Origin of the sequence: Streptomyces sp. NPDC056479 (genome assembly GCF_042795335.1) — a bacterium.
In the GTDB taxonomy this organism is placed as follows: domain Bacteria; phylum Actinomycetota; class Actinomycetes; order Streptomycetales; family Streptomycetaceae; genus Streptomyces.
Window position 1 is genome coordinate 138,821 of the sequence record NZ_JBHTRZ010000004.1, and the last position, 226,998, is coordinate 365,818.

Below are 226,998 nucleotides of genomic sequence, written 5' to 3' on the forward strand. Positions count from 1 at the left end.
CGCCGGTGGGCCGGGCCTCGGGGTCGGCCAGCCAGGCGTTGAGGTCGTCGGCGTGGCGTTCGCGGACCTCGCCGAAGGTGAGGCCTTCCCAGGCGCCGAAGTCCGTCTCGCGCAGCCCGTCGTCGACGGTCACGTCCAGGCCGAGGTGGGCGGCGACGATGCCGGCGGTCTCCCGGGTACGGGCCAGCGGCGACGCCACGACGGCCTGGATGGTGCCGCGCCGGGCAAGGGCGGCACCGGCCCGCTCGGCCTGCTCCCGGCCGACGTCGGAGAGGGACGGATCGCTGCCGCCGCTGCCCGAGAACCGCTTCTGCGGGGTGAGCGGCGTCTCCCCGTGCCGCAGCAGCACGAAGGTGGCCGGTGCACCCATGTCGGCGGGACCCCAGCCGGTGGAGGGCGCGGCCACGGTACGCGCGGCCCTGACATCGGCCGCACGCGCGTCAGCCGCCTGAAGCTCCGCCGTGGACGCCGATGCCGACCAGGGCTCCCCCCGCTTCCCGGCGTCCATCGCCTCGTTGGCCAGCCGGTCGGCGTGCTTGTTCTGCTCTCGCGGGATCCACTCGTACGTCACCTGAGGAGCCGGGAAGACCTTCGACGCCGCGAAGGCGAGCGGCTTCATGTCGGGGTGCTTGATCTTCCAGCGGCCCGACATCTGCTCGATGACCAGCTTGGAGTCCATACGGACGTGGACCATGGCCGTGGGGTCGAGTGCGTGCGCGGTACGCAGGCCCGTGATCAGGCCCCGGTACTCGGCGACGTTGTTCGTGGCGACGCCGATGTACTCGGCCACCTCGGCCAGCGTCTCACCCGTGGCCGCGTCGATCACGACCGCACCGTAGCCCGCGGGCCCCGGGTTGCCCCGTGACCCGCCGTCGGCCTCGACGATGAACTCCCGCACGGCACAGGCTCCTAGAGTCCGGACTCGGCCGTACGCACCAGGATCCGGCGGCAGTTCTCGCAGCGCACCACCGTGTCGGGCGCCGCCGCGCGGACCTCGCTCAGCTCGGTGATGGCGAGCTCCTGGCGGCAGCCCTGGCAGGTGCGCTGGTACAGCTTGGCCGCGCCGATGCCGCCCTGCTGCTGGCGCAGCTTGTCGTAGAGCTTGAGCAGGTCCGCGGGGACCGACCCCGCGATGACCTCGCGCTCCTTGACGACCGTGCCCACCTCGCCGTCGATCTCCTCGAAGGAGGCGTCCCGGCGGGCGGTCGCGTCGTCGACCTTCCCCTGCACGGCACCGACCCGCTCGGTCAGCTCGGCGACCCGCTCCTGCGCGGACTCGCGGCGCTCCATGACCTCCAGGACGATGTCCTCCAGGTCGCCCTGCCGCTTGGCGAGGGAGGCGATCTCGTGCTGGAGGTTCTCCAGGTCCTTCGGGGAGGTGACGGCGCCGGAGTCGAGGCGCTGCTGGTCGCGGACGGCGCGCTGGCGCACCTGGTCCACGTCCTGCTCGGCCTTGGTCTGCTCGCGGGAGCAGTCGCTCTCCTCGGTCTGCGCGGCCACGAGCAGGTCGCGCAGCTGGGTGTGGTCCTTGGTCAGCGACTCGATCTCGGCGAGCTCGGGCAGCGACCTCCGCTTGTGCGTGAGCTGCTGGAGGCGGACGTCGAGGGCCTGGACGTCGAGGAGTCGGATCTGGTCGGCGGGCGCGGCGTTCAGTTGGGGGCTCCTGATGAATCAGTGATGGCGGACGCCGCGTGGGCGGTCCAGGGGTCGGTGACCGTCTTGGAGACGTGGACGCGCAGGTCCCATCCGTTGCGGTCGGAGATCTCGTCGAGCTGGGCGGCGGCCAGCTCGCACCAGGGCCACTCGGTGGCCCAGTGCGCCGCGTCGAGCAGCGCGAGAGGACTGTGGGCGCGGGCCTCGGACGCCGGGTGGTGGCGCAGGTCCGCGGTGAGGAACGCGTCGACGCCCGCCGCGCGTACGTCGTCGAAGAGGCTGTCGCCGGAACCGCCGCTGACGGCGATCGTGCGGACCGTCGCCTCGGGGTCGCCGGCCACGCGGATGCCCTGCGCGGTGGCGGGCAGCCGCTCGGCGGCCTTCAGAGCGAGCTCGCGCACGGTGAGCGGGTGGTCCAGCTCGCAGACCCGGCCCAGACCACGGCGACCCTCCGGGTCGGTCGGGTCCGGCACCAGCGGTCGTACGACGCGCAGGTCCAGCGCGCCGGCCAGCGCGTCGCTGACCCCGGGGTCTGCGATGTCCGCGTTGGTGTGCGCGACGTGCAGCGCGATGTCGTTCTTGATCAGCGTGTGGACGGCCCGGCCCTTGAAGGTGGAGGCCGCGACCGTCGTCGTACCGCGAAGGTAGAGCGGATGGTGGGTGACCAGCAGGTCGGCGTCCAGCTTCACCGCCTCGTCCACGATCTCCTGGACCGGGTCGACGGCGAACAGAACCCGGGAGACCTCCTGGTCGGGCTCGCCCACGACGGTGCCGACCGCGTCCCAGGACTCGGCCCGCTCGGCGGGCCACAGGTTCTCCAGCGCGGCGATGACTTCAGACAGACGGGGCACGAGGGACAGGCTACCTGGCTGGTCCCTACGGCCGTACCGGCGCCGGAGCGGCCGGATCGCCTCCGGGTGGCCGTCCGGCACCACCCCTTGCTCCGCTCAGCACACACGCCCCCGTTCCCTCAGGCGAATCGTTCCTCTGCCACCCCTTTGTGTGAAGCCGAACCTCCCCGGTCCCACGCCTGTGCGTGCGAAAACTAGCTTCGTCACTGGAGGTGACCGGACCATGACGGCCTGTGCGATCGAGCCTGCGGCGGAGCACGAGGACGGCGACGCGCCTCGGGCGGGATGCGCCATCACGGCGGACGGTTCCTACGCCGCCCGCCTCGCGCCGGCGGGCGACTGCTGGTTCCCGGAGCGCTGGACCCTGGACGGCCCCGAGCCCTACGCCGTGCCGCTGCCCTCCCACCAGCCGGAGGAACCCGGCACCGAGGTGCAGCCGATGGGCGACGGGCGGGTCCTGATCCGGCGCCCGACCGACGGACGGCACGTGTTCTCGCTGCTGTATCCGACCGGGCCCGGCACGGGTGAGCTGCCGCTGGGCTCGGTGCAGTGCCCGGAGGAGGGGACCCGGCTGCGGATGCTGCCCCCGGCGCCGGGCGGCGACCACGCGTTCGCCCTCGCGGTGGGCCGACGCTCCAGCGCGGTGTGGCTGGTGGCGGGAGGCGCCTTTGGGCCGGAGCACGTGGCGCAGATCCCGGGGCGCTGCTCGGGCGGGGTGTGGCTGGACCGGGAGGGGCGGATGCTGGCCCTCGACCGGGAGTCCGCGGGCCGTACGAAGGCGGTCGTGGTCGATCTGGGGCGGGGCGGCGAGGTGTCGCCGCTGCTGCAGATCGCGGACGGCAGCGACGACCGGGTGCTGCTCGCCGACCCGGACAGCGGGCTGCTGCTGATCCGCTCGGACGCCCCCTCGCCGGGGCGGGAACGGCTCGGCTGGGGTGTGCTGGGCAGCACCCTGCCGGTGCGCTTCCCGGAGTGTCTGCGCATGCCGGAGTGCGTGGTGACACCGTTCGCGATCCAGCCGGGGCAGGTGCTGACGCCGGAGAGCTGCGGGGTGGCGCTGCGTGTCGACGGGCCGGTCGGCAGCTGGGTCGGGGTGTGGCGGCCCGCCGAGCGTCAGGTGCGTCATCTTCCGGCGCCCGAGGGGTGGTTGGCGGGTGCCGGGTGGTGGACTCGGGACGGAGTGCTGCAACTGCCGTATGCCACGGCGGAGGTGAGGTGCGGGGTGGCTCAGGTGGAGGTGCCCGAGGAGCCCGGGGCGGCTGTGCGGGAGGCGGAATCGGCGCGGGCGAAACCGTCGGAAACGGAGCCTCCGGATCCCGTCGCGCCCCGCCCTGTGCCGTTGCAGCAAGCCCCGTTGGACGGTCTTGTAACGAAGTAGTGGCGGTTGGCGTGGCCGTCTGGATTCGGCCCATGGTCGGCCGGTTAAACTCGCCCGGCTGTAAGAAAGATCATGTTGACGGGGTGAGTTTTCCGATGAGCAACGCCAGCACGACCCAGCCGGGGCCGGCCGACGTTCACGACGTTCAGAAGGCCTCCGGCCACGGCAGGCACCGGGGTCAGGTCTCGGCCCACGAAAGCGAGACGGCCCCTCGCGGCCGTCACCGCAAGCAGGCCGAGGAGACCGAGACGGCGGCCTGACGCCGCGCGGGCAACGGCGTACGGCCCTGTTCCCTTCGGGGAGCGGGGCCGTACCCGTTTCCTACGCCCGCTTGAGGCCCAGCACCTCCGCCGCCGCGAACGTCTCCGCCGCCGGCTGTGCCGCGTAGTGCGGACCGAGAACGGCGTCCAGCTCGTCGTAGGTGAAGGCCTCCTGCTTGCTGTCGAACTTGGCGGCCACCCGCGGCCGTTCGACGACCGCGACCATTCCGCCGTGCACGACGAGCAGCTGCCCGTTGATCCGGGCGGCGGCCGGGGAGGCCAAGTAGCCGACGAGCGGGGCGACATGCTCGGGGGCGAGCGGGTCGAGCCCGTCCTCGGGCCGGTCCAGGCCCGCGAAGACGTCCTCGGTCATACGGGTGCGGGCGCGCGGGCAGATGGCGTTGGCCCGCACGCCGTACTTGGCCAGCGCGAGGGCGGTGGAGGTGGTGAGGCCGACGATGCCGCCCTTCGCCGCCGCGTAGTTGGGCTGCCCGGCGGATCCGGCGAGGAACGCCTCGGAGGAGGTGTTCACGATCCGCCCGTACACCGGCCCTCCGGCCGCCTTGGACCGCTCGCGCCAGTGCGCGGCGGCGAACCGGGTGGTGTTGAAGTGTCCCTTGAGGTGGACCCGGATCACCGAGTCCCACTCCTCCTCCGCCATGGAGAAGACCATGCGGTCGCGCAGGATGCCCGCGTTGTTGACCAGGATGTCCAGCTTGCCGAACTCGGTGATCGCCGACCCGACGAGTTCACGGGCCTGTGCGAAGTCGGCGACGTCCCCGGTGTGCGCGAGCGCCTTGCCGCCCGCCGAGCGGATCTCGGCGGCGACCTCCTCGGCGGGGGCGGCGGAGGCCTCGCCCGAGCCGTCCCGGCCGGGCTGTCCGTAGTCGTTGACGACGACGGCCGCGCCGAGCCGGGCCAGCTCCAGTGCCTCGGCCCGGCCCAGGCCGCGTCCGGCGCCGGTGACGATCGCGGACAGGCCCTCCAGTGGCAGTGACATCCTCGTCCCTTCGCAGCCGGTGGTTCAGATCTCGATGCAGGTGCGCAGTGCCGTACCCGTGCGCATCTGGTCCAGGGCCTCGTTGATCTCGGCCAGCGGCACCCGGTGGGTGATCAGGCCGTCCAGGTCGATACGGCCGGCGCGCCACAGGGCGATCGTCCGCTCGTAGGAGCGCAGTACGTCGCCGCCGCCGTACATCGACGGCAGGATGCGCTTCTCGTCGAAGAACAGCTCGAACATGTTGAGCTGGAGGAAGTCGTCCATGGCGCCGGCGCCCACCACGACGAGGGTGCCGCCGCGCCGGGTGTTCTCGTAGGCGGTGCGGGCGGTGGCGGACCTGCCGACGACCTCGAAGACGTAGTCGAAGCCCTCGCCCGCGGTGACCTGCTGCTTGGCGTCGGCCAGCTCGTCCGGGGAGATGGCCCTGGTGGCACCGAACTTGAGCGCGGCCTCGCGGCGGGAGGCCACCGGGTCGACGGCGACGATCTCGGCGGCCCCCCTGAGCCGGGCGCCCTGGATCGCCGAGATGCCGACGCCTCCGCAGCCGATGACGGCGACCGATGAACCGGCCTCCAGGTCGGCCGTGTTGAGCGCCGCGCCGAGTCCGGTGGTGACGCCGCAGCCGATCAGGGCCGCGATGTCGAAGGGCACGTCGTCGGGGATCGGCACCGCACAGCCCGCCTCGACGACGACCTCCTCGGTGAAGGTGCCGGTGCCCGCGAAGCCGAAGACATCGCCGCCGGGGCGCTTGAAGTTCGGGGTGCCGGCGTTCATGAACCCGGCCAGGCACAGTTCGGTCTGCCCCCGCTTGCACGCGGGACACGCACCGCAGGCGGGCAGCCAGCACAGGACGACCCGGTCGCCCGGCTTCAGGTTCCGTACGCCCTCCCCGACTTCGAGGATCTCGCCGGCCCCTTCGTGCCCGGGTACGAAGGGTGCGGGCTGGGGCAGTACGCCGTTCATCGCGGAGAGGTCCGAGTGGCACAGCCCGGTGGCCCGTACCCGGACCCTCACCTTGCCGGGGCCGAAGCCCACCGCCTCGACGTCGTCGAGGACCTCGAGCTTGTCCTGGCCGATCTCGTGCAGTACGGCTGCTCGCATGGTGCGGCTCCCCTCAGGTCATACGGAGTTCAGGAGTGTTCGACGACGGTGTCGGCGAGGACGGGTGTGTCGTCCCGTTCCACCGAGCTCACGGCGACCCGCACGGCCCCGTCCCCGGGCCACATGCGGATCCGCAGGGTCTCCCCCGGGTACACGACCCCGGCGAACCGGGTGACGTACGACCGCACCCGCGTCACGTCCCCGCCGAGCAGCGTGTCGACGACCGCCTTGAGGGTCATGCCGTAGGTGCACAGCCCGTGCAGGATGGGCCGTTCGAACCCGGCGACCTTGGCGAACTCCGGGTCGGCGTGCAGCGGGTTCCAGTCGCCGGAGAGGCGGTAGAGCAGGGCCTGGTCCTCGCGGATCGGCCGCTCGAGGGTCCGGGCGGGCTGGCCCTCGGGGGGTTCGGTGGGGGTCCCCCCGCTCGAGCGAAGCCGAGAGTGGGGGAGGGCGGACGGGCCCCGGTCGCCGCCGAAGCCGCCCTCTCCGCGGATGAAGATCTGGGCGTCGTTGGTCCAGAGCGGGCCCTCGGCGTCGGCGACTTCGGTGCGCAGCACGAGAACGGCCGCCTTGCCCTTGTCGTACACGGCGGGGACGCTGTGGGTCGCGGTGGCGGTGCCCGTCGCCGGGATGGCCCGGTGGAGGACGAGGGTCTGTCCGCCGTGCAGGACGCGGGCGAGGTCGACCTCGATACCGGGCATCGACAGTCCGCTGATCACGCCGGGCGAGCCGGAGCCGGCGACGGTGGCGAAGCTCGGCAGGACGTGCAGCCGGGACTCAAGGGTGTAGCGCAGTTCGTCGGGGTCGGTGGCGGGAAGGCCGGCGCCGATGCCGAGGTGGTACAGCTGGACGTCCTTGGAGTTCCAGGAGATCTCGCCGGTCCGGGGCTCGGCGGCGAGAGCCTTGGCTGCGTCGATGGGCATACGGCTCCTGACGGTGGCGGGGGTCAAGACCTCGGTACGGCCGTCCGCACCGTCGGCCGCACCGAGGTCGTCGCGGGCCGTTCTAGAACGCGTTCCAGTCCGGCGCCCTCTGTATAGCCGAGCGCTCCGCAGTTGTGAAGGCTTCTGACGCCGTGTCAGGTCGGTCGGGCTCCCCGCCACGGCCGGCTCGGCCGCCCGTGACATTTGTCCTGCCGGATCGCGTACAGCCGCCACTGCCGCGCGACGGCCCGGGTCCGTACCGTCGATGCCATCGGTTCGTACCCGACAGGGGGCAGGGGCATGGCCTGGTTGCACAAGACCCGCGGGAGCTCGTGCGAGACGTTCAGGGACGAGCGCAGCCCCAACGGCTACAGTCTGCTGCCCTGGCTGCTGATGGGCATGGGCGCCTTCTCCAATCTGTTCCAGGGGGAGACTCCGGACCCGTGGATCGGCGGGCTCGGGCTGCTGACCTTCAACTCGCTCTACATCTACGTCTCGTTCCGCTCCTTCGTGAAGGAGAAGCGGGAGGAGACCTCGACCCGGGTGGCACTGGTGCTGCTGGGCCTGGTCACCTGCGCGCTGGCGCTGGCGTACGGCGGCAACTGGCTGCTGTTCTTCCCGCTGCTCGGGCTGGCCACGGGCGCGGCCGTGCGGATGCCGCAGCTGCGCCCGGTCGGACTGGTCGTGGGTGTGCTGGCCGGGGCCGTCTCGGTGGCCCACGACGGCTGGGGCGGCCTCGACATCGCGTACGCCACCTGGATCTCGACGATGGTGACGGCGGCGATCCTGTCCCTGTCGGAGGCGGTACGGGAGCTGCGCACGGCCCGCGAGGAGCTGGCCCGGCGCGCCGTGGAGGAGGAACGCCTGCGTATCTCCCGCGATCTGCACGACCTGCTCGGCCACACGCTGTCGGTGATCGTCGTGAAGTCGGAGGCGGCACGGCGGCTGGCCGCCGGGGACGTGGCGGCGGCGCAGTCCCAGCTCAACGACATCGAGGCGGTCGGCCGCCAGGCGCTCACGGAGATCCGCGAGGCCGTGACGGGATACCGGCAGGGCAGTCTGAGTACCGAGCTCGACCGCGCGGTCTCGGCACTGCGGGCCGCCCGCATCGAACCCGTCGTACGCCGCTCCGGCCCGCCGCTCACCTCCCAGACCGAGGCGCTGCTGGGCTGGGTGGTGCGCGAGGCGGTCACGAACGCGGTACGGCACAGCGGCGCGAGTAGGTGCGAGATCGTTCTGTCGGGCAGCGGGGAACGGGTGCGGCTGATGGTGTCGGACGACGGGGACGCGTACGGGTGCGGTGACGAGCCGGCCGACCGGGCGGGGACCGTCGGCGGCACGGGCCTCAAGGGCCTGACGGAACGACTGACCACGGCCGGCGGCACCCTGACGGCGGGGCCGGGACCGCGCCAGGGCTTTATAGTGACGGCGGAACTGCCGGTGGAGGCCGGAGAGTTGACGGCGGAGTCGGTTCGGTTGGCCGTCGGATAGGCCGGCGGAGCGGGCAGGCGGCACGGTGGCCGGCGTCAGGGGCGCGGTGGCCGGCCCGATCGGCCCCCGCAACCCACACCCGCACCCCGTCGTACCTGCCGCCGAAAAGCCCAGAATCACCCTGCCGCACAGGTCCGCCGGATCACCACCGACATGCCCTCGCACGCCCGTACGCCCGTACGTCCCACACGCCCTACCCTTGGCCCGTGAACGAGATGCCGCGGGACCATCGGCCCGCCAAGTCCATCCGGGTGCTGCTGGCCGAGGACCAGGGCATGATGCGCGGAGCTCTCGCTTTACTGCTCGGGATGGAGCCCGACATCCAGGTCGTGGCGCAGGTGTCGGCCGGGGACGTGATCGTGGACGCCGCCCTCACCCACCGCCCCGACGTCGCCCTCCTCGACATCGAACTCCCGGGCCTCAGCGGCCTGGACGCTGCTGCCGAGCTGCGCGACCAGGTCCCCGACTGCCGGGTGCTGATCCTGACGACGTTCGGCCGCCCCGGCTATCTGCGCAGGGCCATGGAGGCGGGCGCCGCCGGCTTCCTGGTCAAGGACGGCCCCGTGGAGGAACTGGCCGTCGCCGTCCGCCGCGTGCTGACCGGCGAGACGGTCATCGACCCGGCGCTCGCCGCGGCGGCCCTGAGCGCCGGCCCCAATCCCCTCACCGCCCGTGAACGCGACGTCCTCAACGCCTCGACGGAGGGCGCGACGGTCGCCGACATCGCCGCCAAGCTCCACCTGTCCGAGTCCACGGTCCGCAACTACCTCTCCTCCGCCATCGGCAAGACCGGCACCCGCAACCGGATGGAGGCACTCCGGGAGGCACGGCAGCAGGGGTGGCTCTGAACAGGCGGCGAGGCCCCTCGCGCCCCGGGGACGAGCCGTCTCGGCCTCCTTACTTCGTCACCTCCGCCGACTTGTAGGCCGTCCCTTCGGGGGCAAGGCACACGAACCAGTTCACCGGGGACCCGTCCGCCGGGCGGATCACGAAGTCGTCACTGTTGACGCCATGGGCCGCGGACACCACGGGCACGTCGGTCGTCGAGCCGTCCTGCCAGGCGCAGGTGACCTGCCGGGCCGTCACGGCGACCTGGCCGACGACCAGCCGGTTCGGGCCGCCGGAACCCGGTCCCAGGGGCACCGCGGCGGTCTCGATGTCACGGCCCGACAGGGAGTCCGCGCTGGTGAACGCGTCCTCGATCATGACCTCGTCCTTCACCGCGTCGCCCTCTTCGCGCAGCACGAAGTACGAACTTCTGCCGATGAGTTCGGAGGAGTCGCCCACATTCGTCGGGATGCGCCCGAACTCGGCCATCGCGGCCCACTCGGCCCGCGCCTCACGCTCGTTGCGCGGCGCCTCCCAGACATCGATGACCACCCGCCACTCCTTGCCTCCGTCGGTTCCCGCCGCGAGCAGGGTCCGCGAGGGCGTGCGCACATCCGGCGCCGGCTCGGTCGGCGGGCTGGTCGCCACCGAGGAGCCCCGGCTCCCGTCGCCGCCCGGCATCCCCGCCACCGCCAGCGTGCCCGCCGAGCCCACCAGCACCAGGGCCGTCGCCGTCGCCACCGCCCAACGGCGTGCCTTGCGGCGGCGGCCGCCCCGGAGCACCGCGTCGTAAGGGGCTATACCGATCTCGACCTCGTCCGCGGCGTCCGCCAGCAGCAGGGCGATGTCCGTGTGGGTCATGTCGTGGCCGCTCATGCCGTGGTTCGTCTCCCGGTGCGCGCTCATCAGCTCCGCCCTCCCTGCGTCACCATCTCGGCCAGTCCCGGTATGGCGCGGAGTTTCGCGATCCCCTTGGCCGCGTTGCTCTTCACCGCGCCGACGGAGCAGCCCATCGCCTCCGCCGTCTGTGTCTCGGTCAGGTCCTCCCAGTACCGCAGGACCACCGCCTCCCGCTGCCGTGGCGGCAGTTGGGCGAGGGCCGGCAGCAGGGCATTGCGGTCCTCGGCCTGGGCGATGTGGTCGCCGGTGTCCGCGATCTCGCGCACCAGGCCCGAGTCGTCCTTCGGCGCGAGGAACTCCCTGAGCCTTCTGCGGTGCTTGCGTGCGTGCGCGTTGATCATCACGCGCCACACATAGGCCTCCGGGTCGTCGGCCGCGCCGACCCTGCGCCAGGCCACATAGACCTGTTCGAGCGTCGACTGGACCAGATCCTCCGCGGCGTGCTGCTCCCCCGTGAGGAGAAATGCCGTCCGCAGCAGGCGTGGCCAGCGGCCGATGACAAAGCTCTGGAACTCCGAGTCCCGAGCCGCCTTGCGATCCCCCATGGGCACCTCCCTAGATATTCAAAGGAGTCCATGGACCACCCGGATCGTTGCCTCAGGACGCGGACGTTTTTCTCGGCAGCCAGACCAGCATCAGCAACGTCCCCACCAGCAGCACCACCGTCGACGTACGGAACACCAGCGCGTAGCCGTCGGTCAGCGCCCCCGGCGCCCCGCTGCCCCGCGAACGGGCCGCCGCGAGCGTCGACATGACCGCGAGTCCCAGTGAACCGCCCATCGTGCGCGAGGTGTTGACCAGCCCGGAGACCAGTCCCGCCTCCCCCGGCCGCGCCCCGGACGTGGCCAGCGCCGCCAGTGGTGTCGCCGCCAGTCCCGCACCCAGCATCATCAGGATGCCCGGCACCATGATCGACGTCAGATACCCGCCCTCCACGCTCAGCGTCGACTGCCAGCCGAAGCCGACCGCCGCCACGAGCGTCCCCGCCGACGCCACGCCCCGCGCCCCGAACCCCCGCATCAGCCGCGGCGCGAGCTTGGAGCCGAGGATCACCGCAAGGGAGCTGGGCACCAGTGCCAGGCCGGCCTCCAGCGGGGTGTAGTGGAGCACGTTCTGCACGTACAGCGTCATGAAGAACCACATGCAGAACATCGCCGACCCGCACAGGAACATCGCGACGTTCGCCGACGCCACCGCCCGTAGCCGCAGCAGCCCGAGCGGCATCAGCGGGGCCGCCGTACGGGCCTGGACGGCGAGGAAGGCGCCGATCAGGGCGAGACCGGCGAGCAGCGGCACGACCGTGGCCCGTGCCGTCCAGCCCGCGGCCTCCGTCTGCGAGATGCCGTACGCCAGGGTTGCCAGGCCCGCCGTCACCAGGACCGCCCCCGGCAGATCCAGCCGCCGCCGGTCCCCCGCCCGGCTCTCGTTGAGCCAGAGCACGGCACCGGCCAGCACCACGGCCCCCACCGGCACATTGATCAGCAGGACCCAGCGCCACGACAGCAGATCCACCAGCACCCCGCCGACCAGTCCGCCCGCCGCACCGCCGCCCGCGCCGACGGCGGTCCAGGTCCCTATGGCCCGCGCCCGCGCCGCCCCCTCCGGCACGGCGGCCGTCAGGATCGTCAGCGTCGAGGGCGCCAGCACCGCCGCGCCCAGCCCCTGCACGGCCCGCGCCGCCAGCAGTTGCCAGTCCTGCTGGGCCAGCCCGCCGGCCAGCGAGGCCAGCGTGAACAGGCCCAGCCCGACGAGGAACATCCGCTTACGGCCGTACAGGTCACCGGCCCGCCCGCCCAGCAGCATGAAGCCCGCGAACGCGATGGCGTAGGCGTTCACCACCCACTGCAGGCCCTGCGCGTCCAACCCCAGATCGGCCCGCATCGACGGCAGCGCCACATTCACGACGGATACGTCGAGCACCACCAGGAACTGGCCGGCGCATGCGAGCGCCACCACCAGCCAGGTGGGAACGGTCGTACGGCGAGGGGCACGGGTGACGTCGGCGGCTTCGAGCATGGGTGTCATGCTCTCAACCACCGACGCTCCTGGCATCAGGAATTCGCCCTAGGCCCGGTCCTGGTGGACCTAGGACCATGTCCCGGGAGGCGGCTTCTCCCAAGAGAAGGTCAAGAATTCGTTAGTGACCCAAAGCATCGGAATAGTTGCCCAGGCAGACGGAGTTCGATGTACACATGACACAAACGACGAACGAACAGCCCACCGGCAGAGCGGCCAAGGGCACCTCCGGCGCCCTCGTCCCGGTCCTCGCCTTCGCGGGCATCGTTGTCGCGGTAATGCAGACCCTGCTCGTCCCGGTCATCAAGGACCTGCCGCAGCTGCTGAGCACCGCGCCCAGCAACGCCACCTGGGTCCTGACCTCCACCCTGCTCGCGGGCGCCGTGGCCACCCCGATCATGGGCCGCCTCGGCGACCTCTACGGCAAGCGGCGCATGCTGATAGCCAGCCTGTCCGTGATGGTGGTCGGCGCGCTGATCAGCGCGCTCACCAGCACCCTGCTCCCCATGATCGTCGGCCGTACCCTCCAGGGCTTCGCGATGGGCGCGATCCCGCTCGGCATCGGCCTGATGCGCGACATGCTGCCCCGCGAGCGACTCGGCTCGGCGATGGCTCTGATGAGCTCCTCGATCGGCGTCGGCGGCGGCCTCGCACTGCCCGCCGCGGCCCTGGTCGCCCAGCACGCCAACTGGCACGCCCTCTTCTACGGAGCCGCCGGCCTCGGCGTCCTCTCCATCGCCCTCACCCTCCTCGTCGTACCGGAGTCCAAGGTCCGCGCCGAAGGCACCTTCGACGCCCCGGGCGCGCTCGGCCTCTCCGTCGGCCTGGTCCTCTTCCTCCTGCCGATCACCAAGGGCAGCGACTGGGGCTGGACGTCGCCCTCGACGCTCGGCATGTTCGCCGGCTCGGCGATCGTCCTCCTCCTCTGGGGCGTCTACGAGCTGCGCGCGAAGGCCCCGCTGGTCGATCTGCGCACCACGGCCCGCCCCGCCGTCCTCTTCACCAACCTCGCCTCGATCATGGTCGGCGTCAGCTTCTACGTCGTCTCCCTGGTCCTCCCCCAGCTGCTCCAGCTCCCGAAGGAGACCGGCTACGGCCTCGGCCAGTCGATGGTCGTCGCGGGCCTGCTCGTCGCCCCGCTCGGCCTGACGATGATGGTCACCGCCCCCGTCTACGCCCGGCTCTCCGCCAAGTACGGCCCCAAGACCACCCTGATCCTCGGCATGCTGATCATCGCGATCGGCTACGGCGCCGGCCTCGGCCTGATGAGCGCCGCCTGGCAGAGCCTCGTCATCGCGGTGATCCTCGGCGCCGGCATCGGCCTCGCCTACTCCTCCCTCCCCGCCCTGATCGTCGGCGCGGTCCCCGCCTCGGAGACGGGCGCGGCGAACGGCCTCAACACCCTGATGCGGTCCATCGGTACGTCGGTCTCCAGCGCCGTCATCGGCATGGTGCTGGCCAACACCGCGAACAACGTCAGCGGCGTCGCGATCCCGACCATGCACGGCTTCCGCGTCTCCTTCCTGATCGCGACCGCCGCGGTCGCGGCGGGCCTCCTGCTGGCCCTCTTCCTTCCGAAGCAGCGCCCGGCCGCCGCCCACACGCAGCTGCGCGCCAGCAGCGAGGAGGACGCCAACCTGGCGCGCGCCGAGGAGGCACTGCGCGGCTTCCGGGGCCGGGTCCTCGACGCCGCCGGCACCCCGGTCGCCCGCGCCAAGGTCACCCTGATCGACCGCCGGGGCCGCCAGGCCGGCGCGACCCTCTCCGCCGACGACGGCAGCTACGCCCTCGCCGTCCCCACCCAGGGCGCCTACGTACTGGCCGCCCGAGCCGACGGCCACGCCCCGCTCGCCTCGTCCGCCACGCACGCCGGCGACGACAGCGCGGTGGACGTGGACCTGGCGCTGCCGGGGGAGACGGTCACCGCCTGACCCCCCGCCGCCCCCACACCCCCCGTCGTCCACATGACGGGGGGTGTGGTGCACGATGGGCACCCATACGGCCGTACGCAGCGCGAATCACGTACGACACGTATGGCACGTACGTCACGTACGACGGATAGACAGCCGCACAACCGGAAGGACCCCCATGGCCCCGGCCCCCAAGCCCGAGATCCTGGCCGCGTTCGAGGCGGCGAAGGGATTCATGCCCACGGGCGAGGGGCTCGCGCTCTACGCGGCGGCGGTCGAGGCCGGGCGCCTCGGCCTGCCTCTCCTGGAGGTCGGCACGTACTGCGGCCGCTCCACGATCCTGCTGGCCGACGCCGCCCGCGAGGCCGGTGTGACGGCTCTCACGGTCGACCACCACCGCGGCAGCGAGGAGCAGCAGCCGGGCTGGGAGTACCACGACCCGGAGACGGTCGACCCCGAGCTCGGCCTGATGGACACCCTGCCGACGTTCCGCCGCACGCTGCGCCGGGCGGGCCTGGAGGACCACGTGATCGCCCTGGTCGGCCGGTCACCACAGGTGGCCAAGGTCTGGGGCACCCCCCTCGCCCTGGTCTTCATCGACGGCGGCCACACCGACGAGCACGCGAGCGCCGACTACGAGGGCTGGGCTCCGCACGTCGCCGAGGGCGGTCTGCTGGTCATCCACGACGTGTTCCCGGACCCCAAGGACGAGTTCACGGGCCAGGCCCCGTACCGCGTCTACCTCCGGGCACTGGAGTCCGGCGCGTTCACGGAGGTGTCCGTGACGGACTCGATGCGGGTGCTGAAGCGAACGGGCACAGGAATCTGAACTCCGGCGCGGCTCGACCGTGGCCTTCCCGCGCCGGCCGCGGTCGGCCCGTATGGTGGCAGGCGTGTCGTACGTAGGTCCGGACCTCGATCCTCCCCAGCCCCGCCGCAGCCGCCGCCGAACCCTGACCGTCGCGGTCGCCGCGCTGGTGCCCGGGGCCCTGCTCGGCTGGGTGATGTACGAGGCGGTGGGCGGCGACGGCAGCGCCGGCAACGCCGCCGTACGGCCGTCAGGAGCACCGGCGAATTCAGCGCCGACGATCTCCGCCACGAACGACGACAAGCCGCCGGGCCCCACACCGACGACGGACTCCACCTCCGCGCCGGCCGCCTCCGGCCCCCTCAAGGGCAAGGTCGTCGTCATCGACCCGGGCCACAACCCGAACAACTTCCAGCACACGGCCGAAATCAACCGCAAGGTGAACATCGGCACGAACTGGAAGGAGTGCGACACGACGGGTACGTCGACGAACGACGGCTACTCCGAGGCCGAGTTCACGCTCGACGTCGCCCACCGCATGCGCACGCTCCTGGAGGAGCAGGGCGCCACGGTCAAGTTCACGCAGGACGGCGACCGTTCCTGGGGCCCCTGCGTCGACGAGCGGGCCGAGATCGGCAACAAGGCGCACGCCGACGCCGTCGTCTCCCTCCACGCCGACGGCGCGGACGCCGGCCAACGCGGCTTCCACGTCATCCTCCCCGCCGAGGTGAACGAGGGCGCCGCGCACACCGCCCCCATCGTCACCCCCTCCCGCGACCTCGGCGAGCGCATCGCGGGTTCCTTCGTCCGCGTCACGGGCAGCGCCCCCTCCAACTACATCGGCGACGGCACCGGCCTGGTCACGCGTAAGGACCTCGGCGGTCTCAATCTGTCAACGGTTCCCAAGGTGTTCATCGAGTGCGGCAACATGCGCGATAGCAAGGACGCGGCACAGCTCACCAGCGGGGCGTGGCGGGAGAAGGCGGCGCAAGGGATCTCTGAGGGAATCGTGAGTTTCCTGCGGGGGTAGTGGTCCACGGGCTGATCCCGGCGGACAGCCTCGTCGGTCGGACGATAAGGTCGTCCTTACGATGAGGGGCCACCCCCGCGCTTCACACCGGGCCTGACGGCGACATGGTGACAGCGACGCCTCCAGCGATGCCGATGTTGAGACGACTGACGAAGGACCTGAAGTGAATATCCGCTCCCTCACTCGAGGCGACGGCGTGGTGATCGGAGCAGCGGTATTGCTGTTCATCGCGTCGTTCCTGAACTCCTATTCCGTTGAAGGGTTCAGTATTGAATCCAACGCGTGGGACACCCTTGCCATGGGCCTCGGCATCTACATGGGTGGTGTCATCGGCGGCGCCCTCATCGTCGTCAACCGCTCCCTGCCGCAGCCGCGCAAGGTGCTCGGCCTGGACCTCGGTACGGTCGGCGCGGCGTTCACCGTCCTCACTGCGTGGAGCATGTTCTGGGCGCTGGTGGACGTCCCTGATCGCGCCAGTGCCGCCGCAGGTCTGATCCTCGGCTTCATCGCAGCCCTCCTGCTGGCGGGCGGCGCCATCGCCACCCCCCTCGTCCCCGCCCTCCAGGCCGCTCTCCTCCCGGCCCCCCGCCCCGCCGCTCCCCAGCCGTACGGCGGGCAGCCGCAGGGTGGTTACGGTTACCCGGGGGCTCAGCAGCCGCAGCCGGGGCAGCAGCCCTACGGTGGGCAGCCGCAGCCGGGGCAGCCGTTCGGGGGTGGGCAGCCGCAGGCTCCCGCGCCGGCGCCTGGTGGGGACTTCTCGCCGTTCTGGTTCGCCGTGCCCGTGCCGCGGCCGCTGTTCGGGGAGGACGGTTCGCCGACGCCGATCGCCGAACTGGCGCCGGGCACCTGGTACTTGGCCGTCGAGCAGCGTGGCGGCACCCTGGTCGCGCAGACGCAGGACGGCCGTCGTGGCGTGCTTCAGGACACCTCGGGTATTCAGCGCGGCTGAGCCACACGACAAGCCGTACGACGGCCCCTCACCCTTCCCGGTGAGGGGCCGTTGTCGTACAGTCGCCCTCCGAGCGAAGTATCTGACGCACCGTCAGCAGGAGGCAGGCGTATGCGGCTCGGGCTCGCACTCGGTTACTGGGGGCGCGGCCCCTCCCCGGACCATGTACCGCTCGCCCAGGAGGCCGAGCGGCTCGGCTACGACTCCGTGTGGACCGCCGAGTCCTGGGGTTCCGACGCCTTCACCGCGCTCACCTGGATCGCCGCGCACACGTCGAGGATCAAGCTCGGTACGGCCGTTGCGCAGATGGCCGCCCGCTCCCCCACGACCACCGCCATGCATGCCCTCACGCTCGATCATCTCTCCGGTGGGCGCATGATGCTCGGGCTGGGGTTGTCGGGGCCGCAGGTGGTGGAGGGGTGGTACGGGCGGCCGTTCCCGAAGTCGCCGCTCACCGCGACGAGGGAGTACGTCGATGTCGTACGCCAAGTGCTGCGGCGCGAGGCGCCGGTGGCGCTGGACGGGCGCTTCCACTCCCACCCGTACAGCGGGCCGGACGGCACGGGGGTCGGAAAGGCGCTGAAGCCGATCACCCATCCCCTGCGGCCGGACCTTCCCGTTCTGCTGGGCGCCGAGGGGCCCAAGAACGTCGCTCAGACCATCCGGATCGCCGACGGCTGGCTGCCGTTGTACTGGTCGCCGAGCCGGCCCGACGTGTACGGGGCGGCGGTGAGCGAGTTGCCCGCGGGGTTCCTCGTCGCGCCCCTGGCCCGCGTCCAGGTCTGTGACGACGTCGCCGAAGGGCTTCTCCCCGTCAAGGCCATGCTCGGTTTCTACATCGGCGGCATGGGCCACGCGGCCCGCAACTTCCACGCCGATCTCATGGCGCGCATGGGGTACGAGGAGGAGGCGCGGCGGATTCAGGAGCTCTTTCTCAGCGGCCGTAGGCAGGAGGCCGTGCTCGCCGTCCCGGACGCCTTCGCCGACGAGATCTCACTGGTCGGGCCGCGTGAACGCATCGCCGAGCGACTGGAGTCGTGGCGGAAGGGTCCGGTGACGGATCTGCTGGTGCTCGCGCCCGACCGGCGGACGCTGCGGGTGCTGGCCGAGCTCAACTCCTAGCCGTACGAGAGGAGTTCACTGGAATACCGAGATCGGGTCCAGTGTGAGTTCGCCGGTCGTGCCGTTCCAGGTGCGCACCCGGCCCAGGCAGGTGGCCGGGAACTCCTCGTCCGCCGAGAAGCTGTCGACCCGGAACTCCTCCTCGCGGACCCGGGACGCCTCGCAGGTGATCTTCACCTGGGCGCGTGGTTCGCCGGTGCCGTAGCGGGCGCGCAGGACGACGTCCTCGCCCTCTCTGCGGACCGTGAACAGGCCGGAGACCGAGACGTACGTCCCCCGCGCGGCGGTCAGCGGGGTGCCGCCGGCTTCCGTGCCGCGCAGCTCGTCCGCGAGGGCCGCGGTGAGGAAGAGGTGTCCGGTCGCGAGGTCGGCGTCCACCACCATGTCCCGGTTCCGCAGCCCGACCGTGATCAGCCGGATCGTCTTCATGGGCGTGTTGGGCTCCCAGTACTCCCTGCGGGTCTGGGTGTTGGTGTCCCGCTCGGCGCGGCCGCCGACGGTGACTCTGCCGAACAGTCCGAAGCCGGTGGAGACGCTGGTCTCGTGGGAGACGTTCACGTCGGCCTTCGGTATGCCGAGGATGTCCGCCACGCCTTCGACCCGGGTCTCGTGGAGGTAGATGCACATGCCGGAGAACATGCGCCCGTCCCGCACCCGCCGTCTGCGCCGGGCCGCCACCCAGCGCGCCACCGCGTACTGCGCCACGACCGCGACGCAGACCGCCGTCAGGAGCCAGACGGCCATCCACGGCCACCGCATGCTCCACCACTGACTGTCAATGACACCCACGGATCTCCTTGAATGCGTCGGAGAGCGATGACCGGTTCGCGTCCACCATGCGGCCGCCGGTCGCGTCGGCGGACTTCTTGAGGGCTGCCGCGTCGGCCTCCCCGAAGTGCACGGGGTAGGTGGGCACTTCGCGCACTGCGCGCACTTCGGTGCCGAGGCGGTCGTACCGGCGCAGGAACTCCTCGTACGAGATCCCCGCGTTGCTCTCGCCGTCTGTCATCAGCACGATGGCCACGGGCCGTTCGGGCGCTTTGCGCACGGCGTCCGCGGCGATGCGGTATCCGCGGTCGAGGGCCGACCAGACGGCGGTGGAGTCGTCGAAGGAGTCCGCGGCGACGACCTTGCCCAGGGTGCGCAGATCGCCGTCGCCGCGCACGGTCACCGTACGTTCCTGAAGCACGCGGCCGCCGAAGCGTACGACGGTGAGGTGCTCGCCCCGGTAGAAGCGGGCGAATTTGCCGGTGGAGGACGCGTCGGTGCCGCTGAGGCCGGCGAAGGCGGCGCGCAGGTCGGCGATGCGTTCGCCGCGCATGGAGCCGGAGAAGTCGAGCAGGAACACCACCTGGTCGGTGGTGGCGCTCGCGGGATCGCCGTAGTCGTCGACCAGTTGCTCCACGATGGACAGCCGGTCGGGGAAGGACAGGGCGTTGCCCACCGGCTCGCGCAGGGGCTCGGCCGGTGTGACGTCCTGGTTGACCGGGCGGCGCCAGGTGCGCTGCATCAGCTCTCGCTGTACGTCGTCCCGCAGCAGCCAGTCGACGACCTTGCGGTACGCGGTCCGCTCGCCGGGGTCGAGCAGGAGGAGCGGGAAGTCGGACAGCACCATGCCGTCCTCGGGGTGGACGATCTCCAGGGGCGCGCGCAGCTTGTTCGTGGCGTTCAGCGAGAGCAGCTCGGACTCGTGGGCGATCAGGGCGTTGGCCTCGCCCTGATGGCCCGTGTAGGAGGCGATGAGCTCGCGTGAGCTGGCGCCGGTGAGGGTCTGTCCGGAGCGGAAGCCGCGCAACCGGTCGCAGGAGACGTCCTGTTCGCGCAGTGCGCTGCCGGTGCCGGCGGCCGCGGTGGCGACGCCGACGAGGGCGGCGCGTCCGGTGTCGCTGCTGCGCGGATCGGCCATCCCGAACCGTACGGTGCCGGCGGCCGCGGCATCCGCGATGTCCGCCCACGACAGCCGTCCGTCCGGCGCCCCGGCCCGCAGGGTGCCGGCGGCCTCGGGGGTGAGGCCGACCACGACGGGCGAGCGCATGATCGGCGTCGATTCGGGCCGTGCCGTCCGCCGGTCCTGGTCCTGGAGCCGCAGCAGGAAGGAGCGGTCGGAGGCCGGCCAGGCCAGGTCGTACGACGGGCTCCGGGCGCCGGACAGGTCGGCCGTCGCCCGGTAGTCCATGTCCAGCCGGACGCCGGTGTCGTCCTTCAGCTCGCCCAGCAGGGGCTCCAGGTCGGCGAGTTCCGGGCTGGCGAGGACCCGCAGGGTGACGTCGTCGTCCCCTTGGGTGCAGGAGGTGAGGGCGGCGAGCAGGGTCAGCGTCAGACAGGCGGTGAGGGTGCGGGCATAGCGCTTCATGGGGCGTCCAGCACGGGCGGCGGGCAGGAGCCCACGGAGTTGATGATCTCCTGGAGGACGTCCAGGTCGGGCTCGTACACCTTGGTCTCGTCGCGGTTGGGCCTCGGTACCTGGATGCCGCGGGTGCCCAGGTACTCGTTGAGCTGGTCGCTGGTGCCGTCCTCGCCGGAGAAGCGGACGCGGAAGCCCAACTCGATGGCGCGTCGGCGCAGTTCGGGGTCGTCCTCGATGACCCGGACCAGCCGGTCGCCCTTGTCGCTGAGGGAGATGAGCTGTGGCTCGGTGAGGGCGTAGGGGGTGGGGTAGAGCAGGACGCGGTCGGTGTCCTGCTTGCCGTACTTCTGCTCGTACTCGATCTGGTGGGCCAGGTACTGGTGCTCGTAGATCAGGGAGATGGGGGCGATGCTCTCGCCAAGGTCGGAGAGGTAGCTGTCGGCCTGTTCGTCGGCCCACATGCCCTGGAGGTCGATCAGGGGTTTGATCTTCGCGGCGACCGTCTCGGCCTCCTGCATCGCCTTGCCCTCGTCGCCGGCGCCGGCGCCGGGTGTGCTGTCGCCGTTCGCCACGAAGGCGAGGATGCTCAGATAGGTGCCCGCGGAGTTGGACTCGCAGACGCTGGAGGTGCGGACCAGGACCCGGCCGCTGTTGCTGCGTCCGCCGGCCTGGTCGAAGCCGATGCCGTTCCAGGTGTCGGCGCGTTCGTCGGTGCCGTCCTTGTCCTGGTCGCCGACGGTCTTCCGCGCTCCGGTCGTGCCGTCGAGCAGGCCCATGAACTTGCGCATGTCCAGGTCGTAGTAGAGCGTCCGGCCGCCGTCGGCCGTGGGCTGCGCGGTGGCCACGCCCACCTTCTCCAGGGTCTCGGCGTAGGCCCGGAACGTGCCGAGCACCAGCGGGGTCACGAAGGGGCGGACCGAACGGACCGAGTGGTCCTGCCGGTTGAGGATCAGCTTGGCCGCGGGCTGGCCGGACGGGAAGACCGCGTCCATGCCTTTCAGGGACTGGGTGGCGATGCCGCGGGAGCCGAGCCGGTGGATGTCCACGCGCAGACCGTGCTTCAGCAGCAGCCGCTGTACCTCGGGGTCTTTGAAGTAGTCGGACTTGGAGGCCATCCTGGCCTCGATCGTGGTGATGCGGTCGAACGGGCGCAGCGCGTTGCCCGTGACCAGCAGGGCGATCAGGCCCGCCAGCGCGAGCGGAAGAGCGATCAGGACGTGGATCGGTAAGCGGGTTCGGGGGCGGTCCCTGGCGCGGGTGCGCAGTCGTGGTTCCTGCGCGGTGCGCGGTCTGTCGGCTTCGGATGTGGCGTGCGGTCTGTCTGCTTCGGACACCGGCTCTCCTGCCCTCTCCGGGAGAGGATCGTCGGTGATCATCATTACCGGCGAACGACCTTGCGGGGAACCCGAGTTGAACGTAGCGACCCGGTCCGACATCGCGTCGGCGGGTTTGAGTCACGCCGTCAGGGCTACCCGCAGGGCATGTCCCCTCGATATCGCAACGGTGCCAATCAGGCCGGCACGGTCATAGCGATCGTCGCCGATGTCATGGCCCTCATTCTGGGCCTGTGGATCCTGATGTACCTGCTGGACGCCAATCGCGCGAACGATTTCGTCCAGTTCGTCCATGACGCGGCCCGCTGGCTGGCGGGCTGGTCGCACGACCTGTTCACCTTCGACGAGGAGTGGGCGAGGGTCGTGGCGGGGTACGGCCTGGCCGCGGTGGTCTACCTGTTCGTGGGCCACGCGGTAGCCAACCGGGTCCACCGCCACTGACACGTCCCCTACACCGCTGAGGCGCAGCAGTCCGGGTCCAGCCCCAGCGGCAACCGGTCTCCACCGAACACCGCACAGGTCGCCTCGTGCCCACCCAGTGCCGCGACGGCCAGCAGCAAGGACCCGGCCGTCCAGGTCGTGAGTTCCCGCGGCCAGACGGCGTCGTCATCGAAGACGAACCCCGTCCAGTACAACCCGCTCTCGGCGTCCCGCAGATGCTGGATGGACTGGAGGATCCCGAGTGCTCGGTCCGACTCGCCCATCGCCCACAGCGCGAGGGCGAGTTCGGCCGATTCTCCACCCGTCACCCAGGGGTTCGGCACGACACACCGCACCCCGAGCCCGGGTACGACGAACCGGTCCCAGCCTTCCTCCATCCGGGCCTTGGCCTCGGCACCGGTCAACGCCCCGCCCAGCACCGGGTAGTACCAGTCCATCGAGTACCGGTCCTTGTCCAGGAACCGCTCGGGGTGCCGGCGGATCGCGTGCCGCAGTGCTCCGGCCGCCAACTCCCAGTCGGGCTGCGGCTCTTCCCGCTGCTCGGCGATGGCGAGCGCACAGCGCAGCGCGTGGTGGATCGAGGACGAGCCGGTCAGCAGCGCGTCCTTGGTCGCCGTGCCGTCGTCGTCCCGCCGCCAGCCGACCTGTCCGCCCGGCTGCTGGAGCTTCAGGACGAACTCGATCGCCGCGTAGACGGACGGCCACATCCGGTCCAGGAAGGTGTCGTCGCCGGTGGAGAGGTAGTGGTGCCAGACGCCCACGGCTATGTAGGCGACGAAGTTGGTCTCGCGGCCGGAGTCGGTGACGTCGTCGAACGCCCCGTCGGCGTAGGCCGCGTACCAGGAGCCGTCCTCGTTCTGATGTGTCGTCAGCCAGGTGTACGCCCGCTCCGCGGCCGCGTGCTCACCGGCCGCGTCCAGCGCCATGGCCGCCTCGACGTGGTCCCACGGGTCGAGGTGGTGGCCACGGAACCACGGGATCGCCCCGTCCTCCCGCTGTTCGGCGAGAATGCCGGCCACGGTCGCGGCGGCCTGCTCGGCGGTGAGGACCCCGGGCAGGACGAGGTGTTCTGTCCGGGGGGTGGTCACTTGGCGGCCGCCTCGGTTCCGGAGATGTGGGGCAGGTGGGGCTTGGTCGCGTACGCCACGAAGCTCTTGCCGATCAGCGGGTTCAGCGCCTGTTCGGCGACCCGGGTGGCCAGCGGTTTCTTCATGATGTCCCAGACCAGCAGCTTGTGGTACGCCCGCACCGGCAGCGCCTTGTCGTTGTCGACGCCGAACGCGCACTTCAGCCACCAGTACGGGGAGTGCAGGGCGTGCGCGTGGTGGGTGCCGTACGGCTTGAGGCCGGCGCCGCGCATCTTCGCGAGCAGTTCGTCCGCCCTGTAGATGCGGATGTGGCCGCCCTCGACCTCGTGGTAGGCGTCGGACAGCGCCCAGCAGACCTTCTCGGGGCCGTAGCGCGGGACGGTGACGGCGATACGGCCGCCGGGCTTGAGCACCCGCACCATCTCGGCGAGGACGCCCTTGTCGTCCGGGATGTGCTCCATGACCTCGGAGATGATCACGACGTCGAAGGACTCGTCGGGGAAGGGAAGGGCGAGCGCGTCGCCCTCCATGGCCGTCGCGGTCGCGCCCTCGGGGGCCTCTCCGGCCTCCTTCATCGCCGCGAACCACTTGGCGACCTCGCGGATCTCCTCACCGTTCTGGTCCAGCGCGACGACCTGGGCACCGCGCCGGTAACACTCGAACGCGTGCCGGCCGGCACCGCAGCCGAGGTCCAGGACACGGTCGCCCGGCGCCAGCGGGAACCGGGAGAAGTCGACGGTCAGCACGTAGGCCTGCTTTCGCGGTCGGAGCGGTCGGAGCGGTTGGCGGGGCGGGGGTCGACGGGGGTGTGCGCGGCGGTCACTGGGCGGCCTCGGCCACGCGGGCGGGCTCGCCCTTCACGCGGGCTTCGCCGTTCACGCGGGCGGACTCGCCGGGCCGGCCGGACTCCGGCTGCCTTGCCGGTGCGGTCTCCGAGGCATCCGAGGCCGCGGAGTGGGCGGGGACCGGGGCCGCGGCGCGGTGAACGCCCGTCGCGGAACGGCCTGGTGCCCCGCTCGCGTCGGAGAGGGCGATGGCCTCGCGGTACCGGGCCACCGTGCCCTCCGCGGCGCGCGCCCAGGTGAAACGCTCCAGCACCCGCTCACGTCCGGCGGAGCCGAGCCGTACCCGCAGCTCCGGATCGCCCAGCAGTCGGCTCAGCCCGGCGGCCAGCGCCCCCGCGTCGCCCGGCGGCACCGCCAGACATGTCTCGCCGTCCCGCCCGGCGACCTCCGGAATCGCCCCGCCGGTCGTGGCGAGAAGCGGCGTCCCGGTGGCCATGGCCTCGGCGGCCGGCAGGGAGAAGCCCTCGTACAGCGACGGCACGCACGCGACCTGCGCCGAGCGGACCAGGTCGACGAGCTCCGCGTCGGAGATGCCCTTGACGAACTCGACCGCGCCTTCGAGGCCGTAACGTTCCATCGCCTGCGCGACCGGCCCCTCCTCGGGCCGCTTGCCGACGACGACGAGATGGGCGTCGGGGTGCTCGGTGCGGACCTTGGCGAGCGCCTCGACGAGGAAGACCAGGCCCTTGAGGGGGACATCGGCGCTGGAGGTCGTGACGATCCGGCCCGGGACCTGCCGTACGGAGGGATCGGGCGAGAACAGGTCGGTGTCCGCGCCGATGTGCACGACGTGGATACGGTCCTGCCGTACGCCGAGATGGTCGACGATCTCCTGACGCGACGTACCGGAGACGGTGAGCAGGGACGGCAGACGGCGCGCCACGCGCTTCTGCATGCGTGTGAAGGCGTACCAGCGCCGCACCGACATCCGGCGCCGCCACCCGTCCGCCGCGTCCAGCTCCAACTGGCGGTCCACGGTGATGGGGTGGTGGATGGTGGTGACGAGGGGTGCGCCGACGTCGCCCAACAGCCCGTATCCCAGCGTCTGGTTGTCGTGCACGACGTCGAAATCGCCGCGCCGGGCGCGCAGCAGGCGGCGGGCACGCAGCGAGAAGGTCAGCGGCTCGGGGAACCCGCCGGTCCACATGGTCCCCACTTCGAGCGCGTCGACCCAGTCGCGGTACTCGCCGCGCCCCGGGGTACGGAAGGGGTCGGGCTGGCGGTAGAGGTCGAGGCTGGGGAGCTCGGTGAGGGTCAGGCGCTCCGCGTAATCGGCGCCCTCGTCGAGAACGGGGTAGGGCTGGGAGCCGATGACCTCGACCCGGTGGCCGAGGCGGGCCAGTTCGCGGGAGAGGTGCCGTACGTAGACACCCTGTCCGCCGCAGAACGGGTTCCCTTTATAGGTGAGAAGCGCGATGTCGAGCGGTCGCTCGCCGTCGGCGGCAAGGTCCTTGGGGGACCCGGCCTCCCTGGCCCCAGCGGTCACTCCGGACCCCCTTCTCCCTGCACTGTCCCGCGAGATTACGCCGGGACGCTAATCTAGAACAAGTTACAGACTTGATCGTTCAAGAGGCTCTGAATCTACCGGCAGGTAGCGCCGCTGTGAGCGATGGATCAGGTGATTCACGCCACGGCCGACACCCTGGCATGCTCTGTCCGGTCACTCACCCTCACCGACTGTCACGGACGGGATCCATGCCTGCGGAAGTCAGTAGCGCGAACCCCTCCTCACCGCCTCTCACCGAGCGGCAGGAGGCCCGCCGCCGACGCATCCTGCACGCCAGCGCGCAGCTCGCCAGCCGGGGCGGCTTCGACGCCGTACAGATGCGCGAGGTCGCGGAGTCCTCGCAGGTGGCGCTCGGCACGCTGTACCGCTACTTCCCGTCCAAGGTGCATCTGCTGGTCGCCACGATGCAGGACCAGCTGGAGCACATGCACGGCACGCTGCGGAAGAAGCCGCCGCAGGGGGAGACGGCGGCGCAGCGGGTCGCGGAGACCCTGATGCGGGCCTTCCGTGCCCTGCAGCGCGAGCCGCACCTGGCCGACGCGATGGTCCGCGCCCTGACCTTCGCCGACCGCAGCGTCTCTCCCGAGGTCGACCAGGTCTCCCGCCAGACCACGGTGATCATCCTGGACGCGATGGGCCTGGAGAACCCGACGCCCGAGCAGCTCTCCGCCGTCCGCGTCATCGAGCACACCTGGCACTCGGCCCTGATCACCTGGCTGTCGGGCCGTGCCTCGATCGCCCAGGTGAAGATCGACATCGAGACGGTCTGCCGCCTGATCGACCTGACGAACCCGGAAGGGCACGGGCCGGAAGGGCACAAGTAGGACCTACGAGACGGGTTCCCTTCGCCGGCATGGTCCGGATCAGGTGTTTGGGGGTCGCCTTCCGGTCGTACGCCGCGTACGGCCATCCGGCCTCTCAGCCCGACCGTCGACGTCGGCCCCAGCGGAAGCCGTCTCCTACTCATGCCTCTCGCCAAAGTCGGCTACTCCGGTCGGACTCCCTCACTCGCCTCGTAGGCCAACTTCCAGAATAGAACGAATGCCCGGAAATGAACCCTCCGAAGGGATAATTTCTGGCGCAATCTCTGGCGCAATCTCTGGCCCGGTTTCTGGCCCGAGTTCTGGCGCCACTCCCCGGCGTCGGCCGTCCGGCCGGGCTACTCCTCGGGCGGGAACACCGGCTCCCCACTCCCCAGCAGCGTGATCACGATCGCCTCCACGGGACAGCTCTCGGCCGCCGCGAGGATCTGCTCGTTCGCGTCGGTCTCCGGGTCGGCCGGATGGGACTGGCGGCCGGTGTCGAGGCGGAATCCGTCGGGGGCGTGGTGGACGCACTGGGCCGAGCCGATGCACACCGACCGGTCGACCTCGACGTGCCAGCGGTCACCCATCCCCTACGCCTCCCAGCCGGCCGGGAGGTGGATCATCTTGTGCTCCAGATACTCGCCGAACCCCTCGGGCCCGAACTCCCGCCCCAGACCGGAGTTCTTGTAGCCGCCGAACGGGCCCAGCATGTCCAGGCTGAAGGTGTTCACCGAGTAGGTGCCGGTACGGACCTGCCGCGCGACCTCGATGCCCCGCGCGGTGTCGGCCGTCCAGACGCTGCCGCTGAGGCCGTAGTCGGAGTCGTTCGCGATCTTCACGGCCTCGGACTCGTCGCCGTAGGGAAGGAGACAGATCACCGGCCCGAAGATCTCCTCGCGCGCGATCCGCATGGAGTTGTCGACGTCTCCGAAGAGGGTCGGCTCGACGTACCAGCCCTTCTCCTGCCCCGCCGGACGCCCGCCACCGGTCAGGATCTTCGCGCCCTCCTCCTGCCCGATCCGGATGTAGTCGAGGTTCCTGCGCTGCTGCCGCTGCGCCACCAGCGGGCCGACCTGGGTCGCCGGGTCCAGCGGGTCGCCGACCACCAGGGCGCCGGCCGCCGCGGCGAAGGCCTCGGCGAACTCGTCGTAGCGCGAGCGCGGGAGCAGGATGCGCGTCTGGGCCACGCAGGCCTGGCCGTTGTTCATCCAGGCCGCCGGCACGACCCCGTCGACGGTCGCCTCGACGTCCGCGTCCGGCAGGACGACGGCCGCCGACTTGCCGCCCAATTCCAGCGTCACACGGGTGAGATTGCGGGCGGCGACCTCCATGACGCGTTTGCCGGCCGCCACCGACCCGGTGAAGGAGACCTTGTCGATCGACGGGTGCCCGACGAGATACTCGCTCACCTCGCGGTCCGCGGGAAGGATGGACAGCACGCCCTCCGGCAGCCCGGCGTCCTTCGCGATCTCGGCGAGGAGATAGGCGTCCAGCGGCGACTCGGGCGAGGGCTTGAGGATCACCGTGCAGCCGGTGAGCAGCGCGGGCGCGAGCTTGGCGGCGGCGACGAACTGCGGGACGTTCCAGGGGACGACGGCCGCCACGACCCCGACCGGCTCGCGCCGCACCAGGATCTTGCCGAGGACGCCGTCGCGCGTCTCCTCGTACGTGAAGTTCCGCGCGACCGTGATCGCCGCGTCCCACACCATCATCGCGCCGAGGGCCTGCGCGAGGACGCTCCAGGAGTACGGGGAGCCGTTCTCGGAGGAGATCACGCGGGCGATCTCCTCGTGCCGTACGGCGATCGAGTCCTTGACGCGCGAGACGACCTCGATCCGCTCCTCGAGGCTCATCCGCGGCCAGGGCCCCTCGTCGAACGCCTTCCGCGCCACCGCGACCGCCCGGTCGACATCGGCCGGCGAGGCGTGCGGCACACGTCCGATCACCTCTTCGGTGTGCGGCGAGATCACCTCGATGACGTCCTTGCCCAGGGGATCGGTCAACTCCCCGCCGATGAACAGCTGTCCGTGTTCCACGAGCTCGGTCATGGCCGACTGCCTCCCCGGAGCGTGACTCTGACGATGTATCGACGATGCGACTCTGACGATCCATCAGATCTACCGCACTGATACCAGTTCCGTCCGGAGTAGTCCACGGACCGCACGTAGATGACTCGGGCTCCCATCGGAACCTGTTCTAGTTATAGTGGCCCGGTCGGCCGGAACGTGTCGCGGCGATTGGGGAGCCCATGGCGCAGATCTACGACCACGGCGGCGGAGTGAAGTCCATCCAGGTGCCCATCCCCGACAACCCCCTCGGCCACACGCTGGTGTACGTCGTCGACACCGACCGGGGCCCGGTGCTCGTCGACACCGGCTGGGACGACCCGACCTCCTGGAACACCCTCGCCGAGGGCCTCGCGGCCTGCGGCACCGCACCGGCCGAGATCCACGGCGTGGTGATCACCCACCACCACCCCGACCACCACGGCCTGTCGGGCAGGGTGCGCGAGGCCTCCGGCGCCTGGATCGCGATGCACGCGGCGGACGCGGCGATCGTACGGCGCACCCGCACGACCCGCCCCGACCGCTGGTTCTCCTACATGGCGGCCAAACTCACGGCGGCCGGCGCCCCCGAGCCCCATGTGGCCCCCCTGCGCACGGCCCGCCGCCCCGGCACCCTGCCCGGCTTCACCCCGGCCGCCCCCGACCGCGACATAGTCCCCGGCGAACTCCTCGACCTCCCCGGCCGCCGCCTGCGCGCGATCTGGACGCCGGGCCACACACCGGGCCACGTCTGCCTCCACCTGGAGGAGGACCACCCGTCCCAACTCCCGGGCCACGGACGCCTGTTCTCCGGCGACCACCTCCTCCCCGAGATCACCCCCCACATCGGCCTGTACGAGGACCCCGACGACACCACCGTCACCGACCCCCTCGGCGACTACCTGGCCTCCCTCGAACGCGTCGCCCGCCTCGCCCCCGCCGAGGTCCTCCCGGCCCACCAGCACACATTCACCGACGCCCCGGCCCGCGTCCGCCAGCTGCTCACCCACCACGAGTCCCGCCTCACCGACCTCCTCACCCTCCTCGCCACCCCCCTCACCCCCTGGCAACTCGCCGAACACATGGAGTGGAACCGCCCCTGGGACCAGATCCCGTACAGCTCCAGGAACATCGCGATAGCCGAGGCGGAGGCGCATCTGCGGCGACTGGTGAAGTCGGGGAGGGCGGAGGCGGTGGCGGGGGGTGAGCCGGTGGCTTATGTGGCGGTGTGAGACGGAGGGTTCGGCGGCAGCCTGCCCGCAAGGCCGCTGACCGGAGACCTCGGCGCTGCCACACCTCGTTCAGCTTGATCGCCCATCCTCTGCTGGGTGTGCGCTTCTCGTCGTGCGCCCCCCTTCCACCTCAGCGAATACCGGCTGCCCCAACTGCCGGTACTGGAATTGCCCGGCTTCTCCCTATAGCTCATTCGGTGGACTTGGCTGTGGAATGGGTCAAGGAACGCCGTACGGCTGGAGGGGGCAGCGCAGGTGACCGAATCCCGATTAGCCCGCCACCCGACTGACAGCCAGGATCTGTACTTCTTCCACAGCTACGCGCAGCTGCCCGGCCTCGCCCCCGGCCTGCGCGCGCCGGGCGAACGGCAGGAGGAGTTTCACAATCTGCTGTGCCAGTTCGTCCTGCAATTGACCACCCACGACGGGACGACTCCGATCGGCTTCCTCGACAAGCGCATGCCCCTGGGCGGCGCGTTGGAGAAGCATCTGAAGGAGGCACTGGCGACCTGTCGGGTCTTCCTGCCGGTGTATTCGCCGCGCTACTTCGCCAGCCACTGGTGCGGGATCGAGTTCGACGGCTTCATTCGACGGCAGGCCGAGCATCACCGCTCCGAGCGGTACACAGTCAGCGCGATCGTCCCGGTGCTGTGGACATCTCCCGGCCGGATTCTGCTGCCCGAGGTCGTCCAGCCCTTCCAGTACCACAGCCTCGACCTCGGAGATGACTACCGGAGCATGGGGCTGCTGGGCCTGATGGAGGCGGGGAAGTGGCGCGACTACCGGCGGACCGTGTGGCGGATCGCCGAGCGGATCGTCGACGTCGCCGCTGCGTCCCGGCTCAAATCCTGCGACGTCAAGCTGTTCGACGATCTGCGCAACGTGTTCGCGCCAGGTACTCAGGGGGGCTCATGACGGACTCGGCTCCGGTCTTCTTCCTCAGCTACGCCCGCACGCCAGGAGCTCAAGGGTCCGACGCCGACCGGCCCGTCTTCTCCTTCTTCAATGAGCTGAGCGAGCAGGTGGCCCGACTGACCGACGTGGCTGCGGTGAATGCGGGTTATGTGGACCACCCGGACACGCCGTCCTACAGCTGGCTCTCGGCGTTGGCGGCCTGCCGTGTCTTCGTCCCTCTGTACGCTCCCCGGTACTTCACCGACCCGCTCTGCGGCCGCCAATGGTCCGCTTTCAAGCGACGCATCGGCCCGGACTACGGCCGGGCCATGGTCCCCGTCCTGTGGATCCCGGCCAGCCAGGGCACCACACTCCCGATGGCCGCCCTGGATATCCCTGCCCATCTGCCGCGCGAGGACGGGGACGGGGATCAGTACGCACAGGACCGCTACGCCGAGTCCGGTCTCTACCAGCTCATGGAAATGGAGGAGGACGACCAGCGCGTCTACCGCGAGGCCCTGGGGCGACTGGCCCAGCGCATCGCGCGGTCGTGGGCGGACTCGCCGGCGCGGCCGGTCAGCATCGAGAAGCTGACCGATCGGCGAGGTCTGGAGGACGCGTTCGCACCCCAACCGTCAAAGCCGACCCTGCGGATCACGGTTCTCGCGCCGACCATCAGCCGGCTCCCGCCTGGGCGTGAGGCCGCTTCCTACGGAGCGGACACCGAGTCCTGGCGCCCCTACCGCACGGCACCTGGAACGCTCACCCAGCAGGCTTTCGCCCTCGCCCGCAATCTCGGTTTCGAGCCGGAGCTGGTTACCTTCGAAAAGGCCTGCGAGGGCAACGCCCACGACTGCTCCGCGCAAGAACCCGTCCGGCCCATCGCCCCGTCGGTGCTCGTGGTCGACGCGTGGGTACTGGGCGATCTCAGGATCGCGGAGGAGGTGCGGCACATCTTCCAGGCCAACCGGCCCTGGCTGGCGGTGCTGGCAGTGCTGGCCGAGGACGACCCACAGACCCTGCGCGACGAGGTACGGCTGCGGTCGCTGCTGGAGAAGACGTTGTCCCGGCACCGGCATCGGCGCGGGGTGTCCCACACTGCTCGCGGTACCGCCGCACGAGGCATCCGGACGGCCGATGCTTTCGCCTGGCTCTTCGCGGAGTTGGTGAAGAGTTGCTATTTGCGGTACCTCGATTCCATCCAGGATGTTGCCGCGCGCCCGTCTTCGGCGCGGAGTCACGGGGTTCGGAGGCCAACCAGTGACTGACCAGCCCAATGGGAAGATCGTCACCTTCTACTCGTACAAGGGCGGCATCGGCCGCACCATGTCCCTCGCCAACACGGCATGGATCCTGGCGTCGGCGGGAAAGCGGGTACTGGTCGTCGACTGGGACCTGGACGCGCCCGGCCTCGACCGCTTTCTGCATCCCTTCCTGGACCGCGACCGGTTACGGACCGCGCAAGGCATCATCGACCTCTTCCTGCACTTCAACCAGACCGTGCTGGAGCAGCGCCGGCAGCCGGAGAGCCATACACAGGACGAGTGGGAGACCGCCGAAGCGACTTGGGTGGCCACACAGGCCCGCTTCAACCACTGCGTGATCCCGATCGACTGGGAGTTTCCCGGCGGCGGCCGGCTCGACTATGTGTCGCCCGGGACGCAGAACAAGGAGTACCTGTCGGCGTACTCGCAGTTCGACTGGCTGCACTTCCTCGACCACACCTGGCACGGACCGGTCTTCGTCGAGGCCCTCAAGCACGAACTCACCCAGAACTACGACTACGTCCTGATCGACAGCCGCACCGGCCTGAGCGATGTCTCCGACGTGTGCACCGTGCTGCTGCCGGACGTCTTGGTCGTGGCCTTCACTCCCAGCAGCCAGGGAATGGACGGCGCACAGGCCGTGGCCCAGAAGATCGACAGTCTCTACGGCCATCGGGGAATCCGCATCATTCCGGTCCCCATGCGCGTGGAGGACGCGAACGGCGAGGCCGACCGGCTGGAGGCGGCGCGGGAGCAGATGCGGGCGAAGTTCGCCGACATCGTGCGCCGCCACTGCGCTCTGGACGCCCAGGAGTACTGGGGCAAGGTCGAGATCCCCTACCGGCCCTTCTACGCCTACGAAGAACTGCTGGCCCCCTTCCGGGATGCCCCCGGCAGCCCCACCTCACTGCTCGCCGCGTGCGAGCGGCTCACGGATGTCATCTCCGAGGGAGAGGTCACCACGCTGCCCCGTTTGGACGACACCGAGCGCAAGCGGGTCCTCGCCCTCTACAAGCGGCCCAGACCGCTGGAGAACACCAACGTCCACGTCAGCTTCGTGTCCGAAGATCGTACTTGGGCCGACTGGATCGAGTTCACCCTCAAGTCCGTGGGCTTTCAAGTACATCTGCTGCCCAACGGCACAACCGCGGCGCCAGCACGCACCGTCGACACGCATACGGTCGAGTCACCCACCCGGACCATCGCGGTCCTGTCCCACTCTTACCGGAAGTCCCAGGAGACGCGCCCGGTGTGGGAGGCGGCCGACACCGTCGATGATCTGGGCAACCGGCGCAGCCTGGTCACCGTCCGCGTGGACGACGTACGACTGAGCCCGCCGTTCTCCGAGCGGACCGCCGCGGATCTGGCTCGTTGTGGCGCCGATGAGGAGGCTGCCAGGCAAGCGCTGCTGAATGCCGTTGAGGCCCCGACGCAGCCGCTGTTCACCCCGGCTGCAGCAAGCGATGGCGGTCCTCGCTTCCCCGGAGCCGAGCCCGCGGTGCTGTCGGTACCGATCCGCAACCCGTCCTTCACCGGACGCGAGAAACTACTGGAGTTTCTGCGCGAGAGGCTGCGGGCCGGCAACGGCACGGTGCTGATGCGCGGCATGGGTGGGGTGGGCAAGACGATGCTGGCCCTGGAGTTCGCTCACCGCTTCAAGGGCGACTACGACGTCGTATGGCACATCCAGGCCGATCAGCGCAACCTCGCGGTGGAGCAATACGCGGGGCTGGCAAGCCACTTGAAGGTCGCCGAGCGCAAGAACCCGACGACGACGGCGGCCGGCGTCAAGGATGCTCTGCGTCTGGGCCGCCCCTACAGCCGCTGGTTGCTCATCCTCGACAACGTCGAGCACGTGAACGATCTGTCCGACCTGCTGGTCAGCAGCAAGGCCGGCCACGTCCTGATCACCGGCCAGCGCTCCGAGGGCTGGGAGCGGTACGCGGAGATCGTCGATGTCGGTGTGTTCGAGCGCGCGGAGAGCGTGGCCCACCTCAAGCGCAGGCTCACCGAGTGCAGCACCGAGGAGGCCGACGAGGTGGCTTCCGCTCTCGGTGATCTGCCTCTGGCCGTCGAACACGCGGCCGCCGTGCTCAAGGAAAGCGGCCTGCAGACCCATGAATACGTCAGGCTCCTCCAGCACCAGCCCGCCGCCGACACTGTCGGCCTGAGCCCCGATGACCGGCTGCTCGACGTCTCCAAGACCTGGAGCGTGGCCATCAGGCAGCTCAACAGGAACTTTCCGCCGGCGGTGCATCTGCTCAAACTGGCGGCCTGGTTCAGTCCTGAACCCATCTCCCTGGATCTTCTGCAGAGCACGCAGATCGCACAGTCGCTGGCCAGTCAGGGCAGCCCGGCCAACAGGGAGTTCCACCCGCGCGCCTTCGACAGTACGGAGATGATCGCGCGGGCGCTCCAAGAGCTGAGTCGGCTCTCGCTCGCCGCGTTGGACCGCAAGTCGCGCAGCCTCCGCGTGCACCGTCTGGTACAGATGTCGGTGCGCCTGAACATGACGGAGGAGGAGCAGGAAGCCACCCGGGACGTCGTGTTCCGCACCCTGGTGGCCGCCCGTCCCGAACAGGACGACCCCGAGGACCACCACACCTGGGTGCGCTACCGCATCATCTGGCCGCACCTGGGCACCCCGTGGGCCCTCACGGCACCCGACTACGGCATCCGCAAGCTGATCGTGGACCGGGTGCGCCAGTTGCGCCGTCGCGGCGAGCTGAAGCAGGCGTATGAACTGGGCACGCGAGTTCATCAGGGCTGGCTCGAACACAGCGGGCCCGACGAACGCTGGGTGCTGCACATGGGATTCCAGATCGCCAACATCCTTCGCGCCCAAGGCCGGTACCAGGAGGCCCTGGACCTGGACGAGGACGTGTTGCGCCGCCAGGAAGCGGCTCTGGACAGCCCGCACGACCTCCACATCCTCATGACGTCCGGCGGTGTGGCAGCCGACCTGCGTGGCCTGGGCCGCTACAGCGAAGCACTGGAACGCGACCGGCTCAACCACGAGCAGTTTCTCGAGCTGTTCGGCGAGGACCATCCTCGCAGCCTCACTGCGGCCAACAATCTCGCTGTATGCCTGCGGGGCTTGGGGCAGTACACGGACGCCCTGCGGCTGGACCGCAAGACGCTGGAAACCCTGAACAAGATCCTGGGCACGGAACACCCCTACACCCGGGAAACGACGATCAGCTACGCCCGCGACCTGCTCGACTGCGGCGACTACGCCGGATCCGAACTCCTGTTGCGGCGCACCTACGATCACTGCCTGGCGAACAAAGAGTTCGGCCCTTCCTCTCCGATCACCATCCACGCGGGCACGGCGCTGGCGGGCGCCCTGCGCCAGCTCGGCCGGGCGCAGGAAGCGGAGGCGTTGACGCGGGCGGTGCTGTCCAAACTGCCCGCCGAGGAGCTCTCGGCCTCCCCCAACCGACTGATGCTCGACCTGGGACTTGCCGGGGCTCTGGGCGCGCAGGGCCGTACCGAGGAAGCATGCGACCTGGCCCGCCAGGTCCTGGACGACTGCCGTCGGCTCTTCCACGACAAGCACCCCTACACGGTGGCCTGTTACGCAAACCTGGCCGTGCTTCTCCATGCGGCCGATGAGACGGCCTCCTCCCTGGCCCACGCCGAGCAGGCGGCAAGGGCCTTCGCGGAGATCTTCGACGACGACCACCCGTTCACCCTGATGTGCCGGGTGAACCTGGCCAATGCCAAGGCCGCACTGGGGCAGCGGCAGCAAGCCCGCGCCACGTACGAGGAGGTACTGGACCGGCTCCGCGATGTCCTCAACGACGACCAGCACCCCGCCCCATTGGTCTGCGCGGCCAACCTCGCCGTGGTCCTGAACGAACTGGGAGAGACCGAGGCCGCCGAACGGCTGCGCGAGCACGTGCTGGGCGCGCTCACCGCCCGGCTCGGGGCCGACCATCCCCGCCCTCTGGCCCTGCGCGAGTGGTGCCGCTCTGGCTGGGAGTTCGACCCCTACCCCATCCTTGGCCAGCAGTGATCCGCACTCCCGCGAGCACGGCCGAGTCTGTTGAGACCCCCTACACCACGGCCTCGTAACGTTCGCGGGCACGGTCACGAAGCCAGGCGAGTGTCACCGGTACGGCGGGCAACGCGGCGAAGTGCGCCGCCCCGGGCTTCAGTACGGGTGTGGCCGAAGGTATGCGGTCGGCCAGCCACCGGAAGTGGCCGACGGGCGAGAAAGTGTCGTGCTCGCCATGCCATAGCAGCAGAGGAACATTCACGATTCTGCCTGGCTCAAAGCCCCAGTCCCGCCTGAACGACAGCACGTCGTCGAGCCATCCGAAGGAGGAACGCACAACGCTGTTCTGGTAGTTGGCGAGGAGCAGACCTCGGATCCCGCCATGTGCCACCACTGCCCGGTCGGCCGCGGGCAGCGCCGGAGCCAGCCAGCTCAGAAGCGACTCAGGGTTGTCTCTAATGGCATCCGCGTTACCGGCCAGTCTGGTCTTGAGTCGCTGCAGGAACCCCGCGGAATCGTGGTGGATGGCCTCGGAAGCGGCCCGGTAGGCGTCGACGTTGGAGTGTGCCATGCCGTCGAACCAATCAAGCCCGTCGGCATCGGGCGGGGCGATGCTCACCAGGGCGGCTGCGCTCGCCACCCGGTCCGGGAGCAGCGCCGCGCAGGCCAATGCGTGCGGTGCGCCTCCGGAACGGCCGATCACGGAGAAACGCGCCATCTTCAGGTGATCGGCGATGGCCTCCACGTCTGCGGCGGCGTGCTCGACCTTGCGTCCCTCGAATCGCTCGGATTCCCCGTATCCCGGTCGGTCGTAGGAGATGAGACGAATCCCCAGCCGGTACAGATCGATGGCCCGTGGACGCGGCCCGACCCTGCTACCCGGAGTGCCATGCAGCAAGAACACCGGATGTCCTTTGGGGTCCCCCGACGTCTCGAAGGCGAGCAGTCTCCGGCCGTCACCACTCTTGACGATTGAGAACACCAGGCGCGCCTCCCGTCGGCCGGCGCCTACGCGCCCTTTGGAGCCACTCGCTGAGACAAACGGTAGAGGATGGCGCCTCGCGACGTGACCGTTCAAGCGGCGCCCGGCGCGCGTGGCCGTATAAAGATCACCATGAGCACCGCAGACCCCATGAACTCCCCGCACACCATCGCCCCCTTGGACCGACTCATGGCCGAACGGGCCTGCGAGCGAGTCATTGTCGACTTCGTCCATCGCCTCGATCTCGGCGAACCAGCCTCCGTCGCGGAGTTGTTCACCGAGGACGGCATCTGGACCTGGCCGGAGGGGAAGCGGGCGGTCGAGGGTTGGGTGGCGCTGCGGGAGTACTTCGGCTCCCGGCCCGCCGACCGGCTCTCCCGCCGCATGATGTCCAACGTCCTCGTCACGGTCACCACCCCGGACACGGCGACGGCGACCTCGTACTTCACGACGTACCGCGTCGACGGTTACGAGGACGGCATAGTCCCGGCCGGGCCGCCCGTCCAGGTCGGTCACTACGAGGACGCGTTCCGCCGGATCGCGGACGACGGCAGCTGGCGGCTCACCTCACGGACCCTCCACCTTCCCTTCGGCGGACCCACCCCGCGGGCCGGCGGCTAGCCACGCATGAAGGGGCGGATCAACTCCTCGGACTTGCCCAGGAGTTCGATCTCCCCCGGCGTCATCGTCGGGTTGGCGGCCCGTCGGCGCAGCGCCTCCGTGAGGCCGTTCTCCGTGAGGTGGGACGGGTCGGTGAGGAGGGCCTTGAGGATGGCGTGGGCGGGCGCGGCGAGGGGCCCCTCGTCGACGGCGACCTGGGCGAGGATCACCGCCGAGGTGCCCCAGTCGAGGCCGGGGTCGCCCTCCTGCGTGTCGCTCCAGTCGATGACACAGGGGCCGTCGGGCGTGAGGACGACGTTGTCGGGGTGGAGGTCAAGGTGCAGGACGCGGCGCTGCGACACACGTGCGGGGATGTCGTGAAGCTGGCGCAGCAGGCGGGCCAGGATGCGGCCCGCCTCGTCCGCGCCCATGGTCCCGGCGCCCAGCGCCCCCAGCATCGTCGGCCCCGACAGCCGCCGCATCACCAGGTCGGTCCGCGAGGAGTCGGCGAGCCGGACCCGGGGCGCCGGGTAGCCGTGCTCGCGTACGTACGCCATCACCGCACCCTCGGCGAGCGCGTCCCGGTACCCCTCCCGGTCGCGGCGCAGTACCCACGCCTCGTCGATCTCGTACACGTCGGCCGTGCGCCCCGCGCCCAGCAGCCGCCCCGCCGCCCCGGTCCCCTCCGTCATGAGGGGACGGTGTCTCCGCCGCCCACAGCCCCCTCTCAACCCCTCCCTACCCCCGGGTAGAGTGTCGCCGTCGTCATCACACCCGTACGTGGGAAAGCCGGTGCAATTCCGGCGCTGACCCGCAACCGTGAACCGGTCGTCGTCGAAGGCCGGTGAGCCGGATCGCCGCGTACGTCACTGTGACCGGCTCACGTGCCCCGGCAGCCGGCCGGAGCACGGCACCGTCGAGGTATACGGAGCCGAGCCGCCGGGGCTCTCCCCTGCGCTGCCCGGTTCCCCCTAGGGAAGGGCACCCGCCGATCATGTACGTCCGTCGTAGCGCCGCGGTCCTGGCCGCCGCCGTCGTGATCGGCGCGGCCACGCCGGCCGTAGCCGCCGACTCGTCCCCGTCCGCGTCGCCGTCGAAGGCGCTTCCCGCCGAGCTGTACGGCGACGGGGATCCCACCTATGACGGCGTCTGGCGCCAGTCCCTCGCGCTGCTCGCGCAGGACACGGTGGGGGTGAAGCCGGCCAAGGGTGCGGTGGACTGGCTGGTGGGGCAGCAGTGCGCGAACGGGGCCTTCGCGCCGTACCGCGCCGACGCGAGCGGCGCCTGCGACAGCAAGCTCCTCATCGACACCAACAGCACTGCGGCCGCCGTTCAGGCCCTCGGCGCGCTCGGCGGCCACGACGCCGCCACCGGCAAGGCCGTGACCTGGCTGAAGTCGGTGCAGAACAAGGACGGCGGCTGGGGCTACACCGCGGGCGGGCCGAGTGACACGAACTCGACGTCGGTCGTGATCGGTGCGCTGGCCGCCGTGGACGAGAAGCCGGCGGAGGTCGTGAAGGACGGGCAGTCGCCCTACGACGCGCTGATCAAGCTCGCCCTGCCGTGCAAGGCCGACGAAGCGGGCGCCTTCGCCTTCCAGCCGGACAAGAAGGGTGACCTGGTCGCCAACGCGGACGCGACGGCCGCGGGCGTCGTCGGCACGCTCGGCAAGGGCCTCGTGGTGAGCGCCGGCAAGCCGTCGTCGGACGCCGCCTGCACCGACGGCGGCTACCCGGCCCCGCAGCAGGCCGCGGCCAACGGCGCCGCCTACCTCACGAAGACCCTCGCCAAGGACGGCCACCTGAAGTCCGTCCTGCCTGGAGCCGAGGACCAGCCCGACTACGGCAACACGGCCGACGCGGTCGTCGCGCTCGCCGCGCAGTCCGGTGCCGATGCCGCCCAGAAGCCCCTGCGCTGGCTGGAGCAGAACTCGGCCCAGTGGGCGGCGCAGAGCGGCCCGGCCGCCTACGCCCAGCTGATCCTCGCCGCCCACGCCACCGGCACCGACCCGCGCGACTTCGGCGGCTCCGACCTGGTCAAGCAGCTCAACGCGACCGGCCCCGCACCGCAGGACTCGCCGACGGCCACGGACAAGCAGGAGGAGAAGGACAAGGAGAAGGACGACAAGGGCGACAGTCCCTTCGGTGTCTGGTGGTACGTCGGCATCTTCCTCGTCGTCGGCATCGGCATCGGCTTCCTGCTCAGCGGCCGCAACAAGGGCCGCCGATCGTGATCCGCCGCGCACTCGTTCGCGCACTCGCTCCACTCCTGGCCGCGCTGGTCCTCGTGACCGGCGCGGCCCAGGCCGCCCAGGCGACCGGCTACCGCTACTGGTCCTTCTGGGAGCGCGACGGCGGCACCTGGACCTACGCCACCCAGGGCCCCTCCCTCGCCCGCCCGTCCGACGGGGACGTCCAGGGCTTCCGCTTCGCGGTGAGCGCGGACTCGAAGGACGCGGCCCAGCCGAGGGGCGCGGCCGAGTTCGCGGTGATCTGTGCGCGAACTCCCGCGCAGGACGGCGAGAAGCGGGTGGCGCTGGTCATCGACTTCGGTTCGGCGGCGGACGCCGCGTCGGGCGAGACGCCGCCGGATCGTCGTACCGCCTGTGCCCGGGTGGCCCCCGACGCGACGACGGCGGAGGCTCTGGCGGCGGTCGCCAAGCCCCTGCGCTACGACACGAACGCCCTGCTGTGCGCCATCGCCGGGTACCCGCAGAAGGGCTGCGGGGAGCAGGTGTCGGACACCGACAGGCCGGCGCCGACCGACAAGGAAAGCCGGCAGACGGCCACCGACAACAAGAGCGACTCCGCCGACGGTCCCTCCCTCGGCCTGGTCACGGGGATCGCCGTGGTGGCGGTACTGGGGGCGGCAGCCGTCTGGCAGGCACGACGGCGGCGAGCCTGATGGCCCCCCGGCCCACACCCACACACCCGGCCTCCATCCCCCGGCCCCAACGCCTCCCGGCGCTGCACCCCGGCGCCTGGTGGCTCTGGTCGCTCGCCCTCGGCACCGCAGCCACCCGCACCACCAACCCCCTCCTCCTCACCCTTCTCATCGCCACCTCGGCCTACGTCGTGGCGACCTGCCGCCCGGACACCCCCTGGGCCCGCTCCTACACCGCCTTCGTCAAGCTCGCCCTGGTCGTCATCCTCATCCGGCTCGTCTTCGCCGTGGCCCTCGGCTCCCCCATTCCCGGCACGCACGTGATCGTCACGCTCCCCGAAATCCCCCTCCCGGACTGGGCGCAGGGCATCCGGCTGGGCGGCAGGGTCACCGTCGAGACTCTGCTCTTCGCGTTCTACGACGGTCTGCGGCTGGCCGCCCTCCTCATCTGCGTGGGCGCGGCGAACTCCCTCGCGAGCCCCACCCGTCTGCTCAAGTCCCTCCCCGGCGCGCTGTACGAGATGGGTGTGGCGGTGGTCGTGGCCCTCACCTACGCCCCCAACCTGATCGCCGACGTCCAGCGCCTGCGGTCCGCCCGCCGGCTGCGCGGCCGCCCCGACACCGGTGTCCGCGGCCTCCTGCACGTCGGACTCCCCGTCCTGGAGGGCGCGTTGGAGCGCTCGGTCGCCCTCGCCGCCGCGATGGACTCGCGCGGATACGGCCGTACGGCCGACGTCCCGCCCCGCGTCCGCCGTACGACCGCCACGCTCACCCTCGGCGGCCTGCTGGGCGTCTGTGCGGGAACGTACGGCCTGCTGACCGCCGAAGGCGGGACGTACGGTCTCCCGGTCCTCCTCATCGGGCTCGCCGCCGCGCTGGCGGGCCTGCGCCTCGGTGGTCGCCGCTCGCTGCGCACCCGTTACCGCCCGGCCCGCTGGGACGCTCGTGCCTGGCTGGTCGCCGGTTCCGGCGCGGCGGTCGCCGCCCTGCTGATCCTCGCCGCCGACCGTGACCCTGCGGCGCTGCACCCCGGCGTGGTCCCGCTGGTCGCGCCCACCCTTCCCCTGTGGCCCGCGGCGGCCGTACTCCTCGGCCTGCTCCCGGCCTTCGTCAGCCCCGCACCCCGGACCGCCGCGCCACGGAAGCCCGCGCTGCGCCCCGCCCCCAAGGAGACGTCGTGATCCGCTTCGAGAACGTCTCCGTGACGTACGACGGTGCCGTCGAACCCACCGTGCAGGGAGTGGACTTCGAGGTCCCGGAGGGCGAGCTGGTCCTGCTCGTCGGTCCTTCGGGGGTCGGCAAGTCCACCGTGCTCGGCGCGGTGAGCGGGCTCGTCCCGCACTTCACCGGCGGTACCCTGCGCGGCCGTGTCACGGTGGCCGGCCGTGACACCCGTACGCACAAGCCGCGCGAACTCGCGGACGTGGTGGGCATGGTCGGGCAGGACCCGCTCTCGCACTTCGTCACGGACACGGTCGAGGACGAACTCGCCTACGGCATGGAGTCGCTGGGCCTCGCCCCGGACGTGATGCGCCGCCGCGTCGAGGAGACCCTCGACCTGCTCGGCCTCGCCGACCTCCGCGACCGCCCCATCGCCACGCTCTCCGGCGGCCAGCAGCAGCGCGTCGCCATCGGCTCGGTGCTCACCCCGCACCCCAGGGTCCTGGTCCTGGACGAGCCGACCTCGGCCCTGGACCCGGCCGCCGCGGAGGAGGTCCTCGCGGTCCTGCAACGCCTGGTCCACGACCTCGGCACGACGGTCCTGATGGCCGAACACCGTCTGGAGCGTGTGGTCCAGTACGCCGACCGGATCGCCCTGCTCCCCGCCCCCGGGGCGGCCCCGATCGTCGGCACCCCGGCGGAGATCATGGCCGTGTCCCCGGTGTATCCCCCGGTCGTTGCGCTGGGTCGTCTGGCGGGCTGGTCGCCGCTGCCCCTGACGGTGCGAGACGCCCGACGACGGGCAGCGGACCTGCGGGCACGACTCGGCGAGCGGGACAGCGACGCCGTTGAGGGGCGCGGGGCCGCAATCGACTTGCGGCTGACGCCGCATGGGCACGACCGGCCATCCACCACCAGCGGCCGCAGGTCCTCCGAAGCCCCCGAGCCGGCGGGCACCACCCACCGCCGATGGTTCCGACGCACGCGCACCCCCGCCCAGCCCGCCCTTCGATCCCCCTACGCCGCCGAAGTACGGGCCCTCACCGTCACCCGCGACCGAATCCGCGCCCTCCACCACATCGGCCTCACCGTCACCCCCGGCGAGACCATCGCCCTCATGGGCCGCAACGGCGCCGGCAAGTCGACGCTGCTCAACACCCTGGTCGGTCTCGTGGCACCGTCCGCCGGCCATGTCGAGGCCGGCGGAGCCGAACCCCACCGCACACCACCCCGCGACCTCGTCCGGCGCGTCGGTCTGGTCCCGCAGGAACCCCGTGATCTGCTCTACGCCGACACGGTCGGCGCCGAGTGCACGGCCGCCGACACCGACGCGGGCGCCGAACCCGGTACCTGCCGCACCCTGCTGTCCGCGCTCCTGGCGGGCATCCCGGACGAGATCCATCCCCGTGACCTCTCCGAGGGCCAGCGTCTGACGCTCGCCCTGGCCGTCGTCCTGACGGCCCGCCCGCCTCTGCTGCTCCTCGACGAACCGACCCGCGGCCTCGACTACGCGGCGAAGGCCCACCTCGTCACCCTGCTGCGCGACCTCGCCGACCGGGGCCACGCCATCGTCCTGGCCACGCACGACGTGGAGCTGGCCGCCGAACTGGCCCACCGGGTGATCCTTCTCGCGGAGGGCGAGGTGATCGCCGACGGCCCGACGGCGGACGTCGTGGTCTCCTCGCCGTCCTTCGCCCCGCAGGTCACCAAGATCCTGGCGCCGCAGCAGTGGCTCACGGTCACCCAGGTCCGGCAGGCGCTGTCATGACCGGCGCCCAGGGGCAGGCGCGCCCCATCCGTCTCGGACCGCGCTCCATCACCGCGCTCCTCCTGGTCAGCGCGGTCGGTGTCGCCGCCCTCGGCTGGCCCTTCCTCGCCCTCCCCACCTCCCAGGTCAGTGCGCACGCCCAGGACGCGCCCTGGCTGTTCACCGGCCTCCTCGTCCTGCTGGTCGCCATCGTCGCGGCGACGATCTCCGAATCAGGGCTCGGCCCGAAGGCGGTGGCGATGCTGGGGGTGCTCGCGGCGACCGGTGCCGCGCTGCGGCCCCTCGGGGCGGGGACGGCCGGTCTCGAGCCGATGTTCTTCCTGATGTTGCTGAGCGGACGGGTGCTCGGCCCCGGCTTCGGCTTCGTCCTCGGCTCCGTGACGATGTTCGCGTCCGCGCTGCTCACCGGCGGTGTGGGGCCGTGGATGCCGTTCCAGATGCTGTCGATGGGCTGGTTCACGATGGGTGCGGGGCTGCTGCCGGGCCCGGACCGGCTGCGCGGCCGTGCGGAGCTGGTCCTGCTGGCCGGCTACGGATTCCTGGCCGCCTTCGCCTACGGCACGGTGATGAACATGCAGGGCTGGCCGTATCTGATCCAGGACGGCTCGAACATCGCGCCCGACCCCGACGTCGGACCGCTCGCCAACCTGGCCCGCTTCGTCGCGTACTGCCTGGCCACTTCCCTCGGCTGGGACCTCGGCCGGGCGCTGGTGACCGTCGTACTGACCCTCACCCTCGGTCCGGCGATCCTCAGGGCACTGCGCCGGGCCACCCGCCGGGCGGCATTCGAGAGCCCGGTCACATTCGACGCACCCACACGGTGAGGCCCCGCACGCAGACCGTCACGCGCTCGGTGAACCACCCCACATGACCCACATCACCTACGATTCTCCATAGTCGGACAAAACGGATGTCATGCACGCGTCCGCACCCGCACTGACCTGCACATAGAGATCCACGTCACACGATCAGCCCTCCCTCCGCATACGACCACAACTAGCAAAAGGGCTCATTGCGGACACCCTCCCGGGCTGCTTCTCTGGACGACGTCGCACGGCGCCGACGTGCCCACAGGGCCGCGGCGCCGACGCACGCCCCCCGCCTCGCATCGCGTGGTTCCGGCATGTCCGCGACGCCCATGACCCCGACGAAAGGCTCCACGTGTCCGCCGTTTCCCTCTTCACTCGCATCTCCGCCCCGAAGAAGGCCCTCGCCGGTGCCGCCCTGGCCGCCGCCACGGCCGGCACCCTGTTCGCCGCCGCGCCCTCGCAGGCCGCGGAGAGCGGGTCCTCCTCGGCGCAGGCGGTCGCGAAGAAGATGATCTCGGACTCGGGCCAGTACCAGTGCTTCTCGAAGATCGTCGACCACGAGAGCGACTGGAACGTCAACGCCACCAACGCCTCGTCCGGCGCCTACGGCCTGGTCCAGGCCCTGCCGGGCAACAAGATGGCCTCCGCCGGTTCCGACTGGAAGACCAACCCCGCCACCCAGATCGAGTGGGGCCTGGACTACATGAAGGACCGCTACGGCAGCCCGTGCGGCGCCTGGGGCTTCTGGCAGTCGAACGGCTGGTACTGAGCCGAGCGGCACGCCCACTGAACCGAAGGCGGCGACCCCCGATCCCCGGGGTCGTCGCCTTCGCCGTACTCGTAGGGGCGAGGTCCGGGACCTTCTGAGGGACATCCCGGATGGGCACCGCGGGCGGCGTCGGCAGGATGATCTCCATGACTCCGCAGAGGATCTCCCGACGCTCCCTGGTCCGCGGTTCCGTGGCCGCCGCGGCCCTTCTCGCGGCCTCCGGCACGACGGCCCGCGCGAGCGCGGCCGAGCGCGCCGGCCACGCCGGCCAGGCGCTGGACACCGAGGCGTTACAGGCCGCGATCTCCGACCTCGCGCATCCCCCGTCCGTCTCCGCGCAGTTGCGCGCCACGCAAGGGTCCGAGCACTGGTACGGCACCGCGGGCGTGTCCGACGTCACCACCGGGCGCCGCCCCCGTCCCGCCGACGGATTCCGGGCGGGAAGTGTCACCAAGGCCTTCGTGGCCACGGTCGTGCTGCAGCTGTGGGCGGAGCGGCGCGTGGAGCTCGACGCCCCCATCGGGCGCCGCCTCCCGGATCTGCTCGCGCCGCACTTCGAGCAGATCACCGTCGGGCAGCTGCTCAACCACACCAGCGGTCTGCCCGACCACGAGGGCCTGCCCGACGACTCCACCCCCGAGGGCGTCCTGCGCCATCGCTTCGACCGGTGGACCCCCGAGGAGTGGGTCCGCACGATCCCCGCCGACCGCCCGCTGAAGTTCCGGCCCGGCACGAAGCAGGAGTACCGGGGCATCACCTACGTCCTTCTGGCCCTCCTCATCGAGAGGCTGACGGGGCGGCCGTACGGCGAGGTGATCAGGTCCCGCATCGTGGAACCACTGGCACTGAGGGGCACCCTGCTCCCGGGCGACGACCCCCATCTGCACGGCCCGCACATTCACGGCTATCTGCGCATGACCGGCGGCACCCTTGAGGACGCCACCGTCTTCGACATGTCCAACACCTGGGGCGAGGGCGAGCTCGTGTCGACGGTCGACGACCTCTTCCGCTTTCAACGGGCCCTGTTCTCCGGCCGGTTGCTGCCACCGCACGCCATGGCCAAGCTCTTCACGCTGCCGCCCGACAGTGTGCGCATGCTGGACGGCAGCCCGGCGCGCTACAGCATGGGCCTGCAGAAGGTCACGGTGAACGGCGTCACCTTCTGGGGAAAGACCGGCGAGGTGTGGGGCTACCGCACCCGCGTCTTCGCCACCCGGGACGGCCGGCGCGGCTTCGTCCTCAACTACACGCCGACGCCGCTGGACACGGACGAGGAGATGGCCGCCCGGGTCGCTGCCGCGCTCACCTCTTGACTCCCGAGATCATAAAATCGCCGGAACGATCAGGAGATGGTTGGAGGATTTTATTCCGTTTCCCGCGTCGGCACCGGGATCTTCGGAATCGAGTCAATGATCAATTGACTTACACCCTTGAGCACTTGAGTGTCGAGAGTCCGGGAATTCGCGCTAACCTGAGATGAGTGACCGGACGGGGGCGCATCGGTGAGCTCCGCCGTCAGGCACGCCAGCCCGAAGTCCGGCCTCCCAGCGGAGATGTGATGAACAGTCGACTCACGGTAGTGGTCACCGGCGCGGCGGCCCCGGGAATCGGCGAGGCAGTCACCCGTCGCCTGCTCAGAGACGGCTACCGGGTGATCGGCACGTACGGGAAGGGCGACTGCGCTCGCGCCGAACAGCTTCGCGAGGATCTGCCAAAACTGGAGGCAGAGTACGAACTGGAGTTGGAGTGCGAACTGGTCCAGGTCGACCTGGGGGACCGGAGCGCTCTGGGCGAATTCGTGGCACAGCTCCGCGATGACGCATTCAACGAGGAGTGGGATATCCACGCACTCGTCAACACGGAGTATTACTTCACTCGCGAGGATCCCGACAAGTTCAACCACGAGGAATGGGACCGGAGCGTGGCCGTCAACCTGACGGCACCCAACTTCCTTGTCCGGGAGCTGGGTCTGCGGCTCGCGGATCACGGCGCGATCGTGACGGTGACGAGCACCGAGGCCTTCATCGGTTCGTACGGCGCCTCCGCCTACGCCGCGTCGAAGGCGGCCATTCACAATCTCACCAAATCCTGGGCCAATACGATGCCCCGGGACATCAGGGCCAACGCCGTGGCCGCTGGGTGGATCGATGGCGCCCTGGATGAACGGGTCAACGAAAAATCGCGTGAAGTCACCCCTCTGGGACGTCCCGGCAAACCGGACGAGGTGGCCGCTGCGGTCGCCTTCCTTCTTTCCGAAAAGGCAAGCTTTGTGAACGGCACGGTACTCACGGTGGACGGTGGATACACCGGCGCCGACACCGTGTCGAAATTCGAGTATGAGCTGACGCGAAAGCCGTAGGCACCAACGGGGGCACAGGGGGTGGCGTGGCGGAGAACGTCAGTGCTCAAGGTCTGTCCGACGAGGGCGCGGAGCTGATCCATGCCCTGCTCGACCAGGTTCCGGTCAGTTTCTGGATGTCCCGTGGGCGCGACGGCGACTACGAGATCGTCCTCTGGAACGCGGCAGCGAGCCGTATCTACGGCTACAGCAAAGAGGAAGCCATCGGCACCAGCTTTCTCGACCTGTTCGTGGACGAACCGCAGAAGGACCAGGCCCGGGAGGACGCGGATCGCATCATCGCCGGCGTCCCTCTCATCGTTCCGGCGGTGAATTGCATCGCGATCGACCGGGACCGGCAAGGCAATCCCGTGGCGTTGCTGACCAATGCCTTCCGAGTGGAGTTCCAGGGCGAGCTGTTTCAGGCCGAACTGGCGGTGGACCTCACTCCCAGCAGGTTCCTGCAGCACACCGATGCCTACTACCGGGCCAAGCGCGAGGGCCCCGACCACGCTCCACTGCGTACCCTTGACGCGTTCCTGGACCACATCACGGAACTCAACTCCCGCCAGTTGGCACTGTGGGGCCGGACGTTCGCCCACGAGATCCGCAGCGAACTGGTTCCTCTGCGCCAGGCGCTGTGGCAACTGGCATCGGACAATCCGGCTCTCTCCGAGACCGACGAATTCCGGGACATCGAGCGGTCGGTGGGCAGTCTGCGACTGCTGTCGGACAACTTCCTGTCGTTCCAGGCAGGCTTCCAGCCGGACCTTCGTACGGGCAGGACGCAGGACTTCGCCCGACGCGGCGGCTTCGACCTCCTCGACACCGTGCGCGGAGTCATCACCGAGTTCACCTACTCCGCCACGCAACTCGACACGGACATAGCACTGCTGCCCGGTGATGCCACCGGCCTGAGACGCACCCGGCTGCTCGGCACCCGTGAGGCTTTCACCAACACCCTGCGCAATGTCCTGAGCAACAGCGTCAAGCACTACGACAGTTCCGGCACGGCCGACGACATGCGCATCACCGTTTCCCTGACCCGCGGAAAGAGCTTCACGGAGATCGCGGTGCGCAACCCGGGCCAGATTCCTCAGACCCAGCTCGACCATGGCTTCGAGCCGTTCTACAAGGACGCGCAGAACCCCTCGGAAGGCATGCACCTCGGTCTGTCCATCGCACATCAGTGGACCAAGGAGGTCGGCGGAAGAATCTCGATCTCCAATGAGGTCGACCACGTTCTGGTCAGCATCATGTGGCCATGCGACTCGCATGGGGACGGGTAGATGTCGACACCGCACACGCCGCTGGCCGGCAAGACGGTCGCCTTCATTGACGACAGATACGACATCAACCGGTACTTCTTCGCCGCCATCAGACGGGCGGGGGCACACCTGCGGCACTGCAACACACTGCGCCAGGCATGTGTCCTGTTCGAGTCGCGTGATCAGATCGACGCGGCGGTGCTCGACCTGCACATGAGCCTTCCCGAGCCGGTGCCGGAGGCGCTGGACAGCTACGCCGCCATCTTCCGCGGGAATCACGCCGGTTACCGGCTGGGTGTGCAGGATCTGAACGCGGGCCAGGTGCTGGGCATGTACCTCAGTGCGCAGAACGGCTCACGCCGAATACCTTTCATCTATCTGTCGGCGGTGGCCGACTCGTTCGTCGCCATGGACGAGGCCCGCACCTGGCAGGGCCAGCCGGCGTTCGACAAGTACGAGACAAGTCCGCAGCAACTCGTCGCCGTACTGGAGGAGATGCTGCGTGCCGGTCCCTGACGCATCGGCCATCGCCCGTGCGGTCGAACCCGCCTACGATTTCGTCTGGCTCGGGGAGAGCCAAGCCTGGTACACATTCCTCTGGCTGGCGTCGCTGCTCATCACGGCCGTGCTGTGGAAGTCCACTCGTGGACGCCTCGCCCCACGCCTTCTGCTCACCGTCTGCGCGGTCTTCGGTCTCACGCTTGTCGCGCCCGCCCTCTACACCTTGATCATTCGGTTCACCGGATCGAAGGCGGGCGGGTCCGACCTCGCCATGGCGGTATTCAGCGTCGTGGCCACCTTCATCTCCGGCTACTCCCTCTATGTCGCCACCGTGGTGGATCGCAAGCGTGACGAGGTCGAGCAGAACATCCGCGATGTGAACAGACTGATCGATGGGCTGAGCGCGCAGAACAGCGAACAGCAGCAGGACCTGGAGAACACTCGCCGGCAACTGGCCCTGCAGGACCTGCGTATCGCCCTGTTCCTCGCCGTGACCGACGAGATCGAGACGCTCGACGAGGATGGCGCCGCTCTGTCACGCAACCGGGCCATGACCCTCCGGCTCGTGCAACGGCTCCTGGCCCGGCACACCTTCGCCGAGATCGTCTTCGACCTGCGCGAACTGACCTCTGTCCTGCACCGTCGCCCCACCATGGTCTCGCCGGAGGTGAAAGCCCGGATCCGGTCCTACCTCGATCTCCTCATCCAGTGCTCGGCGGCACCGGACGCCGAGCATGTCCCCTCCATCCGAGAGCTGTCCGGGCGGCTGAATCACCCGGACGAAACCGGTCAGCCGACCCCGGGGCTGCCGTAGAGATATTCGTCGAGATCCACCGGACGTGCGGATTCCGGGCATTCCTCGGTGTAGTAGTTCATGGCCACGACGATCCGCGTGGCGCCGCCCGTCACGGCTCGCACATAATGCGGATTCGACCTGCCGTCGAAGAACACGAGATGGCCCTTCTGCGGATAGATCACCGAGCAGTCGCGGTCCACCTCGGCCACACTCCGCGACCGGATGTCATTCGCAATGGCCAGTTCACCGCCGGCATCGGGCCGATGACCGGTCGCATAGAGCAGACAGGCGATCGGATTGGTGTCGACATGGCATTCGCTCCTGTCACCACCGGGATCCTGAACGTTGAGGACCACGGCGTAGCGGCGATCCGTCGCCGGGAGCACGGTGCGCCCGGCGAAGCGCTCCCCCAGCTCCTTGAATCGGCTGTGGTAGAGCGCGACGACCCAGGGCAGCTCCTCCCACACCACCGAGCCCCGGACCACGCTCGTACACAGCGCCGGAGTCCCGCTCTGTTCCCGAGAAGTGGAATGGGGAGGCGTGAGGAGCTTGTCCGTCTGATGCTTACGGACGGCTTCCGCAATGTCGGTGTCCCAGTTGCCGGGAAGCTGCGAGGTCACATCGAAGGTTGTCCACCCGAACATCTCCCCCCACCCTTCATGACCGCCGTATCGTCCCCTACGGCCGCAGGTTCCAGGGTAGCCGCGCAGCAGTCATGGAGTTCCCGTTCTCAACCCGGTTGTCGAGTATTTTCCACTGTCGTCCGTGACGGGACGGAATTGTTTGCACAGCACTCGTCACTGCGGCACTCGAACCACACCGTTTTCCCCTCTCCGCCCCTGCCGTCCACCCCCCACTTGTCGGCCACCGCGTCCACCAGCACCAGCCCCCGGCCGCTCTCGTCGTCCAGCCTCGACTGCGCCGGTAGCGCGGGCATTCGGCCGCAGCCGTCCGCCACCTCCACCCGCACCCCACCCGTCCGCCGCGAGATCAGCACCTCACAACGCCGGTCCGGGACATGCCGTACGACGTTGGCGACCAGTTCGCTCACGCCCAGCTCCACGGCGTCGGTCAGTTCCCGCATTCCCCACTCGTCCAGCAGCGAGCGGGCGATGGCGCGGATGTGCCGGGCCGAGTGCTCACCGGCGGTGAGGCGCAGGCGGTACTGGGGGCGGCAGGGCGCCAGAGGGGTGGGGGGAATGTATCCGTTCACGATACGAGCGTGACCTGGCACGACTACTTTGGGCTATGGAACGGATACAACAGGTGCCGAAGTGGACCTAGTCGCGTGAGAGGGAGCTCTGCGTGACCCACATCAACACCCTCGACCCGGGCGCCTCGCCACTCGACTACTACGGCTTCGAACTGCGCCGGTACCGCGAGACGGCCGGCCTGACCCAGAAGAAGCTCGGCGACATCGTCTTCTGCACGGGCTCGCTGGTCGGCCAGATCGAGACGGCCCGCAAACTGCCTACGCTGCCGTTCAGCGAGCGGGCGGACATCGCGCTGGGGACGGGCGGGTTGCTGTCCCGGCTGCATGAGTTGGTGATGCGTAGTCAACTTCCGGCCTGGTTTCAGCAGGTGGCGGAGTTGGAGTCGCGGGCCACTGAGATTTGCACCTTCCAGACGGGCATGGTGCACGGCCTCATTCAGACGCCCGAGTACGCCCGCGCCACGCTAGGCGCGTTGGATGAGACAGACCTTGACGATCGCACCGCCGTCCGGCTGGCCCGTCAGCGCATCTTCGAGAAGAGTGAACCGCCGGTCTTCTGGGTGATCATCAGTGAGGCCGCGTTGTGCCAGGAGATCGGTGGCCCGGGAGTCATGCGGGGCCAATTGGCTCACCTGTTGTCCTTCGAGGGCAACCCTCGGATCAACATCCAGGTGCTGCCGTTCTCGGCTGGTGCGCATGCTGGACTGACAGGCTCGTTCACGCTCTTCCGCTTCGCGAGCGACCCGGACATTGTCTACACCGAGGGCTACGGCAGCGGGCATCCGACCGCCAACCCGGACACCGTCAAGGACTGCTCGCTCCGTTACGATCATCTTCAAGCCGCCGCGCTCTCCCTCAAGGACTCGGCCGAGCTGATCCGGCGGGTAGTGGAGGAACGCTATGGCGAGCAACGCGATACCGGCGGGGATCCAATGGCGTAAGTCCAGCTACAGCAGCGACCAGGGCGGCGAGTGCATTGAATGCGCGCCGCTCGGGGCCCTGGCCTGGCGCAAGTCGCCGTACAGCGGCGACCGGGGCGGCCAGTGCGTAGAGATCGCCGAAACCCCCCACACCACCCTCGCCATTCGCGACTCCAAGAACGCGACGGGCCCGATCCTCACCTTCAGGCCCGCCGCATTCACCACCTTCGTCAACTGGACGTCGGCTAAAGCCGCTGAATGATCGTGCCGGTGGCCAGCCCACCCCCCGCACACATCGTCACCAGCGCGAACTCCTTGTCCGCCCGCTCCAGTTCATGAAGCGCGGTCGTGATCAGCCGGGCCCCGGTGGCCCCCACCGGGTGCCCGAGTGCGATCGCACCGCCGTTGACGTTGACCTTCTCCAGGTCCTGCTCGAAGACCTGCGCCCAGCTCAACACCACGGACGCGAAGGCCTCGTTGATCTCGACGAGGTCGATGTCCTTCAGGGACATCCCGGCCTTGCCCAGCACCGCCTTCGTCGCGTCGATCGGCCCGTCGAGGTGGAAGTGCGGGTCGGAACCCACCAGCGCCTGCGCCACTATCCGCGCCCTCGGCCGCAGCTTCAGCGCACGCGCCATCCGTTTCGACGCCCACATGATCGCCGCCGCGCCGTCGCTGATCTGCGACGAGTTGCCCGCTGTGTGAACGGCCGTCGGCATGACGGACTTGAGCCGCGCCAGCGCCTCCATGGACGTGTCGCGCAGGCCCTCGTCCTTGTCGACCAGGCGCCACATGCCCTGCCCGGCGCGCTGCTCGTCCTCCGTGGTCGGGACCTGGACGGCGAACGTCTCCCGCTTGAAGCGCTCCTCGGCCCAGGCGGCCGCGGCCCGCTCCTGTGAGACCAGCCCGAGGGAGTCGACGTTCTCCCGGGTCAGCCCGCGGTGGCGGGCGATCCGCTCGGCCGCCTCGAACTGGTTGGGCAGGTCGACGTTCCACTCGTCGGGGAACGGCTTCCCGGGCCCGTGCTTGGATCCCGACCCCAGCGGCACCCGGGACATCGCCTCGACGCCACAGCTGATCCCGACGTCGATGACGCCCGCCGCGATCATGTTGGCCGTCATGTGCGACGCCTGCTGGGAGGACCCGCACTGGCAGTCGACCGTCGTCGCCGCCGTCTCGTACGGCAGGCCCATGGTCAGCCAGGCGGTGCGCGCGGGGTTCATGGACTGTTCGCCGGCGTGGGTGACCGTGCCGCCGACGATCTGCTCGACGCAGTCGGCGGGGATGGCGGTGCGGCCCAGGAGTTCGCGGTAGGTCTCGCCCAGGAGATAGGCGGGGTGGAGATTGGCGAGCGCGCCGCCGCGCTTGCCGATGGGGGTGCGTACGGCTTCGACGATCACGGGTTCGGCAGCCATGGGTGCGGGGTCCTCTCGGCTCCTTGGCTCTCCCTGCTCGAACTAGTACGTGTTCTAGTTCCAGTTGCAGTCTGCTGACGTGCCGTCGATGACCGCAAGGGTCTTGCAGGCTCCGGAGTCTTGATCTGCGGAGATCTGCACGAATTCCGCACGGGATTGGGGGCGCCGCGCCTCTTGCCACTTGTAGAACCCGTTACTACCTTCGCGGCAACCCTGTTCTGATGGTCCGTCAGATGGCTGGAGTTGCCGATGCCTTGTCCAGCGCTTCCCGACGGGTTCGACTTCACCGACCCCGATGTGCTGCACCACCGCGTACCACTCCCGGAGTTCGCCGAGCTGCGCAGGGCCGAACCGGTCCGCTGGATCCCGCAGGCGGCCAACGTGGCCGGATTCCAGGACGAGGGCTACTGGGCGGTGACCCGGCACGCCGACGTCAAGTACGTGTCGACACACCCGGAGTTGTTCTCGTCCTCCCTCAACACCGCGATCATCCGCTTCAACGAGCACATCGAGCGCGACGCCATCGACGCGCAGCGCCTGATCCTGCTCAACATGGACCCGCCCGAGCACACCAGGGTCCGCCAGATCGTCCAGCGCGTCTTCACCCCGCGTGCCATCCGCGCCCTGGAGGAGCGGTTGCGCAACCGCGCGCTGACGATAGCCGCGAACGCCCGGGCCCACCCCGGCCCGTTCGACTTCGTCACCGAGGTCGCCTGCGAACTGCCCCTCCAGGCCATCGCCGAGCTCATCGGCATCCCGCAGGACGACCGGGCCAAGATCTTCGACTGGTCCAACAAGATGATCTCGTACGACGATCCCGAGTACGCCATCACCGAGGAGGTCGGCGCGGAGTCGGCCACCGAACTCATCTCGTACGCGATGAACATGGCCGCGGACCGGAAGGCCTGCCCGGCGAAGGACATCGTCACCACACTGGTGACGGCCGAGGACGAAGGCAGCCTCCGTTCCGACGAGTTCGGCTTCTTCGTGCTGATGCTGGCCGTGGCGGGCAACGAGACGACCCGCAACGCCATCACCCACGGCATGCACGCCTTCCTCACCCATCCCGAACAGTGGGAGCTGTACAAGAGGGAACGCCCCGAGACGGCCGCGGAGGAGATCGTCCGCTGGGCGACCCCGGTGGTCTCCTTCCAGCGCACGGCCACTCAGGACACGGAGTTGGGCGGAAAGCGCATAAAGAAGGGAGACCGGGTAGGAATCTTTTATGCCTCGGCGAACCACGACCCCGAGGTCTTCGAGAACCCGGACTCCTTCGACATCACCCGTGACCCCAACCCCCACCTCGGCTTCGGCGGAGGTGGCCCCCACTACTGCCTGGGCAAGTCCCTGGCGGTGCTGGAGATCGACCTGATCTTCAACGCAGTGGCCGACGCGATGCCCGACCTACGGATGGTCGACGACCCTCGCCGCCTTCGCTCCGCATGGATCAACGGTGTGAAGGAACTCCAGGTCAGCACCGGCTGACCCATCCCGAGGGAGGCAGGAGCACCCCCTATCCCTACGCCCCGTTCCTGCCTCCCCCGCGATGTACCGCCACATGTCCCCCACACGTAAAAGGGGCGCAAGTGGTGTGGTTCGAGTCCTGGTGCGGAAGTACCTGATCGTGTCGATGCCCAGGGAAGAAGAGCTGTTCGAGGAACTGCTGCGGGACGCGCTGCGAGAGCGCGAAGTCCAGGACAGCGGTGTGCATGAGGACTACCTGCGATCCGCCGCGGAAGCGGAGCGTGCCGGCATTCTGAGTCGCGTCCAGGGTGCGGCGGACCTGTACGACCAGGCTGTTTCCCGCACTCGCCTGGAGGTGCGGCTGCGCAGGCGGTTGGTGGCGGCAGGCGCGGTGGTGCTGCTGATGGCGCTCACGATGGCCGGGAGCTCTGCCTGGAGCGACGCGCTCAAGGACGCTCTGTCGCATGACCGCTCTGTTTCGATCAAGTCCGTCGCGGGCGGTGGGCTCGCAGGCATGCTGATCCTCACCCTGTTCGCCGCCGCGGTGGCGTTCGTGGTCTGGTGTGTCTACTACCTTCTGTCGGCCGATGCGCGGGCCGGGGTGCCGGCGGCCAAGGGGCGTCAGCTGCTCGTCAGTGCCGGGATCCCGTACGGCCTCGTGACACTGCTCTGCTCGATCTTGATCGGTATCTACCCGACGGACGTCGTCTGGCAACTCCGGCACGACCGGCCGCTGGAGGAGATCGGCGCACTCGGCTGGGGCCAGTGGTTCACGCTGGGGGCCCTGGCGCTGGCCGCTCTTCCGCCGCTGTCACTGCGAAGACTCGCATCGGCCGCGTCCAGGCAGTCACTCTCCCTCGCCTACTTGATCGCCGTACTCGACACACGCGAACGGAAGCGAGCGCAGGAGCAGGTCGAGGCCGAATTGCGGGAGGCCGTGGAGCAGGCCTTGGTGAATTTCATGCGGGAACGCATCAGCGACGAACGCACCGAGCGCGACTTCTCCACGGCACTCACCATCACCGACGCCCCGGGCCTGAGACAGCTCCGCGCCGGTCACGAGCATGTGCCGACGCGGGCCGATGAGCAACTGGCCGTGCTCAGCAAGGGGATGGAGGGCGGAAGCATCGCTCTGTCGGGTCCACGCGGTGTGGGCAAGAGCCAGCTGTTGCGGAACTTCTGCAAGACCGACCCGAAAGACCCCTCCCGGCCGTTGAGCCTCGTCGAGCCGGTACCGGTCGTCTTCGACCGTCGGGAGTTCATGCTCCATCTGTTCTACAAGCTGTGCGACCTCGTGATCGACGCACGTCTGCGCACGGCGCAGGAGGCGGAGCGGCACAAGCGCTCGATCCGCTATCTGCAGACCCAGTCGGACGAGGCGGCCCTCAGCGCCGGCTGGCGGAGCTGGAACCTGTCGACGAGGAAGGCGACCTCGCTCGCCGAGCAGCCGCAGACGTATCCCGAGATCGTGGACACCTTGAAGAGGTTCCTCAGCCGGACCGCGCTGGAACTGGACAAGGACAAACGGCTCCTGGTGATAGGCATCGACGAGCTCGACCGGATCGAACCGGCCGCCACCGCTCGCACGTTCCTCAACGAACTCAAGGCGGTCTTCGACGTACCGAAGTGTCTGTTCGTGCTGTCGGTCTCCGACGAGGCGCTGCGGGAAGCGGAGTTGGCGCCGGTGGGCCGGCGGGATGCCTTCGACAGCGCGATAGACGAGGTGGTCCGGGTCGAGCCCCTGGACCAGGAGACCGCCGAGCGGCTGCTGGGGCGTCGGGTGGTGGGGCTGCCGGTTCCCTTCGCCGCCCTGTTCTACAGCCTGTCGGGCGGCATGCCGCGTGATCTGCTGCGGACGGCCCGCGCGGCGTACTCGTACGTGTCGACGGAACAGACCCGCCTGCTGGCCGACGTGACCGAGAAACTGGTGAATCGGGAGGTCGACCGTATCGCCAACACCGCGGGCGGCTCCGAGGAGCGGGCCGAACTCGCGCAGCTCTTCCGCCGGGACGCGCTCGGCGAGGACAACCGGCTCGACGGACTGGGAGACCTGATCCACCGGCAGGCCGGAGCAACCGGAGAACGTGCCCGCCTGGGCGCGACGCTCGCCAACCGCGCCTTCCATCTGGACACGGTGCAGCGGATCTTCACGAACGCTCTCGCCGAGGAGCGGATCCGCGAGGCCTCCGATCCCCGCCACCCCCGCTCCTTCGCGGCCCTCGCCCGCGCCCACCGCGAAATAGGCACCGCCGACACCCTCGCCCGCGCCACCCTCCAACGCGTCAGAACGGCCTGGTCGCTGCCCGCCCTGCCGCCCATGCCCCCGGCCTGAGACGGAGAAGCGGAAGAGACCCAGTCAACTGCGCCCGCCGATGAACGTTCCCCAGCCATTCCACGTCTTCGCTCACGTGGTCCCAGCCGAACTCACCAGCACCCGTCCGCTCACCAGCGCCCCCGAGCCGCCGCCCCCTGCCCATAAGCGGCTCCTGCGCACGGTCTGGACCCGGCACCGCATCCCCCTCCTGGCCACCCTCCCCACGCTGCCCCTCTACGCGATCTGGGCCCTGTTCCTCGCCACCGGCGGTGGCGATCTGGCCGCGCAGGACGCGTGGGCCGGGTTCGCGGCGCAGCACGGCGGCTCGGCCTACAACCTCTTCTGGTACGGCGGGACGCACACCGCCAACTACAGCCTGGTCTCCCCGTATCTGATGGCCGCCCTGGGCGTGCGCACGGTCACCGTGCTCTCCGGGCTCGCGGCGACCTGGCTCGCGGCCGTCCTGATCACCCGTGTCGAAGGGCTCCGCAAGCCCCTCGGCCCGGCCCTGCTCGCGTCGTTCGCGCTGTGGTGCAACGTGGCCTCCGGCCGTACGACCTTCGCCCTCGGCGTCGCCTTCGGGCTCGCCGCGTGTCTGATGCTGTCCCGTGACCGGCGGATCGTCCTCGCCGGCGCCTATGCCGCGCTCGCGACCATGGCGAGCCCGGTGGCCGGGCTCTTCCTGGTGGTCGTGGGCGCCGGCTTTCTCCTCGCCCGCGACTACCCCCGCGCCCTGACGCTGTTCCTTCCGCCCGCCGTCACCGTCGGGGCGACCACCCTGCTGTTCCCCTTCAAGGGCGAGCAGTTGATGTTCGCGGGGCGAATATGGCCGCCGCTCCTCATGGGCCTGGCCGTGGCCTTCTTCGCGCCCCGCGGCTGGCGCGTCGCCCGTTGGAGCGGTGCCGTGTACGCGGCGGGGACGGTGCTGACGTATCTCATAGCCTCGCCCATAGGGACGAACGTCGAGCGCTTCGCGGAGCTGTTCGCGCCCGCCGCCCTGCTCGCCGTGCTGCTGGCTCGGCCGGGGCTGGCCAAGTTCCGCCGGGTCCTGCTCATAGCCGCCCTCGTGTACTCGGTCGGCTGGGTCGCCAAGAAGACCGGCGACGATCTGTACGTCTCCACCACCGTGCCGACCTGGGCCGCCGAGACCCACGGAGTGGTCCGCGCCCTCGACCACCTCGGCGCCGACCGCACCCGCGTCGAGGTCGTCCCGGCCCGCAACCACCGCGAGGCCAGCGGGCTCGCCCCGCATGTGAACATGGCGCGCGGCTGGAACCGGCAGCTCGACATGGAGCGGGCGCGGCTGTTCTACGACGGCTCGTTCTCCGCGACGACGTACCGGCAGTGGCTGGATCGCTGGGCCGTCGGGTACGTCGTCCTGCCGCTCGGCAAGCCCGACGGGTACGCCGAGGTGGAGGCCCGGCTCATCCGCGATCACCGGCCCGAGTGGCTGGAGCCGGTGTGGCAGGACGCGCACTGGCGGGTGTACCGGGTGCGGGACGCACGGCCGCTGGTGAGCGAGCCCGCGAGCGTCGTGTCGACGTCCAGCGCCGATGTCGTCGTACGCATGGCGCGAGCCGGGACCGCCACCGTGCGGGTCGCCTACTCGCCGTGGCTGCGGGCGGACGGCGGCGGGTGTCTCACCGCGAAGGGCGAGTTCACCGAGCTCAGCGTCTCGGCTCCCGGCGAGTACCGGATCAGCTCGGAGTACGGTCCTTCACCGGAGCCGGGGAGTCACTGCTGACCTTCGCGGCCTGCGCCGTCACCGCCTTGGCGCGCGGGCCCTGGAAGAGGTACGTCATCCCGAAGCCGGCGCCCACCACGGCCGCGCCGCCGACCGCGTCCAGCACCCAGTGGTTGCCGGTGACGACGATCGCGCTGACCGTGAAGAGGGGATGCAGCAGGCCCAGGGCCTTCATCCACCACCTGGGCGCGAGGATCAGGATCACGAGGCCGCACCACAGGGACCAGCCGAAGTGCAGGGACGGCATCGCCGCGTACTGGTTGGTGAGTTCGGTCAGGGTGCCGTAGTCGGGCTGGGTGAAGTCCTGCGGGCCGTGGACGGTGTCGATGAAGCCGAGGCCGGGCATCAGGCGGGGCGGGGCGAGCGGGTAGAGCCAGAAGCCGATCAGGGCGAAGACGGTGGCGAAGCCGATCGCGGTGCGGGCCCAGCGGTAGTCGACGGGGCGGCGCCAGTACAGGACGGCGAGGATGGCGAGCGGGACGCCGAAGTGGAACGACTCGTAGTAGAAGTCGAAGAAGCCCCGTAGCCAGTCGACCTTCACCACGGCGTGATTCGCCCAGTACTCGATGTCGATGTTCAGGGCGCGTTCGATGGAGTGGACCTCCTCGCCGTGCTCCTCTGCGGTGACCCGGCCGGCCGCGTTGGAGCCGCCGGCCGCGGCGAGGCGGATCTGGGCGTACGCGTAGTACGTGACCCGGATCAGCAGGAGTTCGAAGAGCAGGTTCGGGCGGGAGACGACCCGGCGCAGGGACTGCACCAGCGGGATGTGCCGGAAGCGGGACGGGACCTTGTCGGCGTACCGGGTCGGGATCGGCGTCTGCCAGTAGGGCGAGGTGCGCGACAGGAACGGTACGACGGCGGCCGTGGCGACGGCGGCCAGGAGCACCAGGTCGGCCCGGAGCGGATGCAGGAGCACCTTGTCCGGCACCATCATCCTGGCGGGCAGCGTCATGATCAGGACGATCGCGACCGGCCACACATACCGGTCGGAGGACCGTCTGCCGACCTGGCCGACGACCGCGAGCAGCACCCACAGCAGCTGGTGCTGCCAGGCCGTGGGCGACACGACGATCGCCGCGCAGCCGGTGATCGCGACGGCGAGGAGCAGCTGTCCGTCGTGGGCGTAGCGCACCGCACGGCGCAGTGCGAGGACGGCGACGGCGGCGCCGAGGAACAGGAAGAGCGCGATCTCCAGCGGACCGGTCAACCCGAGCCGCAGCAGGGCGCCGTGCAAGGACTGGTTGGCGAGGTCGTCGGCGCGTCCGCCGAGGCCGACGCCGGCCATGTGGTGCACCCAGTAGGTGTACGAGTCGCTCGGCATCGCCACCCACGCGACCGCCGTGCCCGCGGCGAACGCGGCGCCCGTGGACAGCGCGGCCCGGCGGCGGCCGGTGAACCACAGCAGCGGGGTGAACAGCAGCAGGGTCGGCTGGAGCGCGGCCGCGAGGCCGATGAGGACGCCGCTGGCGCGTTCGCCGCGCACGGCGAAGCAGCCGAGCAGGACGAGCAGCACCGGGAGGATGCTGGTCTGGCCGAGGTAGAGGGCGTTGCGCACCGGCAGCGACAGCATGAGCAGGCTGACCGCGACGGGCGCGGCGAGCAGTGAGGTCCTGCGGCTCACCGGCTGCGGGAGGGCGCGGGCGGCGACCAGGCCGAGGGCGACGACGAGCAGCAGGGTTCCGAAGGTCCAGCCCCAGCCGAGGGCCTGCTCGGCGGCCCGGGTCAGCGGTTTGAGGACGAGTCCGCCGAACGGGGTACCGGTGAACTCCGTCGAGTCGTACAGCGAGCCCTTCACATGCAGGACGCCGTCCGGCCCGACCCAGGTCTCCAGATCCGTCAACCGCTCCCCGCGCGGCGTACTGAGGACGACGGCGACCTGCCGTACGGCGAGGATCGCGGCGACGAGCCACAGGCCGAGCCGTGTCAGGCGCAGGCGTATCCGGACCGCGCCGACGGCCGTCGCTCCGAGCGCTTCCGCCGGTCGCCCACCGTGCTCCGCATTCGCCACGCCTCGTCGGCCTCCCGCCCCGCTCGTCCCACAGGTCCCACGCGTCAGGAATCTCCACGAACCCTATGCGGCTCGCACCACCCCGGAGAGGGACGCAGGCAACCCCCGGTTCACCTGACGTCCGCTCTCCTTTTGTCCGAATGACGATAGTGGGCCCCAGGTTCACCCGCCTCCGCTGGGGGCGGCATCGATCACATCGCGCCGCCCCGGCCACGGAACCGGATCATCCGCCGTACCGTCTGAAGCCCTGCCGCCGACACGGCGGTGGGGCTCGCGGGGATGGAGGGGCTGCGCGCGATGGCGGACTTACTGCGGACGGGTACCCGGAGCCGGGCGCTCACCCTCGTCCTTGCCCTGCTCGCCCTCCAGCTCGGCCAGCTCGCGGTGCCCGCGTGGGCGTGCGGCTGCGGGGCCATGGTGCCCGGCGACGCACGGCGGGTGGCCGTCGCGCGGGAGGAGTCCGTCGTGCGCTGGGACGGGGCGCGGGAGCAGATCGTGCTGCGCCTGACCGTCCACGGGGACGCCGAGCGGGTCGCCTGGATCATGCCGGTGCCGCGGCGGGCGACGGTCCGCCTGGGCGACCCGGACCTGTTCGACGAACTGCACAAGGTCAGCGCCCCGGTGCAGCGCACCCGGTACCACTTCTGGCCCCAGGACGGCGACTGGCCCCTGGTCGCCGGCGACGGCACCGCGGGCTCCCCTCCCTCGCCCCCGCCCGGCGCCGGCGCCCCGGTGGGCGTGGTCGGCCGGCAGCGCCTGGGCCCGTTCGAGGTGGCCCGGCTGACGGCGACCGACCCGGACGCCCTGCACGGCTGGCTCGACAGCAACGGCTTCGCCCTGCCGCCCCGTCTGACGGGGGCCCTGCGGCCGTATGTCGAACGGCGCTGGGAGTACGTGGCCGTGAAGCTGACCCCGCAGACCGCCGGCACCGCTCTGACCGGCGCCCTGGACCCCCTGCATCTCACCTTCCGCGCGGACGGACCGGTCTACCCGATGCGGCTGTCACGCCTGGCCGACGCGCCCCAGTCCCTGGGTCTGTACGTCCTCGCCGCGCACCGCATGGAGCCGGCGTCCGGGATCGGCGGTGAACGCCCCCGCGTCACCTACGCCGGACGGGTGACGGCGAGGAGCGGCCCGCTGGCCCGGCTGGCGGCCGGGGCGCCGTTCCTGACGGCGATCGGTCAGGAGTTCCCGTACCCCGAGCGGATCTCGGGCGACCACGAGCTGCGCCGCGCGCCGGCCGACGACACCTTCCGGCAGGTGATCCACGAGGACCGGCTGCGCACGGTGGCCGGAATCCCGGCGTGGCTGCTCACGCTGGCCTCGGGCCTGGTCGCGGCGATGGCGACGGCGGCGGTGTTCACCGTACGACGCACCCGCCCCCACTCCTCCGAGGCGCCCCCGCCCTCCGCGCAGCCGCCTGCGCAGATCGGCTGAAACCACCATCCTGGAAATCCCGGCGGGGAACGGGCCGCGCGACTATATTCCTTAGGTCATCTAGTTAGCGCTTCTAACTAACCCTCTGGAGGGCAAGGCGATGAGCGAGTCTCAGCTCTGGGACGACGTCGACGAGTACTTCTCCGCCCACCTCTCACCCGACGACGACACCCTCCGGGCGGCCCTGCGCGACAGCGACGCGGCCGGCCTGCCGAGCATCAGCGTCACCGCGCCCCAGGGCAAGCTCCTGAGGCTCCTCGCCGAGATCCAGGGCGCCCGCAACATCCTGGAGATCGGCACGCTCGCCGGCTACAGCACCATCTGGATGGCCCGCGCGCTGCCCGCCGACGGCCGGCTGATCTCGCTGGAGTACAGCGCCAAGAACGCCGAGGTCGCCATCCGCAACATCGCGCGCGCGGGCCTGGACAAGGTCGTGGAGGTACGGATCGGACCGGCCCTGGAGTCGCTGCCCAAGCTGGCCGACGAGAACCCGGCCCCCTTCGACCTGGTCTTCATCGACGCCGACAAGGCCAACAACGCGCACTACATCGAGTGGGCGCTCAGGCTCACGAGCACGGGCAGCCTTATCGTCCTCGACAACGTGGTGCGCGGCGGCCGGGTGATCGACGCGGAGACCGACGCGCCGGATGTCAGGGGCACCCGTACCGCCATCGAACTGATCGGCAGTCATTCGAGGTTGAGCGGCACCGCGGTCCAGACCGTCGGCAGCAAGGGCTACGACGGCTTCGCCCTGGCGCGCGTGCTCGCCTGAGGCGACGGGGCTCAAGCCTCGTGGTAGAAGCCGACGTTGACGCTGCGGGGGGCGGTGCGGTCGTGGATGACGATCTCGCCGCTGCCGCCCCTCGGCAGCGGCACGGTCCCGCCGTAGCCGATCGGCTGGGCGTACTCGCCCACGGTGAGCCGCACCTCGGAGGACGGGTCGGGCTGCGAACCGCGCAGCCAGGTCACCTGCCAGCCCCCGTCGGGCCCGCACAGGAACTCCAGATGCACCCGCGAGACGAACAGCCAGTCGTCCGGCGTCGAGAGCCGGCACACCGCCTTGTCCCGGCCCACCCGCAGCACGGCGCCCGGCTCGCTGGGTGCGTCGGCCATGAGCATGCCGGCCGTGGCACCCTCGTCCGCCGCGGACACGGCGGCCATGGTGAGTTCGAGCACTGGCGCCCCTCCTGAAACATCCTGGTACGACGGCCGTTTTGGCTGCCGACGCCGCATGATAAATCGCCCGGCACCATCGCGTCCGGCACAATGAACTCATGACCGAGCGAAAGCCCCCCGGTGTCCCGTTCGAGTCCTGGGTCGACAAGCAGATCCACGACGCGCAGGTGCGCGGCGATTTCGACGGACTGCCCGGAACCGGCGAACCGCTGCCGAGCGACCTGGAAGCCCCGTACGACGAACTGTGGTGGGTCAAGCGCAAGATGGCCCGCGAGGGCCTGTCGGTCCTGCCCGCGGGCCTCGCCCTGCGCAAGGAGGCGGAGGACGCGCTGACGGCGGCCTACGCGGCACCGACGGAGCGGGCGGTCCGGAAGATCATCACGGACGTCAACGCCAAGATCCACGACATGCTGCTCAAGCCACCGCCCGGCCCTCCCCTGGGCCGCAAGCCGTACGACGTGGAAGAGGTCGTACGGCAGTGGCGGGAGCGCCGGACGATGGCCGGGTCAGGTGTGGCGGATGTGTCGGACGGGTCGCGTGCGTCAGATGCGTAGGAGCCGTTCCGCCAGCTCGCGGTAGTCACGCAGGGCGAGTCGGAGCTGCTCGGTGTCGGCGCTGTCGTCGGTTTCCTGCCAGGACGTGCGCAGGGTGCGACGCCGCTGTGCCATGGCGTCGGTGAACCGTCCGAGGATGTCCTCGACGGCGTGGTCGGCCTCCTCGACGGCGGACCGCGGTTGGTCGACGAAGCGGGACACCGCCTCCTGCACCCGCAGCTCCAGCCGGTCGCGCTCGTCGAGCGTGAGGAGCGGCGCCTCGTTCGTGACGCTTTTCGTGACGTCCGTCATCTGTGTCAACTCCTCTCCGCGTGCTGCCTGTTGGACGTTCCGACCAGTTCCTCGAAGAGGGCCCGGCCCTCGATCATCGCCTCACGCATCTCCTCCGTGCCGGCGCCGTCCCCGGGTGCGTGGGCGACGCGATGGATGTGCCGGTAGCCCTGCACACGGCCGGCGTGGTGCACGGAGAGCGCCGAGAGCTGCTCCTCGTACTGCGCGCCGTCCGGGAACCCGCGGGCCCGCGCCAGGTCGGCGAGCAGTTGGTCGGCCTCGCCGAGGGCCTCTCGGGGCGCGTCGACGAAGTGCTCCTGGGCCGCGGTCCAGCGGGCCTCGAACCGCTCGGCCTCGGTCGGCTCCAAGGAACGCTCGCGCAGGCCGCCGTGCCGCTCCACCCGCTGGGCGAGTTCACGTTCGGCGGCCTTGGCGTCCCCGTCGTGCCGGGCCACGGTCCGCTCGTACTCGGGCCCGAAGCGTCGCCTCAGACCCCGGCTGCCCTGCGCACCCCGAGCGCGCAGGGCCATGGCGGTCACGCCGAACACGACGACGACCGCGACAATCACGATCAGAATGATCACGGCTGTGGACATGTGTGGCGGGTTGCCCGGAAGGCGCACCTCAAACGGCCGCCGACGGCGTGTCGATTCGACGCCTCCCGGATCGACGACATGGTGAAAGCCTTTCAATCAAGAGGGAGCAAGCACCATGACCGAAGTGATCGCACAGCTGTCGATGTCCCTGGACGGCTACATCGCCGGCCCCGACTCCGGCCGCGAACACCCCCTGGGCATCGGCGGCGAACGCCTGCACCAGTGGGTGTACGGCCTCCGGAGCTGGCGCCGGGAACAAGGCATCAAGGGCGGGCAGGGCGGCCCGGAGGACGACCTGGTCGCCGACTGGATCAAGCGCCCCGGAGCGGTGGTGATGGGCCACGGCATGTACATCACCGGTGAGCAGCCGTGGGGTGACAACCCCCCGTTCCACATGCCGGTGTACGTCGTGACGCACCATCCCCGCGAGAGCGTGCCGAAGGAGGGCGGCACGGTCTACCACTTCGTCACCGAGGGCCCCGAACACGCCCTGTCCCTGGCCCGCGAGGCGGCCGGCGGCAAGGACGTGTCCCTGGCGGGCGGGGCGGACCTGGTGCAACAGTTCATCCGCGCCGGATGGCTCGACGAACTGCTCCTCCACGTAGTCCCGGTCCTGACCGGCGAGGGCGGCCGCCGCCTGTTCGACAACGTCGGCGACAAGCTCCTCGAATGGCACAAGACCCAGGTACTGGACGCCCCCGAGGCCACCCACATCCGCCTGCGGGCCCACTAGCAGCACTGGCGTGCACCCCACAGCCCCGCACCCGCGTACGGCGGCCAGGGGCGGGACTGCGGATGTGCGCCCCGACCCCCAACGATCCCGCTCGCGCCCCTGGGGCAGGCCACACACATCCACCTGCCCACCCGCCAGTCCCCACCACCATCGAGGAGCCCGGCGCACCCCCACCGCCGGCACCCGCGTACGGCGGCCAGGGACCGGGCTGCGGATGTGCGCCCCGACCCCCAACACACCCGCGGGCACTACCCGCACCCCCACCAATCCCGCACCCCCTGAGGCAGGCCACCGGCATCCGCCTGCCCACCCGCCAGTCCCCACCACCATCGAGGAGCCCGGCGTACCCCCACCGCCGGCACCCGCGTACGGCAGCCAGGGACCGGGGTGGGGGGTGTCCGCCCGCAGCGGCGGGCGTCAACAAACGCCTACCTCCCTGCCCAACGTCAACCGCCCGACCGAGGACGGACACCCCCCACCCCGGCCCCGACCCAGAACGCACCCGCAGGCGCTACAGGCACCCCCACCGCCCCCGCACAGGCGCCGCAGGCATCACGACCGAGCCCCCGGCTGCTCCCGATCGCACCCGCACAACTCCTCATTCAGCTCCTTCACGAGCTGAACCAGATCGGTGGGCCGATCCGGCCCCCACCAGTCCCCCAGCAACTCCGCCAACGACTCCTCCCGAACCCGGGCCAACCGCTCAGCAACCTCCCGCCCCTCATCCGTCAGCACAAGATCCAGCCCCTCACGCACAGCCAACCGCCGCCCCTCCACCTCCCGAGCGGCGTCAAGAATCACCGGCAACGGCACCGAACTCCGCTCCGCGAGCACCCCCGGCTCCACCCACCCGTACTTCTTGATCCGCAGCAACAGCCAACTCGCCGCCGGCAACAGGTCGTACCCCGCCCGCTCGGTGATCGTCCGATACACCTCCCGTCGCCCCTCCCGCGTCCCGAGCACCGACAACGCCCGGCACACCTCGTCGTACGACGACCGCTCGACCGGATTGCTGGCCAGCGTCTCGCTGACATCGGGCGCCGTGACGGACCCCCGCAGCTTGTCCTCCCGCAGGAACCAGGCCAGCACGAACCCGACCAGCGCGACAGGCGCGGCGTACAGGAACACATCCGTGATCGAGGACGCGTACGCCTCCAACGCCCCCGGCCGCAGCCCCGCCGGCAGTTCCGAGATGTCCCGGGGATCCGCCTCCAGCCCCTCCAACGAGACACCCTCCGGCAGCCGAACCCCCCGAAACGCCTCGACCAGTTTGTCGTCCAGCCGAGCCGCGAAGACCGTGCCGAAGATCGCGACCCCGAACGAGGCCCCGATCGACCGGAAGAACGTCGCACCGGACGTCGCGACGCCGAGATCCTCGTACGACACGGCGTTCTGCACGATCAGCACCAGCACCTGCATGACCAGCCCGAGCCCCAGCCCGAACACGAAGAAGAACAGGCTCATCTCCCAGGTGGAGCTGTCCACATCGAGCTTGTGCAGCAACAGCAGCCCCAGGACGGTCACCCCGGTCCCGGCGACGGGAAACACCTTCCAGCGCCCGGTCCTGCTCACGATCTGCCCGGACCCGGTCGACGACAGCAGCATGCCCACCACCATCGGCAGCATGTGCACCCCGGACATGGTCGGACTGACCCCCTGCACGACCTGGAGAAACGTCGGCAGATACGTCATCGCCCCGAACATGGCGAACCCGACGATGAAACTGATGACCGCGGACAGCGCGAACGTCCGCACCCGGAACAGCTTGAGCGGCAGAACGGGCTCGACCGCCGTCCGCTCCACGACGACGAACACGACGGCGAGCACGACCCCGAGCAGCGCCAGCCCGACGATCTCCACCGACCCCCAGCCCCAGGTCGTACCGCCGAGCGACGCCACCAGCACCAGACACGTGGCCACGGACGCGATGAGGAACGTACCGACGTAGTCGATGACATGCCGCGTCGACCTGCGCGGAATCCGCAGCACGGTGGCGATGACGGCGAGCGCGACCACGCCGACCGGCAGATTGATATAGAACACCCACCGCCAGCTCAGATGCTCCGTGAACACTCCGCCGAGCAACGGCCCCAGCACACTGCTCGCCCCGAACACCGCCCCGAACAGCCCCTGATACCGCCCCCGCTCCCGCGGCGGCACGATGTCGCCCACGATCGACATGGACAGCACGATCAGCCCACCGCCCCCGATCCCCTGGACGGCCCGGAACGCGATGAGCTGAGCCATGTCCTGCGCCATGCCGCACAGCGCGGAACCGATGAGAAAGATCACGATCGCGATCTGGAAGAGCCGCTTGCGCCCGTACTGGTCACCGAGCTTGCCCCACAGCGGAGTGGCGGCCGTGGACGCCAGCAGATAGGCCGTCACGACCCAGGACAGATGCTCCAGCCCACCGAGGTCGCTGACGATGGTGGGCAGCGCGGTGGACACGATCGTCTGGTCGAGCGCCGCGAGCAGCATGCCGAGGAGCAGCGCGCCGATGGAGACGAGGACGTTGCCGGGCACGTTCTCGTGCGGCCCGGCTCGCCGTTCCGGGGGCCGCGCGTCACGCACATTTCCCGTCATACCGTGCGCATCCCCGGTCATGAAGACCTCCCGAAGGTCTCGTTACATCCTCCATCGTGATCGCTATGTCGGGTTATGGCCTGTCGAGTCCCTTTGGAATGAACCCTTCCGGGGGCTTGCGGAGACGGCGTGAGGAACGTCTGCATAATCTGGGGAGTTCGCGAGGGAGGGACGAACGCGTGACAGAGCCGAGGGGAGCCGAGGGAGCGAAGGGTCCACAGGACCCGGGCCGCCCCGATGCCCGCCTTTGCCCGGAGTGCGGAGCACCGAGGGCGGCCGACAACACCCCGTCGTGCGGCTGCGGCCCGCGTGTGTCCGAGGCTTTGAGAGACGCCCGCACGGCGGAGGCGGCCGCCGCGGAGGACTTCGATCCGCTGCGCATACGGCCATACGTGGAATTGGAGCGCGACAGCGCTGCCGAAACGATGCAGCTGCGGCCGATCGAGCCACAGCGGCCGGCGCCGATGGCGTCCGCGGCCACGACACCGAACGCACAGGACCTGAGCCTGTTCGAGCCGGCGACGAGGACGGCCGGGGCGCCGGACGACGAGGACGACCTGGCCGACCGGGACGAGATCCGGAGCGGAGCCTCGCGGCACCGCCGCACGGTCCTGCTGGGCGTGGGCGGAGCCCTCGTGGCGGTGATGACCGCGGCGGGCCTGGCGAGCGGCGTGTTCAGCTACGAGGCGCCGACCCGGAAGACAGCGCTCCCGGACGACGTACGGGCGAGCGTCCCGGCCCCGTCGACGAGCGAGGCGTCGGAGCCGACCGCGACGACGACACCGTCGACGCCGCCCCCCACCTCGGCCTCGGCCTCGGCGTCACCCACGCAGAGCCCGACCTCCTCGCCGTCCCCGTCCCGTTCGACGGCGTCCCCGACCGCGTCCCCGTCGACGGAACCGACGACCACACCCTCGGCAACGGAGCCGACCGACTCCCAGGCGGACGACTCCCCCGCCGAGCGAGACCCGGCACCCGAGACCCTCCGCCGAGGCGACCGGGGCCCCGAGGTCACCGAGCTGGAACTCCGCCTGACCCAACTCGGCCTGTACACCCGGCAGGCGAGGGGCAACTACAACGAGGGCGTCGAGGACGCGGTGACCCGCTACCAGTGGGCGCGAGGGGTCCAGCCGGAGGACTACGGGGTGTACGACCTGGAGACCAGGCAGAGGCTGGAGTCGGAAACCAACGAGCCGTGACGCGGTTCGCCTGAGAGCGCGGGACTTCAGATTCGTCGGCGGCTGCGGGCTACGTTGCGGCTGGTCGCGCAGTTCCCCGCGCCCCTGGAAGTACGTCCACCGCACGCCGACAAGGGGCGCGGGGAACTGCGCGAGCAACCCCCACCCACCCGCAGCCGCCGACGAACCGAAGCTCCCCGAGCCCTCAGGCGATGATCACCCGGATCTCCCCACCCGCCGAGGCCTCAACCCGCACACCCCGCAAGTCCCCCACACACACATCCGGCCCATGGAACCCCGCCCGCGGCCCCACACCCACCACCCGCATCCCCGCGGAGCGCCCCGCCTCGATACCGGCGCCGGAGTCCTCGAACACCACGCAGTCCGCCGGCGCGATCCCCAGCTCGGCGGCACCCTTCAGAAAGCCCTCCGGATCGGGCTTGCTCGCGCCCACCGACTCCGCGGTCACCCGCACCTCCGGCAGCGCCAGCCCGGCGGCGGCCATCCGCGCCGTGGACAGCGCGACATCGGCCGACGTCACCAGTGCGTGCGGCAGCCCCCGCAGCGAGCCCAGAAACTCCGGCGCCCCCGGAATCGGCACGACGCCGTCCACGTCCGCCGTCTCCTCCGCGAGCATGCGCGCGTTGTCGGCGTGGTTCTGCTCCATCGGCCGGTCGGGCAGCAGCAGGGCCATCGAGGCGTACCCCTGCCGGCCGTGCACGACCTTCATCACCTCGTCCCCGTCCAGCCCGTGCCGCTCGGCCCAGCGACGCCAGATCCGCTCCACGACGGCGTCGGAGTTGACGAGCGTGCCGTCCATGTCGAGCAGGAGGGCGCGGGCGGTGAGCACAGTGGGGACGGTGGGGACGGTCGTGGCCGTCATCGGCAGCTCCAAGACAGGGTGGAAAAGGCTGGCCCCCGAAGGACAAAGCGGGCCCGCCCGCCGGTCAGGGAAAACGGGCGGAGCCACTTTGTTTCTCTACGGTACAAAACGCGGGCCGGTTCTCGCCACCGGCTTGGAGAAGGGTTCACCGACCGTTCAGCTCAGCCGGTCACGGCCTCCCAGAGACTCCACACCCCAAGACCCAGCATCAGCACCGCCGCGACCTTGGTGATCACCGCCAGCGGAATCCGCTTCATCAGCGCCTTTCCGCCGACGATCCCGATCGCCGCGACGCTCCACAGCGCCAGCACCGCACCGATGCCGACCGACAGCGGATCGTCGTAGCGCGCCGCGAGATTCGCCGTCATGATCTGCGTCAGATCGCCGAACTCGGCGACCAGGATGAGCATGAACCCGGCCCCGGACACCTTCCAGAAGGACTGGTTCTCCGGCTTGCGGATCTCGTCCTCGTCCTCGTCCTTCTTCATGAGCAGCACGGCGGCACCACCCAGGAAGAGCACACCGGTGAGCGCCTGCACGATCTGCTGGGGCAACAGGGTCAGCACACTGCCGGCCGCCACGGCCAGCGCGACATGCACCGCGAAGGCGGCGGCGACGCCTGCGAAGACGTACGAGGCGCGATAGCGCGTACCGAGGACCAGCCCGGCGAGCGCGGTCTTGTCGGGCAGTTCGGCGAGGAAGACGACGCCGAACACGACGGCCGTCACGGTGAAGCTGATCAAGGTTCCTCAATCGGTCGGGCTGCCCCACCGAGAGCACTGTCACTGCGCTGCGACACCTCGGCACGGCAGCACACTCGGCACCTGTGTCGTGCGACACGGGCGTGCACTGCTTGCCGAAGGTCTCGCTGGCCGACCTCGTGAAACGAGGCCCGCCTCCGGGCGCCGGCTCAGACGAGCTGAGCAGTATGTCGACGGTCCGGCGAAGAGCTACTCCCCTTCTGCACCGCCCATGGTACGTGACCCCGTCGAACGGCCGGCCGGCCGATTCACAGGAAGAAAGTCACACACTCAATCTTGTCGTGTCATGAACGCGTCACTAGTTTCTTACCGGACGCACACCTCCCCGCAATGCGGCGCGGCGAGCATTCCTTCGCTCGCACGCCAACACCCCCACCCCTCAAGGGAGTTCGCATGTCGAAGTTCTACGCGCGTCGACGGGTCAGCATACTCGCGGCCCTCAGCGGTCTCATAGCCTCCGTCGCCCTCTTCAACGCTCCGACCGCCTCCGCCGCGCTCCCCACCCCCGTCAGCGGCGCCACCGCCCGCAGCTACCTGGCCCAGCTCACCGTGGCCTCCGAGGACCGCACCGGCTACGACCGCGACCTCTTCCCGCACTGGATCACCCAGTCCGGCGCCTGCAACACCCGTGAGGTCGTCCTCAAGCGCGACGGCACGAACGTCGTCCAGGACTCCTCCTGCGCCGCCACCAGCGGCAGCTGGTACTCGGTCTACGACGGCGCCACCTGGACCGCCGCCTCCGACCTCGACATCGACCACCTCGTCCCGCTGGCCGAGGCCTGGGACTCCGGCGCCGACAGCTGGACCACCTCGCGGCGCCAGTCCTTCGCCAACGACCTGACCCGCCCGCAGCTGATCGCCGTCACGGACAACGTGAACCAGGCCAAGGGCGACCAGGACCCGGCCACCTGGATGCCCTCGCGCACGGCCTACCGCTGCACCTACGTCCGCGCCTGGGTCCAGGTGAAGTACTACTACGGCCTCTCCGTCGACTCGGCGGAGAAGTCCGCCCTCACGAACTACCTCGCGAGCTGCTGACGGCGCACTGACGCGGTACCGCCGGATCACTGACGCGGTACCGCCGGAGTTCGGCAAACCGTGATCTGCGGAACCTCCCCGTTCTCCTCCGTCGTTCCGTACCGTACGGGGCGATGGAGGAGGGCGATCACGTGGCGGAACTGCGCCTGGGGCCACTGCTGAGGTATGTCGACGGCTCGTCCGCGACCGTGTGGGTCGAGGCGAGCCGTCCGTGCGCCGCCGAGGTGCGCGGTGCGGACGGTTCCGGTGGCGAGGCCCGCACTTTCCAGATCGCGGGGCACCACTACGCCCTGGTGCCGGTGACCGGTCTCACCGCGGGGACGACCACGCCGTACGAGGTCCTCCTCGACGGCGCGCGGGTGTGGCCGCTCCCCGACGACCGCTTCCCTCCCTCGGTCATCCGCACCCCCGCCGAGAGCGACCCCGTCCGCCTCGCCTTCGGCTCCTGCCGCTGGGCCGCGCCGCCCGCCGCCGAGGCGGACCCGGTCGGGCCGGACGCCCTGGACACGCTGGCCGCCCGGATGGCGGGCGACCCGGAGGGCGAGCGGCCGGACGTGCTGGTGCTGCTGGGTGACCAGGTGTACGCCGACGCAACCTCCAACGCGACCCAGCGCTGGCTGGCCGCGCGGCGCGATCTGAGCGAGCCGCCGGGCAACGAGGTCGCGGACTACGAGGAGTACACCCGCCTCTACTACGAGTCCTGGCTCGACCCCGAGGTGCGCTGGCTGCTATCCACCGTGCCCAGCTGCATGATCTTCGACGACCACGACGTCATCGACGACTGGAACACCTCCGCCGCCTGGCTCGCCGACATGCGGGCCACGCCGTGGTGGCGGGAGCGGCTGCTGAGCGGGCTGATGTCGTACTGGGTGCACCAGCACCTGGGCAATCTGTCGCCGGCCGAGCTGGCCGCCGACCCGCTCTACGCCGCCGTACGCGACACCCCCGACGGCACCGACGAGCTGCGCTCCTTCGCGTGCAAGGCGGACGCCGACCCGGCCTCGGTCCGCTGGAGCTACCGGCGCGACTTCGGCCGGGTCCGGCTGCTGATGGTGGACACGCGGGCGGCCCGGGTCCTCGACGAGGAAGCGCGCTCCATGCTCCACCCCGGCGAGTCGCAGTGGCTGCGCGAGCAGGCACTGGACGAGCGCGGCTCCTACGACCACCTCCTGATCGGCACCTCCCTGCCCTGGCTGCTGCCGCACCTGGTGCACGACGCCGAGGCGTGGAACGCCGCACTGTGCCGGGGTGATCGCGGGGAGCGCTGGGCGCGGTTCGGGGAGGATCTGCGGCGCCGGGCCGACCTGGAGCACTGGGCGGCGTTCCCGGGGTCCTTCGACGCGCTGGCGGCGCTGATCGCCGAGGCCGGATCGGGAGCGGGGGCGCCGGCGACGGTGTGTGTGCTGTCGGGGGACGTGCATCACGCCTATGTGGCCGAGCCGGCCTGGCCGGACGGCGAGGGGCCCGAAGCCCGGGTCCTCCAGCTGACCTGTTCACCCGTCCACAACGCCATCCACATGGCGATCCGGCTCGGCTTCCGCTTCGGCTGGAGCGGAGCGGGCCGCTGGCTGGGCCGCCGGTTCGCCGGGCACGGCGCCTGTCCGCAGCCGCCGATCGACTGGCGCCGCACGGGGGGCCCGTGGTTCGGCAACCAGCTCATGACCTTGACCCTGCGCGGCCGCTCGGCACGACTGCGGCTGGAGCAGGCACGGGCAGGGGGCGGGACGGAGGCACGGCTGCGGACGGTGGCGGAGTCGGAACTCACACGGTGAGGGTGAGCCGCTGCGCCTGAGAGCTCGGGTGTTCGGTTCGCTGTCGGCTGCGGGCCGGTGGGGGCCGTTCGCGCAGTTCCCCGCGCAACCCTGGGTCGGCGGCCGCCAGGCCGACCTTCAGGGGCGCGGGGAACTGCGCGACCAGCCCGACACAACCCGCAGCCGACTACGAACCCGAGGCCCCCGAAAAATTCGCCGCGGAGTCCGAAGTCGCCCCGTATTCAAACCGTTCCGACCGTATGCGACCGGCGTGGCAGGTGATGCTCGTGATGCATCCCACACTCGCTGACCCCCGGGGTCAGCTCCCCCCGCTCCCGACGGCATGATGAGCCGGACCGTCCGCTTCCGCCCGACGGTTCGCTCCAATGCGCCCCACACGCCCGGGAGTCACCCCTTTGACCGCTCCGACCTCCGCACCGGCCCAGGACTCCCCCACGGCGACCTCGGACTCCCACCCGGTCTCCGTCGCCCTGGTCGGCGCCGGCCCCCGCGGCACCAGCGTCCTGGAACGCCTCTGCGCCTCCGCCGCCGAACTCATCCCGCCCGGTGCGTGCCTCACGGTCCATGTGATCGACCCGGCGCCGCCCGGCCCAGGTCGCGTATGGCGCACCGCTCAGTCGCCCGAGCTGCTGATGAACACGGTGTCCTCGCAGGTCACCCTGTTCACCGACGACAGCGTGGACTGCTCGGGCCCGATCCGGCCCGGCCCCAGCCTGTACGACTGGGCGGCGGGCGCGCTGGGCCCGGACGACTACCCGACCCGCGCCGACTACGGCCGGTATCTGGAGTGGGTGTTCACGAAGGTGGTGCGCGAGGCGCCGCCCGCGATACGGGTCGAGACGTACGCCGCCCGAGCCGTACGGCTCGATGACGCGCCCGACGGCCGCCAGGTCCTCACCCTCGACGACGGCCGCGTCCTGCCCGCCCTGTCCGCCGTGGTGCTGGCGCAGGGGCATCTGCCGACGGCCGCCGACACGGCACAGCGCCACCAGTCCTCGTACGCCGAGCGCCACGGCCTGCGCCACATCGCCCCCGTGAACCCGGCCGACGTCGACCTGTCCGCCGTATCCCCGGGCGAACCGGTGCTGTTGCGCGGCCTGGGCCTCAACTTCTTCGACCACATGGCCCTGTTCACGACGGGCCGCGGCGGCCGCTTCGTACGGGACGCCGAGGGACTGCCCCTGCGCTATCTCCCTTCCGGCAACGAGCCACGCCTGTACGCCGGTTCGCGGCGCGGCATCCCCCACCAGGCGCGCGGCGACAACGCGAAGGGGCCCTACGGCCGCCATCTCCCTCTCGTGCTGACCCCCGAGGTGATCGCCGGTTTCCGCAAGCGCGCGGACTCCGGTGAGGCGCCGGACTTCCTCGCGGAGATATGGCCGCTGGTGGCGAAGGAGGTGGAGACGGTGTACTGCGCGGCGCTGATACCGGGGGACCGCCGGCCGGAGTTCATCGAGCGCTTCCTCGCCGTCCCGCACCGCGATCCCCAAGAGGCCTGCCTGCTCGACGAGTTCGGCATCGCCGAGCGGGAGCGCTGGAGCTGGGACCGGATCTCCCGGCCGCACACGGGACGCGACTTCGCCGACCCGGGGCAGTGGCGCGACTGGCTGCTGGCGTATCTGCGCGAGGACGCCGCGCAGGCCGCCCGGGGCAATGTGCACGGCCCGCTGAAGTCGGCCCTCGACGTTCTGCGCGACCTGCGCAACGAACTGCGCCTGATCGTCGACCACGGCGGCCTGACCGGCAGCTCCCGCCGGGACCACCTGGACCGCTGGTACACCCCGCTCAACGCCTTCCTCTCCATCGGCCCGCCCCGTCGGCGCGTCGAGGAACTGGTGGCACTGATGGAGGCCGGCGTACTGGAAGTGCTCGGGCCACGGCTCGACGTGCGGGAGGAGTCCGGGGCGTGGGTGGCGCACTCCCCCGACGTGCCGGGCTCGGCGGTCCGGGCGACGACGCTGGTCGAAGCCCGGCTGCCCGAGCCCGAGTTGCGCCGCACCGGGGACGAACTGCTGGCCAGGCTGCTGAAGACGGGACAGTGCCGGCCGCACACCGTCGACGGCTACGAGACCGGCGGGCTGGATGTGACACCGCGTCCGTACCGCCTGATCGACTGTCAGGGACGGGCGCACGCACGGCGGTTCGCGTTCGGGGTGCCCACGGAGGGGGTGCACTGGGTGACGGCGGCGGGCGCCCGACCGGGTGTGGATTCGGTCACTCTTTCGGATGCGGATGCGGTGGCCAGGGCGGCACTACGTGCCGTTGTTTCCGGGACGGAAGAGGATGCCGAGGCGCAAGTGTGGCCAAATGTTGAACTTGCAAGCATCGATTAGGGTTGCCTAACGTGGGGCCACCGTTCGATTTCCGTCCCCAGGCCGCTGCCCACCGGCACCGGCCGCACCAGACCGAGGGAGCCCCCCACATGACCGGACGCCTCAACAGCGCCCAGCCGTATGCCATCGGCCTGTTCCGCATCGTCGTCGGCCTGCTCTTCGCCTGCCACGGAGCCAACTCGCTCTTCGGCACCTTCGGCGGCGAGACCCCGGATGCCGGCGCATGGCCCAGCTGGTACGCCGCCGTGATCGAGCTCGTCGGCGGCAGCCTGGTCCTGCTCGGCCTCGGCACCCGCGCCGCGGCGTTCGTCTCCTCCGGCGCCATGGCGTACGCGTACTTCAAGGTCCACCAGCCGCAGGCGCTGTGGCCCATCGAGAACAGCGGCGAAGGCGCCGCCATGTACTGCTGGGCCATGTTCCTGCTGATCTTCACCGGCTCCGGCGCGTTCGGACTGGACCGGCTGTTCGCCAAGCGCTCCGGCGCACAGAGCACGACGGCGGCCGAGCAGACTCCGGTCGCGGCCTGACGGCTCCGGCCGCCGACCCCGGCCCGTACGACGGCGCCCGTATCCGCGCGGCTCACGCGGTGCGGGCGCCGTTCGTCCCGGGCCTGCGCGGATCGCGCCCGCGGCAGCCGGGTGAACATGTTGTGCCGATCACACGAGCCCCCGATGAAGCAGCTGTCACACCCCCGGCGTACGCTGTATGGCTGTCATAGGCCGCCCCTGCCGCTCCCCCGCGACGTCGCGGCACGGTCTGGCCACGGGGGAAAAAACGGGGAGTTGCGGTGCTCGAGGGGATCGAGGACGTGGGATCGCTGACAGCGGGCCCATGGATCTATGTGGTGGTCGCGCTGTCGGTCCTACTGGACGTGTTCGTACCGGTGCTGCCCAGCGGCGTCCTGGTGATCACGGCCGCCACGGCGGCGGCCGCGGGCTCGGGTGCCGCGACCGGAGAGGTTCCCGGTGAGGTGCCGGACATCCTGGCCCTGACGCTCTGTGCCGCGACGGCCTCCGTCCTGGGCGACCTGGTCGCCTACCGCCTCGCCTGGCGCGGCGGCGCCCGGCTGGACCGCGCCATCGCCCGCTCCCGCCGCCTCACATCTGCGCAGGAACGTCTCGGCGCTGCCCTGGCCCGGGGCGGCGGCGCCCTGGTGGTGCTGGCCCGGTTCGCCCCCGCGGGCCGCTCGGTGGTCTCCCTGAGCGCAGGCGCCACCCACCGCAGCCCCCGCGACTTCCTCCCCTGGTCCGCCCTGGCGGGCCTCGCCTGGGCCGTCTACAGCGTGGCCCTCGGCTATTTCGGCGCCCAGTGGCTGGGGGCGACATGGCTGGCGACGGGAGTGTCGGTGGCGGCGCTGTTCGCGGCGGGAGCGGTGGCGACGTACCTGGTGCGGCGGAAGCCGGCGTAGGAGTACGGCGGCCCGCAGGACGCAGGACGCAGGACGCAGCGGGCCTACGGCCCGGAAGACGCACGGCCATGGCGTATGCCCGGCCGATGCCCTGGCCGTACGCTCACCCGCTCCCGCCTCTGCTCCCGCTCGCGCTACCCGGCCCTGCGCGCCGTCGCGGTGGCTCCTCGCACCTCCAGGCCGTCGAGCAGCTCGGCCGTGGCCTCGGCGATCGCGTCCACGGCGCGGTCGAAGACCTCCTGGTTGTGCGCGGCCGGGGCCCGGAAGCCGGAGACCTTGCGCACGAACTGCAGGGCGGCGGCGCGGATCTCCTCTTCCGTGGCTTCTTCGGGCAACACGGGCGGACGAAGTGTCTTGATGCTGCGGCACATGCTTCACAGTCTCCCTCGGGGAGGGCCCCCTCTGCCATGATCGAGTCCGAGGCGGCCACCGTCGAGGGACGGGGTCGACCGACGAGGAGGAGTGCATCGCATGACGGCGAACGACGAACTCACCGTGGCGGTACTGGGTCCGGGCGGCATAGGCGGCCTGCTCGCGGCGCTGTTGTCCCGGTCCGGCCACCGCGTCATCTGCCTGGCCGGCGACGAGACGGCGAAGACCCTGCGTACGAGCGGGATCCGCGTCCGCAGCGGACTGTTCGGGGACTTCACGGCCCCCGTCGAGGCGGACACCGAGCTCCGCGAACCGGTCGACGCCTGTCTGATCGCGGTCAAGGCCACCGCCCTCGACGCGGCGCTGACCCGCGTCCCGCCCGCCGCGCTGGGCGACGGGCTGGTCGTACCGTTCCTGAACGGCGTGGAACACCCCGAGCTGCTCCGCACCCGGTACCGCCCGGACCGGGTGGCCCCCGCCGCCATCCGCGCCGAGTCGACCCGCGTCGCCCCGGGGGAGATCGAGCACGGCACCCCCTTCGCCGAGATCGACCTCACCGGCGACCCGGTACCCGACGACCGCCTGGACGCTCTGGCACAGGTCCTCGACGCGGCCGGCCCCACGACCCGGGTCCACGCCGACGAGGCGGCGACCCTGTGGGCGAAGATGTCCCTGCTGGCGCCCTTCGCCCTGCTCACCACCCGCTACGCCCTCCCCGTCGGCGAGGTACGCACCCGCCACCGCGAGGAGTTGCTGTCCCTCGTCGATGAGGCGACGGCCGTCAGCGGCGCGTGCGGCGGCCCCGCGGATCCGGCCCAGGCCCTCACCCGCTACGAGGCCTTTCCGCCGACCACGAAGTCCTCGATGCAACGCGACGCCGAGGCGGGCCGCCCGCTCGAACTGGACGCCATCGGCGGCGCGTTGCTGCGCGCGGCACAGCGGCACGGGGTACCGGCGCCGGTGGCGACCCGCCTGGTGACCGAGTTGAGGGCCGCGGGCCACTAGGTCGAACACGGCATGGCCGCACGTGCTCTTCCGTGCCGATCATGCCCCCACACACTCGTTCGCATGAACCGCCCAAAGGCACTCGCAACCCAAAATCGAACAGGCGTAGCATTGCCGCGTGGCTACGCCCTATGACTTTCCGAGTGACCTCCTGGCCGGTCAGGAGGAGCTGCATCAGGTCCGGGCCGAGCTGTCGGCCCTGCTGAAGCGTCTCCCCTGGTCGGTCGCACCCCTGGACGGCTTCAGCGACGACAACGGCTGGCGCAAGGTCGAGCGCCCCGCCTCCCCCGGCTGGACGGAGGACGAGCAGGCGGCGGTGGAGAAGCTCCGCCAGCGCGAGCACGAGCTCGCGGTGTTCGTCAGCGGCCACCGCTTCTGGTCGGAGGTCGCCGCGGCGGAACGGATGGACGCCCGCATGAAGCTGAAGCACGCCCACGGTGCGGACGAGCGCTGAGTGATCCGGGCCGGCGGACCTGCCCCCGAAGCCTCCCCACCGTGCCCCACGGCACCATCGCCCAGCAGGCCTTCCGGCCTCGACGAGGCCGATGTCCGTCCGTGACAGCGCATGATCACGGCGCGTCTTGGCGTCCCGCTTCCAACTGCGCGGCCCTGAGGCGGTGGACTCTTTTGAGTGCCTGACGCCGGCGCCACTGCCACCATCGCAGCTCGTACCCCAGGTCCACTCGGCATGCGTCGGTGAAGGCTCGCTGCGCCTCCATTGCCAGAACCACAGCACGCGCATACGCCTCCGCGTCACCACCAGCCGCGCCGATGGCCTCACTTGTGGCCGCCAGGGCCTCCTCGGCGGCGTGAAGCGGTTCAGGTGATGCGACCAGCCGCATCTCGAAGTACGCCTGGATCAAACCCGTACGACGCTCATGCATCATCTGCAAGAGCTGTCGAGAGCGGGTGCGACTGATGAACAGGCCGCTGATCTGCTTCTCCTCGCGCAACAAGTCGGCGAAGGCGAGCGCCTCACAGACGGAGTCGAGGAAGGTGCGGTACACCTCGCGCCGCTCTTTGCGGCTCCCAAGCTTGATGCCGGGCTCTGGAGCCAGCTTCTTCGTTGCGACGCCCACCAGGGCCCGAGCCCCAGCAGATGCCGCCGCAGTGACTGGGTCCACGTGGCGAGCTCCCGTGATGGCTGATTAACGGTCCGCTCGGTATACGCGGTAGGGGCAACCTACCTGCCTATGTGCGCACTTCGACCCACTTCGCCCATCCTGAACGACAACTGTAGTTGCGCTCGCGACGATCACGCCCCCCTCGTCATTTCCGGATCCCGATTCTCCTATGTCACAGAACCATTGCAGTGTCTTCACACGTCCCACACATCGGTTAGATTCACCCTCCACGCAATTGCGCCAAGGGGGGCACATGAGCCAGCAGTACCCGCAGCAGCCCGGATACGGGGCACCACAGCAGCCGACGCAGCCCGGATACGGCTATCCGCAGCAGCCCGGCTGGGGCGCTCCCCCGCCCCAGCCGCCGAAGCGGAAGACGGGCAAGGTCCTCGGCATCATCGGCGGCGTATTCGTCGGCCTCATCGTGATCGGCGCCATCGCTGGCGGTGGTGGCGACGACTCCTCCGACGGCAGCAACAAGGACAACGCCGTCGCCGCTACTTCGGACAAGCCCAAGGTTGCCGAGGAAGCCGCCGACAAGCCTGCGGAAGAAGCCGCTGACCAGCCTGCGGAGGAAGCGCCGGCCGAGGACAAGAGCCAGGCCGAGCAGTTCAAGGACTGCGTCACCAAGTCGGGCACCGCCGCCGAGAAGGCAGCCGTCGGACACGTCACCAAGGTGACCGGCGCCGACAAGAGCAACGACATCCTCGACTCCGCCGAAGTCTTCACCGACTACAAGGGCGGGTTCATGAGTGAGAACGCCGGCGACGCCAAGCTGATCGCCTCCGCGTTCGCGTCCTGCTACGAGTCGAAGAACGGGCTCGTCACGGTGTACGGGAGTGACGGCGACATGATCTCCAACGGGAACTACTGACCCGTCGCCGACCGGCCCGGCCCGCGCCCGTGCGCGGCCGGGTCTTCGCGTGCCCGGAGGTGACCATGGCCGTCAACCGGGACAAGCGGGCACATCGCCCGCGAGATCGGCCGAGCTCAGCGCACCGTCAGTCTCATCGCTGCGAAGCTGGAGCTCACCTTCGACACGTCGATGACGGAGGGAGCCACCGCCCACCGCGTCGCCCAACTCGCCGCGCTCCGGGTAGACACTGCCCTGGACTTCGCCTGGGAAGAGGTCGACGAGCCGCCGGCCGCCGACAAAAGGTCCCTCATGACCGCGGCCGCGATCGCCCTGGAGAAGCCCCGCAAGCTCGTGCCGCCCGCCGCCCGCCACCCGCCACCCGCCGCCCTCGGGCGGAGGGGGCATTTCGCCGTGTCGGCATCCGACCGTTATGGGGGAGCAGGTAGCTGAACGTGCAGGAACATGATGGGTTGTACCCCTCACGATCAGCCCACTTCCGCTGCTGCAATGGGAGAGCCCACCTCCTCAAGTCGGCCTGGACAGCGTGAACTTGAGGAAGCGGGATCCCAACACCACCGCAGTTGAGGAGGCGTCTCGTGCACAAAAACCGTAGCGCTCGTCAGGACGAATCCAAAGGGCTGAAGTCGGCTCTCGGCATAGCACTTGCTGGTGTGTCCGCCGTCGCAAACCTGATCCGTCTGGTCCTCGACGTTGTTCGCCACTGAGCCGTGTTCCCCTCTCGCCTTCGGGCGGGAGGGGCATTTCGACGTGTCTCAGCGCACGTTCAGCGTCCTCCGCGCACGGTTGATCACGTTCTGCGCGTCCGCCCCGTACACAGCGGACTCGCTCAGCGTTTCCCACACACGTCGGTAGGAGACCACCGTCTCGTTGTCGTCCAGCCACAGTTCGGCGTGCCAGTCCTCGGCGATGACGAGCGTGTTGTCGAGGATCCAGAAGCCGTTGGCGGTGGGGACCTTCAGAGACGCGCAGAGGGGGATGATTCCGAGCTCGATCGTGTCCATCCCAATTTGGCCCGCCAGACGGTCCAGTTGAGCAGCGAGCACGGACGGCGGGCACACGAGGGCGTGCAGCGCGGGCTCCCACACCAGCGCGTGGAATCGTCTGCCGCCCTGGTACAGCCACGACTGCCGCTCCATGCGGGAGCGGACGGCCTCGTCCGTGTCTCGCTTGGTGCCCTGGAGATCGGCGTACCGCAGGAAGATGTGCCGCGCGTAGTCCGCGGTTTGGAGCATGCCTGGGATGACGGCCTCTTCCCAGGCGTGGATGACGCGGGCCTGGTCCACGGCCACGTTCCAGGTGTCCTGGACGGGCCGGTGGCCGGCGCCTAGCTGGCGGCGCCATGAGCGGATGTGGGACTCGAACCCCTTGAGGCGGGCTACCAGTTCCTCGGCGGTGTCCGCGTGGCCGACGGCCTCCGCCCATGCCTGGAGGTCCTTCGGGATCGCTGTCTGCCGGCCGCCCTCCAGCTTGTACACCTTGGAGTGCGGCCAGCCGAGCCGTTGCGCGAGCTGCGTGCCGGTGAGTCGGCCTCCCACGGCGGACATGCGTAGCTCCCTCAGGCGTCTGCCGAGGGCCTCGCGTGCCTGCTGGTAGTCCGTGCTCACCGGTGCCGGGTCAGCCCTTCAGCTGTGCCGCGAAGGCGTCGTACGGGATGGAGGCGTGCACGGCCGCGTCGCGAACCTGGCAGTGGCGGAGCACTTCGGCGGGCTCGGTGATGATCTCGACGTCATGGAAGGCGTCCTGGTCGTCGAAGCGGAGCATGGCGACCAGTCGCGAGTCGAAAAGCCAGAAGTCCTCGGCGGGCAGGTGGGCCCGGTCGGCGTCTTCGCGCCACAGGTTGCGGGCGTCCTCGCCGGTGGCCGCGTTGCAGCGGGCGTAACTCAGGAGGAACCGCTGGCCGTCGGTCGGCGGGTTGTCGACCACACGCACGCGGCCGACGTACTTCCCGGCCGCCGTCTGCCGGCGGATCTTCTGGCACCAGTCGCTGTCGAGGTCGCACGGGGCATCGCCGGTGGCGAGGAACTCGTCGAAGCCGAGGTCTTCGCGGTCGGAGGCGTAGCCGCGGCGGGTTTCCAGGTGCCATGCCGAGTGCTCGAACGTCTCGAAGAGTCGGCCGAACTCCTCCGGATCGATGATGTGCGGCACGCGGCGCATCTCCTTGGGGCCGTGGTTCACGAGCAGTTCGCGGGGGACGGCTACGGCGGTGTCCCCCGAGCCGAAGTGCTGGAGCTGGGCGAGGTCATCGGCGGCTGTGAGCGGCGTCCCCTGGACGATGATCTCGCCGCTGTCGAGGTCCTCGTGAACTGCGGGGCAACCCCCGTTCTTGCTGTCGGTGCCGTTGAACCGAAGCCGTCGCGCCATGGTCGTCTCCCGCCAGTACCGGATCGGTCGTCTACAGCATCGCCAGGCTCGGCGACCCCTATTACGGGGCACGCACGGCGTTGTGAGACCACCCGAGACCATTCCGTGAGCCGGAGAGAACATTCGAGAACATCGCATGGCGGCTGTCAACGAGGCCTCCGTAGCGTCCTGTTCATGGTCAAAGCCGGCATGCTGATCCGACGAGAGGGGCCAACGGAATGAGTACGACGGAGTCGACGGACACGTCGCCGGGGGTCACCTCGATGAGTGCCGCAGCTGGCTGGTTCGTGGAACAGCCCACGCTGCCTCGCCACGAGAGCCTCAAGATGTGGTCCGAGGACCTCACGGGCTTCCTGGAGCGCCTGATCCCTGCGGTGGAAGTGCTCGCCGGGAGCCTGCCGGAGGACGACGTTTCGGCGAGGGCGGCGATGGTCGGTGTCGGGGAAGCGCACCGGAGGCTGCGCGAGCCGGGCGCGGCGGGCCTGAACGGCGAGACCGAGCGCGTGGGGCGACTGGCCCGGTCCGTCATGGCACTCTGCGACCACCACGTGAACCTGAGCGGCACCAGCAGGCCGCTCAGCGTATGCGCAGGCCATGTACCTGACGTGAGGCATGTGCGCACAGTCGAGAATCAGTCCCACAGCGTGCAGACCGAGGTCGAGTAGGGGCACCTGCCACCAAGGCATGCCATCCCCGGCACAGACGGATGACGCAAGGCGTACCCTGTCCGCCGGAACGCGCACCGCCGTCCCGCTCGGCGGCGCAGATGCCGCTGAGCAGTGATCAAGCCCCCATTCGGGTGATCAAACCATGATCACCGGGGGTGTGGGCTCTGCGCGGACTCCGGCAACGAGAACGACCCCCCGGAGATCTCTCCGAGGGGCCGCGAAACCCTAGCTGAGCTGGGATTTATCTACTGGTGGGCGCGGACGGTTTCGAACCGCCGACATCCTGCTTGTAAGGCAGGCGCTCTACCCCTGAGCTACGCACCCGAGAACGAGTCGACAGCCTACCTTGCCCGGGGCCATCTCCCGCAAACCCGTTTCACCGGCGGTCAGGGGGGTCCTGGGGTTATCCCCACCACGTATCCGGGAGCATCCCGGATCCCGCCCCGGACCCGGGATCCGTACGGTCGAAGCACCGTCTCACTCCTGGGCCGAAGAGGTCGGCCCGGGGAAGTCTCAGGGGGAGATCGTCATGACCCGTACCGTTCCCGTCCGCGCCGCCGCCGTCGCCGGAGCCGTCGTGGTGCTCGTCGCGGGTCTCGCCGCCTGTGGGGCCTCCGCCGGGGACGACAAGGAGCCCGAGCACCGGTCGTTCGCGCTCGAGGGCCGGACCCTCACCGTCGACTCCGACGACTCGGCGCTGGAGATCGTCGCCGCCGACGCGAACAAGGCGGGCACGGTGGAGGTCACCCGGTGGTTCCAGGGGACGGTCGCGATCGGGTCGGACCCGAAGGTGACCTGGTCGATGGAGGACGACCGGCTGGTGCTGCGGGAGAAGTGCTCGGGCATGATCGCCGACTGCTCCACCAAGCACCGCATCGAGGTGCCGCGCGGGGTCACCGTGAAGGTGGAGGACGGGGACGGCAGCGTGCGGGCGCGGGGATTCCGGGATCCGTTGAGCATTCACACGGGGGACGGGGGCGTGCATGTCACCGACTCCAGCGGTCCTCTGGACCTGAAGACCGGGGACGGGTCCGTGCGGGTCTCGGACGTCTCCTCGCGGCAGGTGAAGGCGCAGACCGGGGACGGCTCGGTGCGGCTCGAACTGGGCACCGTGCCGGACCGGGTGGACACCCGCACCGGCGACGGATCGGTGACGATCGAGCTGCCGCGCGCGACGTACCGCGTGACGACCCAGACCGGCGACGGCTCGGTGGATGTGTCCGTGCCCCGTAACGACACCAGCTCCCACCGGGTCTCCGCCCGCACCGGCGACGGAAAAGTCACGGTCCGAACCGCGAACTAACCGGCCCGTGTGTTCGTCCTAAACCGGTGGGAGAATGACACCGGGCAGGGTGAATGACAGCACGGGAGAGGGATGTGACGGCGACACCTCGAGAGCCGAACTCGCCGTCAGTGCCGCGGGCGCATAAACATTCCGCGCGGGGCGCAGCGCAGCCCGCACCCAGCCTCTTCCGCGGCTCGCGCCAGGCACTGCGTGACACCCTCGCCCTCGCCGCCCTGCCCCTCGTAGTCGCCCTCGCGCTGCCCGCCGCCTTCGCCGGCGGTGGCACCCGGCGCTGGTTCGGCGGGCGGGCCGAGAGCCAGCGGGCCGAGGCGCAGGCCGCGAAGGACGCCGCGGCGGCCGCGTTCTACGAGCTGGACACCGCCCAGCGGGATCTGCGGATCTCCATCGAGACGATCGCGGCGGTGGACGCCTCCCCCGCCGCACGCCGGGCGATCACCGACTTCGAGGCCCTCGGGCGGCGTATCGACGAGGTCTCCCACCAGTACATCCAGGCCGTGGACGCCCACGACCTCGACCGCGACGACCTGGAGGCCTCGGCCGCCGCCCACGCCCGTACGCAGCTGGCGAAGGCCAAGGACGATCTCGACAACGTCAGGCGCGAGCTGGACCGCTTCACGGACGGCCTCGGCCCTCTGCTCGGCAAGGCCGAGACCCAGCTGGCCCGGCTCGCCCCGGCCGTGGAGCGCGCCCGCCAGGGCCTGCTCGCCGCGTCGAACGCCCTGGACGGCGTCCGGGGATCGGGGCTGAAGGCGGACGACCTCGCCGCGCGGCTCGCGGCGCTCGGACCGGAGCTGACCAAGCTGAACCAGGGCGCCGGGCAGCATGGCGTACCCCAGACGCTGGAGCGCGCCGAGCGGGTCGCGCGGGAGGCGGAGTCGGTCCGGGTGGAGGCCGAGCGGCTGCCGGAGAAGGCGGCCGAGATCGACCACCGGCTCGTCTCACTGCGCACGCGCGCCCAGGCGCTCACCACCCGCGCCGGGCAGGTCGAGCCGGTGCTGAGCGAGCTGCGGCGGCGGTTCACGGCGGCCTGCTGGCAGGACCTCCAGGGCGTCCCGGACGGGGCCGCGGAGAACGTACGGCAGGCGGAGCTGAAGCTGAAGGAGGCCCGGACCGCGCGCGACGAGCAGCGCTGGCCGGACGCCACCGCGCTGCTGTCGACGGTCCGGGCGCTGCTGAACGGCACGGACGAGTCGGTGTCCGCGGCCGGCGACCGGCTGCGCCGGCTGAACGCCGTGCAGAAGGATCCGCAGCAGGAGATCGACCGGACCCGCTTCGCGATCCGGGACGCCCAGCGGCTGGCCATGACGGGGCGGAACACACCCGACCCGCGGCACGCGCGCCCCCTGGACGAATCCGTCGCCCGGCTGGAGCGGGCGATCGGCACCCTGGAGGGGCGTCACCCGGACTACTGGCACTTCCTGACCGAGACGGAGGCGGTACGGCAGACGGTGGCCGGGGTCGTCTCCCAGATCCGCGAGGAGCGCGGGGCCGCGCACTGAGCCGTACCGCCTCGGTCCCGGGATGATCAGGTGCGGTAGGCGTAGTACGCGGCGTTCGGGTCGGACGCGATGATGCTCGCCAGCGAACGCCGGTAGGTGTTCGAGGAGTGGTACGTCAGATACGGCACGCCCTGCGGGCTGCGGTAGGTGACGATCATCGTGTGGTCCTTGGACCCGTTCTTGTCGAAGTCCATCTGGAGCACGTCACCGACGTCCATCTGGTAGACGCTGGCGAGGCCGGTGGTCCGCTTGGAGTTCTGGGCGAACCAGGACCACTCGTTGACGCCGACGAACGAGTGCGACTGGATCTCGGCGTTGCCGAACCACTTGGTGTAGTCGTACACATAGCCGGGCGCGTGCTTCCAGCCGCCGGCCTTCAGGGACTGGCTGACGAAGTTGGTGCAGTCGCCGCCGGCGCCCTGCCCGTTGAAGTCCGGGTAGTCCTTGTTGTAGTTCCTCCAGTACTTCTCCGCGTAGGCGGCCATGGCCTTGTAGTCCAGGGCGGTGCCGGTGACGGCCTTGGGCTTGGCCGGTGCGGGGTAGGTGGTCGCGGCGCGCGGGGCCGACGGCATGGTGTCGTCCACGGCGGGCGCCTTCACGGACGGCTTGGCGAGCGTGTTCACCGCGACGCCTTGGTCGGTGTCGCGGATGCCGGTCAGCTGCCAGTCGCCGTGACGGTCGGCGGTGAAGGTGAGTTCGTGCCGGGCCTGGAACCCGGTGGTCCTCGGCTCGTCGCCGCGGACCTTGTCGTAGGTCAGGGTCGTGGTCTCGGTGACCGCGGCCTTGGCCGTACGGCCCGTCACGCGCGTGGCGTCCAGGGTGACGGCGGTGTCGGCCTTGCGGTACCTCTCGCCGAGCCGTGCGAGAAGGTCCTTGCGCCGGTCCAGCGTGGACAGGGCGGTGTCCTCGCCGCGGGCCGCCCGGGAGGACAACCGGACGTCGCCGGAGAAGCCGTCGGTCAGCGGCTTCCGGCTCTGCCCGCCGTCGACCAGGGCCTGGGTGCGGTCGGTGAAGACCGCGTCCGCCAGTCGCTGGAAGGTGGCCCTGGTCCTGGCGTCCACCGTCGGGTCGTCGACGACCGCGGCGCCGGCGTTCCAGGTGGGGAGCAGTGCCGCTCCGGCGGCGATCGAGGCGGCGGCCGCCCCGACTATGGTGGCGCGGCCGCGCGTACGGGTCAGTTTTCTTGATCTCACGGGGATTCTCCTCGCCCGGGGTGGTCGAACCCGGGCAGGGAATGTCTACACGATCTCCTCAACTGTGAAGAACCCGGGGGTAGTTGAGCAACCCACTACTTCACCACCGTCGACCAGTCCGGCGACTGCGCCGGGTCCAGACCGCGCAGCCGCCGCAGGGTCTCCGGCTTCTGTACGTCCATCCAGTCGGCGAGCTCCCTGAAGGACACGCACTTGACGTCCTTCTTCGTGCACACGTCCTTGATGACCTCGTCGACGGCCTTCATGTAGATGCCGCCGTTCCACTCCTCGAAATGGTTGCCGATGAAGAGCGGGGCCCGGCTGCCGTAGTAGACCCGGTTGAAGCCGGCCATGTAGGTGTCGAGTGTCTCCTGCTGCCACTCGGTGTGTCTGGCCGGGTCGCCCTCGGTCTCACCGTCGGACTGGTTGTAGAGGAAGTTGAAGTCCATCGACAGGCCCTGGAAGTCGCCGCCCTCGTACGGGAGCATCTGGAGCGGGAAGTCCCAGATGCCGTTCTTCTTCGTGGGCCATATCTGGAAGTCGCCGGTGGAGCTGGCGTCGTAGCGCCAGCCGTAGCCCTTGGCGGCCTTCAGCAGGTTCGACTGGCCCTCCAGACAGGGCGCGCGACCGCCCGTGACCTCCTTCCTGAAGTCGAACGGCAGCGGGGCCAGGTCGGTGTGGCCGGTGTTGGTCTTCCAGTGCTCCACGAAGTCGTAGAACTGGTCGATCTCGCTCTTCCACTCCGCCACGCTCCAGTCGTCGCCGCCCTTGGCTCCGCAGAAGTGGCCGTTGAAGTGGGTGCCGATCTCGTTCCCGTCCTTCCACGCCTTGCCGAGCTGCTCCAGCGTGGTGCGGATGTGCTCGTCGGTGGCGAAGCTGATCGCCGCCGAACCCTTGGAGTGCTGAGGCGGGGAATAGAGGTCCTTCTTGTCCTTGGGGAGCAGGTAGATACCCGTGAGGAAGAAGGTCATGTGGGCGTCGTACTTCTTCGCCAACTCGCGGTAGTGCGAGAAGAGTTCGTCGTCGCCCTGCAGCGCGCCGTCCCAAGAGAAGACGACGAACTGGGGCGGCTTCTCACCGGACTTGAGCGGCTCGGGCTTCAACTGGCCTTTCGGCGGGCCGGTGTAGGAGGTCGAGCCGTCGCCGAGGACCTTCGTCCTGCCGTCCCACTCGGGTTCCCCGCTCGGCTCGGCGGAGGCCCGCCGGTCGGCGTCCCGGGCGGCGGAGGACGCGGTGGGGGTGGCGCTGTGCGTACGGTTCAGGACCAGATAGCCGCCGACGAGGGACGCGACGACGAGGAGGGCCGCCAGGGTCAGCATCCCCGGAGGCGGGTTGCGACGGGGTTCGCGGGGGCGGCGGCGACGGCCGGACGGTGACATCATGCGCGGCTCATTCTGCGAGGGGGTGGGGGGTTGGGGGGCCGGTCGCCGGGTCAGCCGAGACCCAGGGCGCCGGAGAAGATGTCGTAGGGGACGCTGTCGGCGGGGGTGCCGGCGACGCCCTTCAACGGCAGTGGTTCGAGGCTCTTGGTGAGATCGATGCGGTAGGCCACGACGGCCGTCGACACCGAGGCGGCGGTGCCGACGTACCAGGCCGCGGTGTCGTCCTGGGTGGTGCCGACCTTCCCCGTCACGCGCGGGGCGGTGGCCGCGGTCACCGGATGGGCGAGGGAGAAGGCGGACCGGAGGGCGGACTGGACCTGCTCGGCCACCTTCGCCGGCACCGCACGGCGGGAGGCGGGCTTCGCCAGCCCCACCTTGGAGCCGTTGCGGGTGATCCGGGCCACCGAGTACGGCTCGGCATGCGTGCCCGCGGCGGCGAACGTGGCGTACCCGCTCGCCATGCGGATCGCGCTGGGCGTGGCGCTGCCCACGGACAGCGCCGGCACCTGCGGGCCGAAGCTGGAGGCGAGCAGACCGGCCGCCTCGGCGGTCCGGCGCACCTTGTCCAGGCCGGTGTCCATGCCGAGCTGCATGAACGGTGTGTTCACCGACAGGGCGAGCGCCTGGTGCAGGCTGATCTGCCCGTGGTCCTCCCCGCCGTCGTTGCGGGCGGCGACCTGTTTGCCGCCGCGGTCCCAGTAGGGCCCCTCGGGCGTCCTGACCGGCACTGAGTCGTCGCCGTCGTACAGCGTCCGAGGGGTGACCTCGGTCGCCGCGCCGTCGCGGGTCTTCTGGACGCCGTGGTGGAGCGCGGAGGCGTACACGAAGGGCAGGAAGGCCGAACCGGCGGGCACGGTGGTCGCGTTGGACTCGTTGTAGCCCTGCTTACGGTGGTCAGGGCCGCCGTATACGGCGAGGATCCGTCCGTCGGTGGCGACCGAGGCGGCGCCGTAGTGCGCGGTGCCCGCCGTGGCCGGATGGTCCTTCCGCGCCTGCTTGCGGGCCTTGGTCACGGCGTCGGTGAGCGCGGTCTCCCGCTTGCGGTCGAAGGTGGTGTAGATCTGGTAGCCGCCGAGGTCGAACTGCTGGTCCGTCAGGTGCGCGGCCTTCTTGGCGTACTGCGCGGCCAGCTCCACCAGATAGTCGCTCTGCTTGCCGGTGTCGTAGCCCCGGGCCTGCTTCAACGGCTCGGGGAACTCCCGGTACTTGGCCCGCTCGGCCGGCGACAGCCTGCCGATGTCGACCATGCGGTCGAGGATCCACGACCAGCGCTCCACCGCCCGCGCGTGGTTGGCCTTGCTCAGCGCGGGGTCGTAGAGGGCGGCGCCCTTGAGGAGGGAGGCGAGGACGGCGGCCTCGCTCACGTTCAGCTCGCCGACGTCCTTGCCGTAGTAGGCCTGGGCGGCGCGCTGCATGCCGTACGTGCCGCGGCCGAACCAGCTGGTGTTGAGGTAGCCCTCCAGGATGTCGTCCTTGCTCATCCGGTTGTCCAGCTTCAGGGCGAGCATGGCCTCGGTGAACTTGCGGCCCACCGAGCGGTCCTGGTTGAGGTAGACGTTCTTCACGTACTGCTGGGTGATCGTGGACCCGCCCTGGGTGTCGCCCTCGCCGAAGGTGCGCCACACGGCACGGGTGAGGCCGCTGAGCGAGATGCCCGGGTCGCGGTAGAAGCTGGCGTTCTCCGCGGCGAGCACCGCCCAGCGGACGTCCTCGGGTATGTCTTTCAGCGGCATGTCCTGCCGCCGCACCCAGCCGGTGCGGGCCATGGGTGTCCCGTCGGACCAGAAGTAGACGTTGTCCTGCTGGGTCGCGTACGAGTTGAGGTTCTCCGGGATGTCCGTGGCGGCGTAGGCGACGGTCAGGGCCGCGGTGGTCAGACCGAGGAAGGTCAGCACGGCTCCGAGCCACTGGCGCCAGGAGGGCATCCAGCGGCGCCAGCCGATGCGGCCGGGGCGCGGGTACCGAGGCCGAAGACGGCGCAGGTGAGGGACGAGACGTGCGGCCCAGGGGGCGGCGAGGCCCCTGAGCCGGGACAGGGCTTCGGGGCGCGCGGCCCTGCGGCGGTGTCCCCGTGTACGGGATGTTCCTGTGTCGACGGAAACGTCTGAGTCACGGGATAAGCCCGCCTCGACCGTCCGCAGTTGCACGGTCTCGTCCGGCGGGAGCACGGGGACCTTTAACTGCATGGTCTCGTCCGGCTCCTGCCCAGCCCTGGTCATGGCTGCGCCCCTCCCCGCATTCGGTCGTGCACGCGCGGAAGGGCATGGCCGCCGCGGTCAACGGCAGCGCGCCCCCTGTTCCCCCGGCCTTACGGCTCCTCGCGTCGATCGAAAATATCAGTGACCTTTTCAAATTCTCCACACCGGTACCGGACAGGTTTGATCGCAAACGGTTGCAGAGGGGTGTGTATCCGGTCAGGCCGATTAGTCTGTGACCATGCCTCGCTACGAGTACCGATGCCGCAGCTGCGGCGACACGTTCGAACTGAGCCGTCCGATGGCGGAGTCCTCCGCGCCCGCGAGCTGCCCGGCCGGGCATGACGACACCGTGAAGCTCCTGTCGACGGTGGCCGTCGGCGGCACGGCAAGCGCCCCCGCGGCGCCGAGTTCTGGCGGCGGCGGGGGCGGGTGCTGCGGCGGGGGCTGCTGCGGCTGACGGCTACTGAGGCGCCCGCGTCTCCTTCAGGAACTCCCGCAGGATCCGCTCGCCCGCCAGCACCCCGCGCTCCGGCAGCGCGCTGATCGCCGGAGCCGTCCACTCGGCGTCCGCGAGCTCGCCGTGGCCCGGGCGCCAGCCCTTGTCGGCGGCGAGCAGCAGGTCGGCGTCGAGCAGGGAGTCGCCGGCGGCCAGCGTCAGATCCGCTCCGGTGCGGCGGGCGACCTCGTGCATGGCGGCGCTCTTGGTGAGCGGCTTCGGGACGGCGTAGATCTTGCGGCCCTGCAGCGACACCGTCCAGCCGCGGTTCTCCGCCCAGACCGCGAGCTCCTTCACCCATTCCTCGGGCAGCAGCTCGCGCTCGACCACGAGGTAGGCGAAGAGGTCCTCGGCGATCCGGTGCTTGCGCACCCACGCCGGGGACGCCGACGCCATCAGATGGTCCTGCACCTCCGCGAGCGGCGCGCACTGCTCGGCGAGCCGGGCGGCGACCCGCGCGCTCCAGTCGGGGTCGGCGACGCCGTCGACGAGGATGTGGCCGCCGTTGGCGCAGATCGCGTACTTCGGCTCGGGGCCCGGCAGGTTGATGCGCTGGTACTGCTTACGGGTCCGGGTCGTGGTCGGCACGAAGACCGCCGCGTCGCCGAGATCGGTCAGCAGCTGCGCCGCCGTCTCGGTCATGTACGACAACGGCTTACTCTCGTGCACCTCCACGCACAGCAGCCTCGGCGCCCGCGCGTCCGGCATGGTCAGCGCGAGGGCCGCGGCGGAGTAGATCAGCGTACGGTCGAGGTCGCTCGCCACCAGCACCGGCATCAGACGTTCACCGCCTTGCCGTCGGCGCCCGTCGCGCCCCGCGTGTACTTGGGGTGGATCAACCCCACGCAGGTGTACGGCAGTTCCGCCACCTCTTCCACCGGTACCCCTCTCTGTTCGGCCAGCAGTCGTACGTGGTCCAGGTCGGCGCCCGCCCCGGCTCGCGCCAGGATCTTCCACGGCACCCGGCGCAGCAGCACCCGCGTGGTCTCGCCGACGCCCGGCTTGACGAGGTTCACGTCGTGGATGCCGTACTCCTCGCTGATGCGCTCGACGGCCGCCCAGCCCTCCCAGGTCGGCTCGCGGTCGCCGGACAGCAGCTCCTTGGCCGTCGCTTCGACGGCGTCCGCGACCTCCGGGAAGCGGGCGGAGACGGCGTCAAGGAAAGCCACGGAGACATCGGTGCCGGCGAGTTCGCGGTAGAACTTCGCGCCGTGGTAGTCGTGCGGGCCGACCAGGTCGGCGCGCAGCACCGTGCGCGAAATCAGGCCGGACACCGTTGAGTTGAGACACGCTGACGGGATGAGGTAGTCGTCGCGGGTGCCGTACGTCCGCACGCAGGAGCCCGGGTCGGCCAGTACGGCGATCTCCGGGTCGAAGCCGGTGACGCCGTCGGACGCCTCGAACTCCCGTATCGCCGCGGTCAGTTCACGGGTGATGGCGCCCTTGCCGGTCCAGCCGTCGACGAAGACGACGTCCCTGGGGTCGTGGTGCCGGGCCAGCCAGCGCAGGGCGTTGGCGTCGATGCCGCGGCCGCGCACGATCGAGACGGCGTAGTGGGGCAGTTCGAGGTCGTGCCGGAACTGGGCCCAGCGGCGCATGAGGACGCCCACGGGGGTACCGGCGCGGGCGAGGGAGACGAGCACCGGACGCGGCGAGCGCTCCGCCAGCACGAGCTCGGTGACCGCGCCGACCGCCTGCGCCAGCCGCGCCGCCGACTCCTCCAGAGCCGTGTGGAACAGCTCCTGGTACTGCTCGCTGGGCTGGTACTCCACCGGCAGCGACTCCGCGTAGTGCGCGCCACCGCTCTGGATGGCCTCCTCGCGCTCCTCGGTCGGCGCCTCCAGCGTCACGTCCGAGAGGTCCTGCAGCAGCCAGCCGACCTCCTCGGGGGCGTACGAGGAGAAGGCGGGGCCGCGGAGGGGCTCGGGCAGCATCGGGGGCCTTTCGGGAAGGGCCAGGGGCCCGGGGACGTACGACGGCACGACCGCCAGCAGGACCTGGGGGGTGTGGGCGGCCAGCTGTGCCAGCAGTCCGTCGGGGGCGTGCAGTTCGGGGGTGTCGGCGGTCGAGTCGACGACGGCTATGACGGCGTCGAAGGCGGCGCCCGCGACGTTGTAGGCGTAGCGCTCGCCGGGGCCGTCCGCCGGGTCATCGTGGGCCGGGAAGACCAGGCGGGTGCGTATCGCGTAGCCGGGGTCGTCGACCGCGAGGACGGGCGAGCGGGTCGTGGTCGAGTAGCGGACCTCGACGTCGGCGACCTGCTCCAGCTCACGGGCCAGCCGGAGCGGGGTGTACATCAGCTCCTCGAAGCCGAGCACGAGGACGCTTCGCGTGTCGGCGGGGAGTGCCTCTGCGAGGCGGGCCGTCATGGCGGGGAGGGCGTTCTCGAGACGGGTGCGGTGGGTGGGGGTGAAGCCGTGGCGACCGCCGTCGGGGAGACCGGCGGGCCAGTGCAGGTCCATGCGGGTGATGTGGGGGTGGGTGCGGTTGCCGTCCGGGTGCGGGCCGGTGGGGGCTGGTCGCGCCCCTGGGGGGTTGACTGCAACGCCCTCAAGGGGCGCGGGGAACTGCGCGGCCGGCCCAGACGGCGCCGCAGACGACACACGACCTCCCGCGGCACTCTCGGCCTCGTACCGCGCCACCAACGCCTGCCCCTTCTCCAGCACCCCCTCGGGCAGCCGTACGGTCCCCGAAGCCGCCGCAACCAGATCCACCCGCGCACCGATCTCCCGCGCGAACTCCTCCAGCCGCCCGGCATCCTTCGCGGACCGCATGTCCACCAGCGCCACCACGACATACCTCCGCCGCGGATACCGCTCATGAAGATCGCGCACGGTGTTCAGCACCGTGTTCCCCGTGGAGAACTCGTCGTCGACCAGAACCAGCGGCCCGTCCCCGACCAGCAGCGCCGGATCCTCCGGGAGCAGCAGATGGGACGTGGCGTGCGAATGGGACTCCTCGAAGCCGCCCGCCCGCGCGACACCGGCGACCGGGCGGCGGGTGGAGTGCAGATACGGGGCCAGGCCGACACCGTCGGCGACGGAGTGGCCCAGACCGGTCGCCGTCTCCGCGTATCCGAGGACGACCGCCCGGGCGGCCTCGTCGGCGCCGAGCAGCTCCCGCACCCGTCGGCCGAGCGCGAAGCCGGCGCCGTAGACCACGGAGGGTGACTGCGGTACGTGCTTGCCGAGCACATTGGAGACCAGCAGATGGGCCCGCTTGGGGTTGCGGCGCAGCGCCAGCCCCAGCATCCCGGTGAGCCCGTCGTCGCCCACGAGCTGGACCCCGAGCCGCTCGGCGACCCAGCTCCCGGACCAGACCCCGTTGTTCACTGCCTTGTTCATGCGTCCCTTGGATATAGAAGCCGGTCAGCTGGATCGAAGCCGGTCGGCCCGGTTCAGCCCGGAATCCCGGCGGCGAGCAGCTCCACGAAGCCGATGTCCTCATTGGCCACGCCGAACACCTCGGCCCGCAGCATGGTCCGCTCGGCCCAGGCGCGGTGCGGCTTCACCTCATTCATCTTGTTCGTGTACTGCGACCTGAGTACACCCCCACCGCCGCGCTCCGGCTTCAGGATGTCCTCGGCGTCACTGAACTCCTCGTGACTGACCACGGAGAGTGCGTGCACGGGCAGCACATGGGAGGGGTGGATGCAGGTCTTGCCGAGCAGGCCGTTGGCGTGGTCCATCGTGATCTCGCGCAGCAGGCCGTCCATGGAGTGCTCGATGAGTGCCTCGCGCAGCTCCTCGGCCTGGCCCTCGAGGAAGGGGCTGCGGCGCAGCTGGGGCTTGAACATACGTTCCTGCACCCGGAAGTACTCCCACACCGGCCCGGTCACCGTGAATCCGGTGCCGTCGGCCCGGCCCAGCATGTTCACCACGTCGGCGATCACCGAGGCGACGATCTGGACGTCGTACGCGGTCATGTCCGGGGCCCGGCGCAGCCCGTACGACGAGCAGAAGTCGGTCACCCCCAGCCGCAGCGCGAGCACCCGGTCCCGGTACTTGTCGACGGCACGGAAGACGCCCTCCAGGGTCTCCACGCGCGACTCGCGGTAGAGCAGCTCGGGCGACTCCAGCACCGGCATGGCGAACAGCCGGCGTCCGCTGTGCGCCTCGGCGGTCGCGAGGGCCTCCAGGAAGGGCATGCCGCGCTCGCCGGTGAACTTGGGCAGCACGAATCCCGACAGCAGCCGGACCGCGGGTCCGAGCCGCCCCACGAGATCGGGGATCTGTTCGGGCGTGCGGACGCGGATGAAGAGCAGCGGCAGGCCGGCCTCGTCGCGTCTCGCGAGGTCGGTGAACTGCCGGACGAGGTTCTCCTCGCCCTCCGGCACGTCCTCGTCGCCGATCGAGTCCTCCAGGCACAGCACCATCGAGACCACGCCGCGTCCGGCCTGCTTGACGATGTCGTCGGCGAGCTGCGGCCGGGTGGCCGGACTGTAGAGCGTGGCGCCCAGGGCCGCGGAGAGCAGCCGGGCCGGGGAGTCGGCGGTGAATTCGCACGGCTCCTGATGGAAGAGGCGCTGTCGCACCTCCGGGGCGATGTGCCCGAAATGACGCATAGAGCTCCCCCGTGGCGACTCTGTGGCCCCTGTGACCCGTTCACAGGTGGCCGGTAATAGTACGTAGATACCCATGTCAGGGGTTCCCGACGGGCATGAATTTCTGGTAACGCGGACAAACACGACCACGCACGTCATTCATACCCCGCGTTGTCGTGACCAGGACGGAGAGGGCAGGATTGCCGCATGACGCACGCGATGTTGAAGGGGTCGAACGTCCCACTCGAAGCCACCACGGTGCGCGCCGTGCTGCACTGGACGCCCGGGCAGGGGGTCCCGGATGTCGACGCCTCGGCTCTGCTCCTCGGTCTCGACGGTCGTGTGCGCTCCGACGAGGACTTCGTCTTCTACAACCAGCCCCGGCACCCCTCCGGGAAGGTCTGGCGACTCGGCAAGAAGCGGCACGCCGAGGGCCTCACCGACACGATCCAGACAGATCTCGCCGGTGTCGAGTCCGGCGTCGGTCAGATTCTGCTCGTCGCATCGGCGGACGGCGTCGCCTTCGACCGCGTACGGGACCTGCGCATCGTGCTGTACGACGCGGCGGCCGCCGACGGTGATCCGCTGGCGTACTTCGACATCAAGCCGGAGACCGGCCAGGAGACGGCCCTGATCTGCGGCGAGCTGTACCGCCGCGGCGAGGGCTGGAAGTTCCGCGCGCTGGGCGAGGGCTACTCGGACGGCCTCAGGGGCCTGGCCACGGACTTCGGCATCTCCGTCGACGAGTCGGAGGCCATGGATCCCACGCCGGCGCCCGAGGTCTCCCAGCCACTGCCCCCGGAAGAGCCGACGACCACACTCCCGCCCCAGCCGTCCTACGGCTATCCCCAGCAGCCCCCGCCGACCCAGCCGGCGTACGGCTACCCCCAGCCGACCAGTCAGCCGGCCATGGCCCAGTCGGGTTACGGCTACCCCCCGCCGGTGACGGCCCCGGGCCCGGCCCAGGAGTTCCGCCTGCCGCCACAGGGCCCGCAATTCATCGGACGGTGACGGGAGCGCCCCTTCGGGGGCGCCGAGCTAGTGGACGACTACTTCTCCGCCTTGGTCTTGTAGCCACGTCCCCATTGCAGTCCCCACCCGAACAACCGGTCCAGCTCCGCCTGGAACCCGTAGACGAACTTCACCTCGCGGCGGACCCAGATCTCCCCCTTCACGTTCTCGATCATCACCACCGCACAGGACCGGGCCTGGGGGTGACGCTCGTCCAGGCCTATCTCGATCCGGGGCCCATTGCTCGGATAGAGCGTGACGATCGCGTGCGTACGGTCGAACGCCGGCGTCTGGTCATAGATGTACACAAAGACCAGCAGCCGCTTGATGTTCTCCCGGTGATCAAGGTTGACGTAGATCGTCTCCCCGGACGCCGACCCGAACCGGTCGTCGCCGCTGAGCTTCACATACGGCGGCGAGTTGACGTCCCCGAGGAACCCGCCCAGCGGCTGGACGACGCCCTTCGTCCCGTCGGTCAGCTCATACAGCGCCCCGAGGTCGAGGTCGACGTTGACCATGCTCTGGCTGTGCCCGAGCACCTCCGGTGGCCTGAGCGCCTTGAAGGGGTGCCGCAGCAGACTCTCCCGCTGTGACCCCCCGATGTCGGACGTCCGCATCCGCCAGGTCAGATTGATCCGCAGATGCCCGGTCGCCGCGCCCTGCTTGGTGAGAGAGACCCGGTCGTGGCGCTTCGTCAGCTCGATCGAGTTCGACGACGCGCTGCCCGAGTCGAAGTCGGCCGCCCGGCCACGCCAGAGCCCGTCCAAGAAGCCCATTCCGCCCCCACGTCCCACGCAGACCTGCGTTCACTGGAAAAACCGGCGGGGCGGCCGGAGCCCGGCCGCCCCGCACAGAGCGTTCCTCACCCGCGGGGGTGTCACACCCCGGACGAGACCTCAGTCTTCTCGTCCGAGCCCTCGGCTTTTCCCTCCGCGGCCGCCAGCGCGCGGTTGCGGCGGACCGAGGACCAGAAGGACCAGGCGATCAGGGCGACACCGATGAGGCCGGTGACGACCTCGGGGATCTCGTACTGGATGGTGACCAGCAGGAGCATGGCGAGCGCGCCGATCGCGTAGTGCGCGCCGTGCTCCAGGTAGACGTAGTCGTCGAGGGTGCCCTGCCGCACCAGGTACACGGTCAGCGAACGGACGTACATCGCGCCGATACCGAGACCCAGCGCCATCAGGACGATGTCGTTGGTGACGGCGAAGGCGCCGATCACGCCGTCGAAGGAGAAGGACGCGTCCAGGACCTCGAGGTAGAGGAACATGAAGAAGGCGGCCTTGCCGGCCAGGGCCACCGCGGAGCGGGGCTTGCCGCTGCGCTCGGCTTCCTCCTCCGCCTCGTGCTCGCGTTCCTCCTCCTCTTCGAGCTTGTCCTCGAAGAAGCCGGAGAGACCGCCCACGATCATGTACGTGATCAGGCCGCCGATACCGGAGAGCAGGACCGTCTCCGCCTTGTCGACGTGCGCACCGCCGTGCTGGTGGGCGTTGGCCGCGAAGGTCAGGGCGGAGATCAGCAGGACGATCAGCGCGATGCAGACCGACAGCATGTCGACCTTGCCGAGCTTGGCGAGCGGGCGCTCCAGCCAACCCAGCCACTTGATGTCCCGGTCCTCGAAGATGAAGTCCAGGAAGATCATCAGCAGGAACATGCCACCGAAGGCGGCGATCGCCGGGTGGGCGTCAGTGACGAGCTGCTGGTACTGGTCCTTGTCGCTGAGCGCGAGGTCGACCGCCTCGATCGGGCCCAACGAGGCAGTGATGGCGACGATGACGACGGGGAAGACCAGTCGCATACCGAACACGGCGATCAGGATGCCGACGGTGAGGAAGATCTTCTGCCAGAAGGCATTCATCTTCTTCAGGATTCCGGCGTTGACCACCGCGTTGTCGAACGACAGCGAGATCTCGAGGACGGACAGGATCGCCACGATGCCGAGGGCTTCCCACCCCCCGAAGAGGACCGCTGCAACCAGGCCGAGCGCGGTGACCGCGAACGACCAGCCGAAGGTTTTCAGAACCACTGGCTACCCAATCCTATGTGTACGGGGCTCCCGCGCGCCGCACTCGGCTTTACGAAGACTTTGAACCCGAAGTCTAGTCGGCCGCCCTTCGTGCCCCACCGGGGCCCGGGTTTTGCTCATATCGCGTTATGAGACGTTGACCCCGAAGTCGAGTGCGATGCCCCGGAGTCCGGACGCGTACCCCTGTCCCACCGCCCGGAACTTCCACTCCCCCTGGTAGCGATAGACCTCGCCGAAGATCATGGCGGTCTCGGTGGAGGCGTCCTCGCTCAGGTCGTAGCGGGCGAGCTCCTGGCCGTCGGCCTGGTTCACCACCCGGATGAAGGCGTTGCTGACCTGGCCGAAGGTCTGGCCGCGTTCGTCGGCCATGTGGATGGAGACCGGGAAGACGATCTTGTCGCAGTGGGCCGGCACCTTGGAGAGGTCGATCAGCAGCGACTCGTCGTCGCCGTCGCCCTCGCCGGTGAGGTTGTCGCCGGTGTGCTCCACCGAGCCGTCCGGGCTCTTGAGCTGGTTGTAGAAGACGAACCACTCATCGCCCAGCACCCGACCGCCGCTGCACACCAGGGCGCTGGCGTCGAGGTCGAAGGGGGCTCCGGTGGTGGAGCGCGCGTCCCAGCCGAGCCCGACCATCACCTGAGTGAGGTTGGGTGCGGCCTTGGACAGGGAGACGTTTCCTCCCTTGGCGAGCGTGACGCCCATGATGCTGGTCCTCCCCGCGTGATGCTTCTTTGGTTGTCCTGCGCATCCGGCGCCGTACCCAAACGGTACGGCGCCGGACTCAGCCAGTGATCTCCTGGACGGTCACGTCCGGGATGGTGAAACTCAGACGTTCACACCGAAGTCCTGCGCGATGCCGCGCAGGCCCGAGGCGTAGCCCTGGCCGATGGCGCGGAACTTCCACTCCGCACCGTGGCGGTACAGCTCGCCGAAGACCATCGCGGTCTCGGTGGACGCGTCCTCGCTGAGGTCGTAGCGCGCGATCTCGGCGCCGCCGGCCTGGTTCACGACGCGGATGAACGCGTTGCGCACCTGGCCGAAGGACTGCTGGCGGTTCTCGGCGTCGTAGATCGAGACCGGGAAGACGATCTTCTCCACGTCGGCCGGGACGCCCGCGAGGTTGACCTTGATCTGCTCGTCGTCGCCCTCGCCCTCACCGGTGAGGTTGTCGCCGGTGTGCTCGACCGAGCCGTCGGCGCTCTTCAGATTGTTGAAGAACACGAAGTTGGCGTCACTGCCGACCTTGCCCGTGTTGTTCAGCAGCATCGCGCTGGCGTCGAGGTCGAAGTCCGTACCCGTGGTGGTGCGGACGTCCCATCCCAGACCGACGATGACCGCGGTCAGGCCGGGCGCCTCCTTGCTCAGTGATACGTTGCCGCCCTTGCTGAGGCTGACTCCCACGAGTCCTCCATTGGTGTCCAGGGGCGGGGAGCCCCGCCGTGCGTTTGATATCGGATCAACGACTCGATCCTAGTGACGGGTTCCCGTGGCTTGCAGGCCTTGGTGGCCAAGAATCACAGGTGTCGGTCACCAGCGGGATCAGAGGGTGTCGAGCGCCTTGACGTACTCGCCGAGGTCGCGCGCGTCCGGCAGGGCGTTGACGACGGTCCAGCGGACCACACCCTCCTTGTCGATGACGAAGGTGCCGCGCACCGCGCAGCCCTTGTCCTCGGCGAAGACGCCGTAGGCGCGGCTGACCTCGCCGTGCGGCCAGAAGTCGCTGAGCAGCGGGTACTCCAGACCCTCCTGCTCGGCGAAGACGCGCAGGGTGTGGATGGAGTCGTTGGAGACGGCGAGCACCTGCGTGTCGCGGTCGGAGAACTGCGGCAGGTTGTCGCGCACCTCGCACAGCTCGCCGGTGCACACGCCGGTGAAGGCGAAGGGGTAGAAGAGCAGGACGACGTTCTGGGAACCGCGGAAGTCGGAGAGCTTCACGGTGGCGCCGTGGTTGTCCTTGAGCTCGAAGTCGGGGGCCTTGTCGCCGACCTGGATCGCCATCGTCGTGGATGTCCCTTCGGTGGGGCTGTTCGGGTGGAACCCACCCTATGCAGCGACCCCCCGGGCCCGTGCAGGAGGCCGGGCCGGGCATTTCGGCCCGACCCGGCATTGCCACCGGTTCTACTTCTTGGTCTTGGCGGCCTTGGGCGTCACCAGCCGACTGCCGCTCCAGTCCTTGCCGACGCTGACGCTCTTGGACGCCGACAGACCCGCCGTGGTCGCGGCTTCAGAGATGTCGCTGGGCTCCACGTAGCCGTCACGACCGGTCTTCGGCGTCAGCAACAGGATCGCGCCGCCCTCTTCGATGTACGTGGTGGCGTCCACCAGCGCATCCGTCAGGTCGCCGTCCTCGTCGCGGAACCACAGCACCGCGGCATCGGCAACGTCGTCGTAGTCCTCGTCCACGAGTTCGGTGCCGGTTACTGACTCAATGGCCTCGCGGAGTTCCAGGTCTACGTCGTCGTCGTAGCCGATCTCCTGGACCACCTGCTCGGGCTGGAACCCCAGCCTCTCGGCAAGGGTCCGTTCCTCCGCGTGGTCCGCGGTCGCGCTCACGGGTTGCCTCCTGATCATGTTTTGGGAATAACTCAGCCACGCGCGTGCGCGAAGCATTGGCCGTAGTCCACACGGGCGGGACGGATCGCGCAAGTACCCGGCCGTTCAGACCGCCGAAACGGTGACGATCCTGAACGTGTCACCGCAACTCCAGGCACGCCCTCATCGTCTCAGGGTGACGCGCACCACACCAATCTGCCCCCTTTGTGCGTTTGGGAACCATGTATGGGCACTCCGCCGTTCACCAAGCGCCCGGTTACCTAACAGTAGAGATGACGTTTTGCGCCCCGAGGTACACGATGGGGAGCGGTGCAGACCCTTAGAAACACGGCCCTCTGACAGGTAAGGAACAGCGTGGCTTCCGGATCAGATCGCAACCCGATCATCATTGGCGGCCTTCCGAGTCAGGTTCCTGACTTCGATCCCGAGGAAACCCAGGAGTGGCTCGACTCGCTCGACGCCGCCGTGGACGAGCGCGGCCGGGAGCGGGCCCGCTATCTGATGCTGCGGCTGATCGAGCGCGCCCGTGAGAAGCGTGTCGCCGTGCCCGAGATGCGCAGCACGGACTACGTCAACACGATCGCCACCAAGGACGAGCCGTTCTTCCCGGGCAACGAGGAGATCGAGCGCAAGATCCTCAACGCCACCCGGTGGAACGCCGCGGTGATGGTGTCCAGGGCCCAGCGCCCCGGCATCGGCGTCGGCGGTCACATCGCCACGTTCGCCTCCTCCGCCTCGCTCTACGACGTGGGCTTCAACCACTTCTTCCGCGGCAAGGACGAGGGCGACGGCGGCGACCAGGTCTTCTTCCAGGGCCACGCCTCCCCGGGCATCTACGCGCGCGCGTTCCTGCTGGACCGGCTCAGCGAGCAGAACCTGGACGGGTTCCGCCAGGAGAAGTCGAAGGCGCCGTACGGCCTGTCGAGTTACCCGCACCCGCGACTGATGCCGGACTTCTGGGAGTTCCCGACCGTGTCGATGGGCCTCGGCCCGATCGGCGCGATCTACCAGGCGCGGATGAACCGCTACATGGAGGCGCGCGGTATCGCGGACACCTCCAAGTCGCACGTATGGGCGTTCCTCGGCGACGGCGAGATGGACGAGCCGGAGTCGCTCGGCCAGCTGTCCATCGCCGCGCGCGAGGGCCTGGACAACCTGACGTTCGTGGTGAACTGCAACCTCCAGCGCCTCGACGGCCCGGTGCGGGGCAACGGCAAGGTCATCCAGGAGCTGGAGTCGATCTTCCGCGGTGCCGGCTGGAACGTCGTCAAGCTGATCTGGGACCGCTCCTGGGACCCGCTGCTCGCGCAGGACCGTGACGGCGTCCTGGTCAACCGGATGAACACCACGCCGGACGGCCAGTTCCAGACGTACGCCACCGAGACCGGCGCGTACATCCGCGACCACTTCTTCGGCGACGACCAGCGGCTGCGCGCGATGGTCGAGGGCATGACCGACGACCAGGTCCTGCACCTGGGCCGCGGCGGTCACGACCACCGGAAGGTCTTCGCGGCGTTCTCGGCGGCCAAGGCGCACAAGGGCCAGCCGACGGTGATCCTGGCCAAGACGATCAAGGGCTGGACGCTCGGGCCCAACTTCGAGGGCCGCAACGCCACGCACCAGATGAAGAAGCTGACGGTCGACGACCTCAAGCGCTTCCGCGACCGTCTGCACCTGCCGATCGCCGACAAGGACCTGGAGAGCGGGCTCCCGCCGTACTACCACCCGGGGCGGGACTCCGAGGAGATCCAGTACATGCACGACCGCCGCAAGGGGCTCGGCGGTTACGTCCCGACGCGTGTCGTGCGCTCCGAGCCGCTGGCGCTGCCGGACGACAAGACGTACGCGACCGTGAAGAAGGGCTCGGGCCACCAGTCCATCGCGACGACCATGGCCTTTGTCCGGCTCCTCAAGGACCTCATGCGGGACAAGGAGATCGGCCGGCGGTTCGTGCTGATCGCGCCGGACGAGTACCGCACGTTCGGCATGGACTCCTTCTTCCCGAGCGCGAAGATCTACAACCCGCTCGGCCAGCAGTACGAGTCGGTCGACCGCGAGCTGCTGCTCGCCTACAAGGAGTCGCCGCAGGGCCAGATGCTGCACGACGGCATCTCCGAGGCGGGCTGCACGGCCTCCCTGATCGCGGCGGGTTCGGCGTACGCCACGCACGGCGAGCCGCTGATCCCGGTGTACGTCTTCTACTCGATGTTCGGTTTCCAGCGCACCGGCGACCAGTTCTGGCAGATGTCGGACCAGCTGGCGCGCGGTTTCGTGCTGGGCGCGACGGCCGGCCGTACGACGCTGACGGGTGAGGGCCTCCAGCACGCGGACGGCCACTCGCAGCTGCTCGCCTCGACGAACCCGGGCTGTGTCGCCTACGACCCGGCGTACTCGTACGAGATCGCGCACATCGTGCAGGACGGTCTGCGCCGGATGTACGGCGGCGACGCGGAGCACCCGCACGGCGAGGACGTCTTCTACTACCTCACCGTCTACAACGAGCCGATCCAGCATCCGGCCGAACCGGCGGACGTCGACATCGAGGGCATCCTCAAGGGCGTCCACCGGATCGGCGAGGGCCCGTCCGGGTCGATCCCGGCGCAGATCATGGCGTCCGGTGTGGCCGTGCCGTGGGCCGTCGAGGCGCAGAAGATCCTCGCCGAGGAGTGGAACGTCAAGGCGGACGTCTGGTCGGCGACCTCCTGGAACGAGCTGCGGCGCGAGGCCGTGCAGTGCGAGGAGCACAACCTGCTGCATCCGGAGGAGGAGCAGCGGGTGCCGTGGGTGACGCGGAAACTGAGCGGGGCCGAGGGGCCGTTCGTGGCGGTTTCCGACTGGATGCGGTCGGTGCCGGACCAGATCGCGCGCTGGGTGCCGGGGACGTATCAGTCGCTGGGCGCCGACGGCTTCGGCTTCGCGGACACCCGGGGCGCGGCCCGCCGGTTCTTCCACATCGACGCGCAGTCGATCGTGGTGGCCGTGCTGACCGAGCTGGCCAAGGAGGGGAAGGTGGACCGGTCGGCACTGAAGCAGGCGATCGACCGCTACCAGCTGCTCGATGTGTCGGCGGCGGATCCGGGGGCCGCGGGCGGCGACGCGTAACGGCCGTCCGTCAACCGCTCGATGGGGTGGTGTGCCCGTGGGTGACCTGGGGCTACACCACCCCTTCACATTTCCTACGATGCGGCTATGAAGCAAGTGGTGGCGCAACTGCGTTGGGAGCGGCATACCCAACGGCCCCTGTTCGGTCTGGCCCTGGCGTTCGCCGTGGCCTATGCGGTGCCGATCGTCGAGCCCGACGCGAGCCGGGACGTGGTGGCCGCGTGCCTCGCGGTGGAGTGGGTGGTGTGGGGGGCGTTCGCGCTGGACTACGTCATACGGCTCGCCCTTGCCGAACGGCGGGCGGAGTTCGTGCGCAGTCACTGGCTCGATCTGTGCGCGGTGGTGCTGCCGCTGGTCCAGCCGCTGCGGCTGCTGCGGCTCGTGTCCACGCTGCTGCTCGTCGGGCAGCGGGCCCGGATGGCCTCGCAGGTGCGGCTCACGACCTATGTCGCCGGGTCGGTCGTCGGGCTGCTGATGTTCGGGTCGCTGGCCGTGCTGTCCGTGGAACGGGACTCGCCGAACGGGAACATCAAGACGCTGGGTGACGCGGTGTGGTGGTCGTTCACGACCATGACGACCGTGGGGTACGGAGACCATGCGCCGACCACGGGCGTGGGGCGGATGCTCGCGGTGGGGCTGATGCTGTCCGGGATCGCCCTGCTGGGTGTGGTGACCGCGAACATCGCCGCGTGGTTCATATCCCGGTTCGAGATGGACGACGTGGAGGAGCGGCGCCAGACGGAGGCGATACGGCTGCTCACGGAGGAGGTCAGAGCACTCCGGGCAGAGGTCGCCGCGCTGTCGGGGGCCGACGTGAGCGTGCCGACCCCAGCGGCGCGGGGAACTGCGCGACCGGCCACCGACGACCCGCTGCCGCCCTCGGACCCGAAGTCCCGGGTTCCTGGGCGCTGAGCGCGCCGCTGGGGCCACGGTGAGGAACCTGCGGGCCGGTGGGGGCTGGTCGCGCAGCTCCCCGCGCCCCTTCAGGGCGCGCTACCGCACCGGGCTTCACCTGAACCGCTCAGAGCATCCCGTTGCCCGGCGACGCCGCCCCCGCCAGCCAGATGATCGCCAGCAGTGTGTCGATCGAGCCGAGCACCAATGCCACCAACGCAGGGACAGGGCGGGCTCCCGACCACGTTCGGCCCATGGCCAGCCAGCCGCAGGCGATCGCCACCGGGCCGAGGATGATGCCCAGTACGAAGAATCCGGCGACCGCGCAGATGGCTCCGATGATCCCCAGTGTCGCGCTGTCCGGCCCGGTCCGGGACCATGTGCGGCCACGTGAGCGGGGGTGCCTGCGCGTACCGTGTCCGAAGCCCGCCATTGTCAACTCCCTGAGTAGGCGTTCGACTTGGCGGGTACCCACGGTGCGCTGTTCATGCCACGTATGCGGGCCCTGGGCGCGCTGACCCCCTCCGGCAGCGCGCCGCAGGCCCTGGCTTGACCCACTGTGAGCTGCGGCGAGTGCCGACGGGAGGGATCTTCGGCGTTGTCACCCTGATAGGCGAACTCCCGCCTGGATCCCTCCCTTGAGCTGCTGCGAGCCCGTACAGCCCGCGGTCGTCAGATGTGCGCCGCGCCCGCGCCCGCTTCCGCGTTCTCGCCCCGCTTGGTGAGGAACGCGACCGCGACGGCCACGACCGCCACACCCGCGGCGACGAGGGACGCGAGGCTCATGCCCGAGATGAACGTGTCGTGCGCGACGTCCGTGATCTTCGCGACGATGGCGTCCGGGGTGCCCGGCGCCACCGGTGCCACGCCGACCTGGACCGCCTCGGAGGCCTGGGCCTCCTGCGCCGGGGTGAGCGCCGGGAGCCCGGCGTCCGCCCAGTTGCCGGCGAGGTCGCTGTCGACCTTGGAGGCCATGACGGCGCCCAGGACGGCCGTACCGAGGCTGCCGCCGATCTGCATCGCGGCCTGCTGGAGCCCGCCGGCCACACCGGACAGCTCCATGGGCGCGTTGCCGACGATGACCTCGGTGGCGCCGACCATGACCGGCGCGAGACCGAGGCCGAGCAGGGCGAACCAGAGCGACATGATGCCGCTGCCGGTGTCCGTCTCGAGCGTGGACATGCCGTACATGGCGATCGCGGTGAGCGCCATGCCGCCGGCCAGCGGGACACGCGGACCGAGCTTGGTGATCATCGCGCCCGCGAGCGGGGATCCGACGATCATCATGCCGGTGAGCGGCAGCAGGTGCAGGCCGGCGTCGATCGGGCTCATGCCGTGGACGTTCTGGAGGTAGAACGTCACGAAGAACAGGCCGCCCATGAACGCGATGGCCATGAGGACCATCAGCACGACACCCGCGGACAGCGCCAACGAGCGGAACAGTCCGAGCGGGATCAGCGGCTCCTTGACCTTCGTCTCCCAGAAGGCGAAGAACACGAAGCCGATCACCGAGGCGGCTATGAAGGCCCACGTCTTGCCGTCGCCCCAGCCCCACTCCGGAGCCTTGATCAGGGCCCAGACCAGGCAGAACATCGCTGCCGACAGCAGGGCGATGCCCAGCACGTCGAAGGAGCGCGGGGCGTTCTCGGCACGGTGGTCGAGCAGGATCAGCACGCCGAGGACGACGGCGAGGATGCCGACCGGCACGTTGATGAAGAACACCGACTGCCAGTTCACGTGCTCGACGAGGACGCCGCCGAGGATCGGGCCGCCGGCGGTGGAGGCGCCGATGACCATGCCCCAGATGCCGATGGCCATATTGAGCTTCTCGGCCGGGAAGGTCGCGCGCAGCAGGCCGAGCGCGGCCGGCATCAGCAGCGCGCCGAACAGGCCCTGGAGGACACGGAACGTGACGACCGCCGCGATGCTGCTGGACAGCCCGATCGCGCCGGAGGCGGCGGCGAAGCCGATCACGCCGATCAGGAAGGTCTGGCGGTGCCCGAAACGGTCGCCGAGCTTGCCGGCGGTGATGAGGGAGACCGCGAGAGCGAGGAAGTAGCCGTTGGTGATCCACTGGACCTCGGCGAAGGTGGCGCCCAGGTCCTTCTGGATGGCCGGGTTGGCGATGGCCACGATGGTGCCGTCTAGGGCCACCATCATGACCCCGACCGCGACGGTGATGAGAGTGAACCAAGGGTGGCCGCGCAACCCCTTGGCCGGTGTCGCGTCCGACGGGACTACCGGCGCGTCGCCCCCCGACCCCGTCTTGTCGATGGTGGTCTGACTAGTCATGTGTTCGAGGCTAATGACAGCCGCTGACAATTGACAAACCAATTCACAAGTCGGTAACTGACACCCATGGAAACACTGCGCGAACGCAAGAAACAGCGCACCCGGGACGCGCTGCTGCGGACCGCGCTGGAGCTCTTCACCAGCCAGGGCTACGAGCACACCACCGTCGACGACATCGCCGAGGCCGTCGACGTCTCGCAGCGCACCTTCTTCCGCTACTTCGCCGGGAAGGAGGAGGCCGCCCTCGCGCTCCAGGACATGACGGTGGCGCACTTCTTGGACGCGGTGCGCGCCCGTCCGCCGCACGAGCCCCCCATGGAGGCGCTGCGGCAGGCGGTCCTGGAGGGCTGGGACACGCTGAACGACGTGATCGAGGCCGTCGCACCGGTCGAGCTGTATCTGCGCATGTACCAGGTGGTCGAGTCGACACCCGTGCTGCTCGCCGCTCATCTGCGCAAGTCCGTGGAGATCGAGGAGGCCATCGCCCTCATCCTCGCCGAACGTGAGGGAATCGACATCGACACCGATCCGCGGCCCCGGCTGGCGGTGGCCGTGTTCGGCGGAGTAATGCGGCTGACGGAGCGTCAGTGGAGCACCGGGGCGGACTTCAGCCTTGACGCCATGCGGGCGTTGACCGTCTCACACCTCGAGCAGGTGGGCCCCGCACTCAGCGAGAGCTGGCGAACACACTGAGGTCATCAGCGTGTTCAGGTCGGCGTGATCGAAACGTGATGCCTGTCACTTGGTTAACGCGAGACCCTCTCGTTCTCCTAGTGTGTCCTCCCAGTGACTTCCTTCGACACCTCCCCGCAACTGAACGTGTGGCGCGCGCTGCTCGCGCTGGCCGTGGTGTTCGTGATGCTGGCGACCACCGGCTGGACCGCCCTGCGTCACCACCGCAGCGCCGCACCGCTCCAGGCCTCCGTCAGCGCCTGGGAGCGCGGCAGCATAGCCGGACACCGGCTGCCGGCCGCCGACTCCTCCCCCACGCGGCTCGCCCGGTTCTTCGCCTCGCTCAGCGACCACCAGCGCGGCATGCTCACGCAGCGCTATCCGCTCGCGGTCGGCAACATGAACGGCGCCCCCGTCGAGCTGCGCTACCGCGCCAACCGCATCGCCCTCGACGAGGCGCGCGAGGTCGAGCGCAAACGCATGCACGACAGCAGGCTCACGCCCGACGGGCAACGTGAGGCGGGCCGTCGTATGCACCGCTTCGAGGTGATGATGCAGAAGGACCGGCACATCCTCGCCTTCGACCCGGAGGGCTCGGGGCGGGCCGCCGAGGTGTTCGGAGACCTGACCAGGGCCGAGCGCATCTCGGTCGTCGTCCCCGGCGTCGACACCAGCCTGCTCACCTTCCAGCGCACCAACCGCAAGTACTCCGCGCCGGTCGGCATGGCCCAGTCCCTGTACGCGGCCGAGCGCGAGGCCAGCCCCTCGACGCGTACGGCCGTGATCGCCTGGGCCGACTACACCGCGCCGAACGGACTCGGCATCGACTCGGCGACGGCGATGCGGGCCGCGGGCGGTGCCGTACGACTCAACGCGCTGGTGCGGGGCCTGCCCGGCGGCTCGCCGGTCTCCCTGTTCTGCCACAGCTACGGCTCGGTGCTGTGCGGCCTCGCCGCGTCCGAGCTGCCGGGGCGGGTGGCCGACATAGCGGTGGCCGGCAGCCCCGGAATGCGGGTGGCGAAGGCCTCACAGCTGGGCACCTCCGCGCGCGTGTGGGCGATGCGGGACGCGGACGACTGGGTGCAGGACGTGCCGTATCTGGAGGTCGGCGGGCTGGGTCACGGTGAGGACCCGGTGTCGTCGGTGTTCGGGGCGCGGGTGCTGTCGGCGCGGGAGGCCAAGGGACACGGCGGCTATTTCGAACCGGGCACGGACAGCGTGGCGAACTTCGCCGAGATCGGGGTTGGCGCATACGACTCGGTGCGCTGCGCCGACGATGCCGAGGCCTGTCGGGTGGGTTTGTCCGACACGGCGTCGGCCGGACGCGCGTAGAGGCGCAGGAATTGCGGTGTGCGCGAGGTGGCGACGGAGGAGCACGTGCCGCATACGATGAGCCGCATGGGTGACGTACTGGCCGGATTTCATGCCGCCTGGGAGTTCGAGTCCGACTCCGTGCTCATCCGTTACGAACGGGGGATTCGAACACCTAAGCTCTTCCAGGCGCTTGGGGAACGTCGCGTTCCTCTTGAGGCGATCGCCGGAGTGACGCTGACGACGGGCAAGCGCGGGACCGTCGTACTGCGCGTCGAGCTGCGGCCGGGCGCCGATCCGCTGATGGACGCGGCGGCCGGGCAGCTGAAGGAAGGCGGCGATCCGTATCGGCTGGTGCTGCCCGCGGAGCGCGAGACGCTGGCCGAGTACTACGCCGACGAACTGCGGGAGCAGTTGACGGAGTCCGGGCCGGCCGAGGACTTTCTCGTGGGTGCGCCCGATGTGCCGTTGCAGTTCAAGGCGTATGACGCGAAGGCGTCCTTCGACGGGAACATTGTCCGGTTCAGGTGGTTTTGGACCGGTGCGTCCTCGACGAAGTGGAAGGCGGGGGACCAGAGCTTTCCGGTGGCCGAGCTCAGCGGTGTCGAGTGGCGGTCGCCCGAGGTGTTCGAGGGGCATCTACGGCTGATGCGGCGGGACTCGGCGGACGCACAGCCGGCGCAGGCGGATCTGGATCCGGCGGCCGTGGTGTTCGGGCTCGGGTACGGGCCGGTCCACGAGTCGTTGCCGTTCGCCGCGGCCGTACTGGCGGCGGTCCGCAAGAGCGGGCCGGCCGCCGCGATGCCGGCCGGTGCGCCGAGGCGCGATCCGGCCGACATCGCGGAGAGGATCCGTCATCTGGGGGAGCTGCATGAGGCCGGGCTCGTGACGGACGAGGAGTTCTCCTCCAAGAAGGCGGAGTTGCTGGCGCAGCTGTAGGCCGGCCCTACTCCCTGCCCGCGGAGGCGAAGGACATGTCCGCGTAGCGGTCGCCGGACACCTTCCCCGCTATCGGCTCCAGCAGCGCCGACTCCTCCTCGCTCAGCACGATCCGGGTCGCCGCCAGGTTCTCCTCCACCCGCGACGGCCTGCGCGTCCCCGGGATCGGGACGATCGGCAGGCCGTGCACCGAGGCCCGCTGCTGCACCCAGGCCAGCGCGATCTGACCGAGCGTCGCCCCGTGAGTCTCGGCCACCGTGCGGATGGGGTCCAGGAGGGCGGCGTTGGCCGATGCGTTCTCGCCCGTGAAGCGGGGCTGCTGGCGGCGGAAGTCGTCCGTCGTCAGGTCCTCGGCCTTGGCGAAGGAACCCGTGAGGAAACCGCGGCCCAGCGGGGAGTACGGCACCAGGGTCACCCCCAGTTCGCGGGCCGCCGGGACCACGCCCGCCTCGATGTCCCGGCTGAACAGCGACCACTCGGACTGGACGGCCGCGATCGGGTGCACGGCGCAGGCGTCCCGCAGTTCGCCCGCCGTCACCTCGCTCAGCCCCAGGTGCTTGACCTTGCCCTCGCGGACCAGCTCGGCCATGACGCCGACGGTCTCCTCGATGGGGACGTTCACGTCCCGGCGGTGCATGTAGTAGAGGTCGATCGCCTCCACGTCCAGACGCTTCAGGCTCGCCTCTACGCACTGGCGGATGTAGGGCGTGTCGTTGCGGATGATCCGCTTCGTCGGGTCGTCCGGGTGGATGGCCAGAGCGAACTTCGTGGCGATCACGAGCTCGTCGCGGTGCGCCTTGAAGAACGGGGAGAGGAACCGCTCGTTGTCGCCCGCTCCGTACGCGTCGGCCGTGTCGTACAGCGTGACGCCCAGCTCCAGCGCCCGTTCCAGGGTCGCCCTGGACTCGTCCGCGTCCGAGGGGCCGTAGGCGAAGCTCATGCCCATGCAGCCGAGGCCCTGGACGCCGACCTCGGGGCCGTTCTCGCCGAGTCGTGCGGTCGCGATCCTGCTGTCCGTCATCCGGCCTTCTCCGTCTTCTCCTGCTCGTACAGACGCCCGGCGTCCGCGTAGAAACTGATCTTCCGGTCGAGCACGGCCAGCGTGTCCTGGAGCTCGTCGATCCGAGCGAGGACGTCGCGGCGGGTCGTCTCCAGCAGCTCGAAGCGCTCGCCGAAGGTGTGGTCGCCCTCGCGCACCAGCTCGGCGTACCGCACCATGTCGGCCACCGGCATGCCGGTCAGCCGCAGCTTGCCGACGAGGTCGAGCCAGTCCAGGTCCCGGTTGCTGTAGCGGCGCTGGCCGGTGTGCGAGCGGTCGACGTGCGGCATGAGGCCGATCCGCTCGTACCAGCGCAGGGTGTGGGCCGTCAGGCCGGTGAAGGCGACGACCTCGCTGATCGTGTAGCTGTCCTGGCCCTCCGGCCGCCGGTGCGGATGCGGCGGGGCGGCACAGCTGTCGGTCCTGGTGCTCGTGGTCTCCATCACCGTCATGCGCTCCACGCTATGGCCTTGGAGTGCGCTCCAAGCAAGCGGAAACGGTAAGAAAACCGCGGGACATCGCGCGATCGCCGTGACTAGCGTGCCGGCCATGAGTCTCGTACGCCGTGCCCTGCCCGAGGACGCCGCCGAGGTGCTGCGGCTGCGCCAGGTGATGATCGACGCGCTGCCCGGCGGAGACCGGTCCACGGCTTGGCACACCGAGTCCCTGCCGGCGCTGAACGCGAAGCTGGGCGAGGCGGACGGGGACTTCGCGGCCTTCGTGGTCGACCATCCGGACCTGCCGGGGGCGCTGGCCGCTCTGGTCGTCGGGACGATCGACTACCGGATCGGGAAGGCCGGCAATCCGCGCGGCCTGACGGGGTACGTCTTCAGCGTCGCCACCGATCCGCGGGCCCGCCGCCGGGGCTACGCGCGCGCGTGCATGGACGAGCTGCTGGGGTGGTTCCGCGAGCGGGGCGCCGGGCAGGTCATGCTGACCGCGTCCGCGGAGGCCGAGCCGCTCTACGCCACCCTCGGCTTCGTCCACAAGCCGGACCCCACGATGATTCTGAAGCTCTGAGCGGCTTAGGCTCACAGGCATGTCACTGCAGAGCCTCGCACTGATCGAGAACTGGCCGGTGCCCACCGCGGCGGCGGGTGTCGTCCGGGCGGACGGCGCGGTCGTGGGTACACACGGCCCCGTCGGGCACCGTTTCCCGCTCGCCTCGGTCACCAAGCCGCTGGCCGCCTACGCGGTGCTCGTCGCCTACGAGGAGGGCGCGATCGAGCTCGACGAGCCGGCCGGGCCCGAGGGGTCGACGGTCCGGCACCTGCTGGCCCACACCTCGGGGCTGGCCTTCGACGAGCACCGGGTGACGGCCCCGCCCGGGGAGCGGCGGCTGTACTCCAACGCCGGGTTCGAGCAGCTCGGGGACCATGTCGCCAAGGCGACGGACATCCCGTTCGGAGAGTATCTGCGGCAGGCGGTGCTGGAGCCGCTGGGCATGACGGGTACGTCGCTGGAGGGCTCCCCGGCGAAGGACGGGGTGTCGACGGTCGAGGACCTGCTGCGGTTCGCGACCGAGGTGCAGGCGCCGCGGCTGCTGGACCCGCGCACGGTCGCCGCGGCGATGACCGTGCAGTACCCGGGGACGAAGGGCGTGCTGCCGGGGTACGGGCACCAGAACCCCAACGACTGGGGGCTCGGCTTCGAGATCCGCGACGGCAAGTCGCCGCACTGGACGGGCTCGGCGTCCTCGCCGCGCACCTTCGGGCACTTCGGGCAGTCGGGTACGTTCCTGTGGATCGACCCGGACGCGCGCGCGGCCTGCGTGGCGCTGACGGACCGGGCTTTCGGGCCGTGGGCGGTCGAGGCGTGGCCGGCGTTCACTGACGCGGTGCTCGCCGAGCTGTAGCCGCGCCCGTGGCATCGAGGGTCTCGCCCGCTCCCTCGGTGTCGATGTGCGGCAGGATCCTGTCCAGCCACCGGGGCGTCCACCAGGCGTGCTTGCCCAGCAGCGTCATCACGGCCGGCACCATGAGCAGCCGGACCACGGTGGCGTCGATGAGCACACTGACGGCGAGGCCCAGGCCCAGCATCTTGACGACGATGTTGTCGCTGATGATGAAGGCCGCGAAGACGCTCACCATGATCAGCGCGGCGCAGGTGATCACGCGCGCGGTGATCTCCAGCGCGTGGGCGACCGAGTCCTTCGCGTCCCCGGTGCGCAGCCACGCCTCGTGCACCCGGGACAGCAGGAAGATCTCGTAGTCCATGCTCAGCCCGAAGATGATGGCGAACATCATCATCGGCACATAGCTCTCGATGGGCACCTTGCCGTGCACCCCCAGCGCCGGCCCGCCCCAGCCCCACTGGAACACGGCGACGACGACGCCGTAGGAGGCCGCGATCGACAGGACGTTGAGGACGGCCGCCTTCACGGCGACGAGCAGGCCGCGGAAGACCGCGAGGACGATCAGGAAGGCCAGGGCGACCACCACGCCGATGATCAGCGGTAGCCGGCTCGCGACGATGTCGCGGAAGTCGACCTGCGCGGCCGTGGTCCCGGTGACATAGCCCTTGGCGTCGGTGCCGGACAACGCGCCGGGGAGGGTGTCGTCGTAGAGCCGGTTCGTCAGGTCGGTGGTGTCCTTGTTCTGCGGGGAGACCGACGAGTAGACCGTGCCGACCAGGACGTCGCCGTCCTGCGTCGGCGTCAGCGGGCTGACGAAGGAGGTCCCGGACGCGTCGTTGAGGGCCTGCTGGGCCTTCGAGGCGAGGTCCGAGCGCTGCGAGTCGGGTACGGAGGTCTGGTCGATGACGATGGTGAGCGGCCCGTTGGAGCCGGCCCCGAACGCGTCCGTCATCAGGTCGTACGCCCGCCGGTCGGTGAAGGACGTGGGGTCGGCGCCGTCGCCGATGTGGCCGAGCTGGATCGAGAAGACCGGGATGGCCAGCACCGCGACGGTCACGATGCCGGCGGACAGATATCGCAGCGGATGGTGCTCGACGCGCTTGGCGTAGCGGTGCCAGGTGCCCTGGGAGGTGTCGCCCTCGGCGTCGGTCTCGGCGATGGGCTTGCGCACGTGCCAGCGGTCGACGTTGCGCCCGATCAGCCCCAGCAGGGCCGGGACCAGGGTCAGCGCGCCCAGGACGGCGGAGACGACCGTGACGGCCGCGGCGACGCCGAGTTTGCCGATGAAGCTCACGCCGGACACCCACAGGCCCATCAGGGCGACGATCACCGTGGTGCCGGAGACCAGTACCGCGCGTCCGGACGTGGCGGCGGCGTGACCGGCGGCGTGCACCGGATCGGCGCCGTCGATGAGGCCCTGCCGGTGCCGGGTGATCAGGAAGAGGGCGTAGTCGATGCCGACGCCGAGGCCGATCATCGTGGCGAGGGTGGGCGAGACCGTGGCGAAGGTGAACGCGATGGCGAGCAGCCCGAGGCACGCCAGGCCGCCGACCACCCCGATCAGCGCGGTGACCAGCGGAGTCACGGCGGCGATCACACTGCCGAAGCCGATCAGCAGGACGACGATGGCCACGCCGAAGCCGATCGCCTCGCTGATCCGGTCATTGGCGGTGGGCCGCGCCAGCTCGCCGAGCGATCCGCCGTACTCGACGTCGACGCCGGCCTGTCTGAGCGGCTCCACGGCGTCGTCGACGCCGTTCAGATAGCTCTCGCCGAGGACGGAGGGCTGCTCGTCGAAGCGGATGGTGATGTAGCCGGTCTTCCCGTCCGAGGACAGCGGCCCGACCTTGGAGGAGGTGGCGTCCAGCGGGTTCTGCGCGGACAGCACGTGCGGCAGCTTCTGGAGGTCGGCGACGGTGGTCGACATCTGTGAGCCGACCGAGGTCAGGGACTTGTCGGCGTCGTGCATGACGATCTGGCTGCTGTAGCCGCCGGCCTGCGGATCGTGCTCCTTGAGAACGTCCAGGCCCTCCTCGGACTGCACGTCGGACAGGGCGAAGTTGTCCGAGTACTCCCCGCCGTGGATGTGGTTCAGGGCCTGGAGCACGCCGAGCGCCACGACCCAGGCGACGATCACGATCACGAAGTGGTGGGCGCACCACTCACCGAGCCGTCGCAGTCCCCCTTTTTTCGGGGCGCCGCCCCGTCCCCCTTCGGTCGTGCGTCTTGCCATGGGCTCGGCTCTTCTCTGCCGGGCGGGTTTCAGACCTCCATTTGACGATGCCCCGACCACTTAGGCATCTCGAGCCTCACGGCTGTCCGGCCATCTCCCACATCAGCAGCTCCGCCGCGCTCACCGCCACGGCCTCCACGTTCTTGGCGTCCGTGATGCGCGCCGCGTCCCCGGCGCCCAGCGCCTCGCCGTCCAGGTGCACTTCACCGCGCACGACGTGGACGTACAGATAGGCCCCGTCCGGCACGGCCGTCCGCTCCCCCGTCGCCAGACGGCGTACATGGAGCATCACACCCGCCTCCGGAACGGCGTACGGGGTGGAGTCCGCGATGCCGTGGACGATCTCGTACGCCGGGTCGCCGCCCGGCGTCAGCGGGGCCAGCCAGGTCTGGACGAAGGTCAGCGGTGTGCCGGCGTCGTTGCGTTCCACGTGCCGTACTCCGCCGGCCGAGCTGAGCCGCTGCACGTCGCCGGGGCCGACCCGGGTCTCGTGGCCGGTCGAGTCGCGGTGGGTCAGCTCGCCCTCGACCACCCAGGTCACGATCTCGGTGTGGCTGTGCGGGTGCTCGTCGAAGCCGGCGCCGGGCACGAGCCGCTCCTCGTTGCAGGCGATCATCGCGCCGAAGCGAAGGTTGCCGGGGTCGTAGTGCGGGCCGAAGGAGAAGGCATGGCGCGACTCGATGCCCGAGGCCCGATCCCCTCCCGGATAGCGCTCCGCGGCGCGCCGTACGTCCATCACGGGCACCACCGTAGCCCCACCTGCGAGAGCTCACCCGCGACCCTCCGGCACGCACTCGCGTCCGGATAAGGCAGTCTTGTCCCCGTGCCCGAACCCGAAGCCCGAAAGTCCCCAGCCGCCGCGCACGACGTCCATTCCCACTCCGCGACCCTGAAGCGGCTCGAGAAGTCCTCCGGTTCTCTCGCCGCGCAGGCCATCGCGCGGATGGACGAGACGCTGCCGTGGTACCGGGCGATGCCCCCGGAGAACCGTTCCTGGATCGGTCTCGTCGCCCAGGCCGGTATCGCCGCCTTCACCGAGTGGTTCCGGCATCCCGACGCGCCCCAGGCCATCTCCACCGATGTGTTCGGGACGGCCCCGCGCGAGCTGACCCGTGCCATCACACTGCGCCAGACCGTGGAGATGGTGCGTACGACCATCGAGGTCATGGAGTCGGCCATCGACGAGGTCGCGGCCCCCGGCGACGAGAACGTGCTGCGCGAGGCGCTGCTGGTCTACGCCCGGGAGATCGCCTTCGCCACCGCCCAGGTCTACGCCCAGGCCGCCGAGGCACGCGGTGCCTGGGACGCGCGGCTGGAGTCGCTCGTGGTCAACGCCGTGCTCAGCGGCGAGGCCGACGAGGGCGCCGTCTCGCGGGCCGCGGCGCTCGGCTGGAACTCGCCCGAGCATGTGTGCGTGGTGCTCGGGACCGCGCCCGACGGGGACAGCGAGCTGACCGTCGAGGCCATCCGGCGGGCCGCCCGGCACGCCAAGCTGCAGGTGCTGACCGGGGTGCTCGGGGACCGGCTCGTGGTCATCGCGGGCGGCAGCGACAGCCCGCTCGCCGTCGCCAAGTCGCTGATCGGGCCTTACGCCGCCGGACCCGTGGTCGCGGGCCCCGTCGTACCGGATCTGCTGGCCGCCACCCGGTCCGCGCAGGCCGCGGCGGCCGGGCTCAAGGCGTGCACCGCCTGGCAGGACGCCCCTCGGCCGGTTCTCGCGGACGATCTGCTCCCGGAGCGCGCCATAGCGGGGGATCCCAGCGCGCGCGAGCAGTTGGTGGAGGAGATCTACAGACCGCTGGAGGAGGCCGGGTCGGCTCTTCTGGAGACGCTCTCCGTCTATCTCGAACAGGCGAGCAGTCTGGAGGGCGCCGCGCGGATGCTGTTCGTGCATCCCAACACCGTGCGCTACCGGCTTCGACGTGTGACTGACGTCACCGGCTGGTCGCCGTCCGATGTACGCTCCGCGTTCACCTTGCGCATCGCGCTGATCCTGGGGCGTCTGGTCGACGGCGATCTCCAGCTCTAGGCTTTTGTCGGGGGCCCACAAAACCCCCTCGTGTTCTTCGTCCTTGTCCCCACGGGCGGCGCTGCCCGTCCCCAAGAGAGAGTGTGAGAGTGCTCGTACTCGTCGCTCCCGGCCAGGGCGCCCAGACGCCCGGCTTCCTGACCCCCTGGCTCGAACTGCCCGGTGCCGCCGACCGTCTCGGTGCCTGGTCGGACGCCATCGGACTGGACCTCGCCCACTACGGGACGCAGGCCGACGCCGACGCCATCCGGGACACCGCCGTGGCGCAGCCGCTGCTCGTCGCCGCCGGCCTCCTGTCCGCCGCGGCACTCGGTGCCTACCCATTTGCCGCTGACGCGGCGGGCACCCCGGGTGCCGTCGCCGGCCACAGCGTCGGTGAGATCACCGCGGCCGTCTACGCGGGCGTCCTCGACGACACCGCCGCGCTGGCCCTCGTGCGCAAGCGGGGCCTGGCCATGGCCGAGGCCGCCGCGATCACCGAGACCGGCATGTCGGCGCTGCTCGGCGGCGACCCCGAGGTCAGCGTCGCGCACCTGGAGAAGCTCGGCCTGACCCCGGCGAACATGAACGGCGCCGGGCAGATCGTGGCCGCGGGCACCATGGAGCAGCTCGCCGCCCTCAACGAGGACAAGCCCGAGGGCGTGCGCAAGGTCGTCGCGCTGAAGGTCGCCGGTGCCTTCCACACCCACCACATGGGCCCCGCCGTCGACGCGCTGGCCGAGGCCGCCAAGGAGATCGTCCCCGGCGACCCGAAGGTCACCTACGTCTCCAACAAGGACGGCGGGACGGTGGCCGGCGGCGCCGAGGTGCTGGAGCGCCTCGTCGGACAGGTCGCCAACCCGGTCCGCTGGGACCTGTGCATGGAGACCTTCAAGGAGCTCGGCGTCACGGCCCTGATCGAGGCGTGCCCGGGTGGCACGCTGACCGGTCTGGCCAAGCGCGCGCTGCCGGGTGTGAAGACCCTGGCGCTCAAGACCCCCGACGACCTGGACGCTGCTCGCGAGCTCATCGCAGAGCACGCCTGACAAGGAGCCCGGAGCATGGCGAAGTTGAAGCCCAGCAAGGGCGCCCCGTACGCACGCATCCTCGGTGTGGGCGGTTACCGCCCGACGCGGGTCGTGCCCAACGAGGTGATCCTGGAGAAGATCGACTCGTCCGACGAGTGGATCCGTTCGCGCTCCGGCATCGAGACGCGGCACTGGGCGAACGACGAGGAGACCGTCGCCGCGATGTCGATCGAGGCGTCCGGCAAGGCGATCGCCGACGCCGGGATCTCCGCCGAACAGATCGGCGGCGTGATCGTCTCGACCGTCTCGAACTTCCGGCAGACCCCGGCCGTCGCGACCGAGATCGCCGACAAGCTCGGCACGAACAAGGCCGCCGCCTTCGACATCTCGGCCGGCTGCGCGGGCTTCGGCTACGGCCTGACGCTCGCCAAGGGCATGATCGTCGAGGGTTCCGCCGAGTACGTCCTCGTCATCGGCGTGGAGCGGCTGAGTGACCTCACCGACCTGGAGGACCGGGCCACGGCCTTCCTGTTCGGCGACGGCGCCGGCGCGGTCGTGGTCGGCCCCGCCCAGGAGCCGCACATCGGCCCGACCGTATGGGGTTCCGAGGGCGACAAGTCCGAGACGATCAAGCAGACGGTGCCGTGGGACCAGTACCGGATCGGCGATCTCTCCAAGCTCCCGCTGGACAGCGAGGGCAACGTGAAGTTCCCCGCGATCACGCAGGAGGGCCAGGCGGTCTTCCGCTGGGCCGTGTTCGAGATGGCGAAGGTCGCCCAGCAGGCGCTGGACGCGGCCGGAATCAGCCCGGACGACCTGGACGTCTTCATCCCGCACCAGGCCAACGAGCGGATCATCGACTCGATGGTGAAGACACTCAAGCTGCCGCAGCACGTCACGGTCGCCCGCGACGTGCGCACCACCGGCAACACCTCGGCCGCCTCGATCCCGCTCGCGATGGAGCGGCTCCTGGCGACCGGCGAGGCGAAGAGCGGCGACACCGCACTAGTCATCGGATTCGGGGCGGGTCTCGTATACGCCGCCACGGTCGTTACTCTCCCCTAGGCACTCCGTGCCGGATCATGCGATCCGGCACGGAAGAAACGCACCACCTGCCGCTGCCGCGGCGGGCGCCAAACCCTCTGAGATATCTACGAAGGAGCGCCAAGATGGCCGCCACTCAGGAAGAGATCGTCGCCGGTCTCGCCGACATCGTGAACGAGATCGCCGGCATCCCGGTTGAGGACGTCCAGCTGGACAAGTCCTTCACCGACGACCTGGACGTCGACTCGCTGTCCATGGTCGAGGTCGTCGTCGCCGCCGAAGAGCGCTTCGACGTCAAGATCCCCGACGAGGACGTCAAGAACCTCAAGACCGTCGGTGACGCGACCGACTACATCCTCAAGCACCAGGGCTGATCACCGATCAGGCCTCTGGGCTGACTGCCCCGCCACCCGGCGGTGGCGCCGCTGAATCCTCGTATCCGTTGGAGAAAGAATTCCCGTGAGCTCGACCAATCGCACCGTGGTCGTCACCGGTATCGGCGCAACCACACCGCTGGGTGGCGACGCAGCCTCTACCTGGGAGGGCCTGATCGCCGGCAAGTCCGGTGTCAAGCCCCTGGAGCAGGAGTGGGCCGCCGAGCAGGCGGTCCGTATCGCCGCGCCGGTCGCCGTGGAGCCGACCGAAGTCATCCCGCGGCCGCAGGCCCGCCGACTGGACCGCTCGGCGCAGTTCGCGCTGATCGCGGCTCAGGAGGCCTGGAAGGACGCCGGGTTCGAGGCCAAGGCCGGCGAGGACCCGAACATCGACCCTGACCGTCTGGGTGCCGTCATCGCTTCCGGTATCGGCGGCGTGACGACGCTGCTCGACCAGTACGACGTGCTCAAGGAGAAGGGCGTCCGCCGCGTCTCCCCGCACACCGTCCCCATGCTGATGCCGAACAGCCCCTCCGCCAACGTGGGTCTGGCCGTGGGCGCCCGTGCGGGCGTGCACACGCCGGTCTCGGCGTGCGCGTCGGGTGCCGAGGCCATCGGCTACGCCATCGAGATGATCCGTACGGGCCGTGCCGACGTCGTCGTCGCGGGTGGCACGGAGGCGGCGATCCATCCGCTGCCGATCGCCGCGTTCGGCAACATGATGGCGATGTCCAAGAACAACGACGACCCGCAGGGCGCGTCGCGTCCCTACGACGTCGCGCGCGACGGCTTCGTCCTCGGCGAGGGCGCCGGCGTGGTCGTCCTGGAGTCCGCCGAGCACGCCGCGCGGCGCGGCGCCCGTGTGTACGCCGAGGCGGTCGGCCAGGGCATCTCCGCCGACGCCCACGACATCGTGCAGCCCGAGCCCGAGGGCCGGGGCATCTCGCAGGCGCTGCAGAACCTGCTGGAGCGCAACGACCTGAACCCGGCGGAGATCGTGCACGTCAACGCGCACGCGACGTCGACGCCGGCCGGTGACATCGCGGAGCTGAAGGCGCTGCGGAAGGTGTTCGGCGACGACGCCGACCACATGGCGGTGTCCGCGACGAAGTCGATGACCGGGCATCTGCTGGGCGGTGCCGGTGGTGTCGAGACCGTGGCGACGGTGCTCGCGCTGTACCACCGGGTCGCTCCCCCGACCATCAACGTCGAGAACCTCGACCCCGAGGCCGAGGCGAACGCGGACGTGGTCCGCGGTGAGGCGCGCAAGCTGCCCGTCGAGGGCCGTATCGCCGCGCTGAACGACTCGTTCGGCTTCGGCGGGCACAACGTGGTGCTGGCGTTCAGGACGATCTGAGAAGCATCCGTACGTACGTGAAGGGCCCCCGCCTCGAAAGGTGGGGGCCCTTCACGTGTCCGAACCTCAGACCACCTGGTGCAACCAGCGCACCGGCGCTCCCTCACCCGCGTACCGGAACGGCTCCAACTCGTCGTCCCACGGCTTGCCCAGGAGCTTGGCGATCTCCGCCTCCAGGTCCGTCTCGCCGCGCTGGGACCTCGCCAGCGCCGCGCGCAGACGGTCCTCCGGGATCAGGATGTCGCCGTGGATGCCGGTCACCGCGTGGAAGATGCCCAGCTCGGGAGTGCAGCTGTAGCGCTCGCCCTCGGCGGTGGGGCAGGGCTCGGCCGTGACCTCGAAGCGCAGGAGGTGCCAGCCGCGCAGGGCCGACGCCAGCTTGGAGGCCGTGCCCGCCTCGGCCTGCCAGCTGAACTCCGAGCGCCAGGTGCCGGGCGCGGCCGGCTGCCGGATCCAGTCGAGGTTGACGCGTGTGCCGAGCACCCCGGCGACGGCCCACTCGACGTGCGGGCACAGCGCGCGCGGCGCGGAGTGCACGTACAGAACTCCACGTGTCGTCACCGGTACCTCCGGGCAGAGCGGACATCTTGCGAACTGGCGGACGATCGTGGCCGGGCAGCCACGTTGATGGCGAGGCTACCGTGCGGCGGCGCAAGGAGTGTGACGTACCGTCCGTCCCGGTGCCGTGAAACGTCCGTCATTCACCCGGGGGGACGCTTGTACGGGTGTGAGCCGTTGCATGACGCGGGTGGGAACCCTCGTGCGTTGTCATGGGTTGGAGACATCAGTGGGTGGAGCCGACCGGGACGAGCGAGGGAATGGACCAGGGCATGCGGAAGCGACGGCACCTTTCACTGGCTGTGTTCGCCGCCGTGACCGCGGCCGTTGTGGGCGCCGCCGGCTGTGACGCCGTCGGTGGCGACTCGCCGGCGCCGTCCGGCAGCGAGGCGCGCGGCGCCCGACCGTCGCCGAAGCCGACGCCCGTCTGGGACCGCAGCCCCGCCTCGGTCGCGGCCGTCGGCGACTCCATCACCCGTGGTTTCGACGCCTGCAGTGTGCTGTCGGACTGTCCGGAGGTCTCCTGGGCGACCGGCAGCAGTCCGAAGGTCGACAGTCTGGCGGTACGGCTGCTGGGGAAGGCGAAGGCGGCCGAGCGGAGCTGGAACTACGCCGTGACCGGGGCCCGTATGACGGACGTGGCCGGGCAGATGGCCCAGGCGGTCACTCGTAAGCCGGAGTTGGTCGCGGTCATGGCGGGGGCGAATGACGCCTGCCGGGCGTCGACCGACGCCATGACGTCGGTGGCCGACTTCCGGACGCAGTTCCAGGACGCGATGAGCACGCTGCGCAAGTCCCTGCCGAAGACCCAGATGTATGTCGCGAGCGTGCCGAGTCTGATGCGGCTGTGGGAGCAGGGCCGGACGAACCCGCTGGGCAAGCAGGTGTGGAAGCTCGGCATCTGCCCGTCGATGCTGGGCGACGCCGACTCGCTGACGGCGGCGGCCAACGAGCGGCGCGAGACGGTGCAGGGGCGGGTCGAGGCGTACAACACGGTGCTCAAGGAGGTCTGCGAGAAGGACCTGCGGTGTCGCTTCGATGACGGGGCGGTGTACGAGTTCCGCTTCGACGGCCAACAGCTGAGCCAGTGGGACTGGTTCCATCCGAGTGTCAGCGGTCAGGCACGGCTGGCCGAGATCGCCTACCGGACGGTCACGAACTAGTGTTCCGCTCATGAGCGAACACTTCGGCACACTTTCCGACGGCACCGAGGTCCACCGCTGGACCCTGGAGCGTGCGGGCGTACGGGTACGGGTGCTGTCGTACGGCGGGATCGTGCAGTCGCTGGAAGTGCCGGACCGGAACGGGCAAGCGGCGAACGTGGTGCTGGGGTTCGCCGCTCTGGACGGCTATCTGGCCCAACCGGGGCCGTATCTGGGCGCTCTCATCGGCCGGTACGCCAACCGGATCGCGCACGCCCGCTTCCCGCTGGACGGTCTGACGTACGCGCTCGAACCCAACAACCCGCCGGGTTCCCTGCACGGCGGCGAGCGCGGCTTCGACAAGCGGGTGTGGGAGGTGACCCCGGTCGGGCACGGGCTGCGCCTCGAGCGGGTCAGCCCGCATGGCGAGGAGGGCTTCCCGGGGCTGCTGGAGGTCGCGGTGACCTACACGCTCGACGCCGACGGCGCGCTGCGGATCGCGTACGAGGCGGTGACGGACGCGCCGACCGTGGTGAACCTGACCAATCACAGCTACTTCAACCTGGCCGGGGCGGGGTCCGGCGACGCGGGCGGCCATGAACTGCGGCTGGCCGCCGCCCGGTTCACCCCGGTGGACGAGGATCTCATTCCGACCGGTTCCCTGGACGAGGTCGCGGGCACCCGCTTCGACTTCCGTCAGGCACGGAAGGTCGGTGCCGGGTACGACCACAACTTCGTGCTCGACAAGGGGGTGACGGGAAGCCCGCGGGAGGTCGCCGAGCTGTACGACCCGTCGACCGGGCGGGCGCTGACGGTGGCGACGACCGAGCCCGGCCTTCAGCTCTACACCGCCGACCATCTGGCCGAGCCCTTCGCCCCCGGCGACGGCATCGCGCTGGAGACCCAGCACTTCCCGGACTCGCCGAACCGGCCCGGCTTCCCGAGCACGGTGCTGCGGCCGGGCGAGGTGTTCCGGTCGGAGACGGTGTACGACTTCTCGGTGCGCTGATCCACCGCACCCACGAGCCCCGGCCCGGGCGTCAGGACCGGACCGGGGCTGTTCCTGGGTACTTCTCCCGGATCAGACGTTAATCGTCGCCGTCACCCGACGGTCGGCGATCGAGCGTCCCACCTGGATCTCGTACGAACCCTTCACAAAAGTCCACGAATTGGTCGTGTCGTCCCACACTTCGAACGCCCGGCGCGGGATCTCGACCACGGCCTCGGCCCGCTCCCCCGGCTCCGCCGCCACGCCCGCGAACCCGGCCAGCCACCGCCCCGGCCGCTCGGCGTCCGGCTCGCTCGGCGCGATATAGACCTGTACGACCTCGCGCCCCGCACGCTCACCGGAATTGCGCACCCGGACGGTGACCGTGGTGCCCTGGACCTCGGCGGACTCATATGTCCAGTCGGTGTAGCCGAGCCCGTGCCCGAAGGGGTACGACGGGGCCCGGCCCGCCTTCTCCCAGGCGCGGTAGCCGATGAAGACGCCCTCCGTGTACGGCAGTTCACCTCCCGTGGGGACGACCTCGGTGACCGGGGCGTCGGACAGCGAGCCCCAGGTGGTGGGCAGCCGGCCGCCCGGCTCATGGGCGCCGGTGAGGACGTCGGCCAGGGCCGCGCCGCCCTCCTGTCCGGGGAACCAGCTGAGCAGCACGGCGGCGACGTCCTCGCGCCACGGCAGCTCCACCGGGGAGCCGGAGTTGACGACCACGACGGTGTGCGGGTTGGCGGCGGCGACGGCGCGGACCAGTTCGTCCTGGCGGCCGGGCAGCGTCAGGTCCTTTCGGTCGAAGCCCTCGGACTCGACGCGGTCGGTGGTGGCGACCACGACGACGGCCGTGTCGGCGCCCCGGGCGGCCTCGACGGCCTCGGCGATCAGCTCGTCGGGGTCGCGCTGCGGCTCCTGGTGGGCGAGGGTGAAGCCGACGACCTTCATCGGGATTCCCTCGGGGAACGCGACGACGTAGGTGAGGGAGACCTCGACCGGTTCGCCGGCGGTGAGTTCGGGCTGGGCGCGCGGGACGGGGGCGCCGAAGAAGGTGATGAACGGGTCGTCCCTGTCGGGGCGCTGGACGTCGTCGTAATACGTCGTGCCGTCGACGGTGAGCCTGAAGGCACCGATGCCCTTGATGCCGAAGGTGTGCGGGCCGGTGTCGCGCGGGGTGAAGGTGCCGGTCAGCTCGACGGTGTGCAGGGTGTCGTGGGTGACGCCCTCGGGGAGGTCGGAACCCATCCACTGGATCTGCCCGTTGGGGGCCGATCCGGTGCCGATGACGTTGCCCTCCGTGTCCCGGCACACGGCGCGAAGCTCGAAGCCCTCGTCGGCGACCCCGAGTTCGGTGTTCGGGTCGGCGCCGACCGTGTACGTGAGGGTGCCCTCGGGAAGCGCGGCGGTGAGGCCGTCGAGCGGGGAGACGATCCGGGCCGGGAAGACCGTCGCCGAACCCCCGCCGAGGACGCGGGCGTCGCGGGCGGCGGCGCCGATGAGCGCGACCGTGCCGTTCGGCCGGAGCGGGAGGGCGCCCTGGTTGCGGACCAGGACGAAGGAGCGGCGGGCGATCTCGCGGGCCAGTCCGGTGCCGTCGACGGGCTCGGGAAGTTCGGTGACGACCGGCTCGGCGCCCTTCAGGATGCCGACGCGGGCGGCGAGCCGCAGGACGTTGCGCACGGCCTCGTCGACCTTGGCCTCGGCGGTCTTGCCGTCCCGTACGGCCTGGGCGAGGGCGTCGCCGTACACCGTCCGCGGGCCGGGCATGGCGACGTCGAGACCGCCCTCGATCGCGCCGACCGTGGACCTCGCGGCCATCCAGTCGGAGACGTTGTAGCCGTCGAAGCCCCATTCGCCGCGCAGGACCTCGTTCACGAGGTGGTGGTGCTCGCTCATCGTCGTGCCGTTGACCGTGTTGTACGCGGTCATGATGCCCCAGGGGTGGGCGTTCTCGACGATGATCTCGAAGGGTGCCAGGTAGAGCTCGCGCAGGGCGCGTGCGCTCACGGTGTTGTTCACCGTGAAGCGGTCGGTCTCGGCGTCGTTGGCGACGAAGTGCTTGACGGTGGTGCCGACGCCGCCGGACTGGACGCCGCTCACATAGCCCGCGCCGATCGTCCCCGTCAGATACGGGTCCTCGCTGTACGCCTCGAAGTGGCGCCCGCCGAGCGGGGAGCGATGGAGGTTGACGGTCGGGGCGAGGAGCACATGGACGCCCTTGCGGCGGGCCTCCTGGGCGAGGAGGGCGCCGGCGCGACGGGCGAGGCCGGGGTCCCAGGCCGCGGCGAGGGCGGTGGGCGAGGGCAGCGCGACGGACGGGTCGTCGGCGGTCCAGCGCACGCCCCGGACGCCGATCGGGCCGTCGGACATGACGAGCGACTTCAGACCGATCTCGGGGAGCGCGGGCAGGGTCCACATGTCCTGGCCGGAGAGCAGCCGCGCCTTCGCGTCGAGGTCGAGCCGGGCGAGGGCCGCCTCGACCACCGCCTCGCGTGCTTCGTCGGCCGGGGTGCGGGTTCCCGCCATCGCGGTGCCTCCTCGTTGAGTCCGGGCTGTGCCTCCATCCTGCATCGGCTACCTGTAGACCGGTAGGTTTCGTTATCTTGCTGTAATATTAACCCAACGACGATGTCGTACGGTGACGCCATGAACGCGAGGGTCAGGAGCGAGGAGCGCCGCGCCGAGATCGTCCGGGCGGCCCTGGAGGTGATCGCCGAGCGCGGTTACCGGGGCGCGAGCCTGGGCGCGGTCGCGGAGCGGGTCGGGCTCACCCAGCAGGGGCTGCTGCACTACTTCCCCACCAAGGACGCGCTGCTCGTCGCCGTGCTCCAGGAGCGGGACCAGTGGGACGCCGTACCCGACACCCGGTGGCGGGTCGACCTGCTCTCCTCGCTCGTCGAGTACAACGCGATGCGGCCCGGCATCATCCAGACCTTCTCGGCACTGCTCGGCGAGAGCGTCACGGAGGGGCATCCGGCACGCGAGTACTTCACCGAGCGCTACACCCGGGTCCGGGCCAGCATGGCGGAGGTACTGCGCACCGAGTACGGCGACCGTCTGCCGAACGGCCTGACGCCCGAGCGCACGGCTCCGCTCCTGGTCGCCGTCATGGACGGCCTGCAGTACCAGTGGCTCCTGGACCCCGAGTCGGTGGACATGCCGGGGGCCTTCCGGGACTTCCTCAGTCTGCTCGGTGAGGACTTGGACTGACGGCCGCGACGACCTCGACCTCCACGAGCGCCTCCGGCCGGAAGAGCCTCGGCACCTCGAAGGTCATGCTGGTGGGCGGGGTGCCGGTGAGGAACTGCCGCCGTACGGTGCCGTATTCCTCCAGGGTGCCGATGTCGGTGAGGCAGGTGCGGATGTTGATGACGTCCGCGAGGGTCGAGCCGTGGGCCGCGAGCAGCGCGGCGATCGTCTCGAAGACGCCGTGGGTCTGCTCGGCGACGGTGGCGCCCTCGGCGATCTGTCCGGAGACGAACAACAGGGCGCTGCCGTCGGCGTGTTCGACGCGGGCGACCTGGGAGTAGTACGGGCTGAGGGGCTGGGGCGCGGAGGCGGGGTTGCCGATGGTGATCTGCATGTCGTCGACGCTAGGTCCGCACTTGTGATGCGACAAGCGAATGTCCAGCATGGCTGTCATGCCGAATCAGCATGAGTTTCCCGAGGTCTCCTCCGTGTGGCTGAGGGCGTTCCTGGAAGTCGCCCGGCACGGCTCTTTCACCGTCGCCGCGCGGACCCTCGGGTGGACGCAGTCGGCGGTGTCCCGCCAGATCTCCTCGCTGGAGGGGGTGTTGGGCGGGGGGCCGCTCTTCGACCGGCTGCCCCGGGGCGTGCGGCTCACCGAGGCCGGCCGGGTTCTCGTGCCGTACGCGGAGGCCGTCGCCGAGTCGTTGCACGGGGCGGTGCGGGAGCTGGCCGCGCTGCGTGAGGTGGCCGGCGGGCGGCTGCGGTTCGGGGCCTTCGCCACGGCCGACGCGGGGCTGGTGCCGCAGGCGCTGGCCGCCTTCCGCGCGAGGCATCCGCGCGTCCACGTGACCCGTGAGGAGGGCTTCACGCCCGCCCTGCTGGACCGGCTCACCGCGGGTCACCTCGATCTGGCGGTCGTCTCGACGACGGGCCGCGCGCCGCTGGAGGCGTACGAACTCCACCATCTCCTCGACGAGTCGCTGTACGTCGCCGTCCCCGCCGCGCACCGCCTGGCCCGGCACGAGGGTCCGGTGCGGCTCGGTCGACTCGCCGACGCCGACTGGATCTCCGGCAGCTCGCGCCCCGAGGGCACCCTCCTCGACGCGGCGCTGCGGCAGGGCTTCCGGCCACGTGTCGCGCATGTCGTCGGTGAGTGGACCGCCAAGCAGGGGTACGTCGCGGCCGGCCTGGGCGTCGCTCTCGTGCCGGCGCTGGCCGCCGCCTCCGTGCGTCCCGACGTCCGGCTGGTGCCGGTGCTGGACGAAGGTGGTCCGGCGCGGGCCGTGTACGCGGCGACGGTGCGGGGGCGGTCGTTGTCGGCGGCCGGGGAGGAGTTCCTGGGGGCGTTGCGGGAGGCCGCGGGGACGGTGTGAGCCCGCACCATGGCGTGGACCACTCCCGTCACGCGATACTTCCGGCGTCCCGCACGACGCACGCACTGCGCCCCCACCGTGACGGAAGGACCGTAACTCCCTTGAATTCCATACGTGTTCGGATCGGCGTCCTCGGACTGGCCCTGCTGGCCGGCCTCTCGGCCCCGACGGCGGGGAGCGCTGTCGCCGCCGGGACGGCCGCCGCGACGCCGACCGTCGAGGAGCAGCGGCTCGAGAAGGCGGTACCGCAGGAGATACTGCGCCGCTCCGGGTTCGATGCCGCCGCGGCGGAGTTCGCCCGTGATCTGAAGGCGGCTCGCTCCTACGCGCAGGCCAGTCGCGTCGTCGCACGCGAGGGGTCGGCGCTGTGGCGGAGGGCCGTCGACCGGGCGCAGGGGCGGGGGCCGGTGGGGGGTGATCTGAGCCGGGACGACGATCGGCCGTTGTACTGGGCGCGGTTGTCGATGACGCGGGATGTGCGGACCTGGGAGCCGGAGTTCGGGCTGAGCGACGGGCAGCGGGGTGCGCTGCTGGACGCCCTGGAGCGGACCTCGCGCGGGCAGAGCGACATCCGGTATCCGCGCGGCGGGCTCAAGCGGGTTCTGGTCACCGGGTTCGATCCGTTCACCCTCGACCGGGACATCCGTATCTCCAATCCGTCCGGGGCCACGGCGCTCGCGCTCGACGGCACGGTGATCGAGACGGCGGACGGGCCGGCGCGGGTGGAGACCGCCGTGTTCCCGGTGCGCTGGCGGGACTTCGCCGAAGGGACGGTGGAGCGCACGCTGCGGCCGTATCTGAAGAACGTCGATCTGTTCACGACCGTGAGCCAGGGGCGGGTGGGGCGGTTCGACGTCGAGCGGACCAACGGGGCCTGGCGGGGTGGCTTCCCGGACAACGAGAACGTCTCCCGCACCGAGACCGTCCCGGTGACCGATCCGGCCTCGCAGCCGCAGTGGACGACCACGACGCTGCCGTACGCCGCGATCGTCGCCGCGAACACCGGGCGGTTCCCCGTGTACGACAACACCGGCGTGACCGAGATCCCGGCGGGCGGCACACAGGCCGTAGTGCGGCCGGACGGGCCGACGCCGGGCTCGACCGCGCGGGCCGGGGGTGGTGGGGACTATCTCTCCAACGAGATCGCGTACCGGGCGACGCTGCTGCGGGACCGGCTGGGACTGCACGGTGCGCTGCCGGGCGGGCATGTACACACGCCGGTGCTGCAGTTCGGGGCGGGCAACACGGACCCGGGGACGGGAGCGGTGACGGATCCGGAGTTCGTGCGGAACCGGCTGGACATCATCGCGCAGGTGCGGGGGATCGTGGGCGTGGCGCTGGAGGCGACGTCGGCGTCGTAGGCAAGCGGCATTGTCGTTGCCGTCGTCTGGGGGCTGCCGCCCCCGGACCCCCGATTCGGCCCTGAACGGGCCTCGTCCTCAAACGCCGGACGGGCTGGAAGATGCCGACCGGTGCTGAGTGGTGTTCGTCGGCTGCCCGTCCGAAGGGGCCGCCTCCTCCCCTCCCCTGCCTTCCACGGTCTCCTCCCCCAGCAACTCCCGCGCCATCAGCGTCGCCCCCGCCACCGCCCCCGGCATCAGGAACACCGCCACGAACGGCACCAGGAAGGCCAGGCCGAGCGGGGTGCCGAAGCCCCAGATCAGGGTCTTGCGGGAACGGAGGAGGGTGAGGCGGTCGCGGAGTGCGACGCGGCGGCGTTGGAGGGCCACCGCGGTGAGTTCCTCGGTGAGGAAGAAGCCGGTGACGAAGAAGCCCATCACCGGTACGACCGTCTGGCCGACGACCGGGATGAAACCGAGGGCGAAGAGCAGTACGCCCCAGACGAGGGCGCGCAGCACGATCCGCAGGCTGTCGCGGGCCGAGATCAGCAGCTCGCGCCAGAGCGGCAGGCCGGACTCGGGGGCCGTGCCGTCGGGAGAGACGTCCCGGTCGACCTTCTCGGAGAGGTTCTCGTAGAAGGGCTGGCCGATCAGCAGGGTGACCGCGGTGAAGGTGAGGACGGCGAGGAGCAGGCCCAGGGCGAACAGGACGGCGGTGAGGAAGCCCCGGAAGACGCCCTGCCAGGGGCTCGACCAGTCGTCGGCGAACGGCGTCGACCACGCCACGAAGTCCTCGCCCCAGAGCCCGAGGGCGACCAGCGCGCCCGCGTAGAGCACCAGGGTGATCAGGCCGGGGATCAGCCCGAACCCGTACTGCTTGCCATGCCGGGCCACCCATCGCTGGCCCTTGAGGAGATACCTGAAACCGGCCCCGAGATCGCGCATGGACCGAACTCTAGTCGGGGCTTGTCACACCGGAGTCACCGCCGGTTCGGGGCGCGGTCACCGTGAGCCCTGCGGTCACCTGGAGACCTAGGCGGGGGTTACGGCCACCACGACCCCCCGCTCCGCCGCCGGGCTCACCGCCGCCGACACCCGTACCGCCACTCCCCGCGCCACCCGCCCCGCGTTCGACGCCCCGGCGAGCAGCATGGGCTGTATCCGCTCCAGGCCGACCACCAGCATCTCCTCGCCGGCGATCAGTACCGGTCGGGCCGCCTTGGTCGTCGCCGCGGCCGCCTCCGTGAGGTCGGCGAGGGGCGGGAGGGCGACGCGGACGACGTTGGCCCCGGCGGCGGCCGCGCGTTCGGCCAGGGCCACCTGGAGCGGCATCAGGGGCGCGAGTGCGGCCGTCAACGCGTCGGCCATACGGCGCAGTTCGGGGGACGACTCGCGCAGGACCTCCGCGGCGGCGCGGAGCAACGGGGTCACGGCGAGCAGCAGGCCGGCCGCCACGCCCGCCGAGGCGGGCAGCAGGGGCGAGGTCGCCTCGACGAGTTCGCCGAGCGCCGTCGCGAACTCCTCGATCGCCGGCTCCACCGCGTCCAGTACCGGCAGCAGGCTGTCGCCCAGGGCCGCCAGCAGGGCCTGCGCCGGTTCGCTCACCGGGTGGACGGCGAGTGGCGCGCCGCTGGTGCCGAGCCGGGTGAGGGTCTCGACGACGCGGTAGAAGGCCTCCTGGGCCTGCGGTGACGCGCTCGCCTCGGCCAGTTCGGCGGTGGTCCTCCGCAGCACGCGCAGGACCTCGGCGCCCGATCCGTCCCTGGGGTCGAAGGTGTTGATCGCGATACGGGTGATGTTCCCGGCCGTGTCCAGCAGTTGGCCGGTGATGTCGGTCGTGCTGCGTGCCATGCGCAGTACGTCGTCCCTGCTGGGGAGCGAAGGGATCGTTGCCATGGGGTCACCCCTCTTTGGGTCGGCTCACTCGTGCCTCACACACCCGGTGCCCTCAGCATGCCGCCTCCGTCTGCCCGGAGATGCGCCATCCGGGGCATCCGAGACACCAACTCCCTCTTGTTGCGGTTGAGTCGAACAGGTACACCTCGCCGTACCGATCCAAGGGAAGTTCCGGAGGAGGTACGCGTGCGCACCACGAGAGCCGTTCCCGCGAGACCCGTACTGCTCATCGCCCTCGCCCTCACCACGGCGGGCTCCCTGCTGCTGGCCACCCCGTACAGCGCCACGGCGAAGCCCCGGCCGCCCCGGCCCCCGGTCCATCGCGAGGCCGCGCTCGATCAGGACGCCGCCGCACGGACACCCGTGAGCGCGGCCCAACAAGCCCTCGCCGGCGCCGGGGCGGCCAACGAGGCCGGCTCCGAGGCGGTGCTCGGCGACGACGACCGCGGCTACCCTCGCCGGCAGGTGCTCGCCCCCGACGCCGAGAACCCGGCCGACAAGTCCATCAAGCTCGGTCTCACCCCGTACCACGCCATCGCGCCGAAGCTGAACGCCCTGCAGGCCCTCGGCGACCGGGTGAGCGTCGAGGTCGCGGGCCGGTCGGCCGGCGGGCACCGGCTGTATCTCGTCACCGTCACCGCCCCGGAGAGCGCCCGCCAGGCCCGCGCCCAGGCGCGGATGCGCGAGCTCATCGATCACGCGCCCGCCGTCGCCGCCAAGTCCTCCGAGATCGAGCGGGCCTACAAGGCCCCGGTCTTCCTGAACAACAACATCCACGGCAACGAGTGGGAGGGCACCGACGCCTCCCTCCGGCTCATCGAGCGGCTCGCGACCGCGCAGGACGGCCGGACGCGCGACCTCCTCGCCCACAGCCGGCTCTACTTCAACATCACCGCCAACCCGGACGGCCGTATCGCCGGCACCCGCGCGAACGCGAACGGCTTCGACATGAACCGGGACTTCGCGACCGCCTCGCAGCCCGAGGTGCGGGCGATGCGGCGGATCATGGTCGACAAGCAGCCGGCCGTGATGCTCGACCTGCACGGCTACGTCAACGGCACGCTCATCGAGCCCACCACTCCCCCGCACGGCGAGAACTACGAGTACGACCTCTTCCTGAAGAACACCTACGCCAACGCCCTCGGCATGGAGACCGCCGTCAACGGCCTCGGTTACACGCCGGACGAGGACGGCGTCGAGCCCGCGCAGATCCCGTTCCGCGACCAGGACGAGGGCTGGGACGACTGGCCGCCGATCTTCACCCCGCAGTACGCGGCCTTCCACGGCACGGTCGCCGCGCACACGGTCGAGATCCCGATGCGGGTGAACGGCTCCGACTACGACACCCTGCCGGTGACCGAGCTGCGCCGCCGCTCCGCGATCAACGTCGACGTCGCCGGGGCCGCCCTGCGCGCCACCCTCGACTTCGTCCGGACCAAGCGCGCCTCGCTCGTCGCCGACCAGATCGAGGTCTTCCGGCGGGGTGCGGCCGGGGCGGCCCAGGTGCCGGTGTCGCCCGAGACCGTCCCGGGTGTCCCCGGTATCGGCCCCGAGGACGTCTACACCACGGCCTTCCCCCGCGCCTACGTCATCCCGGCCGGCCCCGGGGGCCAGCGCTCGGCGCCCGCCGCCGCCCGTCTCGTCGACCACCTTCTCGCCAACGACGTCCGCGTCACCCGCGCGCTCCACTCCTTCCGGCTCGGCGGACGGACGTATGCGAAGGGCTCGTACGTCGTCGACATGCGCCAGTCCAGGCGGGGCCTGGCGAACGCGCTGCTCGCCGACGGCCGGGACATCAGCGGCAAGGTGTCGGTGATGTACGACATCTCGGGCTGGAGTCTGGGCCGGCTGTGGGGCGCGACGGTCGAGCCCGTGACGCGCGGGAGCCTCGCCGGCACCCCGCTGCGGCCGGTGTCGGCCGCCGCCCGGGTCGGGTACGTCGCCCCGCGCGGCGATCTGCGGCTGCGCCTGGACGACCCGCGCGAGCTCGCGGCGCTCAACACCCTGCTCAGGGACGGCGTTCCGGTGCGGCGGGCGGCCGACGGGAGTGCGATCGTCCCGGCGTCGGCACGTACGAAGGCCGTGGCGGCCGCGAGGACGTACGACGTCGCCTTCGACGCCACGACGGTCAGGGGCACGACCCCGCTCCACCGCACCCGCGTCGCCGCCGCCGTCACGCCGGGTGAGCTGCTGGCGCTGCGGGAGATGGACTTCGCGGTCACACCGGTCTCGGCTCAGGTGCTGAACGCCGGGTTCGACTGGTCGTCGGTGGATGTGCTGTTCGTGTCGGCGGGGCTTGCGTACGGCGACCTGAGCGGAGCCGCCCGTACGGCACTGGACGCCTTCCTCGACGGGCACGGTCTGGTCGGCCGGGGCGCCACGGGCGCCGCGCTCAACACGGCGGCCGGACTGCTGGCCGTGAAGCCGGTCGAGGGCAACGGGGACGCCAACGGTGTGGTGCGCGTGGTGAATTCGGGCAGCCTCCTCATGCGGGGCGCACCCTCGCACGGCTTCGTCTACGCGCCGGTGTGGTTCACCGACCTCGGTCCGGACGTCCGGGTCGAGCAGGCGTACGCGACCGGCGATCCGCTGGTCTCCGGGCACTGGCGGCCGTCGCGGGACGGCGCCGGCGGGCCCTCGGACGCGGCGGGACAGCCCGCGGTGGTCAGCGGTCCGCGGGCGGTGCTGTTCGGCACCGAGCCGCTGTTCCGGGATCATCCCAAGGGGGAGTTCGCCCAGGTGGGACGGGCGTTGTTCGGCATGGCGCAGGCCAGTGGCAGCAGATGAGGAGAGCGGATGACGCAAGGGATCCACGGCACCGTCGCGGACGGCTTCGAGCCGGTGCGCGAGGAGTTCGCCGCGTTCGTGGCGGGGGAACTGCCCGACTACGAGGGACAGTTGTGTGCCTATGTGCACGGCCGGAAGGTCGTCGACCTGTGGGCCGGTGACGGCTGCGAATCCGACTCCCTCTACGGCGTGTTCTCCTCCTCCAAGGGCGCCGCGCACCTCGTGATCGCGCTGCTCGTCCAGGAGGGCACGCTGGAGCCGGACCGGAAGGTGACGTACTACTGGCCGGAGTTCGGGGCCGAGGGCAAGGGCGCCATCACCCTGCGCGATCTGCTCGGACACCGGGCCGGGCTGGTCGGGCTGGACGCCGGGTTCAGCAGGGCCGAGATGGCCGACGACCGGGCCATCGCCGAGCGTCTCGCCGACCAGCGGCCGTTCTGGCGGCCGGGCACCGCCTTCGGCTATCACGCGTTCGTCATCGGCGCGCTCACCGGCGAGGTCGTACGGCGGGCCACCGGCCGTACCCTCCAGGAGGTCTACGAGGAGCGGATCCGGGCCCCGCACGCCCTGGACTTCTACCTCGGGCTCCCCGAGGCGCTGGAGCCGCGCTACCGCTCCGTGCAGCCGATGGCGCCGACGCCGCCGCAGCAGGCGGTGCTGGACTCGGCGCCGACCGGGCCGCACACACTGGCCTCGATCGCCTTCAACACGCATGTGCCTGAGCCGGGGCAACTGGCGGACTACCCCAACTCCCGTGCCGTGCGGGCGAGCGGGCCGGCTTCGGCGGGCGGTGTCGCCTCCGCGCGCGGGCTCGCCGGAATGTACGCGGCGGCAGTCAGCGAGGTGGACGAGCGGCCGCCGCTGCTGAAGCCGGACACGATCGCCGAGGTAGGCCAGATCCACTCGGCCGGCTACGACCTGGTGCTCAGGACGCACAAGTCCTTCGGCCTGGGCTTCCAGGCGGTGTCCGACACCTGGTACCCCTTCCTGGGCGCGGGCTCCTTCGGCCACAGCGGCGCGGGCGGTTCCCAGGCCTTCGCGGACCCCCGCAGCGGTCTGGCCTACGGCTACACCCGCCGCCGCTGCGCCTTCCCGGGCGGGGCGGCGCCGGAGAACGAGCGGCTGGTGCGGGCGGTGCACCGGGCGGCGCTGGCGAGCTGAGACGGCGTGCAGGACGGAGGCCGCACCCCACGTCCAGGGGTGCGGCCTCCGTCGTACGCAACGAACCGTGTCAGACCAACGTCACGGTGATGTTGCCGCGCGTCGCCTTCGAGTACGGGCAGACCTGGTGGGCCTTCTCGATGAGACCCTTCGCGGTCTGCGCGTCGACGTTCGGGATCTCCGCCGAGATCTCCACGATGATCCCGAAGCCGTCGTCGTTCTTGCCGATGCCGACCTTCGCGGTGACGGTCGAGCCGGAGACGTCGGCCTGCTCCTGGCGGGCGACGACGCCCAGGGCGCCCTGGAAGCAGGCGCTGTAACCGGCCGCGAACAGCTGCTCCGGGTTGGTTCCGGCGCCGCTGCCGCCCATCTCCTTGGGCGGGTTCACCACGACGTCGAGCTTGCCGTCGTCGGTGGCGACCCGGCCGTCGCGGCCGTTCTCGGCGGTGGCGACGGCGGTGTAGAGGACGTCGGTCTGCTGGATGGACATGCGGTGTCTTCTCCTCCTCGGTCCGCCGCGACTCGCGCCCACGATCGACGACGGTTTCGGAAAGAAGTTACCGCATGCCGGAAATTCAGCACAGACCCCGCAGGCCCTACAGCTTGACGATCATCTTTCCGGTGTTGTCGCCGCGCAGCACCCCGAGGAACGCCTCCAGGTTGTTCTCGATGCCCTCGACGACCGTCTCGCGGTACTTGAGCTGCCCCGAGGCGACCCAGGGGCCGACCTCCCGGACGAACTGCGACTGGAGGTCGTAGTGGTCGCCGACCAGGAGGCCCTCCATGCGGCCGCGGGTCGCGATGAGGCGGGCGAGGTTCTTCGGGCCGGGGGCGGGCTCGGTGTTGTTGTAGACCGAGATCATGCCGCAGATGGCGATCCGGCCATGGAGGTTGAGCTGCCCGATGGCGGCCTCCAGGTGATCGCCGCCGACGTTGTCGAAGTACACGTCGATGCCCTCGGGGGCGGCATCGCGCAGCTGCTCGTTCACCGAGCCGTTCTTGTAGTTGAAGGCGGCGTCGAAGCCGTACTCCTCCACCAGCAGCTTGACCTTCTCGTCGGACCCGGCGGACCCGATGACCCGGGAGGCGCCCTTGAGCTTGGCGATCTGCCCGACCTGGCTGCCGACGGCACCCGCGGCGCCCGACACGAAGACCGAGTCGCCCTCCTTGAAGGAGGCGGTGCGCAGCAGGCCGGCGTAGGCGGTGAGGCCGGTCATGCCGAGGACGCCGAGGTAGGTGGACAGCGGCGCGGCGTCCGGGTCGACCTTGACGGCGTGCTTCGCGTCGAAGGCCGCGTACTCGCGCCAGCCGAAGAAGTGCAGGACGTGGTCGCCGACCGCGATGCCCTCGGCGTTGGAGGCGACGACCTCGCCGACCGCGCCGCCCTGCATGACCTTGCCGAGCTCGAAGGGGGCGGAGTAGGACTTGGCCGCCGACATGCGTCCGCGCATGTACGGGTCCACGGAGAGGTACTTGTTCCGTACGAGCACCTGGCCCTCGCCGGGTGTCGGCGTCTCGGTCTCGACCAGGGCGAAGTCCTCGTCCTTGGGCCAGCCGACGGGACGGGAGAGGAGGTGCCATTCGCGGTTGGTCATGGGAGTGCGCCTTTCCGATTTACTTCAGCATCTGAAACAAACATGCTCCTGAATATTTCAGGATGTCAAGTAACGGAGGTACCCTGAGAGCATGGCCACTCCACACAAGACCCGCCGTCCGGATGAGCTGACCCTCGAAGTCGTCGACCTGATCGGCGCGGTCGTGGCCCGGTACCACGAGGAGTACGAGGAGGCCGCCGCCGAGCACGCCCTGACCGGCGCGCAGGCGCGGCTGCTGAGCCTGCTGTCGCTGGAGGCGCTGCCGATGCGGAAGCTGGCGCAGCGGCTGCGGTGCGAGCCGTCGAACGTGACCGGGATCGTGGACCGGCTGGAGGCGCGGGGGCTGGTGGAGCGGCGCCCGGATCCGGCGGACCGGCGGGTCAAGCTGGCAGCCGTCACCGAGGAAGGCCGTCAGGTGGCCCGCGGCCTGCGCGACTCCCTGCGCTTCGCCCGGGAACCGCTCGCGGGACTCTCCGACGAGGAGCGACTGTCCCTGCGGGAGCTGCTGCGGCGGATGCTGGGCGCGCAGACCTAGAGACCGTCACCCCCGGCAGGCGGCTTCCGGCCGGGAAGCACCTCACGGCCTCCCGATCCCCCACGCCGGCCCGGCCCGCTCCCTGCACCAGTCCCTGCGCTTCGCCACCGGAGCCGCTCGCGGGACTCTCCGACGAGGAGCGACCGTCCCTGCGGGAGCTGCTGCGGCGGATGCTGGGCGCGCAGACCTAGAGCCGCCCCCCGACAGGCGGCTTCCGGCCGGGGAACGCCTCACGGCCTCCCGATCCCCCACGCCGACCCGGCCCGCTCCCTGCACCAGTCCCTGCACTTCGCCACCGGAACCGCCCGCGGGACTCTCCGACGAGGAGCGACCGTCCCTGCGGGAGCTGCTGCGGCGGATGCTGGGCTCGCAGACCTAGAGACCGTCACCCCCGGCAGGCGGTTTCCCGCCGGGAAGCGTCTCGCGCCTCCTGATCACCCACGCCAGGAGGTGGCCCGCGGCCTGGCGGGCGGGATCTTGCGGACGCGGTCCAGGGCGGCCGGCCGGCGGCTCGGGGCTCCTGATCACCCACGCCGGGTGAGGACACCTCGGTCGGCGGCCTGCTGGCATGGCACGGGAGCCGTACCGGGCGAGGAGGGTGTCATGGCGCTGGAGTTCTGGGGGCGGATCGGGCGGGACGTCCGTGACTCGGTGCCGGACTGGGAGCCGTACCGGGAACCGCACGCCCCGAGCGGTGCGCCGAACGTCCTCTGCATCGTCTGGGACGACGTCGGCTTCGGAACCTTCGACTTCTTCGGCGGCCGGGTCCGGGCCCCGGCGATGCGCCGCCTCGCGGACACCGGGGTGCGGTTCACGAACTTCCACACCACCGGGCTGTGCTCACCCACCCGGTCCTGCCTGCTGACCGGCCGCAACGCCACCAGCAACGGCATGGCCTGCGTCACCGAGCTCACCAGCGGCTTCCCCAACTGCAACGGACGGATGCCACCGGAGAACGCCACCCTCGCCGAGGTGCTCGTGGAGCGGGGCTGGAACACCTACTGCGTCGGCAAGTGGCACCTGTGCCCGGCGGAGGAGTCCAATCTGGCCTCCACCAAGCGCCACTGGCCGCTCGCGCGCGGCTTCGAGCGGTTCTACGGCTTCCTCGGCGGCGAGACCGACCAGTACTACCCGCAGCTCGTCCACGACAACCACCCCCACCATGTGCGCCGGACCCCCGAGCAGGGCTACCACCTGTCGCAGGACCTGGCCGACCGGGCGATCGAGTTCATCCGCGACGCCAAGGTCATCGCCCCGGACAAACCCTGGTTCACGTATCTGTGCCCGGGCGCCGGACACGCGCCGCACCATGTGCCGCGGGAGTGGGCGGACGAGTACCGGGGGGTGTTCGACGACGGCTACGAGGTCTATCGGGAGCTGACCCTGCGGCGGCAGATCGAGCTGGGTCTGATGCCCGAGGGCACCGATCTCACCCCGGTCGATCCGCACGGCGGGCCGGATGCGCGCGGGCCGGGTGGAAGGCCCTGGCCGGCCGGTGAGTTCGTGCGTCCCTGGGAGAGCCTGGACGACGGCGAGCGGCGGCTGTTCGTGCGCATGGCGGAGGTGTTCGCCGGGTTCGTGTCCTACACGGACGCCCAACTCGGCCGCGTACTCGACTACTTGGCCGAGTCCGGGCAGCTCGACAACACCATCGCGATGGCGGTGTCGGACAACGGCGCGAGCGGCGACGGCGGCCCGAACGGCTCCCTGAACGAGAACGACTTCCTCAACGGTGTCCCCGAGGACCTCCAGGACAACGTCCGGCACCTGGACGACCTGGGCGGCCCGAAGACGTACAACCACTACCCGACCGGCTGGGCCTGGGCCTTCGGCACGCCCTTCAAGTACTGGAAGCGCTGGGCCTCCTACGAGGGCGGCATCGCGGCCCCCATGATCCTGTCCTGGCCGGCCCGCCTCGGTACCGCCGGCGGGATACGGCACCAGTACACGCACGCCGTCGACATCGTGCCGACCCTCTACGACCTGCTCCGCATCACCCCGCCCGAGACCGTCAAAGGGCATCCACAGGCCCCGCTGCACGGCACGAGCCTGCGGGCCGTACTGGAGGATCCCGCGGCGCCCGACCCCCGGGACACGCAGTTCTACGTCATGCTCGGCAGCCGGGGCATCTGGCACGACGGCTGGCACGCCGCGGCCGTGCACCCGCCCGCGCCGTCCGGCTGGAACTCCTTCGAAGACGACGTGTGGGAGCTGTACCACCTGCGCGAGGACCGCTCCGAGGCACACGACCTGGCCGCCCGGCACCCCGAGAAGCTGGCGGACCTCAAGCGCCGCTGGGAGCGGGAGGCCGAGCGCTACCAGGGGCTGCCCCTGGACGACCGTACGGCGACGGAACTGTTCAGCGCGCCACGCCCGAAGCTGTCCGAGCCGCGTGACCGGTACTTCTACTACCCGGACTGCGCGGATGTGCCCGAGTCGGTGGCGGTCGACGTCCGCGGCCGGTCCTACACCCTGGCCGCCGATGTGCGGCTGGACAGCCCGGAGGCCGGCGGGGTGCTGTTCGCGCACGGGGGCCGGTTCGGCGGGCACAGTCTGTATCTGCTCGACGGGTGGCTGCACTACGTCTACAACTGGCTCGGCCGCACGGAGCAGAAGGTCAGCTCGTCCGAGCGGGTCCCGATGGGCGACCACGTGCTGTCCGCCGCCTTCCGCGCCGACCAGCGCAAGGAGGACGGGCTCACGGTCGGGACGGTGACGCTGCTCGTCGACGACCGGGAGGCGGGGCGGCTGCGCATCCGCACCCAGCCCGGCAGGTTCGCGCTCGACGGCGAGGGCCTGTGTGTGGGCCGGGACAGCGGCCGGGGCGTCACCGGGGACTACGAACCTCCGTTCCGTTTCCTGGGCGGCACCCTGCGCCATGTCGTGGTGGGCGTCAGCGGACAGCCCTTCGCCGACCCGGAGAGGGAGGCCACGGGCACCTTCCTGCGGGACTGAGGAGAGCGGCCCCGTCGCGGTTCACCCGGCGCAGGTGATGCGGGCCCGAGGTGCGAGCGGTGGGATGCGGCTGTGGGCGATATGCGGAATCTCCCCCGGGCGTCCGGCGCGGCCGAGCGGCCGCGGGGAGCGGGGCCGAGGTGGACGGCGCGGCTGGCCCTGATCGTCGCCGCCGGGGCGCTTGTGCTGGTTCTGACGGCGGCCGGGGTCAACAGCCTCGGGCTGCTGGTCGTCGGCCTGGTGGGGCTCGGTGTCACCGCTGCCGCACTGTGGTGGACGCTCTCCCGGCGCGGTCTGGTGCGGGCGCTCGCCGCCGTGCTCGCGTTGCTGACGCCGGGCGGGGTGCTGCTGGCGTACGCGACGGTGGGCCTGCTGTGGGCCGTGCTGTCCGCCCTCGCGCTGTGGGCCGTCGCGGCGCTGATCGGGCGGGCCGCCCTCACGTCGGACGCCGGGCACGCGGAGCAACGGATCCGTTCGACGCCCCCGCCCAAGGCACCGTTCCTCATCATGAACCCCCGCTCGGGCGGCGGAAAGGTCGGCAGGTTCGACCTCGTGGCGAAGGCGCGGGCCCGGGGCGCCGAGGTGGTCGTGCTGGACCCGGCGCATCCCCAGGACGTCGAGGAGCTCGCCCGCCGGGCCGTCGCCGAGGGAGCCGACCTGCTGGGGGTCGCGGGCGGGGACGGCACCCAGGCGCTGGTGGCGGGGGTGGCCGCCGGGCACGGTCTGCCGTTCATGGTGATCTCCGCCGGCACCCGCAACCATTTCGCCATGGACCTCGGTCTCGACCGGGACGACCCCTCGAAGTGCCTCGACGCGCTGACCGAGGGCGTCGAACTCCGCGTCGACCTCGGCCTGATCGGTGAGCGCGTGTTCGTGAACACCGCGTCCTTCGGGGCGTACGCGACGGTGGTGCAGAGCCCCGCGTACCGCGACGACAAGGCGCGCACCATCCTGCGGGAGCTCCCGGACCTGCTGACCCATCACACGGGCCCACGGCTGTCCGTGCGGGCGGGGCAGGTGGCCATCGAGGCCCCGCAAGGCGTGCTGATCAGCAACAACCCGTATCAACTGGGGGACCCGGCCGGTCTGGGCCGGCGGCCACGGCTGGACTCCGGCGCCCTCGGCGTCCTCGGGGTCAGCGTCGACAACGCCGCCCAGGCGGCCGGTCTGCTGCGCGGCCGGCAGGCGCGCGGCCTGACCTCGCTGGCCGCGGACGAGGTGGTGGTCGACGCCGAGGCGTCCGACATCCCGGTCGGCGTGGACGGAGAGGCCCTTCGGCTGCCCGCCCCCGTGGTGTGCCGTGTCATGCCGGGGGCGCTGCGCGTCCGGGTACCGCGCGAGCGGCCGGGTGTACCCGTCTCGAAGCAGCCGGTCGACTGGCGGGCCCTGCGCCGGCTGGCGTTCGCACGCCGGACCGGGGGCAACGGCGGGTGACGTTCACCGCCGTGAACGACCACCGCCGCTCAGGTGCACCACCACAGGAACCGGTCGCACGTCTGCGTCGGTGTCGGATCCGGGGTCGGGTCCGAGGTGGTCGGTTCGGCCGTCGGCGTCGGGTCCTGGCCGGAGGTGGCCGTGGGAGTCGGGGCCGTGGATGTGCCGGTACCGCCGCCGGTCGCCCCGGACTGGGGGTCCTTGTCCGGGGTCTCGTCCTTGTCCTCGTCCTTCTTCTTGTCGTCCTCCTTGGCGGACTTGGACGCGGAGGGCGATGTCGAGGGGCCCTTCGACGACTCGTCGGAGTCCGTTCGCGGGGTCCCGCCCGTCGCGTCCGGCGACGGTGACACCTCCGACTCCGCGGCGCCCTCCGCCGACTCGTCCCCGGCGGCCGCCGGCCGGGGGCTGCTGCCCGGGGCGTCCATGCCGAGTTCGGCGAGGCTCAGGCCTCCGGCGGCCAGCACGAAACCGGCGGCTATCAGCAGGGTCCTGCGCCGCCTGCGCCGATGCGCGGCGGCCTTGCGATCGCGACGGCTCGCGCCGCCCGAACCGGACTCCTCGTCCGGATCGACGTCGTCCTCGTCGTCGTACTCGTCGTACTCGGCGTTCTCGTCGCTCTCCGCGTACTCGTCGGGCTCGTCGTAGGCGCGCCTGCGCCCGCGGCCACGCCGCTGCGCGGCCCGCCGTGCGGCCCGACCCCCGACCACCGCGACCGGCTCGGCCTCCGGGGCGTCCGCGGCCACTTCGGCGTCCTCGGAGCGCGGGTCGCCGCCGTACTGCGCCGCGTACCCCTCATGCCCCTCGTACGTCCCGTACGGGTTCTGGACTCCGGCAGCCCCCGCGGGCGCGCCCGCGGTGCGCTCGACCATCTGCGGGTACGCCTGGTTGGGGGCACCCGCGTACACGTGGTGATCTTCGACCGTGGCGCCGCATCCCGGGCAGGCGAGGGCGCCATTCAGGTGCCGTCGGCACGGGTGGCAGTAGTCCATGACGCGGGAAGACTAGGTTCCGCAGACGCACAGTTCATAGTCACAGCTGTGAAAGTTTTGTAGGAAACAAACCTTTCCCGCATGGCGAGTTGACGGATATGCCTGGACACGCCACAGACGCCCCCCACGCTCCGCTACGGGCTGCCCGAAATCCGTATCGAAAGCAGTGTCGAAACCGTTATGTGTTCGACCCATTGACACTCCCACCGCCGTCTCCCTACTGTCACGTCAGCATTTCGAACGCGTGACGAAATCTCGAACACGCTCGAGTGCGACACCACCGAGCCGACGACGCAGCAAGGGGCAACTGCCGTGCGCATCACCGGAATCAGCACACACGTGGTCGGGACGCCGTGGCGCAACCTGACATACGTCCAGGTGCACACCGACGAGGGAGTCACCGGAGTCGGCGAGACCCGGATGCTGGGCCACACCGACGCGCTGATCGGCTATCTGCGGGAGGCCGAGGCCAACCACATTCTCGGTTCGGACCCGTTCGCTGTCGAGGACCTCGTGCGCCGCATGAAGTACGGCGACTACGGGCGCGCCGGCGAGATCGTGATGTCCGGTATCGCCGTGATCGAGATGGCCTGCTGGGACATCAAGGGCAAGGCCCTCGGGGTCCCGGTCTGGCAGCTGCTCGGCGGCAAGGTCACCGACAAGGTCAAGGCGTACGCCAACGGTTGGTACACCACGGAGCGGACGCCCGAGGCGTACCACAAGGCCGCCCAGGGCGTGATGGAGCGCGGGTACCGGGCGCTCAAGATCGACCCCTTCGGCACCGGGCACTTCGAGCTCGACCACGAGCAGACCCTGTACGCGGTCTCGCTCATCGAGGCCGTGCGGGACGCCATCGGCCCCGAGGCCGAGCTGATGCTGGAGATGCACGGCCGGTTCTCCCCCGCCACCGCCGTACGGCTGGCGCGCGAGCTCGCCCCCTTCAAGCCGGCCTGGCTGGAGGAGCCCTGCCCGCCGGAGAACCTGAAGGCGCTGGAGAAGGTCGCCGCCAAGGTGGACATGCCGGTCGCCACGGGCGAGCGGATTCACGACCGCATCGAGTTCCGCGAGCTCTTCGAGAGCCAGGCCGTCGACATCATCCAGCCCGACGTCGGCCACATCGGCGGCATCTGGGAGACGCGCAAGCTGGCCGCGACCGCCGAGACCCACTACGTGCTGGTCGCCCCGCACAACGTGGGTGGCTCGGTCCTGACCGCCGCCTCCCTCCAGGTCGGATTCACCTCCCCGAACTTCAAGATCCTGGAGCACTTCAACGACTTCGCCGACGCGGAGATCAAGAAGGTCGTCAAGGGCGCGCCCCAGGTGAACCCGGAGGACGGCTGCTTCCACCTCTCCGACGCCCCAGGCCTCGGAGTCGAGTTCGACGCCGACGCCGCCGCCGAGTTCCCGCAGCAGCAGGCCCGCTTCGACCTGTGGGCCGAGGGCTGGGAGCAGCGCAAGCCCAAGGGCGCCCAGTGAGCACCGCGGTCGTCATCGAGGCGCCCGGCGAGCACCGGCTCATCGAGCACACGCCCCGTGAGCCGGGTCCCGGCGAGGCCCTCGTCCGCGTCCACGCGGTCGGCATCTGCGGCAGCGACCGCGAGGTGTACCAGGGCAACCGGCCCGAGGGGTACGTCCGTTACCCGCTCACGCCGGGGCACGAGTGGTCCGGGACGGTCCAGGCGGTCGGCGCCGGGGTGCCTTCGGGTCTCGTCGGCCGCAAGGTCGTCGGCGAGGGCTTCCGCAACTGCCAGGTCTGCGACCGCTGTCACGCCGGTGAGACGACGCTGTGCGGCGCGGGGTACGAGGAGACCGGGTTCACCCAGCCGGGCGCCATGGCCGGCACCCTGACCCTCCCGGCCCGGCTGCTGCACGTCCTGCCGGACGACTGCGACCTGACCGCCGCCGCTCTCCTCGAGCCGGCCGCCTGTATCGCCGCCGCGGCGCTCAAGGCGAACGCCCTGCCGGGTGAGCGGGTGGCCGTGGTCGGCACCGGGACGCTCGGGATGTTCGCCGTCCAGTTCCTCAAGGCGGGCTCGCCGGCCGAGCTGCTCGTGGTGGGCACGCGACGCGATCGCGAGGCGCTGTCGCGGCAGTACGGGGCCACCGGCTTCCGCACGAAGGACGAGCAACTCCCGGACGACTTCGACGTCGTCATCGAGACCGCCGGGTCCGCGGACGCCGCTCGCGTCTCCGCCGCCCTGCTCCGGCGCGGCGGACGGCTGGTCCTCACCGGGATCCCGGCGTCGGGCGCGCAGGGACTCGACCCGACCGATCTCGTCGTACGGCAGCTGGAGGTGCACACCGTCTTCGGGGCACCGCCGGACGCCTGGGCGCACACGGTGCGTGTGTTCGGGGCCGGACTGCTCGATCCGCTGCCGCTGGTCACACACGAGCTGCCGCTTCAGGAGTTCCCGCAGGCGATCGAGCTCGTCGGCTCCGGCGATCCGAAGGTGGGCAAGGTCCTGCTCCGCCCCTAGCCGTACGCCGGTACGGGGGCAACCTGACGGTCCCCGTACCGGCGTACACCAAGCCCCGCACACCCTGAGCCGCGAACCTCGTCCGAAATATCGAACAAGAAGGACAGCTTGTGACCGACGCTTCCGCAGCCCGCCGACCCGGTGAGCAGGTGCTCGCCGCCCTCGGCCTGGGTGCGCCCGACCTCTCCCCCGCCGACGCCTCGCCCCATACCTTCCCGGGCGGCGGTCGCTGGCGCACCGAGATCCCCTCGTGCGAGGGTCCCGAAGCGCTGGCCGTCGTCCTGAAGGAAGCCTCGCTGCTGGACGTGCCGGTCCACCGGATCAGCCAGGGCAGCGGTGTGTGGATGCTGAGCGACGCCGAGATCGCCGAGATGGTCGACGCGACGAACGAACGCGACATCGAGCTCTGCCTGTTCACCGGCCCGCGCGGCACCTGGGACATCGGCGGCTCCACGCGCACCGACTCGCGGGGGGCCGGACTGCGCGCCCGGGGCCATGACGCCGTGGCCGGCTGCGTCGAGGACGCCGTACGGGCAACGGAGTTGGGCGTCAAGTGTCTGCTCGTCGCCGACGAGGGCGTGCTGTGGACGCTGCACCGGGCGCGGGCCGCCGGGATCATCCCGGCCGACACCACCCTCAAGGTGAGCGCACTGATCGGCCCGGTGAACCCGGCCGCGTACGCGGTGTACGAGCAACTGGGCGCCGACTCGGTCAACGTGCCCAGCGACCTGACGCTCGATCACCTCACCGAGATACGGCGGGTCTCCGCCGCCCCCATGGACATGTACATCGAGGCCCCCGACGATCTCGGCGGTTATGTGCGGATGTACGAGGTCGCCGAGCTGATCCGGCGCGGCGCACCGCTCTATCTGAAGTTCGGGCTCTCCAAGGCCCCCGGCATCTATCCCTACGGGCACCACATGCGGGACCTGACGCTGGCCACCGCCCGGGAACGCGTACGGCGCGGCCGGCTGGCACTGGACCTGCTCGCACGGCACGGAGCTGACGGCGACATGGCGCCCCTCGGTTCACGGCTGCCCGGAACTCTGCGGCGTTTCGAAACTCCCGCATAACGTTCCGGACAAACCCCCTTCACAGAAGACGACGCAGTCGAACACAATCCCACACACCCTCGGTCGACCCACACGGCCCGCGCGGCAGCGTCTTCGCATCGCCAGACCGAGCCCTGCCACACACACATCAAGGATGATGACCATGCGCACTCGCAGAGCCGCACTCGCCGCCATAGCCTCCGCCGCCTCCCTCGCGCTGACCCTGACCGCCTGCGGCCAGAGCGGCGAGGGCGGCAGCAAGGAGGAGGGTGGGGACACCAAGGGCGCGACCATCGGCATCGCGATGCCGACCAAGTCCTCCGAGCGCTGGATCGCCGACGGCAAGAACGTCGTCGCGGACCTGGAGTCCAAGGGCTACAAGACCAAGCTGGTCTACGGCGAGGACGACCCGGACCAGCAGGTCTCGCAGATCGAGAACCTGATCACGCAGGGCGTCAAGGCGCTGATCGTCGCGGCCATCGACAACAAGTCGATGAACAACGTGCTCCAGCAGGCCAAGGACGCCGACATCCCGGTGATCTCCTACGACCGCCTCATCCTGGGCACCGAGAACGTCGACTACTACGCGTCGTTCGACAACGAGAAGGTCGGCGAGCTCCAGGCCAACTACATCGTCGAGAAGCTCGGCCTGAAGGACGGCTCCAAGAAGGGCCCGTTCAACATCGAGCTGTTCGCCGGCTCCAACGACGACAACAACACCCGCTACTTCTTCGGCGGGGCGATGAAGGTCCTGCAGCCCTACATCGACAAGAAGCAGCTCGTCGTCCGCTCCGGCCAGACCAAGCTGACCCAGGTCACCACCCTGCGCTGGGACGGCGGCACCGCCCAGAAGCGCATGGACGACATCCTGACCTCGGCGTACAAGAGCGAGCGCGTCGACGCGGTCCTCTCGCCCTACGACGGCATCTCCATCGGCATCCTGTCGGCGCTGAAGTCGGACGACTACGGCTCCAAGAGCAAGCCGCTGCCCGTCGTCACCGGTCAGGACGCCGAGGTCGCCTCGGTGAAGTCGATCATCGCCGACGAGCAGTCGATGACCGTCTACAAGGACACCCGCGAGCTCGCCAAGGTCGCCTCGGGCATGGTCGACTCCCTGCTCAACGACAAGAAGCCCGAGGTCAACGACACCAAGACGTATGACAACGGCTCGAAGGTCGTCCCGGCGTACCTGCTGGAGCCGGTCGCGGTCGACAAGACCAACTACCAGAAGGAGGTCGTCGACTCCGGCTACATCAAGGAGAGCGACCTCAAGTAACCGCCGGCCCACTCTGATTGGAAGGCACGACCATGGCGGGACCCGTCCTGGAAATGCGCTCGATCGTCAAGACCTTTCCCGGCGTCAAGGCGCTGTCGGACGTCACACTGACCGTCCAGCAGGGCGAGGTCCACGCCATCTGCGGGGAGAACGGCGCCGGCAAGTCGACGCTGATGAAGGTCCTCTCCGGCGTCCATCCGCACGGCACCTACGAGGGGGACGTCCTCTTCGAGGGGGAGGTCTGCGAGTTCAAGGACATCCGGGCGAGCGAGCACCACGGCATCGTCATCATCCACCAGGAGCTGGCGCTGTCGCCGTTCCTCTCCCTCGCGGAGAACATCTTCCTCGGCAATGAGCACGCCAAGGGCGGGTTCATCGACTGGCGGGAGACCCTGCGGCACGCCACCGAACTGCTGCGCCGGGTCGGTCTCTCCGACCACCCGGACACCCGTGTCGCCGACATCGGCGTGGGCAAGCAGCAGCTGGTGGAGATCGCGAAGGCGCTGTCGAAGAAGGTGAAGCTGCTCATCCTGGATGAGCCGACCGCGGCCCTGAACGACGAGGACAGCGGCAAACTCCTGGATCTGATCCTGGAGTTGAAGAAGCAGGGCATCACCTCGATCATCATCTCCCACAAGCTCAACGAGATCCGCAAGGTCGCCGACTCGGTGACGATCCTGCGCGACGGCCAGACCATCGAGACGCTCGATGTGAAGGCGCCGGAGACCACCGAGGACCGGATCATCAGCGGCATGGTCGGCCGGGACCTGGAGAACCGCTTCCCCGACCGCACCCCGCACGAGCCGGAGGAGGGCGCGGCCCCCGCGCTGGAGATCCGCAACTGGACCGTGCACCACCCGATCGACCAGCAGCGCAAGGTCGTCGACGATGTGTCGATCCAGGTGCGGCGCGGGGAGATCGTCGGTATCGCGGGTCTGATGGGCGCCGGCCGCACCGAGCTCGCGATGAGCGTCTTCGGGCGGACGTACGGCCGTTACCACGGCGGCACGGTCCTCAAGGACGGCAAGGAGATCCGTACGAAGTCCGTCCCCGAGGCGGTCAAGCACGGCATCGCGTACGTCACCGAGGACCGCAAGCACTACGGCCTGAACCTCATCGACACCATCAACCGCAACATCTCGCTCAGCGCGCTGGGCAAGGTCGCCAAGCGGGGCGTGGTCGACGAGCACGGGGAGCGGCAGGTCGCCGAGGGCTTCCGCAAGTCCATGAACATCAAGGCGCCGACCGTCTTCGAGCCGGTGGGCAAGCTGTCCGGCGGCAATCAGCAGAAGGTCGTCCTCAGCAAGTGGATCTTCGCGGGTCCCGATGTGCTGATCCTGGACGAGCCGACGCGCGGCATCGACGTCGGTGCCAAGTACGAGATCTACACGGTCATCGACCAGCTGGCCGCCCAGGGCAAGGCGGTCGTCTTCATCTCCTCCGAGCTGCCGGAGCTGCTCGGCATGTGTGACCGCATCTACACGATGGCCGCGGGGCGGCTGACCGGCGAGTTCTCGCGGGCCGAGGCCTCGCAGGAATCGCTGATGCGTCAGATGACAAAGGACAAAGAGGTAACCCGATGAGCACGGATGTGACCGCCAAGACCCCGGCCCCCGCGCCGCCGGGGAAGAGCTCGGGGGCCGCGGGTGACGGCCTGCTCCAGCTGGTGCTGGACGGCCTGCGCCGCAACATGCGGCAGTACGGCATGCTGATCGCGCTCGGCCTGATCGTGGTCCTGTTCGCGGTGTGGACCGACGGCGACCTGCTGCTGCCGCGCAACGTCTCCAACCTGGTGCTGCAGAACAGCTACATCCTGATCCTCGCGATCGGCATGATGCTGGTCATCATCGCGGGCCACATCGACCTGTCGGTGGGATCACTGACGGCGTTCATCGGCTCGATGGCCGCCGTGTTCATGGTCAGGAACGATCTGCCCTGGCCCGTCGCGGTCATCCTCTGCCTCGCCATGGGCGCCCTGGCCGGTGCGGCACAAGGGTTCTTCATCGCCTACGGCGGCATACCATCCTTCATCGTGACCCTCGCGGGCATGCTGATCTTCCGCGGTCTCACCGAGATCTTCCTGGAGGGCCAGACGCTCGGCCCGTTCCCGGAGGGGCTCCAGAAGGTCGCCAACGGCTTCCTGCCCGAGGTCGGCCCGAACACCAACTATCACAACCTCACACTTCTGCTCGGCTTCGCGATGGTCGCGTTCGTGGTCTTCCAGGAGTTCCGCGACCGCCGCCGCCAGCAGGAGTTCTCCCTCGACGTCGCGCCCTTCAACCTCTTCCTGCTGAAGCTGGTCGCGCTCGGCGCCGCCATCCTGACGCTGACGATGCTGCTGGCCAGCTACAAGGGCGCCCCGATCGTGCTGCTCATCCTGGGTGTGCTGCTGGTCGGCTTCGGCTACGTCATGCGCAACGCGATCATCGGCCGCCACATCTACGCGATCGGCGGCAACCTGCCCGCGGCCAAGCTGTCGGGTGTGAAGGACAAGAAGGTCACCTTCCTGGTCTTCCTGAACATGGGCATGCTCGCGGCCCTGGCGGGTCTGGTCTTCGCCGCCCGCTTCAACGCGGCCTCTCCCAAGGCCGGCCTCAACTTCGAGCTGGAGGCCATCGCGGCCTCGTTCATCGGCGGTGCGTCGATGAGCGGCGGCGTCGGCACGGTCCTCGGCGCGATCATCGGTGGCCTGGTCCTGGGCGTGCTGAACAACGGTATGAACCTCGTCGGCATCGGCACCGACTGGCAGCAGGTCATCAAGGGCCTGGTGCTGCTGGCGGCGGTCGGGTTCGACGTATGGAACAAGCGCAAGGTCGGTTCGTAAAGGACTGGGGCCCCGCCAACCGGCGGGGCCCGATGTCCATTCCGGACTGCGGCTTCGTTCTGAGCAGGAGCCGCGCGTGACTCCGCCCGCTTGCCGAGGGCAGCAGGCTTCCAGCCCGAAGGCTGCGGTCCAGCCCGAACCGATTCCCGCAGGAACTACAGAACGATATCGCACGACTACTCATCGCACAGGCGGAGGAACCAATTCCCCCGCTCTCGCTCACCCTTTGAGGAGCCGGACGCATGGACATGAGCAGACGCACGGTCATAGCCGGAGCCGCGGCGGCGGGGATCACCGCCGCGACCATCGGTACCGCCAACGCCACGGGGGGCAGGACGCCGGTGAAGTCGCTCTTCGGCAAACTCGCCGACGGCACCAAGGTCTACAGCTGGTCGCTGGCCAACGGCGGCACGCGGATGAAGGTCCTCTCCTACGGCGGCGTCGTGCAGTCCCTGGAGATCCCGGACCGCCGCGGGCACTACGCCAACGTCTCCCTGGGCTTCGACAACATCGAGGACTACGTCGCGAAGAGCCCCTACTTCGGCGCTCTGATCGGCCGGTACGGCAACCGCATCGGCAAGGGCCAGTTCACCATCGACGGCAAGGCCCACCAGGTCAACGTCAACGACGGCGTGAACAGCCTGCACGGCGGCGCCAAGGGCTTCGACAAGCGGGTGTGGGACGTCGAGCCGTTCACCAAGGGCTCGGACGTCGGCCTGCGCCTGTACTACACGTCCGTCGACGGTGAGATGGGCTACCCGGGCACGCTCAAGGTGAAGGTCACGTACACCCTCACCCGCCACGGCGACTGGCGCATCGACTACGAGGCCACCACCGACAAGACCACCGTCGTCAACCTCACCAGCCACGTGTACTGGAACCTCGCCGGCGAGGGCAGCGGCACGATCGAGAACCACCAGCTGAAGATCGACGCGTCCCGCTACACCCCCGTCGACTCGGGCCTCATCCCCACCGGTCAGCTCGCCCCCGTCGCCGGCACCCCCTTCGACTTCCGCCGCACCAAGCGAATAGGCGAGGACCTTCGCGAGGCGCACCAGCAGCTGCTGTACGGCAAGGGCATCGACCACAACTGGGTGCTCGACAAGGGCATCTCGCCGCGCCCCGAGTGGATCGCGACCCTGAAGGACCCGTCGTCCGGCCGCACCCTGCGGATGGCGACGACCGAGCCGGGCCTGCAGTTCTACTCCGGCAACTTCCTCGACGGCACCCTGGTCGGCCCGAGCGGCCGCACCTACCGGCAGGGCGACGCGCTGTGCCTGGAGACACAGCACTTCCCGGACTCGCCGAACAAGCCCTCGTTCCCGTCGACGCTGCTGCGACCTGGGCAGACGTACCGTTCGACGACGGTCCACTCGTTCAGCCGCTGACGTCCGAGACGTCTTCTCTGACCGACCTTCACAGGTGGCACACAAGTTCTCACCGATTCCTCAGTGGTTGAACAGCGCCACCCCAGCCTCCGTATGTAAGGGCGGCCCGTGCTCCCCCGCGCGGGCCACCCAAAGACGACGGGCCCGGGTCGTCCCCACCGGGCCCGCCCCATACGGAGGTTCCATGGCCGACAACGTCACCTCGCTGTTCCGCAGCACCGCGGCACACAGCCCGTCGATGGCGGCGCTGACGCGTGAGGGCGGCGACGGGGCCGGTCCGGTCGACTTCTGTATCCCCTGCAACCCGTACTTCCCGACGCCGGAGATGTTCCAGGACATGGCGTCCCGGTTGCGGGACATCATCACGTACTACCCGAGCAGCGCCGACACGATCACGGCCGAACTGTGCGGCCTGCTCCAGCTTCCGCCGCAGTGTGTGGCGATGGGCAACGGCTCCACGGAGCTGATCACCTGGATCGACCATCTGATGGTCCGTGAGTCCCTCGCCATCCCCGTCCCCACGTTCGGCCGCTGGACCGACCAGCCGATGGAAACCGGCAAGCGGGTCGACATGTTTCCGCTCCAGGAGTCCAGCGGCTTCGCCCTGGACCTCGCGCAGTACGCCGAGTTCATCCGCGCCCGGGGGACGCGGGTGGCGGTGATCTGCAACCCCAACAACCCCGACGGCGGCTACCTCCACAAGCACGCGCTCGTGCAGTTCATGGACGCGATGGCCGATCTGGACCTGGTCATCATCGACGAGTCGTTCCTGGAGTTCGCCGACGCCGAGCAGGAGCCGTCGGTGGTCCAGGAGGCCATGCTGCGGCCCAATGTCATCGTCCTGCGCAGCCTCGGCAAGAACTTCGGTCTGCACGGCATCCGCTTCGGCTACCTCGTCGCCAACCCGGCACTGGCCGGCATGGTCCGCTCGATGCTGCCGAAGTGGAACCTCAACGCCTTCGCCGAGCATGTGGTGTTCATGCTCAAGAACCACGGCGCCGAGTACGCGCAGAGCCTCCATCAGGTGCGCCGGGACCGTCTCGACATGGCCAGCCATCTGGCCCAGCTGCCGGGCCTGACGGTCTACCCGTCGCAAGGCAACTTCCTCTTCGTGCGCCTTCCCGTGGGCGCCGAGGGCACCGTGGTCCGCGACCGGCTGCTCACCGAGCACCGGATCCTGGTCCGCGAGTGCGGCAACAAGATCGGTTCGTCCAGCCGCTTCCTGCGACTCGTGGTGCGCCCCCAGGTGGACGTGCGTCGCCTGGTGTCCGGCCTGGAGCAGGTGCTCTACGGGTCCAGGAGGGGAGCCGCCGTACCCGAGCTGGGTACAGGGACCAACTACAGCTCGGGTACGGCGGCCGTGGACCGGTTGGTCAGCTCCACCAACGGCGCCGGTATGCAGGGCATCGCCGCCGCGGCCATGGCGGCGCCGATGCCTGCGGCGCCTCAGCCGCAGGCGGTGCCGGGGGGCGGCATGCCGATGCCGATGCCGGCGCCGGTTCCGGTGGCCCCGGCCGCGGCCGTGGCGCCGGCTCCCATGCCCACGCCCATGCCCGCACCCATGCCCGCACCCGCTCCTGTCGCCCCCACCCCGATGCCGTTCCCGTCGCCCGTGGCGCCGGCCGCGGCCGTGGTGCCGCCCGCGCCCACGCCGCCGGGGGTACCGGCCCGTGGTGGGCTCACGGCGGCGCAGGTACGGGGTACTACGGGGCCGGGGTTGACGCCGGCCCCGGCGACCGGGTGGCCGAACAGCCAGAGCTGGCCGAACGCGGCGGGGATGGGTGCGGCCGGGTAGCCCGCGCCCCTTCTGGCGTTGCGGCCAGGGGGTCAGTAGGCGACCGGCCAACCCGTGCTCCAGTTCAAGAGGTTGATGCCCAGCTTGGGTGTGCCGTTGTCGGTGCCGTCGTAGTAGTGGTAGACGATCAGGTCGCCGTCCACGTCGTTCATGATCGACTGGCCGCCGGGGCCGATGACGCTGCCGTGCGACTCCAGCACGGGCGTGCCGCCGTTGTTCGTCATCGCGACGCCGTTCCTGTCGTAGTACGGGCCGGTGACGCTCGTGGCGCGGCCGACCTTCACCTTGTAGGTGCTGCGGGTGCCGGCGCAGCAGGTGTCGTAGGAGGCGAAGAGGTAGTAGTAGCCGCCTCGCTTGACGACGGAAGGGGCCTCCACGGCCTTGGTGCCGGTCGGGCGGGAGGCGAGCGGGTAGCGGGTGGTGTCGGAGGAGGGCTGCTTGCCGGTGGCGGGGTTGATCCGGATCATCTTGATCCCGGTCCACCAACTGCCGAAGGACAGCCACCACTTGCCGTCGTCGTCGACGAAGAGGTTCGGGTCGATGGCGTTGTAGTCGCTGGAGGAGCCGGAGGTGTAGACGGTGCCGTAGTCGGTCCAGCTGCCCGGCTGCCCGGTCGTGGAACCCGCCAGGCCGATGGCGGAGGTGTTCGAGCCGAACTTCGAGACGGAGTAGTACATCAGGTACTTGCCGCCGTGGTACGAGATGTCCGGCGCCCATGCCTCCGGGACGGAGGAGTACGTCGACCACCAGCCGGGGCGGCTGCCGAAGGCGTCGGCGCCCGCGCTGAACGCGGTGCGGTCGGACGACGCCTTGCTCGCGATGCCGCCGCCGGTGGCGTACAGCAGGTACCGGCCGGCGGAGGTGCGGATCATCGAAGGATCGTGGGTGACGACGGAACCGGTGACCCGGCCGGGGTTGGGGTAGGCGGACGCCGTGGACGGGACGAGGGCGAGGAGAGCGGCGGCGGGGAGCGCCATCAGGGCTGTTCGCCTACGGAGAGTCCGGGGCATGGGAGTCCTCCTTGCGGTGGGGGTGACAGCTGGCCGATATGCCGAACAGCGCTCGCAAGTTCGAACGGACCGTAGAATCGAAGCACTTGCGCGTCAATGGTTCGCGCAGCCCCTCTCTTCCCGCGGCCCCCACCGTGCACGGACCTCGTTCGCCGGAAATCGCGATCACCCATGCAAATTCACGACGGAATTCACAACTCCACTAATTGAACCGTAACTTCGTTGACACTCACTCAATCGCGTGTTTAGGGTAGGCAACCGTAAGGAATTCTCGACGCCCAGGACGGATCACTGAACGGGGGTAGACGTGAGTTCCGTCGATAACGGGGGACGGGTCGAGAGCGACTGCCCGTCATGGGATCCCGGAATGATATTCACGGCCCCGGATGCCCAGGAAATCGACAGAGTCCTGGCCACCGTACGCCAGGAATCGAAGGCCCTGTCCGATCGATTACGCGACCGGATCGCGGAGCTGGACACCGAAGCCCTGCTGGACGGGATCCGCCGGTACGAACTGTGCGTGAGTCGACTTCAGCGGGTCAGCGTCTACGCGGAACTGCTGTACGCCCTGCACGACCAAGGACCGGCGGCGACCGGACTGCTGCGGCGCCTGGACGCCGAGTGGGCCCGCCTCGTCACCGAACTGGAGTTCTTCGAGCCGGCCCTGGCCGCCCATCCCGACCCCGGCGACCTCGACCCGTACACCCGCTTCGCCCACCACACGCGCACGACGGCGGCGAGCGAGGGACCGGGCGGGCCTCACGAGGTGGCCCTGACCGCACTGCTGCCGACCGGCACCGAGGGCTGGCAGCGCCTGGCGCAGCAACTACTCGCGCGTATCCGCGTCGAGATCGACGGCGAGCCACGCTCCATCGGCGAAGCCCTGCCCACCCTGTACAGCCCCGACCGCGCCGGGCGGGCCGCGGTCCACGCCTCGATCAACCGGGCCCTCGAACCCGAACTGGAACTGCGCGCGACCGCACTCGGCATGATCGTCGCGGACGGTGAGGCGCGAGCCGGACTCCGGGGCACGGACTGGCTGGAAGCACGCCACCGCGCCGACGGAATCCGGCCGGACGAAGTCGCCGCGCTCCTCGCCGTGGCCGACGAATGCACCCCGATCATTCATGAACACTACGCGCTGAAGTGCACACTTATGGGCCACGATCGACTGGCCGACTTTGACCGGTACGCGCCTCTCGACAATTCGGAACAGGACATCGCATGGCCCGATGCGGTCGACATCGTGATCGCCTCTTTCCGTAGCGTTGACCCGGACTTTGAAAAACTTGCCCTGTCAATATTTGAAAGCGGCTGCGTGGATGCCGCACCTCGCCCGGGAAAACAGCGAAGTGCTTTCACTCGCGCAATCCCCGGACAACTGCCCTGCATTTCCATGAACTTCACGGGCCGCGTGCGGGACATTCTCACCCTCGGACATGAGGTGGGGCACGCGGTGCACATGCGACTGTCCTCGGGCCGGCCGTTCCTGGCCGCGAGCCCGCCGTCCATGGTGAACGAGACCGTCGCCCTGTTCTGCGAGGCGATGACCGTGCGCACCCTGCTGGCCGGCAGCACCGATCCGCGCACCCGGGCGTCCGTGCTGGCGCGCTGGCTGGAGGACCAGATGGTTGCCGTCGGCCGGCACGCCGCCCTGCACCGGTTCGAGGTCGCGCTGCGTGCTGAGGTGCACGAGGTGGGCACTCTGGAGCCGGACCGGATCGGCGAGTTGTGGACGGACGGGCAGCGCCGCCTGTACGGCCCCGCCGTCGAACCGACCGACGGCTACCGCATGTGGTGGAGCTATCTCGGGCCGCTGTTCACCGACCCCGGTTCCCACTATCCCTACATCTACGGCCAGTTGGCGGCGCTCGCGCTGCTGAGCCGCTACGACGAGGACCCGGCGGGCTTCGGCCCCCGCTTCCACCGTCTGCTGTCGGCCGGCGACACCCTGCCGCCGGACCGGCTCCTCGGCGCCGCCGGGGTCCGCACCACCGAGGCGGACGACTGGCGCCGCGCCGCCCACACCCTGCGGGACCAGCTGACCCGGCTGAACTCCCTGGCCCGGCAGCTCCACTGACTTCCGTTCCCCCACCCCGGTGAGGGAACGGAGCATCCACACCGACCAGTCAGGAAGGAGGGGACCGAGATGACCGTTGCCATGAAGACGCGCAAGGCGAGCATCGCCGGCAGCACGGTCGAGGGCTGAGACCCGCCGTGCCCGGAGGTGACCGAGCCCGTGAGGGCCGTCGGACCTCCGTGAATTACAGGGATCCCGTCGGTGGGCGCCGTAATCGCCCACCGGCGGGATCCTCCGGCCGGACGCCCGGGCAACGGGCGTGGCTGTCATCAAGTATCGCGCTTTTCGCCACGTATCACGGAGGGATGGCCACATCATGCCCGCAGACGGGCGCATCCTGCCCCAGCTCAAGCACACCTCGCCGCTCTTCGGCTCCGGTGACACCGTCTACATCGGCGGCTTCGGCGAGGTGACCGAGATCGACGACCCCACGGGATCGATCCGCCGGCTGCTCGAACTCCTCGACGGCACACGGACCGTGACCGAGGTGCACCGCGATCTCGCCGCGGACTTCCCGGAGGTGTCCGCCGAGGAGGTCGCCGCGGCGGTGGAGCAGTTCGACGAGGCCGGCTTCCTGCTCAACGGGGCCGTCGCCCCGGAGGGGATCCTGGAGGACCACGAACTCGAACGCTGGGCGCGCAACATCAACTTCTTCGGGTCCTACGCCCACCTCGCGGACAACAAGTACGACCTCCAGCGCAGGCTCCGCGACGCACGTGTGACGCTCCTCGGTCTGGGCGGGCTCGGCACCCATCTGCTGCTCGACATGGCCGCGATGGGCATCGGGCACGTTCGGGCGGTGGAGTTCGACCGCGTCGAACTGTCCAACCTCAACCGGCAGATCCTCTACCGGGAGAGCGACATCGGCCAGGAGAAGCTGTATCTCGCGGCCGAGCGCGTGCGGCTGTTCAATCCGCACATCGACATCGAGCCGGTGAGCCTGAAGATCGGCTCCACCCAGGACGTGCTGAGCGTGATAGACGGCGCCGACGTGGTGATCTCGGTGGCCGACCGGCCCAAGATGGAGCTCGCCCACTGGGTCAACGAAGGCTGTGTCCTCCAGCGCAAGCCGCTCATCACCGGCGGTCTGGAGACCCAGCGCGCGGTGTACTTCACCATGATCCCGGGGCAGACCGGCTGCATCGCCTGCTGGCGTCGCCAGGTCCTGCACGAGGACCGTGTCTCCGACCGGCTGCTGACCGAGAAGCGCGAGCGCCAGATCGGCGGGGACAACGCCGCCTTCTGCCCGCTCGTCACCATGACCACCGGCTTCCTCGTCGGCGAGCTCACCCGCCTGATCACCGGCATCGCCCCGCCGGTCGCCGCGGGCCGGCTGATGCAACTGCGCTTCGACGACTACGAGATGAGTGAGAGCGAGCGTTGGGAGCGGCTGGAGGACTGCGCGGTCTGCGGCAAGGACGCCGTCGACACGACAACGGCGCCCAAGCTCACCGAGGCACGGTAGACAGGCCGGCGAGGTTCGTGCGGTGAGTGGTGTGGAGCAGCGCTCGGGTGACGTGGGTTACGCCAGGATGCCTCGTATGGGAAGCCGTTACTACATTCTGCTCACCGCCTACCTCGCGTCCTCGCTCGGCAACTGGGTCTACCGGCTGGCGCTGCCCCTCCTCGTACTGCACCTCACCGGCTCCGCGCTGAGCACGGGTGTGCTGTACGCCGTCGAGTACGTGCCGTTCCTGCTGCTGTCCATGCCGGGCGGGGTGTTCGCGGACCGCTTCGACCGGCGCCGATTACTGATCGCCGGCGACATGGCCGCAGGAGTGATCGCCGGCTGCCTCGCCGTCCTCGTGGTCCTCGACGTCCACACGCTGTGGCCCATCTACCTGGCCGCGTTCCTGCTGGCCTGCGTGGAACCGGTCTACCATCCCGCCTTCCAGAGCTTCCTCCCGGACATCGTCCCGTCCGAGCGGCTCGGGCAGGCCAACGCCTGGATGCAGACCGGCGACAACATCATGGCGATGGCCGGGCCCGCGATCGCCGGTGGCCTGGTGGCGGTGTTCGGCTTCGACGTGACGGTGTTCGTCAACGCCGGTTCGTTCCTCGTGTCCGGCGCGGCGATCCTGCTGATCCGCGCCCAGCGCGGGACGGGACCGGCCAAGGCGGCGGCACCGCCCGCGAAGGCGTCCTTCCTCGGCGAGATGAAGGAGGCGGTCCGCTACATCTTCAAGGACAACAAGGTCCTGATGGCCGGCTCCCTGATGTTCACCGGTACCAACTTCGCCATCTGGCTGATCCAGGCCAACTTCATCTACTACCTCACCGACTACCGGGCGTTCGAACCGGATGTCATCGGCGCCGTGCTGGCGGCCCAGGGCGTCGGAGCCGTCATCGGGGCCGCCGTCGCGGGCCGGTTGATCCGGCGCAGACCTCCCGGCCGCATCCTGATCGGCACCACGGCACTGGCGGGCCTGACCACCCTCCTCCTCGTCCCCGTCCGCGACCCCGTCGGCATCGCCGTCGTCTGGGGCCTGGTCTACGCGCTCGGCTCGATCAACCCGGTCGCCTGGTTCACCCTCCGCCAACAGATCGTCCCCAACCACCTCCTGGGTCGTGTCGTGGCGACGACCCGCATGCTCGCCTTCGCCTCGATCCCGGTCGCGGCCGTCGTCGCGGGCGCGGTCGAGAGCTCCTTCCACGACATCTACGTACTGATCACCATCGGCGCCCTGCTCAGGTTGCTGATCGCCGGACTGGCCTACCTGTCGCCGTTGCGCACGTCGTCGCCCGGCGTGGACGCGCCCGCGCCGGTCGCCGAGGAGGCCGAGGCACCGGATCCCGGTCCGGCATCGAGGAATTGACGGGAGAGGCAGCGATGGACGGTTCACGGCTCGACCTGTGCATCATCGGCATGGGGCCGCGCGGACTGGCCGTCCTGGAGCGGATCTGCGCGAACGCCGAGGCCGCCGTACCGGAGAGCCGGGTCGTCGTGCACGTGGTCGACCCGCATCCTCCCGGCCCGGGAAAGGTCTGGCGGCCGGCCCAGTCGCGTCATCTGCTGATGAACACCGTCGCCTCACAGGTGACGATGTTCCCCGACGAGAGCGTCGACCTGCACGGCCCCCTGCGGCCGGGACCGAGCCTGCACGAGTGGGCCCGCTTCCTGGTGCTCATCGGCTCCTTCGGCGGACGCCACTACCCCGAGGAGACACTGGCCGAGGCGGCGGGACTGGACCCCGACTCCTATGCCACCCGGGCCTTCTACGGGCACTACCTGGAGTGGGTCTACGACCGGGTGGTGGGCACGTCGGCGGACCGCGTCACGGTGGTGGTGCACCGCTCCCAGGCCGTCCGGCTGGACGAGGAGCGCGAGGAGGAGCGGGAGCACACGGAGACCGCCGGGGGTGCGGGCGATGCGGCGCGCGGTGACCGCGGCCCGGCGCAGAGCGTGCTGCTGGCGGACGGGACACGGCTGGCCGGGCTGCGCGGGATCGTCCTCACCCAGGGCCATCTGCCCACCGTCGCCTCCCCGCGCGAGGCGGAGTTCAGGGCGTTCGCGCGGGCCGAGCGACTCCACTACGTCGCCCCGGGCAACCCGGCGGACGCGGATCTCTCCTCGGTGCTGCCCGGCGAGCCGGTCGCCCTGATGGGCCTGGGCCTGAACTTCTTCGACCACATGGCGCTGCTCACCCTCGGCCGCGGCGGCACCTTCGAACGCGACGGGGACGGCCGGCTGCGCTACTGGCCGTCCGGCCGGGAGCCGGTGCTGCACGCCGGCTCGCGGCGCGGAGTCCCCTTCCATTCCCGGGGCGCCAACCAGAAGGGGCCGTACGGACGTCACGAGCCCGTGGTGCTGGACCGGGCGACGGTGGGCAAGCTGCGCGCGCTGGCCGCCCGCCGCGGCGGCCTGGACTTCCGGCGCGACATCTGGCCGCTGCTGGCCAGGGAGGTCGAGACCGTCTACTACGGCGCCCTGCTCACGGCACAGGGCCGGGCCCGCGACGCCGGGGAACTGCGGGCCCGCTATCCGGTCCTGCCCCGGGAGGACGGCGCCGAGAGGGGCCTGCTCGACGCCTACGGCATCCCGGCCGAACTGCGCTGGGACTGGGAGCTGGTGGCCCGTCCGTACGGCGACAGAACGTTCACGGGTCCCGCGGACTACCGGGACTGGATCACCGGGCATCTGCGCGCGGACATCGCCGCCGCGCGGGAGGGCAATGTCGACGGGCCGGTCAAGGCGGCCGTGGACGTGCTGCGAGACCTGCGCAACGAGATCCGGCTGCTGGTCGACCACTCCGGGCTCACCGGCGACTCCCACCGGCAGGACCTCGACCGGTGGTACACGCCGCTCAACGCCTTCCTGTCCATCGGTCCTCCGGTGCGACGGACCGAGGAGGCGCTCGCGCTGATCGAGGCCGGCATCCTGCACATGACCGGCCCCGGCACCCGGGCCCGGCCCGATCCGCAGGCGCACGCGTTCGCCGTCGACTCGGGGCGCGTGCCCGGATCGGAGGTGTGGACGTCCGTACTGATCGACGCCCGGATGCCCGACGTCGATCTGCGGCGCACCGCCGACCCGCTGCTGCGTCAGATGGCGGTCGCCCGGCAGGTACGACCACACCGCATACCCGATCCCGGCGGCGACGCCTACGAGACCGGCGGACTCGCCGTCACCGCCAGGCCCTATCACCCCGTCGACGGTTCGGGCCGGCCGCACCCGCGCCGATTCGTCTTCGGAGTGCCGACGGAGTCGGTCCACTGGGTGACCGCCGCGGGCATCCGTCCGGGCGTCAACTCGGTGATCCTCAGCGACGCCGACGCCATCGCCCGCGCCGCACTGGACCTGACCGACGTCTGCCCGCCCCCGGGTTCGGACAGCACTCCCACCACGAAGGCGGCGGTATGACAGCGGACCGGGCTCCCCGCGTCGGCCCGGACTCCGGGCTGCTCACCCCGGTGCGCGCCGGCACGCCGGCCGAGGAGGCGACCTCCGACGCGGCGTGGCTGCGCGCCCTGCTGGACGCGGAGACGGCGCTGGTGCGCGCGCAGGCCCGGCTGGGCGTGGTGCCCGAGAAGGCCGCCGAGACGATCGCGTACGTGGCCGCGACGCACCCGTTCGACATCGGGGACCTGGCGCGGCGGGCACGCGGCGCCGCCAATCCCGTGGTCGCCCTGGTCGGGGCGCTGACCGCGGCCGTCGCGGCCGAGGACGAGGCGGCCGCCGACCATGTCCACCGCGGCTCCACCAGCCAGGACATCATGGACACGGCCGCCCTGCTGGTCGCCCACCGTGCCACGGACCCGCTCCTGGCCGACCTGGACCGCACCACGGCCGCGCTCGCCCGGCTCGCCGCGACGCACCGGGACACGCCCATGCCGGGCCGTACCCTCGCCCTGCACGCCGTGCCCGTCACCTTCGGCCTCAAGGCGGCCGGCTGGTTGCTGGCCGTACTGGAGGCGGGCGAGCGTCTACGGGACGTGCGCCTCGGTCTCCCGGTTCAACTCGGTGGCGCGGCGGGCACCTTGGCGGGCTACCTCGAACACGTCCGCCGGGGTGACTCGGCCCCTGAGGCCGACGCCTACGCCGACCGGGATCTCGCCGCGTACGTCACCGACCTGACCGCCGCCTTCGCCGCCGAGACCGGCCTCGCCGTACCGGTGCTGCCCTGGCACACGGCCCGTGGTCCCCTGGCCGAACTCGCCGCGGCGCTGGCCCTCGTCACCGGCGCCCTGGGCAAGGTGGCCGTGGACGTGCAGACGCTCTCCCGCACCGAGATCGCCGAGGTCGCCGAGCCCGCCGCCGCCGGACGCGGGGTCTCCTCGGCGATGCCGCACAAGCGGAACCCGGCGCTGGCCACGCTGATCCGCGCCGCCGCCCTCCAGGTCCCCGCCCTGGCCCTGGTCGTCACCCAGGCCATGCTCGCCGAGGACGAACGTCCCGCGGGTGCCTGGCATGCCGAATGGGAGCCGCTGCGCGAGTGCCTGCGGCTGGCGGGCGGCGCCGCGCACACGGCGGCGGAGCTGGCCGAGGGCCTGACACCGCGCCCGGCTCGCATGCGCGACAACCTCGACCTCACCGGCAGCCTGCTGGTCACCGAGCGGCTGGCCGCCGCGCTGGCCCGGACGCTGGGCAGGCGGAAGGCGGCGCAGGCGGTCACCGCGGCCGCCACCGAGGCCGAGCGAAGCGGTACTCCCCTGCGCACGGTGCTGACCCGATCACCGGACCTCACCGGCCACTTCAGCGAGCGGGAACTGACCGGCCTCCTCGATCCCACGCACTACACGGGCGCCGCCTCGGCCCTCGTGGACCGGGCTCTGACCCACTACGAGGCGCTCCGCGACCGGCGGGCCCAGGGCTCGTCCGGCGGATCATGGGCCGAGCCAGGGCCGGACCGAGGCGAGGGCCGGCCAGTGCCCTAGTCGTGTTGACCGCCCCCGGCAGGCAGTGCTGGAGTCGGCACGTGGACAGCATCCCCGCCAACCGGCGGCTCTGGAACCGGATCAGCAGCGCCTACCAGCACGAGCACGACCCACAAATCGGCGCCGCACCCCGGCTGTGGGGCATGTACTCCATCCCCGACGCGCACCTGCACGCCCTGGGCGACGTCACCGGCAAGCGCGTCCTCGAACTCGGCTGCGGTGCCGGCCAGTGGTCCGGGGCGCTCGCCGCCGAGGGCGCCACCGTGGTCGGGCTCGACCTGTCCGAAGCCCAACTCGCCGCAGCGGCCCGCGCGATGGGAGCGGCCCGCTACCCGCTGGTGCAGGGCGCCGCCGAACAACTCCCCTTCGCAGCCGACAGCTTCGACCTGGTGTTCTGCGACTTCGGCGGGCTCAGCTGGGCGCCCCCGCACCTGGCCGTCCCGCAGGCCGCACGCGTCTTGGGCCGCGGCGGGCGCCTGGTGTTCAACGTCGCCAGCCCATGGTTCGAAGCCTGCTACGACGAAGCCGCCGGCCGCGTGACCACGACGCTGCAGCAGGACTACTTCGGGCTGAACACCATCGCCGAAGACGACGGCGCGACCAGCTATCAGCTCACCTACGGCGACTGGGTCAAGGTCCTGCGCGGCGCGGGTCTCATCATCGACGACCTCATCGAGCCGCGGCCCGAACTCGGAACACCCAACGGCTACAACGAAACCGACCCACCCGACTGGGCACACCGCTGGCCGGCGGAACTGCTCTGGGTAACCCACAAACCGTAAATTCCACCGCGCCGAGACGTGAAGACATCACCTGGCCGCGCAGGCCTGTCCGAATCCGCGCAGGCGCTCGGGGCGAATTAATCCGGCACCAGCCGATATCTTCCGGCCCCTATCGGTCTTGATACCGCATCTGTTGCGTGCGCATGGTTTGGCAGTGGCGGGTGGTGGCGTTGCCTGCGGCGCGGCCAACCTGCGGCCAGATGACCGCGGGATGAACCGGCCCAGGTGCACTTCTCGCAGGTCAGAGGGCGGTGTGAGTCCCCTGAGGGAAGGGGTGGCGCAACAACGGGAGCAGACATGGTCGGTCAGGCCGCCCGTCGGCCCGCCCAGGTTGGACGCGCCGTCCGACAGCGAGCCGTGCAGGACTCGGACGGGTCGCACGGCCGTCGATCTGGATCGAATCAGCGCGGTCGGCGCAGCCCCGCGATGAGGAGCTCGACCAGTCGGCGTGCGTCGTAGCGGGGGTCGCTGTCCGCGCCGATGCAGAGGTTGCCGACGCCGCGCATGAGTTCGTAGGCCTCGATGTCGGAGCGGATCTCACCGGCGGCGGCTGCGGCTTCGAGCAGTTGGGTGCAGACGGGGACCAGGCGGTCGAGGAAGTAGGCGTGCAGAGTCGCGAAACCGGCGCTGTCGGAGTGCAGTACGGCGGCGAGTCCGTGCTTGGTGACCAGGAAGTCGACGAAGAGGTCGATCCACCGGCTCAGCGCGGCGAAAGGGGAGTCGGCCTCGGCCAGCAGCCTCGGGCCGGCCTCGGCGCACGCCTCGATCTGATGGCGGTAGACGGCGGTGACCAGATCGGCCCGGGTCGGGAAGTGGCGGTAGATCGTCCCCATCCCGACCCCGGCGCGGGCCGCGATCTCCCGGATCGGCGCCTCGACGCCGGAGGTGACGAAGACCTCCGCGGCGGCGGCGAGCAGCGTCTGCTGGTTGCGCACCGCGTCGGCCCGCTTGCTTCGGGACGGCGCCTTTCCGGCGGAGTCCTCGGTGGACATCAGGTTTCCTCCGACACGATTGACAAAACGGAACAGCGTTCCGGATACTAAGTGGAGCAGCGTTCCGGTTCAGCTTAGCGGCTCTACCCCAAGGAACGCAGAAGGGAAACGCAACCATGACCATTTCCACGCCGACCACCGCCCCCGACCCATCCGTGCCGGTCCTCTCGTACGGCCCGGTGGTACTGCCCGTCCCCGGACGCCCCGTGGACCTGCACCTGCGCGTCACCGCCCCGGCGACCGGGACCGACCTCCCGGTCATCCTCCTCTCCCACGGCCACGGCCCCTCGCACCATCTCTCCTCCCTGCACGGCTACGCCCCGCTCGCCGACCTCTGGGCGGCGCACGGGTTCGTCGTCGTCCAGCCCACCCACCTCAGCTCCCGGAGCCTGAGCCACCTGGTCGCCGACGCACCCGGCGCACCCTTCTTCTGGCGCGCACGCGCCGAGGACATGACCCACATCCTCGACCGGTTCGACGCGATCGAGACCGCCGTGCCGAGGCTGGCCGGCCGCGTGGACCGCACCCGGGTCGCCGTCGCCGGACACTCGCTCGGCGGTCACACCGCCGGCCTCCTGCTGGGCGCACGCAATGCCGACCCTGACACCAGGGAAGCGGTGGACCTGCTGGAACCCCGCATCACCGCGGGCGTGCTGCTGGCGGCACCCGGCAGGGGCGGCGACATCCTGAACGGCCCCATGGCCGAGGCCATCTCGTTCGTCCAGTCGTCCGACTTCTCCACCATGACCACGCCGACCCTGGTCGTCGTCGGCGACAAGGACGACTCCCGGCACTTCACGGACATCGGACCGGACTGGCACGCCGACCCCTACGCCCTCGCCCCCACACCCAAGACCCTGCTCACCCTCTTCGGCGCGGAGCACGGACTCGGCGGGATCGCCGGCTACGACGTCGCCGAGACCACCGACGAGAACCCGGCGCTCGTCAACGCCCTCGGCCGCCTGGTCTCGGCCTACCTCCGCACCCGGTTCGACCCCGCCGACGACGCCTGGCGGACGACGAGCGAAGCGTTGACGACCGGCCCCCACGCCGTAGGGCGAGTGGAGTCCAAGTGACCGGCCGAGGCCGGGGGCAGGCACAAGGAGGTGACCGGCAAGGAACTTGACGGGTGCTCACTTTGCCCAACTGACAGCCCATCAACAGCATCCGTCCCTACGGTGCCGTGTCCATGACAGAAACCTCGACAGGCACCTCGACAGACTCCTCGCGGGCTCCCGACGCTTCGCAGGCACCCCCCACCGCGATCGGACGCCGCACCGTCCTGATCGCCACCGGCGCCACGGCCGCGACCCTGGCCGTCGGTGCCGCCGCACCCGAGGCCCCCACAGCCGCACCGGCCCCCGTGGCCGCCGCGGCCGTCTGCACCCTCACGAAGGAGATGACCGAAGGCCCCTACTACCTCGACGGACAGCTGGTCCGCGCCGACATCGGCGAGGACAAGACCGGCATCGCGCTGGAGCTCACCCTCACCGTCGTCGACGACAGCACCTGCGCACCCCTGAACAACGCCCTGGTGGAGATCTGGCACTGCGACGCCCTCGGCGAGTACTCCGGCTTCGTCGGCAACAACGGCCACGACGAGCCCGACAACGGCACCTTCCTGCGCGGCGGTGTGCTCACCGGCTCCGGCGGCGTCGCGCGCATCACGACCGTGTACCCCGGCTGGTACCGCGGCCGGTGCGTCCACATCCACGTCAAGGTGCACACCGACGTCACGCTCACCGACGACGGCTCGTTCACCGGCGGCCAGGAACTCCACACCGGCCAGCTCTTCTTCGACGAGACGATCACGACACGTGTCGCCGCGCTCGCCACCTACGCCGCCAACACCGTCCCGCGCACCACACTCGCCCAGGACGGCATCTACGACGACGGAGGCGCCGCTTCCGGTCTGCTGACCCTGACCGCGCTCGGCGGTTCACCGTCGGCGGGCTACGCGGGGACGCTCACCCTGGGGGTGGACGGCTGAGCCGAGACGCCCACGTCCGTCAGGCCGCGCCCGCTTTCCGCAGCGGGCGCGGCCTGACGCGTGCGCCTACTGACCCGGGCACTCCTTCCACGCCAGGTGGTACACGGTGCTGATGTCACCGTCGGTCGAGTCCATGGTCATGAAGCTGACCTTGCTCGCCGGGGACGAGCCGAGGTTCACCCTCAGCTCGGTGTTGATGTTGAAGTTGCGCTGCTTCCCGCAGGGCGCCCAGATCAGCTGGGCCCAGTCGGTCTCATCGGTGGCCTGCCAGTTGTCGTTGAGGGGGCCGCTGAACGGGTGGCTGCGGAACTGCGTGTTCGGTGAGCCCTGGAAGTAGTACGAGGCTCTCTGCATGGCATTCGCGCCGGACTGGAGGGCGGCGAAGCCGCGGTAGTCGGCGCTGGCGATGGCGTAGGTGAAGCCACCGGGGACGTGCACGATCAGGCTGAGCTGACAGTTCTTGCGGAACGCCGTCGGGTCGGAGTTGCCGCCGACCTGAGCGAGGTAGTCGCTGTAGGTCACGGTGAAGGCGGTGTTGTCCTCGGAGACGGCGACGGCCGTGGTGCCCTGGGGGCAGCCGGAGCCGTTCACCGTGGCGACCTTGATGACGATCTTGTCCGGCGGCGGGTCTTCGAACGCGGGAGTCGCCTGCGCGGGCAGGGTCGCGGTGAGCAGAGCGGCCAACGCGCCGCCGCTCAGCAGGAACCGCAGGAGTCCACGTGCCATGGATCTCTCCTTGGGGATGGGGGGTGGCTGCGCCTGCGGCCCCAAGTCGCCCTCACCGATCCTTCGTTGAACATTTGAAGAAACAGTGAGGTTCCTGTGAAGGCCGAAGGCGTACGCATCGTAGAAGTCACGCGCATGGCCGACAGGAGTCAACTCCAGCCATTTACGGCCGAGTTGAGCGAAGCATCCCCAGGCCGTTCACAGCCGCACATCAAGTCGTTCCTCAGATTGGCTCCTAACTTCGTTCACATGACGGGAAACACAGAGCACGACGAACAGCAGTCCGGCCGCCACCGGCTGGACACCGGCGTCCGGCGCCGCCGCGTTCTGATCGCCGGTGGCGGTATCGCCGTGGCCGGCGGTCTCGCGGTCGCCGGCATGGCCTCCGCCGACCCCGCCCAGGGGACGGCCGAGGCGTCCACGACCGACGCGACGGCCGACACCACGACAGCGGCCATCACCGGCGTCTGCGTCCTGAACGCCGAGGTCACCGAGGGTCCGTACTCCCTCGAAGGCGCCCTCGTGCGGGCGGACATCCGGGAGGGCAAGGAGGGTTTCGAGGTGCGGTACACCTTCACGGTCGTCGACATCGCGAACGACTGCGCGCCGCTCGCGAACGCCCTCGTCGAGATCTGGCACTGCGACCATCTCGGCGAGTACTCGGGCTTCGTCGGCGGCAACGGCCACCAGGAGGAGGACAACGGCACCTTCCTGCGCGGCGGCCGGATGACCGACGAGAACGGTCAGTGCGAGATCACGTCCATCTGGCCGGGGCACTACGTCTCGCGCGCGGTGCACGTCCATATGCGGCTGCACACGGATGTGACGCTCACCGACGACTCGTACACAGGCGGCGACATCATTCACACCGGGCAGCTCTTCTTCGACCCGGACATCAACACCGAGATCCAGGCGACCTCGCCGTACTCGGAGAACACCACGAAGGAGACCCAGTTGGAGGACGACGGCATCTACGACGACGGAGGCTCTTCCTCCGGTCTGCTGACCCTGACGGCACTCGGTGACAGCGTGGCGGACGGCTACAAGGCGACCTTGACAGTGGGCGTCAGCACCGCCTGAACGGCTCGGTCAGGTGCCGACGGGCTGCCGCTCCTCGGCGGGCTCGGTCCGGGCCGCCTCCCCTTCCTTCAGGTGGGCCCGGATCGAGTACGCCAGGGCGGCGGCCCACACCCGGTACGCCGATCCTGGCGAACACCTTCCAGTGTGAGGATTCCTCACCCGGACATGTCAGCCCAGCCGGATCACGTTCCAGGACAGCGGTTCCAGTACGGCGGTGAGGTGCCCGTCCTTCAGCGCGGTGCCCTCGACCTGGTGCGGGGTGACCCGCTCGGGGTCGTCGAGGGTGTTGCGGGCGTCCGGGTCGGCGTCCGCGAGGGCGCTGTGCTCGACGACCCGGGTGAGGTCGAGGCCGTTCAGGGCGACGTCCAGCGGGAGGGCTTGGGTGCGGCCGCGGTTGACCGCGAAGACGGTGACCGTGCCGTCGTCGGCGCGTACGGCGGTGGCGTGCAGGAGGTCGGCCTCGCCGTACTTCTCCGTCTCATAGGTCGGGGAGTCGATCCGGACGTCCAGGACCTGGCCGCGGCCGTACGCGGACGCCTGGGCGAAGGGGAAGAACGTCGTCTGCCGCCAGGCCGGGCCGCCGGGCTCGGTCATGATCGGGGCGATGACGTTCACGAGCTGCGCGAGACAGGCGACGGTGACCCGGTCGGCGTGGCGCAGCAGAGCGATGAGGAGTGAGCCGAAGACGACGGCGTCGGTGACGCTGTAGTTGTCCTCCAGCAGGCGCGGGGCCTGAGGCCAGTCGTGCTGCTCGAAGGTCTTGGCGTGCGCCTCCCACTCGGGCAGGTACCAGACGTTCCACTCGTCGAAGGAGAGGTTGATCCGCTTCTTCGACTTCAGCCGGGCGCCCACGTGGTCGGCGGTCGCGACGACGTTGTCGATGAAGGACTCCATGTCGACGGCGGAGGCGAGGAAGGAGTCGATGTCGCCGTTCTCGGGCCAGTAGTAGGCGTGCAGCGAGATGTGGTCGACGAGGTCGTACGTCTCCTTCAGGACCGTCGCCTCCCACTCGGCGAAGGTCGGCATGGACTGGCTGGAGGAGCCGCAGGCGACGAGTTCGATCCGCGGGTCGATCTGGCGCATGGCGCGTGCGGTCTCGGCGGCGACCCGGCCGTACTCCTCGGCCGTCTTGTGGCCGGTCTGCCAGGGGCCGTCCATTTCGTTGCCCAGGCACCACAGCCGGATGCCGAAGGGGTCCTTGTCGCCGTGGGAGACACGCAGGTCGGACAGGGCGGTGCCCTCGGGGTGGTTGGCGTACTCCTGGAGTTCGAGGGCTTCGGCGACGCCGCGGGTGCCGAGGTTGACGGCCATCATGGGCTCGGCCTGCGGGCCGATCTTGCGCAGGAAGTCGATGTACTCGGAGAGCCCGAAGCGGTTGGACTCCGTCGAGTGCCAGGCGAGGTCGAGGCGCCGGGGGCGCTCCGCTGCCGGGCCGACGGAATCCTCCCACTTGTAGCCCGATACGAAGTTGCCGCCGGGGTAGCGGACGGCTGTGACGCCGAGTTCACGGACCAGGTCCAGGACGTCCTGGCGCAGGCCCTTGTCGTCGGCCGTGGGGTGGTCGGGTTCGAAGATGCCGGTGTAGACGCAGCGGCCGAGGTGTTCGACGAAGCTGCCGAAGAGCCGGGGGTTGACCTCGCCGACGGTGAAGGCGGGGTCGAGGGTGAAACGGGCGGTGTGCATGTTCGCCTTTCGAAGGGGGTGGTTCCGAACGCCGGCGGGTGCGGGTTGTCTGTGGCTGGTCGCGCTGTTCCCCGCGCCCCTAAGAGCAAAAAGCCCCTACTGGCCTGCCAGACCCGTGTGGGCCACGCCCGCCACGATCTGCCGCTGGAAGAAGACGAAGACGACGATCAGGGGCAGGCCCGCCATCAGGCCGCCGGCCATCAGCTGGGCCCACTGGATGCCGTAGGAGTTCATGACGGTGGCGATGCCGTTCGGCATGGTCATCAGGTCGGGGTTGTTGGTCACCATGTACGGCCACAGGAAGTTGTTCCAGGAGGCGATGAAGGTGAAGATGCCGACCGCCGCGAGGGAGGGGCGGGCGAGCGGGACGACGATGGTGAAGAAGACGCGCCAGCGGCCGGCGCCGTCGATGAACGCTGCCTCCTCCAGCTCGCGCGGGACGCCCTGGAAGAACTTGTAGAGGATGTAGACCATCGCGGCCGGCGCGCACTGCGGCAGGATCATGCCCCAGTAGGTGTCGACCATCCCCATCTGCTGGACCGTGGTGAACAGGGGTACGCCGAGGACCGCCGGGGAGATCATCAGGCCCGCCATGACGACGCCCATGAGAACGCCCTTGCCGCGGAACTCCGTGCGGGCGAAGCCGTATCCGGCGAGGGCCGCCACGATCAGCACGACGGACGTCACGCACACCGAGACGACCAGGGAGTTCACAAACCAGTCGGTGATGTTGCCGGTCTCGAACAGGGCCGTCCACGCCTGGCCCGTCCAGTCCCTCGGCAGCCAGTGCGGGGGCACCTCCACCGCCTCGGTCTCGGACTTCAGCGAGGTGAACAGGCCACAGGCGAAGGGCGCGAGGAAGACGACCGAGACGGCCGTACCGAGGAGGGTGAGCACGATCTGGCCGGGTGTCCACGCCTTGGTCGTCATCGGGCGGCGCCCTCCTCACGGTTGCGCAGCAGCCACATTCTCGCGAGGGCGACGACCGCGATGAGCACGAAGAAGATGATGGAGATCGCGGAGGCGTAGCCCACGCGGTAGCTGGTGAAGCCCTCTTCGAGGGTGTACTGCACGAAGGTGCGGGTGGAGTTCTCCGGTCCGGGGCCGAAGTCCATCATCACGACCGCCTGGTCGAAGACCTGGAGCGAGGCCAGGATCTGGAGCGTGATGACGAGGCCGGTGATGTTGCGCAGCATCGGCAGGGTGATGTGGACCATGCGGTGCCAGGCGTTCGCGCCGTCGAGCTTGGCGGCCTCGTAGAGGTGGTCGGGGATGGACTGGAGCGCGGCGAGGTAGAGCAGGAAGCTGAAGCCGACCGTCCACCACAGGGTGGTGATGACGATGGCGAGCATGGCGTACGACTTGTCGGTCAGCCACGCGGTCTCGATGCCGAAGACGTGGTTGATCATTCCCGTGCCGGGGTTGAACAGCCACTGCCACAGGTTGCCGGCGACGGTGGAGGGCAGGAGGAAGGGCGCGAAGAAGCACAGGCGCCACAGCCATTTGCCGCGCTCGATGTGGTGGGCGAGCATCGCCAGCAGGAAGGCGAGGACGGTGATGCAGGGCACGACCAGAAGCGTGAAGTACGCGCTGCGACCGAGCGCGTCCCACATCAGCGGGTCGTCGAGGGCCTCGCGGTAGTTGTCGAGGCCGATGAAACTCGTGCTGTCACCGGAGATGTTGGCGTCGGTGAAACTGAGGTAGATGCCGCGTAGCAGCGGCCAGATCACGAAGAGCGTGAAGAGGACCAGGAACGGGGCCACGAACCAACCGCCGTGCTGGAAGCCCTGCTTACGGCGGAGGGTGGCGCTGTCGGCGGCGGTCCTGGCGCGTGGCGGCGCGAAGACGGTCTCGGCGGTGGTCATGCGGCCGTACCCCCCTGCGCGGCGGTCCTGCCGTCCATGGGGTTCTTCATCGCGAGCAGCTTGGCGAGCTCGCCCTTCATCCGGCCGGCGACCACGTCGGGCCTGGCGGAGCCCAGTGTCGAGGACACGACGATCGGGCCGACGCGCTGGGCGAGGATGCCGGTGGAGCCCGCGAACCACACCTTCGGCTCGGTGGCCTGGTGGTCCATGGCGGAGACGTACTCGCTCTGCGGGTCCAGCTTCTTGTACGCCGCCGTGGACAAGGTCGGTGTGTGCGCCGGGATGTGGCCGCCGGCCGCCCACTGCCGGGCGTGCGTGACGATGTAGGCGGCGAGCCGGTGGGCCCCGTCGTCGGCGGCGCCGCCGCGGCCGGACCGGTGGGGCAGGACGAAGGCGTGCGACTCGGCGTGGGTGGCCTGCTCGCCGAAGACGGGCGGCAGCGGGATGGCGCCGTAGTCGAGCTTCGCCCCGGCGTAGACCGGCACCGACCAGTTGCCCTCCCAGGCGAAGGGGGCGCCGTTGATGAACTGTTCGGCGCCGACGGAGCCCAGGCCCGGGTCGGCGTACCCCTCGGCGATGTGCCGGCGCAGGAACTCCAGGACCTGCGTGGCCCGGTCGGTGTCGAAGGTGACCTCGGTGTTGTCGGCGTTGAACCAGGTGCCGCCGAGCTGGGTGTAGAAGGCGACGAAGAACCACCACTGGAAGTTCTGGTCGTTGACCCACAGGCCGATGGTCTGCAGCCCCTTCCTGGTGGCCTTCTTGGCCTCCTTCAGCACGTCGAACCACTCGTCGGCCGAGGTGACCGGGACGATCCGCCCGTCGTCACCGAGCAGGCCCGCCCTCTTCAGCACGTCCTTGCGGTAGAAGCAGAGCTGGACGTGGATGTCGAGCGGGAGGGCGTAGAGCTTCCCGTCGATGACACCGCGCTGCCACAGCGAGGGGTTGAAGTCCCGTTCGCGTACGCCGTGTTCGGCGAGCAGCTCGACGTCCCAGGGATCGAGGAGCCGGCCGGGCGAGAAGCCGGTGACGCGGCCGAGGTGCATCACGCCGAGGTCGGGCGCGCGGTTGCCGGCGGCGGCCATGGCGAGCTTGGTGTAGAAGGGGTTGCCCCACTGGAGGGTGGAGTCCTTGACGTCGATGCCGGGGTTCGCCTGCCGAAAGGCGTCCAGCATCGCGATCATGTTGGAGCCGTCGCCGCCGCTGAACAGGTTCCAGTAGCGCACCCGGGTGTCGGCGCTGGAGGCGAGCGCGTCGGCGCCGGTGCCCAGTGCCGCGAAGCCGAAGCTGCCGGCCACCGCCAATCCGCCCGCGGTGGCCAGAAGTTGCCTGCGATTCAGGTCAGGTCGTCCCATTGCCTGCCCTTACTGTTCGACATATCGAATTACGCCCGTAACTTCGAACGGGACCGTAGGGTGGAAGCGCTTTCCAGTCAATGCCTTGTGCACGAATTTCGAGCGGTGACGGTCGTTCCCGGTGAGACGGCGGTCGTTCCCGGTGACAGCGTGGTCGTTCCCGGTTGAACAACGGTCGCCGGATCACATGACGCGGACAGTTCGGGCCGCGTAGGCTCGAACGGCCCGCCGAGCGGCGGAGGAACAGGGGGTGCGATGGACATCGCGGGCGCGCGCAAGAGGGCGGCCCGGGTCGCTTCGGCGCTATGGCCGCGGCGCTCTCACGCCGCTTCCGGGATGCGCGACCTGGCCTCCGACCTGAGCGCGGCCGTGCGTTCCAGACCCCACCCCCCGCAGGACGTGGACGAGTTGTGCCACGCCCTGTGCGCGGAGATGAGCGCGCGGCGCGGCGGGCGGCCGGTGGAGCTGCGGTTCGAGCGGTTCCCCGACGAGATCGAAGTGACCGGGCTGTGGGTGGAGTTCCAGGACTTCGACCTGGTCATCGTCGAGGAGCGGGCCGAGGCGGTGCAGCGACTGGTCGTCCTCGGCCATGAGTTGTGGCACCTGCACGCCGGGCACGGCCACCATCACACGAACGGCACAGCCGCCGCGCACGCGCTCGCGGGCACGCCCGGCTGGCGGGACACGGCCCTCGCGGTGGCCGCGCGCACCGGCTCCCGGGAGCGGGACGAGGCCGAGGCCGACGACTTCGGGCACCGGCTGGCCGCCGCCTTCCGGCCACTGATGCCGCGGGAGGACCCGGACGCGCCGCTCGGCCCGCTGCAGCGTTCGCTGGGCTATCGCGGGAGCGGGAGGGCGACACGGTGAACACCGTGCTGGCACAGGACCCCTCGAGTGTCCTCGGCGAGGTGTACATCTCGTTCTGGATCCCGACCGTGGTACTGACCGCCGCGCTCGCGATCAAGCTGCCCACCATCATCCGGCTGTGGCGGGACCCGCTGCTGCGCGCGGTCGGCGGCCTGCTGCTGCTCGCCTGTGCCGTGTTCGTGTTCGCGGCCCCGGCGACGATCGCCTGGGTCAACCGCGTCACGGGCGTACCGAACATCGCGGCGCCGCTGGTGTACTCCCTGCTCACCGCGTTCTGCGGCTCCTGTCTGCTGCTGATCATCGCCTGGCGCAACGGCCTGTCCGACCGCAACGCCGAGACCCGCCGCGCGATGCGCCTCGTCATCTGCGCCTACGCGGGCGTGATCGTGGCCCTCTGGGTGCTCTTCGCCCTGGCGGACGCGCCCGTGGAGCGGGTGCGGGACCTGGACACGTACTACGCCAACACGCCGTTCATGCGTGAGGAGACACTGCTCTACCTCCTCGCGCACTGCACCGCCGTACTCATCACGTCCCGGCTGATCTGGAACTGGGTGCGCACGGACGGTCTGGACGCCTGGCTGCGCTGGGGGCTGGTGTGCCTGGGCGTCGGCTACGCCCTCAACCTCATCTTCGACGCGGCCAAGCTGACCGCCGTCGTCACCCGCTGGACGGGCAACGACCTGGACTGGCTCAGCACCGATCTGGCGCCGCCGGTGGCCTGTCTGTCCGCCATCCTGATCGCGGTGGGTTTCATCCTCCCGCACGCCGGCCAGTATCTGCACGACCGCTGGCGGGTCCGCCTCGCCCACCACCAACTGCGGCCCCTGTACCTGCTGATGAAGTCCGTCAACGGCTACGGCGTGCCGTTCGTGCTGCGCGCGTCGCCGGAACTGCGGCTGATCCGGCGCGAGACCTTCATCCGGGACGTCCTGCTGCCGCTGGCCCGGCACATCGACGAGGAGCTGCACACGCGGTCGTACACCGCCGCGCTCGGCCTCGGCTTCACGCCCGACCGTGCGAAGGCGCTCGCCGCCGCCCTGACCGTCCAGGACGCCGCCCACCGCAGGAGCCGGGCCCCGGACGAGGGCGGCAGCGGCCACCCCGACACCGCGGATCTGCTGCGGGAGATCGGCGCCGTCTCCCGAGCCCTCCGCAACCCCGACGAGATCGACGCGGTCCGTGCCCGCACGGCCGCCCCAGCAGGAAACGTGCCCGTACATGACTGACCGCCCCACCACCGCCGTCGTACTCGGCGGCTCCCTCTCCGGCATGCTCGCCGCCCGTGCGCTGGCCGATGTCGCCGACCACGTCACCGTGGTGGAACGCGACGTGCTGCCGGCCGGCCCCGAACCGCGCAAGGGCCTGCCGCAGGCCCGGCACGTCCACCAGCTGTGGTCGGGCGGGGCGCGGGCCCTGGAGGAGCTGCTGCCGGGCATCGTCGGACGGCTGCAGGACGCGGGGGCGCACCGGCTGCCGGTGACCACGGACATCGTGGCGCTGTCGCCCTACGGCTGGTACCGGCGGTGGGCCGAGTCGCACCACATGCTGCTGTGCGGCCGGGACCTGCTGGACGCGACGATCCGGGCGGCCGTCCTCGCAGACGAACGCGTCGAGCTGCTCCAGGGAACCGAGGTGCTCGGGCTGATCGGTACGGAGGCGGCCGTGCGAGGCGTGCGCATCCGCGCCGCCGACGGTGCCGCCGCCGAGCGGATCCTGACGGCCGATCTGGTCGTCGACGCCACGGGACGCGGTTCGCGTGCGGGGCTCTGGCTGACGGGGCTCGGGCTGCCGACGGTCGAGCGGCGTGAGGTCGACTCCGGGGTGGCGTACGCGAGTCGGGTGTTCCGGGCGCCCGAGGCGGCGCGGGAAGGGTTCCCGGTCGTCAACGTCCAGCCGGACCCACGGGCCGGGAAGCCCGGGTGCGGGGGCGTGCTCCAGCCCATCGAGGACGGACGGTGGCTCGTCACGCTGTTCGGCTCCCGGGGCGCCGAACCCCCCACCGAGGCCGATGCCTTCCTGCCCTACGCCCGCGAGCGGCTGCGGCACCCCGTCATCGCCGAACTGCTCGCGCACGCCGAGCCGTTGACCGACGTGGCGTACACACGGACGACCGCCAATCGGCGCCATCACTACGAGCGGATGCCGGCCTGGCCCGACAACTTCGCCGTACTCGGGGACGCGCTGTGCGCACTCAACCCGATCTACGGGCACGGCATGTCCGTCGCCGCCCAGAGTGCGCTCGCCCTGCGGGAGACGGTACGGCGGCACGGCTGGGGAACGGCCCGGCTGTCCCGCCGGATCCAGCGGGCCGTGGCGCGACCGGCGTCGGCGGCATGGGATCTGGCCCTCGGGATGGACGTCTTCTATCCCGGGGCGACCGCGGACGGCCCCACCCTGCGCGACCGGCTTTTGGCGGCGTACGTGGGCCGGCTGCTGCACACCGCCACCGGGAACGGGCGGATCGCCCGGCGGGTGACGGATGTGACGTCGCTGGAGCGGGGGGCGCAGGTGCTGCTGACGCCGTCCGTCCTGCTGGCCGCGCTGGTCGGCCCGCTCAAGCCGGCGCTGAGCGGGCCGCCGTTGACTGCGCAGGAGCTGAAGGCGGCGGGGGTGCCGTAGGGCGGCTCAGCCGTTGAACGCCGGCAGTGCCAGTCCCTTGCCCGCGCCGGGTACGACGAGCAGGGAGCCCGACAGCGGGGGCGGCGTCGCCAGTCCCGTACGGGCCGTGGTGATGTACAGGTCGGTCAGGTCGGGTCCGGCGAAGGCGCACGCCGTCACCCGGGGCACCGGAAGCTCGATCACCCGGTCCAGCTCGCCGCTCGGCGTGTAACGCCGTACCGCCGCGCCGTCCCACAGCGCCACCCACACACAGCCCTCGGCGTCCACCGTCAGTCCGTCGGGGAAGCCGGCGCCGTCCTCGATCTCGGCGAACGGCCGCCGGCCGGCGACACCGCCGTCCACGTAGTCGAAGACGTCGACGCGCCGGGTGGGCGAGTCGACGTAGTACATGAGGCTGCCGTCCGGGCTCCAGCCCGTGCCGTTGCTGACCGCGACGTCGTCGAGCACGACCTCGGCCGATCCGTCACCGGTGAACCGGGAGAGGCTGCCGCCGCCCGGGGCCTCGTCGTAGCGCATGGTGCCCGCCCACAGGGAGCCGTCGGGGGCGACGGCTGCGTCGTTGGCGCGGCGGCCGGGGACGGGCTCGCGGTGCAGCCAGCGGAAGGTGTCGTCCGGGTCGAGCAGTCCCACCCCGTCCCGGAGGTTGAGCACGAGCCCGCCGCCGGCGCGCGGCTTGACTGCGCCGATGTGCTGGTCGGTGGTGCGGACGGTCCGTCGCCCGGAGACGGGGTCGTAGGTGTGGACCCGTGCCCCCAGGATGTCGATCCACAGCAGCCGCCCGCTGCTCGCGTCCCAGGTCGGCCCCTCGCCGAGCTGGGCCTCCGCCCGGACCGCGACCTCGTAGCGCGCCGTCACGCCATGCTCCGGTGTCCGAGACGCTCCGACAGTTCGGCGGCCCCCTTGGCGGCGAGCTGCTCCAGCTCGGCGCGGCGCTCGTCGCTCCAGCGGATCATGGGGACGGAGATGGAGAGGGCGGCGACGACCTGCCCGGTGCGGTCCCGCACGGGCGCGGCCACACACGACACATCCGGGTTGGATTCCCGGCTCTCGACGGCGATCCCCCGCTGCCGGATCTCGGCGAGGGCCTCGCGCAGAGCGCCGGGCTCGGTGATGCTGTTGGGTGTCATGGCCACCAGCTCGGCCCCGTCCGGAATCCGGGAGCCGAGTTCCGACTCGGGAAGCGAGGCCAGCAGCATCTTGCCGACGGATGTGCAGTGGGCGGGCAGCCGGCGACCGGCGGCGGACACCATCCGCACGGCGTGCGTCGAGTCGACCTTGGCGATGTAGATGACGTCGGTGCCCTCGAGGATCGCCACGTGCACGGTCTCGTCACAGGTCTCGGCTACGGACCGCGCGACCTGCTGCCCCTCGGCCGCGAGGTCGAGCTGCTCGGCGTAACGGCTGCCGAGTTGGTACGGCCGGACGCCCAGGCGGTACCGTCCGGGCTGACCCGGCACCTGGACGATGTACGACCGGGCGGCCAGAGTGGTGACCAGCTCGTGCACGGTGGTGCGCGGCAGCTGGAGCTTGCGCACTATGTCGGGGGCGGAGAGCGTGCCGTCCCCGTCGAGGAAGAGCTCGAGAATGTCGAGAGCCCGGGTCACGGCTGGTACGAGGCGTCCCACGTCCGGCGCCCTCCCTTGGGTGTCAGTGAGGCTGCGTTCGATATTTCAACAGCCGATCGGGATAACGAACACAGGCTACTCAAATTCCGTTTGACCGGGCAATGGCCGTGCGCGGACCGGCCCGAAAGCTCCTCGGACTCGATGCATGGCCAGTACCGTTGCCCGTGTGCGGCAGGTCACAATCCGCTGCACGGGGAGGCACCTGGGGTGACGGCTTAGGCGCGCCCCCAGGTGAGTGATATGGGGGGATTCTGTGCGCGAAATGACCAAGGGCTCGAACGTGTCGCTGACGGCCCTCAGCGAGGACGTCGGCACGGTGATCGTCAGCCTCGGCTGGATCAGCCCGACCGGTGAGGGCGACGCCGACGTGTCGGTTCTGCTGCTGGACGAGAACGGCAAGGTCCGCAGTGACGCCGACTTCTACTTCTACAACAACCCGGTGGCCGCCGACGGCAGTGTCCAACTCCTGGGGAAGACGCCCACGGAGGACGGCAACGAGGACCGGATCTGCTTCGATCTGACTGCGGCCCCGCCGGAGGTCGAGCGAGTCGTGGTCGCCGCGAGCCGGTACGGCGAAGCCCGCTTCGGAGAGCTGGAGGACGTACAGGTGAGGCTGGCCGACGCGGCCGGCGAGAGCCTCCTGCGGTTCGCCATCGACGACGTCGACGCGGTGAGCGCGATCATCTTCGGGGAGTTGTACCGGCGCGGGGAGGACTGGAAGTTCCGTGCCGTCGGTCAAGGCTACGAACGCGGCCTGGCCGGGATGGCGACGGACTTCGGGGTCGACATCGACGACGACGCGACCGAGGCAGAGGTGGAGGCGCTGGTCGAGTCCGACGCTCCTGCCGAGGAGGAAACTCGGTCCGCGTTGGAAGCGCCCCGCTCGGCGAGCGGCAGCGGTCAGTCGCAGCCGACGACCCCAGCCGCTCCGGCCGCGACGCTGGAGGCGGTCCCGGCTCCCCGCAGTCCGGACGCCGCCGAGACCGGCCCGACGAAGCAGGCGGCGGCGCGGCCCCGTACGGCCAAGAAGAAGGTCACCCTGCCCAAGGTGACCAGGAAGTCGCTGGCGGAGAACGAGTCCTGGAGGGAGGCCAGGCTCTTCCCGGTTTCCGTCCTCAAGAGCGACCGCGACCGGGAGATGCGAGCCACCTCGGTGCTGCTGTCGGTGATGGCGCAGGTACCGGAGTTCGGCAGGCGGCTCACGGCCGCCTTCGGTGCGCCGGCGGGCCGTATGGAGACGTTCACCGAGGTCTCGCTGCCGCACGGCGACACACCACGCCGTCCCGACGGGGTGGTCCGCGTCGAGCGGGCAGGCAAGCTGTGGACGGCCCTGGTGGAGACCAAGACCAACGGCAACTCCCTCAAGGCCGACCAGGTCCAGGCGTACATGGACATCGCCGCGCGGCGCGGCTACGAGGCAGTGATCACGCTGTCGAACGACGTCGCGTTGGAGGGCAGCCCGCTCGTCGACGTCAAGATCGACGGACGCCGGAAGCACAAGGTGGCCATGTGGCATCTGTCGTGGGCAGAAGTCGCCCACCAGGCACAGATGTTGATCCGCCACGAGGGAGTCGGGAACGCGTCGCACGCCTGGCTGCTTCAGGAGCTGCTGCACTACCTCCAGCACGAGAACTCCGGTTGCCACGGCTTCCAGAACATGGGCTCGGCCTGGGTCCCCGTTCGCAACGGCATCGATGACGAGACCCTGTGCCAGGGCGACCCGCGGGCTCTGGAGGTAGTCGAGAGCTGGGAGCGTCTCGTCCGCCAGGTGTGCCTGCGCCTGGGCGGCGAGCTCGGCCAGAAGGTCCTCCCCGTGCAGCGCGCCAAGCGTGGCACCGACCCCGGCGCCCGGAGAGCGCAGCTCGCCGACCAGCTATGCCTGGACGGCAGGCTTCAGGCGGAGCTCCGCATCGAGGGCACCCCCGGGGTCCTGTCCGTCAGCGCCGATCTACGCACGGGCAAGCTCCGTACGTCGCTGCAGATCCCGGCCCCCGACCAGGGCTACCCGCTCACCTGGGTCAAACGCCTCGTCCGACGTCTCGCCGAGGCACCGGCCGACCTCCATGTGGAGACCCTGGTCGAAGGGGACGCCGGAGGCCCCCGCGGCACCCTGGAACGCCTGCGCCCCGAGCCGGGGGACCTGCTCCCGAAGAACACCGCCACCCGGATCACCGGCTTCCGCCTGACTCTCTTCAAGGGCATGGGAAGCACCCGGGGCAACGCCGAGTCCGGCTTCATCCGCAGCGTGGACGACGCCGTACACCGCTTGTATACGACGGTGGCGGTGCACCTGGACCGCCCCGCATCGCCACGAGCGGCGGCGAAGGAGCCCGCCGGCGCCTAGGGAGTCGACTTCGTCAACTCTGCGGCTTCCCCGTCCGCACATACGTCACATCGAAATCCGTCGTCCACCGCTCTCCGTCCGCTGACTGCTCCCAGCGGCCCTCGATCGTCGTGCCGTCGGGGGTCGCGGTGACGGTGAGGCGTTGGTGGAGGCCGGGGGCGGTGCGCCACTGGTGCCAGGTGCGGTCGGTCATCGTGCCTCGGTAGACGCGGGCGACGGAGCGGCCGTCGGCGTACAGGACGGTGAACTCGTCGGCCGTGTCGTCGTAGCCGATCAGGGCGACGGTGGGGAAGGGGGCGTTTGGGCCCCACTCGCCGGGGAGTGAGGTCTCGGGGCCGACGTCCGCGCGCTGGACGAGGAAGGCGCCGTTCTCCAGCCAGGCGAACTCCGTCCGGATGGGGCCGACGCTGTGGTCTGCGGCCCACAGGTCCCATTCGCCGACGAACACGTCCAGCTTGCGCAGGGCGGGGTGCGGGGTCGGTTGCCGCATCGGGGTCTCCTCGGGGGCGCGGGCGGAGCAGGTGGGGTGGCGCCGGGTACGCCGACGCCAGTACACGGGGTTACTCCCGCTGTCAGACGTGCTCGCCGCTCGCGCCCGGCACGGTGTTGGGCATGCCTTCCACGTCTTCCGCATCCTCCAGGAAACTCAGCCGTCCCGCCCGCCGGGCCGCGCTCGTCGTCCATGTCGTCGCCTCGGCGAGCTGGGTCGGGCTCACGCTCGGGCTGCTCGCGCTCGGGATCACCGCGGCCGGCACCGGGTCCGCGGTGACCGTGGAGGCGTCCGTGCGGGCGATGAAGCTGTTCGCCGACTGGCTGCTGCTGCCGGTCGCGTTCCTCACGCTGGTCAGCGGGGTCGTGCTGTCGCTGGGCACCCAGTGGGGTCTGGCGCGGCACCGCTGGGTCTACGTCAAGTTCTGGATGACCCTCGCGACGGCCACCGCCACCGTCTTCGCCCTGCGCCCCGGCGTGAACTCCGCGGTCGCCGCCGTGGCCGCGGGCGGCCCGCTGCCCGACGCCGGTGACGTCCTGTTCGGGCCGATCGTGTCGCTCTCCGCGTACGTCTTCATGACGGTGATCTCGATCCTCAAGCCCTGGGGGCTGACGAAGCGCGGGCGCAGGCTGCGCGCCGCGTCCACCCGCCGACGGGCCGACAGCGCCGGACCGGCCCGTCAGACGGCCTGACCGGCCCTTACAGGTACTGCCCGTCGTCCGCCCCCTTCCCCGCCCCCGGCCACACCTTCACCGCCACCACGTGGGCGAAGTTGACCAGCGCGAAGCCGTTCTCCGCGTCGTCCGGTGCGGTCAGTTCGAAGCGCAGGGTGCGGCCCTCGTCGAAGGCTTCGTTCAGGGCCACGACCGCCGAGTCCAGGGTCGCGAAGTCGCAGGTCCGCACGGTCAGCGGTTCGCCTTTGACGGGCTGGAGCCAGATGTGTAACTCCGGGTTGTCGGGCATACGGCCACGATGCGCGCTCCGGGCACCCCGCACAAGTGCCTCCACACCGGGCAACCTCCCACGCACATGCGGCGACATGCCGACGAAGTCCCGCCCCCACCACGGGCGTTCCGCTATCTCCGCGTCCCGCCCAGCACCCCCCGCAACCGCTGCGCCCGCAGCACCAGCTCCAGCTCGAACCGCCGGTCCGGGTCCTCCATCTCCTCGCCCCACAGCTCCCGGATCTGGCGCAGCCGATAGCGGACCGTCTGGGGATGCACCCCCAGGCGGGCCGCCACCTCGGGCGCCCCGCCCCTGGTCTCCAGCCACGCCAGTAATGTCTCCGCCAGCCGCCGCCCATGCGTCGGCCCGCAGCTCTCCAACGGCGCCAGACACCGCACCGCCAGGTCGTCGATGAGCTCCTCGGGCTGCAGGAGCACCAGCGCCTCCGTGTGCTCGGTGCAGTACAGGACCTCACCGGCCGGCAGCAGCCGCCGTTCCATCAGACGTACGGCGGCCTCGGCCCAGCGCAGCGACTTCGCCGCGTCGGCGAGGGGGACCGGGGGGCCGATCGCCCCGGACCAGCCGCACAGGGCCCGGTGCAGCAGTTCGGGGCGGCCGGCGGCGTCCGGCTCGGGCACGACCATGCGCGGCTGCTCGTACTCCAGGTCGAGCAGCACCCCCTGCCCCACGGCCGGGGCGAGCGCCTCCCGCGCCGGGCGCAGCAGCACGCCCACCGCGACCTTCTCGGGCAGCGGCCAGCCGATCCGGGCCGCCCGCTCCGACAGGGCGTCGGCCGGGTCGCCCCGGTGGTGCTCGGCCAGCAGCAGTTCCATCAGCCGGCGTTGGAGGCGAAGCCGCTCGCCGGCCTGCCGTGCCGCCGCTTCGGCGTAGCCGCGCACCGACTGGTCGACCAGGCCGTCGAGGTACTCGTAGCCCGCGTCCACCAACTCGTACATCGCGGGCGGCGGAATCTCGACGCGCTGGCCGATCTCGGCGAAACGGCGCCAGGCCAGCCGTACGCCCAACCGGTAGATCGCCTGGAGGGAGTCCAGGGAGCGGCCGTTGTAGCCCTCGCCGCGGCCGAAGTCCTGGAAGACGCCCGGCGGGACGGTCGGGCGGCCCTCCGACTTCTCCAGGTGCTCGACGAAGACCTCGATCGCGCGCCGGATGCCGACCAGTGCCATCGGCTCGCCCGACTCGTCGAGGACGACCGGCAGTTGGGGGTACTCGCGCTGGATCTCGCCCAGGATCTCCTCGGCGAGGGCCGGGGCGTCCGCCATGGCCAGCTCCGCGAAACGGCGGACCTGGTAGCGGGGTACGTCGCGCCAGGCCGAGCGGGTCACGGCGGCCGGGGCCGCCGTGGAGCGGGTGGCGGCCACGGTCAACTCCCCTGGCCCGCTTGCTCGTAGGTGATCAAGGGGGTGTTCGGCTGGTCGGGTGTCGCCTCCAGCAGCGCGACGACGCCGAGCGCGGCACCCACCGCGAGCACGGCGGCGAGCGCGACGGTCAGCGCGGCGGCGAGCAGTCTGGACATCGCAGGGTCAGCCTCTCTGTCCGGAGGTCCCGGAAGCCCGGAGGTCCCGGGAGTCGTCCCCACCCGGTGCCGTCAGCCCGGTCCCGACCCCTGCCTGTCGGGCCCAGTCTCGACAAGCCCGGTCACCCCGTCAAGACATTGACACTCCGTCAAGAGACGCCTACGGTTCCCGGCCCAAGAACGGCCAGGCATCGACCGAGCATCGACCGTGCGTCAACCCCCCAGGAGTGCCGGATGCGCCGTACAGCCTCACCTGTCTCGTTGATCCTGCTGGGTCTCGGCACGTTTCTGCTGGTACTGGCGCCGTTGCTGGTCTGGTACGTGACACCGCGCGCCGCCGTGAACCCGATCGACATCGACACCACAGCCGTTTACAAAGGCACCGGCAGCGTCTTCGACACCGAGAAGATCGAGACCGTGCCGGACCAGACGATCACCGTCACCCAGCGGGTGCGGGGCGACGTGGCGGAGAGCGAACGCAGCGGCAACGCCGTCTGGGACGTGATCACCACCGTCGACACCGACAAGTCCCTGCCGGCCGCCGACCCGCACGACGCGCTGGACTACACCCCGCACCGCTGGGTGATGGACCGCCGGAGCACCGGGCCGGTGCACTGCTGCGGCGAGAAGCCGTACATCGAGGGCGAGGCCTATCTGAAGTTCCCGTTCGACGTGCAGAAACGCTCCTACCAGTGGTGGGACAACACCGGCGGTACGACGGTCACGATGCGCTACGACGGCACCGAGAAGATCCAGGGCTACACGGGGTACCGGTTCACCGCCGAGGTCGCACCCCGCAAGGTCGGCACCCGGCTGGTCCCCGGCAGCATCGTCGACCAGCCGAACCGCCCGCAGGTGCTGGCCGAGGAGTGGTACTCCAACCATGGGTTCAAGCTGGTCGTGGACCAGCGCACCGGCCGGGTGATCTACGCCCAGACCGGCCCGCGCCGCACCCTGCGGGCGCCCGATGGCGAGAAGGACGCGGCGGTGCTGCTGGACAGCGAGAAGATCGCGTTCACCACGGCCACGCAGAAGGAGGCCGTGCGCCAGGCACGGCAGGACACCGATCAACTGCGGCTGGTGGGCGGGACATTGCCGATCGGGGCGGCCGGGGCGGGATTCGGCCTTGCGGCGGTAGGCGTCTTTTTGGTGGTACGCGGGCGTAAGCGCCCGGAATCACCCGGTACGGTCGAGATGCCCCAGCCCTCACTCACAATGTGACGTGACGTCAGCTCTAACAAAGCCCGAAATTGTCACGTCGGTGAGTAGCCGTGGCGAACTGCTGGGCGAAAACTGTCCAACCCCACCCGGACACAGCCTGTCCACACCCCATGCACAACGACCGTAAAGCGCCCGAAAATCTTCGATTCCCCCCACAGGAACCCAAACCCTCCCTCCCCCACGCTGAGTTCCGCACCCTGAGACGAGTTGGAGCACCCATGCCCCAGCACGTGCCCTCCCCTCCCCCGTTCTCGAATTCGCTCGAGCGGGGGGACCCCCATCGTGCCGGTCTCCCCTGGACATCGCAGCACTCCCCGGCGCTCCCCCCACATCCGCGCCGAATCGTTTTTCTCGCCCATCGTGACCTGGGCAACGAGGCCGCCGGCGGCTCCGAGCTGCTGGTCGACCGGCTTGCCGACGGGCTGACCCGGCTCGGCCACCAGGTCACCCTGCTGTGCGGGGGCCCCGCGGCCTACCGCGACTACCGGGTCGTGTCCGCGGGCGGTTCCTACGGCCACTATCTGCGCGCCAGATCCGCCTTCGCCCGTCAGGTCGGCGACTGCGATCTGCTGGTCGAGGTCTGCAACGGGATGCCGTACTTCGCACCGCTGTGGCATCGCGGGCCGACCTTGTGCCTGGTCAATCATGTGCACACCGATCTGTGGCAGATGCGGTTCGGCGGGGCGATGTCGCCTGCCGCTCGGCTCGGTCGAAGACTCGAGCACTGGGCGCTGACCGGTGCGCAACAACGGGGCCTGCTGGTCGCCGTGTCCCCGTCCACGGCGCATGCGCTGGGGGCGATCGGCGTCGAGCGGGACCGTATCCGAGTGGTCCACAACGGGGTCGAGGAGCCCGGCCCCCTGGGCGACCGTTCCTCCGAGCCCCTGTTCGTCGCCGTCGGACGGCTTGTCGAGTACAAGCGGATCGATCTGCTCCTGCGGTTGTGGGAGCGGGTGCGGCCGGTCACCGGCGGCCGGCTTGTCATCGTCGGGGACGGGCCCGAACGTGGACGGTTGGAGGCGCTCGCCGGTCCCGGCGTCGAGTTCGCAGGGCACGTTTCCGAGGCGGAGAAGCACCGGCTGCTGTGTGCGGCGTGGCTGTTGCTGCATCCGTCCGCGATCGAGGGATGGGGGCTCGTCGTCACCGAGGCCGCGACCCGGGAGACGCCGGCCATTGCCTTTGACGTGCCCGGGCTGCGGGATTCCGTCGTGGACGGGGAGACGGGGGTGCTGGCGCAGGGCGAGTCCTCGTTCGCTGCCGCTTGGTGCACGCTCGCCCTGTCGGGACATCGGCGGGAGTTGATGGGCAAGGCGGCGCGGGATCGGGCTGCTCGGTATCGGTGGGAACGGACGGTTCGGCAGTTCCGGGCGGTTGCGGCGGAAGCGGTGTGTCGTGGCGCCTGAACGGGGCGGTGGGGCGGCCGGTGCGCGGGTGCCGGTTGTACGCGGCCGGTCGCGCAGTTCCCCGCGCCCCTTACCGGGCACCCAGCTGCCCGGTGACATGAAGGACCCCTCGTTCCGGCGGTCGCTGACCCTCTTCCGTGCGTTCATGCGGGAACAGGACGACCCCGAAGCCTGCTACTCGCTTCTCGCCCGTGACGCCGTCGACCAGGTCGAGGCCTACGACGGATCCGTCGGCGGGCGGGTCGTCGTCGATGTCGGCGGCGGCGGCGGGTACTTCACCGAGGAGTTCCGGCGGCGCGGCGCCTACGCCTACCTGTTCGAGCCGGATCTGCGGGAACTCGGGGAGAAGCCGCCCGAAGCGGCCGTTGTCGCGGACGGGTATCTGCTGCCCCTGCGTGACGGGGTCGCGGACGTCACCTTCTCCTCCAATGTGCTGGAGCATGTGGCCGATCCGGGGACCTTTCTCAGCGAATTGGCCCGGGTGACCCGGCCCGGCGGGCTGATCTACGTGTCGTTCACCAACTGGCTGTCCCCCTGGGGCGGCCATGAGTGGGCCCCCTGGCACTACCTCGGTGCCGAGCGGGCCCGCGCGCGCTACCGGCGCCGTACCGGACGGGCCGCCAAGCACACCCTCGGCGAGAACCTCTTCGCCGTGCACATCGGCACCACCCTGCGGCAGGTCCGCGCCCGCGACGACGTGGAAATCGTCTCGGCGCGGTCCCGCTACTGGCCGTTTCTCGCGGAGACCGTCGTGAAGGTGCCCGGCCTACGCGAGTTCGCCACCTGGAACCTCCTCCTCATCCTCCGGCGGTGTCCACCATGACGACCACGGTCCAGGCTCCTCCCCCAGCAGCCGTGCCCACCTCCGCGCCCGCCTCCGGTCCGCCGGAGGGCCCGCGGTCGCGGCGCTGGCTGCTGGGATTCTGGGCCGTGGTGTTCGTGCTGCTCCTGGCGGTGCAACCGGGGCGGCAGACCTTCGACACCAAGCTCGGTGTGACCGTCGATCCGGGCCAGTTCCTCGCCGACCTCGGACAGTTGTGGCACGACGAGGGCGGCTTCGGCGGGATCCAGGACCAGTACGCGGGCTATCTGTGGCCGATGCTGCCGTTCTACTGGCTGGCCGACGTCGTACGGCTGCCGGTGTGGCTGGCGGAGCGGCTGTGGCTGTCGCTGATCGTGTCCGTCGCCTTCTGGGGTGCCCTGCGACTGGCCGAACGGCTGCGGGTGGGGAGCGGAGGGTCGCGGCTCGTGGCGTCCGTGGCGTACGCGCTGTGGCCCGTCTTCACCATCGTCGTCGGGTCGACGTCGGCGGCCGCCCTGCCGGGCGCGTTTCTGCCCTGGGTGCTGCTGCCGCTGACCGATGAGCGGTACACCGCCCGGGTCGCCGCGCTGCGGTCGGCGTTGATCATCCCCTTCATGGGCGGCGTCAACGCGGCCTCGACCCTGGCCTCGCTGCTCCCCGTGGGGCTGTATCTGCTCTCCCGGCCGCCCGGGCCACGGCAACGGAAGCTGATCGCGTGGTGGGTGCCGGGGGTGATCCTGGCGACCGCCTGGTGGGTGATCCCACTCCTGCTGCTCGGCGCGTACGGCGAGAACTTCCTTCCGTACGTGGAGAGTTCACAGACCACCACCGACACCATGGCCGCGACCGAGGCGCTGCGCGGCGGCGGGAACTGGGTGGCCTATCTGCACTTCGGTGACGCCTGGCTGCCGGCCGGCTGGACCGTCGCCTCGTCCGCCGTCGTGATCGTCTGCTCGGCGCTCGCCGCCGGGCTCGGGCTCGCGGGGCTGGCCCGGCGGGACATGCCGGAGCGGCGCTGGCTGGTGCTGACCGTGGTGACGGTCGCGCTGATCCTGCTCGCCGGGTACGGCGGGGCCTTCGGGGCGCCCTTCCACGGGGTCGTGCAGGACTGGCTGGACGGCGGGCTCGTGCCCTTCCGGAACATCTACAAGTTCCAGACGGGGCTCGCCCTGGCGCTGGTGCTGGGGCTCGCCCATCTGGCGGGCGTGGCGGCCGAGGGGCGCGGGGCGCGGCCGGTGCGGGGACGGCGGTTCGCGCCGCTGATCGCGGCCGTGCTCGTGCTGCCGGGACTGATGTGGCCGTACCTCAACGGCTCGATCCTCAGCCCGGGTTCCTTCACGGAGATCCCCAAGTACTGGCAGACCACGGCCGACTGGATGAAGAAGTACTCTCCCGACGCCCGCGCCCTCGTCGTACCGGCCACCGCGCACGGCATCTACACCTGGGGCTCGACCATCGACCAGCCCCTGGACGTGGTCGCCGACTCGCGCTGGGCGCAGCGGGACTACGTGCCCTTCGGCACCCCCGGCAACCGGCGCGCGATGGACGCCGTCGAGCAGGCGCTGACGAGCGGCGGCGAAGTGCCGGGGCTCGCCGACTATCTGAGCCGGGCGGGGATCCATTACGTCGTCGTACGCAACGACCTCGATCCCGACCAGATCGGCTCCGTCCCGACCACGACCGTGAAGCGGACCCTGGAACAGTCCGGGTACGAGCGGGTGACCGGAATAGGGCCGGTCATGACCGGTGGCCGGATCGCCTCCGGCACCCCCCTCCAGGTGGAGGGGCTGTATCCGCGGCAGCGGGCGGTGGAGATCTACAAGCCGGCCGGTGAGGATGTGCCGCGCCCGCACCAGGCCGGGCTCCAGCCGGTCGCCGACACGGCCGTCGTCTCCGGCGGCCCGGAGGCGCTGCTGCCGCTGGCGTCCGAACTGCGGGGCAGGGCGAGCGTGCTGACCGGCGACAACCATCCGGGGCTCGGCTCGCCGCAGGTGCAGGTGGTCGGGGACGGGCTGCGGCGCGCGGACACCCGGTTCGGCCTGGTCAATGCCAACACGTCGTACACATACACCCGCAACGAGCGCAACGCGCCCGACGCCGCCCAGGACGCGGGCGAGGAACCGCACCAGATCCTGCCCACCACCGGCCTCGGTCACCAGACGGTGGCCGAGCTGCGCGGCGCGCGCTCGGTGACGGCGTCCTCGTACGGCAGCTGGCTCTTCCATCTCCCGCAGTTCGACCCGGTGAACGCCTTCGACGGCAACCCGGACACGGCGTGGGCCGAGGGCTCGGAGGGGTCGCCGGACGGGGAGTGGCTGCGGATCGCCTTCGCGGGCGGGTCGTACGACATGCCGTCGTCGTTCAAGGTCACTCCGCTGCCGCAGGAGGGCGTGCGGGAGGCGGCGACACGGGTGCGGGTGGAGACGGAGAAGGGGTCGGTGAGCAGTTTCCTCCGGCCGAACGGCATGACGCAGACCGTCAAGGCGCCTGCGGGCGCCACGAGTTGGATGAAGCTGACGATCACCGACTCGGTCTCCCGGCGGCCCGGACTGACCGGGGCGGGCTTCTCCGAGATCGCCCTGCCGGACGTCCAGGTGACCCGCCTGCTGCGGCTGCCCACCGACGCCGGGAGCTCATCGGCCGCCGCCGAGATCGTCTCCCTGTCCCGGGCGGCCGACCCGACCGGGCTGTCGCCGACGGGCACGGAGGCCGGACTGCACCGCCGCTTCACCACGTCCACGGCGGGGACGTACGAGGTGCGGGCGAGTGCGGTGCCGGTGGCCGGCGAGGCGCTGGACGAGCTGCTGTACGAGGTGGCGCCGGACCAGCGGAACCGGATCGTCGCCACCGCCGACTCCACGGCCCGGCTGGGGGCGGGACTGTCGCCGCGCAACCTCACCGACGGCGACCTCACCACGGCGTGGATCGCGGGAGACCGGCCCACGATCCATCTGCGCTGGCCCGGAAAGCAGGCGGTCGGGGAGATCGTGCTGGCCCCGGCCGGGGGTCTGGCCACCCGTCCCACCGAGGTGCACATCAGCTCTCCGGACGGCGCGGCCATCGCGGGCGTCGACGAGAACGGCAACGTCCGCTTCCCGCCGATCACCACCGACCGGCTGGACATCACCATCACCGGGACGGCCCCGCTGACCCTCTACAACCCGATGGTGGACGAGGACCTGCAACTGCCGGTGGGCCTGACGGAGGCCTACGTGCCGGCCCTCGACCAGTACCGCACGCCCCGGCCGAAGAGTTCCCGGACGTTCTCGCTGCCGTGCGGGAAGGGGCCGGTGGTCTCGGTGGACGGGGAGCTGTTCCAGACCGGTGTGCGGGGGACCGTACGGGACCTGGTGGAGCGACGACAGGTGGAGGTGACGCTCTGCCAGCAAGGGCGTGACGACATCGAGTTGCAGCTCTCCGCCGGTGATCACCGGGTCGAGGCCGGCGACGCGGGGCCGCTCACCGTCACCGACGTGAAGCTGACGCGCGGCACGGTGGCCGAGGCCGCTGCCGCAGGGCGTGAGCTGGGCATACGGGACTGGCTCGGCGACCGGCGCGCGGTGACCGTGGGCTCGGGCGCGGCGAGCTACCTGACGACGTACGAGAACTTCAACGACGGCTGGCACGCCACGCTGAACGGCAAGGAACTGACGCCGGTCCGGCTGGACGGCTGGCAGCAGGGCTGGCGGATCCCGGCGGGCGCCGGCGGCACGGTCGAGCTGTCGTACGAACCGGCGGTGACCTACGAGGCCGGTCTGATCGGCAGTGCGGTCGCCGTCGCGCTGCTGGCCGGGCTGGCCCTGTGGCGCCGGCGCGCCCCGAACCCCGACGAGCCGCAGCCCGCCCCGCCGCTGCCGGGGCTGTGGCTGGGCACGGTGGCCGTGACGGTGGTCGGCGTGTTCATCGCCGGCTGGTTCGCACTGCTGGTGCCGGCGCTCGCGGTGCTGGCGTGGCGCAGGCACACACTGCTGGTGCCGATCGCGTTCGCGGCGCTCGCGGGGGCGGGGATCGCCGCCGCGATCGGGGCCGGGGAACCGGTGGGCGCGCAAGAGGGCGCCTTCGGCCCGGCGGCTCAACTGCTGGCGCTGATCGGACTGTTCGCCGGGGTGGTGGCGGTACGGGAGTCCGCGCCGGCGGGCGCCGGCTCGGGTGGGCCGGGAGGATCGGGCGGGTTCGCGTCCGGCTCGGGAGATCCCGGCGGTCCGGTGAGACCGGGAGAGTACGCGGCGAGCCCCGGAAGCCCGGGAGGACCCGGCGGATTCGAGGCCGGGTCAGGAGGACCGGGCGGAGGCACGCGTGGTCCGGCGGGAGCGGGTGGGCTGGGAGCAGGCGCGTCCGGCTCCACGGCTGTCCTGCCGCCCGTCGCCGGAGGCGGGGTTCCGGGATCGGGAGCCACCGCGCCTGAGGCGCCGACTCGGCGCTTGCCGCAGCGGGAACGCGGGCGGAGTCCGCTGGGTACCGAGCCACCCGGGGCGGGCGAGGCCCGGCCCGCGTCCGGGCCGACCGTCTCCGCACGCGGCCCCGGCGGGCCGGAGCCCGATCCGCCCACCGCGCGCATCTCGCCGCGCAAGCCGCGATTCCGGGCGACCGGTCCCGAGGACGAGGCGCGGCCCGAGGACACGGGGAAGGGCGAGGCCACATGACCGCGCTGCAGCAGCCCGCGCGTGCCGGGGGTCCGCTTCGGCCTCCGGCACGGATCCCGTTCCCCGTCGTGGACGAGGTCGCCCGGCACTGTCTCCAGGAGGAGGAGCCGGAGACGGTGCACATCGAGGTGCATCTTCCGGGGCGGCTGGACGAGGGGCGCCTGCGTGCCGCCTTCGCGGAGGCGTTGCGCCGGCACCCCCGGATTCTCATGCGGGAGGCGCCGGGACGGTGGTATCGGCGCCGGTACGAGTGGGAACTGACGGCGGAGCCGGACGTGGCGGTGGTGAGCTTTCCGGTGCCGGGGCGGGACGCGTTGCGGGATGCGCGGACCCGGGCGCTGACTCAGGCGCCGCCGTTGTCCTTGTCACCGCCGATCAGGCTGGAGGTGGTGCAGGGAGCGGGGCCCGTGGAGGGCAGCGAGGCGACGGACGCCGTCGGTCAGGCGGGCGCGGGACGTGGGGGCGCGCCGGCCGCCCGCGGGCCGGGCGGATCACACGGGACCGTCCTCTTCCTGACCATCAACCACACCGCGCTGGACGGCCCCGCCTGTCTCCGCGTCCTCGCCACGGCCGCCGAGCTCTACGGCGGCAAGGACAACTCCCCGGCCGCAGCGCCCATCCGCACGACCTCCGAAGCACCCCCGCCCCCGCAGGACACGCCCTCCAACTGGTCCCGCCCCGCGCGGGTGGCGCCCGGCACCCCCGAACCCTCCCCCGGCAACGGCCTGCTCGTCACCGACCTCCCGCTCCCCCACCGCCCCAAGGGCTCCCCCTACACGGTCAACGACCAGCTCATGGTGACCACGGCCCTGACCCTCGCCCACTGGAACAGGGAACACGGAGCCCTCCCCCGCCCCCTTCGCATCACCATGCCCGTGGACGACCGCCCCCGAGACGCCACCATGCCCATCGGCAACGGCACCCGGCTGGTCGAAGTGCCCTTCGCGCCGGAGGAGTTGGCGGCACACGACCCCGCCGGCATGCCGGCCCTGCTGCACCGCACGGCCACCAGGACCCGCGCCCTGAAGTCGCTGCCGCGCCCCCAACTCGGCCACGGAGCCGCCCTGCTCACCGCCCCCGTCACCCCTGTCTCCTGGCGTGCGGCCCTCACCCGGGGCCTGCGCAGAGCCGCCGCGCCCTGGACGTCCACGACCCTCCTCAGCAACATCGGCCGTATCCCGTACGCCCTGGACTTCGGCGAGGAGGCCGGCCGCGCGCACGCCGTGTGGTTCTCGGCGCCCGCCCGGATGCCGCGCGGCCTGACCGTCACCACCGCCTCGACCGCGGGCCGGCTCCATCTCGCCCTGCGCTGGTCGCGGGCCCTGCTCAGCCACGGCGACGGCGCCCATCTCCGGGACCTCTTCGAGCACTATCTGCACACCACCGAGGTGACCCCGTGACGACGACCGCCCCACCCCCCAAGGATCTCCGCGACTTCTACGAGAACCCCGCCGTCCCCGTCGCCTCCGGCACCCCCCGCAGCCGCCGCCAGGCCCGCATGCTCGCCGAAGCACTGGGCCCGGCGGCCGGTCACCCCCGCACGATCCTCGACATCGGCTGCGGCGACGGCACCGCCGCCGCGACCGCCGCCCCCTACCTCACCGGCCACCGCATCGTCGGCCTCGACTGGTCCCAGGACGCCCTGCGCCGGGCCCGCACCCGGATCCCGTACGCCGTTCGCGGTGAACTCACCGACGGGGGGCTGCCGTTGCGGTCCGGATCCGCCGACGCGGTGCTGTTCAGCGAGGTGATCGAGCATCTCGTCGATCCGGACGCCGCGCTGGACGAGATCCGTCGGGTGCTGCGTCCCGGCGGCCATCTCATGCTCTCCACCCCGAACCTGGCCGCCTGGTACAACCGCGCCCTGCTGCTGGCCGGGGTGCAGCCGGTGTTCTCGGAGGTCAGCCTGCGGGCGATCCACGGGCGGCCGGGACGGGAGGTCGTGGGGCATCTGCGGCTCTACACGGCCCGTGCGCTGCGGGAGTTCGTCGCCGCGTCCGGCTTCGAGGTCGTACGGCTGGCGGGCGCGCCCTTCCACGGCGTACCGCGCGCGCTGCGTCCCCTCGACCGGCTGGCCTGTGCCAGACCGTCGCTCGCGTCGATCCTGCTGCTGCACGCACGACGGACGTAGAGAGGCGGGACCATGTGGTGGGGAGTGGCTGCGGCCCTGCTGGCGAACACCCTGTACAGCCTCGGTTTCGTCCTGGAGAAACGGGCGCTCACCGCCCTCCCGGAGGTGAGCGTCCGGCAACCCGCCCGGCTGCTGCGGCTGGTGCTCGGCAGCCCGCTGTGGATCGGCGGGTCGCTCTCCCTCGCCGCCGGTTTCGCGGCGCAGCTCGTCGTCTACCGCACCCTGCCGATCGCCGCCGCGCAGGGCATCTTCGTCTCCGGGCTCGTCCTGCTCGTCCTGCTCTCCGCTCGGCTGCTGGGCGAGGCGACCAGCGGACGGGAGCGGTACGCGCTCGGCGCGATCCTCGCCGCGCTGCTGATGGTCGTGCTCTCCCTGCGCGAAGGTCCGGGCGGCGGGGAGACGGTGAGCCGGCATGCCCCGTATCCGCTGATCCTGCTGGTGTGCGTGCCGTCGCTGGCGGCGGGCGTGTGGCTGTACAACTCCGCCGAGCGCAGGACCCGGCACCGGCACCGGCTGCCGACGACCGGTGTCGAGTACGGCGTGGCGGTGGGGCTGCTGTACGGGGTCAGCTCGCTGGCCATCAAGGGGGTGTCGAGCCATCTGACGACGAGCGGACCGGTCGCCGCCCTGCTGGACCTGCTGAGCTCCCCGTATCCGTATCTCCTCCTGTTCACCGGCGCGTTCGGGCTGGTCATGTCGCAGGCGGCACTGCAGCGCTGCCGGGCCTCGCTGATCGTGCCGGTGTGCACGACGGTGACCTGCCTCTACACGGCCGTGCTCGGCACGCTGTCGTTCGGCGAGTCGCTGCCCGAGGACCCGCTGCGGCTGGCGCTGCGGGTCGCGGGTACGGCGCTCGCCCTCGCCGTACTGCTGTCGATGCCCCGGCACGACCGGCCCGCACCGGCTCCCCAACCCCCCATCGGCGCCAAGGAGTTGACCCCACCATGAAACCCGACGACCCACTGCTGCAGATCCTGGCCTGCCCGCTCGACAAAGGACCGCTGCACCTCGTCGTACCGGACGCGCCCACACCCGAGGCGGCGGAGACCGCCGAGGCGCTGTACAACCCGCGCCTGCACCGCCGGTACCCGATCGTGGACGGCATCCCGCAGTTGCTGCCGGCCTCCGGGGAGCAGGTCTCCGACGACGAACACGAGGAACTCCTCAAACGGATGGCTCCATGACCCTGGCCGCGAACCTCGCCCCGCTGTTGCCCACCCGCCTGGTGGCCGCCGTCGCCCGCGCGGTGTACCCGCGCTTCGAGCCGGAGCTGGCCCGGCTGGCGGAGCTGTGTCCCGCCGAGTGCGGGACGGCCGTCGACGTAGGCGGGTGGTACGGCCCGTGGACGCGGCGGCTGTCGCGGCGGGCACGCCGGGTGGTGACCGTGGAACCGGTGCCTCATCTGGCGCGGCTCCTGGCGGCGACGGCCCCGCCCAACGTGCGGGTCGTGCAGGCCGCGGCGGCCGAGCGCCCCGGCGCCGCCCGGCTCTGGCTGCCGCCGCACGACGCGGGTGACCGGGGCGTGTCCTCCCTGGTCCGCCGGGACATCCACGCCACGGCACTGCCGGTCAGCTGTGTCACCCTCGACGAACTCGGCCTGAGGGACGTCGGGTTCGTCAAGGTCGACGTGGACGGCAGCGAGCTCGCCGTGCTGCGCGGGGCGACCGCCATCCTGGCGCGTGACCGGCCCGCCCTGTTCATCGAGCTGGAGTCCCGTATCCAGCCGATCGGCCCGGTGGTGACGTATCTGTCGCTGCTCGGCTACGACGGCTGGGTCCTGCCCGGCCGTGAGTGGATCCCGCTGTCCCGCTTCCCGCTGGCGGCCCACCAGGCCGAGGCAAGCCATGTCGTCACCCGGGGCCTGCTGCGCCGCGTGCTGCCGTTCCGCGGCCCGCGGTACGTCAATTCGGTCCTCTTTCTCCCCGACGGCCGCCGTCCGATCGGCGACGATGGAGCGCATGCCTTCCGGAAAGCGCCCCGCTAGCCCGTTCACCCCGCTCGACTTCCAGCTGGTGCTGCTGCGCCGCATGGCCGACCACAACCCGGACCTCGTGGACGAAGCCCGCCGTGAACTGGGCGTCTCCCTCGCCGAGATGCGCGAGGCGAACAAGCGGTGGCAGGCGATGGTCCGCTCGCCGAGGGCGCGCGGGGCCGCCTCCCGGTACCGCTCGGTGCTGGGGGCGCCCGAGTCCGTGGTCACCCGCAAGGTCGGCGACCTGGAGTGCGAGGCCTGGCTCTGGCCGGTCCCCCTCTGGCCCGACCTCCGCTTCGAGGTGCTGCTCGCCCCGAACGGCGCGGTGTGGAACGAGTGGCTCGTACGCACCCCGGGCGGCACCGGCCCGGCCCTGCGCACCCTCGCCGACCTCACCCCCTGGTCCTGCACGGTCGACGAGGCGGCCCGCGCCTTCGCCCCCGCCCGGCCGCTGGAGGGCACGGCACCGACGCGATGGGGCCTGGCGTTCACGGCGCCGGACGCGGAGGGAGTGCGGCGGGAGGTGGTCGCCGAGTTCACCTGGGGGCTGTTGCAGCGGGTGGCGGTCGCCGGTTAAGCGCCGGCCGCCGCCAGGATCGCCTCCACCACGCGCGGTACCGAGTCGGTGTGCAGTGACAGGAAGAGGTTCGGCTCGACCAACTCCAGCTCCATGACCCGCGGCTGCCCGTCCTCCCCGTCGACCAGGTCCACGCGCGCGTACAGCAGCTCCTCGGGATCCGGTACGGCGGCCAGGGCGCGCTCGGCGACGGCGAGTTCGGCCGGAGTCGGGGTCCAGCGCTCCAGTCCGGGGTGGGCGACCTTGCGCTGGTCGTAGGGGGTGCCGGGGGTGAGGACGGCACCCTTGCGGCTGGCGTGCAGCAGACGGCCGCCGTAGAACTGCAGCGCCCGTTCCCCGCTGACGTCGATGCCCTTGACGTAGGGCTGCACCATCGCGGTGAACCCCTCCGCGTGCATCCGCGCGAGCTGCCGTACGGCCGTGTCGTGCTCGTCGGGCGAGTAGCGGGCGGCGAATCGCGCGCCCGCGCCGGAGGTGGGCTTGACGACGTACTCGTGGTCGTCCGGGAGGCCGGCACCCGTGTCGTCGCCGGGCGCGAAGTAGCGGGTGGGCACGACGGGCACCCCGGCCTCGGCGAGCTCGCCCAGGTAGCGCTTGTCGGCGTTCCAGCGCACCACCGCGGCCGGGTTGGCGAGCCGGGTGGCCTTGCCGCACCGCTCCGCCCACGCCAGGAACTCCTCGGCACGCCAGCTGTAGTCCCAGGTGGAGCGGATCACGGCGAGGTCGTATCCGTCCCACTCCACGGCGTCGTCGTCCCAGTACACGGCGTCGGCCTCGGCGCCGGCCTCCCGCAGTGCCCGCACCAGCACGGGGAGATCGCGGTCGACGCTGATCTCGGGGCCGGGGCGGCAGGTCACAAGGGCTGTGCGGGGCACGGCGGGTTCCTCCACGGGAAGACGGTGGTGCGATGCGCAGGCTAACAATCCCTCTCGGAACCGGGACAGGCCGCTTGACCTTCACCTTCGGTGAAGCCACAGCATCGGTGGCGGGAACCGGAGAGGTACGGGGGCGCACATGGCGGTCAGGGACATGCTGACGATCGGGACCTTCGCCAAGGCCTGCCGGCTGTCGCCGAAGGCACTGCGGCTGTACGACGAGCTGGACCTGCTGCGGCCCAACCGGGTCGATCCGGAGACGGGCTACCGCTACTACGCCGTCGAGCAGCTGGAGCGGGCCCGGCTGGTGGCGTGGCTGCGCCGGCTGGGGATGCCGCTGGCCCGGATCCGTCAGGTGTGCGCCCTGCGGCCGGCCGACGCCGCCGGCGAGATCCGCGCCTACTGGGAGCGGGTCGAGGCGGAGACGGCCGCGCGACGGGACCTCGCCGAGTTCCTCGTCCGACACATGTCCGAGACACCGAGGAAGGACTCCACCATGCTGGAACTCCGCTACTGCGCCCACTCCGACCGGGGCCGGATCCGCCCCGCCAACCAGGACACCGCCTACGCGGGCACCCGGCTGCTCGCGGTGGCCGACGGCTACGGCCCGGCGGGCGCGCCCGCGAGCAGCGCGGCGGTGGAGGCGCTGCGCTTCCTGGACACGGCCGAACTCCCTGCGGGCGACGTGCTGAACGTGCTGGAGGAGGCGGTGCGGGGTGCGACGGAGGCGGTCCGCGACGCGGCGGACGGGGCCGATGACGCCGGTACGACGCTGACGGCACTGCTGTGGACGGGATCGCGCCTGGCCCTGGTCCACATCGGCGACTGCCGCGCCTATCTCCTGCGCGACGGCGCCCTGTTCCGCGTCACCGAGGACCACACGGTGGTCCAGTCGCTGATCGACGAGGGCCGGCTGACGCCGGAGGAGGCCACGACCCACCCCCAGCGCTCCCTGCTCCTGAAGTCCCTCTCCCCGACCACCCCGCCGGACCTGCGGCTACGCGACGCCGAGTCCGGCGACCGCTATCTCCTCTGCTCCGACGGCCTCTGCACGGTCGTCCCCGACGCCCGCATCCGCCACCTCCTCACCACCGCCCCCTCCCCCGACGCCGCCGTACACCTCCTGATCGACGCGGCGAACGAGGCGGGCGGCCCGGACAACGTCAGTTGTGTGGTGGCGGACGTGGTGGAGGCGGTCTGACCGCGGCGGCCTAGGGCCTGTCTTTCGGATCAGGTCGGCCTGGAGATACGGCGCCTCCTGGCCGAGCCGAGCGGGGTCATGGGGGTGCCCCCGCGCGAGTTGTTCGAGCGTGGGGGAGCGTGCAGCTGCAAGGCGGAGGAGGGAGTCGACGCGGAGCGTCGGCGACCGACGACAACGCGGCTGGGGGTCCCCCCTCTGGGGGAGTGCGTGCCAGACCCCGCGACGCCGAGCTGATCCGAAAGGCAGGCCCTAGCGCTCCTCGTCCTCCGGCTCCCAGTCCAGCAGCCGCACCTTCGCCACCGTACGGACATGACGGCGCATGGCCGCGGCCGCCTGGGCCGGGCGGGCGGCGGCGATGGCGTCGAGGATGGCCTGGTGCTGGGCGAGTGAGCGGGCGGGGCGGTGGGGCTGGCGCAGGGACTCGGTGCGGCTCTCGGCGATCTGGTCGGCGATGGAGCGCATGAACTCGGCGAGGATGCTGCTGTGCGCGGCGGCGGTGACCGCGGCGTGGAAGAGGCGGTCGCCCTCCACTCCGTGGCGGTCGTCCGCGATCTCCTTCGCCATGTGCGCGAGCGCCGAGCGCATCGCCGCGAGGTCTTCGTCCGTGCGGCGCTCGGCGGCCAGTTCGGCGAGCTTCGTCTCCAGGGCCTCGCGGGCCTCCAGGACGTCCGGGAGCCGTCGGCGGCGGTCGACCATCCGCTCCACCGGTTCCACATCGAGGCTGTCCCGGACGAGGTACGTGCCGCCGCCGTGCCGCACCTCCACCAGGCCCTGCACCTCCAGGACCACGATCGCCTGCTTCACCGAGGCCCTGCTCACCCCCAGCCGCTGGGCCAGATCGCGCTCGGTCGGCAGCCGGTCCCCGGCGCCCAGGCCGCCGTCGGCGACGTAGCTGCGCAGCCGGTCGAGCACCTGCTCGTAGAGGCGCTGTTTGGTCATGGGGCGCAGGGCGTCGGTCACGGGGTCCCCCTTCTCGTCGGGAGCGTAACACCGGGCGGGCGAGCGGTCGGGCCGGTCGACTGGCCAAGTGGCTGAGCCAATTCTTGCGCTACCCCTTGACGTCTCCGCGCCGCGCACCCACGCTATCCAGCCATCACCCCAATTGGCTCAGCCACTCGGCCAATCCAGGGTGGACCCGCAACCGCTCCGGGGCCCAACGACGGGAGCCCGTATGTCCCCCGAACTCATCTCGATCCTCGTCCTCGCCGTGGTGTTCGTCATCGCGACGACCCGCTCGATCAACATGGGCGCGCTCGCCTTCGCCGCCGCCTTCGCGGTCGGCACGCTCGTCGCCGACCTCGACGCGGACGGCATCTTCGCCGGCTTCCCCGGCGATCTGTTCGTCGTCCTCGTCGGCGTCACCTATCTCTTCGCCATCGCCCGTTCCAACGGCACCACCGACTGGCTGGTGCACGCCTCCATCCGGCTCGTACGGGGCCGGGTGGCGCTCATCCCCTGGGTGATGTTCGCCCTGACCGGCGCGCTCACCGCGATCGGAGCCGTGAGCCCCGCCGCCGTGGCGATCGTCGCGCCGATCGCGCTGAGCTTCGCCGCGCGGTACGGGATCAGCCCGCTGCTGATGGGCGCGATGGTCGTGCACGGCGCCCAGGGCGGCGGATTCTCGCCGATCAGCATCTACGGCTCGATCGTCAACGGCATCGTCGAGCGCGAGAAGCTGCCGGGCAGCGAGATCACGCTGTTCCTGGCCTCTCTGATCGTCAACCTGGTCATCGCGGCGGTCGTGTTCGTCGTGTGCGGAGGGCTCGGGCTGTGGCGGCAGGGTTCGGTGACGGAGGGCGCCGCAGGCGCCCCGAAGGGGCGCGGGGCGGCAATCGATGTGCGGCTACCGCCGCGTGGGCGCGATCAGCCGCAACGAAGCGGCACGGGGACAAATACAGATCCCGGCACTCACCCCTCCCCCACAACCACCGCGACCGCCACCCGCGAAACGGTCCCGGCCCCCACCCTCCCCCTCACCCCACCCCGAGTCGCGACGCTCCTCTCCCTGGTCGCCCTCGTCATCGCCGTCCTCGCCTTCGACCTGGACGCCGGCCTGACCGCGATCACCCTCGCCGTCGTCCTCAGCACCGCCTGGCCGGAGGACAGCAAGAAGGCGGTCGGCGAGATCGCCTGGCCAACCGTGCTGCTGATCTGCGGTGTGCTGACATACGTAGGCGTACTGGACGAGATGGGCACCATCACCTGGGCCGGCGAGGGCGTCAGCGGTATCGGCGTACCGCTGCTGGCCGCCGTACTGCTCTGCTACATCGGCGCGATCGTCTCGGCGTTCGCCTCGTCCGTCGGCATCATGGGCGCACTCATCCCGCTCGCGGTGCCGTTCCTGGCGCAGGGCGAGATCGGCGCGATCGGCATGGTGGCGGCGCTCGCGGTGTCGGCGACGGTCGTGGACGTGAGCCCCTTCTCGACGAACGGCGCGCTGGTGCTGGCCGCGGCACCGGATGTCGACCGCGAGCGTTTCTTCCGGCAGCTGATGGTGTACGGAGGGATCGTGGTGGCGGTGGTGCCCGCGGTGGTGTGGCTGCTGTTGGTCGTGCCGGGCTGGGGGTAGGCCGACGGGCCACAACAGTCGGTGTCCGTTGAACTGTTAAGGAGTACGACGCGTGTCCTCTCTCTTCCCGGCCCTGACGGGCGCTCCGGCACAGCGAGCCGCCCTGCGGTTCGGCGAACGGTCCCTGACGTACGGCGAGCTCGGCGCCGCCGCCGGTGCCCTCGCGGCGCGGATCGGCGGGGCGGGCAGAGTGGCCGTCTGGGCGACGCCGGCGCTGGAGACCGCCGTGGCGGTGGTGGCGGCGCTGGAGGCCGGTGTGGCCGCCGTACCGCTCAACCCGAAGTCCGGGGAGAAGGAGCTCGGGCACATCCTGTCCGACTGCGCGCCGTCGCTGGTACTGGCCGCCGCGGGGGACGAACTGCCCACGTCTCTTGGCGACTTGGAACGCATCGACGTCGATGTGCACGGCGCCGCCCCGCTCCCGGACCCGCAGGTGTCCGACGAGGACCCCGCCCTGATCGTGTACACCTCCGGCACCACCGGCCCGCCCAAGGGCGCCGTCATCCCCCGCCGTGCCGTCTCCCACACGCTGGACGCGCTCGCCGACGCCTGGCAGTGGACCGGCGAGGACGTACTGGTCCACGGCCTGCCCCTGTTCCATGTGCACGGCCTGGTCCTCGGCATCCTCGGCCCGCTGCGCCGCGGCGGGTCGGTCCGCCACCTCGGCAGGTTCAGCACGGAAGGCGTCGCGCGCGAGCTGAACGACGGCGCGACCATGATGTTCGGCGTGCCGACGATGTACCACCGCGTCGCCCAGACCCTCCCCGATGACCCGGGGCTGGCGCAGGCGCTGGGCAAGGCCCGCCTGCTCGTCTCGGGCTCCGCCGCGCTCCCCGTGCACGACCACGAGCGGATCACGGCGGCGACCGGGCAGCGGGTCGTCGAGCGGTACGGCATGACGGAGACGCTGATGAACACCAGCGTCCGCGCGGACGGCGAGGCCAGGGCCGGCACCGTCGGCGTACCGCTGCCGGGGGTGGAGCTGCGGCTGGTGGAGGAGGACGGGACGCCGATCGCGTCGTACGACGGCGAGACCGTGGGCGAGATCCAGGTGCGCGGCCCGAACCTGTTCACCGAGTACCTCAACCGCCCCGACGCGACCGCCGAGGCCTTCACGGAGGACGGCTGGTTCCGCACCGGCGACATGGCGGTGCGGGAGGCCGACGGGTACGTGCGCATCGTCGGGCGCAAGGCCACCGACCTGATCAAGAGCGGCGGTTACAAGATCGGGGCGGGTGAGATCGAGAACGCGCTCCTCGAACACCCGGGGGTGCGGGAGGCGGCGGTCACCGGGGAGCCGGACGCGGACCTGGGCGAGCGGATCGTGGCCTGGATCGTCCCGACGGACCCCCAATCACCGCCCACCGCGGCGGAGTTGGCGGACCACGTCGCCGCCCGGCTGGCCCCGCACAAGCGTCCCCGCACGGTCCGCCACCTGGACGAACTCCCCCGCAACGACATGGGGAAGATCATGAAGCGGGCGCTGACCTCATGACGGAGCGCCTCGCGGCACGGCAGGTCGTCGCCCTGCTGACCGAACCCGGCAGCTTCACCGAACTCCCCCACCCGCAACGGCGGTCCGGGCCCGACGGCCCCCTCGCCTGGCAGGGCTACGACGCCCTGCGCGCCCGTGCCGTCGAGCGCACCGGCGAGGAGGAGTCGGTGGTCTGCGGCACCGGCACCGTCGAGGGCACGCGCGCGGTCCTGATCGCGTTCGAGTTCGGCTTCCTGGGCGGCTCGCTGGGCGAGCGCACCGGTGACCGGCTGGAGGCGGCGTACACCTACGCCCGCGCCCGCCGGCTCCCGGTCGTGCCGCTGGTGGCGACGGGCGGCAGCCGGATGCAGGAGGGCATGCTCGCCCTCACCCAACTCCAGCGCGTGGCACGGCAGTCCGCGCTCACCCGCGAGGCGGGGCTGCCCCAGATCGCGGTGCTCCGCGATCCGACGACGGGCGGCGGCTGGGCCACCCTCGGCGCGGGCGCCGATGTGATCCTCGCCCTCCCCGACGCCCAGGTCGGCTTCGCGGGCTCCCGCGTCCGGCCGCCGGACGCGGACCCGACGGCGTACACGGCGCAGGCTCAGCTGGCCGCGGGGGCGGTGGACGCGGTGGTGCGGCCCGGGGAGGTGCGGGGTGCGCTGGGGTGGTGGCTGCGGCTGCTGACCGCCGGCTCCACCCGGCCCGCCCCGCCGCCGCGCCCCCTCGCCGCCACCGACCTGCCCGCCACGGGCTGGGACGCGGTCCGGCGCGCCCGCTCGCCGCGACGCCCCCGTGCTCAGGCGTACCTGTCGGCCTACTTCGCCCACCGCGTCGCGATCGGCGGCGACCGCTGCGGCGGCACCGACCCCGAGGGCATGCTGTGCGGCTTCGGCGAGCACGAGGGCCGTACGGTCGCCTACGCCGCGCAGACCGGGACCGCCACCCGCCCCGCCGGCTACCGCACCGCCGCCCGCCTGATCCGCCTCGCGGACCGGCTCGGGATCCCGGTGCTGACGCTGGTGGACACGCCGGGCGCGGCCAATGACGCGGAGGCGGAGCGGCAGGGGGTGGGCGCCGCCATCGCGGACCTGTTCGGCGCGGTGGCCTCGGCGCGCACACCGATCACCACCCTGCTGATCGGCGAGGGCGGCTCCGGCGGCGCGCTGGCGCTCGCGGCGCCGGGCAACACCTGGGCCACGCCGGACAGCTACTTCTCGGTCATCGCGCCGGAGCCGGCGGCGGCGATCCTGAAGCGAGGGCCGGAAGAGGTCGAGGCGACGGCGAATCAACTCCGGATCCGGCCGCAGGACCTGATGGAGCTGGGGTTGATCCGGGGAGTCGTCGAAAGGTAGGGAGCGGCCAGGGACCCGGGGCACAGACACCTCACCCTCCCCGTCTCCGGCCATGCCGCTCCCTTGCCCCTTTACTCGATACCGCCCGTCCCCTCCGGCCACGACACGCCGTCTGACCCCCCATCAGGAGCAAAAACCCCCATTCAGCCGCACCCCACCCGGCCCCCTCCAGAAGGCGCCCCCCTCCCGGCCGCCCCCACGATGCGAGGGAGGCCGCACACAAGCGCCGGCCCGCACCGACCACAACCCCAAGCGAGGCCCGCCACCCACCCGGCGGACCCATGGTCTGCGTTTCCGGGAGGATCCCCCATGACCGCCACTCTGGAGCAGCTGCGCCGCTGCCACTTCGCCGTCGATCTGGGGGCGGCCAGGACCCGCGTCTTCGTCAAGGGCGCGGGACTCGTCGTCGACCAGCCCTCCGTAGCCGCCGTCAACACCCGGACCGGCGCCCTGATAGCCGTCGGCGAGTTCGCGGAGAAAATGACCGGCCGCACCCCGGACTACATCCGCGTCGTACGACCCGTCTCCGGCGGCACCGTCGTCGACATCGAGATGGCGCAGCGCATGCTGCGGCATCTGCTCGGCGACAAGATGCGCCGCGCCCTGCGCCGCAAGCCGTTCCTGCGCGCGGCGGCCTGCACACCGCACGACGCCGACCCGCTGGCCCAGCGCGCGGCGATCGAGACCCTGGTCGGCCTCGGTGCGCGACGCGTGGAGCTGGTGGACACCCTCATCGCCGCGGCCGTGGGCTGCGGACTGCCGGTGGAGCAGCCCGAGGCCAGCATGATCATGGTGTGCGGGGCCGCCGCGACCGAGGTCGCCGTGCTGTCCCTCGGCAACATCGTCACCGCCGAGCGGGTCCGGGTCGGCGGCGAGGCCGTGGACCACGCGATCGTGCAGCACCTGCGGCACGAACACGAGCTGATGCTGCCCAGCCAGAACGTACGGCCGCTCCAGCTCGCCCTGTCCGGCAACGGGCTCAGCCCGCACGGCCCGACCTCCACCGAGATCCACGGCCGCGACGTCTGCACCGGTCTCGCCCGCAGCGTCCACGTCGACACCGCCGCCGTCCGGGACGCCATCCAGACCCCGCTCACCGCCGTCCTCGACAGCATCGGCAAGGTGCTGCGCGACTGCCCGCCCGACCTGGTCGCCGACCTCGCCGACCGGGGCATCATGATGGTCGGCGGCAGCGCCCTGCTCCCCGGCTTCGACGAGATGCTGCGGCAGGCCACCAGCATGCCGGTGCACATCGCCGAGCGACCCGATGTCTGCGCGGTCCAGGGCCTCGGCACCATGCTGGAGGGCAAGATCGAGCCGCTGGAGCTGGACCCGGCGAGCTGAGCGCCCGCCGACGGAGGGCCGGCGTCAGGACGCGATCCGCGCGATGTCCTCCCGCAGGCCCGGCGCAAGCTGCCCCGCCTGCCCCGTGTCCTTGCGGTCGGCCGCCTCGCGCGCCGCGCGCAGGTCCGCCGCCACCGCGGCCGCCTCGGCCCCGGGGGTGCCGCCCTTCAGGCGCTCCCAGAGCAGTTCGAGCCCGGTGACGTCCCCGGCGACCGCCCCCTCGGCACCGGCTGCCGCGTCGATGCCCAGCTGCCGGGCCCACATGCCGAACCGCTCCAGGTCCACCGTCCGCACCGGCTCGTACCGCAGCCGCAGATCCGAGGCGTTCTGCGCCACCCGCAGCGCGGCGTCGACGATCTCCTCCTCGTCCCGCGCGCCGACGGCCTCGCCGAGCGTGTCGAGGTCGCGGGTCATCTGCGTCCGCAGCAGCTTCGGTACGGCGTCGGAGTCGCGGTACGCCGTCCACGCGGCCCGCACCGCGGCCAGGTCGGCGCCGGTGACCTCGCCGTCCTGCACGGCCCGTGCCGCGCGGTCGAGGGCGGCCGACTGTGCCGGCGGCGGGCCCTGCCGGGCGTCCGTCGGCACGGCCAGCGACACCGCCTCCAGGTCGCCGCCTTCGTTCCCGGTGGAGAACTCGCCGTAGCCGGGGGCGAAGGTCTTGTCCTCGGTCGAGCCGTCCATGTGCAGTTCGTGGACCGTGATCGCGCCCTCGACCTTCCCGTACGGCCCGTCCACGGTCCGGTCGGTCTCCTTCACCGTGACCTCTTCGAAGACGACGCCGGGCAGGTTCTCCGGCCGGTAGACATCGCCCTTCTCCGGATCCGCGGGCATGATCATCGCGGCGGGTGCCCCGTCGCGGCCCGCCTGCCAGGTGCCCTCGGTGTCCGCGACCACGCCGTCCTCGTAGTTGAAGACGTCCTCGCCGAGGTACCAGACGGAGCCGTCGTCGGCCTGGGCGTACCGGTCGAAGGCGACCTCGTGGATCCGGCCGGCGGAGAAGGCTACGTACTGCGAGGTCAGGGCCTGGACCGTCGTACCGCCGAAGGTGAGGGTCCTCGTGCCGGGCAGCAGGCTGACCTCGGTGCGGAAGGCCTCGCCGTCCACCTGGCCCCCCATGATCACCTGATCGACCTCGGCGGTCGGGTGCAGCGGGTTGGTGATCCGGGTCGGGTGGGAGAACGTCGGCGCGGTCAGGTCGACGCGGTCGCTCTCGGGGGCGAGCGGCAGGCAGTCCCTGCCCGTCTCGCCGGTCTCCTCGTCGACGACGCGCACACAGTCGCCCGACCCCGTCCCCACCGCGCTCCCGGAGCAGGCGCCCGCCATCAGCACGACGGCACCCAGGACGGCCCCCGGCCACAGGATCCTTCGTGTCCTCCTCATCACTGCCTCCTCGATCCCGGTCCGCTGTGCCGAGGGTCCCTCGCAACAGCTGAACATCCCCTGAACGCCCCTGAACGCCATGTCAGAAACCCGAACCGAGGCCGCCGTCCGTCACTCCCCCGCCGACGGCAGCAGCACAGTGAACCGTGCCCCTCCCAGCCCCTCGGCCTCCCCCGCCTCCACCCGCCCCCGATGCGCCGCCGTCACCTCCGCGACGATCGCCAGGCCCAGCCCGGCGCCGCCCGCGCCCCGGGTGCGGGACTCGTCCAGCCGTACGAAGCGGTCGAAGACCCGTGCCCGGTCGGTGGGCGGGATGCCGGGGCCGTCGTCGTCCACCAGCAGCCGCACCCAGCCGTCCCCGTTGTCCTTCAGCGCCAGCGCCACCCGGGTGCGGGCGTGCCGGGCCGCGTTCTCGCCCAGGTTGCGCACCAGGCGCCGCAGCGCCTCCTCGTCGCCGGTGACCCGGGCCGCGCCCACCGCCGTGCTGTCGACGCGCATGCCGGGCGCGGCCGAGCGCAGCCGGCCCGCCTCCGCGAGGACCAGGTCGTCGAGGTCGACCGGCCGCCGCCCGCCCCGCAGCAGGCCGCTCTCGTCGGCGCGGGCGAGCAGCAGCAGATCGTCGACGAGGCGTTGCATGCGTACGGCCTCGTCGAGCACGGTTCCGGCGAGGGCGCCGGTGTCGGTGCGCCCGGGGTGGGCGAGGGCGACCTCGGCGTGCTGGCGGACGGTGGCGACGGGTGAGCGCAGTTCGTGGGAGGCGTCGGACACGAAGCGGCGCTGCGCCGCCTCGGCTCGGGCGACGCGGCGCAGCGTGCGGCCGACGGCGATCCAGGTCGCGGTGGCCGCCAAGGCGACCAGGACCGGCAGGCCGATGAGCAGCAGCCAGGTGACGGTGTCCGTGGCCTCGGCGACACCGGTGGCGTCCCGCCCGTCTAGGACGACCAGTTCGCGGCCGCCGTCCCGGGCGCCGACCGCCACGACCAGGAAGGGGTCGTCGTCGAGCGGGGTGTCGACGGAGGCGCTCTCGCCGGGGTCGAGCCGGGCCAGCGCGGGTTGTCCCGCGACGTTCTCGCTGGCCGCGACGACCGTGCCGTCCGCGGCGACGACCTGCAGGAACTCCTCGTCGGGTGCGGACACGGCCGGCGCGGGCACCCCCCGTCCCGCCTCGATGACCCGGGCCACGTCCGAGGCCCGTGCCCGCGCGGCGTTCCGGACGTCGTCGCTGAGCTCGGTGCGCAGTCCGACGACGAGCCCGACACCGGCGGCGAGCAGGGCGACGGCCACGGCGAGCACGGCGACGGCCGTGGCCCGGACCCGTACCGCCCGCAGCCGGCGCTCGTATCGCTCGCCCGTCATCGGGCACCCGTCACCCGTCGTCGGGCACGAGCCGGTACCCGTGCCCGCGTGACGTCAGCAGCGACCGCCGCCCGAAGGGCCGGTCGACCTTGTTGCGCAGCCGCCGTACGTACACCTCGACGATGTTCGGGTCGCCCTCGAAGTCGTCGCCCCACACATGGTCGAGGATGGTCCGCTTGGACACCGCCTCCCCGGCCCGCCGCAGCAGGAACTCCAGCACGGCGAACTCCCGCGCGGTGACCTCGATGTCGCGCCCGGCCCGGCTGACCGTCCGGGCCGCCGGGTCGAGCCGCAGATCACCCGCGGCGAGCACGGCGGGCCGCTGCCGTGCCTCCCGCCGCAGCAGCGCCCGCAGTCTCGCCAGGAGTACGGCGTAGGAGACGGGTTTGGTCAGATAGTCGTCGGCGCCGGTGTCGAGGCCCTCGATCTCGTCCCACTCGCCCTCCTTGGCGGTGAGCATGAGGATCGGCGTCCAGTCGCGCTCGGCGCGCAGCGTCCGGCAGACGCGGTAGCCGTTGAGCTTCGGCAGCATGACGTCCAGGACGATCGCGTCGTAGCCGTGCTCGCGGGCCAGCCACAGTCCGTCCACCCCGTCGAGCGCGATGTCGACCGCGAAGCCCTCGGCCTCCAGGCCGTCCCTGAGCCCCGCCGCGAACCGCTCCTCGTCCTCGACGACCAGCACCCGCATGCCCTCACGCTACGTCGGCCGGGGCGCGCGGGCTCGGTGTCAGTACGGCAGGATCCGCCCCGAGGGGGTGCGTCGGTCGATCTCGCCCCTGGTGTCGCGGGGAGCGGCGGGCCGGCGGATGACACGCACACGGACGTTGCTCTGACGGTTCATGACGCCCTCCTCCTTCGATGGCTAGGTCCGTTGCGACCAGCCTTCTCTCCGCAACCTTTCGGCACATCGTGCCCACGGAGACTCTTGTCATGCCTCCGCGGCAGGAGCGGATGGGCGCCGGGGTACTTCCCCGGGAGGAGAGCGCCCCTAAGAGCCTGTTTCTGAACCCCCGCCTGCGCCCCGACGCCCGGCACGTGCCCTCGCTCCGCGCGGACGACGGGGGTTCAGAAACAGGCTCTAAGTCAGCTCGGGGTGCCGCGCCGCCGGGTGCGCAGGGGCACCGACGCGGTCTTCGCGCCGCGCGGTATCTGCTGTTCGAACGCCGCCAGCGCGATCGGGCTGTCCGGCGGCACGACGGCCATCATGCGGCGCCGCTGCGCCTCCGCGACGGCGTCGCCGGCCGGGGTGCCGTGCCGGGCGTGGACGATGCGGAGCTCTCCGTCGCCGGAGCCGCGCCGGCCGACGGGGGTGACGCCGGCGTTGGTGCCGTCGGGAAGGGTCACCCACAGCTCGAAGTCGTCGTACCGGAAGTAGTCGGCGGCCTTGATCGGCCAGGGGTAGTGGTGCTCGCCGGCCGCCTTGGGCAGGACGCCGGAGTGGTCGGGGCTGCTGAGCGGCACGCACGAGTTGAACAGGGAGTCGGTCCAGTCCTCGACACCGTCGGCATCCGTGATCGGTGTGTCCAGGAGGTCGGCGGCCCGCTTGTAGCCCAGCTCGTCCAGGGCCGGCAGGGTGAGCGGGAAGGCCTCGATCAGCTCGGCGGCCTCCCGGCGGAGCCGGTCGACCTTCACGGGGTCGGCGCAGAACTGCGCGCTCCACTCGATGCCGACCCGGGCCCGGTACATCCGCCACCCGTCCGCGGCCTTCACCCAGAGGCTGCCGCCGTGGTGCATCTCCCAGGGCCCCGGCCCGTACGGCAGCTCGGCGTCCTCGGCCTCCAGTTCCGCGAGGATCTTCTTCGCCGTCTTCTTCGCGGCGCGGAACTGCGCGGACTCCGAGCGCTTGGGGTGCTTGACGACCCGTATCTCCCAAGGGTGGTTCTCCTTGCGGGACTTGCCGAGTTCGAACTTCGTACGGCTCGCCGGCCGTGTCAGGACATCGGTCATGTCCGGCCTCCTTTCAGGTCTCCTTCCATCGTCCGGCGGGGATGCGGCGGCGTCGACTCGCGCTGGACCCGGCCCGGGAACAGGCGCACGCTCGTCAGTAGGGCATCCGACCCGCTACGGAAGTGATCTCGATGGAAGACAAGCAGTGGACCGTCCGGATCCGCATCACCGAGGACGGCGACGACACCCGCGCCGAGGCCGTGCTGACCACTGAGGACACACCGCAGGACATGGTGGCCGTCACCGGTCGCGGGGTCGCCCGCCGCAACCCGATCGACCGGCCCATCGCCGAGATCGGCGACGAACTCGCCGCCTGCCGTGCCCTGGAGGACCTGGCCATCAGACTGCACGACATCGCGTCCGACGACATCGTCCAGCTGACCGGTCCCGTCGACCGGTGAGGGCGCCGGGCGTCAGTCCCGCGCCCAGCTGTACCGCCGCTCCGGCCGCCCCGCCTGCCCGTACCGCAGGGACACCTCCGCCCGCCCGGTCACGGTGAAGTGCTCCAGGTACCGCCGCGCGCTGACCCGGGACACCCCGAGGCGGGCGGCACACTCCGCGGAGGAGAGGCTGCCGTCGGCCGCGCGCAGCTCCCGCTCGATCAGCTCGGCGGTCTCCACGCTCATGCCCTTGGGCAGGGTCGGGGGCGGGGCGGCCGGCGCCGCGCCCCGGGCCAGCGCCCGGTCGACGTCGGACTGGCCGCTGACGACGGCCGCGTAGAGGTTGCTGCGCCGGGCCGCGTACCGCTCCAGGCGCGCTCTGAGGTCCTCCGCGTCGAAGGGCTTCAGCAGATAGTCGACGACGCCCTGCCGTACGGCGCCCCGGACCGCCTCGGACTCGCGCGCGGCGCTGATCACCATGACGTCGCAGTCGTGGCCGGCGGTGCGCAGCCGGGGGATGATCTCCAGGCCGAACATGTCGGGCAGGTAGAGGTCGAGCAGCACCAGGTCGGGTTGCAGTTCGGCGACGGCGGTGAGCGCCTGCTCGCCGCAGTTCGCGGTGCCGATCACCCGGAACCCGTCGACGTCGTTGACGAATCCGCGGTGGATCCGCGCCACCATGAAGTCGTCCTCCACGATCAGGACATCGATCATCGGACTGTCTCCGTCGCTCGGTCGGCCGGTCGGCCGACGGACATCCGGGCGGTGAACATGGCGCCCGCCTGCGTGTTGGCCACCGACACCTCACCGCCCCGGCGTTTGCACACCAGCCGGGTCAGCGCGAGGCCGATGCCCCGGTCGCCGCCCTGCGCGGCCTTGGTGGTGAACCCGTGCAGGAACACCTCCTGCGCGAGCTCGGGAGCCACGCCCGGCCCCGAGTCCCGTACGACGATCTCCACGCTGGAGGCGTCCTGGCGCAGCTCCACCTCCACCCAGGCGTCGGGGTCGCCGTCCCCCGTGCGGGAACCGCTCGCGGCGGCGTCGACCGCGTTGTCCACGAGGTTGCCGAGCACGGTCGCCACATCCGCGGAGTCGGTGGGCTCCAGCCGGTCCAGGGAGGTGCGCTCGGAGATCTTCAGCCTTACCTTGCGTTCCGCGGCGAGCGCCGACTTGGCCATGAGCAGTGCGGCGACGGCCCGGTCGCCGACCCGGCTTGTGATGCTCACGTCGAGCGACTCGCGGTGCTTGCGCAGGGCGCGAACGTACCGGACGACCTCGTCGTGCTCGCCGATCTGGATGAGCCCGGAGATGGTGTGCAGCTGGTTGGAGAACTCGTGGGCTTGGGCGCGCAGCAGCTCGGCGGAGCTGCGGAAGGAGCCCAACTCCCGCTCCAGCTGGGCGAGTTCGGTGCGGTCGCGCAGGGTTGTGACCGAGCCGAGCCGGCGGCCGTCCTTGGTGACGTCCATCCGGTTCATCACCAGGACACGGCCCCGGCGGATGACGACCTCGTCCCGCCGCGCGAGATCACCGGGCTCCCCCTCGCCCGGGGTCCCGGCCAGGACGTCGTACAGCCGGCCCTCGATCCCCAGGTCGGTCAGGCTCATCCCGACGCAGTTCTCGGGCAGGTCGAGCAGCCCGCGGCCGACGGCGTTGACCAGCGTGAGGCGCTGGTGCGGGTCGAGGGCCACGACTCCCTCGGCGATACCGAACAGCATCGCCTCCCGGTGCTCGGCGAGTCCGGCGATCTCGCTCGGCTCCATGCCGAAGGTCTGCCGCTTGATCCGCCGGGCCAGCAGCCAGGAGCCGGCCACCCCGAGGACGCTGGCGACGCCGAGGTAGACCAGCAGATAGGAGGAGGCGCCGACCAGCCGCTGCCAGACCGACGGCGAGGCCCGCCCGATCATCACCGTGCCCAGGTGATCCCCGGCGTTGTCCGCCTCCACATCCGCCCCGAGCACCGGCGCCTGCGCCACCAGCTGGGTGACGCCGTCCACCGGCAGCTCCCCGGACCAGCCGACGGCCTCGGCGACCTGCGGTCCCTCGACCGGCATCCGCGTTCCGACCAGTGTGGGGTCGGTGGCGGCTACGATCTCGCCGTCGGTGTCGGCGACCATCGCGGAGGTGACCCCGGACCTGGTGAGCGTGGACTGCAGGAGCGGGGCGAGCATCTCGGCGGGCGCGGGCCGCACGAGCTGGGTGCGCACCAGGGGGTTGCCCGCCATCTCCTCGGCGAGCGCGGTCACCCGGCGTCCCTCGACCCGGTCGAACGTCGCCTGCGACTGCGCCAGCGACACCGCGGCCACGGCGGCGAGCACGATCACGACAATGGCGAGCTGCCATACCAGCAGCTCGCCTGCGAGCGTCTGACGCCTCTGTTGACGTGGCGTTATGACCACTATGAACTCAACCTTCAATGGTCACACAACCGAGACGGAGTGTCTCAGGAACCGCACAATCATGGCGCCGGATCGGGCCGAGCGAAAGAGATGAGCCATGAGAAGTCGACGAGCCGCACTTGTCGGAGCTCTTGCCACCGTTTCGATGATCGCGGTCAGCGCCTGTGGCGCCACCGCCGACAAGGAGGAGTCCGCGGGCGGCTCCGACAAGCCCCTGACGGGCCTGCGCCTCATGGTGCCCAACACCCCGGGCAGCGGTTACGACCTCACCGCCCGCACCGTCTCCCAGGTCATGCAGGACACCGAGGTCGCCTCCGGCGTCCAGGTGTTCAACCTGCCCGGCGCCAGCGGCACCGTGGGTCTGCAGCGCCTGGTGAACGAGAAGGGCAACGGCAAGATGGCCATGCAGATGGGCCTGGGCGTGGTCGGAGCCTCGTACACCTCCAAGTCCAAGGCGACGCTGACGGACACCACGCCGATCGCCAAGCTGATCGAGGAGGCCGGCGCGATCGTCGTGCCCAAGGACTCCCCGTACAAGACGATGGACGACCTCGTCACCGCCTGGAAGGAGAACCCCAAGAAGCTCGCCGTGGGCGGTGGTTCGTCGCCGGGCGGCCCCGACCACCTGCTGCCGATGCAGCTGGCGAAGGCCGTCGGCATCAAGCCGAAGGACGTCAACTACGTCTCCTACGACGGCGGCGGCGAGCTGCTGCCGGCCATCCTCGGCAACAAGATCGCCTTCGGGGCGAGCGGTTTCGGGGAGTTCCTCGACCAGATCGAGGCCGGGCAGGTGCGCGTCCTCGCGGTCACCAGCGAGAAGCCGATCGACGCGCTCAAGGACGCGCCCACGCTCAAGGACTCCGGCATCGACCTGGTCTTCACCAACTGGCGCGGCATCGTGGCCCCTCCGGGCATCACCGAGGAGCAGGAGAAGAGCTGGGTCGACTCGCTGACCACGATGCACGACTCGAAGGAGTGGCAGGCGCAGCTGGAGAAGAACGGCTGGGTCGATGCCTTCGCCGCCGGCGACGAGTTCGGCACCTTCCTGACCGAGCAGGACAAGGCGGTCGCCGACCTGCTCGCAGAGCTCGGGCTGGCATGAGCTCCGAGGTGAAGGACGAACGGACCGTGGCGGACTCCCCTCCGCCACAGCAGGGCGGGGACCGCGCGCAGTACGGCGTGTGCGCGTTCCTCGCCCTGCTGGGCACCGCCGTGATCGTGGACGCCCTCGGCATCCCGCACATCACCAGCGGCACCGACCCGGTCGGCCCGCGCGCGGTCCCGCTGATCCTGGGCACGCTGCTGGTGCTGCTCGCGGTGCTGTACGCCGTCGACGTGGCCCGGGGCGGCCACGGTGAGCCGGAGGCCGGCGAGGACGTCGACCTGTCCGGCGGCGCCGACTGGCGCACGGTGGCCCTGCTGGTCGCGGTGTTCGTGGCGAACGCGCTGCTCATCGAGCGGCTCGGCTGGGTGATCAGCGGCGGCCTGCTGTTCTGGGGCACGGCGTTCGCGCTCGGCAACCGGCACTACATCCGCAACCTGCTGATCGCGGCGACGCTCTCCCTGACGACGTTCTACGCGTTCGCGATCGGCCTCGGCGTGAACCTCCCCGCCGGCGTGCTGCAAGGAATCCTGTGAGGCCGCGATGGAGAACCTGAACAACCTCATGCAGGGCTTCGCGGACGTCATGGCTCCGCTGAACCTGCTGCTCGCCCTGGTCGGCGTGGTCATCGGCACCGCGGTGGGCGTCCTGCCGGGCATCGGCCCGGCGATGACGGTGGCCCTGCTGCTGCCCGTCACCTACGGCATGGAGCCGGTGCAGGCGTTCATCATGTTCGCCGGCATCTTCTACGGCGGTATGTACGGCGGCTCGACGACGTCGATCCTGCTCAACACCCCCGGCGAGTCCTCGTCCGTGGTCACCGCCATCGAGGGCAACAAGATGGCGAAGGCGGGCCGCGCGGCGCAGGCCCTGGCCACCGCGGCGATCGGCTCCTTCGTGGCGGGCACCATCGGCACCCTGCTGCTGGTCCTGATCACCCCGTTCGTCGTGGACTTCGCGGTCAGCCTGGGCGCCCCCGACTACTTCGCGCTGATGCTGCTGTCGTTCATCGCCGTGACGTCGGTCCTGGGCTCGTCCCGCATCCGCGGTTTCATATCCCTGCTCCTCGGCCTGACGATCGGCCTGGTCGGCATCGACTCGGTGTCGGGCCAGCAGCGACTGACCCTCGGCATACCGCAGTTGGCCGACGGCATCGACGTCGTCGTGGTCGCGGTCGGCATCTTCGCGGTCGGCGAGGCGCTGTGGGTGGCCGCGCATCTGCGCCGCAAGCCCGCCGAGGTGATCCCGGTCGGCCGCCCGTGGATGGGCCGGCAGGACTGGAAGCGGTCCTGGAAGCCCTGGCTGCGCGGGACGGCGTACGGCTTCCCGTTCGGCGCGCTGCCGGCCGGCGGCGCGGAGATCCCGACCTTCCTGTCGTACGCCACGGAGAAGCGGCTGACCAGGCATCCCGAGGATTTCGGCAAGGGCGCGATCGAGGGGGTGGCCGGTCCGGAGGCCGCGAACAACGCCTCCGCCGCGGGCACCCTGGTGCCGATGCTGGCGATCGGCCTGCCGACCAACGCCACCGCGGCGGTGATGCTGGCCGCCTTCCAGTCGTACGGCATCCAGCCAGGACCGCTGCTCTTCGAGCGCGAGGCGAGCCTGGTCTGGGTCCTGATCGCCAGCCTGTTCATCGGCAATCTGCTGCTGTTGCTGCTGAACCTCCCGCTGGCGCCGGTGTGGGCGAAGCTGCTCCAGATCCCGCGGCCGTATCTCTACGCGGGCATCCTCTTCTTCGCCACGATGGGCGCCTACGCCGTCAACGCCCAGCCTCTCGATCTGTTCATCCTCCTCACCCTGGGCCTCCTCGGCTTCGCCATGCGACGCTTCGGGCTGCCGGTCCTGCCGCTGATCGTCGGCGTGATCCTGGGCCCGCGCGCGGAGCTCCAGGGCCGGCGCTCCCTCCAGTTGTCCGGCGGCGAGCTGTCGGGGCTGCTGGGCGGGCCGGTGTCGTACACGGTCTACACGGTGATCGCCCTGGTCCTGGTGTGGCCGCTGATCCGCAGGTTCGTCGTACGCCCCCTGCGCGCGCGAAGCGCAGCCTGAGACATCTGGAGATCGAGATGACCATCCTGGTCGGCTACGTCCCCTCACCCGAGGGGGAGGCGGCCCTGCGCGCGGCGATCGACGAGGCCCGCCGCCGCAACGAGAAACTGCTGGTGGTGAACACCACCCGGGGCGACTCCCTGGTGGACCCCCGCTTCGCCCAGGAACCGGACCTGACCCACGTCCGCGAGGACCTCGCGGCGCTGGGCATCGACTTCGACGTCCGCCAGGTTCTCGGCGCCCGGGACGCCGCCGAGGAGATCATCGACCTCGCGGAGACCAAAGGCGTCTCCCTGGTGGTGATCGGTCTGCGGCGGCGCAGCGCGGTCGGCAAGCTGATCATGGGCTCGGCGGCGCAGCAGATCCTGCTGGGCGTGGACTGCCCGGTCCTCGCCGTGAAGGCGGAGGGCTGACGATGCTGCTGCGCACCTTCGGCTGGTCGCTCGGCGTCACGGCGCTGGGCCTCGCCTTCGCCGCCTGGCAGTGGGGCTGGGAGGCGTTCGGGATCGTGCTGATCCTGGCGATCCTGGAGATCTCGCTGTCCTTCGACAACGCGGTCGTCAACGCCGGGATCCTGAAGAAGATGAACGCCTTCTGGCAGCGGATCTTCCTCACCATAGGCATCCTGATCGCGGTGTTCGGCATGCGGCTGGTCTTCCCGGTGGTGATCGTCGCCATCAGCGCCAAGGTCGGCCCGGTCGAGGCGGTCCAGCTGGCCCTGGACGACCCCGACCGCTATCAGGCCCTGGTCACCGACGCCCACCCGGCGATCGCGGCCTTCGGCGGCATGTTCCTGCTGATGATCTTCCTGGACTTCGTCATGGAGGACCGCGAGATCAAATGGCTGCTCTGGCTGGAGCGTCCGCTCGCGAGGCTCGGCAAGATCGACATGCTGTCGGTCTGCCTCGCGCTCGTCGTCCTGCTCGGCACGGCAATGACCTTCGCCGGCCAGGCCCACGTCAGCACGGGCCACGCCGACAAGGCCGCCACCGTTCTGCTCGCCGGGGTCGCCGGTCTCATCACCTATCTCGTGGTCGGCGGCCTCTCCGGCCACTTCGAGAACAGGCTCGAAGAGGAGGAGGAACACGAGCACGAGGAGGAGGAGAAGGCCAGGGCCGAAGGCCGGCCCGTCACGGTGGTCGCCCTCGCCGGGAAGGCGGCGTTCTTCCTCTTCCTGTACCTGGAGGTGCTGGACGCGTCTTTCTCCTTCGACGGTGTGATCGGCGCCTTCGCCATCACCAACCACATCTTCTGGATGGCCCTCGGCCTGGGCATCGGCGCCATGTACGTCCGCTCGCTCACGGTCTACCTGGTCCGCCAGGGCACCCTCGACGACTACGTCTACCTCGAGCACGGCGCCCACTACGCCATCGGCGCCCTCGCCGCGGTCCTGCTGATCACCATCCAGCACCAGATCAGCGAGATCATCACCGGCCTGATCGGCGTCGTCCTGATCGCCGCGTCCTTCCTCGCCTCGGTCCGCCGCAACCGCGCGCTGGAGGCCTCCGGGACGGACGGGGACACACCCGGCGCAGCGGACGAGAGGGGCGAGAAGGCGGAGGTGCCGTCGGGGGCGTGAGGGGCCGACCGGGTTTCGGGGCGGACACAAGGCGTGATCTGGCACAAACGTGGTCCACGACATAGGCGTTTTCGCCCGATTATGGCTAGCTGGATGTGTTTGCCTCGCGCACAGCGTCGCGTCATTCGACGCGCCGTCCTCGTCGATCGTCCGCCCCGGGAGACCCATGCGCCCCCGCGTCCCCTCCGTCCCGCGAATCCCCTCGGCACGCCGCATCACCTCACTGCCACCCCTCGCCCTGGCCGGCGGCGCCCTCACCGTGGGCGTCGGCGGCCTGTATCTCGCCGGGCTGCTGTTCGCGGGCGGGGACATAGAGGACGGTACGACGGTGCGCGGCGTGGACATCGGCGGCCTGAGCCGCACGGAGGCCGTACGGAAGCTGGAGGACCGGCTGGGTCCGGCCGCCGCCCGCGATCTGCGTGTGACGATCGGTGACCGCAAGGGCACGATCGATCCACGGCAGGTCGGCATCACCTTCGACTACGACAAGACGGTGGACCACGCCTCGCGCACCCACACCGCCGACCCCTTCACCGTGATCGGCGGCCTCTTCAGCTCGGGCGGCCAGGTCGAGCCGATCGTGGCCGTCGACGAGGACAAGGCGCACACCGGCCTGAAGAAGGTGGCGAAGTCCGTCGACGAGAAAGTCCGCGAGGGCGCCGTCACCTTCGAGAACGGCCAGGTGAAGCCGGTCGCCCCGGTGAGCGGCCAGGCACTCGAGACCGACGCCGCGGTCGACCCCCTGCGCGCCGCCTTCCAGCGGGGCGAGGCCGGCTCCGTCACCACCCTGCCCACCCGGGAGACCAAGCCGAAGGTCACCGAACCGGAGGTGCGGCGGGCGGTGCGCGAGTTCGCGCAGCCGGCGATGTCGGCGCCGGTCACGCTCACCGCGGCCGACCTCCGCTTCACCATCGAGCAGCCCGTCCTGGGCAAGTACCTGACGATGCGCCCCGACGGCGCCGGCCGGCTCACCCCGCGGCTGGACGACACGGGTCTGCGCGCCGACCCCGCGGTCACCCAGGCCCTGTCCGGCCTGCCCGCCAGGGCCCACAACGCCGAGCTGGGTCTCGTCGGCAACCGGGTCGGGGTGGTCCAGGACGGCCGGGCCGGCCATGTCGTCACCGACAAGGCGCTGGGCAAGGCCGTGCTGCCGCTGCTCACCAAGCGGGGCGCCGGCCGCAGCGGCGAGATCGCCACGCGCGTGGCCGAGGCGCAGGTGACCCGTGACAACGTCCAGCGGCTGGGGCTGCGCGAGCAGATGTCCTCCTTCACCGTGAACTTCGAACCGGCGCCCTACCGCACCCGGAACATCGGCCGTGCGGTGCAGCTGATCAACGGCTCCGTCGTCATGCCGGACAAGACCTGGAGCTTCAACCGGACCGTCGGTGAGCGCACCGAGGCCAACGGCTTCGTCGACGGCGTCATGATCCTCAACGACGAGTTCACCAAGGCACCCGGCGGCGGCGTGTCCGCCGTGGCCACCACGGTCTTCAACGCGATGTTCTTCGCCGGCGTCAAGCCCCTGGAGTACGGCGCCCACTCCTTCTACATCGAGCGCTACCCGGAGGGCCGCGAGGCGACGGTCGCCTGGGGCAGCCTGGACCTGCGGTTCAGGAACGACTCGGGCAACGCCATGTACATCAAGGCCGAGTCCACCGACAGCTCGGTCACCATCACCTTCCTCGGCACCCGCAAGTACGACGACATCGGCTCGGTCAAGGGCCCCCGCACGAACGTGAAGCAGCCCGAGCGGAAGGTGCACACCGGCGAGCGCTGCGTCCCGCAGACTCCGCTGGAGGGCTTCGACGTGACCGTGCAGCGGGTCTTCGTCAAGGACGACGAGGTGGTGCGGCGGGAGCCGTTCCGCACGCACTACACGCCGCGCGACGAGATCGTCTGCGAGCCGCAGTCGCCGTAGGACCCGGCCCGGCGCCTGGCGTCCCGTCCTAGCCGAAGCGGCCCTCCACATAGTCGGCGGTGCGCGGGTCCGACGGCGCCGAGAACATCGCCGGGGTCGGGCCGTGCTCGACGATCGCGCCGGGTGTGTTCTGCTCGGCGAGGAAGAAGGCGCACTGGTCGGAGACGCGGGCGGCCTGCTGCATGTTGTGGGTGACGATCACGATGGTGACCTCGTGGGCCAGCTCGCGGATCGTCTCCTCGATCCGGCGGGTGGAGGTCGGGTCCAGGGCCGAGCAGGGCTCGTCCATCAGCAGGACCTTGGGGCGTACCGCCAGGGACCGGGCGATGCACAGGCGTTGCTGCTGACCGCCGGAGAGCGCGCCGCCGGGCTGGCGCAGGCGGTCGCGGACCTCCTTCCACAGGCCCGCCTTGGTCAGGCACTCCTCCACCAGTTCGTCCCTGGCCTCCCCGTTCATCCGGGTGCCGGTGAGCTTCAGGCCGGAGGTGACGTTGTCGTAGATCGACATCGCCGGGAAGGGGTTCGGCTTCTGGAAGACCATGCCGATCGTCCGCCGCGCCTCGGTCAGCCGCTGCCCGGCGGCGTAGACGTCCTGGCCGTCGACGAGCACCTCACCGGCCAGGGACGCGGTCGGAATGAGTTCGTGCATGCGGTTGAGGATGCGCAGGAACGTCGACTTGCCGCAGCCGGACGGGCCGATGAGGGCCGAGACCTGGCCGGCCGGCATGGTCAGGGACACACGGTCGAGGACCTTGTGGTCGCCGAACCAGGCCGAGATCCGGCGGGCCTGCAGCGTCGCGCCGGTCACCCCGGTCGCCCGCACCGGCGGGAGGGTCAGCGTGGTCTCGGTCTGGGTGGTCTGGTCGGTCACGGCTCGTCCTTCGTCGGCAGGGGGCGAACATCGGCGGATCACAGCAGGTTGGGCAGGAGCAGCAGCGTCTGGTCGGCGACCGCGAGGCCGAGCGCGCCGAGCAGCGGGACGCCGACGACCCAGGTGTGCCGCCTGCCCCAGCGGGCGTGCGCCCAGGCGAGGCCCGCGGCGGCCAGGGTGAGTGCCTGGCCCCACAGCACCAGCGGCAGCCAGGCCGACTGCTGGGTGGCCATCGGCTTCTCCTCCTCCGGCAGTGCGCCGGAGGCGACGGCGGGCGTCGGCGTGGGCTGGACGGTCGAGACCAGGTCGGCGTCCACGCGCAGGATGCCGCGGGGCATGAAGGGGGTGCCGTCGGCGGTGATCAGCGTCAGCCGCCCCTTCTCCGCCGCGGGCACGGCCGGCTGGGGGTCGCCCGCCCGGCGCGGGCCGATGACCCGGTAGGTGTGCTTGCCCTGACCCGTCGTCACGGTGAAGGTGTCGCCCGTGCTCAGTTCGCCGAGCCGCCGGAAGGGGCCGCCGTAGGCCGCCTGGCGGCCCATGATGACGCTGACTCCCGACTGGCCGGGCAGCGGCGTGTCCCGGCGGTGGCCCGGTCCGTGGGTCAGGTCGGCGGCCGTGGTGCCCTCGTGGACCACCTCGCGCACGCCGAGCTCGGGGATCGCAAGGATCGCCACGGGCTCACCGGCCTCGGGCGCCCGGCCACCGCCGGCGGACTGCCCGACCGGGGCGGTCCCGTTGGCGAGGGCGACGCGGAAGGCGGCGTGGTCGACCTGCCGGTCCCGGGCCTGCCGCAGATCGCTGACCAGGCCGGCGTCGGCGACGAAGCCAAGCAGCAGCGCGGCCAGGATGCTCAACGCGGCACTGGCGATACGCAGTCCGGGACCGGCGGTCGGACGTGCGGGCCGCGCCCGGCCGGGCCCGGGGGCCGACGCGGGGTCGGCCGCCACGGGCCCGGCGGGGGCGATGACCGGTGCCGTCATCCGATCCTCACCGAGGCGGAGGTGGCGGTGCCGTTGGCGAACCCGGCGCGCTTCGCCGTGACGGTCAGGGACAGCAGGTGGCCGCGGTCCGCGCTGGTGGGGATGTAGGTCGAGCGGGTGGCGCCGCTGATCGCGCGCCCGTCGCGCTTCCAGACATAGCCGTACGACTGGGCGGCGGGGGTCCAGGTGCCGGGCTTGGCGGTCTGCTTGTAGCCGACCTTGCGGGTGCCGGTGAACGAGGGCTTCGTCCCGTTCTTCAGCGCGGGGCCGAGGGCCACGGTCACGGACGGGCTGGTCGAGGTCGTGCTGCCGGTGCTGTTGGTGCCCTTCGCCCGGCAGGCGATCTTGTGCGCACGGTCGGCGGCACCGAGTGCGCGGGTCCGCCCGGTCGCACCGCTGAGCACCGCGCCGTCCCGCAGCCAGGCGTACGACACGGAGCTCGCGCCGCTGAACGACACCGAGCAGGTCACCGTGGAGCCGACCCGGACGGTGCCGGTCACCTTCGCCGCCGAGACGAGGGCCGGGGGCTTGATCTTGACGGTGTAGGAGAGCGCCGCGGAGGTGGAGCCGCCGTACAGCGCCGGGTCGGCCGGTGTGAACTGGGCCTTGAGCGAGTGGGTGCCGACGGCCAGGGAGCTGGTGGTCTTGGTGGCCACGCCGCCGGAGACGGTGACGGCACTGCCGACCTGGGTCGTGCCGTCGAGGAAGCGGACCGTGCCGGCCGCGGCGGCCGGGGAGACGGTCGCCGTCAGCTTCACCGACGTGCCCTGGACGACCGGGCTCACCGGGCTCGCCGCGAGCTTGGTGGTCGTGGCGGTGACGGGCGCGGTGTTCTGGTAGGCGGTGTTGGAGGTGAACCAGATCGGCGCCGTGAAGTCGCCGTAGGTCGCCGAGCCGAACGCGCCCCGGCAGGTGAGGGTGAAGTCGTAGCGGCCCTGGAGGGTGGTGAACCCGGCGGTGCTTGCGTAGTTGCGCATCGTGTCGGACAGCGGCACGACGATGCCGCCGTTCGGAGCGGTGGAGTAGGTGCTGATCGGCGAGTTGCCCACCACGATCTGACCGTCGGCGGGGAAGCCCGAGCCCTTGACGCCGACGATGAGGTTGGTCGCGGGCTCCGGGCAGGGCGCGGGCGTGGTCAGCGTGATGCCGCTGGTGTCCGTGCCGGTGGCCGGGGACACCTCCATCGCGCCGAGGACGTCGGCCTCGGCGCCGCCGGTGCCGAGCACGAGCGCCCCGGCGGCCAGCGCGGTGACGAGGGTGGCCGCCAGGGGGCGGCGTACGGCCTTGACCTGCATGGTGTGTCGTCTCTTCCTGTGGGGTCCGGGCACGGATCAGGCGTTCGGGGTGTCGGTGACGGGGAAGTCCTCGCGCCGGCGGGCCCGGCGGACGATGACGAAGCCCGCGACCACCAGTGCCGCGGACAGGGCGCCGAGCGCGCCCGCGTTGACGCCGGTGGCCGCCATGGAGCCGCCGCCACCCGAACCGCCGCCGGACGCACCGCCGCTCACGTCGGTGGAGATGTCCTGCGAGCCGCCGCCCGTGGTGCCGCCGTCGGCCGCCGAGGTGTCCGTCGGGGCGGCGGTGTCGGTCGGCAGCGCGGTGTCGGTGGGAGTGTCGGTCGGAAGGGCCGTGTCGGTCGGCGACTCGGTGTCCGTGGGCGGGTCGGTCGGGGTGGCCGTGTCCGTCGGCGTGCCCGAGTCGGTCGGGGTCGCGCTGGCGGTGTCCGTCGGCGTCGGGGTGTTGCCCGGTCCGGCCGGGTCGGTGTTCCGGTAGGCGGTGTTGGAGGTGAACCAGATCGACGCGGTGAAGTCGCGCAGGCTGGCGCCGTTGAAGGCGGTGCGGCAGGTGAGGGTGAAGTCGTAGCGGCCCTGGAGGGTGGTGAACCCGGCGGTGCTGGCGTAGTTGCGCATCGTGTCGGACAGCGGCACGACGATGCCGCCGTTCGGTGTCGTGCCGTAGGTGCCGAGCGGGGAGTTGCCCACGACGTTCTGGCCGTCGGCCGGGAAGCCGGAGCCCGTCACGTCCACGATCAGGTTCGTCGCCTCGGCCGGGCAGGCCGCCGAGGTGGTCAGGCTCATGCCTTCGGTGTCCGTGCCGGTCTCGGGGGTCACGGACATGGCGGCGGGGGCCTCGGCGGCCGAGGCCTGCACGACGGCGGCGGCGGTGACGAGCAGCCCGGCCGTGCCGCAGGCGGCGACGACCGAACCGACGCGGAGCGCGGCCGCCCTGGACATCCGGAGTGTGCGGGGTGTGATGGACACGGGGTTTCTCTCCCTGGGCAGTTGGTTCGGTCGGTACGTGGTGGGGTGCGCGGTCACTCGCTCCGGGCCCGGCGGCCGCGCACCCACAGAGCGACGCCCGTCGCGAGGGCCAGCAGGCAGACGCCGAATCCGGTGACGGACCAGGCGGTGAGGGCGGTTTCGGGAGCAGCGGCGGCGGTATCGGCCGGTGCGCTGCCCGGCGGGACGACGCTGCCCGGCGGGACGTCGCCGCCCTGCTCGGTCGGCGCGGGCACGGGCAGCCCCTGGGACTGTCCGGACGGTCCCGGCGTCGTGGATGCGGCCGGACTCTGCGGCACCGGTGCCTTCTTGGGCAGCGCGACCTCGGTCCCGTCCCGGTACGCGCTCTTCTGCGCGAACCGCAGCGAGCCGGTGAAGTCCCGCAGACTGGTCGGATCGAAGGGGCCCTTGAGGCAGCTGACGGTGAAGGTGTACGTGCCGCGCAGGGTGGTGAACCCGGCGGTGCTGGCGTAGTCCCGCATGGTGTACGTCAGCGGGATGCCGAGCCCGGCCCCCGGCACCTTGCCGTACGTGGCGAGCGGCGCGTTGCCGACGACGATCTGGCCGCCGCGCGGGAAGCCCGCCCCGGTGACCCGGGCGATGACGTTGGCGGTCTTCGCGGGGCAGGGCGCTTCGGCGGTCAGGGTGATGGGCTGGGTGTCGCTGCCCTTCGCCGGGCTGACCGCGAGCTTCCCCGCGTCCGCCGCCCGGGCGTCCACCGGGGTGCCCCCGACCACGGCCCCGGCGGCCAGCAGGGTCGCCGCCGCCAGGCCGACGGCCTGCTTCGGGCGGGACGCGGAACGCACCGGCGCGCTCTGGGTGTTGCGGCGCCGCCGACGTCGTATCAGCACGAACGTGACGGCCGCGGCGAGTACCGCGAGCAGCAGGGCCAGGAACGCCCAGGGCACGGCGGTGAAGGCCTCGGTGCGGGTGACGCGGGGCAGGATGCGGTGCTGGATGTCGCCGCGGACCGGCTCGGGGTCGATCGTGACGCTCGTCGTGTCCCGGAAGGCGGGCAGCACACCGGTGGCCTTCGCCGTGACGGACACGGAGTCGCCCGGCAGCAGTTCGGGGAGGTCACGAAGCCTGGCCACCTCGGCCGTGCCGCCCAACCCGTCGCGGACGCCCACCGTCTGATGCGCCGCCAGCCGCACATTGCCGGTGTTGCGGACGGTGTACGTCACCGTCGCGGAGCCCGTGCCGAAGGGGTTGGCGCTGCCGTGGTACACGGTGCGCAGGTCCTCGACGGCGAGGCGGGGCGTGAGGGCACCGGCCACCCGGAGGTAGACGCGCGCGCCGACCCGCTGGTCGAGGGCGACCTTGTTGCCCTTCTTGTCGGCGCCGGCGGCCGAGAGCGAGGCGACGATGCCGCCGGTGTGGTCGCCGGGGGTCGCCTTCGCCGGGACGGTCAGGGTGAAGGGGACGATGACTCGGGAGCGGGCGGGGACCTTGACCTGGTTCTTGCGGAGCTTGATCCAGGAGCCGGCGTCGGTGGGCCTGTGCCTGGCCGCGAACAGGTCGAAGCCGCCGTCGGCGGTGGTGAAGGCGTCCTGTGCGTACACCCTCAACGTCAGTGGTTTCGTGCCGTAGTTGAAGACGGCGATGTGGTCCTTGACG

At 70.7% G+C, this 226,998-nt stretch carries 202 protein-coding genes, 1 tRNA gene and 1 riboswitch (2 of these 204 only partly in view); of the genes, 117 read left to right on the top strand and 86 right to left on the bottom strand.

The genetic code is table 11. The annotated features are described in order from the left end of the window. The 3 genes in view from ACFQ6S_RS17165 to ACFQ6S_RS17175 are tightly spaced (at most 11 nt apart) and all read right to left on the bottom strand, a layout consistent with a single transcriptional unit that may run on beyond the window. Window positions 1–898 carry the 5' portion of a bifunctional RNase H/acid phosphatase gene (locus tag ACFQ6S_RS17165; protein WP_383409631.1) on the bottom strand. The gene continues 260 nt to the left of window position 1, outside the view, so only the first 898 of its 1,158 coding nucleotides appear in the window; the start codon lies at window positions 896–898; the stop codon falls past the left edge of the window. 11 nt (window positions 899–909) lie between these two features. Further along, a complete protein-coding gene (locus tag ACFQ6S_RS17170; protein ID WP_383411257.1) occupies window positions 910–1,653 on the bottom strand; it encodes a zinc ribbon domain-containing protein in 744 nt (247 codons plus the stop codon). Continuing rightward, entirely contained in the window at window positions 1,650–2,504 is an 855-nt protein-coding gene (locus ACFQ6S_RS17175; protein ID WP_383409634.1) for a Nif3-like dinuclear metal center hexameric protein, read from the bottom strand. Before ACFQ6S_RS17175 ends, ACFQ6S_RS17170 begins: the two co-directional genes overlap by 4 nt. A 223-nt stretch (window positions 2,505–2,727) precedes the next feature. Here ACFQ6S_RS17175 and ACFQ6S_RS17180 point away from each other — a divergent pair, with 223 nt between their 5' ends. Continuing rightward, window positions 2,728–3,882: a hypothetical protein gene (locus ACFQ6S_RS17180; protein WP_383409637.1), complete on the top strand. Its 1,155-nt coding sequence runs from the start codon at window positions 2,728–2,730 to the stop codon at window positions 3,880–3,882. A gap of 95 nt (window positions 3,883–3,977) precedes the next feature. Then, window positions 3,978–4,142, top strand: a complete 165-nt coding sequence (locus tag ACFQ6S_RS17185; RefSeq protein WP_383409640.1) for a hypothetical protein — start codon at window positions 3,978–3,980, stop codon at window positions 4,140–4,142. A 61-nt stretch (window positions 4,143–4,203) separates the two neighbouring features. Here ACFQ6S_RS17185 and ACFQ6S_RS17190 read toward each other — a convergent pair whose 3' ends face one another. From ACFQ6S_RS17190 to ACFQ6S_RS17200, 3 genes are read right to left on the bottom strand one after another with little or no spacing between them, the layout of a single operon-like run. After that, window positions 4,204–5,142, bottom strand: a complete 939-nt coding sequence (locus ACFQ6S_RS17190; protein ID WP_383409643.1) for a 3-oxoacyl-ACP reductase — start codon at window positions 5,140–5,142, stop codon at window positions 4,204–4,206. Window positions 5,143–5,166: 24 nt separating this feature from the next. Further along, on the bottom strand, window positions 5,167–6,243 hold the full coding sequence (locus tag ACFQ6S_RS17195; RefSeq protein WP_383409646.1) for a Zn-dependent alcohol dehydrogenase: 1,077 nt from the start codon (window positions 6,241–6,243) through the stop codon (window positions 5,167–5,169). Window positions 6,244–6,272: 29 nt separating this feature from the next. Continuing rightward, window positions 6,273–7,166, bottom strand: a complete 894-nt coding sequence (locus ACFQ6S_RS17200; RefSeq protein ID WP_383409649.1) for a MaoC/PaaZ C-terminal domain-containing protein — start codon at window positions 7,164–7,166, stop codon at window positions 6,273–6,275. 300 nt (window positions 7,167–7,466) lie between these two features. Between ACFQ6S_RS17200 and ACFQ6S_RS17205 the strand changes: the two genes are divergently transcribed. Both ACFQ6S_RS17205 and ACFQ6S_RS17210 read left to right on the top strand, forming a co-directional pair. Then, complete coding sequence (locus tag ACFQ6S_RS17205) at window positions 7,467–8,657, top strand: histidine kinase (protein ID WP_383409651.1); 1,191 nt, start codon at window positions 7,467–7,469, stop codon at window positions 8,655–8,657. A 215-nt stretch (window positions 8,658–8,872) separates the two neighbouring features. Beyond that, on the top strand, window positions 8,873–9,505 hold the full coding sequence (locus ACFQ6S_RS17210) for a response regulator (protein ID WP_383411260.1): 633 nt from the start codon (window positions 8,873–8,875) through the stop codon (window positions 9,503–9,505). Between the two features lie 49 nt (window positions 9,506–9,554). Here ACFQ6S_RS17210 and ACFQ6S_RS17215 read toward each other — a convergent pair whose 3' ends face one another. Genes ACFQ6S_RS17215 through ACFQ6S_RS17225 form a run of 3 tightly spaced genes read right to left on the bottom strand, consistent with a single transcriptional unit; the run spans window position 9,555 to window position 12,410 of the window. Continuing rightward, window positions 9,555–10,391 carry a hypothetical protein gene (locus ACFQ6S_RS17215; protein WP_383409654.1) on the bottom strand — a complete coding sequence of 279 codons (837 nt, stop codon included), beginning with the start codon at window positions 10,389–10,391 and terminating at the stop codon, window positions 9,555–9,557. After that, window positions 10,391–10,930: a SigE family RNA polymerase sigma factor gene (locus ACFQ6S_RS17220; protein ID WP_383409657.1), complete on the bottom strand. Its 540-nt coding sequence runs from the start codon at window positions 10,928–10,930 to the stop codon at window positions 10,391–10,393. The genes ACFQ6S_RS17215 and ACFQ6S_RS17220 overlap by 1 nt, the downstream gene beginning before the upstream one ends. Before the next feature lie 52 nt (window positions 10,931–10,982). Beyond that, window positions 10,983–12,410 (bottom strand): MFS transporter, encoded by a 1,428-nt coding sequence (locus tag ACFQ6S_RS17225; protein WP_383411263.1) that lies wholly within the window; start codon window positions 12,408–12,410, stop codon window positions 10,983–10,985. A 167-nt stretch (window positions 12,411–12,577) separates the two neighbouring features. Between ACFQ6S_RS17225 and ACFQ6S_RS17230 the strand changes: the two genes are divergently transcribed. The 5 genes from ACFQ6S_RS17230 to ACFQ6S_RS17250 all read left to right on the top strand — a co-directional run bounded on the left by ACFQ6S_RS17230 (window position 12,578) and on the right by ACFQ6S_RS17250 (window position 18,220). Further along, on the top strand, window positions 12,578–14,332 hold the full coding sequence (locus tag ACFQ6S_RS17230) for an MFS transporter (protein ID WP_383409661.1): 1,755 nt from the start codon (window positions 12,578–12,580) through the stop codon (window positions 14,330–14,332). Between the two features lie 157 nt (window positions 14,333–14,489). Further along, complete coding sequence (locus tag ACFQ6S_RS17235; protein WP_383409664.1) at window positions 14,490–15,140, top strand: class I SAM-dependent methyltransferase; 651 nt, start codon at window positions 14,490–14,492, stop codon at window positions 15,138–15,140. A 64-nt stretch (window positions 15,141–15,204) separates the two neighbouring features. Further along, the gene (locus tag ACFQ6S_RS17240; RefSeq protein ID WP_383409667.1) at window positions 15,205–16,149 is read left to right on the top strand and encodes an N-acetylmuramoyl-L-alanine amidase; all 945 of its coding nucleotides are present in this window, start codon (window positions 15,205–15,207) and stop codon (window positions 16,147–16,149) included. A gap of 163 nt (window positions 16,150–16,312) precedes the next feature. Then, the gene (locus tag ACFQ6S_RS17245) at window positions 16,313–17,098 is read left to right on the top strand and encodes a hypothetical protein (RefSeq protein WP_383409670.1); all 786 of its coding nucleotides are present in this window, start codon (window positions 16,313–16,315) and stop codon (window positions 17,096–17,098) included. 111 nt (window positions 17,099–17,209) lie between these two features. Then, window positions 17,210–18,220: an LLM class F420-dependent oxidoreductase gene (locus ACFQ6S_RS17250; RefSeq protein WP_383409672.1), complete on the top strand. Its 1,011-nt coding sequence runs from the start codon at window positions 17,210–17,212 to the stop codon at window positions 18,218–18,220. Between the two features lie 15 nt (window positions 18,221–18,235). Here the strand turns inward: ACFQ6S_RS17250 and ACFQ6S_RS17255 are convergent, their stop codons facing one another. From ACFQ6S_RS17255 to ACFQ6S_RS17265, 3 genes are read right to left on the bottom strand one after another with little or no spacing between them, the layout of a single operon-like run. Further along, window positions 18,236–18,964 carry a hypothetical protein gene (locus ACFQ6S_RS17255; RefSeq protein WP_383409675.1) on the bottom strand — a complete coding sequence of 243 codons (729 nt, stop codon included), beginning with the start codon at window positions 18,962–18,964 and terminating at the stop codon, window positions 18,236–18,238. Window positions 18,965–18,995: 31 nt separating this feature from the next. Next, window positions 18,996–20,573, bottom strand: a complete 1,578-nt coding sequence (locus ACFQ6S_RS17260) for a substrate-binding domain-containing protein (protein ID WP_383409678.1) — start codon at window positions 20,571–20,573, stop codon at window positions 18,996–18,998. Further along, window positions 20,570–21,901: a hypothetical protein gene (locus tag ACFQ6S_RS17265; RefSeq protein ID WP_383409681.1), complete on the bottom strand. Its 1,332-nt coding sequence runs from the start codon at window positions 21,899–21,901 to the stop codon at window positions 20,570–20,572. The genes ACFQ6S_RS17260 and ACFQ6S_RS17265 overlap by 4 nt, the downstream gene beginning before the upstream one ends. Before the next feature lie 147 nt (window positions 21,902–22,048). Here ACFQ6S_RS17265 and ACFQ6S_RS17270 point away from each other — a divergent pair, with 147 nt between their 5' ends. Then, the gene (locus tag ACFQ6S_RS17270) at window positions 22,049–22,342 is read left to right on the top strand and encodes a hypothetical protein (RefSeq protein ID WP_383409685.1); all 294 of its coding nucleotides are present in this window, start codon (window positions 22,049–22,051) and stop codon (window positions 22,340–22,342) included. 8 nt (window positions 22,343–22,350) lie between these two features. Here the strand turns inward: ACFQ6S_RS17270 and ACFQ6S_RS17275 are convergent, their stop codons facing one another. The 3 genes from ACFQ6S_RS17275 to ACFQ6S_RS17285 form a co-directional block, all read right to left on the bottom strand. Then, a complete protein-coding gene (locus ACFQ6S_RS17275; protein ID WP_383409688.1) occupies window positions 22,351–23,430 on the bottom strand; it encodes a prenyltransferase in 1,080 nt (359 codons plus the stop codon). After that, window positions 23,427–24,176, bottom strand: coding sequence for a methyltransferase domain-containing protein (locus ACFQ6S_RS17280; RefSeq protein WP_383409692.1), 750 nt, complete (start codon window positions 24,174–24,176; stop codon window positions 23,427–23,429). Before ACFQ6S_RS17280 ends, ACFQ6S_RS17275 begins: the two co-directional genes overlap by 4 nt. 73 nt (window positions 24,177–24,249) lie before the next feature. Then, on the bottom strand, window positions 24,250–25,761 hold the full coding sequence (locus tag ACFQ6S_RS17285) for a glycosyltransferase family 4 protein (RefSeq protein ID WP_383409695.1): 1,512 nt from the start codon (window positions 25,759–25,761) through the stop codon (window positions 24,250–24,252). Window positions 25,762–25,970: 209 nt separating this feature from the next. Here ACFQ6S_RS17285 and ACFQ6S_RS17290 point away from each other — a divergent pair, with 209 nt between their 5' ends. Continuing rightward, a complete protein-coding gene (locus ACFQ6S_RS17290) occupies window positions 25,971–26,606 on the top strand; it encodes a TetR family transcriptional regulator (RefSeq protein ID WP_383409698.1) in 636 nt (211 codons plus the stop codon). Window positions 26,607–26,941: 335 nt separating this feature from the next. Here the strand turns inward: ACFQ6S_RS17290 and ACFQ6S_RS17295 are convergent, their stop codons facing one another. Next, on the bottom strand, window positions 26,942–27,175 hold the full coding sequence (locus tag ACFQ6S_RS17295; protein ID WP_093745839.1) for a ferredoxin: 234 nt from the start codon (window positions 27,173–27,175) through the stop codon (window positions 26,942–26,944). Between the two features lie 3 nt (window positions 27,176–27,178). After that, window positions 27,179–28,636, bottom strand: coding sequence for an aldehyde dehydrogenase (locus ACFQ6S_RS17300; RefSeq protein ID WP_383409702.1), 1,458 nt, complete (start codon window positions 28,634–28,636; stop codon window positions 27,179–27,181). A gap of 200 nt (window positions 28,637–28,836) precedes the next feature. On the opposite strand from ACFQ6S_RS17300, the gene ACFQ6S_RS17305 reads away from it, so the two are divergent. From ACFQ6S_RS17305 to fxsT, 4 genes are all read left to right on the top strand, one after another. Next, window positions 28,837–29,865 carry an MBL fold metallo-hydrolase gene (locus tag ACFQ6S_RS17305; protein WP_383409705.1) on the top strand — a complete coding sequence of 343 codons (1,029 nt, stop codon included), beginning with the start codon at window positions 28,837–28,839 and terminating at the stop codon, window positions 29,863–29,865. Window positions 29,866–30,120: 255 nt separating this feature from the next. Then, window positions 30,121–30,780 carry a TIR-like protein FxsC gene (locus ACFQ6S_RS17310; protein WP_383409708.1) on the top strand — a complete coding sequence of 220 codons (660 nt, stop codon included), beginning with the start codon at window positions 30,121–30,123 and terminating at the stop codon, window positions 30,778–30,780. Further along, window positions 30,777–32,027, top strand: coding sequence for a TIR-like protein FxsC (locus ACFQ6S_RS17315; protein ID WP_383409711.1), 1,251 nt, complete (start codon window positions 30,777–30,779; stop codon window positions 32,025–32,027). The genes ACFQ6S_RS17310 and ACFQ6S_RS17315 overlap by 4 nt, the downstream gene beginning before the upstream one ends. Then, window positions 32,020–36,042 carry an FxSxx-COOH system tetratricopeptide repeat protein gene (gene fxsT / locus ACFQ6S_RS17320; RefSeq protein WP_383409714.1) on the top strand — a complete coding sequence of 1,341 codons (4,023 nt, stop codon included), beginning with the start codon at window positions 32,020–32,022 and terminating at the stop codon, window positions 36,040–36,042. Before ACFQ6S_RS17315 ends, fxsT begins: the two co-directional genes overlap by 8 nt. Window positions 36,043–36,082: 40 nt before the next feature. On the opposite strand, the gene ACFQ6S_RS17325 is transcribed toward fxsT, so the two are convergent. Next, window positions 36,083–37,006, bottom strand: a complete 924-nt coding sequence (locus ACFQ6S_RS17325) for an alpha/beta hydrolase (RefSeq protein ID WP_383409717.1) — start codon at window positions 37,004–37,006, stop codon at window positions 36,083–36,085. Between the two features lie 132 nt (window positions 37,007–37,138). Between ACFQ6S_RS17325 and ACFQ6S_RS17330 the strand changes: the two genes are divergently transcribed. Beyond that, complete coding sequence (locus tag ACFQ6S_RS17330) at window positions 37,139–37,627, top strand: nuclear transport factor 2 family protein (RefSeq protein ID WP_383409720.1); 489 nt, start codon at window positions 37,139–37,141, stop codon at window positions 37,625–37,627. Here the strand turns inward: ACFQ6S_RS17330 and ACFQ6S_RS17335 are convergent. After that, window positions 37,624–38,298 (bottom strand): phosphotransferase, encoded by a 675-nt coding sequence (locus ACFQ6S_RS17335; RefSeq protein WP_383409724.1) that lies wholly within the window; start codon window positions 38,296–38,298, stop codon window positions 37,624–37,626. The two genes, ACFQ6S_RS17330 and ACFQ6S_RS17335, sit on opposite strands and share 4 nt — an antisense overlap. 50 nt (window positions 38,299–38,348) lie before the next feature. Then, a riboswitch (cobalamin riboswitch) is annotated at window positions 38,349–38,483 on the top strand. Between the two features lie 117 nt (window positions 38,484–38,600). Between ACFQ6S_RS17335 and ACFQ6S_RS17340 the strand changes: the two genes are divergently transcribed. The 11 genes from ACFQ6S_RS17340 (at window position 38,601) to ACFQ6S_RS17390 (ending at window position 49,917) form a co-directional block, all read left to right on the top strand. Further along, a complete protein-coding gene (locus tag ACFQ6S_RS17340; protein ID WP_383409727.1) occupies window positions 38,601–39,839 on the top strand; it encodes a prenyltransferase/squalene oxidase repeat-containing protein in 1,239 nt (412 codons plus the stop codon). Next, on the top strand, window positions 39,836–40,510 hold the full coding sequence (locus ACFQ6S_RS17345) for an SCO2322 family protein (protein ID WP_383409730.1): 675 nt from the start codon (window positions 39,836–39,838) through the stop codon (window positions 40,508–40,510). The genes ACFQ6S_RS17340 and ACFQ6S_RS17345 overlap by 4 nt, the downstream gene beginning before the upstream one ends. Next, window positions 40,510–41,670, top strand: coding sequence for an energy-coupling factor transporter transmembrane component T (locus ACFQ6S_RS17350; protein ID WP_383409733.1), 1,161 nt, complete (start codon window positions 40,510–40,512; stop codon window positions 41,668–41,670). The genes ACFQ6S_RS17345 and ACFQ6S_RS17350 overlap by 1 nt, the downstream gene beginning before the upstream one ends. Continuing rightward, complete coding sequence (locus ACFQ6S_RS17355; RefSeq protein ID WP_383409736.1) at window positions 41,667–43,418, top strand: ABC transporter ATP-binding protein; 1,752 nt, start codon at window positions 41,667–41,669, stop codon at window positions 43,416–43,418. Before ACFQ6S_RS17350 ends, ACFQ6S_RS17355 begins: the two co-directional genes overlap by 4 nt. Beyond that, window positions 43,415–44,242: an ECF transporter S component gene (locus tag ACFQ6S_RS17360; RefSeq protein ID WP_383409739.1), complete on the top strand. Its 828-nt coding sequence runs from the start codon at window positions 43,415–43,417 to the stop codon at window positions 44,240–44,242. The genes ACFQ6S_RS17355 and ACFQ6S_RS17360 overlap by 4 nt, the downstream gene beginning before the upstream one ends. A gap of 337 nt (window positions 44,243–44,579) precedes the next feature. Then, window positions 44,580–44,996, top strand: a complete 417-nt coding sequence (locus ACFQ6S_RS17365) for a transglycosylase SLT domain-containing protein (RefSeq protein ID WP_383409742.1) — start codon at window positions 44,580–44,582, stop codon at window positions 44,994–44,996. Between the two features lie 146 nt (window positions 44,997–45,142). Then, window positions 45,143–46,309: a serine hydrolase domain-containing protein gene (locus ACFQ6S_RS17370; RefSeq protein ID WP_383409745.1), complete on the top strand. Its 1,167-nt coding sequence runs from the start codon at window positions 45,143–45,145 to the stop codon at window positions 46,307–46,309. A gap of 245 nt (window positions 46,310–46,554) precedes the next feature. Continuing rightward, window positions 46,555–47,355 carry an SDR family NAD(P)-dependent oxidoreductase gene (locus ACFQ6S_RS17375; protein WP_383409748.1) on the top strand — a complete coding sequence of 267 codons (801 nt, stop codon included), beginning with the start codon at window positions 46,555–46,557 and terminating at the stop codon, window positions 47,353–47,355. Between the two features lie 26 nt (window positions 47,356–47,381). Next, window positions 47,382–48,623 carry a PAS domain-containing sensor histidine kinase gene (locus tag ACFQ6S_RS17380; protein ID WP_383409751.1) on the top strand — a complete coding sequence of 414 codons (1,242 nt, stop codon included), beginning with the start codon at window positions 47,382–47,384 and terminating at the stop codon, window positions 48,621–48,623. Further along, window positions 48,624–49,118, top strand: coding sequence for a hypothetical protein (locus ACFQ6S_RS17385; protein WP_383409754.1), 495 nt, complete (start codon window positions 48,624–48,626; stop codon window positions 49,116–49,118). Beyond that, a complete protein-coding gene (locus ACFQ6S_RS17390) occupies window positions 49,105–49,917 on the top strand; it encodes a hypothetical protein (protein WP_383409757.1) in 813 nt (270 codons plus the stop codon). The genes ACFQ6S_RS17385 and ACFQ6S_RS17390 overlap by 14 nt, the downstream gene beginning before the upstream one ends. Here ACFQ6S_RS17390 and ACFQ6S_RS17395 read toward each other — a convergent pair. Beyond that, complete coding sequence (locus ACFQ6S_RS17395) at window positions 49,893–50,543, bottom strand: 2OG-Fe(II) oxygenase (RefSeq protein WP_383409759.1); 651 nt, start codon at window positions 50,541–50,543, stop codon at window positions 49,893–49,895. The two genes, ACFQ6S_RS17390 and ACFQ6S_RS17395, sit on opposite strands and share 25 nt — an antisense overlap. Before the next feature lie 86 nt (window positions 50,544–50,629). Continuing rightward, entirely contained in the window at window positions 50,630–51,112 is a 483-nt protein-coding gene (locus ACFQ6S_RS17400) for an ATP-binding protein (protein ID WP_383409762.1), read from the bottom strand. 92 nt (window positions 51,113–51,204) lie between these two features. Here ACFQ6S_RS17400 and ACFQ6S_RS17405 point away from each other — a divergent pair, with 92 nt between their 5' ends. After that, on the top strand, window positions 51,205–52,053 hold the full coding sequence (locus ACFQ6S_RS17405) for a helix-turn-helix transcriptional regulator (protein ID WP_383409764.1): 849 nt from the start codon (window positions 51,205–51,207) through the stop codon (window positions 52,051–52,053). Further along, window positions 52,013–52,294, top strand: coding sequence for a DUF397 domain-containing protein (locus ACFQ6S_RS17410; protein WP_383409767.1), 282 nt, complete (start codon window positions 52,013–52,015; stop codon window positions 52,292–52,294). The genes ACFQ6S_RS17405 and ACFQ6S_RS17410 overlap by 41 nt, the downstream gene beginning before the upstream one ends. Here ACFQ6S_RS17410 and ACFQ6S_RS17415 read toward each other — a convergent pair. Beyond that, window positions 52,278–53,447 (bottom strand): steroid 3-ketoacyl-CoA thiolase, encoded by a 1,170-nt coding sequence (locus ACFQ6S_RS17415; RefSeq protein WP_383409771.1) that lies wholly within the window; start codon window positions 53,445–53,447, stop codon window positions 52,278–52,280. The genes ACFQ6S_RS17410 and ACFQ6S_RS17415 overlap by 17 nt on opposite strands. Window positions 53,448–53,696: 249 nt before the next feature. Between ACFQ6S_RS17415 and ACFQ6S_RS17420 the strand changes: the two genes are divergently transcribed. The 3 genes from ACFQ6S_RS17420 to ACFQ6S_RS17430 all read left to right on the top strand — a co-directional run bounded on the left by ACFQ6S_RS17420 (window position 53,697) and on the right by ACFQ6S_RS17430 (window position 58,969). Further along, window positions 53,697–54,932 (top strand): cytochrome P450, encoded by a 1,236-nt coding sequence (locus ACFQ6S_RS17420; protein ID WP_383409775.1) that lies wholly within the window; start codon window positions 53,697–53,699, stop codon window positions 54,930–54,932. A gap of 106 nt (window positions 54,933–55,038) precedes the next feature. Then, on the top strand, window positions 55,039–57,243 hold the full coding sequence (locus tag ACFQ6S_RS17425; protein WP_383409779.1) for a P-loop NTPase fold protein: 2,205 nt from the start codon (window positions 55,039–55,041) through the stop codon (window positions 57,241–57,243). Between the two features lie 76 nt (window positions 57,244–57,319). Further along, window positions 57,320–58,969 carry a glycosyltransferase family 87 protein gene (locus ACFQ6S_RS17430; protein ID WP_383409783.1) on the top strand — a complete coding sequence of 550 codons (1,650 nt, stop codon included), beginning with the start codon at window positions 57,320–57,322 and terminating at the stop codon, window positions 58,967–58,969. Here the strand turns inward: ACFQ6S_RS17430 and ACFQ6S_RS17435 are convergent. Beyond that, window positions 58,923–60,977, bottom strand: a complete 2,055-nt coding sequence (locus ACFQ6S_RS17435; protein WP_383409786.1) for a phosphatase PAP2 family protein — start codon at window positions 60,975–60,977, stop codon at window positions 58,923–58,925. The genes ACFQ6S_RS17430 and ACFQ6S_RS17435 overlap by 47 nt on opposite strands. Window positions 60,978–61,274: 297 nt before the next feature. Between ACFQ6S_RS17435 and ACFQ6S_RS17440 the strand changes: the two genes are divergently transcribed. Next, entirely contained in the window at window positions 61,275–62,414 is a 1,140-nt protein-coding gene (locus ACFQ6S_RS17440) for a DUF2330 domain-containing protein (RefSeq protein WP_383409789.1), read from the top strand. Window positions 62,415–62,514: 100 nt separating this feature from the next. Beyond that, the gene (locus ACFQ6S_RS17445; protein WP_383409792.1) at window positions 62,515–63,186 is read left to right on the top strand and encodes an O-methyltransferase; all 672 of its coding nucleotides are present in this window, start codon (window positions 62,515–62,517) and stop codon (window positions 63,184–63,186) included. An 11-nt stretch (window positions 63,187–63,197) separates the two neighbouring features. Here ACFQ6S_RS17445 and ACFQ6S_RS17450 read toward each other — a convergent pair whose 3' ends face one another. Beyond that, on the bottom strand, window positions 63,198–63,590 hold the full coding sequence (locus tag ACFQ6S_RS17450) for a hypothetical protein (RefSeq protein ID WP_383409795.1): 393 nt from the start codon (window positions 63,588–63,590) through the stop codon (window positions 63,198–63,200). Window positions 63,591–63,688: 98 nt separating this feature from the next. Here ACFQ6S_RS17450 and ACFQ6S_RS17455 point away from each other — a divergent pair, with 98 nt between their 5' ends. Then, window positions 63,689–64,144, top strand: coding sequence for a DUF1992 domain-containing protein (locus tag ACFQ6S_RS17455; protein WP_383409798.1), 456 nt, complete (start codon window positions 63,689–63,691; stop codon window positions 64,142–64,144). On the opposite strand, the gene ACFQ6S_RS17460 is transcribed toward ACFQ6S_RS17455, so the two are convergent. Next, window positions 64,133–64,435 carry a hypothetical protein gene (locus ACFQ6S_RS17460; protein ID WP_383409801.1) on the bottom strand — a complete coding sequence of 101 codons (303 nt, stop codon included), beginning with the start codon at window positions 64,433–64,435 and terminating at the stop codon, window positions 64,133–64,135. The two genes, ACFQ6S_RS17455 and ACFQ6S_RS17460, sit on opposite strands and share 12 nt — an antisense overlap. A 5-nt stretch (window positions 64,436–64,440) precedes the next feature. Beyond that, window positions 64,441–65,010 (bottom strand): hypothetical protein, encoded by a 570-nt coding sequence (locus ACFQ6S_RS17465; RefSeq protein ID WP_383409803.1) that lies wholly within the window; start codon window positions 65,008–65,010, stop codon window positions 64,441–64,443. 115 nt (window positions 65,011–65,125) lie between these two features. Between ACFQ6S_RS17465 and ACFQ6S_RS17470 the strand changes: the two genes are divergently transcribed. Continuing rightward, on the top strand, window positions 65,126–65,743 hold the full coding sequence (locus tag ACFQ6S_RS17470; RefSeq protein ID WP_383409805.1) for a dihydrofolate reductase family protein: 618 nt from the start codon (window positions 65,126–65,128) through the stop codon (window positions 65,741–65,743). Window positions 65,744–66,295: 552 nt separating this feature from the next. Here the strand turns inward: ACFQ6S_RS17470 and ACFQ6S_RS17475 are convergent. Continuing rightward, complete coding sequence (locus ACFQ6S_RS17475) at window positions 66,296–68,350, bottom strand: DHA2 family efflux MFS transporter permease subunit (RefSeq protein ID WP_383409808.1); 2,055 nt, start codon at window positions 68,348–68,350, stop codon at window positions 66,296–66,298. Between the two features lie 290 nt (window positions 68,351–68,640). Between ACFQ6S_RS17475 and ACFQ6S_RS17480 the strand changes: the two genes are divergently transcribed. Continuing rightward, window positions 68,641–69,528 (top strand): peptidoglycan-binding domain-containing protein, encoded by an 888-nt coding sequence (locus tag ACFQ6S_RS17480; protein WP_383409811.1) that lies wholly within the window; start codon window positions 68,641–68,643, stop codon window positions 69,526–69,528. Window positions 69,529–69,712: 184 nt separating this feature from the next. Here the strand turns inward: ACFQ6S_RS17480 and ACFQ6S_RS17485 are convergent, their stop codons facing one another. Together ACFQ6S_RS17485 and ACFQ6S_RS17490 are read right to left on the bottom strand one after the other, a co-directional pair. Continuing rightward, window positions 69,713–70,390, bottom strand: a complete 678-nt coding sequence (locus ACFQ6S_RS17485) for an HAD family hydrolase (RefSeq protein ID WP_383409814.1) — start codon at window positions 70,388–70,390, stop codon at window positions 69,713–69,715. A 161-nt stretch (window positions 70,391–70,551) separates the two neighbouring features. Then, window positions 70,552–71,133 (bottom strand): TMEM165/GDT1 family protein, encoded by a 582-nt coding sequence (locus ACFQ6S_RS17490; RefSeq protein ID WP_383409817.1) that lies wholly within the window; start codon window positions 71,131–71,133, stop codon window positions 70,552–70,554. Between the two features lie 411 nt (window positions 71,134–71,544). Here ACFQ6S_RS17490 and ACFQ6S_RS17495 point away from each other — a divergent pair, with 411 nt between their 5' ends. From ACFQ6S_RS17495 to ACFQ6S_RS17515, 5 genes are all read left to right on the top strand, one after another. Next, window positions 71,545–72,189 (top strand): HNH endonuclease family protein, encoded by a 645-nt coding sequence (locus tag ACFQ6S_RS17495; RefSeq protein ID WP_383409820.1) that lies wholly within the window; start codon window positions 71,545–71,547, stop codon window positions 72,187–72,189. A 131-nt stretch (window positions 72,190–72,320) separates the two neighbouring features. Further along, a complete protein-coding gene (locus tag ACFQ6S_RS17500) occupies window positions 72,321–73,961 on the top strand; it encodes an alkaline phosphatase D family protein (RefSeq protein WP_383409823.1) in 1,641 nt (546 codons plus the stop codon). Between the two features lie 365 nt (window positions 73,962–74,326). Next, on the top strand, window positions 74,327–76,294 hold the full coding sequence (locus ACFQ6S_RS17505; RefSeq protein WP_383409826.1) for an FAD/NAD(P)-binding protein: 1,968 nt from the start codon (window positions 74,327–74,329) through the stop codon (window positions 76,292–76,294). Window positions 76,295–76,383: 89 nt separating this feature from the next. Continuing rightward, window positions 76,384–76,821, top strand: a complete 438-nt coding sequence (locus ACFQ6S_RS17510) for a DoxX family protein (RefSeq protein WP_383409829.1) — start codon at window positions 76,384–76,386, stop codon at window positions 76,819–76,821. 281 nt (window positions 76,822–77,102) lie between these two features. Beyond that, window positions 77,103–77,702, top strand: coding sequence for a DedA family protein (locus tag ACFQ6S_RS17515; RefSeq protein ID WP_383409832.1), 600 nt, complete (start codon window positions 77,103–77,105; stop codon window positions 77,700–77,702). Between the two features lie 134 nt (window positions 77,703–77,836). Here the strand turns inward: ACFQ6S_RS17515 and ACFQ6S_RS17520 are convergent, their stop codons facing one another. Further along, window positions 77,837–78,073 carry a DUF2277 domain-containing protein gene (locus tag ACFQ6S_RS17520; protein WP_383409835.1) on the bottom strand — a complete coding sequence of 79 codons (237 nt, stop codon included), beginning with the start codon at window positions 78,071–78,073 and terminating at the stop codon, window positions 77,837–77,839. A gap of 100 nt (window positions 78,074–78,173) precedes the next feature. Here ACFQ6S_RS17520 and ACFQ6S_RS17525 point away from each other — a divergent pair, with 100 nt between their 5' ends. Continuing rightward, on the top strand, window positions 78,174–79,079 hold the full coding sequence (locus tag ACFQ6S_RS17525; protein WP_383409837.1) for a ketopantoate reductase family protein: 906 nt from the start codon (window positions 78,174–78,176) through the stop codon (window positions 79,077–79,079). Between the two features lie 118 nt (window positions 79,080–79,197). Further along, window positions 79,198–79,533 carry a hypothetical protein gene (locus tag ACFQ6S_RS17530; RefSeq protein ID WP_383409840.1) on the top strand — a complete coding sequence of 112 codons (336 nt, stop codon included), beginning with the start codon at window positions 79,198–79,200 and terminating at the stop codon, window positions 79,531–79,533. 115 nt (window positions 79,534–79,648) lie between these two features. On the opposite strand, the gene ACFQ6S_RS17535 is transcribed toward ACFQ6S_RS17530, so the two are convergent. After that, on the bottom strand, window positions 79,649–80,158 hold the full coding sequence (locus ACFQ6S_RS17535) for a hypothetical protein (protein WP_383409841.1): 510 nt from the start codon (window positions 80,156–80,158) through the stop codon (window positions 79,649–79,651). Window positions 80,159–80,456: 298 nt separating this feature from the next. On the opposite strand from ACFQ6S_RS17535, the gene ACFQ6S_RS17540 reads away from it, so the two are divergent. Together ACFQ6S_RS17540 and ACFQ6S_RS17545 are read left to right on the top strand one after the other, a co-directional pair. Further along, window positions 80,457–81,077 (top strand): hypothetical protein, encoded by a 621-nt coding sequence (locus ACFQ6S_RS17540; protein ID WP_383409844.1) that lies wholly within the window; start codon window positions 80,457–80,459, stop codon window positions 81,075–81,077. A 171-nt stretch (window positions 81,078–81,248) separates the two neighbouring features. Continuing rightward, the gene (locus tag ACFQ6S_RS17545) at window positions 81,249–81,509 is read left to right on the top strand and encodes a hypothetical protein (protein WP_383409847.1); all 261 of its coding nucleotides are present in this window, start codon (window positions 81,249–81,251) and stop codon (window positions 81,507–81,509) included. 323 nt (window positions 81,510–81,832) lie between these two features. Here the strand turns inward: ACFQ6S_RS17545 and ACFQ6S_RS17550 are convergent, their stop codons facing one another. Beyond that, window positions 81,833–82,684: a helix-turn-helix domain-containing protein gene (locus ACFQ6S_RS17550; protein ID WP_383409850.1), complete on the bottom strand. Its 852-nt coding sequence runs from the start codon at window positions 82,682–82,684 to the stop codon at window positions 81,833–81,835. Window positions 82,685–82,694: 10 nt separating this feature from the next. Beyond that, window positions 82,695–83,441: a DUF6879 family protein gene (locus ACFQ6S_RS17555; protein ID WP_383409853.1), complete on the bottom strand. Its 747-nt coding sequence runs from the start codon at window positions 83,439–83,441 to the stop codon at window positions 82,695–82,697. A 218-nt stretch (window positions 83,442–83,659) separates the two neighbouring features. On the opposite strand from ACFQ6S_RS17555, the gene ACFQ6S_RS17560 reads away from it, so the two are divergent. Next, window positions 83,660–84,106 (top strand): DUF6415 family natural product biosynthesis protein, encoded by a 447-nt coding sequence (locus ACFQ6S_RS17560; protein ID WP_383409856.1) that lies wholly within the window; start codon window positions 83,660–83,662, stop codon window positions 84,104–84,106. Between the two features lie 252 nt (window positions 84,107–84,358). Here the strand turns inward: ACFQ6S_RS17560 and ACFQ6S_RS17565 are convergent. Further along, window positions 84,359–84,433 (bottom strand) — tRNA-Val (locus ACFQ6S_RS17565). Between the two features lie 205 nt (window positions 84,434–84,638). Here ACFQ6S_RS17565 and ACFQ6S_RS17570 point away from each other — a divergent pair. Together ACFQ6S_RS17570 and ACFQ6S_RS17575 are read left to right on the top strand one after the other, a co-directional pair. Beyond that, on the top strand, window positions 84,639–85,412 hold the full coding sequence (locus tag ACFQ6S_RS17570) for a DUF4097 family beta strand repeat-containing protein (protein WP_383409859.1): 774 nt from the start codon (window positions 84,639–84,641) through the stop codon (window positions 85,410–85,412). A 74-nt stretch (window positions 85,413–85,486) separates the two neighbouring features. Continuing rightward, window positions 85,487–86,914 (top strand): hypothetical protein, encoded by a 1,428-nt coding sequence (locus tag ACFQ6S_RS17575; RefSeq protein ID WP_383409861.1) that lies wholly within the window; start codon window positions 85,487–85,489, stop codon window positions 86,912–86,914. A gap of 26 nt (window positions 86,915–86,940) precedes the next feature. Here the strand turns inward: ACFQ6S_RS17575 and ACFQ6S_RS17580 are convergent, their stop codons facing one another. The 3 genes from ACFQ6S_RS17580 to ACFQ6S_RS17590 all read right to left on the bottom strand — a co-directional run bounded on the left by ACFQ6S_RS17580 (window position 86,941) and on the right by ACFQ6S_RS17590 (window position 91,708). After that, a complete protein-coding gene (locus ACFQ6S_RS17580; RefSeq protein ID WP_383409864.1) occupies window positions 86,941–88,107 on the bottom strand; it encodes an amidase domain-containing protein in 1,167 nt (388 codons plus the stop codon). A gap of 95 nt (window positions 88,108–88,202) precedes the next feature. Next, window positions 88,203–89,489: a hypothetical protein gene (locus ACFQ6S_RS17585; RefSeq protein ID WP_383409867.1), complete on the bottom strand. Its 1,287-nt coding sequence runs from the start codon at window positions 89,487–89,489 to the stop codon at window positions 88,203–88,205. A 50-nt stretch (window positions 89,490–89,539) separates the two neighbouring features. Further along, window positions 89,540–91,708, bottom strand: a complete 2,169-nt coding sequence (locus ACFQ6S_RS17590) for a transglycosylase domain-containing protein (protein ID WP_383409870.1) — start codon at window positions 91,706–91,708, stop codon at window positions 89,540–89,542. Window positions 91,709–91,925: 217 nt separating this feature from the next. Here ACFQ6S_RS17590 and ACFQ6S_RS17595 point away from each other — a divergent pair, with 217 nt between their 5' ends. Then, window positions 91,926–92,144, top strand: coding sequence for a zinc ribbon domain-containing protein (locus ACFQ6S_RS17595; protein WP_383409873.1), 219 nt, complete (start codon window positions 91,926–91,928; stop codon window positions 92,142–92,144). A 3-nt stretch (window positions 92,145–92,147) separates the two neighbouring features. Here the strand turns inward: ACFQ6S_RS17595 and ACFQ6S_RS17600 are convergent, their stop codons facing one another. Genes ACFQ6S_RS17600 through ACFQ6S_RS17610 form a run of 3 tightly spaced genes read right to left on the bottom strand, consistent with a single transcriptional unit; the run spans window position 92,148 to window position 96,747 of the window. Beyond that, window positions 92,148–92,960 carry an HAD family hydrolase gene (locus ACFQ6S_RS17600; RefSeq protein WP_383409876.1) on the bottom strand — a complete coding sequence of 271 codons (813 nt, stop codon included), beginning with the start codon at window positions 92,958–92,960 and terminating at the stop codon, window positions 92,148–92,150. Then, window positions 92,960–95,527, bottom strand: a complete 2,568-nt coding sequence (locus ACFQ6S_RS17605) for a phosphoribosyltransferase (protein WP_383409879.1) — start codon at window positions 95,525–95,527, stop codon at window positions 92,960–92,962. Before ACFQ6S_RS17605 ends, ACFQ6S_RS17600 begins: the two co-directional genes overlap by 1 nt. 53 nt (window positions 95,528–95,580) lie before the next feature. Next, window positions 95,581–96,747, bottom strand: a complete 1,167-nt coding sequence (locus ACFQ6S_RS17610) for an HpcH/HpaI aldolase/citrate lyase family protein (RefSeq protein WP_383409880.1) — start codon at window positions 96,745–96,747, stop codon at window positions 95,581–95,583. A gap of 186 nt (window positions 96,748–96,933) precedes the next feature. Between ACFQ6S_RS17610 and ACFQ6S_RS17615 the strand changes: the two genes are divergently transcribed. Next, window positions 96,934–97,737 (top strand): TerD family protein, encoded by an 804-nt coding sequence (locus ACFQ6S_RS17615; RefSeq protein WP_383409883.1) that lies wholly within the window; start codon window positions 96,934–96,936, stop codon window positions 97,735–97,737. Window positions 97,738–97,775: 38 nt separating this feature from the next. Here the strand turns inward: ACFQ6S_RS17615 and ACFQ6S_RS17620 are convergent, their stop codons facing one another. The 6 genes from ACFQ6S_RS17620 to ACFQ6S_RS17645 all read right to left on the bottom strand — a co-directional run bounded on the left by ACFQ6S_RS17620 (window position 97,776) and on the right by ACFQ6S_RS17645 (window position 102,316). Further along, window positions 97,776–98,513 (bottom strand): Tellurium resistance, encoded by a 738-nt coding sequence (locus tag ACFQ6S_RS17620; protein ID WP_383409885.1) that lies wholly within the window; start codon window positions 98,511–98,513, stop codon window positions 97,776–97,778. Window positions 98,514–98,614: 101 nt separating this feature from the next. Next, window positions 98,615–99,763, bottom strand: coding sequence for a DUF475 domain-containing protein (locus tag ACFQ6S_RS17625; protein ID WP_383409888.1), 1,149 nt, complete (start codon window positions 99,761–99,763; stop codon window positions 98,615–98,617). 126 nt (window positions 99,764–99,889) lie between these two features. Continuing rightward, window positions 99,890–100,465, bottom strand: coding sequence for a TerD family protein (locus tag ACFQ6S_RS17630; RefSeq protein ID WP_383409890.1), 576 nt, complete (start codon window positions 100,463–100,465; stop codon window positions 99,890–99,892). Window positions 100,466–100,588: 123 nt separating this feature from the next. Continuing rightward, entirely contained in the window at window positions 100,589–101,164 is a 576-nt protein-coding gene (locus tag ACFQ6S_RS17635; RefSeq protein ID WP_383409892.1) for a TerD family protein, read from the bottom strand. Between the two features lie 138 nt (window positions 101,165–101,302). Then, entirely contained in the window at window positions 101,303–101,761 is a 459-nt protein-coding gene (locus ACFQ6S_RS17640; RefSeq protein WP_383409895.1) for a peroxiredoxin, read from the bottom strand. 120 nt (window positions 101,762–101,881) lie between these two features. Next, on the bottom strand, window positions 101,882–102,316 hold the full coding sequence (locus tag ACFQ6S_RS17645; protein ID WP_383409898.1) for a DUF3052 domain-containing protein: 435 nt from the start codon (window positions 102,314–102,316) through the stop codon (window positions 101,882–101,884). Between the two features lie 354 nt (window positions 102,317–102,670). On the opposite strand from ACFQ6S_RS17645, the gene aceE reads away from it, so the two are divergent. Together aceE and ACFQ6S_RS17655 are read left to right on the top strand one after the other, a co-directional pair. Further along, window positions 102,671–105,418 carry a pyruvate dehydrogenase (acetyl-transferring), homodimeric type gene (aceE, locus tag ACFQ6S_RS17650; RefSeq protein ID WP_383409901.1) on the top strand — a complete coding sequence of 916 codons (2,748 nt, stop codon included), beginning with the start codon at window positions 102,671–102,673 and terminating at the stop codon, window positions 105,416–105,418. 87 nt (window positions 105,419–105,505) lie between these two features. Next, complete coding sequence (locus tag ACFQ6S_RS17655) at window positions 105,506–106,330, top strand: potassium channel family protein (protein ID WP_383409904.1); 825 nt, start codon at window positions 105,506–105,508, stop codon at window positions 106,328–106,330. A 109-nt stretch (window positions 106,331–106,439) separates the two neighbouring features. On the opposite strand, the gene ACFQ6S_RS17660 is transcribed toward ACFQ6S_RS17655, so the two are convergent. Both ACFQ6S_RS17660 and ACFQ6S_RS17665 read right to left on the bottom strand, forming a co-directional pair. After that, window positions 106,440–106,745, bottom strand: a complete 306-nt coding sequence (locus ACFQ6S_RS17660) for a small hydrophobic protein (RefSeq protein WP_383409907.1) — start codon at window positions 106,743–106,745, stop codon at window positions 106,440–106,442. 239 nt (window positions 106,746–106,984) lie between these two features. Beyond that, window positions 106,985–108,604, bottom strand: coding sequence for an MFS transporter (locus tag ACFQ6S_RS17665; protein ID WP_383409909.1), 1,620 nt, complete (start codon window positions 108,602–108,604; stop codon window positions 106,985–106,987). A 66-nt stretch (window positions 108,605–108,670) separates the two neighbouring features. Here ACFQ6S_RS17665 and ACFQ6S_RS17670 point away from each other — a divergent pair, with 66 nt between their 5' ends. The 3 genes from ACFQ6S_RS17670 (at window position 108,671) to ACFQ6S_RS17680 (ending at window position 111,526) form a co-directional block, all read left to right on the top strand. Continuing rightward, entirely contained in the window at window positions 108,671–109,297 is a 627-nt protein-coding gene (locus ACFQ6S_RS17670; RefSeq protein WP_383409911.1) for a TetR family transcriptional regulator, read from the top strand. A 93-nt stretch (window positions 109,298–109,390) separates the two neighbouring features. Then, window positions 109,391–110,608, top strand: coding sequence for an alpha/beta hydrolase (locus ACFQ6S_RS17675; RefSeq protein WP_383409913.1), 1,218 nt, complete (start codon window positions 109,391–109,393; stop codon window positions 110,606–110,608). Window positions 110,609–110,665: 57 nt separating this feature from the next. After that, on the top strand, window positions 110,666–111,526 hold the full coding sequence (locus tag ACFQ6S_RS17680) for a DUF4429 domain-containing protein (protein WP_383411265.1): 861 nt from the start codon (window positions 110,666–110,668) through the stop codon (window positions 111,524–111,526). A gap of 7 nt (window positions 111,527–111,533) precedes the next feature. Here the strand turns inward: ACFQ6S_RS17680 and ACFQ6S_RS17685 are convergent, their stop codons facing one another. Next, window positions 111,534–112,547, bottom strand: coding sequence for an aldo/keto reductase (locus tag ACFQ6S_RS17685; RefSeq protein WP_383409915.1), 1,014 nt, complete (start codon window positions 112,545–112,547; stop codon window positions 111,534–111,536). Further along, the gene (locus tag ACFQ6S_RS17690) at window positions 112,544–113,017 is read right to left on the bottom strand and encodes a MerR family transcriptional regulator (protein WP_383409918.1); all 474 of its coding nucleotides are present in this window, start codon (window positions 113,015–113,017) and stop codon (window positions 112,544–112,546) included. The genes ACFQ6S_RS17685 and ACFQ6S_RS17690 overlap by 4 nt, the downstream gene beginning before the upstream one ends. A 97-nt stretch (window positions 113,018–113,114) precedes the next feature. On the opposite strand from ACFQ6S_RS17690, the gene ACFQ6S_RS17695 reads away from it, so the two are divergent. Beyond that, window positions 113,115–113,585 carry a GNAT family N-acetyltransferase gene (locus tag ACFQ6S_RS17695; RefSeq protein WP_383409921.1) on the top strand — a complete coding sequence of 157 codons (471 nt, stop codon included), beginning with the start codon at window positions 113,115–113,117 and terminating at the stop codon, window positions 113,583–113,585. A 19-nt stretch (window positions 113,586–113,604) separates the two neighbouring features. Next, window positions 113,605–114,420, top strand: coding sequence for a serine hydrolase domain-containing protein (locus tag ACFQ6S_RS17700; protein WP_383409923.1), 816 nt, complete (start codon window positions 113,605–113,607; stop codon window positions 114,418–114,420). Here ACFQ6S_RS17700 and ACFQ6S_RS17705 read toward each other — a convergent pair. Continuing rightward, complete coding sequence (locus ACFQ6S_RS17705; protein WP_383409925.1) at window positions 114,392–116,653, bottom strand: MMPL family transporter; 2,262 nt, start codon at window positions 116,651–116,653, stop codon at window positions 114,392–114,394. The genes ACFQ6S_RS17700 and ACFQ6S_RS17705 overlap by 29 nt on opposite strands. A 76-nt stretch (window positions 116,654–116,729) precedes the next feature. Then, complete coding sequence (locus ACFQ6S_RS17710) at window positions 116,730–117,389, bottom strand: pirin family protein (protein ID WP_383411268.1); 660 nt, start codon at window positions 117,387–117,389, stop codon at window positions 116,730–116,732. 87 nt (window positions 117,390–117,476) lie between these two features. On the opposite strand from ACFQ6S_RS17710, the gene fasR reads away from it, so the two are divergent. From fasR to fabF, 5 genes are all read left to right on the top strand, one after another. After that, the gene (gene fasR / locus ACFQ6S_RS17715) at window positions 117,477–118,682 is read left to right on the top strand and encodes a fatty acid biosynthesis transcriptional regulator FasR (RefSeq protein ID WP_383409927.1); all 1,206 of its coding nucleotides are present in this window, start codon (window positions 117,477–117,479) and stop codon (window positions 118,680–118,682) included. 89 nt (window positions 118,683–118,771) lie between these two features. Continuing rightward, entirely contained in the window at window positions 118,772–119,707 is a 936-nt protein-coding gene (locus tag ACFQ6S_RS17720) for an ACP S-malonyltransferase (protein ID WP_383409930.1), read from the top strand. A gap of 15 nt (window positions 119,708–119,722) precedes the next feature. Continuing rightward, window positions 119,723–120,754, top strand: coding sequence for a ketoacyl-ACP synthase III (locus ACFQ6S_RS17725; protein WP_383409933.1), 1,032 nt, complete (start codon window positions 119,723–119,725; stop codon window positions 120,752–120,754). A gap of 104 nt (window positions 120,755–120,858) precedes the next feature. Further along, the gene (locus ACFQ6S_RS17730; RefSeq protein WP_004001566.1) at window positions 120,859–121,107 is read left to right on the top strand and encodes an acyl carrier protein; all 249 of its coding nucleotides are present in this window, start codon (window positions 120,859–120,861) and stop codon (window positions 121,105–121,107) included. 85 nt (window positions 121,108–121,192) lie between these two features. Further along, the gene (fabF, locus tag ACFQ6S_RS17735; RefSeq protein ID WP_383409937.1) at window positions 121,193–122,464 is read left to right on the top strand and encodes a beta-ketoacyl-ACP synthase II; all 1,272 of its coding nucleotides are present in this window, start codon (window positions 121,193–121,195) and stop codon (window positions 122,462–122,464) included. A 66-nt stretch (window positions 122,465–122,530) separates the two neighbouring features. On the opposite strand, the gene ACFQ6S_RS17740 is transcribed toward fabF, so the two are convergent. Then, window positions 122,531–123,025: a DUF3145 domain-containing protein gene (locus ACFQ6S_RS17740; RefSeq protein ID WP_383409940.1), complete on the bottom strand. Its 495-nt coding sequence runs from the start codon at window positions 123,023–123,025 to the stop codon at window positions 122,531–122,533. Between the two features lie 269 nt (window positions 123,026–123,294). Between ACFQ6S_RS17740 and ACFQ6S_RS17745 the strand changes: the two genes are divergently transcribed. Together ACFQ6S_RS17745 and ACFQ6S_RS17750 are read left to right on the top strand one after the other, a co-directional pair. Next, window positions 123,295–124,185, top strand: a complete 891-nt coding sequence (locus tag ACFQ6S_RS17745) for an SGNH/GDSL hydrolase family protein (RefSeq protein WP_383409943.1) — start codon at window positions 123,295–123,297, stop codon at window positions 124,183–124,185. Window positions 124,186–124,195: 10 nt separating this feature from the next. Further along, window positions 124,196–125,173 carry an aldose epimerase family protein gene (locus ACFQ6S_RS17750; protein WP_383409946.1) on the top strand — a complete coding sequence of 326 codons (978 nt, stop codon included), beginning with the start codon at window positions 124,196–124,198 and terminating at the stop codon, window positions 125,171–125,173. A 72-nt stretch (window positions 125,174–125,245) separates the two neighbouring features. Here the strand turns inward: ACFQ6S_RS17750 and ACFQ6S_RS17755 are convergent, their stop codons facing one another. Then, window positions 125,246–127,681, bottom strand: coding sequence for a beta-glucosidase (locus tag ACFQ6S_RS17755; protein ID WP_383409948.1), 2,436 nt, complete (start codon window positions 127,679–127,681; stop codon window positions 125,246–125,248). A 102-nt stretch (window positions 127,682–127,783) separates the two neighbouring features. Here ACFQ6S_RS17755 and ACFQ6S_RS17760 point away from each other — a divergent pair, with 102 nt between their 5' ends. Continuing rightward, entirely contained in the window at window positions 127,784–128,365 is a 582-nt protein-coding gene (locus tag ACFQ6S_RS17760) for a TetR/AcrR family transcriptional regulator (RefSeq protein ID WP_383409950.1), read from the top strand. On the opposite strand, the gene ACFQ6S_RS17765 is transcribed toward ACFQ6S_RS17760, so the two are convergent. Further along, complete coding sequence (locus tag ACFQ6S_RS17765) at window positions 128,337–128,738, bottom strand: RidA family protein (protein ID WP_383409953.1); 402 nt, start codon at window positions 128,736–128,738, stop codon at window positions 128,337–128,339. The genes ACFQ6S_RS17760 and ACFQ6S_RS17765 overlap by 29 nt on opposite strands. 49 nt (window positions 128,739–128,787) lie before the next feature. Between ACFQ6S_RS17765 and ACFQ6S_RS17770 the strand changes: the two genes are divergently transcribed. Together ACFQ6S_RS17770 and ACFQ6S_RS17775 are read left to right on the top strand one after the other, a co-directional pair. Beyond that, complete coding sequence (locus ACFQ6S_RS17770; RefSeq protein ID WP_383409955.1) at window positions 128,788–129,717, top strand: LysR family transcriptional regulator; 930 nt, start codon at window positions 128,788–128,790, stop codon at window positions 129,715–129,717. A 101-nt stretch (window positions 129,718–129,818) separates the two neighbouring features. Then, complete coding sequence (locus tag ACFQ6S_RS17775; RefSeq protein WP_383409959.1) at window positions 129,819–131,078, top strand: pyroglutamyl peptidase; 1,260 nt, start codon at window positions 129,819–129,821, stop codon at window positions 131,076–131,078. Window positions 131,079–131,156: 78 nt separating this feature from the next. Here ACFQ6S_RS17775 and ACFQ6S_RS17780 read toward each other — a convergent pair whose 3' ends face one another. Both ACFQ6S_RS17780 and ACFQ6S_RS17785 read right to left on the bottom strand, forming a co-directional pair. Further along, window positions 131,157–132,002, bottom strand: coding sequence for an EI24 domain-containing protein (locus ACFQ6S_RS17780; RefSeq protein WP_383409962.1), 846 nt, complete (start codon window positions 132,000–132,002; stop codon window positions 131,157–131,159). Window positions 132,003–132,089: 87 nt separating this feature from the next. Next, window positions 132,090–132,953 carry a hypothetical protein gene (locus ACFQ6S_RS17785; RefSeq protein WP_383409965.1) on the bottom strand — a complete coding sequence of 288 codons (864 nt, stop codon included), beginning with the start codon at window positions 132,951–132,953 and terminating at the stop codon, window positions 132,090–132,092. 186 nt (window positions 132,954–133,139) lie between these two features. Between ACFQ6S_RS17785 and ACFQ6S_RS17790 the strand changes: the two genes are divergently transcribed. Together ACFQ6S_RS17790 and ACFQ6S_RS17795 are read left to right on the top strand one after the other, a co-directional pair. Next, on the top strand, window positions 133,140–135,740 hold the full coding sequence (locus ACFQ6S_RS17790) for a M14 family zinc carboxypeptidase (protein WP_383409969.1): 2,601 nt from the start codon (window positions 133,140–133,142) through the stop codon (window positions 135,738–135,740). Window positions 135,741–135,749: 9 nt separating this feature from the next. After that, window positions 135,750–136,901: a serine hydrolase domain-containing protein gene (locus ACFQ6S_RS17795; protein ID WP_383409972.1), complete on the top strand. Its 1,152-nt coding sequence runs from the start codon at window positions 135,750–135,752 to the stop codon at window positions 136,899–136,901. A gap of 70 nt (window positions 136,902–136,971) precedes the next feature. Here ACFQ6S_RS17795 and ACFQ6S_RS17800 read toward each other — a convergent pair whose 3' ends face one another. Further along, window positions 136,972–137,391 (bottom strand): organic hydroperoxide resistance protein, encoded by a 420-nt coding sequence (locus ACFQ6S_RS17800; protein WP_383409975.1) that lies wholly within the window; start codon window positions 137,389–137,391, stop codon window positions 136,972–136,974. Window positions 137,392–137,497: 106 nt separating this feature from the next. Beyond that, window positions 137,498–138,496, bottom strand: coding sequence for an NADP-dependent oxidoreductase (locus tag ACFQ6S_RS17805; RefSeq protein ID WP_383409978.1), 999 nt, complete (start codon window positions 138,494–138,496; stop codon window positions 137,498–137,500). 91 nt (window positions 138,497–138,587) lie between these two features. Here ACFQ6S_RS17805 and ACFQ6S_RS17810 point away from each other — a divergent pair, with 91 nt between their 5' ends. From ACFQ6S_RS17810 to ACFQ6S_RS17820, 3 genes are all read left to right on the top strand, one after another. Then, window positions 138,588–139,031 carry a MarR family winged helix-turn-helix transcriptional regulator gene (locus ACFQ6S_RS17810; RefSeq protein WP_383409981.1) on the top strand — a complete coding sequence of 148 codons (444 nt, stop codon included), beginning with the start codon at window positions 138,588–138,590 and terminating at the stop codon, window positions 139,029–139,031. A 603-nt stretch (window positions 139,032–139,634) separates the two neighbouring features. Next, window positions 139,635–141,986 carry an arylsulfatase gene (locus ACFQ6S_RS17815; protein ID WP_383409984.1) on the top strand — a complete coding sequence of 784 codons (2,352 nt, stop codon included), beginning with the start codon at window positions 139,635–139,637 and terminating at the stop codon, window positions 141,984–141,986. 81 nt (window positions 141,987–142,067) lie between these two features. After that, window positions 142,068–143,420, top strand: coding sequence for a diacylglycerol/lipid kinase family protein (locus ACFQ6S_RS17820; RefSeq protein WP_383409987.1), 1,353 nt, complete (start codon window positions 142,068–142,070; stop codon window positions 143,418–143,420). 29 nt (window positions 143,421–143,449) lie between these two features. On the opposite strand, the gene ACFQ6S_RS17825 is transcribed toward ACFQ6S_RS17820, so the two are convergent. Beyond that, the gene (locus tag ACFQ6S_RS17825; protein ID WP_383409990.1) at window positions 143,450–144,325 is read right to left on the bottom strand and encodes a hypothetical protein; all 876 of its coding nucleotides are present in this window, start codon (window positions 144,323–144,325) and stop codon (window positions 143,450–143,452) included. Window positions 144,326–144,721: 396 nt separating this feature from the next. On the opposite strand from ACFQ6S_RS17825, the gene ACFQ6S_RS17830 reads away from it, so the two are divergent. The 8 genes from ACFQ6S_RS17830 (at window position 144,722) to ACFQ6S_RS17865 (ending at window position 155,221) form a co-directional block, all read left to right on the top strand. Continuing rightward, window positions 144,722–145,885, top strand: a complete 1,164-nt coding sequence (locus tag ACFQ6S_RS17830) for a mandelate racemase/muconate lactonizing enzyme family protein (RefSeq protein ID WP_383409993.1) — start codon at window positions 144,722–144,724, stop codon at window positions 145,883–145,885. Then, window positions 145,882–146,886, top strand: coding sequence for a zinc-binding dehydrogenase (locus tag ACFQ6S_RS17835; protein WP_383409995.1), 1,005 nt, complete (start codon window positions 145,882–145,884; stop codon window positions 146,884–146,886). The genes ACFQ6S_RS17830 and ACFQ6S_RS17835 overlap by 4 nt, the downstream gene beginning before the upstream one ends. A gap of 110 nt (window positions 146,887–146,996) precedes the next feature. Beyond that, window positions 146,997–147,959 (top strand): hypothetical protein, encoded by a 963-nt coding sequence (locus ACFQ6S_RS17840; RefSeq protein WP_383409997.1) that lies wholly within the window; start codon window positions 146,997–146,999, stop codon window positions 147,957–147,959. A 142-nt stretch (window positions 147,960–148,101) separates the two neighbouring features. Beyond that, window positions 148,102–149,214, top strand: coding sequence for a multiple monosaccharide ABC transporter substrate-binding protein (gene chvE / locus ACFQ6S_RS17845; RefSeq protein ID WP_365210002.1), 1,113 nt, complete (start codon window positions 148,102–148,104; stop codon window positions 149,212–149,214). Window positions 149,215–149,246: 32 nt separating this feature from the next. Further along, entirely contained in the window at window positions 149,247–150,797 is a 1,551-nt protein-coding gene (mmsA, locus tag ACFQ6S_RS17850) for a multiple monosaccharide ABC transporter ATP-binding protein (protein WP_383410000.1), read from the top strand. Further along, window positions 150,794–152,038: a multiple monosaccharide ABC transporter permease gene (gene mmsB, locus ACFQ6S_RS17855; RefSeq protein ID WP_383410003.1), complete on the top strand. Its 1,245-nt coding sequence runs from the start codon at window positions 150,794–150,796 to the stop codon at window positions 152,036–152,038. The genes mmsA and mmsB overlap by 4 nt, the downstream gene beginning before the upstream one ends. A gap of 242 nt (window positions 152,039–152,280) precedes the next feature. Next, entirely contained in the window at window positions 152,281–153,426 is a 1,146-nt protein-coding gene (locus tag ACFQ6S_RS17860; protein ID WP_383410006.1) for an aldose epimerase family protein, read from the top strand. Between the two features lie 184 nt (window positions 153,427–153,610). Continuing rightward, the gene (locus ACFQ6S_RS17865; protein ID WP_383410009.1) at window positions 153,611–155,221 is read left to right on the top strand and encodes a pyridoxal phosphate-dependent aminotransferase; all 1,611 of its coding nucleotides are present in this window, start codon (window positions 153,611–153,613) and stop codon (window positions 155,219–155,221) included. 32 nt (window positions 155,222–155,253) lie between these two features. On the opposite strand, the gene ACFQ6S_RS17870 is transcribed toward ACFQ6S_RS17865, so the two are convergent. After that, window positions 155,254–156,231, bottom strand: a complete 978-nt coding sequence (locus ACFQ6S_RS17870) for an arabinan endo-1,5-alpha-L-arabinosidase (RefSeq protein WP_383410012.1) — start codon at window positions 156,229–156,231, stop codon at window positions 155,254–155,256. Window positions 156,232–156,598: 367 nt separating this feature from the next. Between ACFQ6S_RS17870 and ACFQ6S_RS17875 the strand changes: the two genes are divergently transcribed. From ACFQ6S_RS17875 to ACFQ6S_RS17900, 6 genes are all read left to right on the top strand, one after another. Beyond that, window positions 156,599–158,311, top strand: a complete 1,713-nt coding sequence (locus ACFQ6S_RS17875; RefSeq protein WP_383410015.1) for a M3 family metallopeptidase — start codon at window positions 156,599–156,601, stop codon at window positions 158,309–158,311. Window positions 158,312–158,627: 316 nt separating this feature from the next. After that, window positions 158,628–159,776, top strand: coding sequence for a ThiF family adenylyltransferase (locus tag ACFQ6S_RS17880; protein WP_383410019.1), 1,149 nt, complete (start codon window positions 158,628–158,630; stop codon window positions 159,774–159,776). 76 nt (window positions 159,777–159,852) lie between these two features. Then, window positions 159,853–161,127: an MFS transporter gene (locus tag ACFQ6S_RS17885; protein WP_383410022.1), complete on the top strand. Its 1,275-nt coding sequence runs from the start codon at window positions 159,853–159,855 to the stop codon at window positions 161,125–161,127. Between the two features lie 14 nt (window positions 161,128–161,141). Then, on the top strand, window positions 161,142–163,172 hold the full coding sequence (locus ACFQ6S_RS17890; protein ID WP_383410025.1) for an FAD/NAD(P)-binding protein: 2,031 nt from the start codon (window positions 161,142–161,144) through the stop codon (window positions 163,170–163,172). Next, a complete protein-coding gene (locus tag ACFQ6S_RS17895) occupies window positions 163,169–164,686 on the top strand; it encodes a lyase family protein (RefSeq protein WP_383410028.1) in 1,518 nt (505 codons plus the stop codon). Before ACFQ6S_RS17890 ends, ACFQ6S_RS17895 begins: the two co-directional genes overlap by 4 nt. 41 nt (window positions 164,687–164,727) lie before the next feature. Further along, entirely contained in the window at window positions 164,728–165,468 is a 741-nt protein-coding gene (locus ACFQ6S_RS17900; RefSeq protein WP_383404447.1) for a class I SAM-dependent methyltransferase, read from the top strand. 401 nt (window positions 165,469–165,869) lie between these two features. Here the strand turns inward: ACFQ6S_RS17900 and ACFQ6S_RS17905 are convergent, their stop codons facing one another. Beyond that, window positions 165,870–166,460 carry a TetR/AcrR family transcriptional regulator gene (locus ACFQ6S_RS17905; RefSeq protein ID WP_383410031.1) on the bottom strand — a complete coding sequence of 197 codons (591 nt, stop codon included), beginning with the start codon at window positions 166,458–166,460 and terminating at the stop codon, window positions 165,870–165,872. A gap of 116 nt (window positions 166,461–166,576) precedes the next feature. Between ACFQ6S_RS17905 and ACFQ6S_RS17910 the strand changes: the two genes are divergently transcribed. Further along, complete coding sequence (locus ACFQ6S_RS17910; protein WP_383410034.1) at window positions 166,577–167,536, top strand: alpha/beta hydrolase family protein; 960 nt, start codon at window positions 166,577–166,579, stop codon at window positions 167,534–167,536. 113 nt (window positions 167,537–167,649) lie between these two features. Further along, a complete protein-coding gene (locus tag ACFQ6S_RS17915; protein ID WP_383410037.1) occupies window positions 167,650–168,450 on the top strand; it encodes an intradiol ring-cleavage dioxygenase in 801 nt (266 codons plus the stop codon). Between the two features lie 66 nt (window positions 168,451–168,516). Here the strand turns inward: ACFQ6S_RS17915 and ACFQ6S_RS17920 are convergent, their stop codons facing one another. Beyond that, window positions 168,517–169,176 (bottom strand): DUF4360 domain-containing protein, encoded by a 660-nt coding sequence (locus ACFQ6S_RS17920; RefSeq protein WP_383410040.1) that lies wholly within the window; start codon window positions 169,174–169,176, stop codon window positions 168,517–168,519. 249 nt (window positions 169,177–169,425) lie between these two features. Here ACFQ6S_RS17920 and ACFQ6S_RS17925 point away from each other — a divergent pair, with 249 nt between their 5' ends. Further along, the gene (locus ACFQ6S_RS17925; RefSeq protein WP_383410043.1) at window positions 169,426–170,256 is read left to right on the top strand and encodes an intradiol ring-cleavage dioxygenase; all 831 of its coding nucleotides are present in this window, start codon (window positions 169,426–169,428) and stop codon (window positions 170,254–170,256) included. A 168-nt stretch (window positions 170,257–170,424) separates the two neighbouring features. Here ACFQ6S_RS17925 and ACFQ6S_RS17930 read toward each other — a convergent pair whose 3' ends face one another. From ACFQ6S_RS17930 to ACFQ6S_RS17945, 4 genes are all read right to left on the bottom strand, one after another. After that, complete coding sequence (locus tag ACFQ6S_RS17930) at window positions 170,425–171,939, bottom strand: alpha-N-arabinofuranosidase (RefSeq protein ID WP_383410046.1); 1,515 nt, start codon at window positions 171,937–171,939, stop codon at window positions 170,425–170,427. 96 nt (window positions 171,940–172,035) lie between these two features. Further along, a complete protein-coding gene (locus ACFQ6S_RS17935) occupies window positions 172,036–172,869 on the bottom strand; it encodes a carbohydrate ABC transporter permease (RefSeq protein ID WP_383410049.1) in 834 nt (277 codons plus the stop codon). Further along, window positions 172,866–173,804, bottom strand: a complete 939-nt coding sequence (locus ACFQ6S_RS17940; protein WP_383410052.1) for a carbohydrate ABC transporter permease — start codon at window positions 173,802–173,804, stop codon at window positions 172,866–172,868. Before ACFQ6S_RS17940 ends, ACFQ6S_RS17935 begins: the two co-directional genes overlap by 4 nt. Beyond that, window positions 173,801–175,156 (bottom strand): extracellular solute-binding protein, encoded by a 1,356-nt coding sequence (locus ACFQ6S_RS17945; protein WP_383410054.1) that lies wholly within the window; start codon window positions 175,154–175,156, stop codon window positions 173,801–173,803. Before ACFQ6S_RS17945 ends, ACFQ6S_RS17940 begins: the two co-directional genes overlap by 4 nt. Before the next feature lie 255 nt (window positions 175,157–175,411). Between ACFQ6S_RS17945 and ACFQ6S_RS17950 the strand changes: the two genes are divergently transcribed. Genes ACFQ6S_RS17950 through ACFQ6S_RS17960 form a run of 3 tightly spaced genes read left to right on the top strand, consistent with a single transcriptional unit; the run spans window position 175,412 to window position 178,642 of the window. Beyond that, on the top strand, window positions 175,412–176,023 hold the full coding sequence (locus ACFQ6S_RS17950) for a toxin-antitoxin system, toxin component family protein (protein WP_383410059.1): 612 nt from the start codon (window positions 175,412–175,414) through the stop codon (window positions 176,021–176,023). Next, on the top strand, window positions 176,020–177,249 hold the full coding sequence (locus ACFQ6S_RS17955; protein WP_383410062.1) for an MAB_1171c family putative transporter: 1,230 nt from the start codon (window positions 176,020–176,022) through the stop codon (window positions 177,247–177,249). The genes ACFQ6S_RS17950 and ACFQ6S_RS17955 overlap by 4 nt, the downstream gene beginning before the upstream one ends. Next, window positions 177,242–178,642, top strand: a complete 1,401-nt coding sequence (locus ACFQ6S_RS17960; RefSeq protein WP_383410065.1) for an FAD-dependent oxidoreductase — start codon at window positions 177,242–177,244, stop codon at window positions 178,640–178,642. Before ACFQ6S_RS17955 ends, ACFQ6S_RS17960 begins: the two co-directional genes overlap by 8 nt. A gap of 6 nt (window positions 178,643–178,648) precedes the next feature. Here ACFQ6S_RS17960 and ACFQ6S_RS17965 read toward each other — a convergent pair whose 3' ends face one another. Beyond that, entirely contained in the window at window positions 178,649–179,497 is an 849-nt protein-coding gene (locus tag ACFQ6S_RS17965; protein ID WP_383410068.1) for an SMP-30/gluconolactonase/LRE family protein, read from the bottom strand. Next, entirely contained in the window at window positions 179,494–180,267 is a 774-nt protein-coding gene (locus ACFQ6S_RS17970) for an IclR family transcriptional regulator (RefSeq protein WP_383410070.1), read from the bottom strand. The genes ACFQ6S_RS17965 and ACFQ6S_RS17970 overlap by 4 nt, the downstream gene beginning before the upstream one ends. A 262-nt stretch (window positions 180,268–180,529) precedes the next feature. Here ACFQ6S_RS17970 and ACFQ6S_RS17975 point away from each other — a divergent pair, with 262 nt between their 5' ends. Next, window positions 180,530–182,611 (top strand): TerD family protein, encoded by a 2,082-nt coding sequence (locus ACFQ6S_RS17975; RefSeq protein WP_383410073.1) that lies wholly within the window; start codon window positions 180,530–180,532, stop codon window positions 182,609–182,611. A 13-nt stretch (window positions 182,612–182,624) separates the two neighbouring features. Here the strand turns inward: ACFQ6S_RS17975 and ACFQ6S_RS17980 are convergent, their stop codons facing one another. Continuing rightward, the gene (locus ACFQ6S_RS17980; protein ID WP_383410075.1) at window positions 182,625–183,101 is read right to left on the bottom strand and encodes a hypothetical protein; all 477 of its coding nucleotides are present in this window, start codon (window positions 183,099–183,101) and stop codon (window positions 182,625–182,627) included. Between the two features lie 122 nt (window positions 183,102–183,223). Between ACFQ6S_RS17980 and ACFQ6S_RS17985 the strand changes: the two genes are divergently transcribed. Beyond that, complete coding sequence (locus ACFQ6S_RS17985; protein WP_383410078.1) at window positions 183,224–183,793, top strand: DUF2269 domain-containing protein; 570 nt, start codon at window positions 183,224–183,226, stop codon at window positions 183,791–183,793. 7 nt (window positions 183,794–183,800) lie between these two features. Here ACFQ6S_RS17985 and ACFQ6S_RS17990 read toward each other — a convergent pair whose 3' ends face one another. The 3 genes from ACFQ6S_RS17990 to ACFQ6S_RS18000 form a co-directional block, all read right to left on the bottom strand. Further along, entirely contained in the window at window positions 183,801–184,064 is a 264-nt protein-coding gene (locus ACFQ6S_RS17990) for a hypothetical protein (protein ID WP_383410080.1), read from the bottom strand. Window positions 184,065–184,177: 113 nt separating this feature from the next. Beyond that, on the bottom strand, window positions 184,178–185,425 hold the full coding sequence (locus ACFQ6S_RS17995; protein WP_383410082.1) for a PucR family transcriptional regulator: 1,248 nt from the start codon (window positions 185,423–185,425) through the stop codon (window positions 184,178–184,180). 2 nt (window positions 185,426–185,427) lie between these two features. Next, window positions 185,428–185,580 carry a hypothetical protein gene (locus ACFQ6S_RS18000; RefSeq protein WP_167348315.1) on the bottom strand — a complete coding sequence of 51 codons (153 nt, stop codon included), beginning with the start codon at window positions 185,578–185,580 and terminating at the stop codon, window positions 185,428–185,430. Window positions 185,581–185,814: 234 nt separating this feature from the next. On the opposite strand from ACFQ6S_RS18000, the gene ACFQ6S_RS18005 reads away from it, so the two are divergent. From ACFQ6S_RS18005 to ACFQ6S_RS18050, 10 genes are all read left to right on the top strand, one after another. After that, a complete protein-coding gene (locus tag ACFQ6S_RS18005; protein WP_383410085.1) occupies window positions 185,815–186,801 on the top strand; it encodes a DUF3068 domain-containing protein in 987 nt (328 codons plus the stop codon). 218 nt (window positions 186,802–187,019) lie between these two features. After that, window positions 187,020–188,204: a glycosyltransferase family 4 protein gene (locus ACFQ6S_RS18010; RefSeq protein WP_383410089.1), complete on the top strand. Its 1,185-nt coding sequence runs from the start codon at window positions 187,020–187,022 to the stop codon at window positions 188,202–188,204. A 97-nt stretch (window positions 188,205–188,301) separates the two neighbouring features. Next, the gene (locus tag ACFQ6S_RS18015) at window positions 188,302–189,027 is read left to right on the top strand and encodes a class I SAM-dependent methyltransferase (RefSeq protein ID WP_383410092.1); all 726 of its coding nucleotides are present in this window, start codon (window positions 188,302–188,304) and stop codon (window positions 189,025–189,027) included. Further along, window positions 189,024–193,649, top strand: a complete 4,626-nt coding sequence (locus ACFQ6S_RS18020; protein WP_383411271.1) for an alpha-(1->3)-arabinofuranosyltransferase family protein — start codon at window positions 189,024–189,026, stop codon at window positions 193,647–193,649. The genes ACFQ6S_RS18015 and ACFQ6S_RS18020 overlap by 4 nt, the downstream gene beginning before the upstream one ends. Beyond that, window positions 193,646–195,049, top strand: coding sequence for a condensation protein (locus ACFQ6S_RS18025; protein ID WP_383410095.1), 1,404 nt, complete (start codon window positions 193,646–193,648; stop codon window positions 195,047–195,049). The genes ACFQ6S_RS18020 and ACFQ6S_RS18025 overlap by 4 nt, the downstream gene beginning before the upstream one ends. Then, window positions 195,046–195,780 carry a methyltransferase domain-containing protein gene (locus ACFQ6S_RS18030; RefSeq protein WP_383410098.1) on the top strand — a complete coding sequence of 245 codons (735 nt, stop codon included), beginning with the start codon at window positions 195,046–195,048 and terminating at the stop codon, window positions 195,778–195,780. The genes ACFQ6S_RS18025 and ACFQ6S_RS18030 overlap by 4 nt, the downstream gene beginning before the upstream one ends. Before the next feature lie 24 nt (window positions 195,781–195,804). Then, window positions 195,805–196,728, top strand: a complete 924-nt coding sequence (locus tag ACFQ6S_RS18035; RefSeq protein WP_383411274.1) for a hypothetical protein — start codon at window positions 195,805–195,807, stop codon at window positions 196,726–196,728. Beyond that, entirely contained in the window at window positions 196,725–196,964 is a 240-nt protein-coding gene (locus ACFQ6S_RS18040; RefSeq protein ID WP_383410101.1) for a Trm112 family protein, read from the top strand. Before ACFQ6S_RS18035 ends, ACFQ6S_RS18040 begins: the two co-directional genes overlap by 4 nt. Next, the gene (locus tag ACFQ6S_RS18045) at window positions 196,961–197,764 is read left to right on the top strand and encodes an FkbM family methyltransferase (RefSeq protein WP_383410104.1); all 804 of its coding nucleotides are present in this window, start codon (window positions 196,961–196,963) and stop codon (window positions 197,762–197,764) included. The genes ACFQ6S_RS18040 and ACFQ6S_RS18045 overlap by 4 nt, the downstream gene beginning before the upstream one ends. Further along, window positions 197,730–198,329, top strand: a complete 600-nt coding sequence (locus ACFQ6S_RS18050) for a hypothetical protein (RefSeq protein ID WP_383410107.1) — start codon at window positions 197,730–197,732, stop codon at window positions 198,327–198,329. The genes ACFQ6S_RS18045 and ACFQ6S_RS18050 overlap by 35 nt, the downstream gene beginning before the upstream one ends. On the opposite strand, the gene ACFQ6S_RS18055 is transcribed toward ACFQ6S_RS18050, so the two are convergent. Then, window positions 198,326–199,204 (bottom strand): RimK family alpha-L-glutamate ligase, encoded by an 879-nt coding sequence (locus ACFQ6S_RS18055; protein ID WP_383410110.1) that lies wholly within the window; start codon window positions 199,202–199,204, stop codon window positions 198,326–198,328. The genes ACFQ6S_RS18050 and ACFQ6S_RS18055 overlap by 4 nt on opposite strands. Before the next feature lie 139 nt (window positions 199,205–199,343). Here ACFQ6S_RS18055 and ACFQ6S_RS18060 point away from each other — a divergent pair, with 139 nt between their 5' ends. After that, a complete protein-coding gene (locus ACFQ6S_RS18060) occupies window positions 199,344–200,405 on the top strand; it encodes a MerR family transcriptional regulator (protein ID WP_383410113.1) in 1,062 nt (353 codons plus the stop codon). A 249-nt stretch (window positions 200,406–200,654) separates the two neighbouring features. On the opposite strand, the gene ACFQ6S_RS18065 is transcribed toward ACFQ6S_RS18060, so the two are convergent. Then, complete coding sequence (locus ACFQ6S_RS18065; RefSeq protein WP_383410116.1) at window positions 200,655–201,365, bottom strand: FadR/GntR family transcriptional regulator; 711 nt, start codon at window positions 201,363–201,365, stop codon at window positions 200,655–200,657. Window positions 201,366–201,576: 211 nt separating this feature from the next. Here ACFQ6S_RS18065 and ACFQ6S_RS18070 point away from each other — a divergent pair, with 211 nt between their 5' ends. The 4 genes from ACFQ6S_RS18070 to ACFQ6S_RS18085 all read left to right on the top strand — a co-directional run bounded on the left by ACFQ6S_RS18070 (window position 201,577) and on the right by ACFQ6S_RS18085 (window position 207,147). Next, entirely contained in the window at window positions 201,577–202,974 is a 1,398-nt protein-coding gene (locus tag ACFQ6S_RS18070; protein WP_383410119.1) for an SLC13 family permease, read from the top strand. Window positions 202,975–203,026: 52 nt separating this feature from the next. Beyond that, window positions 203,027–204,469, top strand: coding sequence for an acyl-CoA synthetase (locus ACFQ6S_RS18075; RefSeq protein WP_383410122.1), 1,443 nt, complete (start codon window positions 203,027–203,029; stop codon window positions 204,467–204,469). Then, complete coding sequence (locus tag ACFQ6S_RS18080) at window positions 204,466–205,803, top strand: carboxyl transferase domain-containing protein (RefSeq protein WP_383410124.1); 1,338 nt, start codon at window positions 204,466–204,468, stop codon at window positions 205,801–205,803. The genes ACFQ6S_RS18075 and ACFQ6S_RS18080 overlap by 4 nt, the downstream gene beginning before the upstream one ends. Before the next feature lie 309 nt (window positions 205,804–206,112). Continuing rightward, complete coding sequence (locus ACFQ6S_RS18085; protein WP_383410127.1) at window positions 206,113–207,147, top strand: rod shape-determining protein; 1,035 nt, start codon at window positions 206,113–206,115, stop codon at window positions 207,145–207,147. Between the two features lie 24 nt (window positions 207,148–207,171). Here the strand turns inward: ACFQ6S_RS18085 and ACFQ6S_RS18090 are convergent, their stop codons facing one another. The 4 genes from ACFQ6S_RS18090 to ACFQ6S_RS18105 form a co-directional block, all read right to left on the bottom strand. Beyond that, on the bottom strand, window positions 207,172–208,527 hold the full coding sequence (locus ACFQ6S_RS18090) for a hypothetical protein (RefSeq protein ID WP_383410130.1): 1,356 nt from the start codon (window positions 208,525–208,527) through the stop codon (window positions 207,172–207,174). A 111-nt stretch (window positions 208,528–208,638) separates the two neighbouring features. Next, on the bottom strand, window positions 208,639–209,883 hold the full coding sequence (locus ACFQ6S_RS18095) for a sensor histidine kinase (RefSeq protein ID WP_383410131.1): 1,245 nt from the start codon (window positions 209,881–209,883) through the stop codon (window positions 208,639–208,641). A gap of 10 nt (window positions 209,884–209,893) precedes the next feature. Continuing rightward, window positions 209,894–210,571 (bottom strand): response regulator transcription factor, encoded by a 678-nt coding sequence (locus ACFQ6S_RS18100; RefSeq protein WP_383410133.1) that lies wholly within the window; start codon window positions 210,569–210,571, stop codon window positions 209,894–209,896. A gap of 395 nt (window positions 210,572–210,966) precedes the next feature. Beyond that, window positions 210,967–211,830: a DUF6424 family protein gene (locus tag ACFQ6S_RS18105; RefSeq protein WP_383410136.1), complete on the bottom strand. Its 864-nt coding sequence runs from the start codon at window positions 211,828–211,830 to the stop codon at window positions 210,967–210,969. Between the two features lie 131 nt (window positions 211,831–211,961). Between ACFQ6S_RS18105 and ACFQ6S_RS18110 the strand changes: the two genes are divergently transcribed. After that, a complete protein-coding gene (locus ACFQ6S_RS18110) occupies window positions 211,962–212,231 on the top strand; it encodes a DUF1876 domain-containing protein (RefSeq protein WP_383410140.1) in 270 nt (89 codons plus the stop codon). Between the two features lie 12 nt (window positions 212,232–212,243). Here ACFQ6S_RS18110 and ACFQ6S_RS18115 read toward each other — a convergent pair whose 3' ends face one another. Both ACFQ6S_RS18115 and ACFQ6S_RS18120 read right to left on the bottom strand, forming a co-directional pair. Continuing rightward, window positions 212,244–212,924, bottom strand: a complete 681-nt coding sequence (locus tag ACFQ6S_RS18115) for a response regulator (RefSeq protein WP_383410143.1) — start codon at window positions 212,922–212,924, stop codon at window positions 212,244–212,246. Beyond that, entirely contained in the window at window positions 212,921–214,606 is a 1,686-nt protein-coding gene (locus tag ACFQ6S_RS18120) for an ATP-binding protein (RefSeq protein ID WP_383410146.1), read from the bottom strand. The genes ACFQ6S_RS18115 and ACFQ6S_RS18120 overlap by 4 nt, the downstream gene beginning before the upstream one ends. Window positions 214,607–214,703: 97 nt before the next feature. On the opposite strand from ACFQ6S_RS18120, the gene ACFQ6S_RS18125 reads away from it, so the two are divergent. The 6 genes from ACFQ6S_RS18125 to ACFQ6S_RS18150 all read left to right on the top strand — a co-directional run bounded on the left by ACFQ6S_RS18125 (window position 214,704) and on the right by ACFQ6S_RS18150 (window position 221,251). Further along, window positions 214,704–215,708, top strand: coding sequence for a Bug family tripartite tricarboxylate transporter substrate binding protein (locus tag ACFQ6S_RS18125; RefSeq protein WP_383410149.1), 1,005 nt, complete (start codon window positions 214,704–214,706; stop codon window positions 215,706–215,708). Then, window positions 215,705–216,244 carry a tripartite tricarboxylate transporter TctB family protein gene (locus tag ACFQ6S_RS18130; RefSeq protein WP_383410152.1) on the top strand — a complete coding sequence of 180 codons (540 nt, stop codon included), beginning with the start codon at window positions 215,705–215,707 and terminating at the stop codon, window positions 216,242–216,244. The genes ACFQ6S_RS18125 and ACFQ6S_RS18130 overlap by 4 nt, the downstream gene beginning before the upstream one ends. Before the next feature lie 7 nt (window positions 216,245–216,251). Beyond that, window positions 216,252–217,754, top strand: a complete 1,503-nt coding sequence (locus tag ACFQ6S_RS18135; protein WP_383410155.1) for a tripartite tricarboxylate transporter permease — start codon at window positions 216,252–216,254, stop codon at window positions 217,752–217,754. A gap of 17 nt (window positions 217,755–217,771) precedes the next feature. Continuing rightward, window positions 217,772–218,167, top strand: a complete 396-nt coding sequence (locus ACFQ6S_RS18140; RefSeq protein WP_383410158.1) for a universal stress protein — start codon at window positions 217,772–217,774, stop codon at window positions 218,165–218,167. Window positions 218,168–218,169: 2 nt separating this feature from the next. Then, window positions 218,170–219,333 carry a DUF475 domain-containing protein gene (locus ACFQ6S_RS18145; RefSeq protein WP_383410160.1) on the top strand — a complete coding sequence of 388 codons (1,164 nt, stop codon included), beginning with the start codon at window positions 218,170–218,172 and terminating at the stop codon, window positions 219,331–219,333. Window positions 219,334–219,499: 166 nt separating this feature from the next. Then, the gene (locus ACFQ6S_RS18150; protein ID WP_383410162.1) at window positions 219,500–221,251 is read left to right on the top strand and encodes a VanW family protein; all 1,752 of its coding nucleotides are present in this window, start codon (window positions 219,500–219,502) and stop codon (window positions 221,249–221,251) included. Between the two features lie 28 nt (window positions 221,252–221,279). On the opposite strand, the gene ACFQ6S_RS18155 is transcribed toward ACFQ6S_RS18150, so the two are convergent. The 5 genes from ACFQ6S_RS18155 to ACFQ6S_RS18175 form a co-directional block, all read right to left on the bottom strand. After that, window positions 221,280–222,044, bottom strand: a complete 765-nt coding sequence (locus ACFQ6S_RS18155) for a phosphate ABC transporter ATP-binding protein (RefSeq protein ID WP_383411276.1) — start codon at window positions 222,042–222,044, stop codon at window positions 221,280–221,282. Between the two features lie 116 nt (window positions 222,045–222,160). Further along, complete coding sequence (locus ACFQ6S_RS18160) at window positions 222,161–223,102, bottom strand: sortase (protein ID WP_383410165.1); 942 nt, start codon at window positions 223,100–223,102, stop codon at window positions 222,161–222,163. Further along, window positions 223,099–224,397: an Ig-like domain-containing protein gene (locus tag ACFQ6S_RS18165; RefSeq protein ID WP_383410167.1), complete on the bottom strand. Its 1,299-nt coding sequence runs from the start codon at window positions 224,395–224,397 to the stop codon at window positions 223,099–223,101. The genes ACFQ6S_RS18160 and ACFQ6S_RS18165 overlap by 4 nt, the downstream gene beginning before the upstream one ends. A gap of 36 nt (window positions 224,398–224,433) precedes the next feature. Beyond that, the gene (locus ACFQ6S_RS18170; protein WP_383410169.1) at window positions 224,434–225,363 is read right to left on the bottom strand and encodes a hypothetical protein; all 930 of its coding nucleotides are present in this window, start codon (window positions 225,361–225,363) and stop codon (window positions 224,434–224,436) included. Window positions 225,364–225,416: 53 nt separating this feature from the next. After that, window positions 225,417–226,998, bottom strand: the 3' portion of a protein-coding gene (locus ACFQ6S_RS18175) for a WxL protein peptidoglycan domain-containing protein (protein ID WP_383410172.1). 194 nt of this gene lie beyond the right edge of the window; only the last 1,582 of its 1,776 coding nucleotides appear in the window; the start codon falls outside the window, past its right edge; its stop codon occupies window positions 225,417–225,419.

Coding starts and splice junctions, on each gene's coding strand:
- ACFQ6S_RS17180 (WP_383409637.1), top strand. CDS start 2,728: ATGACGGCCTGTGCGATCGAGCCTGCGGCGGAGCACGAGGACGGCGAC.
- ACFQ6S_RS17185 (WP_383409640.1), top strand. CDS start 3,978: ATGAGCAACGCCAGCACGACCCAGCCGGGGCCGGCCGACGTTCACGAC.
- ACFQ6S_RS17190 (WP_383409643.1), bottom strand. CDS start 5,142: ATGTCACTGCCACTGGAGGGCCTGTCCGCGATCGTCACCGGCGCCGGA.
- ACFQ6S_RS17195 (WP_383409646.1), bottom strand. CDS start 6,243: ATGCGAGCAGCCGTACTGCACGAGATCGGCCAGGACAAGCTCGAGGTC.
- ACFQ6S_RS17200 (WP_383409649.1), bottom strand. CDS start 7,166: ATGCCCATCGACGCAGCCAAGGCTCTCGCCGCCGAGCCCCGGACCGGC.
- ACFQ6S_RS17205 (WP_383409651.1), top strand. CDS start 7,467: ATGGCCTGGTTGCACAAGACCCGCGGGAGCTCGTGCGAGACGTTCAGG.
- ACFQ6S_RS17210 (WP_383411260.1), top strand. CDS start 8,873: ATGCCGCGGGACCATCGGCCCGCCAAGTCCATCCGGGTGCTGCTGGCC.
- ACFQ6S_RS17215 (WP_383409654.1), bottom strand. CDS start 10,391: ATGAGCGCGCACCGGGAGACGAACCACGGCATGAGCGGCCACGACATG.
- ACFQ6S_RS17220 (WP_383409657.1), bottom strand. CDS start 10,930: ATGGGGGATCGCAAGGCGGCTCGGGACTCGGAGTTCCAGAGCTTTGTC.
- ACFQ6S_RS17225 (WP_383411263.1), bottom strand. CDS start 12,410: ATGACACCCATGCTCGAAGCCGCCGACGTCACCCGTGCCCCTCGCCGT.
- ACFQ6S_RS17230 (WP_383409661.1), top strand. CDS start 12,578: ATGACACAAACGACGAACGAACAGCCCACCGGCAGAGCGGCCAAGGGC.
- ACFQ6S_RS17235 (WP_383409664.1), top strand. CDS start 14,490: ATGGCCCCGGCCCCCAAGCCCGAGATCCTGGCCGCGTTCGAGGCGGCG.
- ACFQ6S_RS17250 (WP_383409672.1), top strand. CDS start 17,210: ATGCGGCTCGGGCTCGCACTCGGTTACTGGGGGCGCGGCCCCTCCCCG.
- ACFQ6S_RS17255 (WP_383409675.1), bottom strand. CDS start 18,964: ATGGCCGTCTGGCTCCTGACGGCGGTCTGCGTCGCGGTCGTGGCGCAG.
- ACFQ6S_RS17260 (WP_383409678.1), bottom strand. CDS start 20,573: ATGAAGCGCTATGCCCGCACCCTCACCGCCTGTCTGACGCTGACCCTG.
- ACFQ6S_RS17270 (WP_383409685.1), top strand. CDS start 22,049: ATGTCCCCTCGATATCGCAACGGTGCCAATCAGGCCGGCACGGTCATA.
- ACFQ6S_RS17290 (WP_383409698.1), top strand. CDS start 25,971: ATGCCTGCGGAAGTCAGTAGCGCGAACCCCTCCTCACCGCCTCTCACC.
- ACFQ6S_RS17295 (WP_093745839.1), bottom strand. CDS start 27,175: ATGGGTGACCGCTGGCACGTCGAGGTCGACCGGTCGGTGTGCATCGGC.
- ACFQ6S_RS17300 (WP_383409702.1), bottom strand. CDS start 28,636: ATGACCGAGCTCGTGGAACACGGACAGCTGTTCATCGGCGGGGAGTTG.
- ACFQ6S_RS17305 (WP_383409705.1), top strand. CDS start 28,837: ATGGCGCAGATCTACGACCACGGCGGCGGAGTGAAGTCCATCCAGGTG.
- ACFQ6S_RS17315 (WP_383409711.1), top strand. CDS start 30,777: ATGACGGACTCGGCTCCGGTCTTCTTCCTCAGCTACGCCCGCACGCCA.
- ACFQ6S_RS17330 (WP_383409720.1), top strand. CDS start 37,139: ATGAGCACCGCAGACCCCATGAACTCCCCGCACACCATCGCCCCCTTG.
- ACFQ6S_RS17335 (WP_383409724.1), bottom strand. CDS start 38,298: ATGACGGAGGGGACCGGGGCGGCGGGGCGGCTGCTGGGCGCGGGGCGC.
- ACFQ6S_RS17340 (WP_383409727.1), top strand. CDS start 38,601: ATGTACGTCCGTCGTAGCGCCGCGGTCCTGGCCGCCGCCGTCGTGATC.
- ACFQ6S_RS17350 (WP_383409733.1), top strand. CDS start 40,510: ATGGCCCCCCGGCCCACACCCACACACCCGGCCTCCATCCCCCGGCCC.
- ACFQ6S_RS17360 (WP_383409739.1), top strand. CDS start 43,415: ATGACCGGCGCCCAGGGGCAGGCGCGCCCCATCCGTCTCGGACCGCGC.
- ACFQ6S_RS17370 (WP_383409745.1), top strand. CDS start 45,143: ATGACTCCGCAGAGGATCTCCCGACGCTCCCTGGTCCGCGGTTCCGTG.
- ACFQ6S_RS17375 (WP_383409748.1), top strand. CDS start 46,555: ATGAACAGTCGACTCACGGTAGTGGTCACCGGCGCGGCGGCCCCGGGA.
- ACFQ6S_RS17385 (WP_383409754.1), top strand. CDS start 48,624: ATGTCGACACCGCACACGCCGCTGGCCGGCAAGACGGTCGCCTTCATT.
- ACFQ6S_RS17395 (WP_383409759.1), bottom strand. CDS start 50,543: ATGTTCGGGTGGACAACCTTCGATGTGACCTCGCAGCTTCCCGGCAAC.
- ACFQ6S_RS17410 (WP_383409767.1), top strand. CDS start 52,013: ATGGCGAGCAACGCGATACCGGCGGGGATCCAATGGCGTAAGTCCAGC.
- ACFQ6S_RS17415 (WP_383409771.1), bottom strand. CDS start 53,447: ATGGCTGCCGAACCCGTGATCGTCGAAGCCGTACGCACCCCCATCGGC.
- ACFQ6S_RS17420 (WP_383409775.1), top strand. CDS start 53,697: ATGCCTTGTCCAGCGCTTCCCGACGGGTTCGACTTCACCGACCCCGAT.
- ACFQ6S_RS17440 (WP_383409789.1), top strand. CDS start 61,275: ATGGCGGACTTACTGCGGACGGGTACCCGGAGCCGGGCGCTCACCCTC.
- ACFQ6S_RS17445 (WP_383409792.1), top strand. CDS start 62,515: ATGAGCGAGTCTCAGCTCTGGGACGACGTCGACGAGTACTTCTCCGCC.
- ACFQ6S_RS17455 (WP_383409798.1), top strand. CDS start 63,689: ATGACCGAGCGAAAGCCCCCCGGTGTCCCGTTCGAGTCCTGGGTCGAC.
- ACFQ6S_RS17460 (WP_383409801.1), bottom strand. CDS start 64,435: ATGACGGACGTCACGAAAAGCGTCACGAACGAGGCGCCGCTCCTCACG.
- ACFQ6S_RS17465 (WP_383409803.1), bottom strand. CDS start 65,010: ATGTCCACAGCCGTGATCATTCTGATCGTGATTGTCGCGGTCGTCGTC.
- ACFQ6S_RS17470 (WP_383409805.1), top strand. CDS start 65,126: ATGACCGAAGTGATCGCACAGCTGTCGATGTCCCTGGACGGCTACATC.
- ACFQ6S_RS17475 (WP_383409808.1), bottom strand. CDS start 68,350: ATGACCGGGGATGCGCACGGTATGACGGGAAATGTGCGTGACGCGCGG.
- ACFQ6S_RS17485 (WP_383409814.1), bottom strand. CDS start 70,390: ATGACGGCCACGACCGTCCCCACCGTCCCCACTGTGCTCACCGCCCGC.
- ACFQ6S_RS17495 (WP_383409820.1), top strand. CDS start 71,545: ATGTCGAAGTTCTACGCGCGTCGACGGGTCAGCATACTCGCGGCCCTC.
- ACFQ6S_RS17505 (WP_383409826.1), top strand. CDS start 74,327: ATGCGCCCCACACGCCCGGGAGTCACCCCTTTGACCGCTCCGACCTCC.
- ACFQ6S_RS17510 (WP_383409829.1), top strand. CDS start 76,384: ATGACCGGACGCCTCAACAGCGCCCAGCCGTATGCCATCGGCCTGTTC.
- ACFQ6S_RS17520 (WP_383409835.1), bottom strand. CDS start 78,073: ATGTGCCGCAGCATCAAGACACTTCGTCCGCCCGTGTTGCCCGAAGAA.
- ACFQ6S_RS17525 (WP_383409837.1), top strand. CDS start 78,174: ATGACGGCGAACGACGAACTCACCGTGGCGGTACTGGGTCCGGGCGGC.
- ACFQ6S_RS17540 (WP_383409844.1), top strand. CDS start 80,457: ATGAGCCAGCAGTACCCGCAGCAGCCCGGATACGGGGCACCACAGCAG.
- ACFQ6S_RS17545 (WP_383409847.1), top strand. CDS start 81,249: ATGACGGAGGGAGCCACCGCCCACCGCGTCGCCCAACTCGCCGCGCTC.
- ACFQ6S_RS17555 (WP_383409853.1), bottom strand. CDS start 83,441: ATGGCGCGACGGCTTCGGTTCAACGGCACCGACAGCAAGAACGGGGGT.
- ACFQ6S_RS17560 (WP_383409856.1), top strand. CDS start 83,660: ATGAGTACGACGGAGTCGACGGACACGTCGCCGGGGGTCACCTCGATG.
- ACFQ6S_RS17570 (WP_383409859.1), top strand. CDS start 84,639: ATGACCCGTACCGTTCCCGTCCGCGCCGCCGCCGTCGCCGGAGCCGTC.
- ACFQ6S_RS17585 (WP_383409867.1), bottom strand. CDS start 89,489: ATGATGTCACCGTCCGGCCGTCGCCGCCGCCCCCGCGAACCCCGTCGC.
- ACFQ6S_RS17590 (WP_383409870.1), bottom strand. CDS start 91,708: ATGACCAGGGCTGGGCAGGAGCCGGACGAGACCATGCAGTTAAAGGTC.
- ACFQ6S_RS17595 (WP_383409873.1), top strand. CDS start 91,926: ATGCCTCGCTACGAGTACCGATGCCGCAGCTGCGGCGACACGTTCGAA.
- ACFQ6S_RS17600 (WP_383409876.1), bottom strand. CDS start 92,960: ATGCCGGTGCTGGTGGCGAGCGACCTCGACCGTACGCTGATCTACTCC.
- ACFQ6S_RS17605 (WP_383409879.1), bottom strand. CDS start 95,527: ATGAACAAGGCAGTGAACAACGGGGTCTGGTCCGGGAGCTGGGTCGCC.
- ACFQ6S_RS17610 (WP_383409880.1), bottom strand. CDS start 96,747: ATGCGTCATTTCGGGCACATCGCCCCGGAGGTGCGACAGCGCCTCTTC.
- ACFQ6S_RS17615 (WP_383409883.1), top strand. CDS start 96,934: ATGACGCACGCGATGTTGAAGGGGTCGAACGTCCCACTCGAAGCCACC.
- ACFQ6S_RS17620 (WP_383409885.1), bottom strand. CDS start 98,513: ATGGGCTTCTTGGACGGGCTCTGGCGTGGCCGGGCGGCCGACTTCGAC.
- ACFQ6S_RS17630 (WP_383409890.1), bottom strand. CDS start 100,465: ATGGGCGTCACGCTCGCCAAGGGAGGAAACGTCTCCCTGTCCAAGGCC.
- ACFQ6S_RS17640 (WP_383409895.1), bottom strand. CDS start 101,761: ATGGCGATCCAGGTCGGCGACAAGGCCCCCGACTTCGAGCTCAAGGAC.
- ACFQ6S_RS17655 (WP_383409904.1), top strand. CDS start 105,506: ATGAAGCAAGTGGTGGCGCAACTGCGTTGGGAGCGGCATACCCAACGG.
- ACFQ6S_RS17660 (WP_383409907.1), bottom strand. CDS start 106,745: ATGGCGGGCTTCGGACACGGTACGCGCAGGCACCCCCGCTCACGTGGC.
- ACFQ6S_RS17665 (WP_383409909.1), bottom strand. CDS start 108,604: ATGACTAGTCAGACCACCATCGACAAGACGGGGTCGGGGGGCGACGCG.
- ACFQ6S_RS17670 (WP_383409911.1), top strand. CDS start 108,671: ATGGAAACACTGCGCGAACGCAAGAAACAGCGCACCCGGGACGCGCTG.
- ACFQ6S_RS17680 (WP_383411265.1), top strand. CDS start 110,666: ATGAGCCGCATGGGTGACGTACTGGCCGGATTTCATGCCGCCTGGGAG.
- ACFQ6S_RS17685 (WP_383409915.1), bottom strand. CDS start 112,547: ATGACGGACAGCAGGATCGCGACCGCACGACTCGGCGAGAACGGCCCC.
- ACFQ6S_RS17690 (WP_383409918.1), bottom strand. CDS start 113,017: ATGACGGTGATGGAGACCACGAGCACCAGGACCGACAGCTGTGCCGCC.
- ACFQ6S_RS17695 (WP_383409921.1), top strand. CDS start 113,115: ATGAGTCTCGTACGCCGTGCCCTGCCCGAGGACGCCGCCGAGGTGCTG.
- ACFQ6S_RS17700 (WP_383409923.1), top strand. CDS start 113,605: ATGTCACTGCAGAGCCTCGCACTGATCGAGAACTGGCCGGTGCCCACC.
- ACFQ6S_RS17705 (WP_383409925.1), bottom strand. CDS start 116,653: ATGGCAAGACGCACGACCGAAGGGGGACGGGGCGGCGCCCCGAAAAAA.
- ACFQ6S_RS17710 (WP_383411268.1), bottom strand. CDS start 117,389: ATGGACGTACGGCGCGCCGCGGAGCGCTATCCGGGAGGGGATCGGGCC.
- ACFQ6S_RS17725 (WP_383409933.1), top strand. CDS start 119,723: ATGGCGAAGTTGAAGCCCAGCAAGGGCGCCCCGTACGCACGCATCCTC.
- ACFQ6S_RS17730 (WP_004001566.1), top strand. CDS start 120,859: ATGGCCGCCACTCAGGAAGAGATCGTCGCCGGTCTCGCCGACATCGTG.
- ACFQ6S_RS17745 (WP_383409943.1), top strand. CDS start 123,295: ATGCGGAAGCGACGGCACCTTTCACTGGCTGTGTTCGCCGCCGTGACC.
- ACFQ6S_RS17750 (WP_383409946.1), top strand. CDS start 124,196: ATGAGCGAACACTTCGGCACACTTTCCGACGGCACCGAGGTCCACCGC.
- ACFQ6S_RS17755 (WP_383409948.1), bottom strand. CDS start 127,681: ATGGCGGGAACCCGCACCCCGGCCGACGAAGCACGCGAGGCGGTGGTC.
- ACFQ6S_RS17760 (WP_383409950.1), top strand. CDS start 127,784: ATGTCGTACGGTGACGCCATGAACGCGAGGGTCAGGAGCGAGGAGCGC.
- ACFQ6S_RS17765 (WP_383409953.1), bottom strand. CDS start 128,738: ATGCAGATCACCATCGGCAACCCCGCCTCCGCGCCCCAGCCCCTCAGC.
- ACFQ6S_RS17770 (WP_383409955.1), top strand. CDS start 128,788: ATGGCTGTCATGCCGAATCAGCATGAGTTTCCCGAGGTCTCCTCCGTG.
- ACFQ6S_RS17780 (WP_383409962.1), bottom strand. CDS start 132,002: ATGCGCGATCTCGGGGCCGGTTTCAGGTATCTCCTCAAGGGCCAGCGA.
- ACFQ6S_RS17785 (WP_383409965.1), bottom strand. CDS start 132,953: ATGGCAACGATCCCTTCGCTCCCCAGCAGGGACGACGTACTGCGCATG.
- ACFQ6S_RS17795 (WP_383409972.1), top strand. CDS start 135,750: ATGACGCAAGGGATCCACGGCACCGTCGCGGACGGCTTCGAGCCGGTG.
- ACFQ6S_RS17800 (WP_383409975.1), bottom strand. CDS start 137,391: ATGTCCATCCAGCAGACCGACGTCCTCTACACCGCCGTCGCCACCGCC.
- ACFQ6S_RS17805 (WP_383409978.1), bottom strand. CDS start 138,496: ATGACCAACCGCGAATGGCACCTCCTCTCCCGTCCCGTCGGCTGGCCC.
- ACFQ6S_RS17810 (WP_383409981.1), top strand. CDS start 138,588: ATGGCCACTCCACACAAGACCCGCCGTCCGGATGAGCTGACCCTCGAA.
- ACFQ6S_RS17815 (WP_383409984.1), top strand. CDS start 139,635: ATGGCGCTGGAGTTCTGGGGGCGGATCGGGCGGGACGTCCGTGACTCG.
- ACFQ6S_RS17820 (WP_383409987.1), top strand. CDS start 142,068: ATGCGGAATCTCCCCCGGGCGTCCGGCGCGGCCGAGCGGCCGCGGGGA.
- chvE (WP_365210002.1), top strand. CDS start 148,102: ATGCGCACTCGCAGAGCCGCACTCGCCGCCATAGCCTCCGCCGCCTCC.
- mmsA (WP_383410000.1), top strand. CDS start 149,247: ATGGCGGGACCCGTCCTGGAAATGCGCTCGATCGTCAAGACCTTTCCC.
- mmsB (WP_383410003.1), top strand. CDS start 150,794: ATGAGCACGGATGTGACCGCCAAGACCCCGGCCCCCGCGCCGCCGGGG.
- ACFQ6S_RS17860 (WP_383410006.1), top strand. CDS start 152,281: ATGGACATGAGCAGACGCACGGTCATAGCCGGAGCCGCGGCGGCGGGG.
- ACFQ6S_RS17865 (WP_383410009.1), top strand. CDS start 153,611: ATGGCCGACAACGTCACCTCGCTGTTCCGCAGCACCGCGGCACACAGC.
- ACFQ6S_RS17870 (WP_383410012.1), bottom strand. CDS start 156,231: ATGCCCCGGACTCTCCGTAGGCGAACAGCCCTGATGGCGCTCCCCGCC.
- ACFQ6S_RS17875 (WP_383410015.1), top strand. CDS start 156,599: ATGATATTCACGGCCCCGGATGCCCAGGAAATCGACAGAGTCCTGGCC.
- ACFQ6S_RS17880 (WP_383410019.1), top strand. CDS start 158,628: ATGCCCGCAGACGGGCGCATCCTGCCCCAGCTCAAGCACACCTCGCCG.
- ACFQ6S_RS17885 (WP_383410022.1), top strand. CDS start 159,853: ATGGGAAGCCGTTACTACATTCTGCTCACCGCCTACCTCGCGTCCTCG.
- ACFQ6S_RS17890 (WP_383410025.1), top strand. CDS start 161,142: ATGGACGGTTCACGGCTCGACCTGTGCATCATCGGCATGGGGCCGCGC.
- ACFQ6S_RS17895 (WP_383410028.1), top strand. CDS start 163,169: ATGACAGCGGACCGGGCTCCCCGCGTCGGCCCGGACTCCGGGCTGCTC.
- ACFQ6S_RS17905 (WP_383410031.1), bottom strand. CDS start 166,460: ATGTCCACCGAGGACTCCGCCGGAAAGGCGCCGTCCCGAAGCAAGCGG.
- ACFQ6S_RS17910 (WP_383410034.1), top strand. CDS start 166,577: ATGACCATTTCCACGCCGACCACCGCCCCCGACCCATCCGTGCCGGTC.
- ACFQ6S_RS17915 (WP_383410037.1), top strand. CDS start 167,650: ATGACAGAAACCTCGACAGGCACCTCGACAGACTCCTCGCGGGCTCCC.
- ACFQ6S_RS17920 (WP_383410040.1), bottom strand. CDS start 169,176: ATGGCACGTGGACTCCTGCGGTTCCTGCTGAGCGGCGGCGCGTTGGCC.
- ACFQ6S_RS17925 (WP_383410043.1), top strand. CDS start 169,426: ATGACGGGAAACACAGAGCACGACGAACAGCAGTCCGGCCGCCACCGG.
- ACFQ6S_RS17930 (WP_383410046.1), bottom strand. CDS start 171,939: ATGCACACCGCCCGTTTCACCCTCGACCCCGCCTTCACCGTCGGCGAG.
- ACFQ6S_RS17935 (WP_383410049.1), bottom strand. CDS start 172,869: ATGACGACCAAGGCGTGGACACCCGGCCAGATCGTGCTCACCCTCCTC.
- ACFQ6S_RS17940 (WP_383410052.1), bottom strand. CDS start 173,804: ATGACCACCGCCGAGACCGTCTTCGCGCCGCCACGCGCCAGGACCGCC.
- ACFQ6S_RS17945 (WP_383410054.1), bottom strand. CDS start 175,156: ATGGGACGACCTGACCTGAATCGCAGGCAACTTCTGGCCACCGCGGGC.
- ACFQ6S_RS17950 (WP_383410059.1), top strand. CDS start 175,412: ATGGACATCGCGGGCGCGCGCAAGAGGGCGGCCCGGGTCGCTTCGGCG.
- ACFQ6S_RS17960 (WP_383410065.1), top strand. CDS start 177,242: ATGACTGACCGCCCCACCACCGCCGTCGTACTCGGCGGCTCCCTCTCC.
- ACFQ6S_RS17975 (WP_383410073.1), top strand. CDS start 180,530: ATGACCAAGGGCTCGAACGTGTCGCTGACGGCCCTCAGCGAGGACGTC.
- ACFQ6S_RS17980 (WP_383410075.1), bottom strand. CDS start 183,101: ATGCGGCAACCGACCCCGCACCCCGCCCTGCGCAAGCTGGACGTGTTC.
- ACFQ6S_RS17985 (WP_383410078.1), top strand. CDS start 183,224: ATGCCTTCCACGTCTTCCGCATCCTCCAGGAAACTCAGCCGTCCCGCC.
- ACFQ6S_RS17990 (WP_383410080.1), bottom strand. CDS start 184,064: ATGCCCGACAACCCGGAGTTACACATCTGGCTCCAGCCCGTCAAAGGC.
- ACFQ6S_RS18000 (WP_167348315.1), bottom strand. CDS start 185,580: ATGTCCAGACTGCTCGCCGCCGCGCTGACCGTCGCGCTCGCCGCCGTG.
- ACFQ6S_RS18005 (WP_383410085.1), top strand. CDS start 185,815: ATGCGCCGTACAGCCTCACCTGTCTCGTTGATCCTGCTGGGTCTCGGC.
- ACFQ6S_RS18010 (WP_383410089.1), top strand. CDS start 187,020: ATGCCCCAGCACGTGCCCTCCCCTCCCCCGTTCTCGAATTCGCTCGAG.
- ACFQ6S_RS18015 (WP_383410092.1), top strand. CDS start 188,302: ATGAAGGACCCCTCGTTCCGGCGGTCGCTGACCCTCTTCCGTGCGTTC.
- ACFQ6S_RS18020 (WP_383411271.1), top strand. CDS start 189,024: ATGACGACCACGGTCCAGGCTCCTCCCCCAGCAGCCGTGCCCACCTCC.
- ACFQ6S_RS18025 (WP_383410095.1), top strand. CDS start 193,646: ATGACCGCGCTGCAGCAGCCCGCGCGTGCCGGGGGTCCGCTTCGGCCT.
- ACFQ6S_RS18040 (WP_383410101.1), top strand. CDS start 196,725: ATGAAACCCGACGACCCACTGCTGCAGATCCTGGCCTGCCCGCTCGAC.
- ACFQ6S_RS18045 (WP_383410104.1), top strand. CDS start 196,961: ATGACCCTGGCCGCGAACCTCGCCCCGCTGTTGCCCACCCGCCTGGTG.
- ACFQ6S_RS18050 (WP_383410107.1), top strand. CDS start 197,730: ATGGAGCGCATGCCTTCCGGAAAGCGCCCCGCTAGCCCGTTCACCCCG.
- ACFQ6S_RS18060 (WP_383410113.1), top strand. CDS start 199,344: ATGGCGGTCAGGGACATGCTGACGATCGGGACCTTCGCCAAGGCCTGC.
- ACFQ6S_RS18070 (WP_383410119.1), top strand. CDS start 201,577: ATGTCCCCCGAACTCATCTCGATCCTCGTCCTCGCCGTGGTGTTCGTC.
- ACFQ6S_RS18080 (WP_383410124.1), top strand. CDS start 204,466: ATGACGGAGCGCCTCGCGGCACGGCAGGTCGTCGCCCTGCTGACCGAA.
- ACFQ6S_RS18085 (WP_383410127.1), top strand. CDS start 206,113: ATGACCGCCACTCTGGAGCAGCTGCGCCGCTGCCACTTCGCCGTCGAT.
- ACFQ6S_RS18090 (WP_383410130.1), bottom strand. CDS start 208,527: ATGAGGAGGACACGAAGGATCCTGTGGCCGGGGGCCGTCCTGGGTGCC.
- ACFQ6S_RS18095 (WP_383410131.1), bottom strand. CDS start 209,883: ATGACGGGCGAGCGATACGAGCGCCGGCTGCGGGCGGTACGGGTCCGG.
- ACFQ6S_RS18100 (WP_383410133.1), bottom strand. CDS start 210,571: ATGCGGGTGCTGGTCGTCGAGGACGAGGAGCGGTTCGCGGCGGGGCTC.
- ACFQ6S_RS18105 (WP_383410136.1), bottom strand. CDS start 211,830: ATGACCGATGTCCTGACACGGCCGGCGAGCCGTACGAAGTTCGAACTC.
- ACFQ6S_RS18110 (WP_383410140.1), top strand. CDS start 211,962: ATGGAAGACAAGCAGTGGACCGTCCGGATCCGCATCACCGAGGACGGC.
- ACFQ6S_RS18115 (WP_383410143.1), bottom strand. CDS start 212,924: ATGATCGATGTCCTGATCGTGGAGGACGACTTCATGGTGGCGCGGATC.
- ACFQ6S_RS18125 (WP_383410149.1), top strand. CDS start 214,704: ATGAGAAGTCGACGAGCCGCACTTGTCGGAGCTCTTGCCACCGTTTCG.
- ACFQ6S_RS18130 (WP_383410152.1), top strand. CDS start 215,705: ATGAGCTCCGAGGTGAAGGACGAACGGACCGTGGCGGACTCCCCTCCG.
- ACFQ6S_RS18135 (WP_383410155.1), top strand. CDS start 216,252: ATGGAGAACCTGAACAACCTCATGCAGGGCTTCGCGGACGTCATGGCT.
- ACFQ6S_RS18140 (WP_383410158.1), top strand. CDS start 217,772: ATGACCATCCTGGTCGGCTACGTCCCCTCACCCGAGGGGGAGGCGGCC.
- ACFQ6S_RS18145 (WP_383410160.1), top strand. CDS start 218,170: ATGCTGCTGCGCACCTTCGGCTGGTCGCTCGGCGTCACGGCGCTGGGC.
- ACFQ6S_RS18150 (WP_383410162.1), top strand. CDS start 219,500: ATGCGCCCCCGCGTCCCCTCCGTCCCGCGAATCCCCTCGGCACGCCGC.
- ACFQ6S_RS18160 (WP_383410165.1), bottom strand. CDS start 223,102: ATGACGGCACCGGTCATCGCCCCCGCCGGGCCCGTGGCGGCCGACCCC.
- ACFQ6S_RS18165 (WP_383410167.1), bottom strand. CDS start 224,397: ATGCAGGTCAAGGCCGTACGCCGCCCCCTGGCGGCCACCCTCGTCACC.